This window comes from Streptomyces sp. NPDC001407, from assembly GCF_042895325.1.
Classification (GTDB): Bacteria; Actinomycetota; Actinomycetes; order Streptomycetales; family Streptomycetaceae; genus Streptomyces.
In genome coordinates, this window is record NZ_JBIAWF010000002.1 from 338,515 (window position 1) to 503,956 (window position 165,442).

Genomic DNA, 165,442 nt, shown 5'->3' on the forward strand with positions numbered 1-165,442 from the left:
GGCGTCCGCGCCGCCTGCCAGGAGGGCCTTGACGAGGCGGAACACGGCGAGTGTGCCGTCGGAGGGGGAGTCGGCGGGGGCGAGCCAGAAGACGTGCTCGGTGTCGGCGGGCAGCCGCGCGGCAAGCCGGTCGGCGGGCTCGTCCTCGCGGGGGTGGAGGACGGTGGCGCCGGGGTAGTGGCGGCGCAGCCCGTCCTGCTCCTCGGCGGTGCCGCCCAGCAGGACGACGCGGGCCCCCGGTGCGGGCAGGCGCGGGGCGGAGGTCGCGGGCAGGGCGTCCCACACGGGTGCCAGCAGTGCCGCGCGCGGGGCGTCGCCGGCCGTCGGGGTCATCCGGCGGGAGGCGTAGCCGCGCAGGCTCACGCTGAGCCGTCCGTCGTCGTCGTAGAGGTCGATGTCCACTTTGGTCACGTCCCGGTCGGCCGAGGGCGCGTAGCCCTCGGTGTGGCGCAGGTGGGCCCACATGCGTGCGGTGGTGGGGGCGAGGATGTCGGCGGCGTCCAGTGCGAACGGCAGCGCGGGGGCGCCGCCGTGCTCGGCGAGGGTGCCGGTGGCGTCGCCGTGGAGTGCGACGGTGGCCTGGATGGCGCTGTCGAGCATCGCCGGGTGCAGTGCGAAGGCGCCGTCGGCACCGGCGGGCAGGACGAGCCGCGCCAGGACCTCGCCGTCGCCGACGGCCAGGGTGTCGATGGCGCGCAGGCGTTCGCCGTGCCGGATGCCGACGCCTTCGAGTGCGTCGTGGCACTGCTGCCGGGACAGCGTGCGCACACCGCAGCGGGCGCGCAGGTCCGCGAGGGGTGCCGGCGTGGGCGAGCCGGGCTGGGTGAGGCGCCCCTGGGCGTGCACGGCCGAGCCGTCGCGCAGGACGCGGAAGGCGTCGCCGTCGAGGTCGACGCGCAGCTCGGCGCCGTCGCCCTCGACGGGGAACGGGGCGGGCCACACGATGTCGCGCAGGCCGACCGGGGTGAAGGAGTCCCCGCTCGCGGCACGGCGGGCGGCCTCCAGCGTCAGCACGCCGGGCAGTACGGCCCGGCCGCCCACGTGGTGGTCCGCCAGGAAGAACTCCTGGCCGGTGAGCGGGAGACGGTACGCGGGGCGGTCCTGGGCGGCGGCCCGCGGGGCCGGGGTGTCGATCCAGTAGCGCTGCCGCTCGAAAGGGTAGGTCGGCAGCGGGACTTGGCGGCGTACGGCGGGTGGGAAGCTCTCGGTGAAGCGGTCGATCTCACCGCGTACGTAAGCCCGGGCCAGTGCGGCCGGCGTCAGTTCGCGCACGCCGCCCACGGGCCGGGGGTCGGCCGCGGTCTCGCCCTGTACGACCGCGTCGCCGGCGGTGCCGGACTGCCAGGCGCGCAGGTGTGCCGTCAGGGCCGGGAGGCCGGCGGCGACGACGGCGAGCCGGTGGGCGAAGTGGCTTCGTCCCGCGGCCAGGCTGTAGGCGACCGCTCCGGCGGGCAGGCCGGGTTCGCGGTCGAGGTGGGCGAGCAGCCGCTCGACGACGGCGCGCAGTGCGGCCGGTGTGCGCGCGGACAGCAGGAAGGCGTGCTCCCCGCCGGGCTCGCGGACCGTGGGGGCCGGGTTTTCCTCCAGCACCACGTGGGCGTTGGTGCCGGAGGCACCGAAGGAGCTGACGGCGGCCCGGCGCGGCCCGTGTGCGGGCGTCGTCCACAGCCGCGGTGCGGTGGTGACGGTGAAGGGGCTGCCTTCGAGGGCGACGGCGCGGTTGGCCTCGCAGAAGTGCAGCGTCGGCGGGATCTGCCGGTGTTCGAGGGCCAGCAGCGACTTGATGACACCGGCGATGCCCGCGGCGAACTGCGTGTGTCCCAGGTTGGTCTTGACCGAGCCGAGGACCGCGCTCCCGGCCGGGGCGCCCTCGAACGCGCGGGTAAGGGCGCGGAATTCGATGGGGTCGCCCAGCTGTGTGCCGGTGCCGTGCGCCTCGACGAGCTGGATGCCGCCGGGCTCGATGCCGCCGCGGGTGTGGACGTCACGCAGGAGCTGCTCCTGGGAGGCCGCGCTGGGGGCGGTGATGCCGTTGGTCGTGCCGTCCTGATTGATGCCAAAGGCGCGGATCAGGCCGTGGATGTGGTCGCCGTCGCGCCGGGCGTCCGCGAGCCGCTTGAGGACGACGGCGCCCGCGCCCTCACCCGGCACGAAGCCGTCGGCGGCGGCGTCGAAGCTGTGGCAGCGGCCGCTGGCGGAGAGCATGCCCGCGCGGCTCGCGGACTCGTAGAGCCGGGGGGTGGTCTGGATGAACACGCCGCCCGCGATCGCCATGTCGGCCGTGCCGTCGCGTAGGTCGCGGCAGGCCAGGTGCAGGGAGACGAGCGAGCTGGAGCAGGAGGTGTCCGTGGTGAGGGCGGGGCCCTTGAGGTCGAGCTGGTAGGCGATCCGGGACGCCACGACGGAGCCCATGGTGCCCCACAGGGCCTGCGCCGGAGGGTTCGCGTCCAGGTGGTCGTGGTAGTCGCCGGAGTAACAGCCGACGTACACACCGCAGTTGCGGTCGCGCAGGCGTTCGCCGGTGTAGCCGGCGTCCTCAAGTGCGTTCCAGCACTGCTCCAGGAAGATGCGCTGCTGCGGGTCCATGTAGGTGGCCTCGACCCCGGAGATCGAGAAGAACACCGGGTCGAACTGGTCGATGCCGCGCACGAAGCTGCCGGATCGGCAGGTCACCTCCGGGCCGAGCGGCCAGCGGGTGACCGGCTCGACCAGGTCGTCCCCGGCCATCAAGTGGTCCCACAGGGCGCGCGGGTCCTCGGCGTCGGCGTAGCGGGCGGCCATGCCGACCACGGCGATGGCATCGTCGTCGGCGTCATCGTCGGCGTCGACCGGGGGCGCGGCGGCGGGTGCCGGGGCGGCCGCGCGCGTGCGCAGTGCGTCGCCGTAGGTGCTGGTGACGAACGCGTGCAGGCGCTCGACGGTGCCGTGGTCGAAGAGGTCGGTGGTCTCCAGGTCGGTGCCCAGGGCCGCGTTGAGCGTGTGCACCAGGTGCACGCCGAGGATGGAGTCCAGGCCGTAGTCCGCGAACGGGCGGCGGCGCTCGATCTCGGCGACCGGCATCTGCAGGGCCTCGCCCAGCGCGTCGAGAATGACACGCTCGGCGTCCTCGGCCCCGGCCGCCGCCGGGGAAGGCGCAGGCTGCTCGGTCTCCTCGCCGGCCGGGTCGAACCAGTAGCGGCGGCCCGCGAAGGGGTAGCCGGGCAGGTGCACCCGCGCGGGGGTTCCGCCGCCGTGCAGGCGGGTCCAGTCCAGGGGCATGCCCTTGGCCCAGAACGCGGCCAGCTCGCTCCACTCGCCACGGGTGATCCAGCGGGCGACGAGCTCGCGGAGCTCGTCGTTCTCCGCCAGGGCGGCCAGGGTCTCCCGGGTGGCCTTGACCTGGCCACGGTGCCACGGGCCCGCCGCCTCGGGGCCGGCGAGGAAGGCGCGGAGCTGCTCCAGCCACGCGGTGGCCGTGCTCGCGACGAAGCAGACGCGCTCGTCCATCGCCTCGCGGCCAATCTGGAGGGTGGCCGCGACGGCCGCCAGGTCGACCTGCTCCTCGGCGCCGAGCCAGGCCGCCAGTTGCTCGGCCCGTGCGCGCAGGTCCTCGGGGGTGCGGGCGGACAGCGGCAGCAGGACCGGCCCGGCCGGGGCGGCGGACGTGGCCGTCGTGCCCTGGTACTCGGCGACGATCACGTGCGCGTTCGCGCCGCCCGCGCCGAAGGAGGAGATCCCGGCGATCCGCGGCCCGCCGCTCGCGGGCCGCGGCCAGGGGGCCGCGGAGGTCTGCAAGGTGAAGGGGGTGGCCGCGAAGTCGATGTCCGGGTTGGGCCGCTCCGCGTGCAGGGTGGGCGCGAACTCGCCGTTGCGCAGCTGCAGTACGGCCTTGGTCAGCCCCGCGATGCCGGCCGCCGCTTCGAGGTGGCCGATGTTCGACTTGGCCGAGCCGAGGGCGCACGCGCCGGTGCCGACGGCGTCGGGGCCGAACGCCTGGGTCAGGCCGTCGATCTCCACGGGGTCGCCGAGGCGGGTGCCCGTGCCGTGCGCCTCGATGTAGCCGATGTCTGCGGCGGACACCCCGGCGCGGTCCAGCGCCTCGCGGATCAGCGCCGCCTGGGCGCGCGGGTTGGGCACGGTGTAGCCGTTGCTGCGGCCGCCGTGGTTGATGGCGGAGCCGAGGATGACCGCGTGGACGGGGTCGCCGTCGGCCTCGGCCTTGGAGAGCGGCTTGAGCAGCACGGCGCCGACGCCCTCGCCGGGGGCGAAGCCGTCACCGCCCTCGCCGAAGCTGCGGCAGTGTCCGTCGGTGGCGAGCATCCGGGAGCGGCACAGCTCGACGTAGGTGGAGGGGTGCAGATAGAGGTTCACCCCACCGGCGACGGCCAGTTCGCAGGCGCCGTGGCGCAGGTGCTCGCACGCCTCGTGGATCGCGGTGAGCGACGCCGAGCACATGGTGTCGATGGGCATGCTCGGGCCGTGCAGGTCCAGCAGGTAGGACACCCGGTTGGCCAGGGATCCGAAGGACGTGCGCGGCGCGGGCGGCACCCCGTCCGTCGCCCGGGGGCGGTGCCGGTCGAAACCGGTCTTGGTGATCCCGGCGAAGACGCCGACGCGCGAGGCGTGCTGTTCGGCGAGCCGCTGCCGGGTGTATCCGGCGTCCTCCAGTGCCGACCACGCGCTCTCGATGAACAGCCGTTCCTGCGGGTCCATGTCGGCGGCGTCGCGGGGTGCGATGCCGAAGAACGCGGCGTCGAAGCGGGCGAAGTCGTCCAGGAACGCGCCCCACTTGCTGTAGCTGGCGCCCTGTCGCACGGCACGCTGCGCGTCCGGTTCGTAGAAGCCGTCCAGCGACCAGCGTTCGGCGGGGATCTCGCGGACGCTGTCGCGGCCCGCCCGCAGGTTGTCCCAGAAGGCCCCCACGGTCGGCGCGTCCGGGTAGCGGCCGCTCAGGCCGATGATGGCGATCGGCTCGTCCGTGCCCGCCGGGCGTGGCCGCGTCGCCGCCGGGGCGGCGGGGCGGGCCGGTGCCACGCTCGGGGCCGGGCTGTCACCGAGCCAGCGCAGGCAGCCCTCCGGGTGCTGCTCGGCGAGGTAGCCGGCCAGGTCGTGCAGCGTCGGGTACTGGTACAGCAGCGTCTTGGGCAGCGCGCCGAACCATTGCGTGAACCGGCTGTTGAGCCGGGTGACGGCCAGCGAGTCGATGCCGAAGCTGTCCAGGGGCGCGGCGGCGTCCAGCCTCGCGATGTCGAGCCGCAGCGTCTCGGCGACCAGTTCCTTCAGCCGGGGCAGCACCCGTACGCGCAGTCGCGCGGCGCCCGTCGCTTCCTCGTCCACGTCGCTCTTTTCGTCCTTGACCAGCAGGTGTGGTGTGCCGAGCGCGAGCGCGCCGTGCAGCGCGCGCAGCGCGGTGTCCGTCTCCAAGGGGCGGCCGAAGCGCTCGGTGAGCGCGGGGACGTCCTCGGCCGGGACGCTCATCCCGCCGTCGCGCCACAGCGGCCAGGCGATCGAGACGCTGCGGCCGTGGCGCTCGCCCTTGGCCACGAGAGCGGCGCGATGGGCCTGGTAGGCGTCGAGGAAGCCGTTGGCGGCGGCGTAGTCGGCCTGGCCTGCGTTGCCGTGCGTCCCGGCGCCGGAGGAGAACGCCGCGAGGAAGTCCAGCGGCAGGCCGCGGGTGGCCTCGTCGAGGTTCACCAGCCCGGCGGCCTTGGGCGCGAGCACCCGCTGGGCGTCCTGGTGGGACTTGCGGATCACGAAGTCGTCACTGATCACACCGGCCGCGTGCACGATGCCGTCGAGCCGGCCGTACGCGCTCACGAGGTCACCGACCAGCTCCGCCACGGCCGTGCGGTCGGTGACGTCCACCCGGCGGTACTCGCCCCACGGGCCGGGCTCCCGTACCTCCGAACGCCCGCACAGGACGATCCGGGCGGCGGGGGCGTGCCGCGCGATGTCGGCGGCGAGCAGCCGCCCGACGCCGCCCGCTCCCCCGGTGATCAGGTAGACGCCGTCGGCCTTCCACACCGGTGCGTCCGTCACCTCCGGCGCGGCGGCCCAGTGGCGGACCTGGCGGCGGCCCTCGGTGTAGCGCAGGTGGTCCCGCGCCTGTCCGAACTCCGCCTGGAGCGCCTCGGCGAGCTCCTCGCCCGACGGACGGCCCGTGAACTCGATCAACTGGCCGTGCAGCGCGGGGTCCTCCTGGGTGGCCGTGCGCAGCATGCCGATCAGGCCCGCGTAGCCGTACGGCGTCCCCTCATGGCAGACGACCTGCACGCGGCAGGGGCCGCCACCCGGCTGACCCAGCAGCCGCTGGAGCTCCCCGAGCAGCCGGGTCGCCGCGTGCTCGTAGGCCGCGGCGGGCCCGTCGGTACGGCTCTCCACCTGCGCGACGGACACACCGGGCAGGTGCCCGCGCAGGACGGCCACGTCCCGCTCGGCGATGTCGCAGAGCACGACCAGCCGACGGGCTCCCGCCGGTGCGGCCTTCCCTCGCACCGGTTCGTCGCGCCAGCTCGGCACACGAAGGATGTTCTGACTCAAGTTCGGTTCCGTTCCGGGTTCGTGGGGCGGCCGGGCCGCCTGATCCAGGGAGGAGAGAGGGAGGGGAAGCGTCAGGACCGGCTCAGGGCGTCCGGGCCGGCCCGCCCGTCGAGGACGGCGTCGAGCAGTGCCGCTGCCGCGGCGGAGTCGAACGCGGTCCCGGCTTCGGGCGGTGGGGCCGGTGCCTCGTCGCTCGCGGGCACCCAGTGGCGGTCGCGGGCGAAGGGGTAGGCGGGCAGCCGCACGACGCGGCGCTCACCGGCGGGATGTGCCGCCTGCCAGTCGACGAGCGCGCCGTCGCACCACAGGGCCGTGACGTCGCCGAGCCGCCCCTCGCGCAGCGCCCGGGTGACCTCCGCGGCCTGCTCCGGCTCGCGCCGCACCCCGGTGCCGCGCGACCGCTTGATGCCGCCGGTGTGCCAGCCGGAAGGCCGGTCGCCCGCGAGGAAGCGGTCCAGCACGCCGAGTACGTCGTCGACGCTGCCGGCGACGAAGCCCAGGCGCTGCTCCATCGCTTCCCTGCCGACCTGGAGGGTGAACGCCAGGTCCGCGAGGCCGGGGGTCCGTGCCTCGCGACGTGCCTGGGCGAGGAAGTCCCGCAGCTGCCCGGCCGAGGCGCGCAGCCGGTCGTCGTCCCGGGCGGACAGCACGATGGCCTGGGGCGCGGTCGTGGGTGCCGGGGCGGGCCGGGGTGCGGGGGGTGCTTCGAGTACGACGTGGGCGTTCGCCCCGCCGAAGCCGAAGCTGCTCACCCCGGCCCGCAGCGGCCACTCCCGCCCGGCCGCGTCGGCGCGCGGCTCCCAGCGGCGCAGTTCGCGCACCACCTCGAAACCGCCGTCGGCGAGCGGGAGATGCGGGTTGAGCCGCTCGCAGTGCAGGGTCGGCGGCAGCTCGCCGTGGCGCATGGCGAGCAGCACCTTGAGCACCCCGGCCAGGCCGGCGGCCGACTCCAGGTGGCCGATGTTCGTCTTCACCGAGCCGAGCGCGCACGGCCGGTCACCGTGCGGCGGCCTGCCGTCGGCGGCGCGCAGCGCGCGGTAGGCGCCGGCGAGGGCGTTGACCTCGACCGGGTCGCCCAGTGCGGTGCCCGTGCCGTGCGCTTCGACGTAGCCGATGCTGTCCGGGTCGATGCCGCGCATGGCGTCCTGGATCAGGGCTGCCTGCGCCTTGCCGTTGGGGGCCGTGAGGGACCCGGCCCGGCCGCCGTGGTTCTCGGCGCTGCCGCGGACGACGCCCCAGATGGCGTCGCCGTCCCGCTGCGCCTGGGCGAGCGGTTTGAGCAGCACCACGGCGACGCCTTCGGAGCGTACGTAGCCGTCGGCGTCGGCGGAGAAGGTCTTGCAGCGGCCGTCGGGGCTGAGCATGCCCGCCATCTGTGTCGCGGCGAACGTGTCGACGCTCAGCAGCAGGTTGACCCCGCCCGCGAGGGCCATGTCGCAGCGGCCCGAGCGGATGCTCTCCACCGCGCGGTGCAGCGCGATGAGCGAGCTGGAGCAGGCGGTGTCGACGGGTTCGCTCGGCCCGTGCACGTCCAGGACGTAGGAGATGCGGTTGGCCAGCATCGAGTGCGCGTTGCCGGTGGCGGTGAAGCCGTCGGGGGCCACGCCGCTGGCGTTGAGCAGGTGGTGGTAGTCGCTGCCGGAGACGCCGAAGTAGACGCCGGTGTTCTCCGGGAGCCGGGCCGGGGCGTAGCCGCCGTTCTCCAGCGCGGCCCAGACGGTCTCCAGTGCGAGACGGTGCTGCGGGTCCATCAGTTCCGCTTCGAGCCGGGAGAGGTGGAAGAAGTCCGCGTCGAAGCGGTCCACGTCCTCGATCCGGCCGGCGAACTTCGGGAAGTCCGCCCGGGCGACGGTCTCGGCGTAGCGCCCGTCGAACCGGTCGCCGGGGTAGTCGCCGATCAGGTCGGCGCCTTCGCGCAGCCGCTGCCAGAAGGTGTCGAGGTCGCCCGCGCCGGGGAAGCGCCCTGCCGCGCCGACGACCGCGACGGCGCCGTCGTCCGGAACAGGAGCAGGAACAGGAGCAGGAACTTGCGCAGGCACAGGCACGGTCACCGGCGTGGGCACCGGATCGGGCTGTTCCGTTGCCGCGGGGGTCGTCAGTTCCGAGCCGTAGCGCTCGAGCAGGTGCTCGGTGAGGCTGCGGATGTCGGGGCACTCGAAGAAGACCGCCGGAGTGAGGTCCGTGCCGAGGACGCCGTTGAGCTCCGAGGACAGCTTGGCCAGCGTGATGGATTCGAAGCCGTACGCGTGGAAGTGCGTGTCGACGTCGATCTCGGCCAGGTCGAACTTGAGGAGGTCGGCGACGGTCTCGCGCAGGGTGGCGACGAGCGCGGTCCTGCCGTCCGCGACGGCTTCGGGAGCCTGCGGCGGAGCAGCCACCAGCTCGGCCGTCGGTGCGGCCACCGGCAGCGGTTCCACGGCGCCGTGGGCCTCCGGCTCCGTACGCGCAGCCGGGGCCAGGGCCACCGGCGCCGCCCGCCCGGCCGCGCTCCGCAGCGCCACCGGGAGCGCGCCGCCGGTGAATTCGGCGTCCTCGGCCCGGCCCAGCACGCGGCCGTGTCCGTCGAGGAAGGACGCCTGGAAGACGGTGTCGGAGGTCCGCTCCAGGACGATCGCCCGGGTGTGCTCGACCCCGTCGCCGTACGCGGAGCCGACGCGTGTCACGGCCGCCTCGGCCCGGCCCAGGGCGTGCTGGACGCCCTGGACGAGCCCGGCGAGCACCCAGGCCGGGAACAGCACCCGCTGCTTGTGGGGGTCCTGGCACATCGGGGGTTCGGCGACCCGCACGAGCAGCCGGTGTTCGTCCAGCTCGGTGACGCTCTCGACGCCGCGTGCGTAAGGCCGGGCGTCGATGCCCGCTTCGGCCAGCCGGGCGTAGAAGGCGTCCTGGTCGAGAGTGGCGGGGAGGCTCAGCGGCTGCGGCATCGGTGCGGGGGCCGCCGGCGCCGCCTGCTCGATGTCGGCGGCGAACCGCAGGGTGGCCTCCTCGGCGTGCCACAGTTCGACGCGGTGCGCGCCCGGACCGGCCGTGCCGAGGCGCCATTCGAAGGTCTCCACGGCGTCCGCGGGCGACGGCAGCGCGGCCCATCGGGCGTCGCGCAGCCGCAGCGGTCCCTCCAGCCCGGCGAGCCGGGCGAAGGCCAGGGCCGCGTCGAGCAGCGCGACGGTGGCGTAGCGGCGCTTGCGGCCGGCGGTGTGGACGTAGTCCAGCAGGTCGTCCCCGCGCAGCTCCAGGGCGTAGCGCACGCCGTTCAGGTCCGACCGGTTGGTGCCGACCCACGGGTGTGCCCGCCGGGTGAAGGCCAACGGCCGCAGGACGCTGGGCGCGTCGTCGTACTCGGGGTACCAGCAGCGCACCTTGTCGAAGGGGTAGGCGGGGAGCGACAGCTTCGCCGGGCGGCTTCCCGCCGGCCACAGCAGGTCCCAGTCCGGCCCGGCACCGCCCGTCCAGTGGCGTGCGAGCCCGGAGAGGTCCGCGTCACGCAGGGCCTGCTCGACGGTGGCGGCGTCGGCGGTGCGCCGCTGCCTCAGCGTGCTCACGGTGAAGTGCGTGCCGTGGGGCGGCTCCAGTGCTTCGGCGGTCCAGTCGGTCTCGGCCAGCTGGGCGAGCCGGGCTCGCGCGTCGGTGATGTCCTTCGCGACGAACGCCAGTCGGCACGGCAGTTCGTTCTTGCCGGTCTGCAGGGTGTAGGCGAGCGCGTCCAGGCCCGGGGCGGTGTCCCGTACGTACTGGTGGGTGTCGCGCAGCACCGTGCGCAGTGCCTGGGGGGTCATGGCGGAGAACACCAGCAGTTGCGGGCGGCCGCTGTCCGGCGCCGCGACGACGTTCCCGTCGTGCTCCTCGACGACGATGTGGACGTTGATGCCGCCCGCGCCGATGGAGGTGACGCCCGCCCGGCGGGGTACCTGCTCGCCGCCCAGCACGGGGCGCCGCCACTCCGCGCGGTCGCGCTGCACCACGAACGGGGTCTTCTCGAAGTCGATCGCGGGGCTCAGGGTCTCCGCGTGCAGCGACGGCGCCAGGGTGCGGTGCTTGAGCTGGAGCAGCACCTTGGTCAGGCCCACCATGCCCGAACCGGACAGTAGGTGTGCCACGTTGGACTTGACCGAGCCGATCGCGCAGAACTCCCGGTCCTGGGTGTCGCGGCCGAAGGCGAGGCTCGCGCCCTTGATCTCGATCGGGTCGCCGAGGGAGGTCGCCGAGCCGTGGCCCTCCAGATAGCTGATCGTCCGCGCGTCCACGCCGGCGTCGTCGAGTGCCTTCTCGATGGCGCGCGCCTGCTGCTGCGGGCTCGGCACCGTGAATCCGTTGCGCACGCCGGCGTTGGTCATGCCGCTGCCCTTGATCACGCCGTAGACGTGGTCGCCGTCGGCCACCGCCTCCGCCAGCGGCTTGAGCACGAGCGCGCCGACGCCCTCGCCGAGGATCGTGCCGTCGGCGCCGAGGCCGTAACTGCGCACGACTCCGGCGGACTTGGTGGTGAAGTGCGCCTGAGAGGTGGCGATCAGGTCGAAGGGGTGCAGCATCAGATTGATGCCGCCGACGACGACCATGCGGCACTCGCCGCCGCGCAGCATGCGCACCGCCTGGTGCACACAGGCCGAGGAGGAGGAGCACATGGTGTCGACGAACGCCGACGGCCCGGTGAAGCCGTAGTGGTACGACAGCATGTTGGCCATCACGCCGATCTCGCTGCCGCTGGTGGCGGTGCCGCGGGTCAGCATGTTCTGGAAGCCGTAGAACGAGTAGCTGTTGTTCATCGAGCCGACCAGCACGCCGACGTCGCTGTCGTAGCGGCGCTTGAGCGTCTCGCGTGAGTAGCCCGCGTCCTCCATCGCCGTCACACCGGCCTGGAGGAACAGCCGGACCTCCGGGGACAGCAGTTCGGCGTCGCGCTGGGAGATGTTGAAGTAGCGCGGGTCGAACGCCTCGACGTCCCGGAGGAACGTGCCGGTCCTGACGACCGTCTTGCCCTGGACGTCGCGCTCGTCGAAGTAGATGTCGCTGTGCCGCCACCGCGACCCGGGGACCGGCTCGAAGCTGTGCCGGCCCTCGCTGAGCAGCTCCCAGAACTCCTCCAGCGTGTCGGCGCCGGGGTAGCGCCCGGCCATGCCGATCACGGCGATGTCGTGCCGCTCCGGGCCGGCCGGTGCGGGGGTACGTGCCGCGACGGCCGGGGACGGCCGCGGGGCCGGCGCCGCCGCGACGGGCGCCTCGACGGCCGGTGCCTCGACAGTCGCCTTCACGGGGGCCGGGGCCTCCGGTGCCTCCGGGGCCGGGGCCTCCGGGGCGAAGAGTTCGAGCAGGCGGTCGCGGTGTTCGGCGACGAAGTAGTCCGCCACGCCCTGGAGGTCGACGTGCTCGAAGAACAGGGTCTTGGGCAGCGACCCGAAGGTGTCCTCCAGCTTGCTGGTCAGGTCGACGATGGAGATCGAGTCGATGCCGTAGGTCTCCAGCTTCTCCTCGACCAGGATGTGCTCCGCTTCCTGCCGGGTCACCTCCGCGAAGAGGTTCCGCAGGAGCTCCTGCGTGCGGGCGAGGAGCTCGCGCTCGTCCAGGGCGGCCGGCGCCGGGCGGGTGCGCTGCGGTACGGGCCGCGCGGCGCGGTCCAGTCCGGCGTACACGCGCAGCTTCGCCTCCTCGCCGAAGAGGACCACGCGGCGGACGGGTGCGCCGGAGCGCAGCGCGCGCTCCAGCGCGTCCAGGCCGGCCTCGCTCGGCAGCGGCACGGTGCCGGTGCGCTTGCGCATGTAGGCCAGGCTGGCGTCGTCCACCCGCATGCCTCCGTCGGCCCACAGCGGCCAGTCGACGGAGCGGGTCACGCTGCCGGATGCCTGCCGCTTCGCGGCGAACGCGTCGAGGAAGGCGTTGGCGGCGGCGTAGTCGGCCTGCGCGGCGTTGCCGAAGGCGCCTGCGACGGAGCCGAACAACAGCAGGAAGTCCAGGCCGGTTTCGCGGGTCGCGGCATCGATGTGCGCGGCACCGTCCACCTTGGGCGCGAGAACGGCGGCGGTACCCGCGAGCGGCTTGCTCGCGAGATAGCCGTCGTCGAGCACACCGGCCGCGTGGAACACGCCGTCGAGCCGGCCGTGTTCCGCGCGGATGGCGGCCACGGTCGCCCGTACGCTGTCCGCGTCGGTGACGTCCGTGCGGCGGTACGCCACCGCGCCCGATGCCAGCCGCGCCCGCAGCTCGTCGACCGCCGGGCTGTCGGCGGACCGGCCGCTGATGACCACGGTCGCGCCGTGGCGGCGGCACAGCCGTTCGGCCAGCAGCCGGCCGAGCCCGCCGGCGCCACCGGTGATCCAGTACACGCCGCCGTCGCGGAGCAGGCTCTCCCCCGCGTCGGTGCGGGGCAGTTCGACGGTCTCGTGGCGCAGCCGACGGCCGTCCGGCGTGTAGGCGACCTCGGTGTCCTCCCCTGCGCCCGCCTCGGCCCGTACGACGCGCTCGAAGCGGTCGGTGTCGCGGGGGTCCCACCCGTCGAGGAGCACCAGCGCGCCCGTGAAGGACGGGTTCTCCTGGTGCGCCGTCTTCAACAGCGCCGCCAGCGGGGCGTAGACGGGTGACTCGGGGGCTCCGGGTGCGACGACGAGCACGCGCCGCCCCTGCCCGAGCAGGCGCTGGACGTGCGGGTAGCAGCTGTGGAACGCGGCCTTCATCGCGGCGGCGTCGGTGCCGCCCGCCGGGACCGCAAGGTGCTCGATGTCCACGCCCAGCCGTGCGGCGGCGGCTGCGGCGAGGTCCTGGTCGAGCGCGGCGTTCAGCACCGTCACCGGCCCGGCCGGTGCGTCCTCGGGCGCCGCGGCCTCCGACCAGCGGCCGGTGACCTCCATGAGCTCGCCCTCGGGGGCGGCGCTCGCGGGCTCGGCGGTGGGCAGTGCCCTGGAGGTGTATCCGGTGAACCGCACGCACAGCCGGCCGGTCTCGTCGATCAGGTCGATGTCGATCGCCGTGCTCTTCCCCCCTCCGCTGCCCGAGGGCCGCAGCCACGCCCACATCCTCGGGGTCGTCGGGGCGTGGACGGTGAGGCTGTCCAGCGCGAACGGCACCGCCGGGGCGGACGGCCTGCGCCAGCCGCCGTCCTCCGAGCCGAGGGCCAGGGCCGCGAGGACGGCGCTGTCGAGGATGGCGGGCTGGAGGCTCATGCCCGCCGGGGCGTCGGCGGGCAGCCGCAACTCGGCCAGCACACCGTCCTGTCCGCGGTGCAGCGCGTGGAGGCCACGCAGCGCGGGGCCGTGCTCGATGCCGCTGGCCCGCAGCGCGGCGTACCCTTCGGCGGCGTCGACGCGCTGGGGGTGCCGCTCGCGCAGCCCGTCCAGGTCCGTCGTGTCCGCCGCGGTCACGCCGTACTCGACGCGGCCGCTGGTGTACGGCGTGCCCTGTTCGTCGGTGATCGCGTAGTCGTAGCCCTCGCCCGCGGGGGTCAGCCGGAGCAGTGCGGACAGCCCCGTGTCCGCGACGGTCAGCGGGCGGATCCACACCGCGTTGCGGACGCGCGGCGCCTGTCCGGCGCGGCTGCCGGCCACGGCCGGCTGCCCGGCCGCCGCGGTGACGAGTTCCAGCGCCACCACGCCCGGGACGATGCGGGCGCCAGCCACGACGTGGTCCCGTACGAACCCGTGCGTGGCGTCGAAGCGTACGGGGAACGACCAGCCGCCGTCGTGCGGCCGCCTCTCGCCGAGCGGCGCGGGCGCCTCGGGCGTGCGGCCGCGCTCCGGCTCGGCGGTCGGGCGGAACCAGTGCGGGGTCCGCGCGAACGCGTAGCCCGGCAGGTGCACCCGCCGGCCCCGCTCCGGCCACTTTGCCCAGTCGACCGGCAGGCCCTGGGCCCAGGCCGCCGCGAACTTCTCCCCGCGGCCCTGCTCCAGCCAGCGCTCGGCCAGTGCCGCCAGGTCGTCCGCGTCCAGCCCTTCGGGGCTCTCCGCGTCCGCCCGTCCGCGCGGGCAGCCGGCGGGCGTCTTCTCCCCGGCGGCGACGCTCTCCAGCTGGGCCGCCCACTCGTCGAGGCCGCTCGCGCGGAAGACCACCCGCTCGCGCATCGGCACCCGGCCCTCGCGCAGGGTGCGTGCGATGTCGGTGAGCGACAGCGCGTCGCCGTGCTCGACGCGGGCGCGGACCCAGTGGGCAAGCGCGGCGCACGTCTCGCGCAGCCGCTCCTCGTCCTTGGCCGACACCGGCAGCCACTGTTCGCCGGTGTCCTCGGTGGCGGTGACCGGGTCGCCGGATTCCAGCAGCACATGGGCGTTCGTCCCGCCGAAGCCGAACGAGCTGACGCCGGCGCGCAGCGGTGCGGAGTCGTCGGCACCCCAGTCGGTGAGGCGGTCCACGACGTACAGCGGGCTGCCGTCCAGCTTGATGAGGGGGTTGAGCTTGCGGAAGTTGACCGTCGCGGGCAGCTTGCGGTGGCGCATGGCGAGGATCACCTTGAGCATGCCCGCCACCCCGGCGGCCCCCTCCAGGTGGCCGATGTTGGTCTTCACCGAGCCGACGCCACAGCGGTGCCCGTCCGCGGGCCCGTCCCCGTGCAGTTCGGCGAAGGCGCGCTTCAGACCGCGGATCTCGATCGGGTCGCCGACGGGCGTGCCGGGGCCATGCGTCTCGACGTAGGTGACGGTCCCGGGCTCGATCCCGGCCCGGCGGTAGACGTCGGTGATCAGCTCGGCCTGTGCGGCCGGGTTGGTGACCGTCAGGGAGCTGGTGCGCCCGCCGTGGTTGCTGCCGATGCCCTTGATCACCGCGTGCACGGCGTCGCCGTCGCGGCGGGCGTCGGCGGCCCGCTTGAGGAGGAGGACGCCGCCGCCCTCGCCGCGCACATAGCCGTTGGCGTCCGCGTCGAAGGCGCGGCAGAGCCCGTCGGGCGAGAGCATGCCCGCCTTGGCGAAGGCGATGAAGTGCCGGGGCGACCAGGTGAGGTTGACCCCGCCGGCGAGGGCCTGGTCGCAGTCGCCGTTGCGCAGCGCCTGCACCGCCTGCTGCACGGCGACGAGCGAACTGGCGCAGGCCGTGTCGTTGACGACGCTGGGGCCGCGGAAGTCGAAGTGGTGGGACACCCGGTTGGCGATGATCGCGTAGGCCGCGCCGGTCGGGTAGTAGGCGTCGATCTCCTCGACCTGCTGCTCGATCAGCTCGGCGTAGTCCCAGTGGCAGACCCCCATGAAGACGCCGGTGCGCGAGCCCGCGACGCGGTCGGCGCGGTATCCGGCGTCCTCGAGGGCGTGCCAGCTCAGCTCCAGGGCCATCCGCTGCTGCGGGTCCATGGACTGGGCCTCGCGGGGGGAGATCCGGAAGAAGTCCGCGTCGAAGCAGTCGACGTCGTCGACGAAGCCGCCCCACACGCTGTTGGTCTTGTTGAACTCGCGGCGCGGGTGCCCGAGGTGGTCCTCCTTGCGCCAGCGGCGCTCCGGCACCTCGCTGATCAGCGAGGTGCCGGCGGCCAGGTGGTCCCAGAACTCCTCCGGGGTGCGCGAGCCGGGCAGCCGCAGGGACAGGCCGACGACGGCGATGTCCTGGCTCTCGGCGGGGACACCGGATTCCTTCTTCACAGCGTGTTCTCCGTCCTGGCCGACAGGGCGTCGCTGCGCCGGTCGACGACGTTCAAGGGGACCCCGAGCGGAGCGTGGCGGCGGGCGTGCCCGCGCACGTACCAGTGGTGCAGCCAGAGTGTCGAGGCCAGGAAGACGAACGCCTGGTTCTCCTTCGTGCCGATCCCCTCCGGCGGGCTGTCGAAGACGCGGTCGGTGAAGCGCCGCACGAAGCTCGGGTCCAGCACGCCGATCTCCTCGAGGGTGCCGGGGTCGGTCAGCAGCTCGCGGTAGTCCGGGCGGGAGCGGACGAACGCGGCGCTGTCCGGGGCGCGGTAGGGGAACTTCCCCTTCTTGACGATCCGCTCGGGCAGCACATCGGCGTAGGCCCGCTTGAGCAGGTACTTCTCGTCGAAGGGGTCGCCGAACCGCAGGTTGAGCGACGCCGCCCGGCGTACGACGGCGGGGTCCAGGAACGGGCAGCGGTTCTCCACCCCGTGCGCGAGCGCCATCCGCTCGCCCTGGGTCGACAGCAGATAGCCGCTCAGCAGGGTGCGGAACTCCAGCCACTGCGCCTTCTGCACCGGCGACAGCCGTTCGTATCCGGGCTCCTGGGCCACCAGCTCCTTGACGGCGGCGAACGGATCGCCCGGCTCGCGCAGCAGGCGCGCGGCGAACCGGCCGTTCTGGAAGCGCATCTGGTGCGAGAAGAGGCCGGGCAGGCTCTCCTCGGTGAACTGCTGGTAGAGGCCCAGCATGCGGCGGTGGCCGTCCGCGCCGTTGAAGTGGCGCAGGTAGGGATAGAGCTGCCCCATCCTGCGCATGCGGGTGTCGTCGTCCATCTCGTGCCACGCGGAGAGCAGTTGCGTGTCCTTGAAGATGCCGTAGCCGAGGAACGCCTCGTCCGCGCCCTCGCCGCTGAGGACGACCTTGATGCCCTCGCTCCGCACGTGGCGGGCCAGCAGGTACATCGGCACGAACGCGGTACGGAAGACGGGCACCTCGGCGTGCCGGACCGCTTCCGGGAAGGCGTCGACGATGTCGGAGTCGGACACCCGCACCGTGGAGTGGTGGGTGCCCAGGTGCTGTGCCAGCTCGGTCTGTTCGGCCGACTCGTCGAACTCCGCGTCCTCGAACTGGATCGAGAACGTCCGCAGGGGGTGGTCGGTCCGGCCCGCCGCGATGTGCGCGATCACCGACGAGTCCAGCCCGCCGGAGGCGTAGACCCCGACCTCGACGTCGCTGCGCAGCCGCACGTCGACGGCGGCCTCCAGCTCCGCGCGGACCAGCTCGACGGCCTCCTGCTCGGACTCCGGTGCCGGCCCCGCGGTCAGGTCGAGGGTCGCCCAGCGGCCACGGCGGACGGTGTCCCCGCGCACGGTGAGGTACTCCCCCATCGGGATCTGCTCGATCCCGCGGTAGCCGCTCTGGCCGGGCAGCGGTGCCCAGGTGGCGTAGATCGAGGACAGTTCCGGGGCGTCGAACTCGAAGCTGAAGCCGGGGTAGGCCAGGAACGCCTTCATCTCGGAGGCGAACAGCCAGGCGCCCTCGTGCCGGGCCACGAACAGCGGCCGCTTGCCGAAGCGGTCGCGTGCCAGGTGCAGTTCACCGGTGGTGGTGTCGAAGACGGCGAACGCGAAGGCGCCGTTGAACCGGGGCAGGCAGTCGTGGCCCCAGGCGGCCCACGCGCCCAGCACGACCTCGGTGTCGGAGCCGGTGCGGAAGGTGAAGCCGCGGGCGGTCAGCTCGTCGCGCAGCTCACGGTAGTTGTACAGCTCGCCGTTGTAGCAGAGCCAGTAACGGCCGTCGGCGCTGCCGACCGGCTGCGAGCCGCTGGCCAGGTCGATGATGCTCAGCCGTACCGTGCCCATGGCCAGGCGGTCGTCGAGGAAGCAGCCCGCTTCGTCCGGGCCGCGGTGCTCGATCTGCGCGAGCATGTCGTGGATCACGTGCTGGTATTCCCGCGGGTGCAGGGAGCTTCCGTGGAAGCCGGCTATGCCGCACATCGGGTCACCGGCTCCCGACGGTCCGCGCGCGGGCGGCGTCGACGAACTCGACGATGCCGGACAGCGAGACCATGATGTTGCCGAGGAGTTCGTCCTCGCCGAAGGACACGTCGTATTCCTGCTCGATGTGTGCCATCAGCGAGACGTAGCCGAACGAGTCGAGGATGCCCGCCTTGAAGAGGTCGGTGTCCTCGGTGATCTCCGAGTCGAACTCGAACATCAGCCGCTCTTCCATGTACTTCTTGATTTCCTGCTTCATGGCTGTCCTCACCGTCGGATGGTTGGTCTGGACGCGCGCCGGTGGCCGGCGCCCGTGAACGCTTCGCTGCCTTGGCTCGGTGTTACGCGGGCGCGAGCCCGGAGCGGACGGCCCGGGCCAGCGCGGGCCACTGGGCCCGGATGAAGAAGTGGTCGCCGGGGAACCGGTGGGTGGTCAGGGGCCGGGTGGTCTCCCGCTGCCAGGCGTCGACGTCGGCCGGGGTGAACCACTCGTCCTCACCGGTCATGGCGGTGACGGGCACGTCCAGTGGGGGCGCGTCCGCGTGCTCGTAGGCGCCCAGCGCGGCGAAGTCGGCGCGCATGATGCGCTCGTAGTAGGCCATCAGGTCCTCGTGCTCCCACAGTTCCGCGGGGATGCCGCCGAGCTGCTTCAGGCGTGTCCAGAAGGCGTCGGTGGGCAGCTCCCACGTGTGGCGCTCCCGGCTCGGTATCGCCGGGCCGCTCTCGCCGGAGACGAACAGGTGGGCCGGTGCGGGCAGGCCCTGTTCGCGCAGCCGGTGGCAGAGCAGGAAGGCCAGCCTGGCGCCGAGGCTGTGGCCGTAGAGGGCGTACGGCGCGTCGAGCCGGTCCCGCAGCTGCCGGAGCAGGTCGTCGACGATGGCCGCGGGGTCCCGCAGCAGGGGCTCGGAGGAGCGCCGTCCCCGGCCCGGCCGCTCCAGTGTCACCACGTCGACGTCCGGGAGGTGCTCGGCCAGGCCCGCGTAGGCGCGCTCGTCACCGCCCGCGTAGGCGACGCAGAACAGCCGGGGCCGCCTTGGCGCCGCCACGCGGGCGGGGGTCGTGGTGGCCGTGAGGGTCTTGGTGGCCGTGCGGATCTGCTCGACCATGCGCGTCAGGACCTTCCCTTCGCCCACCTGCCGGCAGTCCTCGGCGGACATGCGCTCCAGCAGGTAACGGATGCTTTCCAGCCACCTCACCGAGCCGGAGATCTGCTCGCTCAGCGTCGCGGCGACGTCCCGCTCCCCGTACGGCCGGGCGGTGAGGTTGGCGATCACCGTGGCTCGCAGGGGGGAGAACCGGAACCCCTTGAGGAAGGCGCCGAATTCGTCACGGGCCGGAGCCATGAACCGCGAGTGGAAGGCGGCCGACACCTTCAGCGGGGCGACCCTGGTCCGGCGCTCGTCGAGAACGCCGCGGGCGCGCTCGATCTCGTCGCGGGCGCCGGACAGCACGATCTGGGTGGGGGTGTTGATGTTGGCGACGTCGAGCCGGGTGAGGCCCTCCTCGTCGAGGAAGGCGCGCAGTTCGCTCTCGCTCATCCCCACGACGGCGAGCATGGCTCCGTCCGAGATCCGGGCCATGAGCTCGCCCCGCTTGATGACGAGCTTCAGGCCGGTCTCGAAGTCGAAGGCGCCCGCGGCGTGCAGGGCGTTGTACTCCCCGAGGCTGTGCCCGAGCAGGTAGTCGCCCTCCGGCTCGCCCCGCTCCAGGGAGTCCCGGTAGGACAGGGCGTTGACGACGTAGAGCGCGGGCTGGGTGTAGCGCGTGTCGTTCAGTCGCCGGTCGGGGTCCTCCAGGCACAACCGCGGGAGGTCGTAGCCGAGGACGTCGTTGGCCATGGCGGTCGTCTCCGGGAAACGGTCGAAGAGCCCGGCTCCCATTCCCCTGGCCTGGGACCCCTGACCAGGGAAGAGCACAGCGCGGCTGCCCGCGGCGGAATCCCTCACACCCGACCTCCGTCGGCTCGTTCTCGAGTCATGACCCAGTTCCCCGCCACTTGTGACGAGCGTCGGCGCGCGCCACTTCACGGGAGCCGCCGGAAACGTGCCGGGCAAACGGCACGGTGGTGCTCTTCAGCTGAATTCCTCTCGCTGATCCGGCGGTTCGGGAAAGCGTGCGCAACAGCTTCATCAGTCCGGTTCACGTGCCCCCGGTTACCGCTGGGAGGTGCCCCGGCGTTTCGGCGGTGGTTCCGGACACCGGTAATCCTGCGTCACCACCCTTGCGGACCTCTGGTCCGCGCGCTGACGGCTCCTTGCCGCCGAACGTGGCCGAATTCCGCCGCCCTTGATGAACTCCTGCGGAATCCTTGCCATTACCTTGCCGCCCGCTGAGCCGTGATCTTGGAATGCGTCGTTTCCTATGCCAAGATCCAATTCGACGGCCCGGCCGACCGGCGTCGACCGTCCGTCAGCACAGCCGCGCGTGCGAGAACGATTGGGACCCACATTGCCCACATCACGGATACCCGCCCCGCCGACGGCCCGCCCCACGGAACCGGAACCCCTGCTGAGCGTTCTCGGTCCCATGGCGGCACGCCACGGCGGACAGGACTTCCCCCTCGGCCCGCCCCGCAGGCGCGCGCTGCTTGCCCTGCTGGTCATACGCCTGGGCCGCGTGGTGCCGACGGAACTGCTCATCGAGGAGCTGTGGGGCGAGGAGCCCCCGCGCCAGGCCGTCGCCACCCTCCAGAGCCACGTCTCCCACCTGCGCCGCGCCCTGCACCCGGCGGACGGACCCGGCCGCCCGTCGGTCCTCCGCCACCGGGCCCCCGGCTACGTCCTGGAGCTCGATCCCGAACAGATCGACGTCTGCCGCTTCGAGCGCCTGGTCACCGACGGACGGCGGCTCCTGGAACGGCGCGAGCCGCTCGCCGCCCGCGACAGGCTCACCGAGGCGCTCGGGCTGTGGCACGGCTCGCCCTACGCGGAGTTCGACGGCCACCCGCCGCTCAGCGACGAAGGCACGCGGCTGGAACAGGTCAGGCTCACCGCCGTGGAATCCTGCGCGGAAGCCCGGCTGGCCCTCGGCGCGGCCGAGGAAGTGGCCGCGGAACTGGACCGCGAGGCACGCCGCCACCCGATGCGAGAGCGCCTCGTCGGCCACTTGATGACCGCCTTGTCCCGGCTGGGCCGCCAGGCCGAGGCGCTGGAGGTCTACGAACGGACCCGCCACCACCTGGTCGAGGAGTTCGGTGTGGACACCGCCGCCGAGCTCCGGCGGATCCGGACCGCGATCCTCCGCCAGGAACCGGAGACATGCGGATCCGCCGACAAACCCCGCGCCGAACACCGCGAACCCGAGCGGGCCGGAAGGCGCACGGCCCCGGCGACGGACGACGACGGGGCCCGGAAGGCCGACGACGCCGCCCCGGCACAGGCGGCACAAGCGGCACAGACTCAACCGGCGGCACAAGCCCCCCAGGCAGCACAGGAGTCCGCGGGAAGCGGTGACCCCGGGGGGACCGCCGGCCCCGCCCGGCCCGGACCGGCCGACGGCGCGGGAGAGTCCGACGCCGCCCCGGCCCGTACGGAACAGCCGGAACCCGCCGGACGCGCCACGCGGGGAGCGGGGGCCCGGGCGGCCACCACCGACTCGGTGAACCTCGGCCGGGCGAGCACCCCCTCCCCCTTCACCGGCCGCTGCGTGGAGCTGTACCGCCTGACGACCGCGGCCGCGAGCGCGCTCGTCGGCCACGGACACGTGGCCGGCGTCCTCGGCCCCGCCGGTGTCGGCAAGACCCGGCTGCTCCTCGAACTCGCCCCACGGCTGGAGGCCGCCGGCGAGACCCCGGACGGCGCCGGCCTGGAAGTGATCTGGAGCCACTGCTTCCCCGGCGAGGGCGTCCCGCCCTACTGGCCCTGGACCCAGGTCCTGCGCCGGCTCTCCGTCACCCGCCCGGACGCCTTCCGCCGCGCGACGGAGCCCTTCGGCCCCCTGCTCGCCCCCCTCATGCCCGAACGCTCGGCCGGACCCGGCGGCGGATCCGACTGGGGGCAGGCCAGGTTCCTCACCCACGACGCGGTCTGCGAGGTGCTGCTCACCCTGGCCGCGCAGCAGCCCCTCGTGCTGCTCCTCGAGGACCTGCACTGGGCCGACACCGCCTCCCTGGACCTGCTCAGGCTCCTGAGCATCCGCCGCCAGGGCCACCCGCTCGGCATCGTGCTGACCGCCCGTGAGCTGGAGGTCGAGTCCGACGCCACGGTGCGCCGGATGATCACCGAGATCCTGCGCGGCCCCAGGACCGAGACCCTCCGGCTCGGCGGCCTCTCCCAGCAGGCCGTCGCCTCCCTCGTCTGGGCACAGGCCGGGCCGGGCGTGGACGCCAAGGTCGTCGAGGTGCTGCACCGGCGCAGCGAGGGAAACCCGTACTTCGTCATGCAGTTGCTGTCCCTGCTGGACAACGCGCGTAGCCTGCATCGCTCCGACGCGGTGGACGTGCTCCTCGCGCGCATCCCGACCGGTGTGCGCGAGGCCCTGCACCAGCGGTTCGCGGCGCTGCCCGATCCGGTTCTGCGCGTCCTGCGGCTGTGCGCCGTCATCGGCGCCGAGATCGACACCGACCTGCTGCACCGCACCGCCACCGAGGACGAACCGGTCGCCGAGGCACTGGAGTCGGCGATCCGCGCCGGGCTGCTCGGCGAGGACCCGCACCGCCCCGAGCGGCTGCACTTCGCCCACGCCCTGGTGCGGGAGACGCTGGTCGACGAGCTCGCGCGCGAGGACCGGCACCGGCTGCACGCCCGGGTCGCCGGGGCCCTGTGTCCCCGCAGGCCCGGTCAGGTGGGTGACGAGGAGGTCGAGCGGCTGGCCCACCACGCGTGGCACGCCAAGAACGCGCTGCCCGCCGAGCAGGCGCTCCCCCGGCTGCTGCGCGCCGCCGAGCACGCCGAACAGCAGCTGGCGTACGAGCAGGTGGAGACCTGGCTGCGCCGGGCGGTGCACCTGGTCGGCTCCCTGCCCGTCGACGACCCCTCGACCCTGCGGCTGGAGCAGCGGCTGCACATCCAGCTGGGCCAGGTGCTGGCCACCACCCGGGGCTACGGTCACCCGGAGGCCGAGACGGAGCTCGCGCGCGGCCGGGCCCTCAGCGAGGCCACACAGGCGCCCGAGGACCCGTCGGTGCTCTGGGCGCTGTGCGCGGCCTATCTCGTCACCGGCCGCTACGACGCCTCCCGGCAGTTCTCCGGCCTGCTGCGCGACATCGCGCACCGGTCCCAAGCGCCTGTGGCGGTGCTCGGCGCGGCGTACGGCGAGGGCATCGTGCTGCACGTGCGCGGCCAACTGCCGCAAGCGCTGGCCGAGCTGGAGCGCGGCGTCGAGATGGCGGACCACTTCGCCCGTGAGGGCCACTCGCTGGCCCGTACGTTCCAGCACGACCCGCGCGTCTCGTGCCGCTCGTACAACGCCTTCACCCACTGGCTGCTGGGCGACCGGCGGACCGCGGGGGCGCGCCGCCGCGAGCTGCTGCGGCTGACGGAGTACGAGAGCAGGCCCTCCGACCGGTCCTTCGCCCTCTATGTGGACGCGGTCATCGCGGCCTGGGAGGGCGACGCCCGCACGGCGCGCGCCTCCGCCGGCGAGGGCGTCCGGCTGGCGGGCGAACACGGGCTGCTGTACTGGAAGGCGATGCTCGGCCTGCTCGAAGGGTGGGGTCTGACGCACTCGGGGGAACAGGCGAACGGTCTCGCCCTGATGCACGCCTCCCTGACCGAACTGCGGGGATCCAGCACCCGCCTGCGTCAACCGCTGCACCTGGGCCTGCTCGGCCAGGCCCAGCACCGCGCAGGCCGCACGGAGGAGGCGAAGGCCACCTTCCGCACCCTGCTCGCGGCCGTCGAACAGCGCCGCGAGCACGTCTACTTGCACCCGTCGCTGCCCGCCACCCCACTCCTCCACGACCTCCTGGGCCGAAGCGCGGCGGAAGAGGTGACGGCGATGTGAACCAGGAAAGCGCTCGGCCGGCTGCCGGTGGTCGAAGGCCTCGGGCCGAACAGCGGGCAGGCTCAGGCGGGGCGCGGGAGGTAGGCCAGCCCGTGGGCGCCGGTCGGGCCTGCCTTGGGGATGTCCAGTCGGCCCAGGACCCGCAGCGTCTCCAGGTCGACGATGTCGACGGTCGAGGAGGCGGCACCGGACACATAGGCGATGCGGCCGTCGGGCGAGGAGGTGATGGTCAGCGGGAAGAGCCCCGTCGCGAGCCCGCCGATCCGCTCGTGGGTGTCGGCGGAGAACACCGTGAGCCGGCCCGGCTCGGCGCGTCCGGGCGGGGAGGCCGGGACGGGTCCCGTGCTCGTCTCCCCCACGAGCAGCTTTCCTGTCGACGTCAGGTGCACCGGCAGGACGATGTCGTCCGTGGGCAGGATGTCGACGACGGAGGCCGTGCGGGCGTCGATGACGCGGATGCCCTTGGCCGGCCGCCCCTCGGCATCGGCGTCCGCGGAGAAGGAACCACCGTGGGGCGCGGCGACATAGACACGCGTGCCGTCGGCGGAGACGGCGAGCCCCTCACTGCCCGGCACCTCGAACTTCGCGGTGAGGATTCCCTTGTCGAGGTCGACGACGGACACGAAGGGCGCCTCCTTGTTGGTGGCGTAACCCGTCGCACCGGCCGGGTCGATGGCGAACCAGTGCGGTCCGGGCGCGTCCGTGTCGATCCTGCCCAGGGGACGCCGGGTCTCCGTGTCGATCACCACGACACCGCCGGGCCGGTCCGCCGAGCCCTCCACGCTGACGTAGAGGCGGCGGCGCGCGGTGTCCAACGCCATTCCGTGCGGCCCGTGTTCCGGGGCGAGGTCGACGACCTCGACGATGCGGCGGGTGTCGGGGTCGATGACGGTCACCTCGCTGCGCCGGCCGCTGTTCCCGCCGTAGTAGCCCGAGTGGTACGGCGTCGTGCACCACAGCAGCCGCTGTGCCGGGTCGAAGCACAACTCGTGGGGCTGGGCGAGGACTTCCACCGCACCGATCCGCCGGTCGGAGGCGGCGTCGAAGAACGAGACCGCCGATCCGCTCACGCTCACCACCGCCAGGACGTCGCCTTCTCGGCCGTCGCGGGGAGACTGCTGCATGGAGGGCTCCTTGAAACGTACGAAGGGGGTGTCACGCTGCTGCGCTGACAACCCCAACTCTCGGTGCGGCAGGGCGCCGCGACAATGCAAGGATTGGCACCCAATAGTTGCCCTGTACGCAAAAATGCAGCTCAGGAGCATCGATGGATCTCAATCTGCTGCGTTCCCTGGACGCCCTGCTCCAGGAGAACAGCGTGACCCGGGCCGCCGAGCGGCTCGGCACGTCACCGGCGGCGGTCAGCCGCACGCTGGCCCGGCTCCGCCGTGCCGTCGGCGACCCCCTGCTGGTCCGTGCCGGCCAGGGGATGGTCCCCACCCCGAGAGCCCTGGAACTGCGGGAGGAGGTGAGCGCGTTGCTGCGCGGCTGCGACAACGTCCTGCGGCCCGGAGCCGGTTTCGACGCCGTGCACCTCCAGCGCACCTTCACCGTGCAGACCAGCGACCTGCTCCTGGCGGGGCTGGCCGGGACCTTGACCGAACGGATCCACGCGGAGGCCCCGCACGTGGACGTGGTCTTCCTGCCGGAGGCCCTGGAGGACGGCCCCGGGCTGCGGCAGGGCTGGGTGGACGTCGAGCTGGGCGTCCTCAGCCACCTGGACCCGGAGATCCGGACCCGGCCGCTCACCCGGATGCCCCTGGTCGGCATCGCCCGCAGCGGTCATCCCCTCTTCAACGGCCGGATCGACGCCCGCCGTTTCGCCGCGGCCGACCACATAGGCATCTCCCGGCTCGGCAAGCGCCTCGGCCCCATCGACAGCGCGCTGGCGGAGCTCGGGCTGCGCCGCCGCATCGCGGTGGTCGTACCCAGCCATACGGGCGCGATGATCCTCACCCGGAACAGCGACCTCGTCGCACTCACCGTGGCCGACTGGCTCCCCGACACCATCGCCGCGCTGGGGCTGCGCACCTTCCCCATCCCCCTCGACCTCGAACCTCTCGACTTCGGGCTGGCCTGGCACCCCCGCAACTCCGCCGACCCGGGCCACCGCTGGCTGCGCGACCGGCTGGCGGACGCGGTGCCGGCCCCGCCGGGGAGCACGACGGCATAGCCGCCTCCCGGAGCGCGAGGACGGGGCCGCGGGACCGGCCTGGCGGACCGGAGGTCCACCCACCCGCCGCAATGACGTAACCGGACGACCACCGGGACCCGGGCCTACGCTCTCGCCATGCCTGCCTTCCGGATCGAACGCCGCTGCCGACTGTCCGCCGACGAGGCATGGCGGCGCCTCACCGACTGGCCCGGCCACGCTGCCCACGTCCCGCTCACCCGCATCGTGGTCACGACACCGCCCCCGAACCGCGCCGGTACGCGCTTCACCGCCCGGACCGGCCTGGGCGCCGTCGCTTTCGACGACCCCATGGAGGTCATGTCCTGGACCCCGCCCTCGGGCCGGCGCCCCGGACACTGCCGGCTGGAGAAGCGCGGCAGAGTGATCATCGGCTGGGCCGAGTTCGATGTCAGCCCGACCGCCGCCGGAGCGCTCGTCGTCTGGCGCGAAGACCTGCGCATCGCCGGACTGCCGCGCGTTCTCGACCCGCTGACGGCCTGGGCGGGCCGCCGGGTCTTCGGACGGGTGGTCAGGCACCTGCTCGGGAACACCTGAGCGGGCGGGCGGGCCGTGGCGGTCATTCCTCCGCATATTTCCGCCCGGCTTCTGTCCGGCTTCTGGGTCCGGCTTCCGTCCGGCTTCCGTCCGACCTCTGTCCGACCTCTGTCCGACCTCTGTCCGGCTCGAAAGGCCGGGGACGGACACCGTGGCTGGAGGTGCGCGGATTCCCAGCGCGAGCCTTCGGCACCGCCCCCGGTTATGGATCGCGTACCCGGCCGGGACACCGTGATTCCCGAGGAAAAGGCGGCATGAGAGACGTGTGGGCCGGGCCGGCCCCTCTCGGGACGGCCCGGCCCGCGCAGTTGGGGGATCAGCGGTTCAGGTCACCACCGGTACCACCGGCCGCGGCCCCCATCGGCGCCCGTGGAACGGACGAGGAATCCGACAAGCCAGATCACCAGAACGGCGACGGCGACCCACCACAGGATCTTCACCGCGAATCCGGCCCCGAAAAGAATCAGGGCGAGCAGCAGAACGAGAAGCAGGGGAACCATATCAATCACCTCCGCACCGTCATGTGCCCTGTGGATTGCCCTTCACACACCCTCCTTTCGAGAAATCACGCATTCTTCGCCCCACCGGCTGCGCCCGCAAAAGATCGGCACCGGAAACATGGTGTTTGCCCTCCACGGACCCGGGAAGACGGGTTACGGACCGGGCGGAAGTCAAGGAACGCGTTCCGTCGTTGAGCTCCTCCGCTGAACGGCCCGGTCCGCGATCACCTGTCAGCATCCGGTGATCCGGGGAGAGTTCGACGGTCACGTCGCGGGAAATCGCATTCCCGGCCAACGAAGGAGCGAGCAGATGAACGACCACATCTGGGACTACCAGCCGGTCGTCGACCGCGTCTCGGGCACGGACCTCGTCGGCTATCGGGTCGAGGCGACGGACGGCCACATCGGCAAGGTCGACAGGCACTCCGACGAGGTGGGTTCCTCCTATCTCGTGGTGGACACCGGAGTATGGATCTTCGGCAAACATGTCCTCCTGCCTGCCGGGACCATCGTCCGCATCGACCCGGAGGCGGAAACGATCTACGTGGGCCGGACGAAGGCCGAGATCAAGGCCGCCCCCGAGTTCAAGAAGGAATCCCCCGCCGTCGACGCGGCCTACCGCCAGCAGGCGGACGGCTATTACGGGCGATTCCCCCTCGCCTGACGGCTGCATTTCCGGGGCGGTCCCGGCCACCGAATGGGTGGCCGGGACCGCCCGCCCTTTCCCCGCGCCGCACATACGGCGGAGCCGGACCCGCCCTTTTCGTGTACGCGCCCTCCACACTCCGGGGCAATACACGAATATCCGCCCCCTGCCACTCCGAGTGACCGTCCTTTTCCTGGCCCGGAGAGGCCCTGAGAGGCCCGGAAGGGCAGGGTTTCACCAAGCCGCGAAGGGATACCCGGGGGTACATGTGGCTGATCAAACCTCCTGGTGTCTACGTGCCCCAGGAGGACACGGCACTCCTGGAGGAATCCCTCCGGCACGAAAGCCTGCCTCCCGGCCATCACGTCCTGGACGTGGGCACCGGGACCGGCGTGCTCGCCCTCGCCGCCTCCCGCGCGGGCGCGGCGCGGGTCGTGGCCATCGACATCTCACGCCGCGCCGTCCTCGCCGCCCGGGCCAACGCCGCGCTGTCCCGCCGGCGCGTGCACGTCCGGCGCGGCGACCTGCTGGCCCCGGTCGCGGGGCAGCGCTTCGACCTCGTACTGGCCAATCCGCCCTACCTCCCCTCGCACCGCGCGGAGCCTCCCGCCCGGGGGCCGGCCCGCGCGTGGGACGCGGGCCGCGACGGGCGGGTGCTGCTGGACCGCCTGTGCGCGGGCGTGCCCGCGCTGATGCGGCCGGGCGGCGTGTTCCTGCTCGTGCACTCCGCCCTGAGCGGCCCGGCGACGACCCTGCGCCTGCTGGCGGAGGCGGGGCTGTCCGCCGAGGTCACCGAGCGCAGGCTCGTCCCCTTCGGCCCGGTGCTGCGTTCCCGGGCCGACTGGCTCAGGGCGCGCGGCATGCTGTGGCCCCCTCAGGACAAGGAAGAGCTGGTGGTGATCCGTGCCCGGCGCCTGGCCTGACCCCGGGGCGGCCCCGCCGGAAGGCACCCGCCGTGCCGCGCGCCGGGTGTCCCGGGAGCCCGGCGGCCCCTTCCTGATCGAGGGGCCCGTGGAGGTGGTCCTGGAGGACGGCACCGTCGTACGGTCGGACCGCCCCGTCGTCGCGCTGTGCGCCTGTCGGCGGAGCAGGATCTTCCCCTGGTGCGACACCAGCCACCGCGCCCGCCGCACACCGGGCTCCGCCGCGCACGGGGGCGCCCCGGCGGAGGCGTCACAGCGGGAGACGCAGTGAGGACTCCCCCGCCCGCCAGGCGCTGAGCAGCGAGGCGCCGAACCGCTCCTCCAGCCACTCGGTGGCGGCGATGCCGAACGCGACGTCCGCCGCCAGCTCCGGTTCCCGGCGCAGGAGGTCGCCGATGACCTCACGGCGCACCAGCTGTTCGTGCACGGCGTCGGCCTCCACGTGCTCGGCGTAGAAGTGCGCCGCCGCCGGGCCCGCGCCCAGCCGTTCCATCGCCTTCACCAGCCGCCGGGCGCCCGGCGGTGAGGTGATCTCGACCGTCGCGAAGTGTCCGACGAGGCTGCCGCGCAGCGCGCGGTGCAGGCCGAACAGCGATATCACGTTGACCGTCGCGAGCGTGGCCGCCGGGGCGTGGCCGAGGTAGTGCCCGTAGGTGTCGTCGAGCCCGAGGTCCCTCATGAGGCCGGCGTACAGGCGCGCGTGCACCCGATCGGCACGGCCGGCGCCGAACTCGTCGTACTCGACGGCGACGAAGGCGGCCTTGGCCCTGCCGGTCAGCCGGGGTATCGCCCAGGCATGCGGGTCGGCCTCCTTGAGCTGGTAGAGCGAACGGTGCGCCGCGTACTCCCGCAGGTGCCACGGCTCCCCCTCGTCCTGGAGGAAGTGCGAGGGGCCCGTGCCGTCCGCCGGCTCCGTCAGCAGTCCCTCCAGGGCGGCGGCCACATCGCCGCCGGCCGGGACGTCGGCGCGCAGCCGGTCGAGGAAGCGCCGCTCCAGCGCGGCCCGCAGGCGCAGCAGTTCAGGGTCCCATTCCCATGCGTCCGGGACGCCGTCGAGGCCCCGGTAGTGCAGCTCGTAGCAGATGTACAGGGCGAGTTGGAGGTCGTCGCCGTACGGGTCGGCGGGCTCCGTCGCCGCCGGGCCGGGCAGCTTGCCGTGTCCCTGTTCCGGCTCGTACGTCAAAGCGTCGAGCAGTGCCGCGGACAACTCACCGCGCCCGAGAGGCCGTTCCACCGGCAATCGCCTGCCTTTCTCCGTCCGGCGGGATGCGCGCCCCGCCTCAGCTGAGCAGCAGGGCCGCGTACTGGAATGTCTCCTCCACCCAGTGCCGACGGCAATGGAATCCGAAGGTCTCCAACTCGCTCACGAGTTCGGTGAGCTCGAATTTGTGCAGGACGTCGTGGAGGAATGTCTCGTTCTCGGCCAGGTCGAGTGTCATGCCGAGCCCGGGAATGGTCACCCGCTGCCGCCTGGTACTGCGGATCTCGCCCCGCACTTGCCGGAGGGGAATGTCGTAGACGACATCCGGTTCGAAGAAGGCGGGGTCGAAATCGGCTCCGTACTCCCTGTTGAGATGAGTCAGGGTGTTGAGGGCGAACAAGCGGCGCACCGGTCGTTCCCCGGCGCATCCGGCTCTGTACGCCCGGCGTACGGCGTCCACCGGCTGGAAGAGGTCGGCGCAGAGCAGGACGTGGTCACGCTGTCCGCAGCAGGCCCGCAGGGCGTGCAGGAAGGAGGACCGCTCGGGTGGCGTCAGACAGCCGAAGGTGCTGCCGAGCATCGCCATGAGGCGTCCGGTTCCGCCGCCCTGGAGCCATGGCAGAGCGGTGGCGAAATCACCGTGCACCATCGTGATGCGGAGCGCCGGCCACCGGGCACCGAGGCGGCGGGCGGCCTCCCGCATCGGCTGGGCGCTCACGTCGACCCCCGTGTACGCGCGGAGGAGTCCGCCGGCGTCCATGGCGGCCAGCAGGATCTCCGACTTCTTCGCGCTGCCGGCACCGAGGTCCACGAGTTCGGCGGCGCCCGACAGGCGCACCATGTCACCGCCGTGCTCCCGCAGCAGCTCGCGCTCCGCGCGAGGCGGGTAGTACGCGGGCAGCCGGCTGATCTCCTCGAAGAGGCGGGACCCCACCGTGTCGTACCCATAGCGGTGCGGGATCCGCCGGGGGCTCTCGGCGAGGCCCGCCCGCAGTTCGTCCTCCCCGCCACCGGCAGGGCGGTCCGGGGCCAGGACGATCTCGACGGCACCGGCCCCGGCAGTCTCTGGGCTCATCCGCCGCTCCTGGAGATCGGGCCGGTCCTCGCTCCTTCCTACCACCGCCTCGTCGGCACCGCCGTGCGAGAGCCGCGCGGGGTCCGCCCTCCGGGGCCGGAGGAGGGACGGCACGTTCAGCCGACGGCGGCCGCGCTGTCGTCCTCGACGCGGGCGCCCGGCAGGCGATGTCGTGCGGCGACCAGGGCCGCGTCGATATCGCGGGTGCCGGTCGAGACGCACAACGTATAGACGACATCGGCCATCTTCTGTCGTATGGCCGGGTCCGCCTCGCCTGTCATCAGGGCCTGTTCGAGCGCTGTGTACCGCTGTACGAGGTCGTCGAGAACAGCGGGGTGGGCGAGCAACATGGAGTTCTCCTCCGCTCGAGGCGCAGACGCGATGTCGCCCCGTCGCCTGCCCGCCATTCCGCTCCGCATGCGTGACGCGGCCCCGTCCAGGCCCGGGGGCGAGGCCGGCGCCGCCTCGCCGGGGCCGGGCATCGTCGCAGGCGGGGCGTTGTCAGACCCCGGTGCGACACTTCGGGCGTGAGATGGGCAGTGGCTGAGGAGACAGGCGGCGAGGGCGTACGGCTCTGCCCCCTCGACGGCGCGGGACGGCCCGCCGGGCCGGTGGTGTCGGAGCGGAATCCGGCCGAAGCCGTCCGGGCGCGGCCGGAGGCGGACCGGTGGGTGTGGCGGTCCACCGCGCGCTCGTACGGCGAGCTGCTCGCGGCCGGTGTGCGCGTGGAGCGGTGCTACGACGTCGAGGCCGCCGAGGCCCTGCTGATCGGCCACGAGGAGGGGCAGTCGGGCCAGCCGCGTTCGCTGGCCGCCGCGTGGGCACGGCTGCGGCAGCTGCCGGTGCCGCCGGATCCGCCGGTGCAGGCGGCGGAGACCCAGCCGTCGCTGTTCGCACCGGGCCCGGTGCCGCTGCCGCCCGGGACCGACGGGCTGGACGCGCTTCTGGAGGTGTACGCGGGGCAGCTGGCCCGGGCGGAGCGCGCCGAGCACCCTGGGCGGATGCGGCTGCTGATCGCCGCCGAGTCGGCGGGCACGCTGGTCGCGGCCGAGCTGCGGCGGACCGGGGTGCCGTGGCGTGCCGACGTGCACCGCCAGCTGCTCGACGAGCTGCTGGGTGAGCGCTATCCGGGCGGTCAGGAGACGCGGAGACTGGCCGAGCTGGCACAGGAGGTGTCGGAGGCGTTCGGGGAGCCGGTACGGCCCGATCTGCCCGCCGACATCGTCCGGGCCTTCGCCCGGGCGGGTGTCCCCCTGTCGTCGACGCGGGCCTGGGAGCTGCGGCGGGTCGACCATCCGGCCGTCCCGGCCCTGCTGGAGTACAAGAAGCTCTACCGCCTGCACACGGCCCACGGCTGGTCATGGCTGCAGTCCTGGGTCCACGACGGACGCTTCCGTCCCGAGTATCTGCCCGGCGGCGCGGTCTCGGGGCGGTGGACCACCAACGGCGGCGGGGCGCTGCAGATCCCCCGGGTGGTGCGGCGCGCGGTGGTCGCCGATCCCGGCTGGCGGCTGGTCGTGGCGGACGCCGACCAGCTGGAACCCCGCGTGCTGGCGGCGATCTCCCGCGACCCGGGGCTGATGGACGTCGGGGGCAGCGGTCGCGATCTGTACGCCGACCTGGCCGAGCGCGCCTTCTCCGGCGACCGCGACCGGGCCAAGCTCGCGATGCTCGGCGCGATATACGGCCAGACCTCCGGGGACGGCCTGAAGCACATGGCCGATCTGCGCCGCCGCTTCCCGCGGGCCGTCGCGTACGTGGACGATGCCGCACGGGCGGGCGAGGAAGGCCGGCTGGTGCGGACGTGGCTGGGCCGGACCTGCCCTCCCGCCTCCACCGCCGTCGACGACGAGGCGGGCATTCCCCAGGAGGAGGAGCCCGCACCCCGGGGCGGCACGGCGAGCGCCCGGGCCCGGGGACGCTTCACACGCAACTTCGTCGTCCAGGGCAGCGCCGCCGACTGGGCGCTGATCGTCCTCGCCACCTTGCGGCAGGCGCTCGAGGGGCTCCGCGCCGAGCTCGTCTTCTTCCAGCACGACGAGGTGATCGTGCACTGCCCGCAGGAGGAGGCGGAAGCGGTCACGGACGCCATCCGCACGGCGGGGAACCGGGCCGGGTGCCTGGCTTTCGGTGACACTCCTACGCGGTTCCCGTTCACCACGGCCGTGGTGGAGTGCTACGCACAGGCCAAGGAATAGCGCGGGTCCGGCGGCCGGAATATTCATGCGACGTACCGCGGAGCCGATGTTAGTTTCGTCCATCATGGAACCACTCACCGAAGAGGCCATTCGCGCCTCCTTCGTCAACTGCTCGAAGGGCGAGGCCCGCAGGATCAGCGTCCCCCGGGATCTGGCCGAACGAGATTGGTCCGATCTCGATTTCCTCGGCTGGCGCGACCCGGGCGCCCCGGACCGCGGCTATCTGGTCGCCGAGCGGGACGGCAAGCTGGTGGGCGTCACCCTGCGGGCCCCGCAGGGCGTCCGCCGCAGCTTCACCAAGACCAACATCTGCACCATATGCACAACCGGCCATCCCGGCACGGGAGTTGCCCTCCTCGCCGCACCGAAGGTCGGCGCCTCCGGCCGGCAGGGGAACACGGTCGGCGCTTATCTGTGCGCGGACCTCGCCTGTTCGCTCTACGTCCGCGGAAAGAAGAAGACCGGGCTGGGGCTGCGCTACGAGGAATCGCTCACCCTGGAAGAGCAGATCGAGCGTCTGCACGTGAACCTGGACGACTTCCTGGAGAAGGTCGGCGCGGCCTGACACGCCACGCCGGGGGCCGGGCGTTCGGCTTCGGCGAGACCGCCGGCTTGCCCGGCCCCACTGCCGCCCGCCTCGCGTCGAGCGCCATCCCGGGCTGAGCGGCACCCGCCGGGGTAGCCGGCCGGTTTACCACGATGAGGGACGAAGGCGCCTGAGTGAGCAGCGCAGGGCGTGGGGCGTCTTCAACGCCACGGTGACGGCACTGGCAGGGGGGTCAGGGACCATGACAGCGAAGGCAGCGATCCAGTGGGACCGCAAGGAGGACGAGAGGTGGGCCGCCGCCTTCCGGATCCACCTCGTCACGACGAGCCATCCGCCCGAGGGTCTGGCGGAGCAGGCGCTGTCCGAGGTCCACGAGACGGTGACCGAGACCGGCAGGCCCGCGGAGAGCCTGTTCGGCGCTCCGCGACGGTACGCGGCCTCCGTGGCCGCCGACCGTATCGACGAGGCACACACCGGCGCAGTGGCTCTGGAGGGGACGGCCCGCCTGGCCGGCGGCCCGCACCGCGCGCGGCGGGCGCAGCGCCGCAAGGCACACGCGGCCGTGGCCTTCGCCCTGGCCCTGGCCGTGGCGAGCTCCGACGCCCTCCGCAGCCTGGACGTGACCTCGTTCTGGTTCTGGTCCGGTCTGCTGGCCGTGGCTTTCACGGTGGCTCAGGCCGCCTCGCTGTACCGGGATTCCCGCCGCGGGACGCGGTGACGCCCGGCATGGCATGAGCCGAAGGTGAAGGGCGACGACTGCGCCCTCCCCCTTCACCGTCGAACCTCCCGGCCCCGGCTCGCACATGGGCGGAGCGGGCGCCGGCCGGGCATCAGGAGCAGTTGCTCTCGATCGCGCCGACGCCGAGGATGTCGAGGGCCGCGATCCTCACAGCCCGTGCGCCACCACCGTCAGGACCACACCCCAGGCCCGCCGCCCACCCACTCGATCTCCGCCGGGTCGTCCAGCCGGACCCCGTCCGGGTCGGCCCCGGCCCGCCGCATGAACTCGATCACGTCGACGACGCCGTACGCCACGCCGAGATTCTCCGCGCCGACCGTCACCCGCCGCCCGCCCGACGATGTCGGCGGGTGGACGACGATCCGCGGATGTCCGGTCACTCCCCCATCGTCTGCCGGGGCGGACCCGGCCGCATCCGGAGCCTCCCGGGTGTGCCGGTGCGGTCGCGGCCCGGCCGGAGCCCCCGCCTTCGCGTCCGAATCCCGCCAGCGAGCCGGGGGCCGACGGCCGACGCTGGACCCATGACTACGTACACGCCTCTGCCCATCCCGCCCGCCGCACTCGAAGAACTCCGCCGCATCGACGACGCCGGACGGCCAATGCGGCCGTACACCGCGCGTGAGGACGGCGTTCCGCTGGACTGCGTGGGCAGCCCGCTGCGCTGTTGCCTGCGCGGCATCGAGCCCGGCGAGCGGGTCGCGCTCGTCTCCTACGCGCCGCTGCGCCGCTGGGCGACGGCCACCGGGGCCGAGCCGGGGGCATACGACGAGGTGGGGCCGGTGTTCATCCACGCCGACGGATGCGGGGAGCCTCAAGAAGCCCAGGGCTATCCCTTCGCCCGGCCGGGTGCGCTGCGCACTGTCCGCCGCTACGACTCCGAGGGACACATCGTCGGGGGCCGCCTGCTGGAGATCCCCCGCAACGCCGAGGCCGGCTTCGACCGGGCCTTCGACGAGGCGTTCGCCGCGCCGGAGGTGGCCTTGGTGCACGTACGGGCCCTGGAGTACGGCTGCTTCCAGTTCGAGGTGCGGCGGCCATAGCACTCACGAAGCCCGAAGGCGTCGTGCGCCGATCGGTGGAACGAGCGTCCCCTGCCCGGTGGGCCGACCGATGGATCACACGTCGTCCTCCACGTACCTAGCGTGGAGGACGTACGCATCTCTCAACCGCCGTGGCGGCGCAGGACCGGAAGGGAAGAGCACATGACGCACTCGGTACGGCGCGTGGTGGTCGGGGTCGACGGTTCGGCGGGAAGCGTCGCCGCGCTGCGGCGGGCCGCGGGCGAGGCGCGCAGGCACCGCGCCGCGCTGCGCCCGGTCCTCGTCTACTCCTCCCCCGAGGGCGACTACACCGACATGCTCTGGCCGCCGGACCCGGAGATGGCACGGGAGCTCGCGCACAAGGCGCACGACGACCTGATGGGCGCCTGCGAGCGTGCGGGCGGTCTCCCGGACGACGTGCCGTGCGAGCCGGTGGTGGCGCGCGGGCAGGTGGGTCCGCTGCTGGTGGAGGCCGCGACCGGGGACGGCGACCTGCTCGTGGTGGGCAGCGGCTCGCAGAACGTGGTGCACCGCTTCTTCAAGGGGTCGGTGAGCCGGTACTGCCTGCGGCACGCTCCCGGACCGGTGCTGCTCGTACCGCCGGAGGACCAGATCGATCAGGGACACACCCGTTATATCCACCATTAGGCCGATACGGAGGAGGGTGAGGCCTTCCTAGTGTCGGTGGCATTGCCGCACAGCGAATTCTTCGGAGAGGCGGAGGACATGTCTCAGATGGTGAAGCGCGTCGTCGTCGGCGTGGACGGTTCGGCGGGCAGCGTGGCCGCCCTCAAGCAGGGGGCGCAGGAGGCGGCCCGTCACGACGCGACCCTGTGTCCGGTGCTGGCCTGGACGCCGCCCGGCGGGGAGGCGGCGGACGCCCTGTACCCCGCGCCGTCCGACATCCGCGCGCACTGGGAGACCCAGGCCCGCCGCACCCTCACGAAGACGTGCGAGAGGGCACTCGGCGCCGCACCGTTCCGGCTGAGCGTGGCTCCCAGAGTGATCCGCGCCGAGCCGGGACCGGCGCTGGTCGCGAGCGCCCGCCACACCACGGACATGCTGGTGCTCGGGGCCGGCGACCACGGCCTGTGGCACCACTTCCTGCACGGCTCGGTCAGCCGCCACTGTCTCAGGCACGCCCATGGCCCCGTCATGGTCGTCCACCCTGACGAGAGGGAGGTGGCCGAGGCTCGCGGGACGGCGAGGGCACCACGGCGGCACGCTCCTGTCGTGGTGCCGGTGAACCCGATGGACGCGTGGGACCGGGAGGGTTGAACCGGCTCGGCGGAGGGCCGCGCTCGGCGGCCCCGGGAACGCACCGCGCGGAGCCCCATCAGCTCGCACGTACATTGGGCGCACACCCGTGAGCTGGAAAGGGCTTCATGAATTCCTCGGCTGCCGCCGTCACCGAAGAGCGCCTCGCCGCGCACCGGCGTCGCTTCGACGCCGCCTTCGCGGCGTATTTCACAGGGCTGGCGGCGGCATTCGACGCCCCGTCACAGAGCCGCTTCACGCCCCAATGCCTGGAGCTGCTGCGGGACTTGTCCCTGCGCGGCGGCAAGCGGCTGCGTGTCGTCCTGCTGTACGAGGCCGCCCGCCTGGTGACCACCGAGGAGGTGCCCGGCCTGGCGGAAGCCGCGCTCAGCGTCGAACTGCTCCAGACGCACGGGCTCGTCCATGACGACATCATCGACGACTCGCCCGTGCGTCGCGGCGGCCCCTCGACGTACTACGCCTACCGTCATGCCTTCCCCGACCGCGAGCGCACCGCCTTGGGGCTGGCCGTGCTGGCCGGGGATCTCGCCGCGTTCCTGTCGCTGCGGGTGCTGCTGGAGGCGGATGTTCCCGGCCCGCTGCGGCAGGCCATGCTGGAGGTGCAGACCCGTGCGGCCACGGACGCCGTCGCCGGCCAGATCCTCGATCTGGAGCGGGACTTCGAGGACCTGCCGGGCGAAGCGCTGCTGCACGCCGTGACCGAGTACAAGTCCACCCGGTACTCCATCCTGGCCCCCCTGCGCCTCGGCCTCCTCGCCGCGGGCGAGGATCTCGGACTCCATGACGCGCGCCTGCGCCGCTACGCCACCCTGGTCGGCATCTGCGGGCAGCTGCGCGACGACTACCTCGATCTCTTCGGCGACGACACCGCCCTCGACAAGCCCCCGGGCGGCGACCTGCGCGCGGGCCGCCGTACCTACGCTCTCCGCGCGATCCTCGAACAGGCCGACGCGGCCGACCGAGCCGCCGTGGAAGCCGCCCTCGGCTCTGCCTGTACGCCCGGAACGGTCGAACGCGTCCGCGACATCGCCCGCCGCCAGGGCACCGACGCCCGACTCCGCGCCGACCTCACCGGCTACGCCGAACGCGCCGCCGCCGAGGCGTCCGGCTGGGGCGAGTGGTGGCGGGAGGAGGCGGTGGCGCTGTTCACGCACTTGCCGCTGCGCATCGCCCGGGGAGTGGAGTAAGACGGGGGGGAGTTGGACGCCCGGGTCAGCTCGCGGACAGAACCTCTGGAGTCAGGTGGTCAGTTCCGTCAGAACCGACGGCACGGCGGCGGGGTCGTGGCGGATGTACCACTCCGTGGCGAGCAAGCGCTCTCGCGCGTCGGGCGGGAGGCCGGCGATCACCCCCGGTAGCGCTCCCCGCTCCACCTCGGAGCGGTGCGCCAGCACGGCGGCGATCTTCCGCTCCAGCCAAGGGCCGACGTCGACGGTCGCGGCGACCTGCTCGTCCGGAACGCTGAACACCGCCTTGCGCGCACCGATCACGTCTCTCAGCGCCGGCACGGCGGAGTGCGGATGCGTGGCCAGGTAGAGGGCGCGCGGCTGCCAGGGGGCTCCGGCGTCCGGGTAGAGCCGGCCGAGCCCGGCCGCCTGGGCGGCGAGCATGGTCACCCGATGGGTGTGCACGTGATCCGGGTGACCGGGCAACCCGCCGTAGGCGTCGTGGGTGATCACGATGTCCGGGCGGAATTCACGGATGTGCGCCACCACCCGCCCTACCGCCTCGTCGAGCGGCGCATCGCAGAACCGTACGCGGCCCGGTGCCGACCGCGGCACACGCGCATCGGCGTAGCCGAGCATCCGCGGCTTGCCGGCGCCCAGGATCCGCAGGGCCTCGGCCAGTTCCACGGCCCGCGGGGTGTCCGCTGCCCAGGTCGCCGTGACAACCGCGGTACGCGCGCCCGCAGCCGCGTGACGCGCGAGCACTCCGCCTGCCGACAACGACTCGTCGTCCGGGTGAGCGAAAACCGCGAGCAGGCTCGGCACGGGCATGGACGGCCCCCTTCCGGACGAAGGAAAACCTGATCGTACGTCACCCTGGCCGGCGCGCTCCCGGCATGGCAGACGTCCTTTGCCGAAACACCGTCGCTCTCGCGTACATGGCCGGTCAGGCCACCACGCCCCGCTCAAGCCCCCGTCGTCGAGCCCGGGCGGATGATCATCAAGACCGTGACCACGGCCCAGGCCAGCGAGAACATGCCGGTGACCATGGCCAGGCGCGGCAGTGCCGCCCTGGCGGTCGCGAGCGCGTTCTCGTCCCGCTTGTCGAGCGCGTCCATGACGGCGTCCTGGGTGAACACGGCGAGCACGAGCAGGAACGCGGCGAGCGCCGTCAGTGCCATCGACGCGATCAGCCAGGTGTCGCCCATCACGCCCATCTGCCCGGCGGTGGCCACTCCGAAGGCCGGGACCGTGATGGAAGCGGCGGCGTAGACGCGGGTGACGCGGTGGAGCAGCCGGAGCGCGCCCGGCTCCGAGCCGGCGTCCGCGCCCAGGGCCTGCCGGGCGTAGCGAGGGAAGAGGCTCGCGGCGACCGTGGCCGGGCCTATCAGGATGAGCGCCGCCAGGACGTGCAGGCTGAGCATGAGCTTGGTCATGAGCGCGTTCGCTCCCATTGGTTTCAGTCAGACTTAAACATGTGGGACGCTAGCATCCGGATACGGCGGCCCCGACGGCGGGTGCGGGGCGGGCGCGGTGATGACGGCAGGCGATGACGACAGGCGATACGGAAGCGGGTGGCACGGCCTTGGCCGAGGAGCAACGGCTGTCGCCGGCGCTGATACTGATCGGCGTGGGCCGGGCCGTACGGGAGGAGGCCGGTCGTTCCCTGGAGGCGCGTGGCGGCCACTCCCTGCGCCTGATGAGCGCGCTGGGGCACCTCGCACGCGAACCCGGCCTTTCCTACAGCGAGTTGGGCCGCCGCGCCGGGGTCACCGCCCAGAGCATGCAGGCCACGGTCCTCCAGCTGGAGCGGGCGGGCGCCGTCGCCCGGTCCTCCCCCGCCGGGCGGGGGCGGACGGCCGTGCTGCGGGTCACCGAGCACGGCCGGCACATGCTGGCCGAGATGCGGCAGACCCTGGCCGAGCTGGAGGAGCCGCTGCTGGCGGGCCTGTCGACGGAGGAACGGGCCGTCCTCGCCAAGGCGCTGGGCCAAGTGGCAGCCAACCTGCGCACGGCAGCGGGCCCGAGCGGCAATCGCCGGACAAGCAGTGAGCCGGACAGGCAGTGAGGCGGACAGGCAGTGAGACGGAGTGCCGGTTCACGGGGAAACCGGGAACCGGATCTCCAGGACGACGAATGACGACCACGAGAGGCCGACCGAGCCCGCCCCCGCCATGCGGGTGGCGTGTTGCTCGAGATGGCCACGCCCGGCATGCGGGCCTACGACTTGACCGGAATCGATTACGCGGGGCTCGGGTTCGCCTCGTCGGCGGCATCGGCGCGCCTGGTGAAGGCTCTTCTCGAATTCGACCAGGACCGGGACCTCATGGAATCGCTCGCCGACCGGAATATGGTCCTCCAGTCGGGCGAGCCGGGAGGGGAGGCCGAGGTCATCGTTCCCTGCCGCGTCGCGAACAGGGATTGCACGGTGACGGCCGAATTGGAGCGCGGGACTGAGGCGGTGCCTCGTAACTGACCCCGAAGTACGGCGGCTCGGCCTGTGACCGGTGCGATCACGGCGCCGGGGCCGGCGGGGACAGCCGCTCCCGCGCGGGTGGTCCGGATCCGTCCGTCGGGCACGTCGAGGGTCACCCCTACCGCCGCGGACCGCGGCCAACGGGCAGGCCGCTAAGCGGAGTCCGCATCCGGTAGGTCTAGTATCGGCCGCCTGGAGCACCGCGAGAGCCACCCGCAGTGCCGCGTATTTCCTTCGCGCACCCCGACCCGGTTCTCTTCCGAACGACAGGAAAAGGAAAGTACAGATGACCTCCGTGCATGGGACATCCGTCGACATCCCCACACCGGACGGCACCGCCGATGCCTACTTGACACACCCCACCGGCAGCGGCCCGTACCCCGCTGTCCTGTTCTACATGGACGCCTTCGGGCTGCGGCCGCATCTGAAGAAGATGGCCGACCGGCTGGCGTCGGCCGGCTACACGGTCCTGGTTCCCAACGTCTTCCACCGCCATGGACGGGCGCCGGTGATCGAGCTGCCCGAATTCATCGACGTGGCGGAGCGCCCGGAGATCTTCCAGCAGCTCGGGCCGCTCTTCGAGGCCCTGACGCCGGAGGCGGCGATGCGCGACGCCGACGCCTACCTGCGCTGGCTGGCCGACTCTCCGTTGACGAACGACGGGCCGGTCGGTGTCACCGGCTACTGCCTGGGTGCCGGTCTGGCTCTGCGTACGGCAGGCAGTTATCCGGACCGGGTCGCCGCGGCGGCCGGGTTCCACGGCGGGCACCTCGCCTCGACCGCCCCGGACAGTCCGCACCTGCTCGCCGACCGCATCACCGCCGAGCTGTACTTCGGGCACGCCGATCAGGACCACGCCATGCCGCCCGAGCAGATGGAGCGGCTGGAGAAGGCCCTCACCGAGGCGGGCGTGCGTCACCGGTGCGAGGTCTACACCGGCGCCGCCCACGGCTTCACGCAGGCCGACACCGCCTCCTACAGCGCCGAGGCCGCCGAACGCCACTGGGCGGCGCTGCTGGACCTCTTCGGCCGCACGCTCTGACCTGACAGGGCGAAACCGCACGCCCTACCGGAAGATCCGGTCCAGATGACGGGTCAGGATTCCCGCCGCCGTCTCCGGGTCGCGCTGGCCCACCAGGACGCTCGTGCCCAGGCCCGCCGACATGGCGAGCAGGCTGATCGCCTCCGCGCGCGCGTCGACGCCGGGGGCGGTGAGGCCGGCCTCCTCCGCCTTCTGGAGCAGGCCGGCCACGGTGGCCTCGGCGGCGTCGGGGCTGGCGATGAACGGCTGCGCGGCGAGCGACTCGTCCGTGACGGCCAGGACGGCGTACGAGGTGTAGAGCAGGTGGAAGCGGCGGCTCTCCTCGTCCGTCGGCAGCGCGGCCGTCAAGAGCGCCTCGATCACCGCGCGCAGGCCCGGGTCGTCGCCCGCCGCCCGGACGCGGGCGGCGACCCGCTCGCCGAAGCCGCGGGCCAGGTGGTGGAGTCCGTAGAGGAGCAGCTTCTCCTTGGTCTGGAAGTAATACTGCACAAGGCGCAGCGACACCCCCGCCTCCGCCGCCACGTCACGCATCCCGACGGCGTGCAGTCCGCGTCGCCCGGCGACCCGGACGAGCGCCTCCGCGATCTCGGCACGGCGTACGTCGTGATCCACGTGCTTGGGCATCTTCGCGTCTCCGCTCGTCGGTTCCTCTGCTCGGGCCCTGCCGGCACCTTCATGGTACGCCCGTATCACCATCATGGTACGGTCGTATCACCAAGGACGGCTGCTCCCGGAGGTACCCACCGTGCCCGAGACAAAGACCCGCCCCCAGGCCGACGTCGGCCGCTATGTGAACGACTCCTTGCGCGACCGCTACTTCGCGGCGTGCGACGCGCTCTACGCCATGGGCGCGCCCGCCCTGGAGGAGGTGGACGTGGAGACGAGCTTCGGCACCACGCACGTCTACCGGTACGGCCCCACGGACCCCGCCGCGCGGTCGCGCACCCCGGTCGTCCTGGTCCACGGGGCGGGCTCGTGTTCCGCGATGTGGTACCCGAACACCGCGGCGCTCAGCGCCGAACGGCCCGTCTACGCGATCGACACCCCAGGCGACCCGGGCCGCAGCGTGCAGCGCGTAGCCATCCACCAGCCCGAACGCGCCGCACAGTGGCTGGACGAGACGCTCGCCGGCCTCGGCCTCGACCGCGTCCATCTCGTCGGCTCCTCCTACGGCGGCTGGCTGGTCCTGAACCAGGCGCACCACAGGCCCGGCCGCCTCGCCTCGGCGATTCCGCTCGACCCCGGCGGCCTGGAGAAGGTGGGGCTGCGCTTCTTCGTATGGATCTTCGTCAGTCTCTTCGCGACCTTCGCCCCCAAGGCACTGCGCCCGCGCCTGGCGGCGTGGCTGGAGCAGCCGGTCCTCATCGTTCCCGAGCTGCAGGCCATGGTCAGGGCGGGGGTGCGCGCCTACCGCATCCGCCGGCCGGCTCCGCTCCCCCTCACCGAGGACGAGTTGCGCACCATCCGCACCCCGCTCTATCTGGTGCTCGGCAAGCGAAGCCTGCTCGTGCACCCGCGACGGCAGGTGGAGCGCGTCCCGCGCCTGATAGCGGGCGCCCGTGCCGAGATCGTCTCGGACACCGGACACGGCCCGCAGATCGATCACGCGGACGAGGTCAACAGGCGCATGCTGAGCTTCATGGAATCCGTCGACTGATCCGTCGGCGAAGTGGAGGGTTCAGGCGACCTGGCGGCCGACGACGTAGCCGACGAGCGGCACCGTGGAGCGGATGCGCACCTTGTCGACCGTGCCGTCGGAGGGCAGCGCGATCAGGTGCTTGCTGCCCGCCACGGTCACGCCCGCGCGGCTGGAGCTGCCCCAGGTGCCGCCCTCCTGGTGGAGGGTGGTGGTCACCTGCCCGTCCGCGCCCTGCGGTGCCAGGGCGACCCAGGCCGGACCGTTGCGGGCCGCCCCCTGGGGAGCCGAGGTCGTTCCCGCGGGCTCGACCGGCAGGTCGAAGTCCGTGTTCGGGGGCACGGTGAAGAAGGCGAGCATGTCGTCCTCCGTGTAGGAAGCGGTGGGGGGTGCGGGCCGGAACGACAAGGCCCAGGCGCGGAGTTCCCTGACGCTGCCGAGGTGGCAGTAGTCGCGGTCGACACCGCCGGAGTCGCTGTACTGGTGGAAGAGCCAGTCGGCCTGGATGCCCGGGCGCCCGGCGGCCCGTCCGGCGGTGGCGATCCACAGGAAGTCGCAGTAGTAGCCGGTGGTGTCCACGTTGCGCCAGTAGTCGAGGTTGGCGTACATCCCGACCGGGTTGTACGGCAGCTCGCGCTTGACGTACCGCAGCCACGCCTCCTTGTACGCGGCCTGGCGGGCGCGCGGCACGCCCTGGTTGGCGTCGTCGTAGCCCTCCCAGTCGAGGACCACGAGATCGCCCGGCCGCCAGGCGACCTGGCGGAGGAAGTAATCGGCCTCGGCACGCGGGGCGTTGGCCATGTGGGGGTAGTGGTACGCGCCCCACACCAGCCCGTGGGCCTTGGCGTGGTCCCGCTGCGCCACCCACTTGGAGTTGACGTACGACAGGCCCTCGGTGACCTTGACGAAGGCGAAGCCGAGTCCTGACACATCCGGTTCCGACGACTGGTAACTCGCCCAGTCCTGGCCGTAGACACCCATATCGCTCTCTCTTCCGCCGCCGCGCCGTACAACTGCGCGGCGGCGCCCGCTCGTCGTCCGACGCCTCATCGCCAGCGGAGCAGGTTGTCGGCCCCATGACAATATCCAGGCGTCGACCGCGGAGAATTTCCGGTGAGCGGTACGGCCGGCCTCAGCCCGCCTTCTGCGAAGCCGCCGCCTCGGGGCGCAGGTCGGCCAGGGTCAGCCGGTGTGCCGGTGGATCGGGCAGTGCCATGTGGCTGGTGATGTCGAGCCGCGGGCCGACGTGGAGGAGCTCACCGGATTCCATGAGTCTCCAGCGCGGGTTGTCGTCCAGGCGTTCGCTGGCGATCACGACCGCCGGTGTCGCCGCCAGGTCCTGCGAGTGGACGCGCATGCGGCCTCGGGTGCCGCTGTGGTCGAGGTGCCGGTCACCGTGCTGGCCGCCGGCGTCACGGTCGAGGACGTAGAGCTCGTGGGTGTCGGGATAGCGCAGGGCCCACAGTTCGTCGCGCGTGGTGAGGACGAGGTTGAGGGCGTAGACGGGCAGGTGCTCGGCGACCCAGCGGGCCGCGTGCGCGATCCCGGCGGCGACGTCGCCCGCGTGCGTCCGGATCTCACGGGTGATCAGGGCGAAGAACCGCTCGGAGTCGGTGTCACCGGCGACCAGCGACCGGGCGTCCCCCAGCTCGTCGTCGAGCGCGCCCAGACCCTCGATGACGCCGTTGTGGGCGAAGAGCCGGCCCTCCTGGAGGAAGGGATGGGTGTTGCGCTCCTCCAGACTGCCCGTCGAGGCGTAGCGCACGTGGGCCAGGAAGGTCGCCGACTCGACGTGTTCGGCCTCCTGGGCGAAGCAGCGGTCCTCGTACGCCGCGATGGGCGCCTTGTGCAGGTGCGGGACGCCCAGCGCGTCGAAGTAGCCGAGGCCGGTGCCGTCGGGATCCCGGTGGCTCTGCCGGCTGAGGCTGTCGGGGGCGTCCAGCAGCCAGAAGGTGGCGCGTGTGCGTACGGGCGCGCTGGTCAGACCGAAGAGTCGGCACATGGAGGCTCCTTGTCGTCGCTCGTCCGGCGGTGTGCGTCAGTGCCGGCCGGCCCGCTGCGGATTCTTCGTCTCGGCGCCGTGCGCGAAGCCCCCGGCGTCATCGGAGTCGCGGTGGGGCGCGCTCTGTTTCCGCAGGCGCGGCAGCACCCGGTTGAGATCCTCCAGCAGCAGGTCGGCCAGGTCGTGGCTGAAGCCGTTGCGCACGACGATACGCAGTACGGCCAGGTCGGTCCTGTTCTCCGGGAAGGTGTAGGCGGGGACCAGCCAGCCGCGCTCGCGCAGGGCCGCGGAGACGTCGAAGACGGAGAAGCCCGCGATGCCGTCGCGCACCTTGAAGGCGAAGACCGGTATGTCGCTGCCGTCGGTGACCAGCTCGAACTCATCCAGCTTGGCTATCTGCGCGGCGAGGCGGACGGCGACGTCCCGGCAGGTCTGCTGCACCCTGCGGTAGCCGTCGAAGCCCAGCCTCAGGAAGTTGTAGTACTGCGCGATCACCTGGGCGCCGGGCCGGGAGAAGTTCAGCGCGAAGGTGGGCATGTCGCCGCCCAGATAGTTGACGTGGAAGACCAGGTCCTCGGGGAGGGCGGCCGCGTCGCGCCACAGCGCCCAGCCGACGCCCGGCATCACCAGGCCGTACTTGTGGCCGGAGGTGTTGATCGACGCCACCCGCGGAAGCCGGAAGTCCCACTCCAGCTCCTGGTCGAGGAAGGGCGCGATCATGGCACCGGAGGCGCCGTCCACATGGATGGGCACGTCGAGGCCGGTACGGGCCTGGAGGTCGTCGAGGGCCGCCGCGATGTCCGCGACGGGTTCGTAGCTGCCGTCGAACGTCGAGCCGAGGACGGCGACGACGCCGATGGTGTTCTCGTCGCACAGTTCGGCCGCCGTCTCGGGGCTGAGGTGGAAGCGGTCGCCTTCCATGGGGACGTAGCGGGGTTCCACCTCGAAGTAGTCGGCGAACTTCTCCCAGCAGACCTGCACGTTGATGCCCATGACCAGGTTGGGCCGGTCGGTGGGCCTGCCCTCGGCGCGGCGCCGGTGCTGCCAGCGCCGCTTGAGCGCGAGCCCGCCCAGCATCGCCGCCTCGCTCGACCCGGTGGTCGAGCAGCCCATCGCCTCGTGCGGGTCCTCGGCGTGCCACAGCCGGGCCAGCATGTGCACACAGCGCGTCTCCAGCTCGGCCGTCTGCGGGTACTCGTCCTTGTCGATCATGTTCTTGTCGGCGCACTCGGCCATGAGCCGCTCGGCCTGCGGCTCCGCCCACGTGCTGACGAAGGTCGCCAGGTTCAGGCGGGCGTTGCCGTCCAGCATCAGCTCGTCGTGCACGAGCTGATAGGCCACGTCCGCACCCATCTCCCGCTCGGGCAGGGCGTACCGGGGCACCGTGACGGGCTCCCGGCTGAAGATGGGGTTGAGCTCGACGTCGCGGCTTCCGCGTCCGTCCTCGTGAGGCCGCTTCAAGACCATGACCGAAGTCCCTTCTCGCGCTGGTCGGATGAGGCACCGTCGCCCCCACGCCCACGTACCCCGGCGACTCCCGGTGAACCGCGCCGCCGGACCGCGCGCGAGGAGGGCCCGCCGCTTTCCGGTGCGTCCCGGTCCCCGTCAGGCGCACATCTGTGACTGCCGCGAGCCGGCCCGTACTGTTGAACACGCCTCGCGGCGCGTGTCCGTGACGGCAACCCGGTCGGCAGCGAGGGCAGGAGGACGGATGACCAGCGCGGTGGAGCACCGGTTCGTCGAGGTGAACGGCGTCAGACTGCACATCGCCGAGCAGGGGCGGGGGCCGTTGGTGCTGTTGCTGCACGGCTTCCCCGAATGCTGGTACTCCTGGCGGCACCAGTTCGGGCCGCTCGCCGAGGCCGGGTACCGGGTGGTCGCGCCGGACCAGCGCGGCTACGCCCGCAGCGAGCAGCCCGACGACATCGCCGCGTACAGCATGCTGCACCTCACTGGCGACGTCGTCGGGCTGATCCACGCGCTCGGCGAGAGCAGCGCGGTGGTCGTCGGCCACGACTGGGGCGCGCCGGTCGCCTGGACGACGGCCATGCTGCGCCCGGACGTCGTACGCGCCGTGGCGGGCCTGAGCGTCCCGCCCGCGCCGCGCGGGCCTCTCCCCCCGCTGCCGGCCCTGCGCTCGGTGCTCGGCGACGGCTTCTACCAGCTGTACTTCCAGGAACCGGGTGTCGCCGACGCCGAGTTGGCACGCGATCCGGCCAGGTCGTTCCGCTCCCTCCTGACCGGCGGCTCGGGCGAGTCCCCGCGCAACGACCCGCCCCGCCCGTGGGTCGTCCCCGAGGGCCGCACGCTCCTGGACACCATGCCGGAGCCGGAGCGGCTGCCCGGCTGGCTCGACGAGGGCGACATCGACGTCTTCGTGCGGGAGTACGGCCACCATGGCGAGCGCGCCTTCACCGGAGGGCTGAACTGGTACCGCAACCTCGACCGGAACTGGGAACTGCTCGCGCCCTTCCACGGGCGGGGCATCGAGGTGCCCGCGCTGTACGTGGCGGGTGACCGCGATCTGGTCCGCGGCTTCCCCGACGCGGACAAGCTGCTGGCCTCCCTGGACCGCACCGCGCCGAAGCTGCGCCGAAGCCTGACCCTGCCCGGCTGCGGCCACTGGACCCAGCAGGAGCGGCCCGACGAGGTCAACGCCGCGCTCGTGGAGTTCCTCGGTGAGCTGGACGGCCGGGGCGCAGGCGACTGAGGCCGTGCGTCTCCCGCGGCGGTGCCGCTACTGTGCGGCGGCATGAGCGCAACGTCTGACTTCGCCCCGTGGTCGCCGTCGTTCGTCGCCGACCCGTACCCCGTCTACGCGACGCTGCGCGAGGAAGGAGGCGCCCACTGGTTCGCCCCCACCGGCCAGTGGCTGATCCCCCGCTACGAGGACGTGCAGGCCCTGCTGCGCGACCGCCGCCTCGGCCGTACGTATCTGCACCGCTTCACGCACGAGGAGTTCGGCCGCACCCCGCCTCCGGCGGCGCACGAGCCGTTCACCACCTTGAACGGGTACGGGCTGCTCGACCTGGAGGATCCAGCCCACGGCCGGGTCCGCCGCCTGGTGTCCAAGGCGTTCACCCCGCGTACGGTGAGCGCGCTGGCGCCCTCGGTCGAACGGCTGGCGTCCGGCCTCGTCGCCTCGCTGGTCGCGGACGGCGGCGGCGATCTGCTCCAGGCGGTCGCCGAGCCGCTGCCGGTCGCCGTCATCGCCGACATGCTCGGCATCCCGGAGAGCGATCGTCCGCTGCTGCGCCCGTGGTCGGCCGGCATCTGCGGGATGTACGAGCTCGACCCGTCCGAGGAGACGGCCGGCCGGGCCGTCACGGCGTCCCTCGAATTCTCGGCGTACCTGCGTGAACTGATCGCCGCCCGGCGCGCGGCGCCCGGTTCCGATCTCATCAGCGCGCTCATAGCCGCGCACGACGAGGGCGACCGGCTGAGCGAGCAGGAGATGGTCTCGACCTGTGTCCTGCTCCTCAACGCCGGCCACGAGGCCACGGTCAACGCCACGGGCAACGGCTGGTCCGCCCTCCTGCGGCACCCGGAGCAGCTCGCCGCGCTGCGGAACGATCCGGCGCTCGTGCCCGGGGCGGTGGAGGAGGTGCTCCGCTACGACACTCCGCTGCAGTTGTTCGAGCGCTGGGTCCTGGACGACATCGAGGTGGGCGGCACGCCGGTGCCGCGCGGCAGCGAGGTGGCCCTCCTCTTCGGCTCGGCCCACCACGACCCGGCCAGGTTCCCGGACCCGTCGCGCCTCGACATCACCCGCGGGGACAACGCCCACCTCGCCTTCGGCGCCGGGATCCACTACTGCCTGGGCGCTCCGCTCGCCCGCGTGGAACTCCAGGCGGTGTTCGGTGAGCTGGTGCGCCAGGCACCGGGGCTCCGGCTCGTCTCGGAGCCCCGGTGGAAGCCGGGGTACGTCATGCGCGGGCTCGAAGAGCTCCTTGTCGAGCTCTAGTCGCGCTCTAGTGCTCAGCGGCGTGCGTAGCGGCTCTCGAAGGCTCGCCAGTCCGTCTCGAGCTTCCATTGCAGCCGCGCCTTGGGGCTCGCCGCCAGGAACGCCCGGCAGCCGGCGCCGGGCTGCCGCCCGGGGGCGGGGGTGTCGGCCCGGCAGGGGCCCGCGAAGGTGTCGTAGCGGTCCTGCTCCTGCCACAGGTTCGGGCCCTCGACGAAGGCGTGGTCCAGCGAGGCGCGCGCCAGGGTCCGCAGCTGTGCGACGGTCAGGCCCTGTTCGGTGACGGCCCGTTGGAAGACCTCGGTCAGGTCGCCGCGGCTGACGCCCGGGTCGTCGGTGGCCAGCGCGACCGGCACCCCCGCGTCGAGGTAGGTGCGCAGCGGGTGCCGGTCGCCGTTGACGCGCAATATCTGGGCGTTGCTGGTCAGGGGCGCTTCGACGAGGACGTGCCGCTCGCGCATCCGGGCGGCCAGTGCCCGGGGGTCCTTCTCGTGGGCGAGGTCGACGCCGTGCCCTATGCGGTCGGCGTGGGCCGTGCCGACGGCCTCATTGATGTGGAAGGCCAGGTCGTCGTCGCGTACGCCGCTGAGTCCCTTGACGAGTTCACCGGCGTGCAGGGTCGTGCGCACGGACGGGGCCCGGGACTTGAGGTAGCCCATCATCTTCATGTGCAGCGCGTAGTCCCGCAGGGCGATCGGGTCGTCCTCGGGCTGGACCATGTTCACCCCGACCACCCGGCCGAGCCCCTGGCGTGCGAGTTCGGAGCCGAGGATCTGCTCGGCGAAGACGTAGCGCGGGCTCTGGGCGCGCAGGACCTGGTAGTCGAAGCGGATGGCGACCCGGCAGGCTTCCTGGGCGGGCCGCCGGTCGCAGCCCAGTTGCTCGCGGTAGCCGCTGTAGCCGCGGTCGATCTCCGCCGCGGCCTGGCGGACCACGTCGTGGAACTGCGGGGCGGCCGTCAGCGTGGAGTAGAACTCGGCGAGGCCGCCGGGGCCGGGATCGCGGGGGTGTACGCGGTCGACGAGCCGGTTGAGGGGCGATGTCCCCACCGTGACCAGGGTCTCGAGATAGCCGGTGTGTTCGCGAGCCGCGGTCCGGGCCACTTCGGCGAGCATGTCCGCGTCGTGGCCGACGGTCGCTTCCTCGAACTTCCCGAACGTGGCGAAGAAGTGGTCGTGGCCGGGCTGCGGGTCACCGTCGGGCGGGAGGGTGAAGTCCTGCATGGACCATGCCTCGACGACGCGCCGGTGGAGCGGGCCGGGCCGCAGCGCGTCCTGGGCCGGGCGCTGTCCGGCCGGGCACGGCTGTAGTCCCGGTGTGACGGTGTAGGTCGTGGTGTCTATGCACTTGTGGTCCCGTGCCGCGTATCCGATCAGGGACTCCGCCCGCACCGCCCCGTCCAGGTGCTGGTGCAGGTCGCCGCCCTTGGGCAACTCCGCCATGAAGCGCCTGAGTTCCGTCGGGGAGTGTGCCACGCGGTCCATGTACGCCTGGGTCCTGGCCTGTTCGCTGCCGGGGCCGCCGTGGGCCGGTTCCGCGGCGGCCGCGGGCAGTATGCCCGCGGCCACACCCAGGGTGGTCAGCGCGGCGAGTGCGGGCCGCCGGATTCGGTGTCTTCTGAGCATGATCCATTCCTCTCTACCCGCTCATGGTGCCAGCCGCGGTACGCGCCGCGGGCAGCGCCTTGCCGCATGCCGGGAACGGCAGTTGCGGCACGGGAGGGGCAGGGAGGCGGCTCGCCTCACAGGAACAGGTCGAGGGCCCTTTCGCCGTAGGCGGCCTCGGTCATGGCCCGGGTGATGAGACGGAACTCGCTGTCGTCGACGGCGCGCAGGACGTGTTGCAGCGTCACACCGCACCGGCCCACGAGGGACGTGGCGCACTCCAGGACGGCGATCTCGCTCGGGGTGGCCGAGAGCGATCGCGGCACGTCGAACAGGCGCAGCCCGACCGCGGCCCAGTCGACGGACGCGTGCGTGCCGGTGCGGTCGATGAGCGACGGGCCGCCGGAGGGGAGCCCGTCCTCCTCGGCGAACCGCCTCAGCCAGTAGCCGTCGCGGTGGGCGCCCAGGAGCCGGGTCGCCGCGCGCATCTCCCCGCTGCCCACGCCTCGCACCATGGCCTCGGCCAGCGCCGTCCCGCCGCTGGTCACCGTCATCACCGTCTCCGTTCCTCGACGACCGGGGCCGGTGCCGGCCCCGGCTTCACTGTGCGGGGCCGGGCCTCCGGAGCGACGGCGCACACGCCGCGGGGTCGCCCGGACAGCCCGGCGTCCCGTGTCTTTGAGGGCTCGGGGGCGGCGCCGCTCCGGATCGGGTGGGGCTACGGCTGGAATCCGCCGTCCATCCAGTCCTTGAAGAGCTGGAGGTCGGCATCCGACCAGGTGTTCTCACCGCTGTCGGGCGGGGGCATCCGCTTGCTGGACAGCTGTTGAAACACATTCTGGGCATTGCCCGGAACGGACATGTAGGCGAAATCGTCGAGCGCGACGCCGAAGTCCCTCATGTGCTCGACGTCCATCGCGGTGAAGAGGGGGCGGATGTTGCGGGAGAAACTCACGGCCATGCGCTCAACTCCTGGATCGGCTCGACGGGTCGAGCAGGCGGGATGTCCATCTTGTGGGTTTCCACCCGCAGTTGCCCGGCAACCGCTTCCGGAGCACGGTTCAGCACATCGTGTGCCGTGAAGCGCTCGCGCGGACCGGCCGGGGGCGCCCGAGGAGCCCTCGGCGACATCCGACGCGCTGTCGCATGGCAACCGAAATGGATACCACTGGGCGATCTGCGAAGCTTGTGGCGTGAATACTCGCTTCCGCTCACTTGTCACGTACTGGCCCGTCGTCATTCCGCTCCTGGCCGCCCTCGTCCTGGCCCTGACCTGGGGGCGGTCACTGTCCGCCGGGGCGGTGGCCCTGGTGAGCTGCTTCCTGGCCGGTGCGGTGCTCTCCGCCGTGCATCACGCGGAAGTGATCGCGCACCGGGTGGGCGAACCGTTCGGGTCACTGGTGCTGGCCGTCGCGGTCACCGTCATCGAAGTGGCCCTCATCGTGACGCTGATGGCGGACGGCGGCGAGAAGAGCAGCACGCTGGCCCGCGACACCGTCTTCGCCGCCGTCATGATCACCTGCAACGGCATCGTGGGACTGTCCCTGCTGGTGTGCGCGCTCAGGCGGCGGGTCGCGGTGTTCAACGCGGAGGGCACCGGCGCGGCCTTCGGGACGGTGGCGACGCTGGCCGGGCTGAGCCTGGTCCTGCCGACGTTCACCACCAGCACCCCGGGGCCGCGGTTCTCCACGGCCCAGCTCGTCTTCGCCGCGCTCGCCGCGCTGACCCTCTACGGCCTGTTCGTCGCGACCCAGACCATCCGTCACCGCGACTACTTCCTCCCGGTGACCGCCGGCGGCGAGGTCATCGACAGCGACGACCACGCCGACCCGCCCTCCACCCGCACGGCCCTGACCAGCCTCGCCCTGCTCGCCGTCGCCCTGATCTCGGTGGTCGGCCTGGCCAAGGGCGTCTCCCCCACCATCGAGTCCGGCGTGGCCGCCGCCGGCCTGCCCGCCTCGGTCGTCGGCGTCGTCATCGCCCTGATGGTGCTGCTGCCCGAGACGATCGCCGCCGTGCGCGCGGCCCGCCGCGACCGCGTGCAGACCAGCCTCAACCTCGGCCTCGGGTCGGCCATGGCCAGCATCGGCCTGACCATCCCGGCGGTCGCGGTGGCCTCGGTCTGGCTGGAGGGCCCGCTCGTCCTGGGCCTGGGCGCCACCCACATGGTGCTGCTCGCCCTCACCGTCGCCGTCGGCACCCTGACCGTGATCCCGGGCCGCGCCACCCCGCTCCAGGGCGGCGTGCACCTCTCCCTCCTGGCGGCCTACATCGTGCTCGCGGTCAGCCCGTAGGCGCGCCGTCACCTGCGCCTTTGACCTGGGCGCCTCGCGAGGAGCATTATTCAACGTATGGCGAATATGCTGGGCTCCGAGCCGGGCCAGATGCCCCCGGACGCCGCCGCCCCGGCCGTCCGGGCCCGCGGGCTGACCGTCGTCCGCGGCTCCCGGACGGTGCTGGACGGCCTCGGCTTCGACATCCCCCGCGGCCAGGTCACCGGTCTACTCGGGCCGTCCGGCTGCGGCAAGTCCACCCTCATGCGCTCCGTCGTCGGCACCCAGGCCAAGGTGACCGGCACCCTCGAGGTCTTCGGCAGGCCGTCCGGCAGCGCCTCCCTGCGCTCCCGCGTCGGATACGTCACACAGGACCCGTCCGTCTACGACGACTTGACGGTACGCCAGAACCTCGACTACTTCGCCAAGATCCTCACCCCCGGCCGCGCCGCCGCCCGGGGCCGCCGCGAGGACGTCACCCGCGTCATCGAGGACGTCGACCTCACCGGTCACGCCGACGCCCTCGCCGGTCGCCTCTCGGGCGGCCAGCGTACCCGCGTCTCCCTCGCGGTCGCCCTGCTCGGCACGCCCGAACTCCTCGTCCTCGACGAGCCGACCGTCGGCCTGGACCCCGTGCTGCGCCGCGACCTGTGGGCCCTCTTCGACCGCATCGCGGAGCGCGGCGTCACCCTCCTCGTCTCCTCCCACGTCATGGACGAGGCCGAGCGCTGCGGGCGACTGCTGCTCATGCGGGAGGGGCGGGTCCTCGCCGACGACTCGCCGGACGCGCTCCGGGCCCGCACGGGCTCGGCGACCGTCGAGGACGCCTTCCTCCACCTCGTCGACGAGGCGAAGGCCCGCGGCACGGGCCGACTCCCGTAAGGAAACCGCCTGATGAACGCCTCCCGCACCCTCGCCACCACCACCCGCGTACTGCGCCAGCTGCGCCACGACCCCCGCACCATCGCGCTGCTGCTCGTCGTCCCGTGCCTGCTCATCGCCCTGCTGCGGTACGTGTTCGACGCCGACCCCCGCGTCTTCGACTCCACCGGCGCCTCGCTGCTCGGCATCTTCCCGCTGATCACGATGTTCCTGGTGACCTCGATCGCCACCTTGCGCGAGCGCACCTCCGGCACGCTGGAGCGCCTGCTCGCCATGCCGCTCGGCAAGGGCGACCTCATCGGCGGCTACGCCCTCGCCTTCGGCCTGCTCGCCGTCCTGCAGTCCGCGCTCGCCACCGCCCTCTCGGTGTGGCTGCTCGGCCTCGACGTCACCGGGTCCCCCTGGCTGCTGCTCCTGGTCGCCCTGCTCGACGCGCTGCTCGGCACGGCCCTCGGCCTCTTCGTCTCGGCTTTCGCCGCCTCCGAGTTCCAGGCGGTGCAGTTCATGCCGGCCGTGATCCTGCCCCAGCTGCTGCTGTGCGGGCTCTTCGCCCCGCGCGGCACGATGCAACCGGTGCTGTCGGCCGTCTCCGACGTCCTGCCGATGTCCTACGCGGTCGACGCCATGGACCAGGTCGTCCACCACGCCTCCGTCACCGCCGGCTTCGTCCGCGACATCGCCGTCGTCTCCGGCTGCGCCCTCCTCGTCCTGGCCCTCGGCGCCGCCACCCTGCGCCGCCGCACGGCCTGACCCGTGCGCCCGGCCGGTCAGCGTGGCGGGGCCGGAGGGAGGCGGTAGGTGGCGCACGCGGCGGGCAGGCGTACGCCGGCCAGGCGCAGTTGGGTCACGCGGCTGTGGAAGGCCGCGCCGCGCAGCAGCTGGCCGGCGACGGTGGCGGCGTGGCGCTGCGCGGGGTCGGCCAGTTCGCTGCCCGCGGTCCAGGCGTTGAAGGCGCCCATGGCGGGGCCGCACCAGATCTGGAAGTGGTGGCGGTGCTCGGCTTCCCCGGTGACGGCCCAACGCGAGGCCATGGCGAGGTACCAGCGGAAGACCATCGCCATGCGGTACTTGGGATCCCGCTCGGCCCGCGCGTATCCCCGCGGGTGGTGGGTCTTGAGGTAGGCGGCGGTGTCGTGCCAGACCAGGTCCAGCGGGCGGCGCAGGACGCGCCGCTCCAGATGGTCGCGCTCGGCGGAGGGCAGGTCCTCCAGGCCGTCGTGGGCGCGGTAGACACGGTAGAGGCGGTCGGCGTGGGTGGCGAACATCGTGCCCCGGCCGAGGACCTGCACGGTCACGCCCTGCTCGAACAGGTCGGCCGCGGGCGCCATGGTGCAGTCGGCCAGCCCCGCCGCGGCCAGCAGCCTCTTCACATCGGGCGAGGTGGCGGCCTCGGTGGACGCCTGGTTGACCGAGCCGGTGACGATGTAGGAGGCACCCAGCGTCAGCGCCGCGACGACCGCCTCCGGGGTGCCGATGCCGCCCGCAGCGCCGACCCGCACCCGGGCGGTGGGCGGATGCCCGCGCGCCAGGTGGTCCCGGAGGCGCACGACGGCGGGCAGCACGACGGCCAGGGGGCGGCGGTCGGTGTGCCCGCCGGAGTCGGCCTCGACGGTGATGTCGTCGGCCATCGGAACCGAACGGGCCAGCCGGGCCTGCTCGGGGGTGATCAGACGGCGTGCCAGGAGGTCGGCGACGACTTCGTCGGCCGCCGGGCGCAGGAACAGCTCGGCCGTCTCGGGACGGGAGACCTTGGCGACGATCCGGTGCTCGGCCCGCACCCCGGTGGTGCGGTCGTCGCTCAGCCCGGTGAGGCGGTAGCGCACGAGGTCGGGCGTCAGCTGGACGAAGGCGGACGCTTCGACGCAGCGCACACCGTGGCGCAGGCAGGCGTCGACGCAGTCGCGTTCCTGGGTGGGAGCGAGGGGGTTGTGGATGAGGTTGCAGGCGTACGGTGTGCCGGCCGTGCCGAGCGTGTGCCGCAGGAGCCGCAGGGCCTGGTCGATGCGGTCCGCGGGCAGCCCTGCCGCGCCGAAGGACGCCAGGTGACCGGCGCGGGCCAGTGCGGTGACGAACTCCTCGCCGGAGATGCCACCGGCCATCGAACCGGCCATGTAGGCGTGGCGCACCCCGTGGTGGCGGCGGAACTCGGCGGAGCCGAGCTGCGTGGGGTGCTGCGGCGCGGCCGCCGCGAGCGTGGTGAGGGTGCCGCCCGGGGCGGGCTGCCGCGAGGTGGCGCCGATCCGGCCGCCCTGGCTGACGATGTAGCAGGGGCGGTCGAGGTCGGCGAGCACCTCGTAGACCCCGTCCGGCCCGTACCGCACATCCGTCGAGGTCACCGGTGGCCCTCCCCGCTCTCCCGGATGTCGAGCGCGATGTTGTCCACTTGGTAGATGCGCAGGCCGTCGCGCCAGATGCTGCCGTCGGCGCACAGGAGCAGCCGCTCGCCCCGCCGACGGGCCTCACGGATGTGCACTTCGCCGCGGACCCGCTGGTGCTCGCGCAGGATCTGGCCGCGGTAGGACCAGTGCAGCTCCTCCCCGACCGCAACCGCGCAGCGCGCCCCCGGCAGGTCCGCCAGCAGGCCGGTGTGCAGGGCGAAGGCGTGCACGGCCTGGTAGAGCATCTGCACTCCGGCGGAGCCCGGCATCACCGGGTCCCGGAAGAAGTGGTGGTGGAAGTACCAGTCGTCGGGGCGCACCGGCTTGGTGCACAGGACGTAGCCGTTGCCGTGGTCACCCCCTTCGGGCACGAGGATCACGTCCTCCAGCAGCGCCAGCCGTCCATGGCCCAGCCGGGTGTCCTCGCGCAGGTCCAGCCGGTGCGCGTCGGGGGCCGGGGACTGCCGGTCCAGCCACGGCGGGACGTGGGCGCCGCCATCGAGTCCCTGCTGCTGGGCCAGCAGTTCGGGGGTGAGGAACCCGTGGACCGCCTCACCGGTGTAGAAGGTCTCGCCCCCGGTGCGCAGGGCGAAGTCGTAGCGGTGCATGATGCCGCCGGGCAGCGCGGAGTGCGCACGCAGGGTGACCTGCTGCTCCACGGTGGCGCCACGCAGCTCGGTCTCGCGCAGCAGGCGGGCCGTACCGTCGAGATTGCGGCAGCTCAGGTCGCGGTCGGGGTATTCGCCCGAGACGCCGAGCGCTCCGCTGAACAGGCCGGCCGGCTGGAGTGCGATCTCCATGAGGGCCAGCTGTGGCAGCGTGCCGCCGTTCTCCCGTACGTACCAGGGGTCTTCCGGCACGTCGTACTCACCGGTCCCGCCGCTGCCGGGCAGGTATTCCCCCCATTCGCCCTCCACCCGCTGGATGCGGTCCAGCATGCGCAGGTCGCCGCGGGGCAGCCGGGGGCGGACCGGGGCGGTGATCAGGGGGCCGATGCCGGGCAGGCGGAACTCCCTGTGGTCGCCTTCGGCGAAGGCCGCCGCGTGCAGCTCGTCGGCCCAGGCCCGCTGCCCGTTCACGCTCTTGCGGTAGCTGCGCCGGTGGGGGTCCAGGAGGTCGAGTCCGGGCCGCTCGTGGAGCGCGATCCCCACGTCGCGCATGCGGGCCAACGGCCGGTCGTCCGAGGTGATGTGGCAGTCGGCGATCACGTGGGGGCGCGGCAGCATGCCGGTTGCGGAGATCTCGACGTCCAGGCACAGCTCGGCCGGGCCGGGCGCGGGGGCGCCCGCCATCTCCACCAGGACGGGACGCCCGGTCAGCGGGCCCGGACGCGCGCCGGGCAGGCACAGGTGGAGGCCCTGGTGGAAGGCGTGGACGCGCAGCGCTTCCATGGCCATGGCGAGGAGGTGCGGCCATGGGTGCCCGTCGGCGGGCAGGTGCGCGGTGGCGCGCACGAAGCCCTGGGCGTAGCGGCCGCCGCGAGGGTCGATGGTGGTGACGGCATCGAGCGTGCGGGCGGGCCAGGGGGCGGGCAGCGCGTCGGGCGGCTGGTCCCGCTGGTCGAAGGCGGCGCCGAGGACGCCCGCGAAGTCCCCGGCGGCGAGGGCGTCCAGCCCGGCCGCGGTCAGGCTGTTCACCGTGGTACGGGCCAGGGGCCGGGGGTCGGGCGGGTGGCGGGGCGGCTCGCGGGGCGGCCACGGGTCGCCCCGCGCGATGGCGAGATCGGCGACGGCCTCGTCCGCGGCGAGGACCTCCCATCGGTCGCCTCGCCTCCGGACGCGCAGTGCGGCGGCGACCTGCGACGGCCGGCGGTGCCAGGTCACCGTGAGGCTCGCGTGGGCCGGGTCCACGCCCGCTGTGCCGAGCGCCGCCGCCGCGGTGTGCAGGACGTCGGTGACGCCGGGGACGGCCGGCAGGGCACCGGGCGGCGTCCCGGCCTTCGCCAACTGCCAGGCGGTGACGGCGTGGACGGCCTGGAGCACGGAGGCGTGTGCCTGCTGTACGCACTGGGCCAGGCGCACGGCGGGCGCTGTGGCCGCTTCCGTTCCCGCGGCCCTCCCGGTGCCGGCCGGGGCGGGTCCTGGGAGGGGTACGCCCTCGAAGGTGAGCTCTTCCATGGTCAGTCCTGGCCTCGGGGGGAGAGCCCGTCGATGAGGACGGCCGGGTCGAGCCACAAGGTGCGTACGTCGCACCACCGTTGGTGGACCCGCCCGTCAGGTGCGCAGGCGGTGAGCGTGCAGCGGGAGAACAGTTCCGCGACGCTGTCCTCGATGTCGGCCGTGATGACGAAAGCCTCGTCGTCGGGGAGCGGCGAGAACAGCTCCAGGCACCCGACGGACACGGGGACGGGGATGGTGTCGCCGTCCGCGAGTGCCAGCAGGGCCAGGAGCGCGGTCTGAAGCAGCAGGTCGGCCAGCGCCGGACTGTACAGCCGCCCCGCGTAGGCCCCCCTGGCCAGCTCCGGGTCGGGCATCCGCGCGGCCACCACGAGGTGGCCCGGCCGTTCTTCGAGGACGTCGCGCAGCCCGGCCAGGGACGGCCCGTGGAAGAGGCGGCCGTCGGTGTATCCGGGGTGCGGCTCGTCGGAGATCGTGAACGGCGGCAGGTCCATACAGGGTGCCTCGCCGGTCCCGTCGGTCTCGTCGGTCAGCAGGAACCGGCCCTCGTAGTGCAGCTTCTCGCCGGGTCCGGTGTCGTGGACGGTCACGTGCGCGCTCTTTGGGCCCGGCCCTGCTTCGGGTGCCAGGTGCACGCGGAAGCGGCGCGGCGGGTGCCCGTCGGGGAAGGAGAGCCCGTGGGCGATGCGGAAGTCGCGGCACTCGTGAACCGTCCGGCTGCCGCCGTGGGCGAGTTCGAGGGTGTGCACGGCCCAGCCCACGGCGGCCGTCATCGGCAGGACCGGCACACCGCGGAAGCTGTGGTCGCGCAGCACGGGTTCCGCGCCGAGGCCGGTCACTTCGCGGTGCGCGGTCACCCCGGCGGCGGGGAGCTTGTCGAGCCGCTGGTAGAGGGCGGTGGCCGGGCCGACGAAGGCGACTCCCCGGCGGTCGCCGCCCGGTGCCATCAGGGCGCGGAAGTGCGCGCCCCCTTCCTCGCGGGAGAGCACCGGGACGCCGGCGTCGGTGAACACCTGCCGCACGGGGGCCGCCATCCCGCCGCTCCAGGGCCCCCAGGCCAGGGGCAGGACGCGGCAGCCGGGGCGGGCGGCCTGGAAGGCGCAGCCGAAGCGGTTGAGGCTTTCGTTGGCCAAGGCGTAGTCGCTCTGCCGCAGGTTGCCCCAGAGGCCGGAGACCGAGGAGAAGAGCACCAGGTGCCGCAGCCGCGCGGGGTCCAGGGCGCTCAGCACGTGGTGCAGGCCGGTGAGTTTGGTGTCCACCACCGCGGCGACCGAGTCCGCTGTGACCTCGGTCAGCGGCCGGTCCCGCAGGACTCCCGCGCCGTGCAGGACGCCGGTGACGCGTTCCCTGTGGGGTGCCAGGGCCGCGGCCACCGCCGCCGCGTCGCGGACGTCCGCGGCGGCGTACTGGGCTTCGACGCCGTGGGAGCTCAGGGTGGTGAGCAGGTCCCGGATCTCCCGCTGCTGCCGGAGCTGTTCGGCGTGCCGCTCGACGCGGGTGCGTACGGGTTCCGCTTCGGGGTCCTCCCCCGCCTCGCGTGCTCGTGCCTCCAGGGCGGCGCGCAGTTCCTCGGGGGTGTCGAGCCCGGTGGCCCAGGCCGGTTCCTCCTCCAGTGGTGTGCGGCCGAGCAGCAGATAGCCGCAGCGGTGTTCGCGGGCGAGTGCCTCCACGCACCAGGCGGTGATGCCCCGCGCCCCGCCGGTGACCACCAGCAGGTCGTCCTCGGTGAGCTCCACGCCCCGCGCGGGGGACGGGGACGGGGCCCAGGGGGTGGCGGACAGCTCGGGCGCGCGGCGGCCCCGGTCGTCCACGCCGACTTCGCGTACACCGGTGGCCACGTCGGCGATCTCGGCCATGAACGCCTCGCCGAGCCGCTCGGCGGGCAGGTCCGGCGCGAAGTCCAGCGCGCGGCAGAACAGCGTCGTCGCTTCCAGGGCCAGGGTCTTGACGAGCCCGCCGAGCCCGCCGGCGAGCGCGGCCGTGGTGTCCCCGCCGCTCCCGGCGTAGCCGAGCGCGCCGTCGAGCCGGGTGACGGTCACCAGGGCGCCGCGGCGGCCTGCCCCGGTCGCCGTCTCCAGGGCCGGGCGCACGTGCTTGGCCATGAGGATCGCGTGCCGCAGGCGGGCGATGACCTGCTCCGGCTCCTCGTCGCCGCGGCGGCTGACGGGGAGCACGCACAGGTCGAGGCGGGGCTCTGCGGCCAGGAGCCCGGCGAGGTGCGCGGCGGCCGTCTCCTCCGTCCAGTCCTCCAGTTGCCGGACGTCCGTGCCGTCCTCGGTGGCGGTCGTGGGCAGGCACAGGCGGAGGACGTGCCAGCCCTGCCCGGCCAGGGCCCCGGCCAGCACGGCGGGGAGTTCGCCCCCGTCGTCGAGGAGCAGGGCTCGCGGCCGCTCGGCGTAGGCACCGTCGCACACGTCGACCGCGGGCAGCTCACGGAGGGCGACGTGGGTGAGCCGGGCGGGGCCTCCCGCCGCGCCGATCCGTAGCTGCGGCTTCGGGTCGGTGAACGACTCCCGGAGCAGATCGGTCAGTTCACGGACGGTCTTGGCCTCACTGAAGCGGTACATCTCGCTGCGGGCGATCACCGGGTAGCGGCGCCACATCTCCGCGCCGATCTCGACCTGTTTCAGCGAGTCGATGCCCAGGTCCGCCTGGATGTACATATCGGGCTCGATCATGTCCAGGTCGTAGCCGGTCTTGTCGGCGATCACGGTGCGGAACTCCCGCTCCAGCTCGTCGAAGTCCACCTCGCTGATGTCCATCGGAGCGCCGGCCTCCATGACCACGCCGTTCTTCTGGGCGTCCCACAGCTCCGCCAGCGCCGACCTGTCCGGGGCCGGCTCGTGGCCGGGTGCCGACGAGCCGCCCTGGTGCGGCGGTCGCGGAAGCTCGTCCGCTCCGGGCAGGCCGACGGCTTCCGTCACCTCGTCCGGCAGGCCCTGGGGCAGCCGGAGCAGTTCGGTGACGACTTCCCCGGCCCGGACATGCGCTTGTCCCATCGCCAGGCTGACCTCGGTCACCTCGTTCACCGCGGCCGCGAGCGAGTCGTCGAGGCGCCCGTCGGAGGCGCCCTTCCGCAGCAGTTCGGTCAGATGCTCGGCCGTACGGACCTGGTTGTCGAGGTAGCGGGTGTGCGCGGTCAGGAACTCCGTGGTGGCACGGGTGAGCGGATCGCTGCGCCCGCCGGCGAGTTCCCGAGGATCGGTTGCCCGGTCCGCGGCCGACGCCGCCTCGGCGAGCAGCCGGTCGTGGACCGGACGCCGCTTCTGCACCGCGAACAGCGGGCCGTCCAGGGACCGGGCGGCCTTGGAGGGCGTACGGGGCTCGGGCGGTGGCGGGGCGTCGTAGCGGTTGATCCCGGTGAGCGGCAGTCCGGCGACGACCAGCCGTACGGCCGCTTCTTTCAGGGCCACGTCGCTGTCCGACCCGGCGCCCGCGTCGCAGGCGACCGCCTCCGCCTCACGCCCGCCCAGGATCCGGCCCACCAGCTGGGTCAGTGTCCGGCCGGGGCCGAACTCGACGAAGACGCGGACGCCGTCGGCGTACATCTCCTCCACTCGGGCGGCGAAGTCCACCGGGCTCAGCAACTGCCCGACCAGAGTGCGCCGGTTGGCCTCCGCGTCGTCGCCGTAGACCGCGCCGGCGGTGTCGGCGTAGACGTGCGCCGCCGGAGAGGAGAAGGTCGCCTGGGCGCAGGCCGTCTCGAAGACCTCCGCGGCGTGCCGCACATGGGCGGTGTGGAAGGCGGCGGCGACGGACAGTTCCCGCGCCTGCGCACCGCGCGCGGCGCACCGCTCCACGAAGCGCCGTACGGCGGCGGTGGGGCCGCCGACCACGTGTTCGTCCGGGGCGTTGCGGTTGCACACCACCAGCTCCGGGAATGCCGCGAGGAGTTCGGTCAGCGCGTCCTGTCCGGTGCGCACCGCCGCCATCGCCCCGGGGTCGGTCTCCTGGCCCGGTGGCTGTTCCATCGCCAGGCCGCGGGCCCGTGCCAGTGCGGTGAACGCGTCGTCGTCCAGGACTTCGGCCGCCCACAGCGCGCTCAGCTCCCCGAAGCTGTGGCCGAGCAGGCCGTGGGGGTTGAGTCCGAGCTCCCTCAGGTAGCGGTACTGGCCCATGGACAGGGCTCCGATGGCCGACTGCGCGTAGGCGGTGCGGCGCAGCCGTTCGCCGCGCGTCGCCGCGTCGCTGGTGCCCGGTGGCGGGAAGACGGCCGCGGCCAGGCTGTCGGCGTGCGGGAAGAGGGCGTTGGCGGCGTCGAACGCGGCACGCACCGGGGGCACGGCGAGGGCGGCGTGCAGCCCCATGCCGGCGTACTGGCTGCCCTGGCCGGCGAACAGCGCGCCCACCTTGGTCTCCGGCGCGAGGGAGCGGCCGCGGTAGTGGACGCCTGAGGGGTGACTCCAGCTCTCCGCCCGCCCGTCGTCGCGCAACCGGCCGACGGCGAGGGCCAGCAGCCGCTCGTACCGCTCCGGGCCGGTGTCGACGAAGCCCACGCGGGCGTGCCCGGGCGGCACCGGCCCTTCCTGGGGAGCGGCGCCGCCTTCCAGCATCCGCCGCAGCTCCCGCGTGTCCGGCGCGTGCCACAGACAGGCGCGCGCCGTACGGTGCGCCGCCGACTCCCGCCGCTCTCCGCCGGCGGTGTGCTCTTCGAGGACCGCGTGGTAGTTGACCCCTCCGAAGCCGAAGGCCGACACACCGGCGCGGCGCACCGTCCGGGCGGGGCCGAGGACCCAGGGGCGGGCGGTGGTGCTGACGTAGAGGGCGCTGTCGGTGCGGGCCGCCTGCGGGTGGGGGGTGGTCACGTTGGCCGTGGGGGGCAGCACCTTGTGGTGCAGCGCGAGCGCCGCCTTGATCAGTCCGGCCGCTCCGGCCGCCGCCTTGGTGTGGCCGATCTGCGACTTCACGCTGCCGACGGCCACGTGGTGGTGCTCCCCTGCGGACGAGAGGAGCTCGTTGAGGGCGGACAGCTCGACCTCGTCCCCCGCCCTGGTGCCCGTGCCGTGCGCCTCGACCAGCTCGACCGAGGCCGGTGGGCAGTCGGCGTCCTCGTAGGCGCGGCGCAGTGCTCGCAGCTGTCCCGCGCCGCAGGGGGCGTAGATGCTCTGCGCGTTGCCGTCGCTGGAGCTGCCGAGCCCCCTCAGCACGGCGTAGACGCGGTCGCCGTCGCGCTCGGCGTCATCGAGCCGCTTGAGGGCCAGCATGCCGATGCCCTCGCCCACCAGCGTGCCGTCCGCGTCCACGTCGAAGGGTCGGGCCCGGCCGGTCGGCGAGAGCGCCGGGGTCTTGCTGAAGCACATGAACGACACGATCGAGTTGTCCGCGTCGCACCCGCCGGTCAGCATCAGGTCGGCGCGGCGGCCGACGAGTTCGTCGACGGCCGAGCGCACCGCGGCGAGTGAGCTGGCGCAGGCCGCGTCCACGGTGTGGTTGGCGGCGCCCAGGTTCAGCCGGTTGGCGATCCGGCCGGAGACGACGTTGCCGAGGATGCCCGGGAAGGAGTCCTCGGTCCAGGGCGGCATGGCCGTCATGGATACTCGGACGATCTCCGCGGCCTTCTCCTCCGGCACTCCGCAGAGGATCATGTGCTTCGTCAGCTCCGGCGCCATGAGCCGGGCGGCGAGCGGGATCAGCGTGCTGTTGGAGCCGCACACGCCCAGGACGACTCCGGTGCGTGCCGGGTCGTACCAGCTCTCCCTCCCCCGGCCGGCGTCCCGGAGGGTCTCCTTGGCGACGACCAGGGCGAGCAGCTGCACCAGGCCGGTGGAGTCCACCGTCTTGGGCGGCATCGCGAACTCCACCGGGTCGAAGACCTCGGGGGTCAGGAAGCCGCCGCGGCGGCAGTAGGTCTTGTCCTCGGCGAAGGGGTCCGGGTCGTAGTGGTCGTCGAGCTTCCACCAGCTCTCCGGCACCTCGTCCGAACAGTCCCGCGCGGTGACGATGTTGTCCCAGAACTCACGGACGTCGGCTGCTTTCGGGAACTTGCCCGCCAGGCCCACGATCGCGATCGGGTCGCGGGCGAGGCGGCGGTCGTTGTCGTGGGGAACCGGGACGTCCATCTGCACGCTCACCTCGATCGTTTGCGGGAGCGGAGCCGGCGGCGAGATCCTCCGTCCCGTCCGGGCGGAGCGGGCCTCGCGGCGCTTCCACATCAGTGACCTTCACTGTCGCAACCCCGCACAAACCACACCGGGGCCGGGGGACGAATCGCCGACGGGGCGCACAAGGGGCAGCCCGCACATTCGTCTCCATCGTTGAACGCGCCGCGAAAGCAGTTCGATTAGCCGTAAAAGCAGCGGCGCTCCAGATATGTGCCGGATTCCCCCACGGGGCGCGGGGGAGGTGCCACGCTCGGAAGCGGGCGCAGCGCCTGTACGTCACCGGACCGGTCCGAGGAGCCCTGGATGACCAGCCCTTCCCGCATCCGCGACGCCTACGGCCCCGCCAATGTCCTCTTCCGGGCCCTGGGCCCGCTGGGCTGGGGCGAGTTGATCAATCTCGGCTACTACACCCCCGCCGGCCTGCCGATGCTTCCCGCCGGTCTGGCACCCTTCCAACGGCGGCTGGTCTCCCGCTCGACCGGCCTGCTGCGGCTCTCCCCCGCCGACGAGGTGCTGGATGCCGCCTGTGGCCGTGGTTACAGCAGCGACCTCATGGGACGCGCAGGGGCTCGCGTCACCGGAGTCGACCTGCTCGACGAGCACGTGGCGGAGTCCGTGCGCCGCTTCGGGACGAACCCCAACGTCCGCTTCCTGTCCGCCGACATCACCGCCCTGCGCACCACCGACGGGCCCGGCCCCTTCGGGGACGGCTCCTTCAGCAGGGTCCACTGCCTCGAAGCGGCCTTCCACCTGGGGCCCGAGGGGCGGCGCGCGTTCCTGGAGGAGGCGTACCGCGTCCTCAGGCCGGGCGGCCGCCTGGTGCTGGCCGACCTGGTGTGGCGTACGGACTCGCCCTCCGACATCCGGCACGCCGACCCGGGGCGGCTCGTGCGCGACACCTGGCGGTTCGAGGAACTGGAGCCGCTGGGCCGCTATCTGCGGCACGCCGTGGACATCGGGTATCTGGTCCGCGCGGCGCACGACTGGAGCCGCCCCGTCACCGACCGCTTCATGCTCTTGGCGAACGCCTTCTCACGCCTCGCCCTGTCCCGCCCCGGCAGGCGACTGCTGTGCCGCCGCTGGCCCGGTCTGGAGGAGATCACCCACGCCGACTGGCTCCGGCTCGCGGCCGTCACGCAGGCGCACAACGCCCTCCAGCGGACCAGCGGTTACGCGGCCCTGGTGCTCGACAAGCCCGGCGGGCGGGACGCTCAGCCCGGGTCGTGATCGGTGATCGCGAGGAAGTCCCGGATGTCCTCCACCAATTGCCAGGCCATGTCCTCCAGCACGTAGTGCCCGGCGTGCGGATACAGATGCAGCGCGGCCCCCGGCAGGCGCCGCGTCCATTCCGCGAGGACGAGGTCGTCGTAGAGAGGATCACGCATCCCCCAGCCCAGGAACACCGGCACCTGCGTGAAGCACACCAGGGCCTCGCCCAGGCGCTGGGTGTGCGGCCAGCCGGCGTCGGCGGGGCCCAGCGGGATGTCCTGGGCGACGCGCACCAGCGTCGACCGGTCGCGCTGCCGCCGGTACGGGGCGGCGTAGGCGGCGCGCACCGCGGGCGGCAAGGGGCGGCACACGCCCCCGGACAGGGCCAGGTGGACGACCGCGTTGGAGGCGTGGGCGACGCGGCCGACGGACCGCTGTCTCAGGGCGAGCAGGCTCCGCGGCGGCCGGTAGCCTGGCGGCCAGGGGAACGCGGCGGTGTTCAGCACGACGAGACGGTCGACGACACCCGGGTGCAGATGGGCCCACCACAGGGCCACGGGGCCGCCCCAGTCGTGCACCACCAGCGTCCAGCCGCGGGCGGGTGCCCGCCGCTCGGTGACGAGGTGTTCGACCAGCCGCCCCAGGTCCCGGGCGCGGCTCTCGGCGAGCAGGGCACCGGGCAGGTCGCGGGCCCGGTCCGACAGGCCCATGCCCAGGTGGTCCGGGGCGATGCAGCGGTACCGTCCGCGCAGGCCGAGGACGAGCCTGCGCCACATGTAGCTCCACGTGGGGTTGCCGTGCACCATCAGCACGGGCTTGCCCTGGCCCTCGTCCACATAGTGCTGGTGTGCGGCACCGTGGTCGAACCAGCGCCCCTGGAAGGGGTAGTCGGGAAAGCGCCGCGCCTGTTCGGCGGACAGCGGCGGTTCGGGGCTCATGTCCCGCACCGGTGCCACGGCATTGGAGTCCCCTTCCTGCCAGAGGGGTTGTGCGCAGAGTAGGGATGCGGGCGTACTCCCGTAAAGGGGGCAATCGGCACACGGGGGAGCGTGCGCTGAGGCGCTCGTGGGCACCCCTGGCCGCACGCGCCCGCGGCTACGGCGTCAGCCTGGCGGCGTCGAAGAGCCCGTCGATGTCGTGGGCGGCCAGGGCCAGGCTGGCGCAGCAGATCACCATCAGCGCCGCGAACGCGACGGCCAGATGACGGCGCAGGGGCGTGGGCGGTGCGAGCAGCGCCCGGACGCGCTGGGGCACGGGGCCGCCGACGGCTGCCATCGCGGCCGCCGGCGCCCGCTCGGCGGCGAGCGCCGCCCGCGCCACCGCGCGGGCCACCAGCCGGCGGTCGGCGACGGTGGCACCGGCCTGTTCGTCGGCCCACCGCTCCAGGGCGAACGCACCGGCGCGGGCGAGCGGGCGCAGCAGTGGGTCAACCGCCGCCGCGAGGTGCAGGGCGAGCAGGAAGAGGTGGTGGCGATGGCGCAGGTGGGTGCGTTCGTGGGCCAGCAGGGCGCGCCGTTCGCCGGCCGTGAGCACGCGCAGCATGCCCGAGGAGATCACGACCTTGCCGGGGGCGCCGGGCAGGGCGAAGGCGGTGGGGACGGGGTCGTCGAGTACGGCCAGGTCTCCGGCGGTGGGCAGGTCCCGGCACGCGCGCCAGGCGTCGGCCAGCGCCCGCACCCGGCGCCAGACCGCCACGGTCAGGGCTACCGCGCAGGCGGGCACGGCCAGGGCGCAGGCGGCGGCCACGGGCCGGTCGACGGGGGTGGCGGCGGCCAGTGCGTGCGGTGACCAGCGTCCCTCTTCGGCGACTTCGGGGATCTGCCCGACGAAGGTGAGGCCGATCATCGCCAGGGCCGTCACCCAGGCGCCCGCGGCGACCAGGGCGGCGACGGTGAGCATCCAGGCGGCGGTGCGGGGTGGCAGTCTGCGGCCCGCTCCCGGCGCGGTCAGCGCGAGGGCCGCGCCGACCAGCAGCGGCAGGCACAGGACGAGCCACCTGAGCACCACGCCCTAGCCCTCCGTGTGTCCGCGGAGCAGCTGCTCCAGCAACTTCTCGTCCTCTTCGGCCAGTTCGGAGACGAACCGGGCCAGCACGGCCGCCCGGTCCCCGCCGTTGTCCAGCAGGTCGCGCATCCCGGCCGCCGCGTGCCCGGCCTCGTCGCGCACGGGGGCGTAGAGGTGGCCGCGGCCGGCGCGCTGCCGGGTCACGAGCCCCTTGTCGTGCAGCCGGGAGAGGATGGTGAGCACGGTGGTGTAGGCGGGGTCGCCGGCCACGTGCTCGCGCACCACGCCCGCGCTCACCGGCGCACCGGCCGCCCACAGGGCCGCCAGCACCTCACTCTCCAGCTCACCCGGCGCCCGGCGTCCCGCCGTCGGGCCGTCCTGCTCGCTCACGCTCCCCGCTCCTTCGTCACCGGCCCGCCCCCGGCTCCGGCATGGCCGTGGTCGCCACCGGCCGCTCAACCTACTAGGCCCCGTGGGCGGCGGTCACCGACCGCCGCCCTCCGGAGCGCCGTGCCGCCGCGGTGGGCCGGCAGCCGTCCGGGGCCCTCGTCAGCGCACGGCGAGGACCATCCGGAACCGGGCTTCGCCGGAGAGCATCCTGTCGTACGCCTCGGTCACCCGGTCCAGCGGCACGAGCTCGGTCATCGGGCGGATCCCGTGCCGGGCGCTGAACATCATGGTGTCCTCCACGTCCTGCGCGGTGCCGGACGGGTGGCCACGGACGACCTTGCCCGCCATGAGCAGCTGGTTGGGGCTGATGCCCAGCGGCTCGGTGTCCGCGCCGATGACCACGAGCTCGCCCCGGGGCGAGAGCCCGTCCACCGTCGCCGCGATGGCGTCGGCGTTGGCGGCGGTGGCGAGGACGACCTTCGCGCCGCCGAGGGCCTGCAGCGCTTCCGCGACGGGGGTGCCCGCCGTGCTGTCGATGTAGTGGTGCGCGCCGAGCCGCCCGGCGAATTCGGCCTTGCCCGCTCCGCGGGCGATGGCCACGGTCTCGTAGCCCATCGCGGCCGCGTACTGCACGCCCAGGTGCCCGAGCCCGCCGAGGCCGAGCACCGCGACCCGGTCGCCCGGCCGGGCGGAGCTGCGCCGCAGCCCGTTGTAGGTGGTCACGCCCGCACAGGCCATGGGCGCCGCGTCGGTCGCCGCCAGCGTGTCGGGGATCCGGGCCAGGGCGTCCGCCGGTGCGATCAGCGCGTCCGCGTAACCCCCGTCGTACGCCCATCCGGGGACCTTCAGGTTCTCGCAGACGATGAAGTCGCCCTGCCGGCAGGGCCCGCAGTGACCGCAGTGACCGCCGAACCAGCCCACCGCCACCCGGTCCCCCACCCGCCAGGGCCCTTCCGTCCCCTCGCCGAGCTCCTCGACGCGCCCGGCGACCTCGTGCCCGGCGACGAGCGGGAACCGCACGCCGGGCACCATGGCCTGGACGAACAGGACGTCGCTGTGACAGATCCCGCAGGCATCCACGGCCACCCGCACATGCCCGGGCCCCGGCCGGGGCACCTCCCGCTCGACAATCTCGAACGGCTCACCGGCAGCGGCGACCTGTGCGACGCGATAGGTGCTCATCTGGATCTCTCCGGACTGGGCGCGTACGACGGCCCCCGGAAACCAGCAGACCAGCTCCGCCCGCATCCCGCGCGCCGAGCGAGGCGAATGGCGGCGGCGGGGCGGGGACTCCGCGTACGTGGTGAGCAGCCGCTGCTGCTCACCACGGAAAGTGCCGGAGGTGCGCTGCGCGCAGGGAGCCACCGGTGCCCCGCCCGACCTGACGGAGACGGAGCGGCGGCTGGTCGCGACGGCGAGAACCTGCCCGCCTTTGACACCCAGCACGTCGAGGACTACGAGCACGCTCGCGGCCGCGCCGAGGGCTTGCGGTTCCGAGCCGAGCAGTTGCGGATGCGGAACAGCGGCGCGCTCATCCTGCCTGCTCGCGCCACTGCGCGAAGCTGCCTTGGACCTCGGTGATGCTGGGGTGGCGCACGGCGTCCAGCCCGTCATCGGCAAGAAGGTCGGCGATCAGGGCCGGGGTGCCGAAGACCTCGGTCGCACTCAGGTCCCAGTCGGTGAGAACGAACCAGGAGCCCTCCACGGGCCACCAGTGCGCGGGGAACCGGGTCCCTACGGTCCGGTCGGGCCACGCGCAGACATCGTGGTGGGCAAGTGCCTCATCCAGCCGGCCCCGGCGGGCCGGGATCGGGCCGCCGAGGTTCTCGATCGCCGCCTGGGCCCAGTAGCACTCCGTGCGTATCCCGCGGGGGCTGTGGCGGGCGAGGACCTCGACCAGGCGGGCCAGGCTGCCGCGGTCGATCTCGCCCAGGTCCGGCCCCTCGAAGTCCTCGGGCAGGTCCAGCCCTTCGAAGACCCTGAAGGAGGGGGTGTACTGCCAGTCCGCCAGACGCTTGCCGACGTGCGCCAGCACGTCGTTCCACCGGGCCCGTTCGCCTCTCACCGAGACCGTATGCAGAACCCAGCAGCGGTCCGGGAAGCCTTCCTGGGGCTCGTAGCCCAGGACGGCCTCATCTCCGTTGAGGAACGGACGCATACCGCCCAGCGGATCATTGTCCGGCACAAGCTCCAACGCGGAATCCTTCGAGACTTCGATCATGCGTGTGGCGTTCTGCGACCCGTCGTCGGTCTGCTGATTCCGCATCGTAGCTTCGTGAGCTGCGAGTTCTTCCGGGGTGCCTATGTAGGCGGGACCGCAGCCCGGTGGCAGGAGTTCGACCACCATGGCGATGGCCTCTTGTGCTGTGCCTGCCGGGCCCACCGTCTCGGTGCGGAGCGGTCCGGAGACCCAGTAGGTTCCTTCGGCGGCGGGCTGTATGTAGGGGATGTCCCAGGTCCATCGGTGCTCGGTGCAACGGCTGAAGTGCAGTTCGCCCATCCCTGTCCAGGGGAACAACTGCCGCAAGCGCGGCTCCGCGTAAGCCGCTTCCAGCAGTTCGGTACGTACCCTCCCATCGTCACGTACGGCCTGCCAGCCCTTTTCGACAACGGCGTTGCTTGATGAGTCCCTGTTCACGGCCTCATCATGCGCGCTGATGGCCTGCCACGCACCGAGGGCATCTATGGATGTCGTTTCGATGCGCTTCCGGGACGACGGACAGGGCGTTGAGGACGAGGGTGCACATGATGCCATCGTCTTCGCCGCAGGACTCGGGAAGGGAGTCCCCCGCAGCCTGGGGCGCCGTGCCGTCACTGCCGTAGGCGGCATCGGTCCGCCCAGCGGAGATAAATCGGTACGTGTCAGCTCCAAACGCTCCTAGGCTCTCCGCCATGGCACGGAACCCGAATTCTCAACTGCGCCGTACCCCGAGACGTACCTGACGAGCCGTTGGGCAGAACGAAACGCGCGCAACGCGCCCGGCCCGTTCTGCAACGCCGACGCCGTCACCGGCTGAGGGCGACCGCGAACAGGGCGAAGGCCAGCACGATCACGCCCACCCGGACGTAGTGGTAGCGGTCCCAGCGGGCCGCCTGCTGCTTCCAGTCGGCGGGCCTGCCCTCCGCAGTCCAGGACTTGGTCCGGTTGTTGATCGGCACCAGCAGTAGCAACGACATCGCCACGCTCACCCCCAGCAGCGCGGTGGCCGCCGTGACCAGCGGGGCGCCCGTGCTTCCCCAGGCGGTGGAGGCCCAGACCACGCCGAGCAGCATTGAGCTGATGTACCAGACCGGCATGACCCGGCCGAGCACCTGGGCCCCGTCGCTGCGGGCGGCGATGCGGCTGTCGTCGGGGAGCCGGTTCAGGATCGGGTTGACGAACACCGCCACCGCGAACTCCACGCCCACCATCATTCCGGCCACGACGACCGTGACGACTGCCAATGCGTTCTGCATGACCCCTCCCCGGGGCGCGTTCTAGCGGTACTAGATTCTCGTTCGACGCTAGACCTGCCGTTGCTCACTTGTCTAGCGCCGCTAGGATCTGGGCATGTCTGTACAGGAACGCAAGGAACGAGAGCGGGCCAACCGCCATCGGCTGATCGTCTCCACGGCCCGGGAGCTTGCCGAGGCCCAGGGCTGGGACGCAGTCACCACGCGCAAGCTCGCCGAGCGGATCGAGTACAGCCAGCCCGTCCTCTACAGCCACTTCCGGGGCAAGCGCGAGATCCTCGGGGCGGTCGCGCTGGAGGGCATGACCGAACTGACCGCCGCCCTGCGCGCGGCGGTGGCCGAGCAGCCCGCCGGACGGCCGGCTGTGGCCGCGCTGGCCCACGCCTACACCGACTTCGCCACCAGCAGCCCGGCTCTGTACGACGCGATGTTCAGCCTCGAAAACGGCCTCCCCTTCGCCGTCGAGGCCACCCCCGCACCCCTGCGCGAAGCCTTCCAGGCCCTGCTGGACCCGCTGGGGGCGTACGCCGGCCCGGATGAGGAGCCCGGTCTCTACGTCGAGACATTCTGGGCCGCGCTGCACGGCCTGATCACCCTCACCCGTGCCGGCCGGCTTCCCGCCGACCGGATCCCCAGCCGTCTCACACTCCTGGTCAATCGCTTCGTTGGCAGCGAGGATCAGCCCGCGGCGCAGTAGCTCCTGGAAGCTGCCGCACGAGTTCGTGCGGGCCGGGCCGGTGCACAGATGGTGCTTCGTTCCAGGGCGGGAGGCTCCGCGTCGACATCTGGAGTCCGGATTCGCCAGCGGTGCGGGCGACCCGGCGGCCGGATGATCGGCGATGTGGGTCATCTCGGTGGCGCCCTGCACTCCCTCACGACAGTGTCGACAAGTTTGGGCGGCGGTTGGCGATCAGCGAGCCTGCGGATGTTCACCAGTTTCGTCAGCGCCAGCGGGCGTGTCGGGGGCAAGCGCAGCCGTTCCCTCCCACTCTCCTGGCATCCCCCAGCGCGACGAGGCCCTCGGGTCAGTGGCCGCCGTCGCCGGGCAGTTGGCTGTGGCTCGCACAGCGACTCCTCGCGACAGCGGTCCAAGAGCCGGTATTCCGCGCAGGCATTCCGCCTCTGCAACTCGCGGAAACGCGCGAGGACGTTGTGCGCGTCGCGATCCGCATGGCCGTGGAGCACTGCGCGGGTATCGAGGGCTCGCGCTCGTGGCATGACGCGCTCGGCCGGTAGCCAGGGCCCCGGCGCTGCACCGTTCCGACCGGTCGGAGACACAAGGGAATCGGCGGAGCGGGGTCACTGACTCAGCCGCCGTTCGTCCCGTGAGGACTCTGGCGCACCCCTGGCCAACTGCCGTGTGCCTTTGTTAGGTTGCGCCGGAACCGACCTTCGGCCACTCCCCCCTTCGGGCCGTAGCGGTCACCTCGCTGATCCGCTTACACCGTTCGGGAGAGTCATGCGCAAATTCAGAGTGTGGCACGCCGCGATCACGGGCTTCGTCACCCTCGCCGTCGCCGCTGTGCCCGCTGTCGCGTCCGGCGTTCAGCAGCCCTCGTCGACGACTGCCGGGAGCGACGCGTTCTACACCTACAACGGCAGCAAGCCGCTGTCCTCGTACAGTCCCGGGGACGTGCTCAAGGTCCGGACGCTGCCGTACCACGTCCTGGGTATCGCGACCCCCCTCCAGGCGACGCAGCTGCTCTACCGCACCACCGACGCGCAGGGCCACCCGTCCGCAGGCGTGACCTCCGTGCTGCGCAGCCCTGGTGGCGACGGCCGCAAGGTCGTGTCGTACCAGTCGTTCTACGATTCGCTCGACCCCGAAGACGGTCCGTCCCGGGCGGTCGCGGGCAATGTCAAGCTGCCCGGCGGCTTGATCGCGAACGGCGAGTCCACGCTCGTGGCGCCGCTCCTGCTGTCCGGCTACGACGTCGTCCTCCCCGACACCGAGGGGCAGGCCGCCCACCTAACGGCCTCCCGCGAGTACGGGTACAACACGCTGGACTCCCTGCGTGCCGCTTCCAGCGCGGCGTCGAGCACCGGCATCAGCCCCGACGCGCGCGTCGGCCTCATGGGCTACTCCGGCGGCGCCGTCGCGACCAACTGGGCCGCTTCCCTCGCGCCCACGTACGCCCCTGACGTCAACAAGCGCCTGGTGGGATACGCCGAGGGCGGGCTGCTCGTGAAGCCCTCGCACATCCTCAGATACATCGACGGCAGTCAGGTGTGGTCCGGACTCATCCCGGAGTTGCTCATCGGGCAAGCGCGTTCGTACGACTTCGACCTCAAGAAGTACCTGAACGACTACGGCAAGCAGCTGGTCGACGAGCACCAGCACTCCTCGATCGCCGACGCGCTGGGCCACTACCCCGGTCTGACGTGGAAGAAGATGGCGAAGCCGGAGTACGCGAACCCGAACTCCGTACCCGAGCTCGTCGAGGCGGTCAACAAGACCAACCTCGGCCTGGCACCGACCCCGACCGTCCCCGGCTACATCGGCCAGGGCAACGCCGGCTTCCTGGAGGGAACCACGAGCAACATCGCGGGCATCGGCTCGGGCGACGGCATCACGGTCGCCGGGGACACACGGGCGCTGGCGCGGAAATACTGCGCCGAGGGCGACGCCGCGGTCTGGTACCAGCAGTACGACGCCCTCAGCCACTTGACCGCGCCCACGGCCACGGTGCCCACCGCGCTCGCCTGGCTGCGCGCCCGGTTCGCCGGCAAGGAGGCCCCGTCCTCCTGCGGCAGCATCGCCGAAGGCAACTCACTCGCGGCTGACGAGCCGGTCCCCGCCGGATGAGGACCTGACGGGGGCCGCAGCGAACTTCGCCAAGACCGCTTAGGCAGCCGCACCCAGGCGGGAGGCACCGCCCGCCGCCTAGCGTTCGGACCATGAGTTCCACGCAGCACATCGATCCGTCCGAAGACGACACCCTCCCGCAACTGACGGGCACGTGGTCCCTCGTGCTGGGCACGCTCGCTGTCACGGCAATCGGCTGTCCTCTGCTGCCGGACGCGGTCCCGAACCAGTTCCGCTACCTCCCCATCTGCTTCATCCTGCCCCTGGGGCTCTGGGCGGTCCTCTCAGGAAGCATCGCCCTGCGGCGCATGCGCGGCGACCAGGCAGCCGGCCGCCACCGGGCGCGGGCCGGGATCACCCTCGGCGCCGTGGCCGTCGTGACAGCGGCGGCCGCCATCGTTTTCGCGTGCTGGGCACTGCGCCACATCTGACAGTGGTGGCCCACGAGGCTCAGGCGCCGGGACCCGAGCCGACACGCTCACATGTGCCGCAGCGGCCCACGGCACGCTCGGTGCCGACGATGCACTGCGATTCGACACGGCCGCGACCGGCATGGTGTCACGCGCCAGCTGCACACCGCCCCCTCGGGACTTGATGACCATTTGATGAGCGTTCTGCAAACTCGGCCGTCCCGACGGGTCCGGCGGCGCCTCGGCTCATAGTGTGGGGACCATGCTCCGCACCCCGGCCCCCGAACGATCTCGCGAGGAGATCAACGCCGAGATCCGTCTCTTCCTGGCGACCCGGCAGGACCACGCCCTGACCAGGAACGAACGCCGCGTGTACGAGCAGCTGCTGGCCGAGTGGCTCGCGGCGCCGCAGCGGCGCCTCCCGTGCCGTTCCCTGGTGTGAACCGGCCACTGAGCCGACCGCTGAGCCGGGCACTGAACCAGCCGTTGGACCGGCCACCGGACCAGCAATTGAACCGGCTCCCGAACAGGCCACCCCCTCCCCCACGAGCCGCCCCACACGGCCCCCGCTGCCCGACAGGGCACTGATCATTTCCCCTTCGGGCACGCCGCTTGGGGGCATACCCATGCGGCATACATCTTGTTGTCCGGGCAGAGGTTTCGCGCATGACGCCGGGAGGCCTCCCCGTCCTCCAGAGCCGGAAGGGGTCCTGCGATCATGGTTTCCGAGGCCGAGCCACGGCATCAGCTCACGCGCGACGGCACGCGGCAGGCGATCGGCCGGATCTGGGGAGAGGTCCTCCGTCTGGAGGACCTCGGCACCGACGACAACTTCTTCGAGCTCGGCGGCCACTCGCTCACGGCCTCGCAGGTCATCGCCCGCATGGCGAGGACACTGCACGTCGAGATCACGATGGCGGACTTCTTCGAGCGGCCCACCGTCGACGGCCTCACGGACCTCGTGGTGCACCGGGGCGCCACCGCGGGCGGGGCGCCGGAATGAGCGACGGCCCGCTGTCGTCGGCACAGCAACGCCTGTGGTTCCTGTGGCAGTTACGGCCGGACGGCAGCGAGTACAACGTCCCCAAGGCCACCCGTCTGCGCGGCGAGCTGGACGTGCGCGCCCTGCGAGGGGCCCTCGACCAGCTGATGGCACGGCACGACGCGCTGCGCGCCACGTTCCCGACCGTGAACGGCGCGCCCGTCCTGCGGATCGCGCCCGAGGGAGCGGTGCCGCTCACCCTGACCGACCTGAGCGGCTCTCCGGCCCGGACGCGCGAGCGGGCCACGGCCGACGCGGTGGCCCGTGCCGCGCTGGCACCGTTCGACCTGGTGAACGGGCCGGTGTTCCGGGCGGAGCTCGTACGCCTCGCCGACGACGATCACGCGCTGGTCCTCGCCTTCCACCACATCGCGGTCGACGGCTGGTCCATGGGCGTCCTGGACCGGGAGCTGTCCGCCCTCTACGGCGCCATGCTGACCGACGGCGTCGATCCGCTCCCCGCCCCGGCCCGCACGTACCGGGATCACGTCGCCGCCGAGCGCCGGCTCCTCGCCGGGCCGCGCCGCCGCGAGGCGCTGGACCACTGGCGCGCCGAACTCGCCGGCGCCCGGCTCGCCCTGCCGCTGCCGGTCGACCGGCCGCACCCCGCGACGCCGGCGTTCGACGGGGGCAGCCGCCCCTTCCCGATACCGGAGGGGCTCGCGCGGCAGGTCGACGCCGTCGCCTCCCGCTACCGCGTCACCCGCTTCCTCACCCTGCTGAGCGCCTACGCGGCCCTGCTGTCCCGGCTGACCTCCTCGGCCGACCTGGTCATCGGCGTGCCCGTCAGCGGCCGCACCGAGATGGAAGTCGAGGCCACCGTCGGGCTGTTCGTCAACATGCTGCCGCTGCACGTCCGCTGCACACCGGACACCACCTTCGCCGCGCTCATGCACCAGGTGCGTGACGCCTTCCTCGCGGGCCACGAGTACCAGGATCTGCCGTTCCAGCTGCTGGTCGAGGAGCTCCAGCCGGACCGCTCCACCGCACGCCACCCGCTCTTCCAGACCGTGGTCACCTACGAGGACCTGCCGCCCGCGGGCACGGACGCGCTCCTTCCGGGACTCGACTCCGCCCCGGTCCCGCTGCCGGCCCTGACCGCCAAATACGAACTCGCCCTGCACCTGGCCTGGAGCGGTCAGCGGGCCGAGGGCTGGGTGGGCTACCAGAGCGACCTCTTCGACGACCGCAGCGCCGAGTTGATCGGCCACCGGTACGTCCGCCTGCTGTCCACGGCCCTCGACGCGCCCGACACGCCTGTGTCGCGGCTGCCCGTGCTCGGGGCCGACGAGGAGCGGATGCTGCTGGCCGCCCCGGCCGGGCCGGTGGAGGTCGTACGCGAGCGCGTGGACCGGCTCTTCGAGCGCCACGCCCGCGCCCAGCCCGACGCGGTCGCGGTACGGACCCCCGACAGCACCCTGACGTACGCCGCGCTCGACCGCGCGGCCGGGCAGGTCGCGGCCGGGCTGCGCGCGGCGGGCGCGGGGCCGGGGAGCCTCGTTGCGACCTGCCTGCCCCGCGGCGCGGACCTGGTGACCGCGCAGCTGGCCGTCCTCAAGAGCGGCGCGGCCTTCGTCCCGCTCGATCCGGCCCACCCCCCGTCCCGGCTGAACGCCGTACTCGCCGAGGCGCGCCCCCTGCTCACACTGGCGGACCGGGAGCACCTGGCGGTCCTGGAGGGCGGGCGCGTGGAGACGCTCGGCGGTCTCCGGCACACCCGGGCCCCGCACACCCGGGCCACCGGCCCCGACGACCTCGCGTACGTCATCCACACCTCCGGCTCGACCGGGCGGCCCAAGGGGGTGCTGGTCGGGCACCAGGCGCTCGCGAACCTGGTGACCTGGCACCGGGACGAGTTCGGCCTCGGGCCGGGCGACCGCACCACGCTCGTGGCCGCCCCCGGTTTCGACGCGTCCGTGTGGGAGATCTGGTCGGCGCTGTCCGCAGGCGCCACCGTGGAGGTGCCCGACGCGGAGACGGTCCTGTCCCCGGCCGGCCTGCGCTCGTGGCTGGCCGAGCAGCGGATCACGGTCGCCTTCCTGCCCACTCCGCTGCTGGAACGGATGGCCGACACCCTCTGGCCCGCCGGCTCCGCGCTGCGCGTGGTGTTGACGGGCGGCGACCGGCTGCACGCGCCGGGCGGGCACCCACTGCCCTTCCGCCTGGTCAACAACTACGGCCTCACGGAGACCACGGTCGTCGCCACGTCCGGAACGGTCGCGCCGCACGAGGCCCTGCCCGGCATCGGGCAGCCGATCGCCGGGACCGAGGCGCACATCCTCGACGCCGAGCTCCGGCCCGTACCCGTGGGTGTGCCGGGCGAGCTCTATCTCGGCGGGGCGGGACTGGCCCGCGGATACCTGGGGCAACCCGCGCTGACCGCCGACCGGTTCGTCCCCCACCCGTACGGCCGCACACCCGGCGCGCGCCTCTACCGCACCGGTGACCTGGTCCGCCGGCGCACCGACGGGAGCCTCGACTTCCTCGGCCGCGACGACGACCAGGTCAAGGTCCGGGGCATCCGCGTCGAACCCGCCGAGATCGAGAACGCGTTGCGTGCCCACCCCGGCGTACGTGAAGCGGTCGTGGTCGCCGGGGAGACGGAAATCCTCGCCTATGTCGTGCCCGCCGAAGGGGACACCACCGGCCTCACCGGCCTGCACGGCCACGCGGCCCGGCACCTGCCGCGCCACATGCGTCCGCGCGGGTACTTCGTCCTGCCGTCGGTGCCGCTCACCGCCAACGGGAAGACCGACCGCACGGCTCTCGCCCAGGACGCCAGGGAGCTGACCCCACCGGCCACGGGCCGACGGCTCCCGGCGACACCGCTGGAGCGCACGGTCGCCGAGGCGTGGGCGCGGGCGCTGGGCCACGAGTCCTTCGGGACCGAGGACAACTTCTTCGACGTGGGCGGGCATTCGCTGCTCCTGGCGGCGGTACGGGACCGGCTCGCCGCCGGACTGGGCGGCGCCGTGAGGATCGCCGACCTCTACGCGTACCCCACCGTCGCCGCCCTGGCCCGTCGGCTGGCCGGCGCCGGGAGCCAGGCTCCGGGCCCGCGTGACGCCGACGCGGACCGTGCCGCGCTGCGCCGCCGGCGCGGCACGAACCGGCTGGCGGCGATGCGGGCGCGGACTTCTCAGGGAAGGGCTGGACAACAGTGACCACCGAGCACATCGACGACGCCTTCGACGAGGACGACGACACCCGCATCGCCGTCATCGGCATGGCCTGCCGCTTCCCCGGTGCCACGACACCCGAGGAGTTCTGGCACAACGTGGTGTCCGGCGTCGACGGCGTACGGACCCTGACCGAGGACGAACTCCGGGAGTGGGGCGAGGACCCGGCGCGGCTGAAGGACCCGCACTACGTACGCCGGCACGGAGTCGTCGCGGACATCGGTGACTTCGACGCGGAGTTCTTCGGCGTCTCCGGCCGCGACGCGGCCCTGCTCAATCCGCAGCACCGGGTCTTCCTGGAATGCGCGTGGGAGGCGCTGGAGCGCGCGGGCTACGACCCGCGCGCGGTCCCGGGCACGACGGGGCTGTACGCGGGGGCGGGGCGCAACGGCTACGCCTCGGTGGTGCGGTCCCGGCCCGACCGCTTCCCGGGCGTGGACGACCTCGCCGTCAGCCTCGCCGACGACCCCGAGCACCTGTGCACCCGCGTCTCGTACACCCTCGGCCTGACCGGCCCGAGCGTCGCGGTCATGACCGCGTGCTCGACCTCGCTGGTCGCGGTGCACGAGGCGGGCCGGGCGCTGCTCGCGGGCGAGTGCGACACGGCGCTGGCCGGCGGTGTCACCCTGCGCGTTCCGCTGTCGGGCTACGCGTACCGGGAGGGCGGGACGATGTCGCCCGACGGGTACTGCCGCACGTTCTCCTCGGACGCGCGGGGCATCGTGGCCGGGGACGGCGCCGGGATCGTCGTGCTGCGCCGCCTGCGGGACGCGGTCGAGGAAGGCGATCACGTGCACGCGGTGATCCGTGGCTCGGCCGTGAACAACGACGGGCGCGACCGCGCGGGTTACACCGCTCCCGGTGTGCGGGGCCAGGCGGAGGTCATCCGCCTGGCGCACCTCGCCGCCGGGGTGTCGCCGGGTGACATCTCCTACGTCGAGGCGCACGGAACGGGGACCCCGGTGGGCGACCCCATCGAGGTCACCGCGCTGACGGAGGCGTTCCGCGACGGGCGCGCGGCCGAGGAGACCGTGGCGCTGGGCTCGGTCAAGACGAACGTCGGGCACACCGACACGGCCGCGGGTGTCGCGGGGCTGATCAAGACGGTGCTGGCGCTGGAGGAGCGTACGCTCCCGGCCACCTTGCACTTCGCCGGGCCGAACCCGCGGATCGACTTCGCTTCGACGCCGTTCGGTGTGGTCACGCGGACGCGGAAGTGGGAGACCGGCAGGCTTCCGCGGCGGGCCGGGGTCAGCTCGTTCGGCATCGGCGGCACCAACGCGCACGTGGTGCTGGAGGAGGCGCCGGGTCCGGTCGCGGCCGCGCGACCGCCCGCCCCCGCCGAGCAGTTGCTCGTCCTGTCGGCCCGGACGCCCACGGCGCTGGAGGCGATGGCCGAGCGGCTGGCCGGGCACTTGCGGCGGCATCCGGACCTGCCGCTGGACGCCGTGGCCCGGACCCTCCAGCTCGGGCGGCACGCGTTCGCACACCGCAGGTACGCCGTCTGCTCCGACCGGGAGGAGGCGCTCGCCGCGCTGTCGGCACCGGACGGCGCCGCGCGACCGGCTGACGAACGGCCGGTCGTCTTCTCGTTCCCAGGCACAATCCCAGGCACGTGCCCAGGCACGTGCCCAGGCTCGTCCCCGAGCACGTTTCCCGGCACAGGGCAGGCGGGCTCCGCCCGCACGGCGTACGCGTCCTTCCCTGCCTTCCGGGCCGCCGCCGACGACTGCTGCCGTGCGCTGGACGCTCCCGCCGACCGCGACCTACGGCGTCTGCTGACCACGGACGCCGACACGGGACCGGGCCCTGTGGCGCGCTTCGTCGTCGCGTACGCGTGCGCCCGCTCGCTCATGGACTGGGGCGTGACCCCGGCCGCCGTCATGGGGCACGGCGTGGGCGCGTGCGTGGCGGCAGGTGTGGCGGGCGCGTTGCCGCTCGCCGACGCGCTGCGCATCGCCGCCGCGCTGGACCGGGGGCCGGACGCGCTGCGGGAAGTGGTCGGGGCGGCCGAGTGGCGCACCCCCTCGATTCCCTGGACGCACGCGGTCACGGGCGCGCGGGTGACACCGCACGACTTCTTGGAGAGCCTCATGAACGAGGGCGAGCGGCAAGGGCAGTTGGACGACAGCCGGCTCCTCCTGGAGTTGGGGCGCGCGCCGCTGCTCGACGCCGTGGGGCAGGCGTGGCGGAGCGGGGCGTCGATCGCCTGGGACCGGCTCCACGACGGAACGGACCGGCGCCGGGTGCCGCTGCCCACATACCCGTTCGAGCGGCGCACCCATCTGGTCCGGCCCGAGCCCGTCACCGCCACGCCGCCCGCTGCGGATCCGGCGCCCGCGGCGCACGGTCCGGTGGAGGCGACCCTGCGCGTGCTCTTCCGCCAGGTCCTCGGCATCGGGGAGGACGTCACCGATCCGGACTTCTTCGAGCACGGCGGTGACTCCCTCGCGGCCGTGCAGCTCGTCGCCCTCGTCGAGGACGCGTTCGCGGTGGCGATGCCTCTTGAGGACGTCTTCGAAGCGCCCACGGTCACCGCGCTCGCCCGCGTCGTGGAGGATCTGCGGGCCACGGCGGGCCCGGACAGCGGTGCGCGGGAGTCCTCATGACGGTCCCGAGGCCCGAGGCGCTGCCCGCCTCCCACGCCCAGCGGCGCCTGTGGTTCCTGGACCAGCTCGATCCGGGCAACGGCGCCTACAACCTGGTGGCGGCCCTGCGGCTGCGCGGGCCGCTCGACCTCAAAGCCCTGCGTGCGTCGCTGGACGGCGTCGTGGAGCGGCACGAGGTGCTGCGCACGGTGTTCCGGGCGGACGAGGGAGGGGAGCCCCGCCAGCATGTGCGCCCCGCGCTCCCCCTCGCCGTGCCGGTCACCGATCTGACGCCGGAGCCGGTGGCGGAGCGCGTCGGGCGGGCCCGCGCCCTCGTCGAGGCGGAGACCGAGCGCGCCTTCGACCTCGGCCGCGGCCCTCTGATCAGGGCCGCGGTGCTGCGTCTGGGTGACGAGGACCACGTACTGGCCGTGATCTGCCACCACACCGTGTGCGACGGCTGGTCCATGGACCGGCTCTTCGCGGAGTTCTCCGAGCTGTACGCGGCGCACAAGGAGGGCCGCGCCGCCGCTCTTGCCCCGCTCCCGATGCAGTTCGGCGAGCACGCGGTGCGCCGGCGCCGGGAGCTCGCGGGCGCCGAGGCCCAGGGTGCCCTCGCCTACTGGCGCACCCGGCTGCGAGGGGCACCGGCGCTGCTGGAGCTCCCCACCACCCTCCCCCGCCCCGCCGTGCAGGGCTTCGACGGCGCGTCGCACACCATGACGCTGGGCCCGAGGACCTGGCAGGCGGTACGGGCCGCCGCGCGGCAGCACAGGGCGACGCCCTTCATGGTGCTGCTGTCCGCGTTCGCCGTTCAGCTCTCGCGCCTGTCGGGCGCCCGGGACCTGGTCGTCGGGAGCCCGGGCGCCGGGCGGGCGCGGCCCGAACTCGCGGCGCTGATCGGCATGTTCGTCAACACGCTGCCGCTGCGGATCGACCTGTCCGGAGACCCCGCCTTCGAGGAGCTGCTGGCGCGGGTGCGCCGTGGCACGCTGGAGGCCCTGCCCCGTCAGGACGTCCCGCTGGAACGCATCGTGACGGAGCTCGCCCCCGAGCGCGCGAGGAGCCACGACCCGCTGTTCCAGGTGATGTTCGCCCTGCAACAGCCGCTGACCGCGCCCGCGCCGGCCGGGCTGACGACGGACATCTTCCCGGTGAGCCCACGCACGACCTTCACGGATCTGTGGCTGGAGATCCGGCCGCGGGGCGAAGGGGCCGACTGCTTCTTCCGCTACCGCACGGAGCTCTTCGACGACGCGACCGTCCAGCGTCTCGCCCGGCAGTACCGGCACGTGCTGCACACCGCGCTGAAGGCCCCCCGCACCCGGCTGTCCCGGTTCTCCCTGACCGACGAGGAGGAGACCGACCTGCTGCTGCGACGGTGGAGCCGGAGCGCACCGGAACACCCGTGGGAGGGCCCGGTGCACGAGGCGTTCGACCGGCAGGCGCGGCGCACGCCCCGGGCCACGGCCGTGACCTTCGAAGGAGAACGGCTCAGCTACGCGGAACTCGCGGGCAGGACAGTCCAGTTGGCGCGGCATCTGCTGGAGCACGGCGCCGCACCGGACACCCCGGTCGCCGTCTGTCTGCCACGCGGCACCGGCCTGGTCACGTCGGCCCTCGCGGTGATGGCCGCCGGGGGCGCGTATCTGCCCCTGTCGCCCGAGGACCCCTCGGCCCGGCTGGTGGACCTGCTCCGCGCGGCGGGTGCCGTCCACGTCCTCACCACGGACGCGCTGGCTCCCCTTTTCGCGGCCGCCGGTGTGCCGGTCACCTGTGTGGACTCCTTCCCCTGGGCGGAGGAGCCCTGGGCCGAGGAGCCCTGGGCGGAGGAAGAGCCCCGGGCCGAGGAGCCCTGGCCCGGCATACCGTCGGCCACCTGCCGGGTAGGGCCCGACCGCCTCGCCTACGTCATGCACACTTCCGGTTCCACCGGCACGCCGAAGGCGGTCGGCGTCCCGCACCGGGGCCTGGCCAACCGGATCCGCTGCCTCCAGGACACGCACGGCCTGGAGCCCTCCGACCGCGTCCTGCACAAGACCCCCTGCACCTTCGACGTGTCGCTGTGGGAGCTGCTGTGGCCGCTCACGGCCGGGGCCACGCTCGTCGTGGCCGCTCCTGGCGGGCACCGCGACCCCGCCTACCTCGTCGACGTCATCGAGCGGGAGCGGGTGACCACCGTCCACTTCGTGCCGCCGATGCTCGCGGCGTTCCTCGAAGAGCCCGGCCTGGACCGCTGCGCGTCACTGCGGCGGGTGCTGTGCAGCGGCGAGGAGCTGCCCGTGCCGACCCGGGACCGCTGTCTGTCCCGCCTGCCCGCCCGGCTGTTCAACGCGTACGGGCCGACCGAGGCGTCGATCGAGGTCACCGAGTGGGAGTGCCGGCCACCGGCCGGCGCCGACGTGGCGGACGCCCGGGTCCCCATCGGGCGCCCGGTCCCCGGCGCCGAGGTGTACGTGCTCGACGGTGAGCTGCGGCCGTCCCCGGTGGGTGTGCCCGGCGAGCTGTACCTCGGCGGGCCGGTGCTGGCCCGCGGCTATCTGGGACAACCGGCGCTGACAGCCGACAGGTTCGTCCCCCACCCGTACGGCCGGGTGCCCGGCGCGCGCCTCTACCGCACCGGCGACCTGGTGCGCCGGCGCCCCGACGGCAGCCTCGACTTCCTCGGCCGCGACGACCACCAGGTCAAGATCCGGGGCATGCGGATCGAACCGGGTGAGATCGAGAACGTTCTCCGCGCCCACCCCGGCGTGCGCGAGGCGGTCGTGGTGGCCGCGGGGGCGGAGCTCGCCGCCTACGTCGTGGGGCACGAGGCCGGGGACCCGGACGCCCTCGTCACCGTCCTGCGCGGCCATCTGCGCGACCGGCTGCCCGGGTTCATGGTCCCGGCGCACCTCGTCGTCCTGCCGCGCCTGCCGCTCAACGCGAGCGGCAAGGTCGACCGGGCGGCGCTGCCCGCGCCCGCGCCGGCTGCCGCACCGGGCGGTGCCGAGCCCGCGGACGAGGTGGAGAGGACGCTCGCGCGCATCTGGTCCCAGGTGCTCGGCCGCCCCCGGACCGGTGTCACCGAGGACTTCTTCACCATCGGCGGTGACTCCCTCAAGAGCATCCAGGTGGTCCACCGGGCCCGCGAGGCCGGGCTGTCGTTGCGCGTCGGCGACCTCTTCCACCACCCCACGGTCGGCGAGCTCGCGGCCCACGTGAAGCTGACCGCGGTGCCGCCCGAAGACCGGGAGACCCGGTGAAGAACCCCTGGCTGCTGCGCTTCCCGCCGCGCCCCGGCGCGCGGGTGCGCCTGGTGTGCCTGCCCGGTGCGGGGAGCCCGGCGTCCCTCTTCCACCCGTGGTCGACGGCGTTCCCGGAGTCGGTGGAGGTCTGCGCGGTGCGGCTGCCGGGCCGGGGCGGGCGGCTGCGCGAGGCCCCCTTCCGCCGCATGGAGCCGCTGGCCGACGCCCTGGCCGAGGCGCTGCGCGCCGAGTGCGACCGCCCCCTGGCCCTCTTCGGCCACAGCCTCGGCGCGCTCGTCGCGTACGAAGTGGCCGCCCGGCTGCGGCACCTGACCGGCGATGCGCCGGCCGCCCTGTTCGTGGCGGCACACAAGGCACCCCAGCTGGGGAGCGCGCGGGTCTCCTGCCACGATCTGCCGGACGACGAACTGCTCGCCTTCCTCGGCCGGATCGGCGGCACGCCCCCGCCGCTGCTGGCACGGCCGGAGATCCGGCGGCTGGCGCTCCCCGCGCTGCGTGCCGACTTCGAGCTCGACTTCACCTACACCTACCGCGAGCGGCCCCCGCTGGACATCCCCGTCAGCGCGTTCGGCGGCCGCGCCGACGCCATGGTGACGGAGTCCGAGCTCGACGCCTGGGAGGCGCGGACGGGCAAGGCGTTCCTCGCCCGGCGCCTTCCCGGCGGCCATTTCTTCCTCACCGGCCCGGCGGGCCCGCGGATGCTGTCGCTGATGCGCGGCGCGCTGCTCGCACCCGACAGCCCCGCATCGCTCACGCCCGCCCAGCAGGCCGGAAGACGGCGCGGGCCGTGAACACCGCACGGATCGTGCGGGAGAGGACCGTTCAGGAAAGGACCGTACTGACCGTGTTCGAGGACGATAACGACCGCGAGTACCGCGTGGTCCGCAATCACGAGGCCCAGTTCTCCGTCTGGCCGGCGGACCGTCCGGCCCCTCCCGGCTGGGAGCCGGTGGGTGTTGCGGGCACCAAGTCCGCGTGCCTGGCCCACATCGCCACGGTGTGGACCGACCTGCGGCCCCTGAGCCTGCGCCCCTGACCGGCGGCCCTACGAGGAGGAACACTGCACGTGTTGTCACAGCTCTGTCTTCACCGGATATTCGAGGAACAGGCGGCGCGCACCCCGGACGCGCGGGCCGTGACGGACGGCCGGGAGACCCTGACCTACCGCCAACTCGACGAGCGGGCCTCCCGCCTGGCCTCCGCCGTCCTGCGGCACGCTCCCGCGCCGGGCACCCGGATCGGCCTGTACATGCGGCGGGGGAACGACGTGGTGGCCGCCGCGATCGCGGTGATGAAGGCGGGATGCTGCTACGTACCGCTGGACCCCGCCTACCCGCGCGAGCGCGTGCGGTACACCGCGCGCGACGCGTCGGTCGGCCTGGTGGTCGCCGACCGGGACACGAGTGCCGTCCTGCCCGGGGCGAGTGTGGTCACCGTCGACGACGCCCTGCGGTCGTGCCCGCCCCTGAGGCACGACCAGGTGGCGGTCACCCCGGACATGCCGGCGTATGTCATCCACACCTCGGGGTCGAGCGGCGACCCCAAGGGCGTCGTGGTCTCCCACCGGAGCGTCACAGCGCTGCTGGAAGCATGCGACCAGGTGTTCGCGCTCCGGGACGACGACGTGTGGACGCTCTTCCACTCCCCCTGTTTCGACTTCTCCGTCTGGGAGATGTGGGGCGCGCTCTCCCACGGGGCCCGGCTGGTCGTGGTGCCGGCCGAGGTCGCGGCATCGCCCGACGCGATGCTCGACCTCGTGGTCTCGCAGCGCGTCACCGTCCTCAATCAGGTGCCGTCGGTCTTCCGCCACCTCTCCCGGTCGGCGGTCGCACGGGCCGAGGAGACGGGAGGCGGGGCGGAGCTGCCACTGCGCTACGTGATCTTCGGTGGCGAACCGGTGGACCTCGGCTCGGTACGCGCCTGGCGGCGGGTCCACGGCAGGCGTGCCGAGTTCTTCAACATGTACGGCATCACCGAGACGACCGTCTTCGCCACCTGGCGGCGGCTCCCGGAGTCCGAGACCGACCGATCGCCGGACCCGGACGGCGGCACCCCGGCCCGCACGGCCCCCGACCCCGGGCTCAACATCGGGCGTCCGCTCGACGGCGTCGAGGTGGCCCTCCTCGACGAGTGGGGCGGGCGCACACCGCCGGGGCGGATCGGCGAACTCTGTCTCGCCGGCGAGCAGCTGGCCATCGGCTATCTCGGCCGCCCGGAGCTGACCGCCGAGCGCTATCCCCTCCTCGACCCGGCGGGCACGGGAGCCGCCCGCCGCTACTACCGCAGCGGCGACCTGGCCGTGGCCCTGCCGGACGGCACCTGGGAGTTCGCCGGGCGGGCCGACGACCAGGTGAAGATCAACGGCTACCGGATCGAGACCGGCGAGATCGAGGCCGCGCTGCGCACCATCGAAGGCGTCCGGGAGCTCGTGGTCCTGCCGGTCACCAGCCGCGTCGGCGAGCGCATGCTCACGGCCTTCTACTCCGGCACCACCCCGCACCCTCCGGACGCCCAGGACGACGACCTGGCCGTACGCCTCGCGGAGCGCGCCAGGGCCACGCTGCCCGCCCACATGGTGCCCCGCCGCTTCGTGCCGGTGCCCGAACTGCCGCTCACCCCGTCGGGCAAGACCGACAAGCGCGCACTCGCCCGGCAGGTGTCATGACCCACGCCTGGAGGACCCATGGCTGACCCGACCGGCCGGCGGCCGAAGGCCCCGGCCGCCCCCTGGCCCGCGCCCCACGACGCACTGCCCCTGTCCGTCGTGCAGGAGGCCATGTGGATCTCCTGGCAGCGCGACCCCGGCGGGCGCGGGCACCTCGTCCCGCTGGCCCTGGAGGTCAAGGGGGAGCTGGACACGGAACGCATGCGGGCAGCCGTCGCCGAACTGTCCCGGCGGCACCCCCTCCTGCGGGCCCGCGTCACCGAGACGCCCCGGGGCACCCGGCTGACCTGGGCCGGTTCGGAGCCCGTGCCCCTCACGGTCCGTACCGTCGACGCGAGCCGCGACGAGGCCGTCGCGGCGGCCGTCCGGCCGCTCGACCTCAGCCGCGGGCCGCTGGCCCGTGCGGAGGTGCTGCGCGGCCCGGACCACACCGTGGTGCTGCTCACCGTCCACCACCTCGTCCTGGACGGCAGGTCGACACCCCTGCTCCTCGAAGGGCTGCGCCGCGCCTATGCCGGGCTCCCCCTGGGCGGACAGGACGACCCCGGCCCGGTGATCGACCACGCCAGGCGCTCGTGGGAGCTTGCGCTGGGCGCCGAGGGTGAGCCGCTCCGGGCCTACTGGCGGACCGCCCTGGCCGGCCCCGCCGAGCCCCGCCCGCTGCCCGTACGGGCCGGGGCGGGCACCTTCCGCCAGTGGCCGTGCGCCGTCGAACCGGAACTCACCGAGCGGGTGAGGGTGTTGGCCAGGGAGCTGGGTGCCACCCGTTTCACGGTCATGTTCGCCGCCCTCTTCGTGACTCTGCACCACTACACCACCGACGACGACCTCATCGTCTCGGCACCCTGGCACGGACGCTCCGATCCCGCCCTCGCCGGCCGGGTCGGCTGCTTCGTCAACGTCCTTCCGTACCGGCAACGGCTGCGCGGCACGCGGACCTACGCGCAGTTGATCACCGACCTGCGCGCGCGGGTGCGCGCGGGCACCGCGCACGGCGATCTGCCGCTGCCCGCGATCCTGCGGGCGGCGGACCTGTCGGCGCCCGCCGAGCGGGCCCGCACCCATCAAGCGGTCTTCCAGTACGTGCAGTTCGGGCATCCGGTCGAGGGCGGCACCGACGTGAGCCGGATCGAGCTCACGGACGGGTGCGAGCTGACCCTCCTGGACCTCACCGACGTGGCGGACCACCGGCTCACCGTCCTGCTCGTCGAGGACGGCCGCGGCAGCAGGATGCTGTGGAAGGACCCAGGTGGCACCCTCGGCACGGATCTGCTCGCCTCGATGGCACGCGACCACCTCGCCGTCGTGGCCGACATGGCCGCGCACCCGGGGCGCACCCTGGCCGAGGGCCTGGCCCGGCTGCCCGCCCCCGGCCTCCCGGAGCCGGACGCGCGGCCCGTGGCCACTCCTGCGATACGGACCGCCGCCGGGCCCGCCACGCCACCGCCGCCCGCCCCGGCCTTCGTGCCCGCCTCGCCCACCGCCGCCGCGCTCGCCGGGATCTGGCACCGTGTGCTGGGCGTGCCGGTGCTCTCGGCCGATGACTCCTTCTTCGAAGTGGGCGGCCACTCCCTGCTCGCCACGACGCTGCTGACCCGCGTCGGCCGGCGCTTCGGGGTCGAGCTGTCCATGCGTGACCTCTTCGCGCATCCCGGCTTCGGCGAGCTCGTACGCCTCGTCGACCGACGCCTCGCCGACGCCGGACAGGCCGCTCCCCCGCCCGTGACGGCCGGAGCCCCCTCGGTCGGCCCGGCGCCCAAGGGGGCGTTCCCCGCCTCCGGCTTCCAGGAGAGCATCTGGCTCGCACAACGCCTGGACCCCGCCCACGCGACGTACCACGTGCCCCTGTCCTGGGACGTGACCGGCGACCTGGACCCGGAGGCACTGCGCGAGGCGCTCGCCCTGCTGGTCTCCCGCCACGAGATCCTGCGCACCCGCTTCCTCGGCCTCGACGGCCGGCTGTACCAGGAGGTGGCCCCGCCGTGGGCTCCCGAGCTGGAGCGGGAGGACCTCACGACCGCGGCCGAGCCGGACCGGCGCCCGGGCATCTGGGCGGACGACGCGGCGAAGAGCCTTGACCCGGCGAGCGGACGGCTGCTGCGGGCCGCGCTCTTCACGACGGCGCCGCACCGCCACGTGCTCTCCCTGTGCGTCCATCACCTCGTTCTCGACGGTGAGTCGGTGCCGGTCCTCGTACGGGAGCTGGAGCGGTGTTACGCGGCGGCCCGATCGGCGGCGCCCTTGCCGCCTGCGCCCCGGCAGCAGTACCGCGACCTGGTCGCCGCCCAGGGCTCACGGCCCGAGGCATGGGCCGATCTCGCCTACTGGCGCCGTCGGTTGGAGGGCGCGCCCAGCTCCCTCGGCCTCGACGCTCCCGAGCGTCCCGAGCCCGGGGGGAACATCGGGCTGTGCCTGGACCCCGGCACGGCCCGTGGACTTCTGCCCGTACAGCGCGCGGAGAAGGTCTCGGCCTTCATGATCCAGGCGACCGCGGCCGCCGCGGCCCTGCACCGGTGGACCGGTCTCGCGGACCTCACCTTCTGCGTCCCCGTGGCCGACCGCGGGGAGGCCGCCTTCCAGGATGTGATCGGGCCGTGCCTGAACACGCTGGTGCTGCGCTCCCGCTGCACCCGGGAGACGACGCTCGCCGGCCTGCTGCGGGCGCTGCGGGAGGACATCGTCGCCGCCTTCGAGCACCGCGCCGCGCCGTTCGAGGACGTCGTGGGCGGCCTCAGGCCGCCGCGCTCCCCCGGGCACACGCCGTACGCGGATGTCCTGCTCAACAGCGTCAGCCTGACCCGCTGGTCGGGGCGGCTCGGGACCGCCGGCATCGCGCCCGTGGATTTCGTCGCGCGGCGCACGGAGACGAGCAAGTTCCCGGTCACCATCACCTTCGCGGAGAACGCGGGCGCCGTACGAGGGTCGGTGGCCTATCGCGGCGACCGGGCCGGCGGCGAGGCCGTCGGGTGGCTGGCGGACGAACTCTCCGGCATCCTCGGCCGGTTCGGTGCGCTGCTCCCGGAACCGGTATTCGTCCTCGACCCCCATGCGTCAGCGGGAAGGAACCGAGCGGACTCATGAAAGAATTCCGGTTCGGTGTCAATCTCAATTCGGCGACGGGGCACCGGGAATGGACGGACAAGTGCCGTGCCGCGGAATCCCTCGGATACGACGTGCTCACCGTCCCCGACCACCTCGGTGTGCAGGCTCCGTTCCCCGCGCTGGTCGCCGCGGCCGCGGTGACCCGGCGCGTACGGCTGGCCACCTTCGTGCTCAACAGCGCCTTCTGGAATCCGGTTCTGCTCGCCCGTGAGGTCATGACGACGGACCGGCTCACCGACCGGCGCCTCGAAGTGGGGCTGGGCACGGGATATGTGCGCTCGGAGTTCGACAAGGCCGGCGTGGAGTGGGGTACGGCCGGGAGCCGGGTGGACCGGCTGGAGGAGACCGTGATCGGGATGACGCGCCTCCTGGACCACCCAAGGGAGTTGGGGGATACCCTGCCACCGTCCCGGCCGCCCGTGCTCATCGGCGGCAACGGCGACCGGGTGCTGCGGCTCGCGGCGCGGCACGCGGATGTCGTCGCGTTCACGGGAGCCGTGCTCAAGCGCGGCGCGACGCGGGGCACGCTGGAACTGCTGGACGCCTCGGCGGTGGACGACCGGGTGGCCCGCTTCGCCGCAGCCGCGGGTGACCGGGCCTCCGGGATCGAACGCAACATCCTCGTCCAGGCGGTCATGGTGACGGCCCGTCGGAAGGACGCGGTCGAATCAGTGCGGCGCCGGATGCCGCACCTGACGGCCGGACAGGTCGCGGACGCCCCCACGGTGCTGATCGGGTCCGTGAAGGAGATCACGGCCCAGCTCCTGGAACGGCGGGATCGCTACGGTTTCTCGTACATCAGCGTGCATGAACCGGCCATGACCGCATTCGCGCCGGTGATCGAGTCGCTCGCCGGGTACTGAGCCGCGGGGCGTCAACACCGGGCCCTGCGATCTCGCTTGAGTGGCCGGAAGAAAGGGGGCCAACCGCATAACCCCAGGGCAAAACTTGACACTCGGTGTATGGAACAAGTGATTCCATCGGGTTACGTTGGGCCTGACCACTTGATCCGTGCATGCCCGGGAGTGCTGGTATGTGTCCGTACGCGCCCATGCCGAAAAGGCCGATCGCCGTCGCCGTGCTCGCAGACGACCCCATCACCGAAGAGGGGGCCATCATGCGCTTATCCGCGTACCAAGAGATCAGCCCGCACCCCTCGGATTCACGCCGCGCCGCCGACGTACTGCTGGTGCTGGCCAACGAGGTGACCGGGGACACGCTGACGCGGGTGGACCGCGCGCGCCGCGAGAACGGGGGCACGACGCGCCGGCTGCCCGTCGTGCTCGTCGCCAATGAGTTCCCGGAGCACTCCATGCTGCGCGCGATCGGACTCGGCCTGGTCAGCCTGCTGTACCGGCGGAAGAGCACCTTCAACGCCATCGTGCGCGCCGTCGTGGCGGCGGTGCGCGGCTACGCGACGGACGACGGGCTGCAGCAGTCCCTGATCGGTCAGATCCAGGCGATCAGGGACAACGCGCTCACCCCGCACGGGCTCAATGTCGCGGGCCTGGGAGCCCGGGAGGTCGATGTGCTCCGGATGCTCGCCGACGGTCTCAGCACGAAGGAGGTGGCGGGAGAGATCGGCTGCTCCGAGCGCACCGTCAAGAGCGTGATCCACCGGCTCGTGGCCCGCCACAACCTCAGGAACCGCACCCACGCGGTGGCCTTCGCGCTCCGCACCGGCGTCCTCTAGCGGAACCCGGGCCCTGGATCACGCGGTCCGGGGCCGCGGACGCGGCCGACCGCCGGGTATCGCTTCGCCGGGCACCTTGTAGCCGGGCACGGAGGGCCAGCGAACGGTCAGCACGACGGACTCCTCCTCCGCGTACCAGGAGTGGTCGACGCCCCGCGCCCATACGACGTAGTCGCCCTGCTCCGCGAGCAGGACGCTGCGGCCGGGCAGTTCCACGCGGAAGCGCCCGCTGATGAGGACCAGCAGGGCCGTACGCTCCTCGCCGGTCACCCACCGTGCCCGCTCGTCGCCCCGCGGGTGGACTCCCCACTTGATCTCGACGTCCACACTGTGCCGGGGGTCGGCGGCGTCCTTGAAGTGCCCGAGCAGCCAGCCCCGGTCCAGTGCCGCGTCCTTGCCCGCGTTGCCTACGTACACGCTGTCGTCCATGTCGTCCATGGAACCGGAAGGTAGCAGTCGACTTCACGGCGCACGTGTGCCGGAGCCGACCGCGTCACCTACGGCGCGTTCGAAGGGCGGGTCATGCCGGTGGCCTCCAGCTGCACCTGGCCGTTGCTCTCGCGAATGCCTGGGGCGAGGCAATCCGTGGGCAGTTGGCCTGGCAGCAAGGCCGCGGAGCGTCGCGCGGACAGTCCCTCGCCGCGCCCTTGGGCGATCCGCCCGTGCAGGGTGGTGAAGAGTACGCCCGCCACACGGGCGGTGGTGGAGCCGGCGTAGACGATCAGGGATCGGGCGCCGTCCGCGTACCGGACGGTCTCGGTACCTCCGGCACCGGTCAGCGCGTTGCAGGCCGATTCGGGCGCCGTGACGTCGAGGGATCCGTCGGCCGGTACGTTCCGGCCCGGTGCGATGGTGCACGTGTACCGTGCGCGCCCCTGGACGTGGACCGTCCCGGGCGTGAAGGTCAGAGGCGGGTCGTAGCGGGCCTCGTTGGTGCCCGTGCAGACAAAGCCGCCCTCGCCGCCGCCCGGGTGGGCGTGCCCGGCCGGGGCCCAGATCAGCGACGAGCCCACCAGCACCAGAGAACTCAACGCCACCGCCGCACCACGTCCGCCGCCCATGCAACCCTCCAGTCAGACTCATCCGCCGCAACCAGCCCCTGCCTACCCGGATCCGGGGCCGGTCCCCACCAGCTCTCGCAGCGCATCGGCCGCGCGCGCACCGCGTCGAGCGCCGCCGCCTGCGTCACTGCCTCCCCGGGTGGCACGTTGAACCGACCCCGGCCGCATGGCCCCCTGGAGATACCGGGTAGAGAGCCGAACGCGCACGGACACACACCGCACACACGCCAAGGAAGGCCCCGGATGCCCCTCTCCCATGCCAAGCCGCAGGCAGCCCTCGTGGATCTCGCCACTCCGAAGGGCCGCATCTTCGCGATGCTGGATTCGGACGGGGACGGAGTCGCCTCCCGGCACGACTACTTCGTCCGGATCGAGCGTGCGACGCAGGCGACCGGGCGCAAGGACGACGATCCCCTCGTCATCGCCGCTCGCGTCACCGGTGAGCGCGCGTGGGCCGCGATGGACGCGAACGGCGACGGCTTGATGACCTACGACGAGTACGCGGCATGGGTGGACGCCGAGAAGTTCGACACCATCTGCCAGTACGCGCTCGGCGCCCTGTTCGACCTCGCCGACGCCGACCAGGACGGCGCCCTGAACCGGACGGAATTCACGATGCTGCGCCAGGCACTGGGCAACCGGGCCGGCAATGCCGATGCGGCGTTCGACGCGCTGGACGCCGATGACGACGGCCTCGTCGGCCGTGCCGAGTACCTGGCGGCGATCCGCTCCTATGTCACCGGCGACGACTCCGCCATGGGGGATGCCTTGTACTGAGCGGCGGGCGGAGCGCCTACGCGCCGTAGAGCGCCTTGGCGCGCGTCAGGTCCACCGGTCCGTCCGCGGGGACGGGGAGGAAGTGCTCGACCTGCCATGCCTGTGTGCTGTGGGCCTGCCGGTTCTCCGTCGTCGCCCAGGGCGGATAGACGCGGAACCCGCGCTTTCCGGCGGAGCCGTTCCCGGACACGATCTTCCGCTCGCACAGCACGTCCCGGGGGAACACGAACTGCCCGAACCCGTGGGCGTCGTGGCTGCTGATGACGAAGAGGTCCACGGCGTCGTCGATGTCGAAGGGCCGGATCGGCCCCGCCGCGGACCGCTGCCACACCGTGACGAACTGGCCGGTCTTCGTCGGGGTCGTTTTGGCCACCCGGAATCTGGCCGAGCGTCCGTTCACGGTGAACGCGCAGGCCGCGTACTCGGCGCTTTCCGCCTCCGGCACCGGCTGCGAGCAGGTGAACCCGCTCGGGTCGTAGACCTGTGTCTTCGCTGCCAGGAGGTCGGGGTGGGCGGCTGCCCACGGCTGTGTCGTCACCATGTTCCCATCCTGGCAGACACCCAAGCGGAACCTTTCACGCCAGTTGGCACACCTGTGGGTCACAGGTGTGCCGCGAAGGCGATCGACCGGTTCAGCGCGGCTGGATGCGGAAGTCGAACGCCGCGGTCCCCGGGTCCAGGGCCGTCACCCCGCCGTCGACCGTCAGCGTCGCGCCGTTGACCAGGGAAGCCGCCGGGGAGAGCAGCCAGGCGATCGCCTCGGCGACCTCCTCCGGCCGGCCCGGGCGCCGTACGGGGCTGAGCCGGGTCACCTCCTCGTAGGCCGCCTCGGCGCCGCCCTCCCCCAGCTCCGCCTCCTCGGCGAACCGCGTCATCCGCCGGTCGGCCATCTCGCTGCGCACCCAGCCGGGGCACACGGTGTTGGCGCGCACCCCGCGCGGTCCGTAGTCCACGGCGACGGACGAGCAGAGCTGGACGAGCGCCGCCTTGGAAGCCGCGTACGCCGCGTTGGCGAGCCCGTTGCGCAGCGCGGCGACCGAGGCGACCGCCACCACCGAGCCACGTGCTTCCAGCAGGTGCGGCATCGCCGCGCGCAGCGTCAGGAAGGGGCCGGTGAGATTGGTGCTCATGACCGTCTCCCAGTCCTCGACCGAGAGGTCACCGACGGCCCCGCCGCGCCCGACACCGGCGTTGAGGACGAGCCCGTCGAGCCTTCCGTAGGCGGAGAGTGCCGCCTCGACCAGGCCACGGACGCCGTCCGGGTCGGTGGTGTCGGAGGGGTGCGCCAGGGCACCGGTCTCCTCCGCGACCCGCCGCAAGGGCTCGGCCCGCCGCCCGGACACCACGACTTGATGCCCGTCGGCCCGCAGCAGCCGGGCGGTGGCGGCACCGATGCCGGTCCCTCCACCGGTCACTATGACAACGCGCTGCTTCGTCATGGTCGTTACCTCCGTACGGTGATCGCGTGCGGGACGTACCGATCGTACGTATCCGTACAGCTGCCGGGTGCCCCGCGCCCGCCCCGGGGACGGGAACCGGCTACCGGGCGATCCACTTCCGCAAGCATGCGTCCGCCGCGCGAGGCAAAGCTCTCCTCATGACAAAGCACCGAGTGATCGTCGCGGAGCACGGCCGGCCCGGCTCATCAGCAGGCGGCGCAGGACGGGAGGGCCGAGCGTGATCACGCACTCCTCCTATGCCGTCGAGCCGTGGGCGCTGCGCGAGACGTGGCTGAATCCGGATCTGCTGCCGCAGAGCGAGTCCGTGTTCTCGCTGTCCAACGGCCATGTGGGCTGGCGCGGCAACCTGGACGAGGGCGAGCCGCACGGGCTGCCCGGGACCTATCTCAACGGGGTGCACGAGGTGCACCCGCTGCCGTACGCCGAGTCGGGGTACGGCTACCCCGGTTCCGGGGAGACGGTCCTCAACGTCACCAACGGCAAGCTGATCCGGCTGCTGGTGAACGACGAGCCGTTCGACCTGCGGTACGGACGACTGCACGCGCACGAGCGCACGCTCGACCTGCGGACCGGGCTGCTGCACCGCACCTGCGAGTGGACCTCCCCCGCCGGGTGCAGGATACGGGTGCGCTCCACGCGGCTGGTCTCCTTCACCCAGCGGTCCATAGCCGCCGTCCGCTATGAGGTGGAGCCGCTGGACAGCGCGGTCCGCGTCGTCGTGCAGTCCGAGCTCGTCGCCAACGAGCAGCTCCCGGACGGCTCCGGCGACCCACGGGCCGCCGCGGCGCTCACCGACTCGCTGGAGCCGGAGGAGAACTTCGCCTCGGACATGCGGCTGCGGCTGGTGCACCGTACCCGCGGGAGCGGCCTGCGGGTGGCGGCGGCCGCTGATCACCTGGTGACGGGCCCGGCGGGGACCCGTACCGCCGCCGAGAGCGGGGAGAACGTCAGCAGGCTGACCGTCACCTCCGAGCCGGCACCCGGGCAGACGCTGCGGCTGGAGAAGCTGGTGGCCTACGGCTGGTCGGGGGTGCGTTCGCTGCCCGCGGTGCGGGATCAGGTGGACGCCGCGCTGGCGGGGGCGGCCGACACGGGCTGGGAGGGGCTGGTCGCCCAGCAGCGCGCGTTCCTGGACGACTTCTGGGCGCGGGCCGATGTCGAGGTGGACGGCGACGCGCAGATCCAGCAGGCCGTGCGGTTCGCCCTCTTCCACGTGCTCCAGGCCGGTGCCCGCGCCGAGCAGCGCGCCATCCCCGCGAAGGGTCTGACCGGCTCCGGTTACGACGGCCACTCCTTCTGGGACACCGAGTCGTTCGTACTGCCGCTGCTCACCTACACCTCGCCGCGCGCCGTGGCCGAGGCGCTGCGCTGGCGGCAGAGCACGCTGCCGGCCGCCCGTGAGCGGGCCGGTCAACTGGGCCTGCGCGGCGCGGCCTTCCCCTGGCGGACGATCGACGGGGCGGAGTGCTCGGCCTATTGGCCGGCCGGTACCGCCGCGTTCCACATCAACGCCGATGTCGCCGACGCGGTCGTGCGGTACGTGGCCGCCACGGGCGACGAGGAGTTCGAGCGGGCGACGGGGGTGGAGCTGCTGGTGGAGACCGCCCGGCTGTGGATGTCGCTCGGTCATCACGACCGGTACGGGACCTTTCACCTCGACGGGGTGACGGGGCCCGACGAGTACAGCGCGGTCGCGGACGACAACGTCTACACCAACGTGATGGCCCAGCAGAACCTGCGGGCCGCCGCCGACGTGGTGTGGCGCCACCCCGAGGCGGCCGCCGCGCTGGGCGCCGACGAAGAGGAGAGCGCCGCCTGGCGGGACGCGGCCGCGGCGATGGCCATGCCGTACGACGAGAAGCTGGGGGTGCACGAGCAGGCGGCGGGGTTCACCGGGCACCAGGTCTGGGACTTCGCGGGGACGCGGCCCGAGCAGTACCCGCTGTTGCTGCACTTCCCCTACTTCGACCTGTACCGCAAGCAGGTGGTCAAGCAGGCGGACCTGGTGCTGGCGATGTACAAGCGCGGTGACGCGTTCACCGCGGAGCAGAAGGCCCGCAACTTCGCCTATTACGAGCCGCTGACGGTCCGGGACTCCTCGCTGTCCGCGTGCTGTCAGGCGGTCATGGCCGCCGAGGTGGGCCATCTGGACCTCGCCTACGACTATGTGGGCGAGGCGGCCCTGATGGATCTGGAGGACCTGGAGAACAACACCCGCGACGGGCTGCACATCGCGTCGCTGGCGGGGACGTGGATGGCCCTGGTCGCGGGCTTCGGCGGCATGCGCCACGCGGCGGACGGCGTGCTGGAGTTCGCGCCCGTGCTGCCGGAGAAGCTCACGCGGCTGGCGTTCACCGTGCAGGTGCTGGGGCGGCGGCTGCGGGTGGAGGTGTGCGGCGCGTCCGTCACGTACACGCTGGTGGCGGGAGAGCCGCTGGAGATCCGTCATGCGGGACGGCTCCTCACCGTCACCGCGGCGCCCGTCACGCGCCCCGTGGTCCCGCCGGCCCGCCGCCCGGCGCCGGACCAGCCGGCGGGCCGGCGTCCGGTGCGCCGGAGCTGACCCTGCCCGGTCCGCCGCCGCTGCGTGATGCGGCAGCGGCGGCGGGGACCGGTCAGTCCGCGCCCACGACGAGGGCGTACGAGCCGAGCCCGATCAGCCGTTCGCCCGGGACGTTGCCACGGGTGGTGTGGAGGGTGCCGATGCGGCCGGTCCTGGCGTCGAAGGCGATGTCCTCGACGGCGCCGTGCTCCTCGCCGAGGTCCGTCAGGACGCGGGCGCCCAGGATCCGGTTGCCGGCCGGGTCCGGAGCGGGGTCGCCGCCCACGGTGACGGTGGAGTGGACGATGACCGCGTCCGGACCGACGGCCCGGACCCGGCTCCAGGGCAGGGCGGAGGGCCCGCCGTGCCGGGCGCCGGAGAGCAGGAGGTGGCCGACGCACTTGGTGTCGGTGTCGATCGTCAGGGCGTCCACGGTGCCGAGCTCGACGGCCTCGTCGGCGGTGACGACGGGCAGGCCGCGGGTGTGGGAGAAGAGCATCACCGGACGTCCTCCGTTCCACTCGGCCCGTGCCCGGCGGCCTTGGCCTGCCGGGCGCGGAAGACCTCGACCTGGGCGGTGAAGCTGGGCAGGTCGTCGGCGGTGAAGCAGCAGGCGCCGGACGGCACGACGAGCGCCTGGCCGGAGGCGGCCAGGGCTTCTCCCCGGGGGACGAAGAGGCTGCGCCGGCGGTGGTCGAGCGGTTCGGCCGCGGCGACGCGGAATCCGGCGACGCGGCCGTCCCGCTCCACGACGACGTCCTGGACGCTGCCGACCTCCCTGCCGTCGTCCGTCAGGACCCGCACGCCGAGGACGGCTCCGCGGGCCGCCTCGCCGGAGGCGACGACGGCGCCGGGCTCTGTCAGGACCCCGGGGCCCGGGATCATCACGGCGTGCGGGCCCAGGGCGTGCACCCCCGACCAGGGCAGGCTCTGCGCCAGCGGGCCGGACAGCAGGCCGAGGCCGTTGAGGGTGAAGCCGGTGATCTGCCCGGCCAGGCCGTCGAAGACGGTGTCCTTCACGCGGGCGACGGCCTCGCCGCCGAGCGTCACCACCGGGCGCTTGCTGAGCTCGGAGGCCAGGGTCAGAGGTCCGCTCACCGCACACCTCCCCCGGTGCCGGGGCGGCGGCGGCCGCGCTGCACCGCGATCACGGTGCCGGACCGTCGGCGTACCTGTATGCCGGCTGTCGCGACGGCCACTGCGAGCAGACCCGCGACCACGACGATCAGCCACCCCCACCAGACCATGATGTCCTCCCGGTCGGTTGCAGTCGGATCCTTGCCGGACACCTGCCGGTGCGGCCGGGTTCCGGTGTCGTCCCGTATGCCCGCCCGTCAAGCACCGATGCACCCCAACGGGCGTGCAGGAGAAGGAGGTTGCGAGCCGGGGGCGCACGCGGTGCGGGCGGGCGCCCAATCCTGGCGCCCGTCGGCGCGCCCGCCTGCGGGGGCCGGGCCGCACGGAACCGCCCCCGCGCCCCTCGAACTTCCTGGTCCACAAGGAAAATAGCCTCGCCCCATCACCATGTCTATCTCGGTCGCAATAGTTTTTCCGGTGCTGCAAGTGGATATATTCCGCCTGCTTCCTCGGCTCCCCCGTGCCGGCCGGCGCGGGGGAGCCGAGGAAGGGGCACGAGTGAGACACGAGTGAGAAAGGCCCCGCCCGGGCGCCGGGGGCGGGATGATCGCGACAGTCACCCGCGGTCGTGGCGACCGCGCCGGACGAGGAGGCAGAAGCGTGAACACCAGGCTGGTGGCCCTCCCCAGGCATCGGGAACGTGAGGACCAGCTCGTGCTGCGGCTGGCGGGCGAGCTCGATCTGGACAGCGAGACCGTACTGGCCGAGGCCGTGGCCAAGGCACTCAAGCGCGGGCACAGATGGATCGTGCTGGACTGCTCGCTCCTCACCTTCTGCGATTCCCGGGGCATGAACGCCCTCCTCGCCGCACACCGGCACGCCCGGGAGGCCGACGGCGGGGTGGGCGTGGCCGCGGCCGCCGAGCACGTCCGGCACGTGCTCAACCTCACCGGCATGGACCAGGCCCTCGCCACGACCGCCTCCGTCGACGCGTGCTTCGACCGTCTCGATCCCCCGGCCGGCACCGGGCCGCGGCATAACAGCCCCCTCACTTGACAGCGGCACGGGAAAGAAAGGTGAGTGGAGCGCCGACGGCAGGGCACACGTCCGGCTGGAGGGTGATGACTATGGTTCCTCTGCTCCTCGTGGGCCCGGCCCCGGCCGGCCCGCGACGGCAGCGTGGGCGGGGAGGCACACATGGCGCGGAGACGGTCCGATGCACGGCAGGCTCCGTCGAACGTCACATGGGCGTCCCCCTTCCCACATGACACGGCAGCAGCGATGACATCCGCGTCCGAGCCGTTCGCGCACCCGGCTCTGTTCTACCGGGACGACACCGAATACCTGGCCGGCACCGTGCCGTTCGTCGAGGAGGGACTGGCCCTCGGGGAACCGGTGGCCGTGGCCGTGCCACGCGGGAACCTCGACCTGCTGCGCGAGGCCCTGGGGCCGGCGGTCACCGGCGTGCGGCTCGTCGACATGGAGGAGGCCGGGCGCAACCCGGGCCGGATCATCCTCCGCGTCCTGCGCGCGTTCGCGGACGCCCACCCGGGCCGGCACGTCCGGATCGTCGGCGAACCGATATGGGCCGGCCGCAGCGCGGCGGAATACCCCGCCTGCGTCCAGCACGAGGCGCTGATCAACCAGGCGTTCACCGGCCGCGACGTCACCATCGTCTGCCCCTACGACACCGGCCGGCTCTCCCCCGGCGCGCTCCTCGACGCCCGGGCCACCCACCCCGTGATCATCGAAGGCGGCCGGGAACGCCACAGCGTCGCCTTCGCCCCCGACCGCGCCCTCGCCCGGCACAACCGGCCGTTGTCGCCCCCCGCCGGAGCCACCGCGTTCGACTTCACCACGGACAGCCTCCCGGAGGCCCGGCACCGCGCCGTCGGCCTCGCCGCCGGACTCGGCCTCCCCCGGGCCCGGCACAGCGATCTGGAGCTGGCGGTGGCGGAGCTGACCACCAACAGCGTGGTCCACGGCGGCGGGCACGGCACCCTGCGGATCTGGGCCGAGGACGGCCATGTGGTCTGCCAGGTCGAGGACGGCGGGCACCTCGACGACCCCTTGGCCGGCCGCCGCCCGCCCGTGCACGGCAGGCCCGGCGGGCGCGGGCTCCTCCTCGTCCACTGCCTCACCGATCTCGTCCGCACCCACACCCACACCCACGGCACCACCACGCGTTTCTCCCTGCGCCGGTGACGTGCCGATCCCGTGGACGGACACGCATGCCGTACCCGCGGAGGGTCAGACGAACAGCATGACAACACAACACACCGACACCGACGGAACACGAGTGGGTACGCGGCCCAGGGAGCAGGTCGAGTCGGCGTGCGAGAGGCTGCACGCCACCGCGGCCGGGCCGGACCGTCAGACGCAGTTCTCGCGCGGCGCCCTGGCAGGCTATCTGTGGGCGCTGGGCCGCGGGGACGCGGCACCGATCACGGGCGCCTCCTCCGACGGCACCCCCGGCATGGGCCCGCTGACGGCGGAAGTGGACGCCGTACTGGTCCAGATGGAGGACTGCGCCCAGCGCACCGTGCCGCGCGACTACCTCTACGGCGTCCACAGCGCGCTGGCCTGGATCTGCGGGCAGAGCGACGACCGCCCCTGACGGAACGGGCGGGCTCGCACCTCACCCGGAGCTCATGAGACACCAGGTGCCATCTGCCCGGTCGGCGGCTTCTGCGCGCCGTCACGGGCCGGTCACGGGCCTGCGGGAGCCCGGTCGATGTTCAATGCGGGGAACAGAAGTCATGGCCCATGAGCAGACATATGCCCCGGCAGCCCCAGGGGTGACCTGGATCCCCGACCCCCCGACAGGTGAGCATGAGCGCCGACCGCAAGAAGACCCGCACACCCAGCAGACCGGCCCCCTCGCGCGGGGGCGCGGCGGCCACCGACCGGATGCTCCGCATCCTGCTGCGACGCGGCAAGAGCCCGCTGAACATCGAGGACGTCACGGTCACGGACCGCCCCGAGGTCCGCCGGGCGGTCATGGCCGCCGCGCTGGGCAACATGATGGAGTGGTTCGACTTCGGGGTGTACGCCTATATGGCGGTCACCCTGGGCAAGGTCTTCTTCCCCTCCAGCTCGTCCGGCGCCCAGGTGGTCGCCGCCTTCGGCACCTTCGCCGCCGCGTTCCTCGTCCGGCCGCTCGGCGGTCTGGTCTTCGGCCCGCTGGGCGACCGCGTCGGGCGCCAGCGGGTCCTCGCCGCCACGATGATCATGATGGCGGTGAGCACCTTCGCCGTCGGCTTCCTGCCGAGCTACGCGACGGCCGGCTTCGCCGCTCCCATGCTGCTGCTCCTCTGCCGGCTCGTGCAGGGCTTCTCCACGGGCGGGGAGTACGCGGGTGCCACGACGTACATCGCCGAGTACGCCCCCGACAAACGCCGTGGCTTCCTCGGCAGCTGGCTCGACTTCGGCACCTTCATCGGATACGCGCTCGGATCGGGCCTGGTGACCGTGCTGACCGCCGCCCTCGGCACCGACGGCATGACCGACTGGGGCTGGCGCCTGCCGTTCCTGGTGGCCGGGCCGCTCGGGCTGATCGGCCTGTACATGCGGATGCGGCTGGAGGAGACGCCCGCCTTCCGGGCGGAGACCGAGGCCGCGCAGGCGCGCCCGCTCGGTGCCGTGGGCCCCGAACCGCACGAGGTGGACGAAGCGCGCCAGTCCGGCCACGGGCGGCTGAAGACCATCTTCACCCGGCACTGGCACGCCGTGCTGATCTGCATGGGGCTGGTGGTGGTCTACAACGTCACCAGCTACATGGTCACCTCGTACCTCCCGACGTACATGACCGAGACCCTCGGCAAGGACGCCACCACGGCCCAGCTGCTGATCCTCGGCACCATGATCCTGGTGGCCCTGACCATCACCGTCGTGGGTCACTCCTCCGACCGCTGGGGCCGGCGGCCGATGTTCATGACGGGCAGCGCCGCGCTGATCGCGCTGGCCGTCCCCGCGATGCTCCTCGTCCGAGCCGACGGGGCGCTGCTGCCGGCGTTCGGCTGCCTGATCCTCGGCCTGCTGCTGGTGTGCTTCGCGGGAACGGCCGCCGCGACCCTGCCCGCGCTCTTCCCCACCCCGCTGCGCTACGGAGCCCTGTCCGTCTCGTACAACCTCTCCGTGTCGCTCTTCGGCGGCACCACCCCGCTGGTCGTCTCCGCCCTGCTGGAGTCGACGCACAACCAGATGATCCCGGCCTACTACCTGATGGCGGCGGGTGCGATCGGCTTCGTCTCCGCCTTCTTCCTGCACGAGACGGCGGGCAAGCCGCTGCGCGGGTCGGGGCCGATGGTGGAGACGCCGGAGCAGGCCAGGCTGCTGGTCGCGGACAGCCGCACCGAGGCGGGCCGGCGCGCCAGGGAGATCTGGACGCGCCTGCGCCACCCGGGGCACCACAGGCACCACGACGAGGGGTGACCGGCCCGCCCCCGGCTGCCGCTGACGGCACGTCACATCGCGTGCCGCGCCGCTGTTGGGCCGAACGACGGAGTCGTTGGGCGTGGTCCGCGGCCGGGCCTCGGCGGTGGATGCGACTGTTGCCTGTGTCCGTTTGGACAATCCGATCAGCCGTACGGCCCGCTGCCGCTCCGCGATGACACGGCAGCCGGCGCGGCGCGTTCCGGCCGGCACCGTGGAGGCGAGTGAGTCGTGGTGGGATGCGGGTGGCCCGGACGGCCGCGACGCCGTGGGCGGTTGGCCAAAGCGATGGTCTCGGGCCTGTTGCTGATGCCCTCGCAGGCGCTGGGCACCGACGCGGCGGCCACCGCCCCCGAGCCGGTGGAGGACCCGGCGTCGCTGGTGAACCCGCTGATCGGCACGGCCGGCACGGTCAACACCTTCCCCGGCCCCGACATGCCGTTCGGCATGCTCCAGTGGGGCCCGGACACCTTCCCGCACCGCGCGTTCGGAGGGGGCTACGAGTACCGGGACAGCAAGATCTCCGGCTTCAGCCTCACCCATCTGTCGGGACCCGGCTGCCGGGCCGCCGGGGACGTGCCGATCCTCCCGGTCACCGGCAAGCTGCCCGGGAGCCCGGGCGACGCGGTGTCCGGCTTCAGCCACGCGCACGAGCACACCGGCATCGGCTACTACGGCGTGACCGACGACGCGGGCATCACCACGGAGCTCACGTCCGCGGTCCGGGCGGGGCTCGGCCGCTTCACCTTCCCCCGGGGCACCGACTCCCGGCTGCTGCTCAAGCTCAGCGGTGGCGCGACGCCCGTCGACGGCACCCGTGTCCGGGCGGTCGGTGACCACGAGGTCGTCGGCGCGGTCGACAGCGGCCACTTCTGTGGCGCCAAGAACCGCTACACCCTGCACTTCGACATCCGCTTCGACCGCCCCTTCACCGACACCGGCACCTGGACGGGCGACGCCGTCCACCCGGCCCCCCGGACCCTCGCCGAGGACGGGCGCGCCCCCTCCGCTCCCCCGGCCCCGGGGACGGGCGGGATGTATCTGACCTTCGACACGAGGGCCGCGCGGACGGTCACGGCGGAGGTCGGCATCTCGTACACCAGTGACGCCAACGCCGCGCGGAACCTGGAGCACGAGGTGGGCGGCCGCGGGTTCGACGGCATCAGGCAGGACGGTCACGACGCGTGGAACCGCGTCCTGGGGCGCGTGCGGGTCGGTGGCGGAAGCCGTGACCAGCAGGTGCAGTTCTACACCGCGCTCTATCACTCGCTGCTGCACCCCAACGTCTTCTCCGACGTCAACGGCCAGTACGCGGGCATGGACGGGCGGACGCACACGCTGGGTGCCGGGCAGCGGGCCCAGTACGCGAACTTCTCCGGCTGGGACACCTACCGCTCCCAGGCGCAGCTGATGGCCATCGTCACGCCGCGGACCGCGAGCGACGCGGTCACCTCGATGCTCAACGGCTACGACCAGACGGGCCTGCTCCCCAAGTGGGCGCAGAACAACAGCGAGAGCCATGTGATGGCCGGGGACCCGGCAGCCGCGATCATCGCCGGGACCCATGCCTTCGGAGCCCGCGGCTTCGACACCGCGCACGCGCTGGAGGCACTGGTCCGCGAGGCGACCGAGCCCAACGCGAACCGGCCGGGTGAGGCGGTGCGCGACGCGAAGGGGTATCTCCCCGCCGACCACACCGCCTGGGGGTGCTGCAACTTCTACGGACCGGTCTCCACCCAGCTGGAGTACGACACCGCGGACTACGCCCTCGCGGCGCTGGCCAGGTCGCTGGGCCGGGCCGGGACGTACCGGCGCTTCGCGACCCGGGCCCAGGACTGGCGGAACGTCTTCAACCCGCGGACCGGCTACCTCCAGGCCAGGCTCGCCGACGGCCGGTTCGCCCCGCGCTTCAAGCCCGCCACCGCCTACGGCTTCATCGAGGGCACCTCCGCGCAGTACACCCCGATGGTGCCGTTCGACCTCAAGGCGCTGATCGCGGCGCGGGGCGGCACGAAGGCGTACGGCAGCTACCTCGACAGCCTCTTCACCGACCTCAGAAGACCCAGTGGCACCAACGCCGACCTCGGCAACGAACCGAGCCTGGGCACCCCCTGGCAGTACGACTACCTCGCCCAGCCCTGGAAGACGCAAGCGCTGATCCGCCGGATCCAGCGGACGCTGTACTCCGACTCGCCCGCCGGGGCCTTCGGCAACGACGACCTCGGGGCCATGAGCTCGTGGTACGTCTTCTCCGCGCTCGGCATGTATCCCGGGACCCCGGGCACGGACACTCTCGTGCTCGGCAGCCCGCTCTTCCCCCGGGCGGAGCTGACCCTGGCGGAGGGCCGCACGCTGCGCGTCAACGCCCCGCAGGCCAGGCCGGACGCGCCGTACGTCAGCGCGCTGGAGGTCGACGGCCAGGCGTGGCAGAAGTCGTGGGTCGGCTTCGAGTCGCTCCGCCACGGCGGCAGCCTGGACTACACGCTGGACAGCCGCCCGCACACCGACTGGGCCTCCGCACCGGATTCCGTACCGCCGTCGGACACGACGGGACTGCGGGAGGTCCACGCCACCGCCGACCACCGCAGGGCCCGTCACTTCCTCCGCACGAACCACCGGTCCAGATAGGACCTGAGCGCCCGGTCGTCGCTCGTCCGGGCGCGCAGGCCGATGTGGCCGTCGGGGCGTACGAGCAGCAGCGTGCTGTCGGAGGGGGGCTCCGTCCGGATCCGGAACAGCGCGATGGGCATCACGTACTTCTCGGTCAGCTTCCTCAGCTCGGCGCTGTCGCCGCCGTCCCCGGTGAGCAGCAGGGACCAGCGCTGGTAGGAGAGCAGGTCGTGCAGGCGGGCGGGGCCGGTCTCGCTGGTGACCGCCAGGTCGGGGAGCCTGTCGCCGGGGCGTGGCCCGCCCCGGCCGCCCCGGCCGGTGGAGAGGGCGCTCGCGCGGTGGTTCCTGGCGAAGTCGCTGAGGAGCAGGGACCCTTGGTGTCCCATGCGTTCGCTGCGCAGGACGTGCGGGAGGAGCAGGCCGATCGCGGCGAGGGTGGGGCGGTTCGGGGGCAGCTCCAGGACGTTGCGGCGCATGTGGCGCATCACTTCGCGTGCCGTGTGCCGCTGTTCGGTGCTGTAGGTGTCGAGCAGCGCGTCGGGGGCCCAGCCGTGGTGCACGGCGGCGAGCTTCCAGCCCAGGTTGTGCGCGCCGAGGAGGCTGGTGTTGAGTCCGCGGCCGCCGATCGGTGCCCACAGGTGGGCGCTGTCGCCCGCGAGGAGGGCCTGGCCCCGGCGCAGTGTGACCGCGAGCCGGTCCTGGAAGCGGGAGCGGTTCGCCCAGTGGGGGTCGGTCGGCACGAGGCGGACGCCGGCTTCGCCGGTGGCGCGGGCGACCGTGGATTCCATCTCCTTTTGGGTGGGCGGCCGTTGGAGGGTGGGGTCGGGGTCGGGGCAGAAGGCGAAGAACCGGGTCGCGCCGCCGGGGACGGCGTCGGCGATGAGGGTGACGCCGTGGTTGATGAAGATGTGGGTGACGGCGGGGTCGTAGGGGAGGCTCCAGTCGGGTTTGGCGTTGAGCTGCAGGCACTGGAGGTCGGGCCGTCGTTCGCCCTCGAAGGGGACGCCCAGGGATTTGCGCACGATGCTGCGGGAGCCCTCGCAGCCGATCACCCAGCGGCAGCCGACCGTGCGGGTGTGTCCGTCGGGGCCGCGCAGGTCGACCTCGGCACTGTCCTCGCCGAGCCGTACGGCCACGGCTTCGGTGGACCACTGGACGTCGGGGCCCAGTTGGCGGAGGCGGTCGTGGAGCAGGCGCTCGACGGCGTCCTGCTCGATGGAGAGCGGGCCGGGATAGGCGGTGTCCGGCATGTGCATCTCGTGGCTGCCGGCCGGGCGGCCACGCACGTGGAACTCGGCCCTGCTCAGCGGCAGCCCCTCGCCCATCAGCGCATCGGCGCAGCCGAGGTCGCGCATCGCCTCCAGGGCACGCTGCCAGATGACGCTGGCCCGGGATTCGCGTTTGGTGCCGGGGCTCTTGTCGACGACCACGGTGTCGATGCCGTAGCGGCGCAGGGCGATGGCCAGGGTCAGCCCGGTGGGTCCCCCGCCGATGACCACGGCGTCGCGTACGTTCCGGACGGCGCTCACGCCGGACCGCCGCCCTTGCGGATGAACTCGATCAGCCGCGCGAAGCTGTCGTCCCCGTGTCCGGCCTCGATTCCCCGCCCCACCAGTCCCTGGCACAGCTCGGGCAGGCCGGAGGAGACTCCCCGCAGCTCACCGGCGTGGGTGAGGATGTCCATCGTCATGTGGTGGAGCCGCAAGGGGAAATCGCCTCCCGGGTACCGGCCCGCGTCGATGTGGGGCGCGTACGCGGTCATGAAGGTGCGGACGGTCGTCATCCAGCGGTCGGCGACGGCGGTGTAGGCCGTCGCCGTCACGTTGCCGCCCGGCCCGTCGGCACCGACGAGCGCCGCTCCGTGCAGCCAGCCGGTCAGGGTGCCCCACATCAGGGCCAGGAGTGCGGTGTCGTGCACGGAGGGCAGCGCGGGGTCGGTGCCCAGGTGCACCGGGTCACCGAGGGCGGACAGGGTCTCGCGGCAGGCGTCGAAGTCGGCCTGGGGGCCGCCGAAGAGGAGCAGGACGTCCGGGGTGCCGATGCCCGGCGGAGTCGTCATGATGACACCGTCGAGATAGCGGATGCCGTGCAGCCCGGCCCAGGCGGCGGTCTGCCGGGCGTGGTCCGGGGGCCCCGAGGTGAGGTTGACGACCGTGCGTCCCGCGAGTTCGCCGGCCGCCGGGGCGAGGACATCGCGGACGGCGTCGTACGTCGCGAGGCAGATCACCGTCAGCGGGCTCGCGGTCACCGCCTGCCCGGCCGAGGCCGCTTCGGCGGCGCCTTCGGCCACGAGGGCGCCCGCCTTGCCGGGCGTCCGGTTCCAGACGGTGGTCCGGTGGCCCGCGGCCAGGAACGCGCCGGCCAGCGCCGCCCCCATCGGCCCCAGGCCGAGTACGGTCACATCGGCACTCATGATTCCCCCCTGCCTCATGAATCAATGCGGAACCACTGATTTCCCCTGGCGTCCGGCATTCACCTCTTTCTTCCCCGGCGACACCTGGTTACGCGTCGGGAATTCCCCGGGAGGGCGCACAGGGGCGCATTCACAGGGCTTGCGGAAAGTGAAACGGGCGTGCGTTCACCGAAGCTCCACCGAACAGTTGGGGCTTTGCCATCGGCAATCCGCGTACCCGGCCTACGCAGTTCGTCGCCGAACCCTTGAATTCCAGTTGTCAAATTCAAGATGCCCTGAAATCCTCTTACTCCCGGACGAGAGCGCATGAAATTCCTGTAGAGCTCTCCGAAGGGGATTGCCGAGCATTGCAAGGAGCGGGGGGAACGCTCGACATGTTACGCGATTGGCATGCTCACGGACCTGAGAAGAAGTCCTGGTCCGAGGGGCCCAGCGTCCTCGTCGTGGGTGCCGGAATGGCCGGGCTCGTGGCGGCGTACGAACTGGAACGGCGCGGCTGCCGCGTCGAAGTGCTCGAAGGCAGCCATCGCGTCGGCGGCCGTGTGCACACGCACCGCTTCGGCCCCGGACCCGGCGCACCCGCGGTGGAACTGGGCGCGATGCGCATTCCCACCCACCACCGGCGCACGCTGGAATACATCCGGCTGCTGGGACTCGAAGGAGAACTGCGCCCGTTCACCACGCTGTTGTCGGAGGAGAACGCCTATCTGCGGACCGCCGGCGGTTTCGTGCGGATCCGCGACGCGGCCCGGCCGCTGTGCGAGGGCTTCCGGCGCGAACTGGAGATTCACCGGCCGGGACTGCGCCAGGCCCATGAGGTCACGGTCGTCGGGGCGTGGCTGACCGCCGTCGTCGACGCCATCGCGCCGCCGGACCTGCGCGAGGCGCTGCGTGACGATCTGCGCCGTCAACTCCTCGATCTGGTCGCGTGCGTGGACCTGCTGCCGCACCTGCGCGGCGCGGCAGGGGACCGGGTCGACCTGCACGCGCTCTTCGCCGCGCACCCGGCGCTGCGCGCGGGGTGCAGCAGGCGGCTGAACAGCTTCCTGGACGACATCCTCACCGAGACCAGCCCGGCGCTGCTGCGGCTGCACGGCGGCATGGACCGGCTCCCGCGCGCACTGGCGGCGCGGCTCGCCGGCCCGGTGCGGCTCGGCCACCGGGTCGTGGGCCTCCGGTCGCGGCGTGACGAGGTACTGGTCCGGGTGCGCGCGGGCGGCCGGACCACGGTGCGCCGCGCCGACTTCGCCGTCTGCGCGCTGCCCTTCCCGGCGCTGCGGCGGATACACCTGAGCGGCCTGGACGCCGACAAGCTGGCGGTGCTGGACGCGGTGCACTACTGCCCGGCCACCAAGGTGGCCTTCCACTGCCGGGAGCCGTTCTGGCGGGCGTACGGCATCGAGGGCGGGGCCTCGTACACCGGCGGGAGCATCCGCCAGACCTACTACCCGGCCGTGGACGGCACGCCGGGGCGCGGCGCGGCGCTGCTGGCCAGCTACACCATCGGGGAGGAGGCCGCGCGGCTCGGCCGGCTGTCGCCGCGCCGCCGGCACCGCCTCGTGCTGGAGGAGCTCGGGGCGGTCCACCCCGAGCTGCTGCGGCCCGGCATGGTGCTGGGCGCGGTGAGCACGGCCTGGGGTGACGGCTCCCGCTGGAGCGTGGGATGCGCCACGCGCTGGGGCAAGTCTCCCGAGGAGTGCGAGGCCGAACGGGCGCGCGCGGCGCGGCCGGTGAACCGGCTGTTCTTCGCGGGCGAGCACTGCTCCACGGCTCCGGCCTGGATCGAGGGAGCGGTCGAGTCGGCCCTGGAGGCCGTCGAAGGGCTCGTCGCCCACGGGGCGGTCCACCGGGCCCCGGCCGCTCACGGTCACCACGACCCCGCGGGAGCCCTGTGATGAGCGTGTTCGAGCTGCCGCGGCTGCACTTCGCCGGGACGGCGACGACCCGGCTGCCGACGGGCCCGCGCTGCGGGCTGGTCGACCTCGCCACCAACCGGGCGCTCACCGACGACGGCCCCTTCCCCCCGGACCGGCCCGCCGCCGAGTACCACGCGTTCCTGCACCGCCGCGGCCCCCGCTTCGACGCGGACGGACGGCCGCACCCGCACGGGGAGTTCAGCGCCGCGAAGGGCTGGAACTTCGACGGCAACGGCCACTTCTGGCTGGACGCCCAGGTCATCGGCACCGAGACCGGGGCCGGCCGGGACGGCACAGCCGATCCCGTCGTCGGGAGCGGCGTCGACGTCTGGGGCCACTACAACCCCTATCTGCGCACGACCGTCAACCGCGCGCGGATCCTCGACGTCGACCCGGCCTCGCGCTGGACGACGGCGCTGATGGTCGGCCGGTTCGGGCTCGGCCGGCGGGGCCGCTCGCACGACGACGGCTACCTCTTCACCGGGGGCGTCAGCGGCCTGCACCCGCCGCGCTGGGTGGACTTCGGGCACATCCGGGACGTCGGCGACCACTTCCTCGCCGCGCAGCTGCGCTATTGCGCCGTCCACCAGTTCGTGGTCCCGGGGGGCGAGCTCGACTGGCTCCCGGACGCGGCGCGATCCCCCGCCGTGAGCGCGCTGCGCGCCGCGCTGGAGGGCGGGGCGGACGGCGTTGCCGTGCAGCTCGCGCTGGACGGCATGGCCTCGCCGCGGGTCCCCGACGCGCCCGGTGTCTGGCGGGTGCGGGGCACGGTCGCGCCCTGGCACGCCCACGAGCTGCGCACCTACCCCGCGGGACGGCTCCTCGTCCCCCGCCCGCACGCACCCCTGCACCACATGACCGTCGAGGTGGCCCGGGGCCATGCCGTCCTCAACATGCTCTCGGCCGTGCCGCTGGCCTCCCGGGCGCCGGAGGCGGGCCCGGGGCCGCTGCACCGGCTCGGGCCCCCGCTGGACGCCGGTGAACTGGAGCTGCGCACGGCCGGTACGGGCCGGCTGATCGCCCGGGTCCCGCCCGGCGCGTACCCCTCGGACGCCACGTGCGGGATCGTCACCGTGCCCGCCGAGCCCGGCTGGCGGGAGGCCGAGGAGCAGGCGCTGTATCTGACCGGCGTCGGCGCGTCGGGCAGGCGCGAGACGCTGCTGACCGAGCGGGAGACCAACATCCAGACGGACGAGGCGCTCCTGGTCCTGCACCACCGCGACGCGGCGCGCGGGCACGACCACGCCGTGGAGGTGCCGCTGCGCGCCTATGTGCGTGGCCGCCCGGCGAGCCCGGGGAAGATCCACGTGCGGCAGTTCTTCAACCCCCGTGCCCTGCCCGGTGACCGGGCGGCCGGGGCCACCGGCGCGCGCTGCGGGGACGCGACCGTACTCGGGGCGCGCGGGGCGGCCGAGGCGTACGCCCGCGAGTGCGTGGTCGAGACCGACGCGCGCGGGCAGGGCACGCTCACGCTGCGCGGCGAACGCGCGGGCACCTGCCGCGTGCTGCTCACCGCGAGCCCGGCCGACGTGCCGCCCGTCGACCCGCAGATGCCCGGCTCGGCCTGGCGGACGTACGACGACGAGGACGCGCTCGGCTACTGGGCGGGCGCCGGTTCGCTGGCCGTACGCGTCCTGCCGGACGACTGGCACCTGGACGACGTGCCGCGCGAGGACGTCGGCTTCGACCTGCTGCACCGGGAGGTCTTCGCCTACTACGAGCACATCTCCTCTTTCATGCGCTCGGAGGTCTTCAGCCTCGCCGACCGCTGCAAGGTCGAGACCTACGCCGAACTGGTCTGGCAGATGTGCGATCCGGCGAACAAATCGAAGACGTATTACATGCCGCCGACCCGCGACCTGTCCGACCCCAAGGCCCGGCTGCTGCTGGCGTATCTGCGCAACGTCCAGGCGCGCGTCCGCCCGTCCCTGACCGCCCCGGGCCCCCTCGCCACGGAGCCGGCGATCACCACGCGGGGCGAGCTGTGGGCGGTGCTCAAGCAGGCGGCCGCGCTCGAACTCGCGGTGATGCTCCAGTACCTCTACGCGGCCTTCTCCGTGCCGACGCACGGGGCGGCGCTCGCGTACGTGCGCGGCGGCCGGTGGACGCGGGAGCAGCTGGAACTCGCGTGCGGCGGAGGCGGGGAGACGCTGGACGACGGGATGCGCGGCGGCCTGCTGACCGTGGCCCGCGAGGAAATGATCCACTTCCTGTTGGTGAACAACATCATCACGGCCCTCGGCGAGCCGTTCCACATCCCGGTGATCGACTTCGCGACGCTCGCGGACGAACTGCCCGTCCCGCTGGACTTCGCCCTGGAGCCGTTGAGCATCGGCAGCGTGCAGCGCTACATCGCCATCGAGCAGCCGGCGGCGCTCGTCCCGGAGATCCGCCGCGAAGCGGGGCACGTGCCCGGCCGGGCCACAGGCTTCACGTGGACGTCGGTCAGCGAGCTGTACGCGGGGGTGCGCGAGGGGCTGCGGCGCGTGCCGGACCTGTTCCTGGTGGAGAAGGGGCGCGGGGGCGGTGAGCACCACCTGTTCCTGCGGGAGTCGGTGAACACCGCGCACCCGGACTACCAGTTGGAGGTCGACGACCTCTCCAGCGCGCTCTTCGCTGTGGACCTGATCACCGAGCAGGGCGAGGGCGGGGCGGGCACCGGCGGCGGTGACGGTGGCGCCGGCCGGTCGGAGATGTCGCACTTCAGGACGTTCCTGCGGATGAGCGAGCTGCTCACGACCGAGCGGGTGCCCGGCCCGTACGGACACCTGGTGCCGTGGTCCCCCGCCTACCCGGTGCTGCGCAACCCGACCCTGCGGGCGGGCGACGGGGCGCGGAGCGTGATCACCGACCCCGAAGCCCGCGCGGTGGCGGCGCTGTTCAACCGCTCGTACCACCTGATGCTCCAGCTGATGGCGCAGCACTTCGGCGAGAGCCCGGACGCCAGCCTGCGGCGCTCGAAGCTGATGAACGCCTCGATCGACGTGATGACCGGCATGATGCGCCCGCTCGCGGAGCTGCTGGTCACCATGGACTCCGGGCGACGCGGCAGGACGGCCGGGCCGACGTTCGAGCTGGACGCGGCGCCCACGGCGTGCCCGCGCCCCGACGTGGCACGTCGCTCCCTCGCCCTGCGCTTCGCGCATCTGGCGGCAGCGGCACGCAAGTGCGGGCCCGTCCCCGGGCAGGTCTGCGAGCTGATGGAGTTCTACGCCGACGTCTTCCGGCGGGCCGACCGGTCATGACGGGACGTCAGTTCGCGACCACGAGGCGAGGTGCACCATGACCGCCCAGGCCCCGGGCCCGTTCCGCACGGCCGACGTGCCCCTCGCCGACCCCTACCCCTGCTATCGCCGGTACCGCGAGAGCGACCCGGTGCACCTCGGGCCGGACGGCAGCTGGTATGTCTTCCGCCACCGCGACGTGGCCCACGTACTGGCCGACCGGCGTTACGGCCGGGGGAATCAGACCGCCCGTATCCCCGCCGAATGCCCGCACTTGAGGCACACCGTGGCCAACTGGATGGTCTTCATGGATCCCCCACGGCACACCGCGGTGCGCGCGCTGGTGGCCAAGAGCTTCACCCCCCGCATCGTCGAGGCCCTGCGCCCGCGCATCCGGCGGCTGGCGGTCTCGCTCGTCGCCGCTCTGGGCGAGGAGCGCGAGGCCGACCTCGTCGACCGGCTGGCCGCGCCCTTCCCACTGCTGGTCATCAGCGAACTGCTGGGCGTGCCGCGGGAGGACCGTGCCTGGTTCCGCGCCCGCGCTCTGGACCTCCAGCAGGCGACCGCCTCACGCGTCGCCCGCACGCCTGACGGCTTCGCCGTCGCGGACTCGGCGGCCCGCGAACTGGACGCCTACTTCCGCGCGGAGCTGGCCCGGCGCAGGGCGCGGCCCGCCGTCGGCGCGGACCTGATCGGGGCCATGCTGGAACACGCCGGGGCGGCCTCCGCCGACGACGACACGCTGGTGGGCACCTGCATCCATCTCCTGACCGCGGGGCACGAGACGACGACCAACGTGCTGTGCAAGGGGCTGCTCGCCCTCTTCGCCCACCCCGGCCAGCTCGCGGCGCTGCGCGCGCGGCCGGAGCTGACGGTGAACGCCGTGGAGGAGCTGGTCCGCTACGACTCACCGGTGCAGATGATCACCCGGCAGGCCGGTGAGCCCGACCGGATGGGCGGGCGTGCCGTTCCCGCAGGCAGCCGCGTCGTCCTCGTACTGGGCTCGGCCAACCGCGACCCCGAGCGCTTCCCCGGCCCCGACCGACTGGACCTCACCCGTGACGCGCGCCGCCACAGCGGCTTCGGCATGGGCATCCACTACTGCGTGGGCGCCCCGCTCGCCCGCGCCGAGGCCGAGATCGGACTCACCGAACTCCTGCGCGGCCTGCCCCGCCTCGCCCTGGCCGGCGAGCCGGTCTATGCCAAGGATCTGGTGTTCCACGGACCGGCGCGGATGCCGGTCCGGACCCGGTGAACGCGCCGCTCCCCTCGACACGGCCGGAGTAACAGCGGTCGCGCCGCTCCCCCGTAAGGCGTAACAAGGAAGTGGCGCGGAGGAGTGGGCCCGGATGCAGATCGTTGTCGACCTCAATCGCTGTCAGGGGTACGCCCAGTGCGCGTTCCTCGCCCCGCGGGTGTTCGCCCTGCACGGCGAGGAGGCGCTGATGTACACCCCTGCCGTCCCCCGCGACCAGCACGAACGCGTCCGCCGGGCGGCGGCCGCCTGCCCCGTGCAGGCCATCGTCGTCGGCGAGCGGGCGGGCACCGGTGACCGGTGAGCGCGACGGCGGCCGGATCGTCGTCGTCGGCGCGTCCCTGGCCGGGCTGCGCGCCGCCGAGGCGCTGCGCGAGGAGGGGTTCACCGGATCGCTGACGCTGGTCGGCGAGGAGCCCCACCTCCCGTACGACAGGCCGCCGTTGTCCAAGCAGGTGCTGCTCGGCCACGCCCGCGCGCGGGACGTGGGGCTGCCGGCCCGGCGTGACATCGACGCGCGGTGGAAGCTCGGCGTACGCGCCGTGGGCGTCGACCCGGCCGGGAAACAGGTGCTGCTCGACGACGGCGAGCGGCTGCCGTTCGACCGGCTGCTCATCGCCACCGGGACCCGGGCCCGCCCCTGGCCGGTGCCCGCCGAGGCCGCGCTGGACGGGGTGCTGACGCTGCGCACGCGTGACGACGCGGAGCTCCTCGCCGAGCGCCTCGACGCCGGGCCCCGCCGCGTCCTGGTGATCGGCGCGGGGTTCACCGGCTCGGAGATCGCCTCGGCCTGCCGGGAGCGGGGCATCAAGGTGACGGTCGCCGAACGCGGGCCCGCGCCCCTGGTCGGTGCCCTCGGCGGGACGCTCGGCGCCTTCGCCGCGACGATGCAGCGCGCGCACGGCGTCGACCTGCGCTGCGGAGTGACGGTCACCGCGCTGAAGGGCAGGAACGGCCGCTTCACCGGCGCCGGGTTCTCCGACGGCGGGCGGATCGACGCCGACGTCGCCGTGGTCGCCCTGGGCGCCGTGCGCAACACCGAGTGGCTGGCCGGGTCGGGGCTGGCGGCAGGTCCCCGGGGCCTGGCCTGCGACGCGGGATGCCGGGCCTTCGACATGTACGGGATCGTCACCGACGACGTCTTCGTCGCCGGGGACGTGGCGCGGTTCCCGCACCCGCTCTTCGAGTACCAGATGCTCTCCCTCGAACACTGGGGCAACGCCGTCGCGCAGGCCGAGGTGGCGGCCCACAACATGATCAGCCCGGGGCCGCTGCGGCGCCCGCACCTGACGGTGCCCGCCTTCTGGTCCGCGCAGTTCGGCCTCAACATCAAGTCCGTCGGCGTGCCGACCTTCTCCGACCAGGTGGTCATCGCGCAGGGGTCGCTGCGCGAAGGCCGTCTGATCGCCGTCTACGGCTACCGCGGGCGGATCACCGCCGCCGTCAGCGTGAACCGGGCGAAGTGGCTGGAGCACTACCAGCGCCTGATCGAGACGGCGGCCCCGTTCCCGCCGGGGCCCGGCGCCGCCGACCTGCCGGAGGCGGCGGTGCCCGTCACCTCCGACGTACCCGACCCACGGCACCTCTCGCACGGCCCGACCGTGGCCCTCACCGGCCACCTGCCGGACCGGCGCCTGACCCTGGTGCGGCCGGGCGACTGAAGACCCCCACCGTCCGACCACCGTCCGACGCCGAAAAGGAGCCCCGCGCATGCAGCCGGACACCCTGTTCCAGCGGATCACCGACTACGCGAACCGCGCCGACCCCTACCCGCTCTACGCCGAACTCCGCGAGAACGGCGTGACGCGACAGGAGGACGGCGGCTATCTCGTGGGCACCTACCACGAGATAGCCGCCCTCCTCCACGACCCGCGGATCAGCTCGGACACGCGCAACCGCACCGACCCCGACCCGGCGACGCTCAGGAGGGGCGACCTGCCACCGGCCTTCATCGGTCTCGACGACCCCGAGCACGACCGGCTGCGCCGCATCGCGATGCGGCCCTTCGGCCCACCGCACTCCCCCGGCAGGATCGACGGCCTGCACGACGACATCACCCGGACCGCCGAGGAACTGATCGACTCCTTCCGGGGCGCCGACCGGATCGACATCGTCGACGAATTCGCCTACCCGCTCCCCGTCACCGTGATCTGCCGGCTGCTGGGCGTGCCCCACGAGGACGTACCCCGGATCCGCGCGTGGACCGACGCGATCGTCACCGGCCTCGACATCACACCCGGCACGGACCAGGAGGAGCGCCGGCAGGCTGCCATGGCGGGCCGCGACGCGATGGCCCTGTATCTGGGGGAACTGGCCGGCAGCCGCCGCGGCCACCCCTCGCACGACCTGCTCTCCGCCCTCGTCAACGACCCCGGCCCCGAAGGACAGCTCACCGAACGGGAAGTGATGGCCACGGCGACGCTCCTGCTCATCGCCGGGCACGAGACGACCGTCAACCTCATCACCAACGGCGTCCTCACCCTGCTGCGCCACCCGGAGGCACTGAAGCGGCTGCGCGCGGAGCCCGAGCTGATGCCGAAGGCGGTGGAAGAACTGCTGCGCTACGAACCGCCCGTGCACATGCTGCCGCAGCGCACCCCGCTGGCCGACGTCGAGGTCGCCGGGGTCACCGTCCCCAAGGGCGCGCCGCTGATCCTCGTGCTCGCCTCCGGCAACCGCGATCCCCGCCGCTTCGACGAACCCGGCCACTTCGACCCGGCACGCGAGGACAACCAGCACTTCGGCTTCGGCGCCGGCGTCCACAGCTGCTTCGGCGCCCCGCTCGCCCGCCTGGAGACCCAGATCGCGCTCGACGCGCTCCTGCCCTACCTCGACGGCTTCCACCTGACCGAGGACCCGCCCCCGTACCGCCGCAGCCCCATCCTGCGCGGCCCCCGCCACCTGCTGATCAACCGCACGGGCACGCAGCCCTAGAGGTGGGTGGGCGCGAACATCCGCAGGACGGCCGGGAGGACGACCACGGACGGGCCCGGCGTGGACAGGGCCTCGGTCAGGTCGTCGCGGAGGTGGTCGGGGGTGGTGCGCACGGCGGGGACGCCGAAGGAGGCGGCCAGCGCGACGAAGTCGGGGCGGGCCAGTTCCGTCGCCGTGGCCTCGCCGAAGGCGTCGGTCATGTATTCCCGCAGGATGCCGTAGCCGCCGTCGTCGACGATCAGCCAGGTGACCGGCAGGCCGTACTGCCGGGCGGTGGCCAGTTCGGCGATCGAGTACATCGCCCCACCGTCGCCGGATACGGCGAGCACCGGGCGGGCGGGGTCGGCCACCGCGGCTCCCAGGGCGGCGGGGAAGCCGTAGCCCAGGCCGCCGGCGCCCTGCGCGGAGTGGAAGGGAGCGTTCCGGGGGTCGAACGCGGACCAGGCCCAGTAGCCGAGGATCGTCATGTCCCAGAAGCTCGGGGCGTCGTCGGGCAGCGCCTCGCGCACGGCGTCCAGCACCCGCCGCTCGGTCTTGAGGTCCTGCCCGGCGATCCGGTCGTGGACGCGGTCCAGCAGGGCGCGCGCCTCGTCCGCGGCCGTGCCGCGCGGACGGCCCGTGACGGCGTCGGCGAGCGCGCCGAGGGCGAGGGCCGCGTCGGCGTGCACCCCCAGGGCCTGGTGGTTGGACTCCAGCTTGCCGAGGTCCGCCTCGATCTGGATCACCCGGCCCGAGGGGCGGAACGTGTGGTAGTTCGAGGAGAGTTCGCCGAGGCCGGAGCCGACGACGAGCAGCACGTCGGCCCGCTCCAGGAAGTCGGTCGTGTGCCGGTCCTCCAGCCACGAGCGCAGGGACAGCGGATGCTCCCAGGGGAAGGCGCCCTTGCCCCCGAAGGTGCAGGCGACCGGGGCGTCGAGCTTCTCCGCCAGTCTCCGCAGCGCCGCCTGCGCCCCGGCCCGTACGACTCCGCCGCCCGCGAGGACCACCGGCCGCCGGGCCGCGTCGAGGGCCGCGGCCGCTTCCTCGATCAGCTCCGGCCTGGGCGGCAGGGGCCGGGGCGCGGCGTCCAGCGCGCGGACGGGCGGGACGCCCGCGGGCGCGAGCAGGACGTCCTGCGGGATCTCCACCCAGACCGGCCCGGCGGGCGCCTCCAGCGCGGAGCGCCAGGCGTCGGCGAGGGCGGAGGGGATCTGCGAGGCGTGCCGTACGGAGTGCACACTCTTGACGACGTCGCGGAACGACGCCCGCTGGTCGCGGAGTTCGTGCAGGTATCCCTTGCGGCCGCCGCCGAGCCCGGCCGCCGGGATCTGGCTGGAGATGCCGAGCACGGGCGCGGACGCGGCGGCCGATTCCTGGAGGGCGGCGAGCGTCAGCAGGGCGCCGGGGCCGGTGGAGACCAGCAGCGGGGTGACGCCGCCGGTCACGCGGGCGTGGGCGTCGGCGGCGAAGCCCGCGTTGTTCTCGACGCGCAGGCCGGTGTAGCGCAGCGTGGAGCGGCGCAGCGCGTCGAAGAGGCCGAGCGCGTGCTGGCCGGGCAGCCCGAAGACGGTCGTGGCCCCCAGCGCCGTGAGCGATTCGAGGACCAGGTCTCCGCCGGTACGGGTGGGGTGCGCGGTGCTCATGGGCTGCTGCCTTCCGGTGTTCGCCGGTCCTGTAGTCGGTTTTCTGCGGGTGGTGTCGTCCGCACCACCGCTGCGCGGCGGTGTCCTCAAGCGCCGGACAGGCTGGATGTGGCTGATGTGAGGGCGCAATTCAGCCTGCGGGGCACCGCGGCCTCACTCCGTACGGGACCTGCTCAGCTGGCCCGTTCCGGAGCGCACGGCCCAGAAGAAGAGGGCCAGTGAGACGGCCGCGACCGTGAGGGAGTCGTAGGGCGCGGGCAGCCGGCCCGTCCCCTTGAAGGTGCCGAGCCAGGACAGGGTGGTGAGGAGCACCAGATAGACGACCAGCCAGGCGCCCGTGCGCAGTTCGGTCAGGAGCGGGGCGTCGTCGGGGACGGACCGCCGCATCGCCAGGAAGATCAGCAGGCCGGCCAGCACGAGGGGCAGGGCCAGGCGCAGGTCGTGCCAGCCGGACCAGTACACGAACTCGCTGGACACCACGAAGCTCAGGGGCGCGATCCAGCGCAGGCCGGGCACCCAGCCGGCCATGCCGCCGCTGTCCGGGTCGGCCCGGAAGACGGCGGCGGCGACCGCGGAGGCGGCGTAGATCAGGAGGTACATGTCGCCCATGACGCTGACGATGTGCTGCCAGCCCCCGAAGGGCAGCAGGAAGACCACGATCACGGCGAGGTTCAGCAGGAGCGCCCGGTGCGGGATGCCGGAGCGGGGGTCGACGTGCATGAAGGCGCGGGGGATCGTGCGGTTCTTGGCGAGGGCGTAGGTGTGGCGGGCGTCGAGTGCCACGCCGACGTACGCCGAGCCGCCGGGCGAGACGACCGCGTCGGCGTAGAGCAGGCTCGACAGCCAGTGCAGGTTGAGGATCAGCGCCAGCTGGCCGAACGGCGATTCGAAGCTGACGCCCTGCCAGCCGTGGCCGAGGAGGTGCTCGGGGACGGTGAAGAGGAAGGCCAGTTGGAGGGCGAGGTACATCAGGACGGCGAGGCCGATGCCGGTGAGCACGGAGGCGGGGATGGTGCGGCGGGGGTTGCGGGTCTCGCCGGAGAAGTCCAGCGGCGCCTGGAAGCCGTTGACCGAGTAGACGATGCCGCCGCCGGCGAGCGCGGACAGGCAGGCGGCGTAGCCGTACGGGGCGAATCCGCCGTGGTCGGTCAGGCGCCCGGAGTGCCAGCCGGAGGCGAACAACGCGATCACGGTGATCACCGGCACGACGATCTTGAACACCGAGACGAGGTTGTTCAGCCGGGCGAACGCCCGGACCGTGAACCAGTTCAAGGCCGTCAGCAGGACGCTCAGCGCCACGGCGATGCCCAGGCCGAAGGGGCTGAGCGAGTGGCCGTGGTAGATGTCCGGCAGATAGTGGTCGGCGTACTGCATGATCGCGCTGATCTCGGCGGCGGTGCCGCCCACGGACAGCAGGACCGACCAGCCGACGAGCGTGCCGACCAGCCGGCCGCTCGCGTAGAGCGGCCAGCGGACCGTTCCTCCGCCCTCCGGCCGCGACGCGCCGAGCTCGATCATCACCAGCGCGACGAGGCCGCACAGCAGGCCGGCGCCGACCCAGGACAGCAGGGCCGCGGGCCCCGCCGTCTGGGCGGCGTACATGGCGGCGAAGAGCCAGCCGGAACCGACGATGTTGGAGAAGCCGATCGCGGTCAGACCCCAGAACCCCAGGTCCCGGTGCAAGCGGCGTTCCTGGACGAGCACGGGTGGCGCGACGGCCCCGCCCGTCACCTGACGATCCGACACGACGGCCTCCTCGGTTCCTGGTCCGGCACAGCAGATCAGGATTCTGCCCGGCCGCGCGCGTTCGCGCCGTGACGTGTGCCGCGCGGGGCCGGTCGGTCAGCCGAGTTCGAGGCTGGTGACGCCGTAGGTGCGGCCGTCGAGGGCCGGGGTGGCGGGGCCCGCGTACATGCGGATCGTGTGCGAATCGGCGGTCAGGCCACGGGAGGCGGCCAGCGCCGTGGCGGTGCCGTGCGGTTCGGGGATGTCCATGAAGACGTCCTCGTCGGGGCCGAGGCCGGCCGTCAGGGCGTCGAACAGCTCTTCCGCGCCCTGGGGCGTGTCGGCGAACAGCGGCCCGACGCGCCGGCCGTCGCGCGAGGGCCGGATCACTCCGTAGCCGGTGACCCGCCCGTCGTCCAGGCGCACGTAGGCGGTGTGGCCGGGGGCGGTCAGCCAGCGGGCGAGGAAGGCGCGCCGCTCGGCGGGGAAGCACTGCCGGTCGTACGCGGCGACGGCGTCGAGGTGGGCCGCGGTGACGGGTGCGACGGCGGCCGCCGGGGGCGTGGTGCCGCCGGGGCGTCCCTTGTGGCGGACGGTGGTGTAGGCGGGGCCGAACCCGGCGCGCGCGTACGTGGCTTGCTGGGCGGGCACCGCGTCGAGGCCGACCGTGCGGGTCCCGGCGTGCGGGAACGCGGCGCGCCAGGTGGCCAGGCCGCGGCCCTGCCCGCGGTGGTCGGGGTGGACGAGGTAGTAGCCGAGGAAGGCGTAGTCCGGGGAGTAGGTGACGACCGAGACCGCGGAGACGGGCCGGCTGTCGAGGCGGCCGATGAAGAAGCCGGCGGGGTCGGTGGGGTGGAAGCAGGCGAGGTCGCCGGTGCCGGGGTTCCAGCCCTCCGCGGCGGCCCACTCGCCGATCAGGTGCCAGTCGTCCAGCGTGGCCGGGGCGACGGTGAAGGCCCCGTCGCCGGCGGTGGCGGAGGCCGCGTCGGCGGTGCGCGGGTGCGGGAGTCGGCCGAGGTGGTTCATGCGGGGTGTTCGTTCCTTCCCGGAATGTGACGGTGTATCAGATGAGGTCCATGGCGGCGACTTCGTCGGGCCGTCCGTAGCTGACGGGCCCCTGGAAGCGGCGGCGGGCGCTGGCGAACCACCAGATGGTGGCGATCAGCAGGACGGCACCGAGCGCGATCGGCGCGTAGTTGAAGGAGGTGGCGGTGAGCGGGGACGCCTGGGGCAGCATGAAGAGCACGTTGCTGATGACGATCCAGGTCACGGCGACGCGCGCGACGGGCTTGCCGTAGCGACCGAGGTTCCAGGGGCCGGGCTGGAAGTCCTCGTCCAGCCGCAGCCGCAGGAAGATGGGCACGCCGTAGGCGAGGAAGAGGCCGACGACGTTGACGCTGACGACGGCGGTGAACGCGGTGTGCGACCACCAGCCAGGCAGCACCAGCACCAGGGGGCAGGCGGCGGCGAGCCAGACGGCCTTGACGGGGGTGCGGGTGCGCGAGGAGACCGAGTGCCACCAGCGGGAGCCGGGCATCGCGCCGTCCCGGGAGAAGGCGAAGATCTGGCGGGTGTTGCTGGTCATGTTGGCGAGCCCGCAGAAGAGCATGGCGCCGATCACGATCAGCAGGAGCAGCCTGGCGGTGCCCATGCCGAGCGCGTCGACGAGGATCTGCACCGGGGGCGCGGACGCGCTCGCCTCCTGGTCGTAGTCGCGGATCGCGTAGACCAGGGCCAGCATGAGGACCAGGCCGGTGAGCGCGGAGCAGACGATGGCGCGCATGATGCCGCGGGGCGCGTTGACGGTGGCTTTGACGGTCTCCTCGGACATGTGGAAGCTGCCGTCGAACCCGGTGAAGGTCCAGCTGGTGACGAGCAGGCCGAGCATTCCGCCGTAGATCGCGCTGTCGAATCCGGTGTTGTTGACGAAATGGGTGGCGTAGGAGACCGACTGATGCTGGTCGGGGACCACCGTGAGGGTCACGACGATCACGACCATGCCGATGAGCAGCCACCATACGGAGATGCGGTTCACGAGGGCGACGAGCTGGACCGTGTAGGTGTTGGCGAGCCCCTGGAGCAGCAGGATCACGGCGGTGATGGCGACGGTGTGCCGGGGATCGGGGTCGTAGGAGGGCCACTGCATGGCGATGAACGCCTGGATGAAGGTGGCCGCCGCGTAGTTGGTGGCGGCCGTGCCGCCCACCTGACCCACGAAATTGAGCCAGCCCGTGTACCAGGACCAGGCGCCGCGGTGCCGCTTGGCGAGTTTGCCCGCGGAGAAATACAGGGCGCCGCTGGTGGGGTAGGCGGAGGCGATTTCCCCCATCGCGGCGCCGACGAAGAGCACCATGACGGACACGCCGATCCAGCCGAACACGAGAATCCGCGGGCCACCGGCCGTCATTCCGAATCCGAAGGAGGAGAAGATTCCGGAAATGATATTGATGATGGTGAAGGATATCGCGAAATTGTCGAAGGCCCGGAACCGGCGGGTCAGTTTCCGCGGGTAGCCCATGGCGTGCAGCGTCGCGTCGTCGTCCAGGGCGAGGGGCGCCGCTTGGCGGCGGGCTCTCATACGGACGAGGAATGCGGGTTCGAGCACAGCCACAGCCTTTCTGATGGAGGGACAGCACAACGCCCCGGGGGGTTCCCGGAGGCTTGACCGGCGGCTCGGGGCGGCCACCGGCACGGTCAGGCGGCGGGGACGGGAAGTCCGCAGAGCCGTCTGACGCGGGTCAGTTCTTCCTCGGGATCACCGAACGCGCTCCAGGGCATCCGGGAAGCGTACGGGCCCATGGCCACGAGGACGGCACGGGCCTCGCTCTCCCGGTGCGACATGAACAGCGCGTGGGCGAGATAGGCGAGGTCCAGAACCGGGGTGAAGCGATAGCCGGCCACGTGCGGGAACCAATTCTCGTAGACCCCCATCGCCGTTGTTCTCCACTGGTGTTGCTCCCAGGTGCGGTGGGCCAGCGGGGCGGCCGGGTCGTGGTCCTGGACCAGCGTCACCAGCGGGAGCAGGCGCAACGGCGAGGAGGCCGGTGCCCGTTGGCCGAGAAAAGCGGCCACATCCCACGCGGCATTCGCCGAACCGCCGTGCCGGCTGAAGAAGAAGGCCAGAAAGCGGTGGTGTGCCTCGCGGTGCCAGGGGTCGAGACGGAGGATGCGGGCCAGCAGCGCCCAGGGGCCGGGCGGCGCGGTGAGCAGACCGCGCGGGGCGGGGTCGCGGGGCCGGTGATAGCGGGCGAGCGTCAGTTTCGCGACGAGGGGCGTGGGGTCCGCCGGTGACATTTCCGCGGCCCGTTCGCAGGCGGTCAGCGCGATGCGGCCGAGGGCGACGGCTCGCCTGTCTCCTTCGTCGGCCGCGCGCAATGCCCGTAGCACCGCCACGCGGGCCCAGAGCAACGCGGCTTCCGCGCCCGGTTCTTCCGCGAGCCAGCGCTCCGCCAGATCGGAATCCGCCGCCTCCGAAGCGAGGACCGACGAACGGTGGGCCCGCAATCCGAAATCCTCCCGCGCCTCTTCCAGGACGTCGTGTGCGCTCAGGTATCGCCCCGCCCGTACGTCCACGCAGGCGCGCGCCAGTCGATGGTCCCCCGCCGCCGGATGCCAGACGTACTGCCCCTCGAATAACCCAGCGGTCATGCTCTCCTGCCGATCCTGCCGACGACACCGCCCATGCCGAACTCAGCCCGTACTCTCCCCCGGCTCCCTCGGCAGCACGCCACACCCTACTCAGCATCAAGTCGAAACGGAACGGGTCATCCGAATTACCTGGTTCAGTGGGATTTTCCAGGTCCTTCGGAGTTGTGTGCGCGCTCTTCCATTCCGGATATCGAGTAGACCCCCGACATATGCCCCTCGAATGCGGGGCGCATGCCGGGGGCCGGTGGGCGCCGCCCAGGAGCCCGGCCGGCGACCTGACGGCACATCACCCGATTCCGCCTTTTATGGGGCTGAGTGATGGGTATTCATCAGAAACATCCTTCCGCCCGCAGCTCACTTCCCGCACCCGGGGGCCCTGCCATGACCTCGCCCGTCCCGACCGCCGCCGTGCCGCTCCGCCCCGTTCCCGGCCCGGTCCGGCTGCCGCTGCTGGGCAACCTCCCCGCCTTCGGCCGCGACCCGCTGGCCTTCCTGGCCCGGCTCCGCGACGACTTCGGCGACGCCGTGACCTGGTCGCTGGGCCCGCGGCGCAGCCTGTTCCTCTCCCACCCGCAGCACATCGCCGAGCTTCTGGGCGCCGTGGAGCACAGCTTCGACATCCTCGACATCGGCTGGGCCTTCAAGCAGGTGACCGGGCAGAGCGTCATCCTCAGCCGGGGCGCCGACTGGCGCCGCAAGCGCTCGCTCGTCCAGCCGACCGTCCGCCCCCGGCAGGTCCGTGCCTACGCCGCCACCATGACCGACTGCGCGCGGGAGGCGGCCGACCGCTGGCAGGAGGGCGAACGGATCGACGTACGCCGGGAGATGGCGCTGATCACCCAGCGGGTCGTGGTGCGGACGCTGTTCGGCAATGACCTCGGCGACCGGACGCGCGCGCTCGGCGACGCGATGGAGGTGGCGCAGCGGGAGGTCGGCGCCGAGCTGCGCGGCATCAACCTCTTCCTGCCCGCCTGGGTGCGCACTCCCTCCCGGCGGCGGGTGCTCGGCGCCGTCGCGGTCGTCGACGCCGAGGTCGGCCGGCTGATCGGCGAACGCCGGCGCGCGGGAGCCGAGGCGGCACAGGGCGACGACCTGCTGGGCAGGCTGCTGGCCGCCCGCGACGAACAGGGGCTCCCGCTCTCGGCGAAGGAGGTGCGGGACGAGGCGGTGACCCTGTGGGCCGCGGGCCACGAGACGACCTCCACCCTGCTCACGTGGATCTGGTATCTGCTGGGGACCGCGCCAAAGGCCCGCGCCCGCCTCGACGAGGAACTCGGCCGGATGCTCGGCGGCCGGCCGCCCGTCATCGACGACTACGAACAGCTGCCCTGGGCCCAGCAGATCGTCAAGGAGGCGCTGCGCGTCTGTCCCCCGGTGTGGATGATCCCGGCCGTGGCCAGGGAGGGCGCGACGCTCGGCGGCACGGGCGTGGCGGCAGGCACGATCGTGTGGTGCAGCCAGTGGACGACCCACCGGGACCCCCGCTGGTTCCCCGACCCGACCGCCTTCCGCCCGGAACGCTGGTCCCCCGACGCGCCCGACGCGGTGCCGGACCACGCGTGGTTCCCCTTCGGCGGCGGCCAGCGCACGTGCCTGGGCGCTCGTTTCGCTCTGGTGGAGGCGGTCATGGTGCTGGCCACGCTGGCGCAGCGCTGCACGCTGGAGACGGATCCGGGCACCCCGGGAATCCAGGCCGGCCTCCTGCTCCAGCCGGCGAAGACCCTACGGGCGACGGTCCGGCACCGGGGGCGCTGAGCGGCTGACGGTGGTGAGGGGGTGGGTGCCGGGCGCCGCGCCCCCAGCGGTCAAGCGTCCAAAGAGATCGCGTTCTTCGCCTCGTCCAGCGCCCCTTCAGGAGCCGCGCCGCCCGGATTCGCCGTGGCGAGTGCCTGGTTGAGGGTGGCGAACGGGCGCAGGCGCTCCTCGTAGCGCGAGAAGGCGACACCGTGGTCGCCGTCCGCCTTGGCGAGCTCGTCGGCCAGGACGTGTGAACCTCCTCCTCTACAGCCACGCCCAGGGCCTCGCCGTCCACCTGGAACGGGAGGCCCAGGCGCAGGGCGTGACGGGCCTCTCGGAGGAGGAGTGGATCGACAGCCAGGCTCCCGCCCTCGCCGCGCTCACCTCGTCAGGCGACTACCCGGCGTTCGGCCGCGTCATCGCCTCGCTCTCGGAGACCGGCTACGACCTGCACCTCGACGAGATCTTCGAGATGGGGCTGACGTCGATGCTCGACGGGCTGTCAGCCCTCATCGGCGGCGGGCACGGCTGACGCCCGACGGGGTCACTCGCGTACGGGCACCGTGTTCGCCACCGCGGTGACGTGCAGTTCGCCGTTGTCGACGAGGTCACCGAGCTCGATGGTGCGGTACGACGTGGCCGCAGGCGGGGTCACCCGCAGGTAGGCCGCCTGGCGTGCGGCGGAGCCGGAGTGGGTCCAGGCGACGACGGCCTGGGCCGTGCCGCCGGGCTCGATGCGTACGACCTTGTTGCCCGGGTCGTCGGCGTACCACGTGCTGCCCCGGACCGCGTGCGAGGACAGCTCCTCATGCTGCGCGTTCTCCAGTCCCAGGCCCGGGTATCCGCGCAGGGCGCACTCCCGGGCGCCGGTGTTCTTGAACTCGAGCGTCCCTCCCGCGTGGCTCATCCCGCCACCGAGGCGGTTGTGGAACGACACGCTCAGATCCGAGGCCGCGCAGGTCGCGAGCCCGGCCGAGCCCGCCGCGGGCGCCTCCTGCGCGACGGCTCCGGTCGTGAGCCCGGCGCTCAGCACGACGGCGGCGGCCCCGGAGAGGGCGAGTTTCGCGTTCATGCGGGGTATCACTTTGCGCTCCTTCGTACGGTGCGATGCGACCTGATCAAGGTCGTGTTCCCGCCTACCCATAGGGCGTGCGTTCGAACATGAAGGGTCGACAACCGGCCACGTCCTGGTTGCGGGGCGGTGTCGTTCAGACATCGAACTCCGCACCGGACATGGGGCCGGTGCAGCGGGCCAGGGCCGGGCCCCGCTCGTGCTCCTCCGCCGGGAAACGGGCGAAGAAGTCGAGCAGGAATCCGGCTGAATCCGGCGGAAGTTCCTCGCGTCGCGGAAGGTACGGGACAAAGTCACCCGCGACATGTAGAGGTACCCCGGCGACGCAAGTGATCTCGGCTGTCGCCAGGACGGACGCCCGCTCCCCCTCCCCGGTTCCACCGGCCCCGGCAGAGCTCGCCTCCGTACGAGCCCTGCCGGGAGACGCGGATCAGTCCCGTACGGCCAGCGACTCGAGCCCCTCCGGCAGGGCCGTCGTGTGGACGACGCCCAGCCGCTGGGTCGGGCGGGTGAGGGCGACGTAGAGGTCGCTGACCCCGAACTCCGCCGGTTCCGCCACGATCACCGTGTCGAATTCCAGGCCCTTGGCCTGTCTGGGGTCGAGCAGGACGACCGGGCTGGTCAGGTCCGGGGCCGGGCCCGTGGAGGCGGTGGGGAGGGCGGCGGCCAGCGCGGCGTGGTGGGAGCGCGGGGCGATCACCGCGAGGCGGGCCTCGTCGTGGGTCTCGCGCGCGACGGCGGCGGCGACCGCGCGGGGCAGGTCCCCGGTCCGGTGCGCCCAGGGCCGTACGCCGGTGGAGCGGACCGAGCGCGGCGGCGCGAAGAAGGGGTCCGCGGACCGGATCACCTCCGCCGCGACCTCCATGATCTCGGCGGGGGTGCGGTAGTTGACGCCGAGCCTGACGTGCTCCCAGCGGTCGTCGACGTACGGCGACAGGATCGTCTCCCATGCTCCGCAGCCGCCCGGTTCGGCGGTCTGGGCCGGGTCGCCGACCAGGGTCATCGAGCGGGTCGGGCAGCGGCGCATCAGCAGCCGCCACATCATCGCGGACAGCTCCTGCGCCTCGTCCACGATGATGTGGCCGAACGCCCAGGTGCGGTCGGCGGCGGCGCGCTCGGCGGCGCTGCGGTGGTCGGCCTCCTCGTGCCGGTCGGCGAGCCGTTCGGCGTCGACCAGGTCGTGGGCGGCGAGCACCTCCGAGTCCTCGTCGACGCGGTCCTCGAACTCCTGGGTGCGGGAGCCGTAGGAGAGGTCGAGCACGCCCTGCGCGTACGCGATGCGCTCCTGGCGCTCGGCCTCGGCGGCGGCGCGGGCGGCCGAGTCGTCCTCACCGAGGAGTTCGGCGGCCTCGTCCAGGAGCGGGACGTCGGCGGGGGTCCAGGGGCCTCCCTCGCGGCGGATCGCGGCGGCGTCCGCTTCCGGGAGGTGGACGGGGTCGGCGAGGAAGTCGGCGACCAGCTCCTGCGGCGTGAGCAGTGGCCACAACTCGTCGATGGTGCGGCGGACTTCGGCACTGGCAGCGATCGCCTTGCCGAGCTGGGCGATGTCGTCGGGGCCGAGGAAGTTCGGTCCGCCGTACGGGTCCGCGCCGATGCGGTCGGCCAGCTGGGCGGTCAGCGCGTCGATGACGCGGAACGCGAAGTAGGGGCGGGCGAGGTTGTGCGGCAGGTTGGTGGCGCGCGCCTGCTGCCGGGCCTCCTCCGCGATGGCCGTGTCCAGCAGCAGCTCGCCGTCCTCGTGGTCGATGACCCGCACGGGGTCGGGCAGGGTCTGCCGGTCGCGTACGCAGCGGGCCAGCGCGTCGGCCATCGTGGCGGCGCCCTTGACCTCGGCGGCGCGGGCGGTGTCGGTGCCGGTCGCGGTCACGCCCGGGAAGAGCTCGCCGGGCGTGGCGAGCAGGACGCCCGTCTCGCCGAGCGAGGGCAGCACCTCGCCGATGTAGCCGAGGAAGGCGGGGTTCGGCCCGACGATCAGCACGGCGCGGCGGGCCAGTTGCTCGCGGTGGGCGTAGAGCAGGAAGGCGGCGCGGTGCAGTGCCACCACGGTCTTTCCGGTGCCCGGCCCGCCCTCGACGACGAGGACACCGTGGTGCGGTGCCCGGATGATCCGGTCCTGTTCGGCCTGGATGGTCTGCACGATGTCGTGCATGCGGCCGGTGCGCGCCGCGTCCAGCGCGGCGAGCAGCACGGCGTCCGCGTCGGCGCCTTCGTGCCCGGTGCGTTCGGCGTCGGCGAGGTCCAGGATCTCGTCGTGCAGGGCGGTGACCGTGCGGCCCTCGGTGGTGATGTGCCGTCTGCGGCGCAGCCCCATGGGGGTGTGTCCGGTGGCGAGGTAGAAGGGGCGCGCGACCTCGGCCCGCCAGTCGACGACCAGCGGGGTGCGGTCGGCGTCGTCGCGGCGCATGCCGATCCGGCCGATGTGGTGGTCACGGCCGTCGCGGAAGGTGAGGCGGCCGAAGCAGAGGCCGTTCTCGCCGGCGTTGAAGGCGGCGAGCAGGCCGGACTGTTCGGCGACGAGCACGTCCCGCTCCAGGCGCGCCTGGAAGGTGTTCCCGGCAGGCGACATGGCGGCCTTCACCGCGGCCTCGGCCTCGGTGCGCAGTTCGGCGAGGCGATCGTGGAGCAGATCGATGAATTCCTGCTCACGACGCATTTCCTCGTTTGACAATTCGACTCCCACCCGGATACGATGCACTCATAAAGCTTCTCCGCACCCTGAGTTACCCGGGTTGCGGAATTTTCTAATATACGCAGAGAAATACCCCAGCCGTCAATACGGTCGGGGTATTTCTCTTTTCCGGGGCCGCCTGGAAGGCCGGTTCAGCGGGCGAGACGGCCCAGCAGGGAGGCCGCCGCCGTGATGCCGAGGAGAGCGGCGAGGACGAGGACGCCGAAGTCGACGGCGAGATGGGCCGGGGTGCCGATCAGCAGCCCGCGCAGGGCGTCCACCTCATAGCTCAGCGGGTTGACCATGCTGACGACCTTGAGCCAGCCCGGCATCACCGAGACCGGATAGAGCGCGTTGGAGCCGAAGAACAGCGGCATGGTGATGGCCTGGCCGATGCCCATCAGACGGTCGCGGGTGAGGACGATCCCGGCGATCGACATGGAAAGGCAGGAGAAGAACGCCGATCCGAGCAGCACCACCACGGCGACGCCCAGCAGCTTCAGCGGATTCCCGGTCAGGGCGACGCCCAGCACCGCCGCGAGCACGACGACGACCACGGCCTGGATCAGGGCCTTGAGCCCGGCGGCGAACGCCTTGCCGGTGACCAGGGCCGCCCGGGGCGTGGGGGTCACCAGCAGCTTGGTCAGGACCCCGGAGTCCCGCTCCCAGATGATCATGATGCCGTAGAAGATGGCGATGAACATGGCCGACTGCGCGATGATCCCGGGCGCGAGGAAGTCGAGATAGGGGACGTTCCCCGTGGGGATGGCCCGGATCCGGGTGAAGGTCTCGCCGAAGATCAGCAGCCAGAGGGCGGGCTGGATCGCGCGGGTGTAGAGCTCCGTGCGGTCGTGGCGCAGCTTCTGCAGCTCCACCGCGCACATGGCCCAGGTGCGGGCCGGGACCACCCGCCAGCCTCCGCGCGCGCGGGGCGGCGACAGCAGCAGCGCGAAGGGGGCTTCCGGCGGGGCGGCGTCAGCCGACGCGGGAGGCGGTGCGGCGGGTACGGCGGACATCGCGGAACTCCCCCTCGCTGCTCGTCGGCGCCGGTCTCCTCCAGTCCGCTCCCGGCGAAGTGCCGGAAGACGTCCTCCAGGGTCGGGGGCGCGGGATCCTCCTTGCCCTTCTCCCGGCGGTCGGTGACCAGCTCGCTCTTGAGCTCCTCGGGGGTGCCGAGCGCCCGGATCCGCCCCCGGTGCATCAGGGCCACGCGGTCGCAGCGCCGGTCGGCCTCCTCCATGGAGTGGGTGGTGACGAGCACCGTCATCCCGGTGCCCGCGCGGATGCGGTTGATGCGGTCCCACACGCTGTCCCGGGCGATGGGGTCGAGGCCGACCGTCGGCTCGTCCAGGATCATCAGCCGCGGCGCGCTGACCAGCGCCTGCGCCAGCTCCAGCCGGCGCACCATGCCGCCCGAGTACGTGGCCACCAGGCGGCCCGCGACCTCGGCGAGGCCGACCGCCTCCAGCGCCTGGGCGACGCGGGCGTTCCGCTCGCGGCGGGGCGAGTCGAAGACCCGGGCGAAGAGGGCGACGTTCTCCCGGCCCGTCAGCGCGCCGTCGGCGGACAACTGCTGCGGTACGTAACCGAGCAGGCGCCGCACGGCCATCTTCTGGCGGGCCGCGTCGTGCCCGAAGATCTCGACGACGCCGGGCGGCACGGGGAGGAGGGTGGTGATCACCCGCAGGGTGGTGGTCTTGCCCGCGCCGTTGGGCCCGAGGAGGCCGAAGACCTCACCGGGGGCGACCGAGAGGTCGAGCCCGTCGACGGCGGTGACGTGCCCGAAGGCGTAGCACAGCCGGGCGCAGCGGACGGCGGGTGCGGTCATCGTGCCTCCCCTGTCTCGCGGAGTGACCGGGCGAGCCTGCGCAGGGCGGGCAGCGCCGCGGCCAGGGCGGCCTGGTCCTCGGCCGGGAGGGTCCGCACCCGCGCGCGGAAGAGCGCGCCGCGCCGGGCGTCCCAGGCCCGCAACCGCTCCCGGCAGGCGGGGGTCGGGAACAGCATGGCGACGCGGCCGTCGCTCGGATCGGCCTCGCGGCGCAACAGCCCTGCCTTGACCAGCTGGTTGACGAGGGTGCTCACGGAATTGGCCGCCAGATAGAGCTCGTCGGCGGCGCCCGAGACCCCTATGCCGGGGCGTTCGGTGACAATGTGCAGGAGTTCGGCCTCGGCACCGCGCAGACGTGGCTTCGTCAGTCCGGCCCACAGTCTGCGCCGGACCATTCGGTGGATGCCCGTCAGCACTCCGGCGAGCTCGTCGGAGAGGCCGTCTGCGCTCACCCGTCCAGCGTACCTCTGTATGAGAGGTACGGGAGGGGGCCGCGGACATCCACGTCCGCGGCCCCCTCCCGCCGTACGTCCTCCGCTGTCAGCGCCTGCGGCGGCCCGCGTAGAGCGTGCTCGCTCCGGTGAGCGCGAACAGCCCGGCGGAGATCTCCAGTCCGAGAGGACCGGGAGTGCGGTCGCCGGGGGCGACGAGGTAGGGATCGAGGAGCCCGGCCGGGTCGCGGAGCAGCGTCACGTGCTGCCCGCCCTTGAACTGGCCCGTGCAGTTCTGCTGCTCGGACAGGTGGTGGACGCCGCCGGAGGCGTCGACCACCGTGCAGGTGTCGAGCTCGGTGCCCTTGCCGTTCTTGTGCGTTCCCGTCCCGGCGACCACGGCGTCGGCGGGGTCGCCGAGCTTCTTGGCGTAGAGCTCGTAGAGCGCGGGGCCGCCGCAGAACAGCAGCGCGCCGGCCGAGAAGCAGGCGAGGGTCGCGGCGCCGGGCCGGCGCCATTCACTGCCCGCGACGATCCCGGCCGCGCCGACGGCCACGAAGGCGAGCGGGGTGGCGAGCCAGAGGCCGTACGGATACTGGGCGCACCAGCCGGCGAGCGTGGCCAGCACGGGAATGAGCACAGTCCATTTGAGGGTGTCGCTCCACGTGTGCCGCTTGCCGGGCAGCGTCATCCGCCTGGCGCTCACGTCTTCCGGCGTGAGTTCGTGCGTGTTCAATTCTTCCCCCGTGCCTGCCGGACATGATCTCGGCAAACCTATCCGAACGTATCCGACGCGGCGGCCGGCCACAGGCGTGGGCCGGGAGCGCCAAAAAGGCCGGGAGATATGGGAGATACGGTGTGTGCCCGGAGATACACCGGGCACCGGCCCTCTCCCGTACGGACCACGAGGTACTCACCGCCATGCTGAGCCTGCACCACGACGCGCGGTCGCCCGTCCACGCCCTGCCCGCCGGGGTGAAGCTGCTCGTGCTGTTCGCGGTGGGTACGGCCCTGTTCTTCGTCACGTCGATGACGGTGCTGGGTGCCGCCGTGGCGGGGGTCGGGCTGTGTTACGCGCTGGCGCGTGTTCCCTGGCGGACGGCGGGGCGGCAGTTGCTCACGGTGCTGCCCTTCGCCGTCTCGATCGTGGCCGTGCAGTGGCTGTTCACCGGCTGGGAGACCGCCGTGCTGGTGGGGCAGCGCATCGTGGTGCTGGTGATGCTGGCCAATCTGGTCACGCTGACCACCCGGACCTCCGCGATGATCGCTGCGATCGAGGCGGCGCTGCGGCCGTTGCGGCCGCTCGGGATCCGGCCGGAGCGGGTCGGTCTGGTGGTGGCCATGACGATCCGTTTCATCCCGGTGATCAAGGAACAGGCGGATCAGGTGCGTGCCGCGCAGCGGGCGCGCGGGGTGGAGCGCAGCACGGCCTTCCTGGCTCCGCTGCTGGTCAAGACGTTGCGGCTGGCGGACGGGCTGGGCGAGGCGCTCGACGCCAGGGGCGTCGACGGCCCCCGGCGGCCGGAGGAGACCCGCCCTCTATGATGACCCGCTGTGAGCGAGAGGCGCTCGGGGCCGGGGGTCGGGGTTGCGTACGAAGGACATGGCGCAGATCGCGCTGTTTGCCGCGATCATGGTGGTGCTGGGCTTCTTCCCGCTGATCGAGCTGCCGCTCGTCCCGGCGCCGTTCACCTCCCAGACGCTCGGTGTGATCCTGGCGGGTTCCATCATCGGCGCACGCCGGGGCGGTCTGGCGATCCTGCTGTTCGTGGTGCTCGTGGTGATCGGCCTGCCGGTGCTGCCGGGCGGCCGCGGTGGCCTCGGTGTCATTCTCGGGCCGACGGGCGGCTTCATCCTGGCCTATCCGGTCGGGGCGTACGTCACGGGGCTGCTGACCGAGCGGCTGTGGAAGCACTACAACCAGTGGACCGCCATGCTGTGCAACCTCGTCGGCGGGGCGCTCGTGCTCTACGCCATCGGCATCCCGTGGATGGCCGTCGCCGCGCACCTGCCGATGGCCAAGGCGTTCACCGGCTCGGTGGTATTCCTCCCCGGTGACCTGGTCAAGGTGGTGATCGGCTCGCTCGCGGCGGTGACCGTCCGCAGGGCCTACCCCATGATCACGCCCGGTGTGCCGCGCACCGCCGGGGACGAGTGCGCGTGATCGAGATCGAGGGTGTGAGCCAGTGGTTCGGCGAGCGGCAGGTGCTGCGGGACGTCGATCTGACGCTCCGTGAGGACCGGATCGGCGTCATCGGGTCGAACGGCTCGGGCAAGAGCACGTTCGTCCGGCTGCTGAACGGCCTGCTGGTGCCGTCCAGGGGCCGGGTCACCGTGGACGGTCTGGACACGGGCCGCAAGGGCAAGGAGGTCCGGCGCGAGGTCGGCTTCGTCTTCCAGGACCCGGACATCCAGATCGTGATGCCCACGGTCGCGGAGGACCTCGCGTTCGGGCTCAAGCGCCACGGGCTGAGCAAGGCGGAGACCGGCCGGCGGGTGAGCGAGGTGCTGGCGCAGTACGGGCTGAGCGAGTTCCGTGACCACCCGGCGCATCTGCTCAGCGGCGGCCAGAAGCAACTGCTGGCGATCGCCGCGGTGCTGATCACGGGCCCGCGGTACGTGGTCTTCGACGAGCCGACCACGCTGCTGGACCTGCGGAACAAGCGCCGGGTCGGCAAGCTCGTCCGGGAGCTGGACCAGAAGGTCGTGGTGGTCTCGCACGACCTGGAGCTGCTCGCGGAGTTCGAGCGGGTGATCGTGTTCGACGGTGGCCGGGTGGTGGCGGACGGTCCCGCGGCGGAGAGCATCGCGGCGTACGTCGCGATGCATCCGCCGCTGTAGCCACCCGTCGCCCGTCACCCGTCGCCCCGGAGAGCGGCGGCGGTCGTCAGCCGCCCAGCTTCTTCGGGGACGGGAGCGGCATGGGATCGCCCGACTTCGTGAAGGTGTCCGTCCTGCCCGCTCCCCAGGAGACGACCAGGGTCTTGCCGTCCGAGCGGTCCACGGTGCCCGCGGTGCGCTCGGTGTCGCCGTCCGCGCACTTCAGCGTGATCTTCGCCGGCCGGTCCTTCTCGTCGACCGTGCCCATGCAGGCGCGCTTGCCGTTGTCGGCGTAGACGACGGCCTTGCCCTGGGCGATGGTCATGCCGATCATGCCGTCGTCGGAGCGGGCTCCGTAGACACCGTCGTAGTGCCCGGCCGGGCCGGTGGCCGCGGAGTCGCCTGAAGTCCCGGGCGGCGTGCTCGCGGACTGCTCGTCGGCGGACTTCTTGTCACCGCCACTGCCGCAGCCGGTCATCAGCACAGCGGCGACGAGCGCCACCCCGCGTACCGCGCTGCTCTGCGCACGTGACGTCCTTCCCTCGTGGGCCCCCGGTGGGTCCGGATCCACAAGCTAACAGCCGTGTGCGGCGGCGTGCTGCGAGATCTTCCCCACCCGGCCCCCTTCCCGGCGGCCGGTCCTCAGGCGCCGGGCGGGCCGGGCGACAGGTGGGCGGGCCGGTGCAGGAGGTCGGTGAGGGTGCGCACGAGCGGGCCGAGCCGCCCGCGTTCCGGGTAGTGGACAGGGACCCCTGCCGTACGCAGCGGCTCGGCGCAGAGCTCGCCGACGCAGACGACGGCGACGTCGGAGCGGAGCGCCGTGAGCACGTCCTCCCGGCGGCCCGCGGCGGCCGCGGCCTCCAGGAAGGCCACGGCGGCCGGCGCGCTGGTGAAGGTCAGCGCGTGGAGGTCGTGGCGGGCCGTCGCGTCCACCAGGCGGCGTACGGCCTCCGGTTCCTCGGGCGGCCCCCAGCGGTAGACCGGCACCTCGATGACCTCGGCGCCGCGTTCCCGCAGGGCCGCGGTGAAGCCGCGCATGGGTGCGCCGTGTTGCTGGACCGCGACGCGGCGGCCGCGCAGGTCGTGGGAGAGGAGCCAGGTGAGCACCTCGCGGCTGGCCTCGGTCGGCGGCGAGAACACCTCGGTGAGACCACTGGCCCGGACCGCCCCGAGGGCCTTGGGCCCGCGGGTGACCACCGCGGCCGGCCGGCAGGCGCGGAGGAGCGCCGTGCCGTGGCCCCAGCCTTCGGCGGCGCTCGTCCAGCCGCGCCAGCCGACGCCCGTGGTGACGACGACGTAGTCCAGGGGTGCGGCGAGGCAGCGTTCGGTGGCGGCGCGCAGGGCGGCGTCGTCGCCCAGGGGCACGACGCTGAGGGTGGGGGCCTCGATGACGCGGGCGCCCCGGCGGAGGAGCAGCGCGGTGAGTTCCTCGCGGCGGCGTGCCGCTGTCACGCCGATGGTGAAGCCGGTGAGCGGCCCCGGGGTGGCGGTGTCGGTGGTACTCATCAACGCAGCTTCTCTCCGGGGTGTTTCCGGGAGGTTGCCACTTTGTCAGCCGGCGGGGCCGTCTCATCACCCGTGGTAACGACTTCGTGACGTCGGCGCAACTCCGGCGACGTGGGTGCGTAACGGGCGAAGGCCACCATTCATGCCATGGTGAGCACCGATACCCACTGTCCGTACTGCGCGTTGCAGTGCGGCATGGGATTGCGTCCGGCGGCTTCCGGGGGAGTGCCCGGGGCGCCCGCCGTGGAGGTCGTCGAGCGCCCCGCGTTTCCCGTCAACCGCGGGGCCCTGTGCGGCAAGGGGCGCAGCGCCGCGGCCGTGCTGGCGGGTGCCGCGCGGCTGTCGGCCCCGCTGGCCCGGGACCCGCGGACGGGCACGCTCCGCGAGCTGTCGTGGGAGCGGGCCCTGGATCTGGTGGCGGCCGGTCTCGCGGGCGCCGCGGAGCGTCATGGCCGCGCGGCGGTGGGGGTGTTCGGCGGGGGCGGGCTGACCAACGAGAAGGCGTATCTGCTGGGGAAGTTCGCGCGGGTGGTGCTGCGTACTCCGCACATCGACTACAACGGACGGTTCTGCATGTCCTCGGCCGCGACCGCGAACCGCGCGGCGTTCGGTGTGGACCGCGGGCTGCCGTTCCCGCTGGAGGACATCGCCACCGCGGACTGCGTCATCCTGGCGGGCGGGAATCCGGCGGAGACGATGCCTCCGGCGCTGCGTTACTTCACGAGGATGCGGGAGAACGGCGGCCGCCTCGTCGTCGTCGACCCCCGCCGCACGCGGACGGCCGAGCACGCCGATCTGCATCTGTCCCCGGCGCCGGGCACGGATCTGGCGCTGGCGGCGGGGCTGTTGCACCTGGTCATAGCCGACGGGCTGCTAGACCGGGAGTTCATCGCGGACCGCACGACGGGGTTCGCGGAGGCGCGGGCGGCGGCGATGGCGCACTGGCCCGAGCGGGTGGAGGAGCTCACGGGGGTGCCGGTGCCCCGGCTGCGGGAGGCGGCCCACCTCTTCGCACGGGCGCGCTCGGCCATGGTGCTCACGGCCCGGGGCTCCGAGCAGCACAGCAAGGGTACGGACACCGTCCGGGCGTGGATCAATCTGTGCCTGGCGACGGGCAAGGCGGGCCGTCCGGGCAGTGGGTACGGCTGCCTGACGGGTCAGGGGAACGGTCAGGGAGGCCGTGAACACGGGCAGAAGGCCGACCAGTTGCCCGGCTACCGCTCCCTGACGGACCCTCAGGCCCGCGCCCATGTGGCCGGTGTCTGGGGGGTGGACCCCGAGGAGCTGCCCGGTCCGGGGGTGTCGGGTTACGAGCTGCTGGACCGGGCGGGCACGGCGGACGGCGTGCGGGCGCTGCTGGTCATGGGGTCCAACCCGGTGGTGTCCGCCCCGCACGCCGCTCATGTCACCGACAGGTTGCGGTCGCTGGACTTCCTCGTCGTCAGCGACGTCGTGCTGTCGGAGACCGCGGAGCTCGCGGACGTCGTACTGCCGTCGGCGCAGTGGGCGGAGGAGACGGGCACGATGACCAATCTGGAAGGCCGGGTGATCCTGCGCCGGGCCGCCGTCGCTCCTCCCGAGGGTGTGCGCAGTGATCTGTACGTCCTCAAGGAGCTGGCCGGCCGGCTGGGCACGGACAAGGGTTTCCCCGACGACGCGGAAGAGGTCTTCGAGGAGCTGCGGCGGGCATCGGCGGGCGGTGCCGCCGACTACGCCGGCATCAGCTACGCCCGGATCCGGGCCGAGGACGGGGTGTTCTGGCCGTGCCCCGACGCGACGCACCCGGGCACGCCGCGGCTGTTCCTGGACCGGTTCGCGACCCCGGACGGCCGGGCGCGGTTCGCCGCCGTCGGCCACCGCCCGCCCGCCGAGGAGACCGACGCCCGCTTCCCGCTGTACCTCACGACGGGGCGGGTGGGGTCGCAGTACCAGAGCGGGGCGCAGACCCGGCGGGTCCCCGCGCTGAACGCTGCCGCGCCCGGCCCGTTCGTCGAGCTCCACCCGCGGCTCGCGGAGCGGCTCGGCGTCGGCGAGGGGCAGTTGCTGACGGTGACGAGCCGCCGCGGCCGGGCCACCGCTCCCGCGAGGATCACCGACGGCGTGCGGCCCGACACCGTCTTCATGCCCTTCCACTGGGCCGGCCGGGGCAGGGCCAACACGCTCACCAACCCCGCCCTGGACCCGGATTCGAGGATGCCGGAGTTCAAGGTGTGCGCGGTGCGGGTGGAGCGGGCGGCCGAGGAGGAGGCGTCATGAGGGCCCGGCGGATCGCGGTGGCCGGCGCGGGCATGGCCGCGGCCCGCTTCGCGCAGCAGCTCCTGGCACATGCGGCTCCGGGCACCGTGGAGCTGACGCTGTACGGGGCCGAGCCGGACGGCCCGTACAACCGCACCTTGCTCACCGAAGTGCTCGCCGGGCGCTACGACGGTGACACCATCTGCCTGCCGCGGGGGCGGGGCGCCGAGATCCGCACCGGCGCCGAGGTCACCGCCGTCGACCCCGCCGGGCGGACGATCTCCCTGGCCGACGGCTCGACCGCCCGCTACGACGCGCTGGTGCTGGCGACGGGCGCCGAGCCCGTGCTGCCGCCGGTGCCGGGGCTGTGCGGGCCGGGCGGCGGGCGGCTCGGCGGGGTGCACACGCTCCGCGCGCTGGCCGACTGCCGCCGTGTGGCCGACGGGGCGGGGCGGGCGGGCCGGGCCGTCGTCGTGGGCGGCGGGGTGCTGGGGGTCGGGGTCGCCCGGGCGCTGACCGCCCGCGGTCTCCCCGTCACCCTGGTCCACCGGGGCCCGTGGCTGATGGGTCGTCAACTCGACAGCGGGGCAGCACGGATACTGACGGCCGGTCTCGCGGCGCTGGGTGTCGCGGTGCGCACCGGCACCGAGGTGTGCGCCCTGCGTGGCACGGGCCGTGTCACGGCCGTGGAGCTGCCGGACGAGGCGCTGCCCGCCTCTCTCGTGGTGTTCACGTGCGGGGTCCGGCCGCGCACCCACCTGGCGCGCGCCGCCGGGCTGGTGGTGCGCGAGGGCATCGTCGTCGACGACGCCCTGGCCACTTCCGCCGCCGGGATCCACGCGATCGGGGACTGCGCCGAAGTCCACGGCACCGTCCACGGCCTGTCCGGCCCCGCCTGGGCGCAGGCCGACGTGCTCGCGGCCCGGCTGTCCGGGGCCGGCCCCGATGCCCGGTGGCCGGGCAGCCGTCCGCTGGTCCGGCTGACGGCCGGGCCCTTGCAGCTCGCGGCCTTCGGCCCGCCCGGCGACGGCGCCGCGGACACCTGTGACGTGCTCCGCGTCGCCGACGCCAGACAAGGCACGTACAAGAAGCTCGTCCTGCGCGGCGACCGGCTGGAGAGCGCCCTTCTCGTCGGTGACCTGTCGGCCGTGGGCGGCCTCATCCACGTCTGGCGAAGCGACGAACCGCTGCCCGCCGATCCTCTGGACCTCATCCGCACGTCATCGTGACCGAAGGAGCCCCGCCCGTGCCCTCCCCACTCCCCGCCCCCAGCCGTCTGGTCCTCGTGGGACACGGCATGGTCGGCCAGCGGTTCCTGGAAGCCCTCTTCGAGCAGGAGGGTGCGAGCGAGCGCTGGCACGTGACCGTGCTCGCGGAGGAGCCCCTCCCCTCCTACGACCGGATGCGCCTCACCTCGGTGTTCACCGGCACCGCGCCCGAGGAGCTGGCACTGTGCCCGCCCGGCTTCGCCGGCCGGCACGGCATCGAGCTGCGCCTGGGGGACGCCGTCACGGGCGTGGACCGCCAGGCGCGGACCGTGCGCACCGCCTCCGGCCACCAGGTGGACTACGACGAACTGGTCCTGGCCACCGGCTCGTACCCCTTCGTGCCGCCCCTGCCCGGTCACGGCACCGAGGGCTGTCACGTCTACCGCACGCTCGAGGACGTCGACGCCATCCGCGCCCGCGCGGCGAAGGCCCGGACCGGTCTCGTCGTGGGCGGCGGCCTGCTGGGGCTGGAGGCCGCGGGGGCACTGGGGGCACTGGGCCTCCACACCCATGTGGTGGAGTTCGCCCCGCACCTGATGGCCATGCAGATCGACGCGGCCGGGGGCGCGTTGCTGCGCCGGAAGGTCGAGGCGCTCGGGGTGTCCGTGCACACCGGTGTGGGTGTGGAGCGGATCGACCCCGGTCCCGACGGGCGGGTCGGTGCGGTGAAGCTGTCGGACGGCACCCGTCTGGCGGCGGACCTCGTCGTCTTCGCCGCGGGCGTCCGGCCCCGCGACCAGCTGGCCAGGGAGTGCGGCCTGCCCGTCGGCGAGCGCGGCGGCATCGTCGTCGACGCCTCCTGCCGCACGGCCGACCCGCGCATCCACGCGATCGGCGAGTGCGCGCTGGCCGCCGACGGCAAGGTCTACGGCCTGGTGGCCCCCGGCCAGGCCATGGCCGAGGCCGTCGCCCGCGAACTGGGCGGCCAGGAAGGCAGCTTCACCGGCGGTGACACCTCCACCAAGCTCAAGCTGCTCGGCGTGGACGTGGCGAGCTTCGGTGACGCGCACGGCCGCGCCGAGGACGCCCTGGAGGTGCTCTACGCCAACAGCCGGGCGGGGGTCTACAAGAAGCTGGTCGTCGACGCGGACGGCGCCCTGCTGGGCGGCATCCTCATCGGCGACACCGACTCCTACGCCTCGCTGCGCCCGCTCGCCGGGAACGGCCGGCCGCTGCCCGTATCGCCGGAACAGCTGGTCCTGCCCGCCGCGGCCGGGCAGCGGACGCTCGGCGCGGGGTCCCTGCCCGACGACGCCGTCGTCTGCTCCTGCCACCACGTCAGCAAGGGCGTGGTCAAGGCGGCCGTCGGCGAGCAGGGCTGCACGTCCTTGGCCGCGGTCAAGAAGTGCACCAAGGCCGGTACGGGCTGCGGCAGTTGCGAGAAGCTGCTCGGCGAGATCGTCACCGAGGAGCTCGGAGCGGCCGGCGTCGAGACCGCGCGCGGCCTGTGCGAGCACTTCGCCCAGACGCGCGCCGAGCTGTACGAGATCATCCGCGTCAAGGGCATCACCACCTTCACCCAGCTGATGGCCGAGCACGGCAGCGGGCAGGGGTGCGCGGTCTGCAAGCCCGTCGTGGCCTCCATCCTGGCGGGGCTGGGCGACACCTCGTACATCCTGGACGGCGAACAGGCCGCCCTCCAGGACACCAACGACCACTTCCTCGCCAACATCCAGCGCAACGGCTCCTACTCCGTGGTGCCGCGCATTCCCGGCGGTGAGATCACTCCCGACGGCCTGATCACCATCGGTGCCATAGCCCGTGACTTCGGCCTCTACACGAAGATCACCGGCGGGCAGCGGATCGACATGTTCGGCGCGACCGTCGACCAGCTGCCCGCCATCTGGCGCCGCCTGGTCGACGCCGGCTTCGAGTCCGGGCACGCGTACGGCAAGTCCCTGCGCACCGTGAAGTCCTGTGTGGGGCAGACCTGGTGCCGCTACGGCGTACAGGACTCCGTGGCGCTCGCCATCGAGCTGGAGCTGCGCTACCGGGGCCTGCGCTCACCGCACAAGCTCAAGTCGGCGGTGTCCGGGTGCGCCCGCGAGTGCGCCGAGGCCCGCGGCAAGGACTTCGGGGTGATCGCGACGGCCGCCGGCTGGAACCTCTACGTGGGCGGCAACGGCGGCACCTCGCCCCGCCACGCCGACCTGCTGGTCGAGGACGTCGACCGCGACACCCTCATCCGGACGATCGACCGCTTCCTGATGTTCTACATCCGCACCGCCGAGCGCCTCGAACGCACCGCGCCCTGGATCGAGCGGCTGGAGGGCGGGCTGGACCACCTGCGCGCCGTCGTCGTCGACGACTCCCTCGGCATCTGCGCCGACCTCGACGAGCTGATGGCACGTCACATCCAGGGCTACGAGGACGAGTGGGCCGCCACCCTCGCCGACCCCGAACGCCTGCACCGCTTCTCCTCCTTCGTCAACGCCCCCGGCACCCCCGACCCCGCCGTGCGCTTCGTACCGGAACGCGCCCAGATCCGCCCCGCCCGCGCGGACGAGGACGGCCACCGCCTGCCCGTTCCCGTGGGCATCGCACTCGCAGGGAAGGCATCCGCACGATGACCGACGCCGCGCTCCCCCGCACTCAGGAGCCACCCGCCGCCGCGTCACCGATCGTGGAGATCGGTGACGGCACCACCTGGACGGCCGTGTGCCGCTACGCCGAACTCACCCCCGGCCGGGGCCGCGCCGCCCTGGTCGGCGACGAGCAGGTGGCACTCTTCCGCGACGACTCCGGCGCCCTGTTCGCCCTCACCAACCGCGACCCGTTCAGCGGCGCGTACGTCATCTCGCGCGGCATCACCGGCAGCCGGGACGGTGTGCCGGTGGTGACCTCACCGATGTACAAGCAGTCCTTCGACCTGCGCACCGGCACCTGCCTCGACGAGGGGGACACCGTCGACGGGGCGCCGCCCACGCTGCGCACCTGGCAGGTCCGCACGGTCGACGACCCGCCCGCCGGCGCGCGACCACGCGGCCGGGCCCTGACCGAGTGGCGTCCGGAGGACCTCGAATTCTGGGAGCGCACCGGCGCCCGGACCGCACGGCGGAACCTGGTGCTGTCCGTCCTCACCGAGCACATCGGCTTCTCGGTGTGGAGCATGTGGGCGGTGCTCGTGCTCTTCCTCGGCCCGGAGTACGGCATCGACCCGGCCGGCAAGTTCACGCTCACCGCCCTGCCCACCGCCCTCGGGGCGCTGCTCCGGCTGCCGTACGCCTGGGCCGTCACCCGCTTCGGCGGCCGGAACTGGACCCTGGTCAGCGCCCTGCTCCTGCTGGTCCCGGCGGTGGCAGCCGTCGTCGTACTCGAACCGGGGGTCTCCTATACCACCTTGCTGGTCACCGCCTGCGTGGCCGGGGTCGGCGGCGGCAACTTCGCCTCCTCCATGGCCAACATCAACGCCTTCTACCCGCAGCGGCTCAAGGGGCGGGCGCTGGGCATCAACGCGGGCGGCGGCAATCTCGGCGTGCCCGCCGTGCAGTTGGTGGGCCTGCTCGTGCTGGCCACGGCGGGCGCGGACCATCCCCGGCTGCTGCCGGTGATCTATCTGCCGCTGATCCTGCTCACCGCGCTGCTCGCCGCACTGCGCATGGACAACCTCCCGGCCGGGCGCGAAGACCGGCCCGTCCTGCGGGAGGTCGCGCGCGACGGGCACACCTGGGCGCTCTCGCTGCTCTACATCGGGACGTTCGGGTCGTTCATCGGCTTCGGCTTCGCCTTCGGGCAGGTTCTACAGGTGCAGTTCCACGACCAGTTCGACACTCCTGTGAAGGTCGCGTACCTGACGTTCATCGGCCCGCTGCTCGGGTCGCTCTCCCGCCCCTGGGGCGGGGCCTGGGCGGACCGCTTCGGCGGTGCGCGGGTCACGCTGGCGACGTTCGTGGCCATGGCGGCATGCGCCGCGCTCATCCTCGCGGCATCGCGCCACCACTGGCTCGCCGGTTTCTTCGCCGGGTTCGTCGCGCTGTTCGTGCTCAGCGGCATCGGCAACGGCTCCACGTACCGCATGATCCCGGCCGTCCACGACGCGCGGGCGCGGGCCGCGATCGCGGACGGCGCGGACCCGGCGGCCACCCGGGCGGGCGCGCACCGCCGCGCGACGGCCCTCATCGGCCTCGCGGGCGCGATCGGCGCCCTGGGCGGCGTCCTGGTCAACGTCGCCTTCCGCCAGTCGTTCCTGGCGACCGGGCGGGGCGACGGCGCGTACATCGCCTTCCTGTGCTTCTACGGGGTGTGCGCGGTGGTGGTGCACTGGATCTACAACCGGCGGGGGTCGGTGGCGCGGGTGTGAGCGCTCCGCCGACGCCGGGGTGACCGCACCGGTGGCCGCGTTCAGAAGTCCTCGTGCTCCGTCACCGTGGACGTCGGGACGTGCGGCATCCCGTCGAAGGCGTCGAGGACGGGGGTGTGGACGTAGGCCCCCTGGGCGGATCCGGTCGGGGCCGCCGGACGGGGACCTGGGCGCGCCGCGGAGGCCGACGGCGCTCAGCCCCGTCCCGGCGGCCTCGAAGGCGGCCTCGACGCTCCCCGGCGCGGGCGGCTCCAGCCTCAGGTTCTCGACCGTGAAGCCGAAGCGGGCGTTCTCGTGGAGGTGCATCTCCGCGGTGTGGCCCGCGTGGTGCGGTTCGGCAGCGCCCCGAAGAGGCGCGGGGCTCTTTCGGCATGCGGCTCCGCCGCGTGGGCGCGACCGGCCGCGAACCACTCGCAGACGACGCACCGGACTTCCGGCGGAGCGCTTGGCATGCGGCCGAGCCCAGCCAGACAGACGACCGGTGATCGAATGCTTTTCCGTAGCGTGCCGCCCGGCTCCGGGGCGCCGTCGTCCGGGTGACATACCGGACGCGTCTCGGGCGCGGCGCGGCCCGTACGCATCAAACTCTCATCCTGCTGCCCCCATCCGCCTCGACAGGCCCAGCCGCCACACGGCTTCGTCCCCGCTCCGGCCCGTCCCCAGCCCGCTCCCCGGGCCGCACGCCCGAAGAGCCCGACGCGAGATCTGCCCGGAGGTCGCCATGAACATCCTGCTGCTCGCCGACGCGCTCAACAGCCTCACCCAGCGCGTCTACGCCGAGCTGCGCGACCACGGGCACACGGTGGCGGTGGAGCGGGTGCCCCACCGGGGCGACCCCGCCGGGATCGTGGGCCGCCACTCCCCCGATCTGATCCTCGCGCCGATGCTCACCACGGTCATCCCGCACGAGGTGTGGTCCGCCCACCCCTGCCTGGTCGTCCGCCCGGGCCCGGTGGGCGACCGGGGTCCGTCCGCGCTGGACTGGGCGATCCACGAGGGCGTACGCGAGTGGGCCGTCACCGTCTTCCAGGCCGAGGCCGAACTGGACGCCGGGGACGTGTGGGCCACCGTCCCGTGCGCCGTACCGGCGGTGGCCAAGAGCGATCTGTACCGCAACGAGATCGCCGACGCGGCCCTCGCCGCCGTGCTGCTGGCGGTGCGGCGCTTCACCTCCGGCACCTATCTGCCGGTGCGGCAGAGCGGGATCGACGGGGCGGAGGGCGTGCCGGTGCGCTCGCGCCCGTACTTCCGGCAGGAGCTGCGGCGCATCGACTGGGAGGCAGACCCCACCGAAACGGTCCTGCGCAAGCTGCGCGCCGCCGACTCACGGCCGGGCGTGCTGGACACCCTGCTCGGCCGCGAGTGGTATCTGCACGGCGGTCATGTCGAGGACCGGCTGACAGGGCCTCCCGGCGAACTGCTGGCCACCCGGGCGGGGGCCGTGTGCCGCGCGACCGCCGATGGCGCGGTGTGGATCCCGCGGCTGCGCCGACGGCGCCTGCCGGGGGAACCGGCCGCGGTCAAGCTGCCCGCGACCCTGGCGCTGGGCGATGCGCTGCCCCGCCTGCCGGAGGCGAAGGCCCCGCTGGACCTGAGCGGTCATCGCAGCACATGGACCGACATCCGCTACAGCGAGGAGGGACGGGCCGGCTTCCTGTGGTTCTCCTTCCCCGGCGGCGCGATGAGCACGACCCAGTGCCGCCGGCTGCTCGCCGCCTACCGCTACGCCCGCTCCCGCCCCATCTCCGTGCTGGTCCTGTGCGGCGGCCGCGGCTTCTTCTCCCACGGCATCCACCTCAACGTCATCGAGGCCGCCGCCGACCCGGCCGAGGAGTCCTGGGCGAACGTCAACGCCCTCGACGACCTGGTCCAGGCCGTCCTCACGACCACCGACCGGCTGGTGGTCGCCGCGCTGGGCGGCAACGCCTCCGCGGGCGGGGCGATGCTGGCCCTGGCCGCGGACGAGGTGTGGTGCAGGACCGGGGTGGTGCTCAACCCCCACTACCGGCTGATGGGGCTGTACGGCTCCGAATACTGGACGTACTCCCTGCCGCGCCGCGTCGGCGCCGAGATGACCGAGCGGCTCATGGAGGAGGCCGCGCCGTACAGCGCGGCCGCCGGGGCGCGCATCGGGCTGGTCGACCGGCTGGTCGACGCCGCGCCCGCGGAGTTCGGCGCCCGGGTCACCGATCTGGCCGTCGACCTCGCCTCCTCCCCCGGGCTGCGCCCCCGGATCAGCGCCAAGGCGGCGGAGCGGGAACGCGACGAGGCCGAGCGGCCGCTGGCCGCCTACCGGGAGGAGGAACTGGCCCTGACGCGCGCCGTCTTCTTCGACCGCGGAGCGCCCTACCACGCCCGGCGCCGCGCCTTCGTCAGGAAGGAGCCGCTGGCCGAGACCGGTGCCGGTACGGGTGCCGAGGAGGCCGTCACAGCAGGCCGGTGAGGGGCAGCTCGACGACGTCGGCGGCGGGACGGGAGAGATAGAGGTCGGCGTGGTAATAACCGTCGGCCTCCTTGCCCGCCGTGCCGAGCCCCTGCGTGGCGAGCGCCTCGAACGCGGCCTGCCGCTCGGCGGGTCCGGCGAAGCGGCGCTGCCGGAAGGTGCGGCCGGGGAACTTCTCCGTGACCAGGCCCGCCCGGCCGAGCAGTTCGGCGATGGGCTCGTACGGCACCGTCCGCAGCACGAAGGCGGCCACCCACGGCGGGCGGGGCATGGCGGCGAGGAGCCTTGCGAAGGTCTGGGTGAAGACGTAGCCGATGCCACCGGTGACGGTGACGAGATCGGTGCCCGCCAGCACCTCGCGCAGGGCCGGGCTGGGGTCGGTGGTCTCGAGGTTCTCCGCGAAGGCGTGGTCGAGCAGGCCGGTGGCCCGGGCGTACGCGACGGCCCGGGGCGCCGCGTCGATGCCCGTCACGGTCACGGGCGCGGGGCGGCGCCGGGCGGTGAAGAAGGCCCGGTCCTCGGCCAGCAGGTGCGGGACGGGTGCCCCGGCGGGGCGCGCGGTGTAGCGGGCGTAGAGGTCGTCGAGGGTGACCTGGTGGTTGAGCAGGGCGGCGTTGATGCCGTACGAGCAGCACACGTCGACCACAGCCGGTGGTCCGTGACCGGCGCGGCGGGTCCGCAGCGTCTCCGTCAGTGTCCGGAAGACGGCCTGGCCGTGGTGGGGGATCTGATACGCGAGGGGCAGCAGGGTGGTGAAGTAGGAGCTGGGGTCCGGGCAGTCGTAGATGTCGCCGAAATCGGCCTTGCCCCAGTCGGGACTCGCAGTCGTGAGATCCGTCTCCGCTGTCATCGGTGACCCCCAGGGGTTGGTGCCACGGGAAGGACTCGGCAGTCATCCAGGATAGGGCCGCGACCGCAGGTCGCGCGCGGGTGCCGAGGGCCACGTCCGGGTGAACGGGAGGGCGCCGCCGGTGGCGTGGCGTCGTCATTCGGGGCGCGCGAGGAGGCGCGGCCGGGCAGCGGCACGGCCGGGGGTGGGCGCCGCTCCCCGGCGCGTTCCGGCCAAGTCCCGCCGCGAGGGCCGCCGTCGGGCGTACGGACCGGTGCCGGCACCCCGGGGCGCGGGGAACGGCGGTGGCCCTTGACACTTCAGTGATTGTCATGGACATTCTCACCGCTTGGTCCGGACCAGCCCACCGCCGGCCCCGGGCCCACGCTCCCACCCCCGCCGCATTCCGTCCGGTTCCGGAGGAGCCTCATGAAGAGATACCGCACCTGTCTGGCCGCGGTCCTGCTCACCGCGTGCGCCGCACTGGGCACCACCGTCTCCGCCGCCGCCCACCCCACGACCGGGCCCGCCTCCGGCACGGCGGCGCACACACCCTCGCCCGACGCACCGCACCGCGGGACCGTCACCCTCGCCCGCCGGCCGGCCGACTCCCCCGCTCCGGGACGGGACCGCGCCGTGCGCGCCTTCGCCGAGGGCCGCCGCGAACAGGCCGCCCAGCAGGCCCGGATATCCGGCCGGCAGCCGAAGGACGCCGACGTCACCCACAACTGGTGGGGCGTTTTCCCCCAACCGGGCACCCACGACGGCATCATGGCCACCCACAGCGTCGACCCCGCCTACCACGTGTCGGACGCCGACAACTTCACCTACGCGCCCACGACCAAGGCGCAGAACTCCTGCATGGAGATGGTCACCGCCTACTGGAACTCCGGCGACGAGCTCTGGGCCTGGGACTGGTGCTCCAGCCCCGGCGGCCCCGCCAAGACGCTGGCCATCGACGCGAACTTCCTCGCGACGTACACCACCTCGGCATCCGGGCACCCCGCGTACACCGTGCAGATGGTCCAGGACAACACCTCGGCCAACCAGTGGTCCGCGTACCTCTACAACTACCGCACCTCCGGCTGGGACCTGCTCTACCGGCAGTCCGGCCGCGACCAGAGCGGGCTCGACCACGGCTGGGACATGTTCGAGATCTACGCGAGCGTCAACCCCTCGACGGGCAACGGATATTACTGCACCGAGGCCCGCGGCACCGTCTTCGACAGCAGCGCCGTCCAGCTGCGCAGGGGCGGCACCTGGAAGTCCGCCCGTCCGGCGGACTCCCCCTGGACCGAGGACAATCCACAGGGCAGCGCGTTCCTCTGCCCCGCGCTGCGCTTCCTCCAGGCGGGGGCGAACGACCACTGGACCGTGCGCCAGTAGCGGGCCGGCCCGGGTCCGGGGAAGTCACCGGTCCTCTCGGCCAGTTGACCGCACTCGACCGAATCGCTTTGACGGTTCGTCAAATCGCGACCCCTCAGCCCCAGCGGGCCAACACGCATCGTTACCCCGCACCGTCCTCACTTACACGCAGCGTCACCGATGCGGGGGAGACATCCCACGATCACCCCACTCCCCCGCCGAGGACTCCCCGACAGTGGACCGCATGAGCTTGACGACCGCAGGAAAGACCCCCGGACCTGTCCGGTTCTATCTGGCGTGCGACCACCGCGGCTGCGACGCCCGCACCACCTTCGATCTCGTCATCTCCGACCCCGGCCCGTCACGCGACGACGACCTGTGGGGATACCTCCTCCATCACGCCCACACCGCGACCCCCCACATCAAGGAACTCGGCTGGGCCTACGTCCACGGCGACGGCTACTGGTGCCCCGAATGCTCCACCCCCGCTCACCATCCCCTTCCCGGCCCCGCCTGACCCGCCCGGCGCCCACGGCGGCCCGGCAGCGGCGGACGTGCGATCTAATAGCGATCTGACAGCGACACAGGGCGACGTGCCACCCCCGGAGGGGCCCGGCGGCTCCGGCCGGGGGTGGCGTCGTCCGGCGCCGCGGGCCACGAGGAGGCAGCTCATGGACAGCACCGAACGTGAACAAGCAGGGTCACAGGCCCGGCAGCACGCCGCCCGGCTGACCGCGAAGGACATCCACGGCGTCGCCCTGACCTGGGTCGACAACGCGGGCATGACCCGCGTCAAGGGAGTGCCCACCGCCCGTCTCTCCCACACCGCCCAGTGGGGCGTGGGCATGTCCCCCGTCTTCGACGTCTTCCTCTCCGACGACTCCACCGTCGACAGCGCCCACATCGGCGGGCCCGTCGGCGACCTGCGCCTGATCCCCGACCTCGACCGCCTCACCGTCCTCGCCGCGCAGCCCGGCTGGGCCTGGGCACCCGTCGACCGCTACGAACAGGACGGCACTCCGTACGCCGCCTGCCAGCGGCAGTTCGCGCGGCGGATGACCGCCCGAGCGGCCGCCCAGGGCTTCCGGCTCCTCATGGGCATCGAGACCGAATGGACCGTCACCACCCGGGCCGACGACGGCACGGAGCCGCCCGTGCCGGACGCGGCCATCGGCCCGGCCTACGGCATGACGCGGCTGGTCGGGCTCTCCGGCTATCTGCGCGACATCCTCGAAGCCCTCGCCGCCCAGGACGTCGACGTGCTCCAGATCCACCCGGAGTACACGAGCGGCCAGTTCGAGATCTCCGTCGCCCCCGCCGAGCCGGTGCACGCCGCGGACCTCACGGTCCTGGTCCGCGAGACCGTCCGCGCCGTCTCGCTCCACCACGGCCTCGCCGCCTCCTTCGCACCCGCCACCGCGGCGGGCAGCGTCGGCAACGGCGCCCACCTCCACCTCAGCCTGTGGCAGGACGGCAAGAACCTCTGCCGGGGCACGGACGGCCCGCACGGCATGAGCCGCACCTGCGAGGCGTTCCTCGCCGGTGCCCTCGCCGAGCTCCCCGCCCTGCTCGCCATCGGCGCACCGCTGCCCGCCAGCTATCTGCGGCTGCGGCCCAACCAGTGGGCGGGCCCGTACCAGTGCTGGGGCGTGGAGAACCGCGAGGCGGCCCTCCGCTTCGTCCCCGGCCCGCCGCTCGGCCCCGACGCCGCGAACGCCGAGCTCAAGTGCTTCGACGCCGCCGCCAACCCCTACCTCCTCGTCGGCGCCGTCATCGCCGCCGGACTCCAGGGCCTCGACCGCGGCCTCACCCTCCCGCCGCCCGTGACCGGCAACCCCGCCGGCACCGACGCCACCCGGCTGCCCGACTCGCTCACCGCCGCGACCGAGCGCTTCGCCGGCTCGGAACTCCTGCGCACGGCACTGGGCGAGCCCCTCTTCGCCTCCCTCCTCGCCGTCCGCCAGGGCGAGGCGGCCCTGGCCCACGACCGGTCCCCGCAGGCGCTCGCCGCCGCACTCCGGCACCGCTACTGAGCGCCGGGGAGAGGCCGATGAGCATCCACGAACCGGTCGCGCTGGTCGACCACCACTGTCACGGAGTCGCCCGGTCCCCGCTCACAGCCGAGCAGTTCGCCGCGTACCTCACGGAATCCGACGCCCCCGCGGCACCCGGCACCACCTTCTTCGACACCCAGCTCGGCTTCGCGCTGCGCCGCTGGTGCCCGCCGCTGCTCGGCCTGCCCGCACACTGCCCGCCCGCCGACTACCTCGCCCGGCGCGCCGAACTCGGCACCGAGGAGACCCTCCGGCTGCTGCTCGGCGCGACCGGCATCACCGACCACCTCGTGGACACCGGCCTGTCCGACGGGCTGACCACCGCGGACGAACTGGCGGCCGCCGCCGGAGCGCGGGCCCACGAGATCGCCCGTCTGGAGACCCTCGCCGAGCACACCGCCGACACCACGGGCGGCTGCCGGGAGTTCCTCGACGCGTCTCATGCCGCGGTACGGGAGGCCGCCCGTACCGCCGCCGCGTTCAAATCGGTCGTCGCCTACCGCCACGGCCTCGACTTCGACCCCGCCCGGCCGACCCCCGCGGAGGTACGCCGGGCCGCGGACGGCTGGCTGGCCACCCGTAAACCCGGCGAGCGGCTGCGCGAACCCGTCCTGCTGCGCCACCTGTTGTGGACCGCGGCCGACACCGGGCTCCCCCTCCAGCTCCACACCGGCTTCGGCGACCCCGACCTGTGCCTGCACCGCGCCGACCCGCTGCTGCTCACCGACTTCGTCCGGGCCGTCGCGCCCACGGGCTGCCCGCTGGTGCTGCTGCACACCTATCCGTACCACCGCGGCGGCGCGTATCTCGCCCACGCGTTCCCTCACGTGTACACCGACATCGGCCTCGCCGTCCCCCACACAGGGGCCCGCGCCGAGGCCGTCCTGGCGGAGACCCTCGAACTCGCGCCGTTCGGCAAGCTGTTGTTCTCCACCGACGCCTACGGCCTCCCCGAGCTCTACGTCACCGCCACCCGTCTCTTCACCCAGGCCCTGGGCCGGCTCCTCGACGGCTGGGTGCGCGAGGGCGCCTGGGCGGCCGGTGACGCCGGGCGCGTCACCGAGATGATCACGTCCGGGAACGCCCGGCGGGTCTACCGCCTCGGTGGGGACACGGGGTGACACCGAGCGGGCATTCGATCAGGATGGCGTCATGTCCCGACCCACTCACCTCACACACATCCCGGCCCCCGACGGCGTCGCACCCGCCACGGGCTACACCCATGTGGTCTCCGGCACCGGGCGCTTCGTCGCGGTCTCGGGCCAGGTCGCCCTCGACGAGCGGGGCGAGCTCGTCGGCGCGGGCGACGCCGGCGCGCAGGCCCGACAGGTCTTCGAGAACCTGCGCCGCTGCCTCGGCGCGGCGGGGGCGACCTTCGACGACGTCGTGAAGCTCACCTACTTCGTCACCGACGTCGCCCACCTGCCCGCCGTCCGCGTCGCACGCGACGAGTTCATCGACACCGGCCGCCCTCCGGCCAGCTCCGCCGTGCAGGTGGCGGCGCTGTTCCGGCCCGAACTGCTGCTGGAGGTCGAGGCGTTCGCGATCGTCGGAGACCAGCGCGCCTGACACCTCGAAGTGACATGCCTCACTCCAGGCCGTCTTGGCGAAACCCCTCCCCGGGGGCGCACGATGGCGTCATGCAGATAGGCATAGCGCTTCCTCAGTACGGAACTCATGCGCAGGCCGGCCGCATCGCGGCGTTCGCGAGGGACGCCGAAGCGGCCGGCTTCGACTCGCTCTGGGTCAGCGACCGGTCGCTGACACCTGTCAAGCCCAGCGACGTCTATCCGGTGACGGGCTTCACCCCCGAGAACCCCTACCCCCGCGAATACACCACCTTCCTCGACCCGCTGACCGTACTGGCCGCCGCCGCGACCGCGACCACACGGGCGCGGCTGGGCACCAGCACCCTCAATGCCACGTGGTACCCGCCCCTGCTACTCGCCCGCACCCTCACCTCTCTCGACCAGCTCAGCGGCGGCCGACTGGACGTGGGACTCGGCCTGGGCTGGCTGCGCGACGAGGCGACCGCGGTCAACACGGACTTCACCAAGCGGGGCGTGCACCTCGACGAGATCCTCGACATCCTCCACGGGATCTGGACCGAGAACCCCTTCGAACACGAGGGACCCAACTGGCGCATCCCCCGCGCCCATGTCGACCTACGACCGGTCCAGCGCCCCCACCCGCCCGTCCTGCTCGGCGGATTCTCCCCCGCGGCGATGCGCCGGATAGGCCGCCGCGCCGACGGCTGGGCCGGCATCACCATGCCGCCCGACCAGCGCGCCGCCTTGTGGGACGTCGCCCGCCGGGCCGCGGAGGACGCCGGACGCGACCCGTCCGCACTCCGCCGCGAAATCCGCTACTTCCCGGAACCTGGCTCCACGCCCGAAAGCATCGCCAAGGCCCTGACCGTGATCGCCGACACCGGGGCGGACGGCTGCTTCTTCGACTTCCAACGCCTGGTGAAAGACCCACAGGAGGCCCTCGACCTGGGCACCAGGGCGTTGAGGAGGTACCGGGCGGGGTGATCTCCACACGGAGGCTCATCCCCGGCAACGGCGTACCCACCACCCCTCGCCGGAGGGGGCGGAGAGGTCGGGCCAGGTTCGCGCGCTCTCGGCCGCGGAAGGGCGTGGATGGCGATTTCCAGGACAGCGCGTTCGTCGGTTGTGCAGAAGGGGTTGCACAAAGGGCAACCACAACCTCCTGAAAGACCCCGCTGAGGCCGGTGGGCTGTCCGCGACCACTGGCGCAAAGCCTGGGCTACCGCGCCGGGCCAGAGCCGGTCGTGTTCGAGGCGGGACACCGCTCCGGCAAGCTTGCCGGAGCCCCGGGGCAGCCCGGACGCCCGTTCCGCATACGGCTTGCGCCTGCCATGACGTCCGACACCGCGGACTCGGGACGGCCGTTTACGCGGCATCGTCCTTCCTGATTCGGTAGTTCACGAGCCCAGCATGCCAGATCCGCGGCACGGCTCGCAGTCGCCTCGACTCGGCCGCGGACCAGTCGGCCGAGGCCCGCCGTCTTAACTTCTGTAGCGGCCACGAGAGTTGGGGACATTGGCGGGTTCGGCACTTAAGAGCCTGCGGACGCCTGTCCTACCGTAGGCGCGCCTGGATCACCAGCTCGTTCAGATCGGCCCCGGCATCGGTCTCGTTCGGCAGCGTCGTCGACCGCTCCGCCTCGTCCAGCGCCGCGTGGAGCTCTTCGACGTCGGCCGTCAGCCGCTGGTGCGAGGGCGCGCCGTCGAGGGTGGACAGGTGGCCGTGCTCGGCCGCGGCCTTCGCGGCCACGAGGTCCTGGACGTAGCCCGGTGCCCGCTCGCTGTCCAGCAGCGTCGGCAGATCCGCCTGGATCTCGTGGGCGCGCATCAGGTGAATGCCTGTGAGCAGCACGCGGAACGTGTAGAGCAGTGGCTTGAGTTCGCCGGTCCTCCCGAAGAGGCGCCACTGTGTCTTCGCGAAGCCACGGTAGTGGCGGGCGTGGTGCGAGGTCAGCAGGCGCGGGGCGAGGTCGACGAGGGCGGCGTGCTCGGGGGTCGTGTGCACCACGAGTGGGGAGAGGAGCTGCTCCAGGACGTAGCCGTTGGGACCGAGCAGGAGCCGGGCGAACTTGGCCAGGTCGTGGGTGACCAGGTCCATTTCCAGGCCGTCGGTGTCCCACATGCGGGTCTGGGTCTCCTGAGCGGGCGTCAGCCCCAGGACGTCGCGCAGGGGCAGCAGGTGGACACCGCGCAGGTCGACGTCCGAATCGCGGGACGGGAAACCGTAGAGGTGGGCGCCGGAGACCGTGGCGAACAGCAGAGGGTGCCGTTGCCCGGCGACGATCCGTGCCAGGTCGGGCAGGCCGTTCACGGTGTGGGTGGTCATACGGGGCTGCTTCCGTCGGTCAGGGAGCGACGGCGGACCGAGATCAGCCAGTTCTCCACGCGGATGGCGTCGGGGTGTTCCGGGAGCGGGCTCTTGGCCAGGGCCTGGTCCAGGCGCACGGACAGCTCGTCGCGCCAGGTGCGGACTTCGCCCCAGGAGAGTTCGCCGCGACGTACGGCCAGCAGGCGTTCGCGGTACGGGCCTGCGTCGATGTGCGGGGTGCCGCTCTCCAGCAGCGAGGCGCGGCTGATCATCAACCGGAGCATATGCATGACGTGCTTCCAGCGCGGCTCGCCCTCGCGTACCCGCCGGTTCTCCGCCTTGGTGAACTGGGCACCGGCGTACCGCGCGAACGTCGTATGTGCCCTGCGGGAGAGGAATGCCGGGGCGAGGTCCCGCAGTTCGTCACCGAGAGCCGAGCGCTTTTCGACGAGCGGGCTGTGGAGGACTTCGAGAATGTTGGGATTGGCGGAGAGCGCGAGCTCGCAGAACCGCTCCACCTCCCAGCTGAACTGCTCGGGCAGCGGGCCTTCCACATGAGTGGGCGGCTTCAGCAGGCGCCAGAAGCCGGCGGTGGGAGCGACGTACACACCTCGGCGATCGATATCCGAAGCGGCCGTGGACAGCCCGAACGCCCGCGATCCGGCGACCACGGAAAGGATCGTGTGCCGCTCGACCAAGTGCTGTGCCTCTGACATGCGGCCCATTTTCGTAACACCGCCGCCATCGACCAAATGGTTTACGGCCCCCAGCCCCCGTGACCGCACGACGGCTGCCATATAAATGGACCCATGGCACTGCATTGGAAGCTGGTCATCGACAGCACGGACGCATCCGCCCTCGCGGACTTCTGGGCAGCGGCCCTGGAGTACGAGGTGGAAGACCCCAGCGCTCTCATCGAGCAACTGCTGGCCGCCGGCCACCTCGCCGAGGAGGCGGTCACCGAGCACCGCGGCCGCAAGGTCTTCCGCGGCTACGCCGCCATCCGCCACCCCGAGGACCCGTTCGACCGGACCAGCGGCACCGGCCGCGGCCGACGGCTGCTCTTCCAGGACGTACCCGAGGGCAAACCCGGCAAGAACCGCCTCCACCTCGACATCCACAGCGAACCCGGCGGCCTCGACGAGCTCGTGGCCCGGCTGGAAGCCTTGGGGGCGACCCGCGTCCGCGAGGTCGACAAGGGCCCGGCCGGCCATTGGTGGATCATGCGGGACCCCGAGGGCAACGAGTTCTGCGCGGCGTAGACCGGGCCGGAGCAGGCAGGACGGGCAGGACGCCGAAGTCACAGCAGCCCGACATGTGGGCCCCCGGCACAGCCGCGCACACGCCCTGCCCGCCCCGCCGCCGTCGCGTAACGGTCAGGTCGTCTGTGCCTGTTCGTAGAGCGTCTTGATGTCGTCACCGAAGTACGGCCCGAACATCGTGTTGGGCAGGAACGTGTAGCCGAAGCTGTTCACCGATGCCTGGAGCCCGGAGCCGGCGGTCTCGTCGAAGTTCGCGAACCACGGCCCGCCGCTGGAGCCGCCCGTCATGTTGCAGGACAGCCCGTGGTCCTTGGTGAGGAGGAAGTCCTTGGACGACGTCCCGCTGCAGTAGATGAGCTTGGTCCCGTCGTACGGGGCGGCCGCGGGGAAGCCGAATGCGTACAGGGACTGGTTGTAGGCGCCGTTGAACTGAAGGCCCTGGGCGCCGACGGCCTCCGTGAGGGTCCGGCCGTTCAGCGGTGCGACGACGGCGGCGCCGACGTCGTAGTTCATGTCCTCGCTGGCGACCCACTGAGGGGTGGACATCGTCTTGGACGCGGTCCAGGTGCCGTAGGGCGCCTGCCCGTCGTGGTAGCCGGGGGCGAACGTCCAGTTGGTGTGCCAGGCTCCCTGGTATTTGACGCAGTGTCCGGCGGTCAGGACGGTGCTGCCGTTCTTGCTGGTGACGGCGTCACCGGTGCAGGAGGCCGTGCGGCCCTGGAAGGTGAAGAAGACCCGGCCGCTGGTCTTCAGGACGGCGCCCTCGCCGGTCCACGCCCCGCCGGCCTGCGGGAAGCCCTTGAGGTGCGCGGCGGGAGCGGTGGGCGCGACGGCGGTGGGCGCGCTGTGGGACACCTGCCGCGCGAGGGTGGCCGAGGTGATGCCCGGCAGGTCGAGCGGGGTGGCCGTGCGCATCCTCTCGGGGGTCCAGAAGTCGCGGACCTTCTGCTGCTCGGCCGCCGTGGCGGCGGCGGTGCGGGCCGTGGCACCGCGGGACGTGTCCGGCGCGGCGTGGGCCGCGCCGGTCTGGAGACCGGCGGTGAGCAGGGCGCCGGCGGCCAGCAGTATTCCGGCGGTGGTGCGGTGGGGACGTCTCACGCGTACTCCTTCTGCCCTGGCCGCGCGAGAGGTCGCGCGGGCGGTGGGGGGCCGGACCGCGTGGGCCGCGGTCCGGGCAGACGAGCGGTGCGGATACGAGGTGCGTGAGGGAGGGTCCCACGGAAGCCTTGAATTGTCAGGCGCGCGTCAAGCGCTGGCCGAATGCCGACCTCGGAGACCGGCCACCGGTCCCGCGCGCCGGGCGCACCGGAGATTCCGGCCCGCCCGGCGCTCCGGGCATCAGCTGCCCAGCGCCACGCACATCGCGGACGGGCCCGGGAAGTCCTCGGGCAGGGCGTCCATCAGCAGGACGTCCACGCTCTGCCCGAGCCAGTGCCCGGACTTCCGCAGGCGCCCGGCGAGGCGGAAACCGGCTTTCGCGAAGGCCGCGATCCCCGCCCGGTTCGGCTCCAGGACCCTGAGCCAGGCCGTGCCCAGCGCACCCAGGTGGAAACCCCAGTCGAGCGTCAGGCGGGTCGCCTCCTCGGCGTAGCGTTTGCCGCGCTGGGCAGGGGCGAGGACGATCGTGAACTCGGCCGCCCGCAGACGCGGATCGACACGCAGCGCGGTGACCCCGACGGGCTGTTTGTCCTTCATGCGTACGATCTCGAACGTGGGGTGGTCCCGGTCGCCGAGCTGGCATTCCCAGGCTTCCTCGCAGACCTCCCACGGCCGCGGGAAGCGGTTGCCGCGACCGAGGATGGTCGAGGGGTCGTTCTCCCAGAAGTGGTATTCGGTCAGCGTCTCCTGACGGGGGATGCCGAGGGCGAGCCGTTCTCCGGTGAGGAGGAGATGCGGGCTGCTCATGTTGCTTCCTTCCACGCCGGACGCGACGGAGCGCCCGGCGTAATCGGGGACGTGGCGCGACGCTTTCGAGGTTCCGCCCACAGGGCGCCTCTTCCGTGTCGGCCGTCCCAGCGTGAAGGGCGGACACAGGAGAGGCCCGGGGTCCGCGGGACGACCACCCACACGTGTAGTGACGTGAAGGGGAAGGATCCCGGGCCGCCGTCCGGCCGACACCGCCGGTCCCCCACATGAGGGATGTTCGTAACCGTACGTACCGGAGATACTTCACACTGTGAGCAGTCGGGGTCACCGTCCTGCCGGGCGCCTTCCCTGGCCACCCGTTGGCGGCACGGACGACAGGAGAGGCCGGTGACCGACCCGACCGAGCGGCGGCGCAGACGGCCGGCCCTGCACGGAGCGATTCCCTGGGCCGCGCTCGTCGTGGCCGCGCTGACCTGCTGGCTCGCCCTCACGACACCGACGACGCCACACCATTCGGGCGGCGCCACGGTCGCCGCTTCCGCGCACGCCGGCTTCGATCCGTACCGCGGTCAGGCCCGGGGTCGCGCGGGGAAGCGGCGCTCGCAGAACGGCTACAACTGGAGCGGTTACGTGGCCGGGGGCCGCCCCTTCACGACGGCCTCGGTCACCTGGACCGTGCCGGACATCGCCTGTTCCTCGGAGGGCGACTCCGTCGCGGAGTGGGTCGGCCTGGACGGCTGGAGCGATGACACGGTCGAGCAGATCGGCATCCAGGAGAGCTGCGAGAGCGGCACCCCGACCTTCGACAACTGGTACGAGTTCTACCCCGAGCCCCCGGTCTACTTCCACGACCGCGTGCAGCCCGGTGACATCGTCCACGCCACGGCGCACCACGTCTCCGGCACGACCTACGAACTGACGCTGACCGACGAGACCCAGAAGTGGACGAGGACGAAGAAGGCCGACAACTGGACCGCGGCCAACAGCAGCGCGGAAGTGATCGTGGAGTCCAATCACCGGCTGTTCCCGAGATTCCGTCAGATCGACTTCACCAAGGCCAGGTTCGACGGAGCGGCTCCCGGCTCGGTCGGCGCGATCAACTTGTGGGCCAGCAGCAGGGGTCGGCAGCAGAACGAGGTGAGCGAGCCGTACGGACCCGACCTCGACAGCTTCTCCGTCGCGTATCTCGCGGAATAACCCTCCACCTTCGAGTGGTCCTTCAGCTATTTGTCAGTAATTCATCCAGGACGTGCGGCATCGTGCGGGCAATCACCACGACTCGTACGCTCTGGGAGACGCATGACCTCCGAGTCCACTGAGACCCCTGAGACCAATGAGGCCGCCGAAAGACCCAGCGAACAGTTAAGGTTCCGCTCCCGCACCCTGGCCGTCCTGAACAGGCGTCCTCTCACCGCCCAGGCGATGAGCAGGCGCCTGCCGCAGTTGGTGCGGAAGGCCCTGTCCCTGGCCTGGCGGGTGGACCGGCGTGCGGTGGTCGCGCTGCTGGCCTGCCAGATCCTGTCCGGGGCGTCGGAAGCCTTCGGGCTGCTGGCCACCACGAAGACGATCACAGCGCTCATCGCGTCGGGCCGGATCTCCGGACGGCTGATGGAGGCGCTGCCGTCCCTCGTCGCGCTGGCGGGCGCCGCCGGGGCGCGCGCGCTTCTCGGGATCGCCGTCAGCAACATCTCCAGTCGTCTCTCCCCGCGGATCGCACGCGAGGCGGAGATGCAGATGCTCGACGCGGCGATCAACGCGGAGCTCGTCGCCTATGACAGCCCCGGCTTCAACGACAAGCGCGAGGCGGCGGACCGCGGCGCCGAGGTCGCCCGGGATCTGCTCACCGAATCGCAGGACCTCATCGCCTGCGTCGCCTCGCTGGTGGCCGCCGCCGGTGTGGTGACGCTGCTGCACCCGGTGCTGCTGCCGCTGCTCGTCCTGGCCACGCTGCCGCAGGGGATCGCCGGTGTGAAGGGGGCGCGCGTCCACTATCTGACCTCCCGCGCTCTGAGCGGCGACCGCCGGGTCCTGGGGCTGATGCGCTGGAACGTCACCGACCGGGACCACGCCGACCAGCTCCGTTCCTGCACCATGGCCCCCTTCCTCCTCGACCGCTACCGGGCCATCGGCAACCGCATCGACACCGCGACCGACCGGGCCGTGCACCAGGGCGCGCGGTACGCGCTGTTGGGCGCCGTGGCCGGAGGTATCGCTTCCGGGATGGTGTGGACGGCGCTCGCCCTGCTGCTGGAGTCGGGACACATGACGGTCGCGTCGGCGGGCACGGCCGTCTTCGCCCTGCGCACGGTCGGCTCGTCACTGCGCGGCATGGTCGGCTACGGCACCCGGCTCTTCCGGACCGGGCTGTATCTGGACGACTGGGCGGAGTTCATCGAGGAGGCGGGCGGACACCGGATGCGGCGCGGCTCGCGGATCCCGGAAGCGCCGCTGTCCGTCAGGGCGGAAGGGCTCACGTACTGCTATCCGGGCTCGGAGCACCCGGCGCTGGAGAAGGTCAGCCTGGAGGTGCACCGCGGTGAGGTGCTGGCGCTGGTGGGCGAGAACGGCTCCGGGAAGACCACGCTCAGCAAGCTCCTGACGGGGCTTTACCTCCCCACCGACGGCAGTGTGACGTGGGACGGCAGGGAGACCGCCGAGCTCGATCCGCGGGCGATGTGGCAGCAGACCGCGGTCGTCCCCCAGGACTTCGCGCACTGGCCCCTGTCCGCCCGGGAGAACATCACGCTCGGTCAGCCGCGCGGCGCCGGCGACGGGCCCGTGCTCCGGGCGGCCGGGCACGCGGGGGCGGACGAGGTCGTCGCCGGGCTGCGCAGCGGTCTCGACACCCTGCTGGCGCGGGAGTGGTACGGCGGGGTGGACCTGTCCGGCGGGCAGTGGCAGCGCATCGCCATCGCCCGCGCGTTCTACCGACAGGCCGGACTGCTCGTCATGGACGAGCCCACCAGCGCCCTGGACGCACGGGCGGAGCACCGCATCTTCACCGGGCTGCGGAGGATCGCCGAGGACCGGGCCGTCGTCCTCGTCACGCACCGGCTGGCGAATGTGGCCGTCGCCGACCGCATCGTCGTCCTCGACCGCGGACAGATCATCCAGCAAGGCACGTTCAGCGAGCTCACGAGCCGCCCCGGGCTCTTCCGCGAGCTGTGGGAGCTCCAGAACGACCGGGGTGTCAGGGGCTCCGAGGAGGTGGAGCGAGCAAAGCGGTGACCGTGGCGCGCGACCCACGCGGCCCGTTCGGCGCAGTCCGACAGGGTCTGACGGAGCGACACATGTCAGCCTGGAAGGGACGCAGGAGACAGTGCACCTGACACTCAGCCAGGGGGACGCGTGGGTAACCGACCTGGGAGACACACCGCCGGCTTCCTCGAGCGGCAGCGGCGGAGCAGTGGTCCACAGCACGGCGGGGGCGCCGGTGGCGGCGCCCACCGCGACCGGCTCGCCGGTCGGCGCAGGGACCGGCCGCCGCGCCGGGCCGCCCGGACCTCGCACGGTCTGATGCGGGGCGGGGCCGCCCTGCTGGTGTGCACGGGCATGGTGTGGCTGCCCGTCGCGGGCGGGCGGGCCCTCGCCGACGGCGTCGGCGACGAGGGCAGCAAGGCCACGTCGCCGTTCTGGGTGGAGCCTTCGGGGCCCGCCGCCCGCCAGGTGCGGCTGTGGAAGGAGCGGGGCCGGGAGCAGGACGCGGCGGTCCTGGAACGCATCGCGGAGCGGCCGACAGCCGTGTGGCTGACCGACCAGGACCCCAAGGACCAGGCCGAGCAGGTCACCCGGCAGGCGGACCGCGCGGGCCGCATCCCGGTGCTGGTCGCGTACAACATCCCCCATCGGGACTGCGGTCAGTATTCCTCGGGAGGCGCCCCCGACGCGGCGCACTACCGCGCGTGGGCGGCGCGCGCGGCGGCGGGGATCGGCACCCGGCAGGCGTGGGTCGTCCTCGAACCCGACGCCCTCGCCCAATGGGCCTCCGGCTGTGTGCCGGGCGCGGCCGCCGCCGAACGGCTGATGCTGCTGGCCGATGCCGTACGGATCTTCAAGGCCCAGCCCGGCGTCTCGGTCTACCTCGACGCGGGCAACCCCGGGTGGATCACGGACGAGAAGCACCTGGCCGACGCGCTCCGGCAGGCCGGGGTCGCGCGCGCCGACGGTTTCGCGCTGAACGTCTCCAACTTCCACACCACACCGGTGACTCGCGCCTACGGTGACCGGCTGTCCGCCCTGCTGGACGGCGCGCACTACGTCGTGGACACCAGCCGCAACGGCAACGGCCCGCTGCCCGCGGACAAGGACCCCAAGGCCCCTGACAACCCGTCACCGGTGCCCCCGCCGCCGCCCTCGGCACCTCCGGCCCAGGGCCAGGCGGTCAGGAACGGCGTCGAGTCCGAGGAGGAGGACGACGGCGTCTTCATGGCCGACGGCTGGGTGCGGAGCGTCATCGGACGCACCGTGGGCAGAGCCGGGGACGAGCCCTGGTGCAACCCTCCCGGTCGCGCGCTGGGCACCCCGCCCACGACGGCGACCGGCAGCCCCCTCATCGACGCCTTCCTCTGGATCAAGCGCCCCGGCGAGTCCGACGGCGCGTGCAGGGGGGCTCCGCCGGCCGGGCACTGGTGGGCCGACTACGCGCTCCAACTCGCGGGGGCGACACCGACGGGACACTGAGCGCTCATCCGCTACGAGGCTCCGCGCTCGGCCGGGTGCGGAGTCGCTTGCAGCGGGCGTACGGGCCTCGGGGTCGGCCTGCGGCGGGCTTTGTTCCCCAGCCCCGCCCCTTCCCGGCTGCGTCTGATGGGCGGCTCCGCCGCGTGGGGGGCGCGTGCCCCAGACCCCCGAGTGCGGGTTCGTTGCCGCCTGCGGCGGGGGCGCCCTTCGGGCGCGTCCTCAAACGCCGGACGGGCTGGATTTGGCTGATGTGGGTGCCAATTCAGCCCGTCCGGCGCTTGAGGACACCGCGCGGAGCGCGGTCAGGGGGCTGGGGCGAAGCCCCTCACGCGGCGGAGCCGCACATCAGATGCAGCCGGGAAGGGGCGGGGCGGGGTGGGGTGGGGTGGGGTGGGGTGGGGTGGGGTGGGGGAAAAACCTACCCCCCGCGCCGACTTGACCGCCTCAGCGAGCCGTATAGGCGAGGAATCTTACGCGGGGCTGCGTTCTCCGACCCGGCCCGTCACACCCGCCGCCTCCGACCCACCCGGCGCCACCACCGACACCCCACCACCCGAACCACCCTCACCACGCCGCCCCACCCACCAAAAACACAACGGACCCAACGACGTCACCAACGCCAACAACGCCCACACCCGCATCACCACAAAATCATGACCCCACACCACCGACCCCACCAAACACCCCCCGAACACAACCGCCCACCCCACATGCGTCCGAAACGTCCCCACACAATCCCCCGACACCGCACCCCCCTTCGGCGTCACCACAAAACCCGACCGCCGCCGCAACAACGCCTGCCCCAACGCCCGCGCATACAACGGAGCCGCCACCGCCGACATCACCATCCCCGCCACCCCCGACGACCCCACCGGCTCATGCGGCGACACATTATGACGACGATTCACCACATACAACACCACCTGCAACACCAACGCATCCCCGTACAACATCAACCACACCGGCCACGACACCCCCAACCCCGCAGCCCCCACCACCAAAAACAACACACACGACACCCCACCCAACACCCACGTCAACGCAGCCAACGGGTAATACGCCACCAACAACCCATAATTCCACAACCGCCCCCACGACAACCCCCACACCGCCCCACCGAACTGACACAACAACGTCTCAAAAGTCCCCCGCGACCACCGCAACTGCTGCGAAAAGAAATCCGTCCACGACGACGGCCCCTCCCCCACCGCCAACACATCCGGCGTATACACAGAACGCCACCGCCCACCCGTCACCGGATTCCGCCGACGATGAATCTCCAACCCCGTCGCCATATCCTCCGTAATCGAATCAAACAACCCCCCGATCTGCCGCAACACACTGATCCGCACACAATTCGACGTCCCCACAAACATCGCCGAACCATAACGATTCCCCGCCCGCTGCACCAACGCATGAAACAAAAACTGCTGCGACTCCGCCCCCTTCGTCACCCCCGACACATAATTACCATAAACCTGCGGCCCCACCACAAACGCCACATCCGGATCCCGGAAATACCCCAGCATCCGCTCCAGAAAATTCGGCAACGGCACATGATCCGTATCCACACACGCCAAAAAATCATAACCATCACCATGCGCATCCAACCACGCATTGTAATTACCATGCTTCGTCCGCGCCCGAAAACGACCCGACGGACGATTCCACCGCGCCACCCCCTTCCGCGAAAAATGCCGCACCCCCAACCGCGCACACAACTCCCGCGCCCCCGGATCATCACCCTCATCCAACAACCACACATCCACCACCCCCTCATAACCCACCCCCACCAACCCCACCAACGTCGCCTCCACCATCGACAACGGCTCCTTCCCCGGCACAAAACTCGTACAGAAAGCCACCCGCCACCCCGGCAACGGCCGCACCGGCACCGGATCCCGCGCCACCCACGACGCATGCGCCACCGACACCACATTCACCACACGAAAAACCTCAACCAACCCCACCGACACCAACATCAACCCATCCACCCACCCCAACCACCCACCCCGCACCACCCAATGCACCGGCCACAACAACCACACCAACAAAACCAACGACACCAACGGCGCCCCACACACCAAAAACAACAACCCCCCAACCCCACCCCGCTCCCGCAACCGCCGAAACCCCACCCGATACACCCCCACCGGCGGCTCCACCGCCACCCCCGCCAACTCACTGAAACCCCCATAGTCATAACCACCCCCACCACCCCCACCCCCA

General features: G+C 72.7%; 126 protein-coding genes and 1 pseudogene (1 of these 127 cut by a window edge). 70 read left to right on the plus strand and 57 right to left on the minus strand.

What is annotated here, in order from left to right:
• The 5 genes from ACFY1P_RS05005 to fabD form a co-directional block, all read right to left on the minus strand.
• Positions 1-6,519: the beginning of an SDR family NAD(P)-dependent oxidoreductase gene (locus ACFY1P_RS05005; protein ID WP_390749728.1), read on the minus strand. It extends 17,196 nt beyond the left edge of the window; the window shows 6,519 of its 23,715 coding nt (coding positions 1-6,519); it begins with the start codon at positions 6,517-6,519; its stop codon lies off the left edge, out of view.
• Between the two features lie 71 nt (positions 6,520-6,590).
• Positions 6,591-16,064, minus strand: coding sequence for an SDR family NAD(P)-dependent oxidoreductase (locus ACFY1P_RS05010; protein WP_390749729.1), 9,474 nt, complete (start codon positions 16,062-16,064; stop codon positions 6,591-6,593).
• Positions 16,061-18,049 carry an asparagine synthase (glutamine-hydrolyzing) gene (gene asnB / locus ACFY1P_RS05015; RefSeq protein WP_390749730.1) on the minus strand — a complete coding sequence of 663 codons (1,989 nt, stop codon included), beginning with the start codon at positions 18,047-18,049 and terminating at the stop codon, positions 16,061-16,063. The genes ACFY1P_RS05010 and asnB overlap by 4 nt, the downstream gene beginning before the upstream one ends.
• A gap of 4 nt (positions 18,050-18,053) precedes the next feature.
• Positions 18,054-18,308: an acyl carrier protein gene (locus ACFY1P_RS05020; RefSeq protein ID WP_361520045.1), complete on the minus strand. Its 255-nt coding sequence runs from the start codon at positions 18,306-18,308 to the stop codon at positions 18,054-18,056.
• Between the two features lie 82 nt (positions 18,309-18,390).
• On the minus strand, positions 18,391-20,076 hold the full coding sequence (gene fabD / locus ACFY1P_RS05025) for an ACP S-malonyltransferase (RefSeq protein WP_390749731.1): 1,686 nt from the start codon (positions 20,074-20,076) through the stop codon (positions 18,391-18,393).
• Between the two features lie 499 nt (positions 20,077-20,575).
• Between fabD and ACFY1P_RS05030 the strand changes: the two genes are divergently transcribed.
• Entirely contained in the window at positions 20,576-23,992 is a 3,417-nt protein-coding gene (locus ACFY1P_RS05030; RefSeq protein WP_390749732.1) for a BTAD domain-containing putative transcriptional regulator, read from the plus strand.
• Positions 23,993-24,054: 62 nt separating this feature from the next.
• On the opposite strand, the gene ACFY1P_RS05035 is transcribed toward ACFY1P_RS05030, so the two are convergent.
• Complete coding sequence (locus ACFY1P_RS05035; RefSeq protein ID WP_390749733.1) at positions 24,055-25,116, minus strand: YncE family protein; 1,062 nt, start codon at positions 25,114-25,116, stop codon at positions 24,055-24,057.
• A 143-nt stretch (positions 25,117-25,259) separates the two neighbouring features.
• On the opposite strand from ACFY1P_RS05035, the gene ACFY1P_RS05040 reads away from it, so the two are divergent.
• Positions 25,260-26,165, plus strand: a complete 906-nt coding sequence (locus ACFY1P_RS05040; protein ID WP_390749734.1) for a LysR family transcriptional regulator — start codon at positions 25,260-25,262, stop codon at positions 26,163-26,165.
• Positions 26,166-26,282: 117 nt separating this feature from the next.
• Positions 26,283-26,720 (plus strand): SRPBCC family protein, encoded by a 438-nt coding sequence (locus tag ACFY1P_RS05045; protein WP_361520031.1) that lies wholly within the window; start codon positions 26,283-26,285, stop codon positions 26,718-26,720.
• A gap of 329 nt (positions 26,721-27,049) precedes the next feature.
• Here the strand turns inward: ACFY1P_RS05045 and ACFY1P_RS05050 are convergent, their stop codons facing one another.
• On the minus strand, positions 27,050-27,220 hold the full coding sequence (locus ACFY1P_RS05050; RefSeq protein ID WP_361520028.1) for a hydrophobic protein: 171 nt from the start codon (positions 27,218-27,220) through the stop codon (positions 27,050-27,052).
• 310 nt (positions 27,221-27,530) lie between these two features.
• Here ACFY1P_RS05050 and ACFY1P_RS05055 point away from each other — a divergent pair, with 310 nt between their 5' ends.
• From ACFY1P_RS05055 to ACFY1P_RS05065, 3 genes are all read left to right on the plus strand, one after another.
• Complete coding sequence (locus ACFY1P_RS05055; RefSeq protein WP_361520026.1) at positions 27,531-27,884, plus strand: PRC-barrel domain containing protein; 354 nt, start codon at positions 27,531-27,533, stop codon at positions 27,882-27,884.
• Between the two features lie 248 nt (positions 27,885-28,132).
• The gene (locus tag ACFY1P_RS05060; RefSeq protein ID WP_361520023.1) at positions 28,133-28,789 is read left to right on the plus strand and encodes a HemK2/MTQ2 family protein methyltransferase; all 657 of its coding nucleotides are present in this window, start codon (positions 28,133-28,135) and stop codon (positions 28,787-28,789) included.
• A gap of 46 nt (positions 28,790-28,835) precedes the next feature.
• A complete protein-coding gene (locus ACFY1P_RS05065; protein WP_390749735.1) occupies positions 28,836-29,060 on the plus strand; it encodes a CDGSH iron-sulfur domain-containing protein in 225 nt (74 codons plus the stop codon).
• Here the strand turns inward: ACFY1P_RS05065 and ACFY1P_RS05070 are convergent.
• From ACFY1P_RS05070 to ACFY1P_RS05080, 3 genes are all read right to left on the minus strand, one after another.
• The gene (locus ACFY1P_RS05070) at positions 29,040-30,023 is read right to left on the minus strand and encodes an iron-containing redox enzyme family protein (protein ID WP_361520017.1); all 984 of its coding nucleotides are present in this window, start codon (positions 30,021-30,023) and stop codon (positions 29,040-29,042) included. The genes ACFY1P_RS05065 and ACFY1P_RS05070 overlap by 21 nt on opposite strands.
• A 46-nt stretch (positions 30,024-30,069) precedes the next feature.
• Positions 30,070-31,065 (minus strand): L-histidine N(alpha)-methyltransferase, encoded by a 996-nt coding sequence (locus tag ACFY1P_RS05075; protein WP_390749736.1) that lies wholly within the window; start codon positions 31,063-31,065, stop codon positions 30,070-30,072.
• 116 nt (positions 31,066-31,181) lie between these two features.
• Positions 31,182-31,415, minus strand: coding sequence for a DUF5133 domain-containing protein (locus ACFY1P_RS05080; RefSeq protein WP_361520011.1), 234 nt, complete (start codon positions 31,413-31,415; stop codon positions 31,182-31,184).
• Between the two features lie 177 nt (positions 31,416-31,592).
• Between ACFY1P_RS05080 and ACFY1P_RS05085 the strand changes: the two genes are divergently transcribed.
• The 3 genes from ACFY1P_RS05085 to ACFY1P_RS05095 all read left to right on the plus strand — a co-directional run bounded on the left by ACFY1P_RS05085 (position 31,593) and on the right by ACFY1P_RS05095 (position 34,528).
• Entirely contained in the window at positions 31,593-33,263 is a 1,671-nt protein-coding gene (locus ACFY1P_RS05085) for a bifunctional 3'-5' exonuclease/DNA polymerase (RefSeq protein ID WP_390749737.1), read from the plus strand.
• A 64-nt stretch (positions 33,264-33,327) separates the two neighbouring features.
• On the plus strand, positions 33,328-33,828 hold the full coding sequence (locus ACFY1P_RS05090; RefSeq protein WP_361519985.1) for an FBP domain-containing protein: 501 nt from the start codon (positions 33,328-33,330) through the stop codon (positions 33,826-33,828).
• 223 nt (positions 33,829-34,051) lie between these two features.
• Positions 34,052-34,528, plus strand: coding sequence for a hypothetical protein (locus ACFY1P_RS05095; RefSeq protein ID WP_361519982.1), 477 nt, complete (start codon positions 34,052-34,054; stop codon positions 34,526-34,528).
• Positions 34,529-34,719: 191 nt separating this feature from the next.
• Here ACFY1P_RS05095 and ACFY1P_RS05100 read toward each other — a convergent pair whose 3' ends face one another.
• Positions 34,720-34,929 carry a hypothetical protein gene (locus tag ACFY1P_RS05100; protein ID WP_361519979.1) on the minus strand — a complete coding sequence of 70 codons (210 nt, stop codon included), beginning with the start codon at positions 34,927-34,929 and terminating at the stop codon, positions 34,720-34,722.
• Between the two features lie 141 nt (positions 34,930-35,070).
• Here ACFY1P_RS05100 and ACFY1P_RS05105 point away from each other — a divergent pair, with 141 nt between their 5' ends.
• The 4 genes from ACFY1P_RS05105 (at position 35,071) to ACFY1P_RS05120 (ending at position 38,054) form a co-directional block, all read left to right on the plus strand.
• Positions 35,071-35,589 carry a DUF1203 domain-containing protein gene (locus ACFY1P_RS05105; RefSeq protein ID WP_361519977.1) on the plus strand — a complete coding sequence of 173 codons (519 nt, stop codon included), beginning with the start codon at positions 35,071-35,073 and terminating at the stop codon, positions 35,587-35,589.
• Between the two features lie 162 nt (positions 35,590-35,751).
• Positions 35,752-36,237: a universal stress protein gene (locus tag ACFY1P_RS05110; RefSeq protein WP_390749738.1), complete on the plus strand. Its 486-nt coding sequence runs from the start codon at positions 35,752-35,754 to the stop codon at positions 36,235-36,237.
• A gap of 78 nt (positions 36,238-36,315) precedes the next feature.
• Positions 36,316-36,867, plus strand: a complete 552-nt coding sequence (locus tag ACFY1P_RS05115) for a universal stress protein (RefSeq protein WP_361519971.1) — start codon at positions 36,316-36,318, stop codon at positions 36,865-36,867.
• A 107-nt stretch (positions 36,868-36,974) separates the two neighbouring features.
• Entirely contained in the window at positions 36,975-38,054 is a 1,080-nt protein-coding gene (locus tag ACFY1P_RS05120) for a polyprenyl synthetase family protein (protein WP_390749739.1), read from the plus strand.
• Positions 38,055-38,105: 51 nt separating this feature from the next.
• Here the strand turns inward: ACFY1P_RS05120 and ACFY1P_RS05125 are convergent, their stop codons facing one another.
• Positions 38,106-38,864 (minus strand): PIG-L family deacetylase, encoded by a 759-nt coding sequence (locus ACFY1P_RS05125; protein WP_390749740.1) that lies wholly within the window; start codon positions 38,862-38,864, stop codon positions 38,106-38,108.
• Positions 38,865-38,998: 134 nt separating this feature from the next.
• Positions 38,999-39,469 carry a hypothetical protein gene (locus ACFY1P_RS05130; protein WP_390749741.1) on the minus strand — a complete coding sequence of 157 codons (471 nt, stop codon included), beginning with the start codon at positions 39,467-39,469 and terminating at the stop codon, positions 38,999-39,001.
• A gap of 113 nt (positions 39,470-39,582) precedes the next feature.
• On the opposite strand from ACFY1P_RS05130, the gene ACFY1P_RS05135 reads away from it, so the two are divergent.
• From ACFY1P_RS05135 to ACFY1P_RS05145, 3 genes are all read left to right on the plus strand, one after another.
• Positions 39,583-40,101 (plus strand): MarR family winged helix-turn-helix transcriptional regulator, encoded by a 519-nt coding sequence (locus ACFY1P_RS05135; RefSeq protein ID WP_390749742.1) that lies wholly within the window; start codon positions 39,583-39,585, stop codon positions 40,099-40,101.
• Between the two features lie 117 nt (positions 40,102-40,218).
• The gene (locus ACFY1P_RS05140; protein ID WP_390749743.1) at positions 40,219-40,509 is read left to right on the plus strand and encodes a hypothetical protein; all 291 of its coding nucleotides are present in this window, start codon (positions 40,219-40,221) and stop codon (positions 40,507-40,509) included.
• Between the two features lie 286 nt (positions 40,510-40,795).
• A complete protein-coding gene (locus tag ACFY1P_RS05145; protein ID WP_361519958.1) occupies positions 40,796-41,551 on the plus strand; it encodes a dienelactone hydrolase family protein in 756 nt (251 codons plus the stop codon).
• A gap of 24 nt (positions 41,552-41,575) precedes the next feature.
• Here the strand turns inward: ACFY1P_RS05145 and ACFY1P_RS05150 are convergent, their stop codons facing one another.
• Complete coding sequence (locus ACFY1P_RS05150) at positions 41,576-42,175, minus strand: TetR/AcrR family transcriptional regulator (protein ID WP_390749744.1); 600 nt, start codon at positions 42,173-42,175, stop codon at positions 41,576-41,578.
• Between the two features lie 121 nt (positions 42,176-42,296).
• Between ACFY1P_RS05150 and ACFY1P_RS05155 the strand changes: the two genes are divergently transcribed.
• Positions 42,297-43,208 carry an alpha/beta fold hydrolase gene (locus ACFY1P_RS05155; protein ID WP_390749745.1) on the plus strand — a complete coding sequence of 304 codons (912 nt, stop codon included), beginning with the start codon at positions 42,297-42,299 and terminating at the stop codon, positions 43,206-43,208.
• 21 nt (positions 43,209-43,229) lie between these two features.
• Here the strand turns inward: ACFY1P_RS05155 and ACFY1P_RS05160 are convergent, their stop codons facing one another.
• The 3 genes from ACFY1P_RS05160 to ACFY1P_RS05170 form a co-directional block, all read right to left on the minus strand.
• Positions 43,230-44,168 carry a glycoside hydrolase family 25 protein gene (locus ACFY1P_RS05160; protein ID WP_361519950.1) on the minus strand — a complete coding sequence of 313 codons (939 nt, stop codon included), beginning with the start codon at positions 44,166-44,168 and terminating at the stop codon, positions 43,230-43,232.
• A 151-nt stretch (positions 44,169-44,319) separates the two neighbouring features.
• A complete protein-coding gene (locus tag ACFY1P_RS05165; protein WP_390749746.1) occupies positions 44,320-45,189 on the minus strand; it encodes a class II glutamine amidotransferase in 870 nt (289 codons plus the stop codon).
• Between the two features lie 36 nt (positions 45,190-45,225).
• Positions 45,226-46,656 carry a glutamate decarboxylase gene (locus ACFY1P_RS05170; RefSeq protein WP_390749747.1) on the minus strand — a complete coding sequence of 477 codons (1,431 nt, stop codon included), beginning with the start codon at positions 46,654-46,656 and terminating at the stop codon, positions 45,226-45,228.
• Positions 46,657-46,900: 244 nt separating this feature from the next.
• Between ACFY1P_RS05170 and ACFY1P_RS05175 the strand changes: the two genes are divergently transcribed.
• Complete coding sequence (locus ACFY1P_RS05175; protein WP_390749748.1) at positions 46,901-47,899, plus strand: alpha/beta fold hydrolase; 999 nt, start codon at positions 46,901-46,903, stop codon at positions 47,897-47,899.
• Positions 47,900-47,941: 42 nt separating this feature from the next.
• On the plus strand, positions 47,942-49,153 hold the full coding sequence (locus ACFY1P_RS05180) for a cytochrome P450 (RefSeq protein WP_390749749.1): 1,212 nt from the start codon (positions 47,942-47,944) through the stop codon (positions 49,151-49,153).
• A gap of 14 nt (positions 49,154-49,167) precedes the next feature.
• Here the strand turns inward: ACFY1P_RS05180 and ACFY1P_RS05185 are convergent, their stop codons facing one another.
• The 3 genes from ACFY1P_RS05185 to ACFY1P_RS05195 form a co-directional block, all read right to left on the minus strand.
• The gene (locus tag ACFY1P_RS05185; RefSeq protein ID WP_390749750.1) at positions 49,168-50,775 is read right to left on the minus strand and encodes an adenosine deaminase; all 1,608 of its coding nucleotides are present in this window, start codon (positions 50,773-50,775) and stop codon (positions 49,168-49,170) included.
• A gap of 116 nt (positions 50,776-50,891) precedes the next feature.
• Positions 50,892-51,308, minus strand: coding sequence for a hypothetical protein (locus ACFY1P_RS05190; protein ID WP_361519936.1), 417 nt, complete (start codon positions 51,306-51,308; stop codon positions 50,892-50,894).
• 164 nt (positions 51,309-51,472) lie between these two features.
• The gene (locus ACFY1P_RS05195; RefSeq protein ID WP_361519933.1) at positions 51,473-51,715 is read right to left on the minus strand and encodes a hypothetical protein; all 243 of its coding nucleotides are present in this window, start codon (positions 51,713-51,715) and stop codon (positions 51,473-51,475) included.
• 232 nt (positions 51,716-51,947) lie between these two features.
• Here ACFY1P_RS05195 and ACFY1P_RS05200 point away from each other — a divergent pair, with 232 nt between their 5' ends.
• Genes ACFY1P_RS05200 through ACFY1P_RS05210 form a run of 3 tightly spaced genes read left to right on the plus strand, consistent with a single transcriptional unit; the run spans position 51,948 to position 54,659 of the window.
• Positions 51,948-53,048, plus strand: coding sequence for a calcium:proton antiporter (locus ACFY1P_RS05200; RefSeq protein WP_390749751.1), 1,101 nt, complete (start codon positions 51,948-51,950; stop codon positions 53,046-53,048).
• A gap of 57 nt (positions 53,049-53,105) precedes the next feature.
• A complete protein-coding gene (locus ACFY1P_RS05205; protein ID WP_390749752.1) occupies positions 53,106-53,909 on the plus strand; it encodes an ABC transporter ATP-binding protein in 804 nt (267 codons plus the stop codon).
• A 12-nt stretch (positions 53,910-53,921) separates the two neighbouring features.
• Entirely contained in the window at positions 53,922-54,659 is a 738-nt protein-coding gene (locus ACFY1P_RS05210; protein WP_361519927.1) for an ABC transporter permease, read from the plus strand.
• Between the two features lie 17 nt (positions 54,660-54,676).
• On the opposite strand, the gene ACFY1P_RS05215 is transcribed toward ACFY1P_RS05210, so the two are convergent.
• The 3 genes from ACFY1P_RS05215 to ACFY1P_RS05225 are packed head-to-tail and all read right to left on the minus strand — an operon-like array spanning position 54,677 to position 64,463.
• On the minus strand, positions 54,677-56,245 hold the full coding sequence (locus ACFY1P_RS05215; protein WP_361519924.1) for a PfaD family polyunsaturated fatty acid/polyketide biosynthesis protein: 1,569 nt from the start codon (positions 56,243-56,245) through the stop codon (positions 54,677-54,679).
• A complete protein-coding gene (locus ACFY1P_RS05220) occupies positions 56,242-58,404 on the minus strand; it encodes a 3-hydroxyacyl-ACP dehydratase (RefSeq protein ID WP_390749753.1) in 2,163 nt (720 codons plus the stop codon). Before ACFY1P_RS05220 ends, ACFY1P_RS05215 begins: the two co-directional genes overlap by 4 nt.
• A 2-nt stretch (positions 58,405-58,406) precedes the next feature.
• Positions 58,407-64,463, minus strand: coding sequence for a beta-ketoacyl synthase N-terminal-like domain-containing protein (locus ACFY1P_RS05225; RefSeq protein WP_390749754.1), 6,057 nt, complete (start codon positions 64,461-64,463; stop codon positions 58,407-58,409).
• Positions 64,464-64,808: 345 nt separating this feature from the next.
• Here ACFY1P_RS05225 and ACFY1P_RS05230 point away from each other — a divergent pair, with 345 nt between their 5' ends.
• Positions 64,809-65,732: a class I SAM-dependent methyltransferase gene (locus ACFY1P_RS05230; RefSeq protein WP_390749755.1), complete on the plus strand. Its 924-nt coding sequence runs from the start codon at positions 64,809-64,811 to the stop codon at positions 65,730-65,732.
• On the opposite strand, the gene ACFY1P_RS05235 is transcribed toward ACFY1P_RS05230, so the two are convergent.
• The 6 genes from ACFY1P_RS05235 to ACFY1P_RS05260 form a co-directional block, all read right to left on the minus strand.
• Entirely contained in the window at positions 65,717-66,652 is a 936-nt protein-coding gene (locus ACFY1P_RS05235; protein WP_361519913.1) for an alpha/beta fold hydrolase, read from the minus strand. The genes ACFY1P_RS05230 and ACFY1P_RS05235 overlap by 16 nt on opposite strands.
• A 157-nt stretch (positions 66,653-66,809) precedes the next feature.
• Positions 66,810-67,721, minus strand: coding sequence for a M48 family metalloprotease (locus ACFY1P_RS05240; protein ID WP_390749756.1), 912 nt, complete (start codon positions 67,719-67,721; stop codon positions 66,810-66,812).
• 3 nt (positions 67,722-67,724) lie between these two features.
• On the minus strand, positions 67,725-68,108 hold the full coding sequence (locus ACFY1P_RS05245; protein WP_390749757.1) for a BlaI/MecI/CopY family transcriptional regulator: 384 nt from the start codon (positions 68,106-68,108) through the stop codon (positions 67,725-67,727).
• 159 nt (positions 68,109-68,267) lie between these two features.
• Positions 68,268-69,290 (minus strand): alcohol dehydrogenase catalytic domain-containing protein, encoded by a 1,023-nt coding sequence (locus tag ACFY1P_RS05250; protein ID WP_361527070.1) that lies wholly within the window; start codon positions 69,288-69,290, stop codon positions 68,268-68,270.
• Between the two features lie 349 nt (positions 69,291-69,639).
• Complete coding sequence (locus ACFY1P_RS05255; RefSeq protein WP_390749808.1) at positions 69,640-70,938, minus strand: DUF6193 family natural product biosynthesis protein; 1,299 nt, start codon at positions 70,936-70,938, stop codon at positions 69,640-69,642.
• Between the two features lie 176 nt (positions 70,939-71,114).
• The gene (locus ACFY1P_RS05260) at positions 71,115-71,564 is read right to left on the minus strand and encodes an anthrone oxygenase family protein (protein WP_390749758.1); all 450 of its coding nucleotides are present in this window, start codon (positions 71,562-71,564) and stop codon (positions 71,115-71,117) included.
• A gap of 94 nt (positions 71,565-71,658) precedes the next feature.
• On the opposite strand from ACFY1P_RS05260, the gene ACFY1P_RS05265 reads away from it, so the two are divergent.
• The 14 genes from ACFY1P_RS05265 (at position 71,659) to ACFY1P_RS05330 (ending at position 92,294) form a co-directional block, all read left to right on the plus strand.
• Complete coding sequence (locus ACFY1P_RS05265; protein WP_390749759.1) at positions 71,659-72,258, plus strand: TetR/AcrR family transcriptional regulator; 600 nt, start codon at positions 71,659-71,661, stop codon at positions 72,256-72,258.
• 762 nt (positions 72,259-73,020) lie between these two features.
• Positions 73,021-74,367 (plus strand): lipase family protein, encoded by a 1,347-nt coding sequence (locus ACFY1P_RS05270; protein WP_390749760.1) that lies wholly within the window; start codon positions 73,021-73,023, stop codon positions 74,365-74,367.
• Between the two features lie 92 nt (positions 74,368-74,459).
• Positions 74,460-74,798: a hypothetical protein gene (locus tag ACFY1P_RS05275; RefSeq protein ID WP_390749761.1), complete on the plus strand. Its 339-nt coding sequence runs from the start codon at positions 74,460-74,462 to the stop codon at positions 74,796-74,798.
• A gap of 241 nt (positions 74,799-75,039) precedes the next feature.
• On the plus strand, positions 75,040-75,219 hold the full coding sequence (locus tag ACFY1P_RS05280; RefSeq protein WP_361527054.1) for a hypothetical protein: 180 nt from the start codon (positions 75,040-75,042) through the stop codon (positions 75,217-75,219).
• Between the two features lie 276 nt (positions 75,220-75,495).
• On the plus strand, positions 75,496-75,780 hold the full coding sequence (locus tag ACFY1P_RS05285; protein WP_361527052.1) for a phosphopantetheine-binding protein: 285 nt from the start codon (positions 75,496-75,498) through the stop codon (positions 75,778-75,780).
• Positions 75,777-78,983, plus strand: coding sequence for an amino acid adenylation domain-containing protein (locus ACFY1P_RS05290; RefSeq protein WP_390749762.1), 3,207 nt, complete (start codon positions 75,777-75,779; stop codon positions 78,981-78,983). The genes ACFY1P_RS05285 and ACFY1P_RS05290 overlap by 4 nt, the downstream gene beginning before the upstream one ends.
• Positions 78,980-81,607 carry a type I polyketide synthase gene (locus tag ACFY1P_RS05295; RefSeq protein WP_390749763.1) on the plus strand — a complete coding sequence of 876 codons (2,628 nt, stop codon included), beginning with the start codon at positions 78,980-78,982 and terminating at the stop codon, positions 81,605-81,607. Before ACFY1P_RS05290 ends, ACFY1P_RS05295 begins: the two co-directional genes overlap by 4 nt.
• The gene (locus ACFY1P_RS05300) at positions 81,604-84,831 is read left to right on the plus strand and encodes an amino acid adenylation domain-containing protein (protein ID WP_390749764.1); all 3,228 of its coding nucleotides are present in this window, start codon (positions 81,604-81,606) and stop codon (positions 84,829-84,831) included. Before ACFY1P_RS05295 ends, ACFY1P_RS05300 begins: the two co-directional genes overlap by 4 nt.
• Positions 84,828-85,625 carry a thioesterase II family protein gene (locus tag ACFY1P_RS05305; protein ID WP_390749765.1) on the plus strand — a complete coding sequence of 266 codons (798 nt, stop codon included), beginning with the start codon at positions 84,828-84,830 and terminating at the stop codon, positions 85,623-85,625. Before ACFY1P_RS05300 ends, ACFY1P_RS05305 begins: the two co-directional genes overlap by 4 nt.
• 53 nt (positions 85,626-85,678) lie before the next feature.
• Positions 85,679-85,870 carry an MbtH family protein gene (locus ACFY1P_RS05310; protein ID WP_390749766.1) on the plus strand — a complete coding sequence of 64 codons (192 nt, stop codon included), beginning with the start codon at positions 85,679-85,681 and terminating at the stop codon, positions 85,868-85,870.
• Between the two features lie 30 nt (positions 85,871-85,900).
• Entirely contained in the window at positions 85,901-87,499 is a 1,599-nt protein-coding gene (locus ACFY1P_RS05315; RefSeq protein WP_390749767.1) for an amino acid adenylation domain-containing protein, read from the plus strand.
• 18 nt (positions 87,500-87,517) lie between these two features.
• Entirely contained in the window at positions 87,518-90,580 is a 3,063-nt protein-coding gene (locus ACFY1P_RS05320; RefSeq protein ID WP_390749768.1) for a condensation domain-containing protein, read from the plus strand.
• Positions 90,577-91,464 (plus strand): TIGR03621 family F420-dependent LLM class oxidoreductase, encoded by an 888-nt coding sequence (locus ACFY1P_RS05325; RefSeq protein WP_390749769.1) that lies wholly within the window; start codon positions 90,577-90,579, stop codon positions 91,462-91,464. The genes ACFY1P_RS05320 and ACFY1P_RS05325 overlap by 4 nt, the downstream gene beginning before the upstream one ends.
• Before the next feature lie 188 nt (positions 91,465-91,652).
• A complete protein-coding gene (locus ACFY1P_RS05330; protein WP_361527036.1) occupies positions 91,653-92,294 on the plus strand; it encodes a helix-turn-helix transcriptional regulator in 642 nt (213 codons plus the stop codon).
• 18 nt (positions 92,295-92,312) lie between these two features.
• On the opposite strand, the gene ACFY1P_RS05335 is transcribed toward ACFY1P_RS05330, so the two are convergent.
• Both ACFY1P_RS05335 and ACFY1P_RS05340 read right to left on the minus strand, forming a co-directional pair.
• On the minus strand, positions 92,313-92,723 hold the full coding sequence (locus tag ACFY1P_RS05335; protein ID WP_390749809.1) for a signal peptidase I: 411 nt from the start codon (positions 92,721-92,723) through the stop codon (positions 92,313-92,315).
• Positions 92,724-92,791: 68 nt separating this feature from the next.
• Entirely contained in the window at positions 92,792-93,355 is a 564-nt protein-coding gene (locus ACFY1P_RS05340) for a hypothetical protein (protein ID WP_390749770.1), read from the minus strand.
• A gap of 243 nt (positions 93,356-93,598) precedes the next feature.
• On the opposite strand from ACFY1P_RS05340, the gene ACFY1P_RS05345 reads away from it, so the two are divergent.
• On the plus strand, positions 93,599-94,132 hold the full coding sequence (locus tag ACFY1P_RS05345) for an EF-hand domain-containing protein (RefSeq protein ID WP_390749771.1): 534 nt from the start codon (positions 93,599-93,601) through the stop codon (positions 94,130-94,132).
• Between the two features lie 16 nt (positions 94,133-94,148).
• On the opposite strand, the gene ACFY1P_RS05350 is transcribed toward ACFY1P_RS05345, so the two are convergent.
• Together ACFY1P_RS05350 and ACFY1P_RS05355 are read right to left on the minus strand one after the other, a co-directional pair.
• Positions 94,149-94,673, minus strand: coding sequence for a MepB family protein (locus tag ACFY1P_RS05350; RefSeq protein ID WP_361527028.1), 525 nt, complete (start codon positions 94,671-94,673; stop codon positions 94,149-94,151).
• Between the two features lie 91 nt (positions 94,674-94,764).
• On the minus strand, positions 94,765-95,571 hold the full coding sequence (locus tag ACFY1P_RS05355) for an SDR family oxidoreductase (RefSeq protein WP_361527026.1): 807 nt from the start codon (positions 95,569-95,571) through the stop codon (positions 94,765-94,767).
• A gap of 238 nt (positions 95,572-95,809) precedes the next feature.
• Between ACFY1P_RS05355 and ACFY1P_RS05360 the strand changes: the two genes are divergently transcribed.
• Entirely contained in the window at positions 95,810-98,155 is a 2,346-nt protein-coding gene (locus ACFY1P_RS05360) for a glycosyl hydrolase family 65 protein (protein ID WP_361527024.1), read from the plus strand.
• Between the two features lie 52 nt (positions 98,156-98,207).
• Here ACFY1P_RS05360 and ACFY1P_RS05365 read toward each other — a convergent pair whose 3' ends face one another.
• Genes ACFY1P_RS05365 through ACFY1P_RS05375 form a run of 3 tightly spaced genes read right to left on the minus strand, consistent with a single transcriptional unit; the run spans position 98,208 to position 99,381 of the window.
• The gene (locus ACFY1P_RS05365; protein ID WP_361524560.1) at positions 98,208-98,633 is read right to left on the minus strand and encodes a PRC-barrel domain-containing protein; all 426 of its coding nucleotides are present in this window, start codon (positions 98,631-98,633) and stop codon (positions 98,208-98,210) included.
• Positions 98,633-99,232, minus strand: a complete 600-nt coding sequence (locus tag ACFY1P_RS05370; RefSeq protein ID WP_361524557.1) for a PRC-barrel domain-containing protein — start codon at positions 99,230-99,232, stop codon at positions 98,633-98,635. The genes ACFY1P_RS05365 and ACFY1P_RS05370 overlap by 1 nt, the downstream gene beginning before the upstream one ends.
• Positions 99,229-99,381, minus strand: a complete 153-nt coding sequence (locus ACFY1P_RS05375) for a hypothetical protein (protein ID WP_390749772.1) — start codon at positions 99,379-99,381, stop codon at positions 99,229-99,231. The genes ACFY1P_RS05370 and ACFY1P_RS05375 overlap by 4 nt, the downstream gene beginning before the upstream one ends.
• A 490-nt stretch (positions 99,382-99,871) precedes the next feature.
• On the opposite strand from ACFY1P_RS05375, the gene ACFY1P_RS05380 reads away from it, so the two are divergent.
• The 5 genes from ACFY1P_RS05380 (at position 99,872) to ACFY1P_RS05400 (ending at position 106,273) form a co-directional block, all read left to right on the plus strand.
• On the plus strand, positions 99,872-100,267 hold the full coding sequence (locus tag ACFY1P_RS05380) for an STAS domain-containing protein (protein ID WP_390749773.1): 396 nt from the start codon (positions 99,872-99,874) through the stop codon (positions 100,265-100,267).
• Between the two features lie 225 nt (positions 100,268-100,492).
• Positions 100,493-101,416: an anti-sigma factor RsbA family regulatory protein gene (locus ACFY1P_RS05385; RefSeq protein WP_390749774.1), complete on the plus strand. Its 924-nt coding sequence runs from the start codon at positions 100,493-100,495 to the stop codon at positions 101,414-101,416.
• A 58-nt stretch (positions 101,417-101,474) separates the two neighbouring features.
• On the plus strand, positions 101,475-101,828 hold the full coding sequence (locus ACFY1P_RS05390; RefSeq protein ID WP_390749775.1) for a hypothetical protein: 354 nt from the start codon (positions 101,475-101,477) through the stop codon (positions 101,826-101,828).
• 293 nt (positions 101,829-102,121) lie between these two features.
• Positions 102,122-103,645, plus strand: coding sequence for a glycine betaine/L-proline transporter ProP (gene proP, locus ACFY1P_RS05395; protein ID WP_361524569.1), 1,524 nt, complete (start codon positions 102,122-102,124; stop codon positions 103,643-103,645).
• A gap of 276 nt (positions 103,646-103,921) precedes the next feature.
• Complete coding sequence (locus ACFY1P_RS05400; protein ID WP_390749776.1) at positions 103,922-106,273, plus strand: GH92 family glycosyl hydrolase; 2,352 nt, start codon at positions 103,922-103,924, stop codon at positions 106,271-106,273.
• Here the strand turns inward: ACFY1P_RS05400 and ACFY1P_RS05405 are convergent.
• Both ACFY1P_RS05405 and ACFY1P_RS05410 read right to left on the minus strand, forming a co-directional pair.
• On the minus strand, positions 106,240-107,880 hold the full coding sequence (locus ACFY1P_RS05405; RefSeq protein WP_390749777.1) for an FAD-dependent monooxygenase: 1,641 nt from the start codon (positions 107,878-107,880) through the stop codon (positions 106,240-106,242). The two genes, ACFY1P_RS05400 and ACFY1P_RS05405, sit on opposite strands and share 34 nt — an antisense overlap.
• Entirely contained in the window at positions 107,781-108,668 is an 888-nt protein-coding gene (locus tag ACFY1P_RS05410; protein ID WP_390749778.1) for an NAD(P)-dependent oxidoreductase, read from the minus strand. Before ACFY1P_RS05410 ends, ACFY1P_RS05405 begins: the two co-directional genes overlap by 100 nt.
• A gap of 443 nt (positions 108,669-109,111) precedes the next feature.
• Here ACFY1P_RS05410 and ACFY1P_RS05415 point away from each other — a divergent pair, with 443 nt between their 5' ends.
• From ACFY1P_RS05415 to ACFY1P_RS05440, 6 genes are all read left to right on the plus strand, one after another.
• Complete coding sequence (locus ACFY1P_RS05415) at positions 109,112-110,563, plus strand: flavin monoamine oxidase family protein (RefSeq protein ID WP_390749779.1); 1,452 nt, start codon at positions 109,112-109,114, stop codon at positions 110,561-110,563.
• Positions 110,563-113,829 (plus strand): ferritin-like domain-containing protein, encoded by a 3,267-nt coding sequence (locus tag ACFY1P_RS05420; protein ID WP_390749780.1) that lies wholly within the window; start codon positions 110,563-110,565, stop codon positions 113,827-113,829. The genes ACFY1P_RS05415 and ACFY1P_RS05420 overlap by 1 nt, the downstream gene beginning before the upstream one ends.
• A gap of 37 nt (positions 113,830-113,866) precedes the next feature.
• Positions 113,867-115,063 (plus strand): cytochrome P450, encoded by a 1,197-nt coding sequence (locus ACFY1P_RS05425; protein WP_361524531.1) that lies wholly within the window; start codon positions 113,867-113,869, stop codon positions 115,061-115,063.
• Positions 115,064-115,157: 94 nt separating this feature from the next.
• Entirely contained in the window at positions 115,158-115,367 is a 210-nt protein-coding gene (locus ACFY1P_RS05430) for a ferredoxin (RefSeq protein WP_361524528.1), read from the plus strand.
• Positions 115,357-116,724: an NAD(P)/FAD-dependent oxidoreductase gene (locus ACFY1P_RS05435; RefSeq protein WP_390749781.1), complete on the plus strand. Its 1,368-nt coding sequence runs from the start codon at positions 115,357-115,359 to the stop codon at positions 116,722-116,724. The genes ACFY1P_RS05430 and ACFY1P_RS05435 overlap by 11 nt, the downstream gene beginning before the upstream one ends.
• 49 nt (positions 116,725-116,773) lie before the next feature.
• Positions 116,774-117,997, plus strand: a complete 1,224-nt coding sequence (locus ACFY1P_RS05440) for a cytochrome P450 (RefSeq protein WP_390749782.1) — start codon at positions 116,774-116,776, stop codon at positions 117,995-117,997.
• Here the strand turns inward: ACFY1P_RS05440 and ACFY1P_RS05445 are convergent.
• From ACFY1P_RS05445 to ACFY1P_RS05465, 5 genes are all read right to left on the minus strand, one after another.
• Complete coding sequence (locus ACFY1P_RS05445) at positions 117,994-119,619, minus strand: thiamine pyrophosphate-binding protein (protein ID WP_390749783.1); 1,626 nt, start codon at positions 119,617-119,619, stop codon at positions 117,994-117,996. The two genes, ACFY1P_RS05440 and ACFY1P_RS05445, sit on opposite strands and share 4 nt — an antisense overlap.
• Positions 119,620-119,772: 153 nt before the next feature.
• Positions 119,773-121,302: an APC family permease gene (locus tag ACFY1P_RS05450; protein WP_361524566.1), complete on the minus strand. Its 1,530-nt coding sequence runs from the start codon at positions 121,300-121,302 to the stop codon at positions 119,773-119,775.
• A 159-nt stretch (positions 121,303-121,461) separates the two neighbouring features.
• Entirely contained in the window at positions 121,462-122,370 is a 909-nt protein-coding gene (locus tag ACFY1P_RS05455; RefSeq protein ID WP_390749784.1) for a GNAT family N-acetyltransferase, read from the minus strand.
• A 37-nt stretch (positions 122,371-122,407) separates the two neighbouring features.
• Complete coding sequence (locus tag ACFY1P_RS05460) at positions 122,408-123,862, minus strand: amino acid permease (protein WP_361524563.1); 1,455 nt, start codon at positions 123,860-123,862, stop codon at positions 122,408-122,410.
• Between the two features lie 176 nt (positions 123,863-124,038).
• The gene (locus ACFY1P_RS05465; protein ID WP_361524512.1) at positions 124,039-124,992 is read right to left on the minus strand and encodes a hypothetical protein; all 954 of its coding nucleotides are present in this window, start codon (positions 124,990-124,992) and stop codon (positions 124,039-124,041) included.
• Positions 124,993-125,373: 381 nt separating this feature from the next.
• On the opposite strand from ACFY1P_RS05465, the gene ACFY1P_RS05470 reads away from it, so the two are divergent.
• Both ACFY1P_RS05470 and ACFY1P_RS05475 read left to right on the plus strand, forming a co-directional pair.
• Positions 125,374-126,747, plus strand: a complete 1,374-nt coding sequence (locus ACFY1P_RS05470; protein ID WP_390749785.1) for a cytochrome P450 — start codon at positions 125,374-125,376, stop codon at positions 126,745-126,747.
• Between the two features lie 232 nt (positions 126,748-126,979).
• On the plus strand, positions 126,980-127,261 hold the full coding sequence (locus ACFY1P_RS05475; protein ID WP_361524509.1) for a TetR/AcrR family transcriptional regulator C-terminal domain-containing protein: 282 nt from the start codon (positions 126,980-126,982) through the stop codon (positions 127,259-127,261).
• A gap of 12 nt (positions 127,262-127,273) precedes the next feature.
• On the opposite strand, the gene ACFY1P_RS05480 is transcribed toward ACFY1P_RS05475, so the two are convergent.
• The 6 genes and pseudogenes from ACFY1P_RS05480 to ACFY1P_RS05505 form a co-directional block, all read right to left on the minus strand.
• A complete protein-coding gene (locus tag ACFY1P_RS05480; RefSeq protein ID WP_361524506.1) occupies positions 127,274-127,801 on the minus strand; it encodes a DUF4232 domain-containing protein in 528 nt (175 codons plus the stop codon).
• A 430-nt stretch (positions 127,802-128,231) separates the two neighbouring features.
• Positions 128,232-130,454 (minus strand): HelD family protein, encoded by a 2,223-nt coding sequence (locus ACFY1P_RS05485; protein ID WP_390749810.1) that lies wholly within the window; start codon positions 130,452-130,454, stop codon positions 128,232-128,234.
• Between the two features lie 167 nt (positions 130,455-130,621).
• Positions 130,622-131,485: an ABC transporter permease gene (locus ACFY1P_RS05490; RefSeq protein WP_361524500.1), complete on the minus strand. Its 864-nt coding sequence runs from the start codon at positions 131,483-131,485 to the stop codon at positions 130,622-130,624.
• Positions 131,445-132,297: pseudogene (locus ACFY1P_RS05495) on the minus strand (ABC transporter ATP-binding protein). Before ACFY1P_RS05495 ends, ACFY1P_RS05490 begins: the two are co-directional and overlap by 41 nt.
• Positions 132,294-132,749, minus strand: a complete 456-nt coding sequence (locus tag ACFY1P_RS05500; RefSeq protein WP_390749786.1) for a MarR family winged helix-turn-helix transcriptional regulator — start codon at positions 132,747-132,749, stop codon at positions 132,294-132,296. Before ACFY1P_RS05500 ends, ACFY1P_RS05495 begins: the two are co-directional and overlap by 4 nt.
• An 88-nt stretch (positions 132,750-132,837) precedes the next feature.
• Positions 132,838-133,434 (minus strand): hypothetical protein, encoded by a 597-nt coding sequence (locus ACFY1P_RS05505; protein ID WP_390749787.1) that lies wholly within the window; start codon positions 133,432-133,434, stop codon positions 132,838-132,840.
• A 152-nt stretch (positions 133,435-133,586) separates the two neighbouring features.
• On the opposite strand from ACFY1P_RS05505, the gene ACFY1P_RS05510 reads away from it, so the two are divergent.
• From ACFY1P_RS05510 to ACFY1P_RS05520, 3 genes are read left to right on the plus strand one after another with little or no spacing between them, the layout of a single operon-like run.
• Positions 133,587-134,273: an energy-coupling factor transporter transmembrane component T family protein gene (locus ACFY1P_RS05510; RefSeq protein WP_390749788.1), complete on the plus strand. Its 687-nt coding sequence runs from the start codon at positions 133,587-133,589 to the stop codon at positions 134,271-134,273.
• A 58-nt stretch (positions 134,274-134,331) separates the two neighbouring features.
• Complete coding sequence (locus ACFY1P_RS05515) at positions 134,332-134,892, plus strand: biotin transporter BioY (RefSeq protein ID WP_361524486.1); 561 nt, start codon at positions 134,332-134,334, stop codon at positions 134,890-134,892.
• Positions 134,889-135,569, plus strand: coding sequence for an ABC transporter ATP-binding protein (locus ACFY1P_RS05520; RefSeq protein ID WP_361524483.1), 681 nt, complete (start codon positions 134,889-134,891; stop codon positions 135,567-135,569). The genes ACFY1P_RS05515 and ACFY1P_RS05520 overlap by 4 nt, the downstream gene beginning before the upstream one ends.
• Positions 135,570-135,615: 46 nt before the next feature.
• Here the strand turns inward: ACFY1P_RS05520 and ACFY1P_RS05525 are convergent, their stop codons facing one another.
• Positions 135,616-136,050 carry a hypothetical protein gene (locus ACFY1P_RS05525; RefSeq protein ID WP_390749789.1) on the minus strand — a complete coding sequence of 145 codons (435 nt, stop codon included), beginning with the start codon at positions 136,048-136,050 and terminating at the stop codon, positions 135,616-135,618.
• Between the two features lie 140 nt (positions 136,051-136,190).
• On the minus strand, positions 136,191-137,054 hold the full coding sequence (locus ACFY1P_RS05530) for a uroporphyrinogen-III synthase (protein WP_390749790.1): 864 nt from the start codon (positions 137,052-137,054) through the stop codon (positions 136,191-136,193).
• A gap of 147 nt (positions 137,055-137,201) precedes the next feature.
• On the opposite strand from ACFY1P_RS05530, the gene ACFY1P_RS05535 reads away from it, so the two are divergent.
• From ACFY1P_RS05535 to ACFY1P_RS05555, 5 genes are all read left to right on the plus strand, one after another.
• On the plus strand, positions 137,202-139,310 hold the full coding sequence (locus ACFY1P_RS05535) for a molybdopterin oxidoreductase family protein (protein WP_390749791.1): 2,109 nt from the start codon (positions 137,202-137,204) through the stop codon (positions 139,308-139,310).
• Complete coding sequence (locus ACFY1P_RS05540) at positions 139,307-140,518, plus strand: NAD(P)/FAD-dependent oxidoreductase (protein WP_390749792.1); 1,212 nt, start codon at positions 139,307-139,309, stop codon at positions 140,516-140,518. Before ACFY1P_RS05535 ends, ACFY1P_RS05540 begins: the two co-directional genes overlap by 4 nt.
• A gap of 68 nt (positions 140,519-140,586) precedes the next feature.
• Entirely contained in the window at positions 140,587-143,127 is a 2,541-nt protein-coding gene (nirB, locus tag ACFY1P_RS05545) for a nitrite reductase large subunit NirB (RefSeq protein WP_390749811.1), read from the plus strand.
• Positions 143,124-144,857, plus strand: coding sequence for a nitrite reductase small subunit NirD (gene nirD / locus ACFY1P_RS05550; protein ID WP_390749793.1), 1,734 nt, complete (start codon positions 143,124-143,126; stop codon positions 144,855-144,857). The genes nirB and nirD overlap by 4 nt, the downstream gene beginning before the upstream one ends.
• Before the next feature lie 721 nt (positions 144,858-145,578).
• Positions 145,579-147,300 (plus strand): enoyl-CoA hydratase-related protein, encoded by a 1,722-nt coding sequence (locus tag ACFY1P_RS05555; protein ID WP_390749794.1) that lies wholly within the window; start codon positions 145,579-145,581, stop codon positions 147,298-147,300.
• On the opposite strand, the gene ACFY1P_RS05560 is transcribed toward ACFY1P_RS05555, so the two are convergent.
• The gene (locus tag ACFY1P_RS05560) at positions 147,284-148,150 is read right to left on the minus strand and encodes a hypothetical protein (RefSeq protein ID WP_361529785.1); all 867 of its coding nucleotides are present in this window, start codon (positions 148,148-148,150) and stop codon (positions 147,284-147,286) included. The two genes, ACFY1P_RS05555 and ACFY1P_RS05560, sit on opposite strands and share 17 nt — an antisense overlap.
• Before the next feature lie 408 nt (positions 148,151-148,558).
• On the opposite strand from ACFY1P_RS05560, the gene ACFY1P_RS05565 reads away from it, so the two are divergent.
• The 6 genes from ACFY1P_RS05565 (at position 148,559) to ACFY1P_RS05590 (ending at position 154,082) form a co-directional block, all read left to right on the plus strand.
• Positions 148,559-149,515, plus strand: a complete 957-nt coding sequence (locus ACFY1P_RS05565; protein ID WP_390749795.1) for a carbohydrate-binding protein — start codon at positions 148,559-148,561, stop codon at positions 149,513-149,515.
• A 223-nt stretch (positions 149,516-149,738) separates the two neighbouring features.
• Positions 149,739-150,011 (plus strand): hypothetical protein, encoded by a 273-nt coding sequence (locus tag ACFY1P_RS05570; RefSeq protein ID WP_361529791.1) that lies wholly within the window; start codon positions 149,739-149,741, stop codon positions 150,009-150,011.
• 154 nt (positions 150,012-150,165) lie between these two features.
• Entirely contained in the window at positions 150,166-151,527 is a 1,362-nt protein-coding gene (locus ACFY1P_RS05575; RefSeq protein ID WP_361529794.1) for a glutamine synthetase family protein, read from the plus strand.
• Between the two features lie 17 nt (positions 151,528-151,544).
• A complete protein-coding gene (locus tag ACFY1P_RS05580) occupies positions 151,545-152,669 on the plus strand; it encodes an amidohydrolase family protein (RefSeq protein WP_361529797.1) in 1,125 nt (374 codons plus the stop codon).
• A 31-nt stretch (positions 152,670-152,700) separates the two neighbouring features.
• Positions 152,701-153,117 (plus strand): RidA family protein, encoded by a 417-nt coding sequence (locus tag ACFY1P_RS05585; RefSeq protein ID WP_361529800.1) that lies wholly within the window; start codon positions 152,701-152,703, stop codon positions 153,115-153,117.
• A 71-nt stretch (positions 153,118-153,188) separates the two neighbouring features.
• Positions 153,189-154,082 (plus strand): TIGR03619 family F420-dependent LLM class oxidoreductase, encoded by an 894-nt coding sequence (locus ACFY1P_RS05590; protein WP_390749796.1) that lies wholly within the window; start codon positions 153,189-153,191, stop codon positions 154,080-154,082.
• A 570-nt stretch (positions 154,083-154,652) separates the two neighbouring features.
• Here the strand turns inward: ACFY1P_RS05590 and ACFY1P_RS05595 are convergent.
• Both ACFY1P_RS05595 and ACFY1P_RS05600 read right to left on the minus strand, forming a co-directional pair.
• The gene (locus ACFY1P_RS05595) at positions 154,653-155,423 is read right to left on the minus strand and encodes a DNA polymerase beta superfamily protein (RefSeq protein WP_361529806.1); all 771 of its coding nucleotides are present in this window, start codon (positions 155,421-155,423) and stop codon (positions 154,653-154,655) included.
• A complete protein-coding gene (locus ACFY1P_RS05600) occupies positions 155,420-156,121 on the minus strand; it encodes a DNA polymerase beta superfamily protein (protein ID WP_390749797.1) in 702 nt (233 codons plus the stop codon). Before ACFY1P_RS05600 ends, ACFY1P_RS05595 begins: the two co-directional genes overlap by 4 nt.
• A 93-nt stretch (positions 156,122-156,214) precedes the next feature.
• On the opposite strand from ACFY1P_RS05600, the gene ACFY1P_RS05605 reads away from it, so the two are divergent.
• Positions 156,215-156,667, plus strand: coding sequence for a VOC family protein (locus tag ACFY1P_RS05605; RefSeq protein ID WP_361529812.1), 453 nt, complete (start codon positions 156,215-156,217; stop codon positions 156,665-156,667).
• A 114-nt stretch (positions 156,668-156,781) separates the two neighbouring features.
• On the opposite strand, the gene ACFY1P_RS05610 is transcribed toward ACFY1P_RS05605, so the two are convergent.
• Positions 156,782-157,765 (minus strand): peptidase, encoded by a 984-nt coding sequence (locus ACFY1P_RS05610; protein WP_361529815.1) that lies wholly within the window; start codon positions 157,763-157,765, stop codon positions 156,782-156,784.
• A 240-nt stretch (positions 157,766-158,005) separates the two neighbouring features.
• Entirely contained in the window at positions 158,006-158,572 is a 567-nt protein-coding gene (locus ACFY1P_RS05615; protein ID WP_361529818.1) for a GNAT family protein, read from the minus strand.
• 348 nt (positions 158,573-158,920) lie between these two features.
• Between ACFY1P_RS05615 and ACFY1P_RS05620 the strand changes: the two genes are divergently transcribed.
• From ACFY1P_RS05620 to ACFY1P_RS05630, 3 genes are all read left to right on the plus strand, one after another.
• Positions 158,921-159,730, plus strand: coding sequence for a G1 family glutamic endopeptidase (locus ACFY1P_RS05620; RefSeq protein WP_361529821.1), 810 nt, complete (start codon positions 158,921-158,923; stop codon positions 159,728-159,730).
• A 102-nt stretch (positions 159,731-159,832) separates the two neighbouring features.
• Positions 159,833-161,761: an ABC transporter ATP-binding protein gene (locus ACFY1P_RS05625; RefSeq protein WP_390749798.1), complete on the plus strand. Its 1,929-nt coding sequence runs from the start codon at positions 159,833-159,835 to the stop codon at positions 161,759-161,761.
• 120 nt (positions 161,762-161,881) lie between these two features.
• Complete coding sequence (locus ACFY1P_RS05630) at positions 161,882-163,213, plus strand: glycoside hydrolase family 6 protein (RefSeq protein ID WP_390749799.1); 1,332 nt, start codon at positions 161,882-161,884, stop codon at positions 163,211-163,213.
• 470 nt (positions 163,214-163,683) lie between these two features.
• Here the strand turns inward: ACFY1P_RS05630 and ACFY1P_RS05635 are convergent.
• Positions 163,684-165,442 (minus strand): glycosyltransferase family 2 protein (locus ACFY1P_RS05635; protein WP_390749800.1); only part of this gene is annotated, 1,759 nt, incomplete at its 5' end.

Coding starts and splice junctions, on each gene's coding strand:
- ACFY1P_RS05445 (WP_390749783.1), bottom strand. CDS start 119,619: ATGAGCACCGCGCACCCCACCCGTACCGGCGGAGACCTGGTCCTCGAA.
- ACFY1P_RS05040 (WP_390749734.1), top strand. CDS start 25,260: ATGGATCTCAATCTGCTGCGTTCCCTGGACGCCCTGCTCCAGGAGAAC.
- ACFY1P_RS05460 (WP_361524563.1), bottom strand. CDS start 123,862: ATGGGCTACCCGCGGAAACTGACCCGCCGGTTCCGGGCCTTCGACAAT.
- ACFY1P_RS05280 (WP_361527054.1), top strand. CDS start 75,040: ATGCTCCGCACCCCGGCCCCCGAACGATCTCGCGAGGAGATCAACGCC.
- ACFY1P_RS05090 (WP_361519985.1), top strand. CDS start 33,328: ATGGAACCACTCACCGAAGAGGCCATTCGCGCCTCCTTCGTCAACTGC.
- ACFY1P_RS05150 (WP_390749744.1), bottom strand. CDS start 42,175: ATGCCCAAGCACGTGGATCACGACGTACGCCGTGCCGAGATCGCGGAG.
- ACFY1P_RS05105 (WP_361519977.1), top strand. CDS start 35,071: ATGACTACGTACACGCCTCTGCCCATCCCGCCCGCCGCACTCGAAGAA.
- ACFY1P_RS05350 (WP_361527028.1), bottom strand. CDS start 94,673: ATGGTGACGACACAGCCGTGGGCAGCCGCCCACCCCGACCTCCTGGCA.
- ACFY1P_RS05410 (WP_390749778.1), bottom strand. CDS start 108,668: ATGAGTGCCGATGTGACCGTACTCGGCCTGGGGCCGATGGGGGCGGCG.
- ACFY1P_RS05515 (WP_361524486.1), top strand. CDS start 134,332: ATGGCGCAGATCGCGCTGTTTGCCGCGATCATGGTGGTGCTGGGCTTC.
- ACFY1P_RS05210 (WP_361519927.1), top strand. CDS start 53,922: ATGAACGCCTCCCGCACCCTCGCCACCACCACCCGCGTACTGCGCCAG.
- nirD (WP_390749793.1), top strand. CDS start 143,124: ATGACCGACGCCGCGCTCCCCCGCACTCAGGAGCCACCCGCCGCCGCG.
- ACFY1P_RS05160 (WP_361519950.1), bottom strand. CDS start 44,168: ATGGGTGTCTACGGCCAGGACTGGGCGAGTTACCAGTCGTCGGAACCG.
- ACFY1P_RS05175 (WP_390749748.1), top strand. CDS start 46,901: ATGACCAGCGCGGTGGAGCACCGGTTCGTCGAGGTGAACGGCGTCAGA.
- ACFY1P_RS05325 (WP_390749769.1), top strand. CDS start 90,577: ATGAAAGAATTCCGGTTCGGTGTCAATCTCAATTCGGCGACGGGGCAC.
- ACFY1P_RS05075 (WP_390749736.1), bottom strand. CDS start 31,065: ATGAGCCCAGAGACTGCCGGGGCCGGTGCCGTCGAGATCGTCCTGGCC.
- ACFY1P_RS05270 (WP_390749760.1), top strand. CDS start 73,021: ATGCGCAAATTCAGAGTGTGGCACGCCGCGATCACGGGCTTCGTCACC.
- ACFY1P_RS05115 (WP_361519971.1), top strand. CDS start 36,316: ATGTCTCAGATGGTGAAGCGCGTCGTCGTCGGCGTGGACGGTTCGGCG.
- ACFY1P_RS05120 (WP_390749739.1), top strand. CDS start 36,975: ATGAATTCCTCGGCTGCCGCCGTCACCGAAGAGCGCCTCGCCGCGCAC.
- ACFY1P_RS05055 (WP_361520026.1), top strand. CDS start 27,531: ATGAACGACCACATCTGGGACTACCAGCCGGTCGTCGACCGCGTCTCG.
- ACFY1P_RS05205 (WP_390749752.1), top strand. CDS start 53,106: ATGGCGAATATGCTGGGCTCCGAGCCGGGCCAGATGCCCCCGGACGCC.
- ACFY1P_RS05425 (WP_361524531.1), top strand. CDS start 113,867: ATGACCGCCCAGGCCCCGGGCCCGTTCCGCACGGCCGACGTGCCCCTC.
- ACFY1P_RS05135 (WP_390749742.1), top strand. CDS start 39,583: ATGACGACAGGCGATACGGAAGCGGGTGGCACGGCCTTGGCCGAGGAG.
- ACFY1P_RS05455 (WP_390749784.1), bottom strand. CDS start 122,370: ATGAACCACCTCGGCCGACTCCCGCACCCGCGCACCGCCGACGCGGCC.
- ACFY1P_RS05535 (WP_390749791.1), top strand. CDS start 137,202: ATGGTGAGCACCGATACCCACTGTCCGTACTGCGCGTTGCAGTGCGGC.
- ACFY1P_RS05080 (WP_361520011.1), bottom strand. CDS start 31,415: ATGTTGCTCGCCCACCCCGCTGTTCTCGACGACCTCGTACAGCGGTAC.
- ACFY1P_RS05555 (WP_390749794.1), top strand. CDS start 145,579: ATGAACATCCTGCTGCTCGCCGACGCGCTCAACAGCCTCACCCAGCGC.
- ACFY1P_RS05440 (WP_390749782.1), top strand. CDS start 116,774: ATGCAGCCGGACACCCTGTTCCAGCGGATCACCGACTACGCGAACCGC.
- ACFY1P_RS05225 (WP_390749754.1), bottom strand. CDS start 64,463: ATGGACGTCCCGGTTCCCCACGACAACGACCGCCGCCTCGCCCGCGAC.
- ACFY1P_RS05045 (WP_361520031.1), top strand. CDS start 26,283: ATGCCTGCCTTCCGGATCGAACGCCGCTGCCGACTGTCCGCCGACGAG.
- ACFY1P_RS05260 (WP_390749758.1), bottom strand. CDS start 71,564: ATGCAGAACGCATTGGCAGTCGTCACGGTCGTCGTGGCCGGAATGATG.
- ACFY1P_RS05185 (WP_390749750.1), bottom strand. CDS start 50,775: ATGCTCAGAAGACACCGAATCCGGCGGCCCGCACTCGCCGCGCTGACC.
- proP (WP_361524569.1), top strand. CDS start 102,122: ATGCTCCGCATCCTGCTGCGACGCGGCAAGAGCCCGCTGAACATCGAG.
- ACFY1P_RS05595 (WP_361529806.1), bottom strand. CDS start 155,423: ATGACCACCCACACCGTGAACGGCCTGCCCGACCTGGCACGGATCGTC.
- ACFY1P_RS05320 (WP_390749768.1), top strand. CDS start 87,518: ATGGCTGACCCGACCGGCCGGCGGCCGAAGGCCCCGGCCGCCCCCTGG.
- ACFY1P_RS05340 (WP_390749770.1), bottom strand. CDS start 93,355: ATGGGCGGCGGACGTGGTGCGGCGGTGGCGTTGAGTTCTCTGGTGCTG.
- ACFY1P_RS05485 (WP_390749810.1), bottom strand. CDS start 130,454: ATGCGTCGTGAGCAGGAATTCATCGATCTGCTCCACGATCGCCTCGCC.
- ACFY1P_RS05335 (WP_390749809.1), bottom strand. CDS start 92,723: ATGGACGACAGCGTGTACGTAGGCAACGCGGGCAAGGACGCGGCACTG.
- ACFY1P_RS05330 (WP_361527036.1), top strand. CDS start 91,653: ATGCCGAAAAGGCCGATCGCCGTCGCCGTGCTCGCAGACGACCCCATC.
- ACFY1P_RS05430 (WP_361524528.1), top strand. CDS start 115,158: ATGCAGATCGTTGTCGACCTCAATCGCTGTCAGGGGTACGCCCAGTGC.
- ACFY1P_RS05530 (WP_390749790.1), bottom strand. CDS start 137,054: ATGAGTACCACCGACACCGCCACCCCGGGGCCGCTCACCGGCTTCACC.
- ACFY1P_RS05110 (WP_390749738.1), top strand. CDS start 35,752: ATGACGCACTCGGTACGGCGCGTGGTGGTCGGGGTCGACGGTTCGGCG.
- ACFY1P_RS05580 (WP_361529797.1), top strand. CDS start 151,545: ATGAGCATCCACGAACCGGTCGCGCTGGTCGACCACCACTGTCACGGA.
- ACFY1P_RS05195 (WP_361519933.1), bottom strand. CDS start 51,715: ATGGCCGTGAGTTTCTCCCGCAACATCCGCCCCCTCTTCACCGCGATG.
- ACFY1P_RS05560 (WP_361529785.1), bottom strand. CDS start 148,150: ATGACAGCGGAGACGGATCTCACGACTGCGAGTCCCGACTGGGGCAAG.
- ACFY1P_RS05220 (WP_390749753.1), bottom strand. CDS start 58,404: ATGGAAGAGCTCACCTTCGAGGGCGTACCCCTCCCAGGACCCGCCCCG.
- ACFY1P_RS05060 (WP_361520023.1), top strand. CDS start 28,133: ATGTGGCTGATCAAACCTCCTGGTGTCTACGTGCCCCAGGAGGACACG.
- ACFY1P_RS05570 (WP_361529791.1), top strand. CDS start 149,739: ATGAGCTTGACGACCGCAGGAAAGACCCCCGGACCTGTCCGGTTCTAT.
- ACFY1P_RS05480 (WP_361524506.1), bottom strand. CDS start 127,801: ATGAACGCGAAACTCGCCCTCTCCGGGGCCGCCGCCGTCGTGCTGAGC.
- ACFY1P_RS05170 (WP_390749747.1), bottom strand. CDS start 46,656: ATGGTCTTGAAGCGGCCTCACGAGGACGGACGCGGAAGCCGCGACGTC.
- ACFY1P_RS05250 (WP_361527070.1), bottom strand. CDS start 69,290: ATGAGCACCTATCGCGTCGCACAGGTCGCCGCTGCCGGTGAGCCGTTC.
- ACFY1P_RS05390 (WP_390749775.1), top strand. CDS start 101,475: ATGACAACACAACACACCGACACCGACGGAACACGAGTGGGTACGCGG.
- ACFY1P_RS05050 (WP_361520028.1), bottom strand. CDS start 27,220: ATGGTTCCCCTGCTTCTCGTTCTGCTGCTCGCCCTGATTCTTTTCGGG.
- ACFY1P_RS05255 (WP_390749808.1), bottom strand. CDS start 70,938: ATGCCGCCTACGGCAGTGACGGCACGGCGCCCCAGGCTGCGGGGGACT.
- ACFY1P_RS05605 (WP_361529812.1), top strand. CDS start 156,215: ATGGCACTGCATTGGAAGCTGGTCATCGACAGCACGGACGCATCCGCC.
- asnB (WP_390749730.1), bottom strand. CDS start 18,049: ATGTGCGGCATAGCCGGCTTCCACGGAAGCTCCCTGCACCCGCGGGAA.
- ACFY1P_RS05375 (WP_390749772.1), bottom strand. CDS start 99,381: ATGGTCTGGTGGGGGTGGCTGATCGTCGTGGTCGCGGGTCTGCTCGCA.
- ACFY1P_RS05165 (WP_390749746.1), bottom strand. CDS start 45,189: ATGTGCCGACTCTTCGGTCTGACCAGCGCGCCCGTACGCACACGCGCC.
- ACFY1P_RS05290 (WP_390749762.1), top strand. CDS start 75,777: ATGAGCGACGGCCCGCTGTCGTCGGCACAGCAACGCCTGTGGTTCCTG.
- ACFY1P_RS05125 (WP_390749740.1), bottom strand. CDS start 38,864: ATGCCCGTGCCGAGCCTGCTCGCGGTTTTCGCTCACCCGGACGACGAG.
- ACFY1P_RS05145 (WP_361519958.1), top strand. CDS start 40,796: ATGACCTCCGTGCATGGGACATCCGTCGACATCCCCACACCGGACGGC.
- ACFY1P_RS05365 (WP_361524560.1), bottom strand. CDS start 98,633: ATGCTCTTCTCCCACACCCGCGGCCTGCCCGTCGTCACCGCCGACGAG.
- ACFY1P_RS05345 (WP_390749771.1), top strand. CDS start 93,599: ATGCCCCTCTCCCATGCCAAGCCGCAGGCAGCCCTCGTGGATCTCGCC.
- ACFY1P_RS05035 (WP_390749733.1), bottom strand. CDS start 25,116: ATGCAGCAGTCTCCCCGCGACGGCCGAGAAGGCGACGTCCTGGCGGTG.
- ACFY1P_RS05300 (WP_390749764.1), top strand. CDS start 81,604: ATGACGGTCCCGAGGCCCGAGGCGCTGCCCGCCTCCCACGCCCAGCGG.
- ACFY1P_RS05235 (WP_361519913.1), bottom strand. CDS start 66,652: ATGAGCCCCGAACCGCCGCTGTCCGCCGAACAGGCGCGGCGCTTTCCC.
- ACFY1P_RS05470 (WP_390749785.1), top strand. CDS start 125,374: ATGACCTCGCCCGTCCCGACCGCCGCCGTGCCGCTCCGCCCCGTTCCC.
- ACFY1P_RS05585 (WP_361529800.1), top strand. CDS start 152,701: ATGTCCCGACCCACTCACCTCACACACATCCCGGCCCCCGACGGCGTC.
- ACFY1P_RS05600 (WP_390749797.1), bottom strand. CDS start 156,121: ATGTCAGAGGCACAGCACTTGGTCGAGCGGCACACGATCCTTTCCGTG.
- nirB (WP_390749811.1), top strand. CDS start 140,587: ATGGTCGGCCAGCGGTTCCTGGAAGCCCTCTTCGAGCAGGAGGGTGCG.
- ACFY1P_RS05355 (WP_361527026.1), bottom strand. CDS start 95,571: ATGACGAAGCAGCGCGTTGTCATAGTGACCGGTGGAGGGACCGGCATC.
- ACFY1P_RS05230 (WP_390749755.1), top strand. CDS start 64,809: ATGACCAGCCCTTCCCGCATCCGCGACGCCTACGGCCCCGCCAATGTC.
- ACFY1P_RS05030 (WP_390749732.1), top strand. CDS start 20,576: ATGGCGGCACGCCACGGCGGACAGGACTTCCCCCTCGGCCCGCCCCGC.
- ACFY1P_RS05265 (WP_390749759.1), top strand. CDS start 71,659: ATGTCTGTACAGGAACGCAAGGAACGAGAGCGGGCCAACCGCCATCGG.
- ACFY1P_RS05615 (WP_361529818.1), bottom strand. CDS start 158,572: ATGAGCAGCCCGCATCTCCTCCTCACCGGAGAACGGCTCGCCCTCGGC.
- ACFY1P_RS05190 (WP_361519936.1), bottom strand. CDS start 51,308: ATGACGGTGACCAGCGGCGGGACGGCGCTGGCCGAGGCCATGGTGCGA.
- ACFY1P_RS05465 (WP_361524512.1), bottom strand. CDS start 124,992: ATGACCGCTGGGTTATTCGAGGGGCAGTACGTCTGGCATCCGGCGGCG.
- ACFY1P_RS05590 (WP_390749796.1), top strand. CDS start 153,189: ATGCAGATAGGCATAGCGCTTCCTCAGTACGGAACTCATGCGCAGGCC.
- ACFY1P_RS05020 (WP_361520045.1), bottom strand. CDS start 18,308: ATGAAGCAGGAAATCAAGAAGTACATGGAAGAGCGGCTGATGTTCGAG.
- ACFY1P_RS05490 (WP_361524500.1), bottom strand. CDS start 131,485: ATGTCCGCCGTACCCGCCGCACCGCCTCCCGCGTCGGCTGACGCCGCC.
- ACFY1P_RS05180 (WP_390749749.1), top strand. CDS start 47,942: ATGAGCGCAACGTCTGACTTCGCCCCGTGGTCGCCGTCGTTCGTCGCC.
- ACFY1P_RS05575 (WP_361529794.1), top strand. CDS start 150,166: ATGGACAGCACCGAACGTGAACAAGCAGGGTCACAGGCCCGGCAGCAC.
- ACFY1P_RS05420 (WP_390749780.1), top strand. CDS start 110,563: ATGAGCGTGTTCGAGCTGCCGCGGCTGCACTTCGCCGGGACGGCGACG.
- ACFY1P_RS05285 (WP_361527052.1), top strand. CDS start 75,496: ATGGTTTCCGAGGCCGAGCCACGGCATCAGCTCACGCGCGACGGCACG.
- ACFY1P_RS05625 (WP_390749798.1), top strand. CDS start 159,833: ATGACCTCCGAGTCCACTGAGACCCCTGAGACCAATGAGGCCGCCGAA.
- ACFY1P_RS05565 (WP_390749795.1), top strand. CDS start 148,559: ATGAAGAGATACCGCACCTGTCTGGCCGCGGTCCTGCTCACCGCGTGC.
- ACFY1P_RS05275 (WP_390749761.1), top strand. CDS start 74,460: ATGAGTTCCACGCAGCACATCGATCCGTCCGAAGACGACACCCTCCCG.
- ACFY1P_RS05385 (WP_390749774.1), top strand. CDS start 100,493: ATGACATCCGCGTCCGAGCCGTTCGCGCACCCGGCTCTGTTCTACCGG.
- ACFY1P_RS05130 (WP_390749741.1), bottom strand. CDS start 39,469: ATGACCAAGCTCATGCTCAGCCTGCACGTCCTGGCGGCGCTCATCCTG.
- ACFY1P_RS05540 (WP_390749792.1), top strand. CDS start 139,307: ATGAGGGCCCGGCGGATCGCGGTGGCCGGCGCGGGCATGGCCGCGGCC.
- ACFY1P_RS05095 (WP_361519982.1), top strand. CDS start 34,052: ATGACAGCGAAGGCAGCGATCCAGTGGGACCGCAAGGAGGACGAGAGG.